Origin of the sequence: Pseudonocardia sp. WMMC193, from assembly GCF_021728735.1 — a bacterium.
Lineage (GTDB): Bacteria > Actinomycetota > Actinomycetes > Mycobacteriales > Pseudonocardiaceae > Pseudonocardia > Pseudonocardia oroxyli.
In genome coordinates this window covers 3,016,123-3,244,237 of the sequence record NZ_JAKKDO010000003.1, presented here as the reverse complement: position 1 = coordinate 3,244,237, position 228,115 = coordinate 3,016,123, and the positions used below count along the sequence as shown (strand labels likewise).

209 protein-coding genes, 5 tRNA genes and 3 rRNA genes (1 of these 217 cut by a window edge) are annotated in these 228,115 nt (G+C 73.4%); 129 read left to right on the top strand and 88 right to left on the bottom strand.

What is annotated here, in order from left to right; genetic code table 11:
- The first annotated feature begins 33 nt into the window (after nt 1-33).
- A complete protein-coding gene (locus L3X23_RS16810; protein WP_237193075.1) occupies nt 34-855 on the top strand; it encodes a pyridoxamine 5'-phosphate oxidase family protein in 822 nt (273 codons plus the stop codon).
- Here the strand turns inward: L3X23_RS16810 and L3X23_RS16805 are convergent.
- Entirely contained in the window at nt 841-2,388 is a 1,548-nt protein-coding gene (locus L3X23_RS16805) for a GAF domain-containing protein (protein ID WP_237193074.1), read from the bottom strand. The genes L3X23_RS16810 and L3X23_RS16805 overlap by 15 nt on opposite strands.
- 168 nt (nt 2,389-2,556) lie before the next feature.
- Between L3X23_RS16805 and L3X23_RS16800 the strand changes: the two genes are divergently transcribed.
- Nucleotides 2,557-3,327, top strand: a complete 771-nt coding sequence (locus L3X23_RS16800) for a response regulator transcription factor (protein ID WP_093082206.1) — start codon at nt 2,557-2,559, stop codon at nt 3,325-3,327.
- 54 nt (nt 3,328-3,381) lie between these two features.
- Here L3X23_RS16800 and L3X23_RS16795 read toward each other — a convergent pair whose 3' ends face one another.
- The 3 genes from L3X23_RS16795 to L3X23_RS16785 are packed head-to-tail and all read right to left on the bottom strand — an operon-like array spanning nt 3,382 to nt 6,304.
- Nucleotides 3,382-3,969 (bottom strand): DAK2 domain-containing protein, encoded by a 588-nt coding sequence (locus L3X23_RS16795; protein WP_237193073.1) that lies wholly within the window; start codon nt 3,967-3,969, stop codon nt 3,382-3,384.
- Entirely contained in the window at nt 3,966-4,973 is a 1,008-nt protein-coding gene (locus tag L3X23_RS16790) for a dihydroxyacetone kinase subunit DhaK (protein WP_237193072.1), read from the bottom strand. Before L3X23_RS16790 ends, L3X23_RS16795 begins: the two co-directional genes overlap by 4 nt.
- Nucleotides 4,973-6,304 (bottom strand): MFS transporter, encoded by a 1,332-nt coding sequence (locus L3X23_RS16785; RefSeq protein ID WP_237193071.1) that lies wholly within the window; start codon nt 6,302-6,304, stop codon nt 4,973-4,975. Before L3X23_RS16785 ends, L3X23_RS16790 begins: the two co-directional genes overlap by 1 nt.
- Nucleotides 6,305-6,394: 90 nt before the next feature.
- Between L3X23_RS16785 and L3X23_RS16780 the strand changes: the two genes are divergently transcribed.
- Genes L3X23_RS16780 through L3X23_RS16770 form a run of 3 tightly spaced genes read left to right on the top strand, consistent with a single transcriptional unit; the run spans nt 6,395 to nt 9,320 of the window.
- A complete protein-coding gene (locus L3X23_RS16780; protein WP_093082187.1) occupies nt 6,395-7,285 on the top strand; it encodes a dihydrodipicolinate synthase family protein in 891 nt (296 codons plus the stop codon).
- 22 nt (nt 7,286-7,307) lie between these two features.
- Complete coding sequence (locus L3X23_RS16775) at nt 7,308-7,979, top strand: GntR family transcriptional regulator (RefSeq protein WP_237193070.1); 672 nt, start codon at nt 7,308-7,310, stop codon at nt 7,977-7,979.
- 9 nt (nt 7,980-7,988) lie between these two features.
- Nucleotides 7,989-9,320, top strand: coding sequence for an aldehyde dehydrogenase (NADP(+)) (locus tag L3X23_RS16770; RefSeq protein WP_237193069.1), 1,332 nt, complete (start codon nt 7,989-7,991; stop codon nt 9,318-9,320).
- Nucleotides 9,321-9,407: 87 nt separating this feature from the next.
- Here the strand turns inward: L3X23_RS16770 and L3X23_RS16765 are convergent, their stop codons facing one another.
- Nucleotides 9,408-9,827: a heme-binding protein gene (locus tag L3X23_RS16765; RefSeq protein WP_237193068.1), complete on the bottom strand. Its 420-nt coding sequence runs from the start codon at nt 9,825-9,827 to the stop codon at nt 9,408-9,410.
- Between the two features lie 187 nt (nt 9,828-10,014).
- On the opposite strand from L3X23_RS16765, the gene L3X23_RS16760 reads away from it, so the two are divergent.
- The 6 genes from L3X23_RS16760 (at nt 10,015) to L3X23_RS16735 (ending at nt 15,681) form a co-directional block, all read left to right on the top strand.
- Nucleotides 10,015-10,770: an MIP/aquaporin family protein gene (locus tag L3X23_RS16760; protein WP_093082167.1), complete on the top strand. Its 756-nt coding sequence runs from the start codon at nt 10,015-10,017 to the stop codon at nt 10,768-10,770.
- Between the two features lie 133 nt (nt 10,771-10,903).
- A complete protein-coding gene (locus tag L3X23_RS16755; protein WP_093082163.1) occupies nt 10,904-11,335 on the top strand; it encodes a diol dehydratase small subunit in 432 nt (143 codons plus the stop codon).
- A complete protein-coding gene (locus L3X23_RS16750; protein WP_237193067.1) occupies nt 11,335-13,029 on the top strand; it encodes a propanediol/glycerol family dehydratase large subunit in 1,695 nt (564 codons plus the stop codon). Before L3X23_RS16755 ends, L3X23_RS16750 begins: the two co-directional genes overlap by 1 nt.
- Nucleotides 13,029-13,604, top strand: a complete 576-nt coding sequence (locus L3X23_RS16745; RefSeq protein WP_093082154.1) for a propanediol/glycerol family dehydratase medium subunit — start codon at nt 13,029-13,031, stop codon at nt 13,602-13,604. Before L3X23_RS16750 ends, L3X23_RS16745 begins: the two co-directional genes overlap by 1 nt.
- The gene (locus tag L3X23_RS16740; protein ID WP_237193066.1) at nt 13,601-15,382 is read left to right on the top strand and encodes a diol dehydratase reactivase subunit alpha; all 1,782 of its coding nucleotides are present in this window, start codon (nt 13,601-13,603) and stop codon (nt 15,380-15,382) included. Before L3X23_RS16745 ends, L3X23_RS16740 begins: the two co-directional genes overlap by 4 nt.
- Nucleotides 15,367-15,681 (top strand): glycerol dehydratase reactivase beta/small subunit family protein, encoded by a 315-nt coding sequence (locus tag L3X23_RS16735; RefSeq protein WP_237193065.1) that lies wholly within the window; start codon nt 15,367-15,369, stop codon nt 15,679-15,681. Before L3X23_RS16740 ends, L3X23_RS16735 begins: the two co-directional genes overlap by 16 nt.
- A gap of 42 nt (nt 15,682-15,723) precedes the next feature.
- Here L3X23_RS16735 and L3X23_RS16730 read toward each other — a convergent pair whose 3' ends face one another.
- On the bottom strand, nt 15,724-16,440 hold the full coding sequence (locus L3X23_RS16730) for a GntR family transcriptional regulator (protein WP_237193064.1): 717 nt from the start codon (nt 16,438-16,440) through the stop codon (nt 15,724-15,726).
- A 61-nt stretch (nt 16,441-16,501) separates the two neighbouring features.
- Here L3X23_RS16730 and L3X23_RS16725 point away from each other — a divergent pair, with 61 nt between their 5' ends.
- The gene (locus L3X23_RS16725) at nt 16,502-17,089 is read left to right on the top strand and encodes a helix-turn-helix domain-containing protein (protein ID WP_237193063.1); all 588 of its coding nucleotides are present in this window, start codon (nt 16,502-16,504) and stop codon (nt 17,087-17,089) included.
- Nucleotides 17,082-18,056, top strand: coding sequence for an AIR synthase related protein (locus L3X23_RS16720; protein ID WP_237193062.1), 975 nt, complete (start codon nt 17,082-17,084; stop codon nt 18,054-18,056). Before L3X23_RS16725 ends, L3X23_RS16720 begins: the two co-directional genes overlap by 8 nt.
- Before the next feature lie 60 nt (nt 18,057-18,116).
- On the opposite strand, the gene L3X23_RS16715 is transcribed toward L3X23_RS16720, so the two are convergent.
- The 4 genes from L3X23_RS16715 to L3X23_RS16700 form a co-directional block, all read right to left on the bottom strand.
- Nucleotides 18,117-19,352 carry an acyl-CoA dehydrogenase family protein gene (locus L3X23_RS16715; RefSeq protein WP_237193061.1) on the bottom strand — a complete coding sequence of 412 codons (1,236 nt, stop codon included), beginning with the start codon at nt 19,350-19,352 and terminating at the stop codon, nt 18,117-18,119.
- Between the two features lie 37 nt (nt 19,353-19,389).
- Entirely contained in the window at nt 19,390-20,328 is a 939-nt protein-coding gene (locus L3X23_RS16710) for a helix-turn-helix domain-containing protein (RefSeq protein ID WP_237193060.1), read from the bottom strand.
- 118 nt (nt 20,329-20,446) lie between these two features.
- Entirely contained in the window at nt 20,447-20,812 is a 366-nt protein-coding gene (locus tag L3X23_RS16705) for a hypothetical protein (protein ID WP_237193059.1), read from the bottom strand.
- Between the two features lie 95 nt (nt 20,813-20,907).
- Nucleotides 20,908-21,933: a 6-phosphofructokinase gene (locus tag L3X23_RS16700; protein WP_237193058.1), complete on the bottom strand. Its 1,026-nt coding sequence runs from the start codon at nt 21,931-21,933 to the stop codon at nt 20,908-20,910.
- Between the two features lie 84 nt (nt 21,934-22,017).
- On the opposite strand from L3X23_RS16700, the gene L3X23_RS16695 reads away from it, so the two are divergent.
- Both L3X23_RS16695 and L3X23_RS16690 read left to right on the top strand, forming a co-directional pair.
- Nucleotides 22,018-22,443 (top strand): hypothetical protein, encoded by a 426-nt coding sequence (locus tag L3X23_RS16695; RefSeq protein WP_237193057.1) that lies wholly within the window; start codon nt 22,018-22,020, stop codon nt 22,441-22,443.
- Between the two features lie 113 nt (nt 22,444-22,556).
- Nucleotides 22,557-24,584: a PhoX family phosphatase gene (locus L3X23_RS16690; protein ID WP_237193056.1), complete on the top strand. Its 2,028-nt coding sequence runs from the start codon at nt 22,557-22,559 to the stop codon at nt 24,582-24,584.
- 31 nt (nt 24,585-24,615) lie between these two features.
- On the opposite strand, the gene L3X23_RS16685 is transcribed toward L3X23_RS16690, so the two are convergent.
- From L3X23_RS16685 to L3X23_RS16645, 9 genes are all read right to left on the bottom strand, one after another.
- Entirely contained in the window at nt 24,616-25,350 is a 735-nt protein-coding gene (locus L3X23_RS16685; RefSeq protein WP_237193055.1) for a hypothetical protein, read from the bottom strand.
- A 157-nt stretch (nt 25,351-25,507) separates the two neighbouring features.
- Nucleotides 25,508-26,188 (bottom strand): hypothetical protein, encoded by a 681-nt coding sequence (locus tag L3X23_RS16680; protein ID WP_237193054.1) that lies wholly within the window; start codon nt 26,186-26,188, stop codon nt 25,508-25,510.
- A gap of 618 nt (nt 26,189-26,806) precedes the next feature.
- On the bottom strand, nt 26,807-27,001 hold the full coding sequence (locus tag L3X23_RS16675) for a hypothetical protein (protein ID WP_237193053.1): 195 nt from the start codon (nt 26,999-27,001) through the stop codon (nt 26,807-26,809).
- A gap of 167 nt (nt 27,002-27,168) precedes the next feature.
- Complete coding sequence (locus L3X23_RS16670) at nt 27,169-27,837, bottom strand: bifunctional 2-polyprenyl-6-hydroxyphenol methylase/3-demethylubiquinol 3-O-methyltransferase UbiG (protein ID WP_237193052.1); 669 nt, start codon at nt 27,835-27,837, stop codon at nt 27,169-27,171.
- A 13-nt stretch (nt 27,838-27,850) separates the two neighbouring features.
- On the bottom strand, nt 27,851-28,822 hold the full coding sequence (locus tag L3X23_RS16665) for an NAD(P)/FAD-dependent oxidoreductase (protein ID WP_237193051.1): 972 nt from the start codon (nt 28,820-28,822) through the stop codon (nt 27,851-27,853).
- A gap of 60 nt (nt 28,823-28,882) precedes the next feature.
- Nucleotides 28,883-29,443 (bottom strand): DinB family protein, encoded by a 561-nt coding sequence (locus tag L3X23_RS16660; protein ID WP_237193050.1) that lies wholly within the window; start codon nt 29,441-29,443, stop codon nt 28,883-28,885.
- Nucleotides 29,440-30,942, bottom strand: coding sequence for a lipopolysaccharide biosynthesis protein (locus tag L3X23_RS16655; protein WP_237193049.1), 1,503 nt, complete (start codon nt 30,940-30,942; stop codon nt 29,440-29,442). Before L3X23_RS16655 ends, L3X23_RS16660 begins: the two co-directional genes overlap by 4 nt.
- Complete coding sequence (locus L3X23_RS16650; protein ID WP_176921276.1) at nt 30,939-32,054, bottom strand: hypothetical protein; 1,116 nt, start codon at nt 32,052-32,054, stop codon at nt 30,939-30,941. The genes L3X23_RS16655 and L3X23_RS16650 overlap by 4 nt, the downstream gene beginning before the upstream one ends.
- Nucleotides 32,055-32,356: 302 nt before the next feature.
- Complete coding sequence (locus L3X23_RS16645) at nt 32,357-33,280, bottom strand: helix-turn-helix domain-containing protein (RefSeq protein WP_237193048.1); 924 nt, start codon at nt 33,278-33,280, stop codon at nt 32,357-32,359.
- A gap of 112 nt (nt 33,281-33,392) precedes the next feature.
- On the opposite strand from L3X23_RS16645, the gene L3X23_RS16640 reads away from it, so the two are divergent.
- Together L3X23_RS16640 and L3X23_RS16635 are read left to right on the top strand one after the other, a co-directional pair.
- On the top strand, nt 33,393-33,896 hold the full coding sequence (locus L3X23_RS16640; protein WP_237193047.1) for a group 1 truncated hemoglobin: 504 nt from the start codon (nt 33,393-33,395) through the stop codon (nt 33,894-33,896).
- Between the two features lie 19 nt (nt 33,897-33,915).
- On the top strand, nt 33,916-34,131 hold the full coding sequence (locus tag L3X23_RS16635) for a ferredoxin (protein WP_237193046.1): 216 nt from the start codon (nt 33,916-33,918) through the stop codon (nt 34,129-34,131).
- A 491-nt stretch (nt 34,132-34,622) separates the two neighbouring features.
- Here L3X23_RS16635 and L3X23_RS16630 read toward each other — a convergent pair.
- From L3X23_RS16630 to L3X23_RS16620, 3 genes are all read right to left on the bottom strand, one after another.
- Nucleotides 34,623-34,697: transfer RNA gene (locus L3X23_RS16630), tRNA-Arg, on the bottom strand.
- A 58-nt stretch (nt 34,698-34,755) separates the two neighbouring features.
- A complete protein-coding gene (locus tag L3X23_RS16625) occupies nt 34,756-35,463 on the bottom strand; it encodes a DUF305 domain-containing protein (RefSeq protein ID WP_237193045.1) in 708 nt (235 codons plus the stop codon).
- The gene (locus L3X23_RS16620) at nt 35,460-36,266 is read right to left on the bottom strand and encodes a DUF3105 domain-containing protein (protein WP_093082078.1); all 807 of its coding nucleotides are present in this window, start codon (nt 36,264-36,266) and stop codon (nt 35,460-35,462) included. Before L3X23_RS16620 ends, L3X23_RS16625 begins: the two co-directional genes overlap by 4 nt.
- Nucleotides 36,267-36,327: 61 nt before the next feature.
- Here L3X23_RS16620 and argS point away from each other — a divergent pair, with 61 nt between their 5' ends.
- The 11 genes from argS (at nt 36,328) to L3X23_RS36200 (ending at nt 49,505) form a co-directional block, all read left to right on the top strand.
- Nucleotides 36,328-37,971 carry an arginine--tRNA ligase gene (gene argS, locus L3X23_RS16615; protein ID WP_237193044.1) on the top strand — a complete coding sequence of 548 codons (1,644 nt, stop codon included), beginning with the start codon at nt 36,328-36,330 and terminating at the stop codon, nt 37,969-37,971.
- Nucleotides 37,968-39,416 carry a diaminopimelate decarboxylase gene (gene lysA / locus L3X23_RS16610; RefSeq protein ID WP_237193043.1) on the top strand — a complete coding sequence of 483 codons (1,449 nt, stop codon included), beginning with the start codon at nt 37,968-37,970 and terminating at the stop codon, nt 39,414-39,416. Before argS ends, lysA begins: the two co-directional genes overlap by 4 nt.
- A gap of 52 nt (nt 39,417-39,468) precedes the next feature.
- Nucleotides 39,469-40,836 carry a homoserine dehydrogenase gene (locus L3X23_RS16605; protein WP_093082064.1) on the top strand — a complete coding sequence of 456 codons (1,368 nt, stop codon included), beginning with the start codon at nt 39,469-39,471 and terminating at the stop codon, nt 40,834-40,836.
- Between the two features lie 83 nt (nt 40,837-40,919).
- A complete protein-coding gene (thrC, locus tag L3X23_RS16600) occupies nt 40,920-41,936 on the top strand; it encodes a threonine synthase (RefSeq protein WP_237198050.1) in 1,017 nt (338 codons plus the stop codon).
- Nucleotides 41,936-42,838, top strand: a complete 903-nt coding sequence (thrB, locus tag L3X23_RS16595) for a homoserine kinase (protein WP_237193042.1) — start codon at nt 41,936-41,938, stop codon at nt 42,836-42,838. Before thrC ends, thrB begins: the two co-directional genes overlap by 1 nt.
- A 297-nt stretch (nt 42,839-43,135) precedes the next feature.
- On the top strand, nt 43,136-45,304 hold the full coding sequence (rho, locus tag L3X23_RS16590; protein WP_374204860.1) for a transcription termination factor Rho: 2,169 nt from the start codon (nt 43,136-43,138) through the stop codon (nt 45,302-45,304).
- 125 nt (nt 45,305-45,429) lie between these two features.
- Nucleotides 45,430-45,657 carry a 50S ribosomal protein L31 gene (rpmE, locus tag L3X23_RS16585; RefSeq protein WP_093082047.1) on the top strand — a complete coding sequence of 76 codons (228 nt, stop codon included), beginning with the start codon at nt 45,430-45,432 and terminating at the stop codon, nt 45,655-45,657.
- 112 nt (nt 45,658-45,769) lie between these two features.
- Entirely contained in the window at nt 45,770-46,861 is a 1,092-nt protein-coding gene (gene prfA / locus L3X23_RS16580) for a peptide chain release factor 1 (protein WP_237193041.1), read from the top strand.
- Between the two features lie 28 nt (nt 46,862-46,889).
- Nucleotides 46,890-47,750: a peptide chain release factor N(5)-glutamine methyltransferase gene (prmC, locus tag L3X23_RS16575; protein WP_237193040.1), complete on the top strand. Its 861-nt coding sequence runs from the start codon at nt 46,890-46,892 to the stop codon at nt 47,748-47,750.
- Between the two features lie 19 nt (nt 47,751-47,769).
- Nucleotides 47,770-48,429: an L-threonylcarbamoyladenylate synthase gene (locus L3X23_RS16570; protein ID WP_237193039.1), complete on the top strand. Its 660-nt coding sequence runs from the start codon at nt 47,770-47,772 to the stop codon at nt 48,427-48,429.
- A 185-nt stretch (nt 48,430-48,614) separates the two neighbouring features.
- The gene (locus L3X23_RS36200) at nt 48,615-49,505 is read left to right on the top strand and encodes an endonuclease domain-containing protein (protein ID WP_237193038.1); all 891 of its coding nucleotides are present in this window, start codon (nt 48,615-48,617) and stop codon (nt 49,503-49,505) included.
- A gap of 142 nt (nt 49,506-49,647) precedes the next feature.
- Here L3X23_RS36200 and L3X23_RS16560 read toward each other — a convergent pair whose 3' ends face one another.
- On the bottom strand, nt 49,648-50,331 hold the full coding sequence (locus L3X23_RS16560) for a TetR/AcrR family transcriptional regulator (protein WP_237193037.1): 684 nt from the start codon (nt 50,329-50,331) through the stop codon (nt 49,648-49,650).
- 84 nt (nt 50,332-50,415) lie between these two features.
- Between L3X23_RS16560 and glyA the strand changes: the two genes are divergently transcribed.
- From glyA to L3X23_RS16475, 17 genes are all read left to right on the top strand, one after another.
- Nucleotides 50,416-51,705 (top strand): serine hydroxymethyltransferase, encoded by a 1,290-nt coding sequence (gene glyA, locus L3X23_RS16555; protein WP_237193036.1) that lies wholly within the window; start codon nt 50,416-50,418, stop codon nt 51,703-51,705.
- Nucleotides 51,706-52,902 carry a glycosyltransferase family 4 protein gene (locus tag L3X23_RS16550; RefSeq protein WP_237193035.1) on the top strand — a complete coding sequence of 399 codons (1,197 nt, stop codon included), beginning with the start codon at nt 51,706-51,708 and terminating at the stop codon, nt 52,900-52,902.
- Between the two features lie 2 nt (nt 52,903-52,904).
- Nucleotides 52,905-53,333, top strand: a complete 429-nt coding sequence (locus L3X23_RS16545) for a hypothetical protein (protein WP_093082026.1) — start codon at nt 52,905-52,907, stop codon at nt 53,331-53,333.
- Between the two features lie 272 nt (nt 53,334-53,605).
- Nucleotides 53,606-53,848: an AtpZ/AtpI family protein gene (locus tag L3X23_RS16540; RefSeq protein WP_093082653.1), complete on the top strand. Its 243-nt coding sequence runs from the start codon at nt 53,606-53,608 to the stop codon at nt 53,846-53,848.
- A gap of 54 nt (nt 53,849-53,902) precedes the next feature.
- Nucleotides 53,903-54,676, top strand: coding sequence for a F0F1 ATP synthase subunit A (atpB, locus tag L3X23_RS16535; RefSeq protein ID WP_093082648.1), 774 nt, complete (start codon nt 53,903-53,905; stop codon nt 54,674-54,676).
- Nucleotides 54,677-54,742: 66 nt separating this feature from the next.
- Nucleotides 54,743-54,958: an ATP synthase F0 subunit C gene (gene atpE, locus L3X23_RS16530; RefSeq protein ID WP_218129788.1), complete on the top strand. Its 216-nt coding sequence runs from the start codon at nt 54,743-54,745 to the stop codon at nt 54,956-54,958.
- Nucleotides 54,959-54,998: 40 nt separating this feature from the next.
- On the top strand, nt 54,999-55,526 hold the full coding sequence (locus tag L3X23_RS16525; protein WP_237193034.1) for a F0F1 ATP synthase subunit B: 528 nt from the start codon (nt 54,999-55,001) through the stop codon (nt 55,524-55,526).
- The gene (locus tag L3X23_RS16520) at nt 55,526-56,356 is read left to right on the top strand and encodes a F0F1 ATP synthase subunit delta (RefSeq protein ID WP_237193033.1); all 831 of its coding nucleotides are present in this window, start codon (nt 55,526-55,528) and stop codon (nt 56,354-56,356) included. The genes L3X23_RS16525 and L3X23_RS16520 overlap by 1 nt, the downstream gene beginning before the upstream one ends.
- Before the next feature lie 32 nt (nt 56,357-56,388).
- A complete protein-coding gene (gene atpA / locus L3X23_RS16515) occupies nt 56,389-58,035 on the top strand; it encodes a F0F1 ATP synthase subunit alpha (protein WP_093082012.1) in 1,647 nt (548 codons plus the stop codon).
- A 13-nt stretch (nt 58,036-58,048) separates the two neighbouring features.
- Nucleotides 58,049-59,014: a F0F1 ATP synthase subunit gamma gene (locus L3X23_RS16510; RefSeq protein WP_237193032.1), complete on the top strand. Its 966-nt coding sequence runs from the start codon at nt 58,049-58,051 to the stop codon at nt 59,012-59,014.
- Nucleotides 59,014-60,447 (top strand): F0F1 ATP synthase subunit beta, encoded by a 1,434-nt coding sequence (gene atpD / locus L3X23_RS16505; protein WP_237193031.1) that lies wholly within the window; start codon nt 59,014-59,016, stop codon nt 60,445-60,447. The genes L3X23_RS16510 and atpD overlap by 1 nt, the downstream gene beginning before the upstream one ends.
- A 7-nt stretch (nt 60,448-60,454) precedes the next feature.
- Nucleotides 60,455-60,841 (top strand): F0F1 ATP synthase subunit epsilon, encoded by a 387-nt coding sequence (locus tag L3X23_RS16500; protein ID WP_093082000.1) that lies wholly within the window; start codon nt 60,455-60,457, stop codon nt 60,839-60,841.
- A 21-nt stretch (nt 60,842-60,862) separates the two neighbouring features.
- On the top strand, nt 60,863-61,288 hold the full coding sequence (locus L3X23_RS16495) for a DUF2550 domain-containing protein (protein WP_237193030.1): 426 nt from the start codon (nt 60,863-60,865) through the stop codon (nt 61,286-61,288).
- Between the two features lie 9 nt (nt 61,289-61,297).
- A complete protein-coding gene (locus L3X23_RS16490) occupies nt 61,298-61,879 on the top strand; it encodes a cob(I)yrinic acid a,c-diamide adenosyltransferase (protein WP_093081997.1) in 582 nt (193 codons plus the stop codon).
- A gap of 25 nt (nt 61,880-61,904) precedes the next feature.
- Entirely contained in the window at nt 61,905-63,176 is a 1,272-nt protein-coding gene (gene murA, locus L3X23_RS16485; RefSeq protein ID WP_237193029.1) for a UDP-N-acetylglucosamine 1-carboxyvinyltransferase, read from the top strand.
- Nucleotides 63,177-63,293: 117 nt separating this feature from the next.
- Nucleotides 63,294-64,169, top strand: coding sequence for a DUF1206 domain-containing protein (locus tag L3X23_RS16480; RefSeq protein ID WP_237193028.1), 876 nt, complete (start codon nt 63,294-63,296; stop codon nt 64,167-64,169).
- Nucleotides 64,170-64,311: 142 nt separating this feature from the next.
- On the top strand, nt 64,312-66,303 hold the full coding sequence (locus tag L3X23_RS16475; RefSeq protein WP_237193027.1) for a protein meaA: 1,992 nt from the start codon (nt 64,312-64,314) through the stop codon (nt 66,301-66,303).
- Nucleotides 66,304-66,476: 173 nt separating this feature from the next.
- Here the strand turns inward: L3X23_RS16475 and L3X23_RS16470 are convergent, their stop codons facing one another.
- A complete protein-coding gene (locus L3X23_RS16470; RefSeq protein WP_237193026.1) occupies nt 66,477-69,746 on the bottom strand; it encodes a BTAD domain-containing putative transcriptional regulator in 3,270 nt (1,089 codons plus the stop codon).
- Nucleotides 69,747-69,831: 85 nt separating this feature from the next.
- Here L3X23_RS16470 and L3X23_RS16465 point away from each other — a divergent pair, with 85 nt between their 5' ends.
- A complete protein-coding gene (locus L3X23_RS16465) occupies nt 69,832-70,500 on the top strand; it encodes a hemerythrin domain-containing protein (protein ID WP_237193025.1) in 669 nt (222 codons plus the stop codon).
- Between the two features lie 60 nt (nt 70,501-70,560).
- Here L3X23_RS16465 and L3X23_RS16460 read toward each other — a convergent pair whose 3' ends face one another.
- Together L3X23_RS16460 and L3X23_RS16455 are read right to left on the bottom strand one after the other, a co-directional pair.
- Nucleotides 70,561-71,565 (bottom strand): hypothetical protein, encoded by a 1,005-nt coding sequence (locus tag L3X23_RS16460; protein WP_093081972.1) that lies wholly within the window; start codon nt 71,563-71,565, stop codon nt 70,561-70,563.
- A gap of 29 nt (nt 71,566-71,594) precedes the next feature.
- Nucleotides 71,595-72,272, bottom strand: coding sequence for a MerR family transcriptional regulator (locus tag L3X23_RS16455; RefSeq protein ID WP_237193024.1), 678 nt, complete (start codon nt 72,270-72,272; stop codon nt 71,595-71,597).
- Nucleotides 72,273-72,309: 37 nt separating this feature from the next.
- On the opposite strand from L3X23_RS16455, the gene L3X23_RS16450 reads away from it, so the two are divergent.
- Complete coding sequence (locus tag L3X23_RS16450; RefSeq protein ID WP_237193023.1) at nt 72,310-72,723, top strand: DUF6194 family protein; 414 nt, start codon at nt 72,310-72,312, stop codon at nt 72,721-72,723.
- A 6-nt stretch (nt 72,724-72,729) separates the two neighbouring features.
- Here L3X23_RS16450 and L3X23_RS16445 read toward each other — a convergent pair whose 3' ends face one another.
- The 4 genes from L3X23_RS16445 to L3X23_RS16430 are packed head-to-tail and all read right to left on the bottom strand — an operon-like array spanning nt 72,730 to nt 75,097.
- A complete protein-coding gene (locus L3X23_RS16445; RefSeq protein ID WP_237193022.1) occupies nt 72,730-73,038 on the bottom strand; it encodes a DUF202 domain-containing protein in 309 nt (102 codons plus the stop codon).
- A complete protein-coding gene (locus L3X23_RS16440; protein ID WP_093081958.1) occupies nt 73,035-73,403 on the bottom strand; it encodes a YidH family protein in 369 nt (122 codons plus the stop codon). The genes L3X23_RS16445 and L3X23_RS16440 overlap by 4 nt, the downstream gene beginning before the upstream one ends.
- Before the next feature lie 36 nt (nt 73,404-73,439).
- Nucleotides 73,440-74,315 (bottom strand): transporter substrate-binding domain-containing protein, encoded by an 876-nt coding sequence (locus L3X23_RS16435; protein ID WP_237193021.1) that lies wholly within the window; start codon nt 74,313-74,315, stop codon nt 73,440-73,442.
- A gap of 11 nt (nt 74,316-74,326) precedes the next feature.
- A complete protein-coding gene (locus L3X23_RS16430; RefSeq protein WP_237193020.1) occupies nt 74,327-75,097 on the bottom strand; it encodes an enoyl-CoA hydratase-related protein in 771 nt (256 codons plus the stop codon).
- A 25-nt stretch (nt 75,098-75,122) separates the two neighbouring features.
- On the opposite strand from L3X23_RS16430, the gene L3X23_RS16425 reads away from it, so the two are divergent.
- Nucleotides 75,123-75,806, top strand: a complete 684-nt coding sequence (locus L3X23_RS16425) for a TetR/AcrR family transcriptional regulator (protein ID WP_237193019.1) — start codon at nt 75,123-75,125, stop codon at nt 75,804-75,806.
- A 69-nt stretch (nt 75,807-75,875) separates the two neighbouring features.
- Here L3X23_RS16425 and L3X23_RS16420 read toward each other — a convergent pair whose 3' ends face one another.
- On the bottom strand, nt 75,876-76,358 hold the full coding sequence (locus tag L3X23_RS16420) for an NUDIX hydrolase (RefSeq protein WP_255735037.1): 483 nt from the start codon (nt 76,356-76,358) through the stop codon (nt 75,876-75,878).
- Between the two features lie 68 nt (nt 76,359-76,426).
- Here L3X23_RS16420 and L3X23_RS16415 point away from each other — a divergent pair, with 68 nt between their 5' ends.
- The 5 genes from L3X23_RS16415 to L3X23_RS16395 all read left to right on the top strand — a co-directional run bounded on the left by L3X23_RS16415 (nt 76,427) and on the right by L3X23_RS16395 (nt 82,057).
- Nucleotides 76,427-77,389: a YafY family protein gene (locus L3X23_RS16415; RefSeq protein WP_237193017.1), complete on the top strand. Its 963-nt coding sequence runs from the start codon at nt 76,427-76,429 to the stop codon at nt 77,387-77,389.
- Nucleotides 77,390-77,477: 88 nt separating this feature from the next.
- Nucleotides 77,478-78,137 (top strand): endonuclease NucS, encoded by a 660-nt coding sequence (gene nucS, locus L3X23_RS16410; protein WP_237193016.1) that lies wholly within the window; start codon nt 77,478-77,480, stop codon nt 78,135-78,137.
- 144 nt (nt 78,138-78,281) lie between these two features.
- Nucleotides 78,282-79,745, top strand: coding sequence for an aldehyde dehydrogenase family protein (locus tag L3X23_RS16405; protein ID WP_237193015.1), 1,464 nt, complete (start codon nt 78,282-78,284; stop codon nt 79,743-79,745).
- Between the two features lie 99 nt (nt 79,746-79,844).
- Nucleotides 79,845-81,629: a 3-hydroxyacyl-CoA dehydrogenase family protein gene (locus tag L3X23_RS16400; protein WP_237193014.1), complete on the top strand. Its 1,785-nt coding sequence runs from the start codon at nt 79,845-79,847 to the stop codon at nt 81,627-81,629.
- Nucleotides 81,630-81,796: 167 nt separating this feature from the next.
- On the top strand, nt 81,797-82,057 hold the full coding sequence (locus tag L3X23_RS16395) for a hypothetical protein (RefSeq protein ID WP_374204859.1): 261 nt from the start codon (nt 81,797-81,799) through the stop codon (nt 82,055-82,057).
- Between the two features lie 257 nt (nt 82,058-82,314).
- On the opposite strand, the gene L3X23_RS16390 is transcribed toward L3X23_RS16395, so the two are convergent.
- From L3X23_RS16390 to mce, 3 genes are all read right to left on the bottom strand, one after another.
- On the bottom strand, nt 82,315-83,595 hold the full coding sequence (locus L3X23_RS16390) for a hypothetical protein (RefSeq protein WP_237193012.1): 1,281 nt from the start codon (nt 83,593-83,595) through the stop codon (nt 82,315-82,317).
- A 110-nt stretch (nt 83,596-83,705) separates the two neighbouring features.
- Nucleotides 83,706-85,037, bottom strand: coding sequence for a crotonyl-CoA carboxylase/reductase (gene ccrA / locus L3X23_RS16385; RefSeq protein ID WP_237193011.1), 1,332 nt, complete (start codon nt 85,035-85,037; stop codon nt 83,706-83,708).
- 216 nt (nt 85,038-85,253) lie between these two features.
- On the bottom strand, nt 85,254-85,724 hold the full coding sequence (mce, locus tag L3X23_RS16380; protein WP_237193010.1) for a methylmalonyl-CoA epimerase: 471 nt from the start codon (nt 85,722-85,724) through the stop codon (nt 85,254-85,256).
- Nucleotides 85,725-85,866: 142 nt separating this feature from the next.
- Between mce and L3X23_RS16375 the strand changes: the two genes are divergently transcribed.
- Entirely contained in the window at nt 85,867-87,045 is a 1,179-nt protein-coding gene (locus L3X23_RS16375; protein ID WP_237193009.1) for an acetyl-CoA C-acetyltransferase, read from the top strand.
- Complete coding sequence (meaB, locus tag L3X23_RS16370; RefSeq protein WP_218129785.1) at nt 87,042-87,965, top strand: methylmalonyl Co-A mutase-associated GTPase MeaB; 924 nt, start codon at nt 87,042-87,044, stop codon at nt 87,963-87,965. The genes L3X23_RS16375 and meaB overlap by 4 nt, the downstream gene beginning before the upstream one ends.
- A gap of 39 nt (nt 87,966-88,004) precedes the next feature.
- Here meaB and L3X23_RS16365 read toward each other — a convergent pair whose 3' ends face one another.
- On the bottom strand, nt 88,005-88,508 hold the full coding sequence (locus L3X23_RS16365; protein WP_093081898.1) for a MarR family winged helix-turn-helix transcriptional regulator: 504 nt from the start codon (nt 88,506-88,508) through the stop codon (nt 88,005-88,007).
- Between the two features lie 89 nt (nt 88,509-88,597).
- Between L3X23_RS16365 and L3X23_RS16360 the strand changes: the two genes are divergently transcribed.
- Both L3X23_RS16360 and L3X23_RS16355 read left to right on the top strand, forming a co-directional pair.
- A complete protein-coding gene (locus L3X23_RS16360) occupies nt 88,598-88,903 on the top strand; it encodes a thiamine-binding protein (protein ID WP_093081894.1) in 306 nt (101 codons plus the stop codon).
- Nucleotides 88,896-89,579, top strand: a complete 684-nt coding sequence (locus tag L3X23_RS16355; protein WP_237193008.1) for an alpha/beta fold hydrolase — start codon at nt 88,896-88,898, stop codon at nt 89,577-89,579. Before L3X23_RS16360 ends, L3X23_RS16355 begins: the two co-directional genes overlap by 8 nt.
- Nucleotides 89,580-89,645: 66 nt before the next feature.
- Here L3X23_RS16355 and L3X23_RS16350 read toward each other — a convergent pair whose 3' ends face one another.
- Nucleotides 89,646-89,948 carry a hypothetical protein gene (locus L3X23_RS16350; RefSeq protein WP_093081884.1) on the bottom strand — a complete coding sequence of 101 codons (303 nt, stop codon included), beginning with the start codon at nt 89,946-89,948 and terminating at the stop codon, nt 89,646-89,648.
- A 214-nt stretch (nt 89,949-90,162) separates the two neighbouring features.
- Here L3X23_RS16350 and L3X23_RS16345 point away from each other — a divergent pair, with 214 nt between their 5' ends.
- The 3 genes from L3X23_RS16345 to L3X23_RS16335 all read left to right on the top strand — a co-directional run bounded on the left by L3X23_RS16345 (nt 90,163) and on the right by L3X23_RS16335 (nt 93,218).
- Nucleotides 90,163-91,023: a hypothetical protein gene (locus tag L3X23_RS16345; protein ID WP_237193007.1), complete on the top strand. Its 861-nt coding sequence runs from the start codon at nt 90,163-90,165 to the stop codon at nt 91,021-91,023.
- Nucleotides 91,024-91,097: 74 nt separating this feature from the next.
- Nucleotides 91,098-92,021: a tetratricopeptide repeat protein gene (locus L3X23_RS16340; protein ID WP_237198048.1), complete on the top strand. Its 924-nt coding sequence runs from the start codon at nt 91,098-91,100 to the stop codon at nt 92,019-92,021.
- A gap of 27 nt (nt 92,022-92,048) precedes the next feature.
- Nucleotides 92,049-93,218 carry a glycosyltransferase family 87 protein gene (locus L3X23_RS16335; protein WP_237193006.1) on the top strand — a complete coding sequence of 390 codons (1,170 nt, stop codon included), beginning with the start codon at nt 92,049-92,051 and terminating at the stop codon, nt 93,216-93,218.
- 24 nt (nt 93,219-93,242) lie between these two features.
- Here the strand turns inward: L3X23_RS16335 and glgB are convergent, their stop codons facing one another.
- From glgB to L3X23_RS16300, 7 genes are all read right to left on the bottom strand, one after another.
- Nucleotides 93,243-95,546 carry a 1,4-alpha-glucan branching protein GlgB gene (gene glgB / locus L3X23_RS16330; RefSeq protein ID WP_237193005.1) on the bottom strand — a complete coding sequence of 768 codons (2,304 nt, stop codon included), beginning with the start codon at nt 95,544-95,546 and terminating at the stop codon, nt 93,243-93,245.
- 104 nt (nt 95,547-95,650) lie between these two features.
- Complete coding sequence (locus L3X23_RS16325; protein WP_237193004.1) at nt 95,651-97,045, bottom strand: aminoglycoside phosphotransferase; 1,395 nt, start codon at nt 97,043-97,045, stop codon at nt 95,651-95,653.
- On the bottom strand, nt 97,042-98,775 hold the full coding sequence (treS, locus tag L3X23_RS16320; protein WP_237193003.1) for a maltose alpha-D-glucosyltransferase: 1,734 nt from the start codon (nt 98,773-98,775) through the stop codon (nt 97,042-97,044). The genes L3X23_RS16325 and treS overlap by 4 nt, the downstream gene beginning before the upstream one ends.
- A gap of 47 nt (nt 98,776-98,822) precedes the next feature.
- Nucleotides 98,823-99,461 (bottom strand): GPP34 family phosphoprotein, encoded by a 639-nt coding sequence (locus L3X23_RS16315; RefSeq protein WP_237193002.1) that lies wholly within the window; start codon nt 99,459-99,461, stop codon nt 98,823-98,825.
- Nucleotides 99,462-99,534: 73 nt separating this feature from the next.
- Entirely contained in the window at nt 99,535-99,747 is a 213-nt protein-coding gene (locus L3X23_RS16310; protein WP_093081861.1) for a hypothetical protein, read from the bottom strand.
- Nucleotides 99,748-99,750: 3 nt separating this feature from the next.
- Nucleotides 99,751-100,680 carry an SPFH domain-containing protein gene (locus L3X23_RS16305; RefSeq protein WP_374204858.1) on the bottom strand — a complete coding sequence of 310 codons (930 nt, stop codon included), beginning with the start codon at nt 100,678-100,680 and terminating at the stop codon, nt 99,751-99,753.
- A gap of 229 nt (nt 100,681-100,909) precedes the next feature.
- Nucleotides 100,910-102,883 carry an alpha-1,4-glucan--maltose-1-phosphate maltosyltransferase gene (locus L3X23_RS16300; RefSeq protein ID WP_237193001.1) on the bottom strand — a complete coding sequence of 658 codons (1,974 nt, stop codon included), beginning with the start codon at nt 102,881-102,883 and terminating at the stop codon, nt 100,910-100,912.
- Between the two features lie 368 nt (nt 102,884-103,251).
- Between L3X23_RS16300 and glgP the strand changes: the two genes are divergently transcribed.
- Complete coding sequence (glgP, locus tag L3X23_RS16295) at nt 103,252-105,744, top strand: alpha-glucan family phosphorylase (RefSeq protein WP_237193000.1); 2,493 nt, start codon at nt 103,252-103,254, stop codon at nt 105,742-105,744.
- 48 nt (nt 105,745-105,792) lie between these two features.
- Here glgP and L3X23_RS16290 read toward each other — a convergent pair whose 3' ends face one another.
- The gene (locus L3X23_RS16290; protein ID WP_093081842.1) at nt 105,793-106,029 is read right to left on the bottom strand and encodes a zinc ribbon domain-containing protein; all 237 of its coding nucleotides are present in this window, start codon (nt 106,027-106,029) and stop codon (nt 105,793-105,795) included.
- Between the two features lie 96 nt (nt 106,030-106,125).
- A complete protein-coding gene (glgX, locus tag L3X23_RS16285) occupies nt 106,126-108,144 on the bottom strand; it encodes a glycogen debranching protein GlgX (RefSeq protein WP_237192999.1) in 2,019 nt (672 codons plus the stop codon).
- 19 nt (nt 108,145-108,163) lie between these two features.
- Here glgX and L3X23_RS16280 point away from each other — a divergent pair, with 19 nt between their 5' ends.
- The 3 genes from L3X23_RS16280 (at nt 108,164) to L3X23_RS16270 (ending at nt 110,754) form a co-directional block, all read left to right on the top strand.
- Nucleotides 108,164-108,982: an ABC transporter ATP-binding protein gene (locus tag L3X23_RS16280; protein ID WP_237192998.1), complete on the top strand. Its 819-nt coding sequence runs from the start codon at nt 108,164-108,166 to the stop codon at nt 108,980-108,982.
- A gap of 19 nt (nt 108,983-109,001) precedes the next feature.
- Nucleotides 109,002-109,781, top strand: a complete 780-nt coding sequence (locus L3X23_RS16275; protein ID WP_093081833.1) for an enoyl-CoA hydratase/isomerase family protein — start codon at nt 109,002-109,004, stop codon at nt 109,779-109,781.
- Between the two features lie 64 nt (nt 109,782-109,845).
- On the top strand, nt 109,846-110,754 hold the full coding sequence (locus tag L3X23_RS16270) for a ribonuclease Z (RefSeq protein ID WP_093082598.1): 909 nt from the start codon (nt 109,846-109,848) through the stop codon (nt 110,752-110,754).
- On the opposite strand, the gene L3X23_RS16265 is transcribed toward L3X23_RS16270, so the two are convergent.
- Nucleotides 110,736-111,185, bottom strand: coding sequence for a MarR family transcriptional regulator (locus L3X23_RS16265; protein ID WP_308116909.1), 450 nt, complete (start codon nt 111,183-111,185; stop codon nt 110,736-110,738). The genes L3X23_RS16270 and L3X23_RS16265 overlap by 19 nt on opposite strands.
- Nucleotides 111,186-111,282: 97 nt before the next feature.
- On the opposite strand from L3X23_RS16265, the gene L3X23_RS16260 reads away from it, so the two are divergent.
- The 4 genes from L3X23_RS16260 (at nt 111,283) to L3X23_RS16245 (ending at nt 115,034) form a co-directional block, all read left to right on the top strand.
- On the top strand, nt 111,283-112,230 hold the full coding sequence (locus L3X23_RS16260) for an alpha/beta hydrolase (protein ID WP_237192996.1): 948 nt from the start codon (nt 111,283-111,285) through the stop codon (nt 112,228-112,230).
- A gap of 15 nt (nt 112,231-112,245) precedes the next feature.
- The gene (locus L3X23_RS16255; RefSeq protein ID WP_237192995.1) at nt 112,246-113,199 is read left to right on the top strand and encodes a class I SAM-dependent methyltransferase; all 954 of its coding nucleotides are present in this window, start codon (nt 112,246-112,248) and stop codon (nt 113,197-113,199) included.
- A 72-nt stretch (nt 113,200-113,271) separates the two neighbouring features.
- The gene (gene macS / locus L3X23_RS16250; protein WP_237192994.1) at nt 113,272-114,393 is read left to right on the top strand and encodes a MacS family sensor histidine kinase; all 1,122 of its coding nucleotides are present in this window, start codon (nt 113,272-113,274) and stop codon (nt 114,391-114,393) included.
- Nucleotides 114,390-115,034 (top strand): response regulator transcription factor, encoded by a 645-nt coding sequence (locus tag L3X23_RS16245; protein ID WP_237192993.1) that lies wholly within the window; start codon nt 114,390-114,392, stop codon nt 115,032-115,034. The genes macS and L3X23_RS16245 overlap by 4 nt, the downstream gene beginning before the upstream one ends.
- A 10-nt stretch (nt 115,035-115,044) precedes the next feature.
- On the opposite strand, the gene L3X23_RS36195 is transcribed toward L3X23_RS16245, so the two are convergent.
- Nucleotides 115,045-115,620 carry a response regulator transcription factor gene (locus L3X23_RS36195; protein ID WP_143030008.1) on the bottom strand — a complete coding sequence of 192 codons (576 nt, stop codon included), beginning with the start codon at nt 115,618-115,620 and terminating at the stop codon, nt 115,045-115,047.
- A 209-nt stretch (nt 115,621-115,829) separates the two neighbouring features.
- Here L3X23_RS36195 and L3X23_RS16235 point away from each other — a divergent pair, with 209 nt between their 5' ends.
- Complete coding sequence (locus L3X23_RS16235; protein WP_237192992.1) at nt 115,830-116,531, top strand: acyltransferase; 702 nt, start codon at nt 115,830-115,832, stop codon at nt 116,529-116,531.
- 3 nt (nt 116,532-116,534) lie between these two features.
- On the opposite strand, the gene L3X23_RS16230 is transcribed toward L3X23_RS16235, so the two are convergent.
- Nucleotides 116,535-117,830 (bottom strand): glycosyltransferase family 4 protein, encoded by a 1,296-nt coding sequence (locus tag L3X23_RS16230; RefSeq protein ID WP_237192991.1) that lies wholly within the window; start codon nt 117,828-117,830, stop codon nt 116,535-116,537.
- A gap of 102 nt (nt 117,831-117,932) precedes the next feature.
- Here L3X23_RS16230 and L3X23_RS16225 point away from each other — a divergent pair, with 102 nt between their 5' ends.
- On the top strand, nt 117,933-118,703 hold the full coding sequence (locus L3X23_RS16225; RefSeq protein ID WP_237192990.1) for a serine protease: 771 nt from the start codon (nt 117,933-117,935) through the stop codon (nt 118,701-118,703).
- A gap of 4 nt (nt 118,704-118,707) precedes the next feature.
- Here L3X23_RS16225 and L3X23_RS16220 read toward each other — a convergent pair whose 3' ends face one another.
- From L3X23_RS16220 to L3X23_RS16210, 3 genes are read right to left on the bottom strand one after another with little or no spacing between them, the layout of a single operon-like run.
- Entirely contained in the window at nt 118,708-120,171 is a 1,464-nt protein-coding gene (locus tag L3X23_RS16220; protein WP_237192989.1) for a 1,4-alpha-glucan branching protein domain-containing protein, read from the bottom strand.
- Nucleotides 120,168-120,908, bottom strand: a complete 741-nt coding sequence (locus tag L3X23_RS16215) for a class I SAM-dependent methyltransferase (protein ID WP_237192988.1) — start codon at nt 120,906-120,908, stop codon at nt 120,168-120,170. The genes L3X23_RS16220 and L3X23_RS16215 overlap by 4 nt, the downstream gene beginning before the upstream one ends.
- Entirely contained in the window at nt 120,905-121,216 is a 312-nt protein-coding gene (locus tag L3X23_RS16210; protein WP_093081780.1) for a hypothetical protein, read from the bottom strand. Before L3X23_RS16210 ends, L3X23_RS16215 begins: the two co-directional genes overlap by 4 nt.
- A 314-nt stretch (nt 121,217-121,530) precedes the next feature.
- Here L3X23_RS16210 and L3X23_RS16205 point away from each other — a divergent pair, with 314 nt between their 5' ends.
- The 6 genes from L3X23_RS16205 (at nt 121,531) to mnmA (ending at nt 127,388) form a co-directional block, all read left to right on the top strand.
- Complete coding sequence (locus L3X23_RS16205; protein WP_237192987.1) at nt 121,531-122,316, top strand: electron transfer flavoprotein subunit beta/FixA family protein; 786 nt, start codon at nt 121,531-121,533, stop codon at nt 122,314-122,316.
- Between the two features lie 29 nt (nt 122,317-122,345).
- Nucleotides 122,346-123,293: an electron transfer flavoprotein subunit alpha/FixB family protein gene (locus tag L3X23_RS16200; protein ID WP_237192986.1), complete on the top strand. Its 948-nt coding sequence runs from the start codon at nt 122,346-122,348 to the stop codon at nt 123,291-123,293.
- Between the two features lie 145 nt (nt 123,294-123,438).
- Entirely contained in the window at nt 123,439-124,194 is a 756-nt protein-coding gene (locus L3X23_RS16195) for a GNAT family N-acyltransferase (protein WP_237192985.1), read from the top strand.
- Nucleotides 124,191-125,018, top strand: a complete 828-nt coding sequence (locus L3X23_RS36190; protein WP_237192984.1) for a 1-acyl-sn-glycerol-3-phosphate acyltransferase — start codon at nt 124,191-124,193, stop codon at nt 125,016-125,018. Before L3X23_RS16195 ends, L3X23_RS36190 begins: the two co-directional genes overlap by 4 nt.
- A 97-nt stretch (nt 125,019-125,115) precedes the next feature.
- The gene (locus tag L3X23_RS16185) at nt 125,116-126,327 is read left to right on the top strand and encodes a cysteine desulfurase family protein (RefSeq protein ID WP_237192983.1); all 1,212 of its coding nucleotides are present in this window, start codon (nt 125,116-125,118) and stop codon (nt 126,325-126,327) included.
- On the top strand, nt 126,324-127,388 hold the full coding sequence (mnmA, locus tag L3X23_RS16180; protein WP_237192982.1) for a tRNA 2-thiouridine(34) synthase MnmA: 1,065 nt from the start codon (nt 126,324-126,326) through the stop codon (nt 127,386-127,388). Before L3X23_RS16185 ends, mnmA begins: the two co-directional genes overlap by 4 nt.
- Here the strand turns inward: mnmA and L3X23_RS16175 are convergent.
- Complete coding sequence (locus tag L3X23_RS16175) at nt 127,381-128,163, bottom strand: hypothetical protein (protein WP_237192981.1); 783 nt, start codon at nt 128,161-128,163, stop codon at nt 127,381-127,383. The two genes, mnmA and L3X23_RS16175, sit on opposite strands and share 8 nt — an antisense overlap.
- A gap of 17 nt (nt 128,164-128,180) precedes the next feature.
- Complete coding sequence (locus tag L3X23_RS16170; protein ID WP_237192980.1) at nt 128,181-129,599, bottom strand: multicopper oxidase family protein; 1,419 nt, start codon at nt 129,597-129,599, stop codon at nt 128,181-128,183.
- 147 nt (nt 129,600-129,746) lie between these two features.
- Between L3X23_RS16170 and L3X23_RS16165 the strand changes: the two genes are divergently transcribed.
- Nucleotides 129,747-130,976 carry a methionine synthase gene (locus L3X23_RS16165; RefSeq protein ID WP_237192979.1) on the top strand — a complete coding sequence of 410 codons (1,230 nt, stop codon included), beginning with the start codon at nt 129,747-129,749 and terminating at the stop codon, nt 130,974-130,976.
- Between the two features lie 13 nt (nt 130,977-130,989).
- Here L3X23_RS16165 and L3X23_RS16160 read toward each other — a convergent pair whose 3' ends face one another.
- Nucleotides 130,990-132,351 (bottom strand): PLP-dependent aminotransferase family protein, encoded by a 1,362-nt coding sequence (locus L3X23_RS16160; RefSeq protein WP_374204990.1) that lies wholly within the window; start codon nt 132,349-132,351, stop codon nt 130,990-130,992.
- A gap of 72 nt (nt 132,352-132,423) precedes the next feature.
- Here L3X23_RS16160 and L3X23_RS16155 point away from each other — a divergent pair, with 72 nt between their 5' ends.
- Nucleotides 132,424-133,653 (top strand): MFS transporter, encoded by a 1,230-nt coding sequence (locus L3X23_RS16155; RefSeq protein WP_237192977.1) that lies wholly within the window; start codon nt 132,424-132,426, stop codon nt 133,651-133,653.
- A gap of 2 nt (nt 133,654-133,655) precedes the next feature.
- On the opposite strand, the gene L3X23_RS36185 is transcribed toward L3X23_RS16155, so the two are convergent.
- Nucleotides 133,656-134,276 carry a TetR/AcrR family transcriptional regulator gene (locus tag L3X23_RS36185; RefSeq protein WP_237192976.1) on the bottom strand — a complete coding sequence of 207 codons (621 nt, stop codon included), beginning with the start codon at nt 134,274-134,276 and terminating at the stop codon, nt 133,656-133,658.
- Nucleotides 134,277-134,465: 189 nt separating this feature from the next.
- Between L3X23_RS36185 and L3X23_RS16145 the strand changes: the two genes are divergently transcribed.
- The 5 genes from L3X23_RS16145 to L3X23_RS16125 all read left to right on the top strand — a co-directional run bounded on the left by L3X23_RS16145 (nt 134,466) and on the right by L3X23_RS16125 (nt 141,293).
- A complete protein-coding gene (locus L3X23_RS16145; protein WP_237192975.1) occupies nt 134,466-134,804 on the top strand; it encodes a MarR family winged helix-turn-helix transcriptional regulator in 339 nt (112 codons plus the stop codon).
- Between the two features lie 9 nt (nt 134,805-134,813).
- Complete coding sequence (gene ligA, locus L3X23_RS16140) at nt 134,814-137,138, top strand: NAD-dependent DNA ligase LigA (RefSeq protein ID WP_237192974.1); 2,325 nt, start codon at nt 134,814-134,816, stop codon at nt 137,136-137,138.
- A gap of 173 nt (nt 137,139-137,311) precedes the next feature.
- Nucleotides 137,312-138,034 (top strand): 3-keto-5-aminohexanoate cleavage protein, encoded by a 723-nt coding sequence (locus tag L3X23_RS16135; RefSeq protein ID WP_093081710.1) that lies wholly within the window; start codon nt 137,312-137,314, stop codon nt 138,032-138,034.
- Between the two features lie 1,049 nt (nt 138,035-139,083).
- Nucleotides 139,084-140,133: a ferredoxin reductase gene (locus L3X23_RS16130; RefSeq protein ID WP_237192973.1), complete on the top strand. Its 1,050-nt coding sequence runs from the start codon at nt 139,084-139,086 to the stop codon at nt 140,131-140,133.
- A gap of 8 nt (nt 140,134-140,141) precedes the next feature.
- Nucleotides 140,142-141,293 carry an acyl-CoA desaturase gene (locus tag L3X23_RS16125; RefSeq protein WP_237192972.1) on the top strand — a complete coding sequence of 384 codons (1,152 nt, stop codon included), beginning with the start codon at nt 140,142-140,144 and terminating at the stop codon, nt 141,291-141,293.
- A gap of 59 nt (nt 141,294-141,352) precedes the next feature.
- On the opposite strand, the gene L3X23_RS36180 is transcribed toward L3X23_RS16125, so the two are convergent.
- The gene (locus tag L3X23_RS36180; protein ID WP_237192971.1) at nt 141,353-142,492 is read right to left on the bottom strand and encodes a CdaR family transcriptional regulator; all 1,140 of its coding nucleotides are present in this window, start codon (nt 142,490-142,492) and stop codon (nt 141,353-141,355) included.
- A gap of 15 nt (nt 142,493-142,507) precedes the next feature.
- A complete protein-coding gene (locus L3X23_RS16115) occupies nt 142,508-143,167 on the bottom strand; it encodes an ACT domain-containing protein (RefSeq protein WP_093081700.1) in 660 nt (219 codons plus the stop codon).
- A gap of 243 nt (nt 143,168-143,410) precedes the next feature.
- On the opposite strand from L3X23_RS16115, the gene gatC reads away from it, so the two are divergent.
- The 4 genes from gatC to L3X23_RS16095 all read left to right on the top strand — a co-directional run bounded on the left by gatC (nt 143,411) and on the right by L3X23_RS16095 (nt 147,809).
- The gene (gene gatC / locus L3X23_RS16110) at nt 143,411-143,722 is read left to right on the top strand and encodes an Asp-tRNA(Asn)/Glu-tRNA(Gln) amidotransferase subunit GatC (protein ID WP_237192970.1); all 312 of its coding nucleotides are present in this window, start codon (nt 143,411-143,413) and stop codon (nt 143,720-143,722) included.
- Nucleotides 143,719-145,209, top strand: coding sequence for an Asp-tRNA(Asn)/Glu-tRNA(Gln) amidotransferase subunit GatA (gene gatA, locus L3X23_RS16105; protein WP_237192969.1), 1,491 nt, complete (start codon nt 143,719-143,721; stop codon nt 145,207-145,209). The genes gatC and gatA overlap by 4 nt, the downstream gene beginning before the upstream one ends.
- The gene (gene gatB / locus L3X23_RS16100) at nt 145,206-146,708 is read left to right on the top strand and encodes an Asp-tRNA(Asn)/Glu-tRNA(Gln) amidotransferase subunit GatB (RefSeq protein WP_237192968.1); all 1,503 of its coding nucleotides are present in this window, start codon (nt 145,206-145,208) and stop codon (nt 146,706-146,708) included. The genes gatA and gatB overlap by 4 nt, the downstream gene beginning before the upstream one ends.
- Nucleotides 146,709-146,819: 111 nt before the next feature.
- Nucleotides 146,820-147,809 (top strand): hypothetical protein, encoded by a 990-nt coding sequence (locus L3X23_RS16095; protein ID WP_237192967.1) that lies wholly within the window; start codon nt 146,820-146,822, stop codon nt 147,807-147,809.
- 35 nt (nt 147,810-147,844) lie between these two features.
- Here L3X23_RS16095 and L3X23_RS16090 read toward each other — a convergent pair whose 3' ends face one another.
- Nucleotides 147,845-148,987, bottom strand: coding sequence for a sorbosone dehydrogenase family protein (locus tag L3X23_RS16090; RefSeq protein ID WP_237192966.1), 1,143 nt, complete (start codon nt 148,985-148,987; stop codon nt 147,845-147,847).
- Nucleotides 148,988-149,063: 76 nt separating this feature from the next.
- Between L3X23_RS16090 and L3X23_RS16085 the strand changes: the two genes are divergently transcribed.
- Nucleotides 149,064-149,972, top strand: coding sequence for a 2-hydroxyacid dehydrogenase (locus L3X23_RS16085; protein ID WP_237192965.1), 909 nt, complete (start codon nt 149,064-149,066; stop codon nt 149,970-149,972).
- Here L3X23_RS16085 and L3X23_RS16080 read toward each other — a convergent pair.
- Nucleotides 149,969-150,409 carry a PPOX class F420-dependent oxidoreductase gene (locus tag L3X23_RS16080; RefSeq protein ID WP_237192964.1) on the bottom strand — a complete coding sequence of 147 codons (441 nt, stop codon included), beginning with the start codon at nt 150,407-150,409 and terminating at the stop codon, nt 149,969-149,971. The genes L3X23_RS16085 and L3X23_RS16080 overlap by 4 nt on opposite strands.
- A 103-nt stretch (nt 150,410-150,512) precedes the next feature.
- On the opposite strand from L3X23_RS16080, the gene L3X23_RS16075 reads away from it, so the two are divergent.
- Both L3X23_RS16075 and L3X23_RS16070 read left to right on the top strand, forming a co-directional pair.
- A complete protein-coding gene (locus L3X23_RS16075; RefSeq protein ID WP_237192963.1) occupies nt 150,513-151,097 on the top strand; it encodes a DoxX family membrane protein in 585 nt (194 codons plus the stop codon).
- A 64-nt stretch (nt 151,098-151,161) separates the two neighbouring features.
- Nucleotides 151,162-151,947, top strand: coding sequence for a phosphotransferase (locus L3X23_RS16070; RefSeq protein ID WP_237192962.1), 786 nt, complete (start codon nt 151,162-151,164; stop codon nt 151,945-151,947).
- Nucleotides 151,948-152,075: 128 nt separating this feature from the next.
- Here L3X23_RS16070 and L3X23_RS16065 read toward each other — a convergent pair whose 3' ends face one another.
- The 3 genes from L3X23_RS16065 to L3X23_RS16055 all read right to left on the bottom strand — a co-directional run bounded on the left by L3X23_RS16065 (nt 152,076) and on the right by L3X23_RS16055 (nt 155,417).
- Nucleotides 152,076-153,050: an aldo/keto reductase gene (locus L3X23_RS16065; RefSeq protein ID WP_237192961.1), complete on the bottom strand. Its 975-nt coding sequence runs from the start codon at nt 153,048-153,050 to the stop codon at nt 152,076-152,078.
- Nucleotides 153,051-153,121: 71 nt separating this feature from the next.
- Nucleotides 153,122-154,963: a dihydroxy-acid dehydratase gene (gene ilvD / locus L3X23_RS16060; protein WP_237192960.1), complete on the bottom strand. Its 1,842-nt coding sequence runs from the start codon at nt 154,961-154,963 to the stop codon at nt 153,122-153,124.
- A 4-nt stretch (nt 154,964-154,967) separates the two neighbouring features.
- Entirely contained in the window at nt 154,968-155,417 is a 450-nt protein-coding gene (locus L3X23_RS16055) for a PH domain-containing protein (RefSeq protein ID WP_237192959.1), read from the bottom strand.
- A 76-nt stretch (nt 155,418-155,493) separates the two neighbouring features.
- Between L3X23_RS16055 and L3X23_RS16050 the strand changes: the two genes are divergently transcribed.
- The 9 genes from L3X23_RS16050 (at nt 155,494) to L3X23_RS16010 (ending at nt 168,087) form a co-directional block, all read left to right on the top strand.
- Nucleotides 155,494-156,168 (top strand): TetR/AcrR family transcriptional regulator, encoded by a 675-nt coding sequence (locus tag L3X23_RS16050; protein WP_237192958.1) that lies wholly within the window; start codon nt 155,494-155,496, stop codon nt 156,166-156,168.
- Nucleotides 156,165-156,929: a maleylpyruvate isomerase family mycothiol-dependent enzyme gene (locus L3X23_RS16045; RefSeq protein WP_237192957.1), complete on the top strand. Its 765-nt coding sequence runs from the start codon at nt 156,165-156,167 to the stop codon at nt 156,927-156,929. Before L3X23_RS16050 ends, L3X23_RS16045 begins: the two co-directional genes overlap by 4 nt.
- Nucleotides 156,930-157,169: 240 nt before the next feature.
- Nucleotides 157,170-159,167, top strand: coding sequence for an acetolactate synthase large subunit (locus L3X23_RS16040; RefSeq protein ID WP_237192956.1), 1,998 nt, complete (start codon nt 157,170-157,172; stop codon nt 159,165-159,167).
- Nucleotides 159,160-159,669: an acetolactate synthase small subunit gene (ilvN, locus tag L3X23_RS16035; protein WP_093081642.1), complete on the top strand. Its 510-nt coding sequence runs from the start codon at nt 159,160-159,162 to the stop codon at nt 159,667-159,669. The genes L3X23_RS16040 and ilvN overlap by 8 nt, the downstream gene beginning before the upstream one ends.
- A 76-nt stretch (nt 159,670-159,745) precedes the next feature.
- A complete protein-coding gene (ilvC, locus tag L3X23_RS16030; protein ID WP_237192955.1) occupies nt 159,746-160,750 on the top strand; it encodes a ketol-acid reductoisomerase in 1,005 nt (334 codons plus the stop codon).
- A 154-nt stretch (nt 160,751-160,904) separates the two neighbouring features.
- Nucleotides 160,905-161,912 (top strand): LLM class flavin-dependent oxidoreductase, encoded by a 1,008-nt coding sequence (locus L3X23_RS16025; RefSeq protein WP_237192954.1) that lies wholly within the window; start codon nt 160,905-160,907, stop codon nt 161,910-161,912.
- Nucleotides 161,913-162,007: 95 nt separating this feature from the next.
- Complete coding sequence (gene serA / locus L3X23_RS16020) at nt 162,008-163,615, top strand: phosphoglycerate dehydrogenase (RefSeq protein ID WP_237192953.1); 1,608 nt, start codon at nt 162,008-162,010, stop codon at nt 163,613-163,615.
- Between the two features lie 189 nt (nt 163,616-163,804).
- Complete coding sequence (locus L3X23_RS16015; RefSeq protein WP_237192952.1) at nt 163,805-166,807, top strand: S8 family serine peptidase; 3,003 nt, start codon at nt 163,805-163,807, stop codon at nt 166,805-166,807.
- A gap of 236 nt (nt 166,808-167,043) precedes the next feature.
- Entirely contained in the window at nt 167,044-168,087 is a 1,044-nt protein-coding gene (locus L3X23_RS16010; RefSeq protein WP_093081625.1) for a 3-isopropylmalate dehydrogenase, read from the top strand.
- Nucleotides 168,088-168,162: 75 nt separating this feature from the next.
- Here the strand turns inward: L3X23_RS16010 and L3X23_RS16005 are convergent, their stop codons facing one another.
- Together L3X23_RS16005 and L3X23_RS16000 are read right to left on the bottom strand one after the other, a co-directional pair.
- Nucleotides 168,163-168,477, bottom strand: a complete 315-nt coding sequence (locus L3X23_RS16005; RefSeq protein ID WP_237192951.1) for an EthD family reductase — start codon at nt 168,475-168,477, stop codon at nt 168,163-168,165.
- 91 nt (nt 168,478-168,568) lie between these two features.
- Complete coding sequence (locus tag L3X23_RS16000) at nt 168,569-169,843, bottom strand: FAD-dependent oxidoreductase (RefSeq protein WP_237192950.1); 1,275 nt, start codon at nt 169,841-169,843, stop codon at nt 168,569-168,571.
- Nucleotides 169,844-169,908: 65 nt separating this feature from the next.
- On the opposite strand from L3X23_RS16000, the gene gltX reads away from it, so the two are divergent.
- The 4 genes from gltX (at nt 169,909) to L3X23_RS15980 (ending at nt 171,754) form a co-directional block, all read left to right on the top strand.
- Nucleotides 169,909-171,375: a glutamate--tRNA ligase gene (gene gltX, locus L3X23_RS15995; protein WP_237192949.1), complete on the top strand. Its 1,467-nt coding sequence runs from the start codon at nt 169,909-169,911 to the stop codon at nt 171,373-171,375.
- Nucleotides 171,376-171,432: 57 nt separating this feature from the next.
- Nucleotides 171,433-171,504 (top strand) — tRNA-Gln (locus L3X23_RS15990).
- A gap of 44 nt (nt 171,505-171,548) precedes the next feature.
- Nucleotides 171,549-171,621: transfer RNA gene (locus L3X23_RS15985), tRNA-Glu, on the top strand.
- A gap of 60 nt (nt 171,622-171,681) precedes the next feature.
- Nucleotides 171,682-171,754, top strand: a tRNA-Glu gene (locus tag L3X23_RS15980).
- Between the two features lie 44 nt (nt 171,755-171,798).
- Here the strand turns inward: L3X23_RS15980 and L3X23_RS15975 are convergent.
- The 7 genes from L3X23_RS15975 to L3X23_RS15945 all read right to left on the bottom strand — a co-directional run bounded on the left by L3X23_RS15975 (nt 171,799) and on the right by L3X23_RS15945 (nt 182,196).
- Complete coding sequence (locus L3X23_RS15975; protein WP_237192948.1) at nt 171,799-172,725, bottom strand: sucrase ferredoxin; 927 nt, start codon at nt 172,723-172,725, stop codon at nt 171,799-171,801.
- A gap of 56 nt (nt 172,726-172,781) precedes the next feature.
- Complete coding sequence (locus L3X23_RS15970) at nt 172,782-174,350, bottom strand: AMP-binding protein (RefSeq protein ID WP_374204855.1); 1,569 nt, start codon at nt 174,348-174,350, stop codon at nt 172,782-172,784.
- Between the two features lie 46 nt (nt 174,351-174,396).
- On the bottom strand, nt 174,397-176,463 hold the full coding sequence (locus tag L3X23_RS15965) for a glycosyltransferase family 39 protein (RefSeq protein ID WP_237192946.1): 2,067 nt from the start codon (nt 176,461-176,463) through the stop codon (nt 174,397-174,399).
- Between the two features lie 10 nt (nt 176,464-176,473).
- Nucleotides 176,474-177,757, bottom strand: coding sequence for a dolichyl-phosphate beta-glucosyltransferase (locus L3X23_RS15960; RefSeq protein ID WP_237192945.1), 1,284 nt, complete (start codon nt 177,755-177,757; stop codon nt 176,474-176,476).
- Between the two features lie 155 nt (nt 177,758-177,912).
- Nucleotides 177,913-179,925 (bottom strand): glycosyltransferase family 39 protein, encoded by a 2,013-nt coding sequence (locus L3X23_RS15955; protein WP_237192944.1) that lies wholly within the window; start codon nt 179,923-179,925, stop codon nt 177,913-177,915.
- Nucleotides 179,926-179,990: 65 nt separating this feature from the next.
- Nucleotides 179,991-181,448 (bottom strand): cell wall metabolism sensor histidine kinase WalK, encoded by a 1,458-nt coding sequence (locus L3X23_RS15950; protein ID WP_237192943.1) that lies wholly within the window; start codon nt 181,446-181,448, stop codon nt 179,991-179,993.
- Between the two features lie 4 nt (nt 181,449-181,452).
- A complete protein-coding gene (locus tag L3X23_RS15945) occupies nt 181,453-182,196 on the bottom strand; it encodes a response regulator transcription factor (protein WP_305080930.1) in 744 nt (247 codons plus the stop codon).
- 108 nt (nt 182,197-182,304) lie between these two features.
- Between L3X23_RS15945 and L3X23_RS15940 the strand changes: the two genes are divergently transcribed.
- Nucleotides 182,305-183,828: an acetyl-CoA acetyltransferase gene (locus tag L3X23_RS15940; protein WP_237192942.1), complete on the top strand. Its 1,524-nt coding sequence runs from the start codon at nt 182,305-182,307 to the stop codon at nt 183,826-183,828.
- Between the two features lie 25 nt (nt 183,829-183,853).
- Here the strand turns inward: L3X23_RS15940 and L3X23_RS15935 are convergent, their stop codons facing one another.
- A complete protein-coding gene (locus L3X23_RS15935; RefSeq protein WP_237192941.1) occupies nt 183,854-184,579 on the bottom strand; it encodes a siderophore-interacting protein in 726 nt (241 codons plus the stop codon).
- A gap of 55 nt (nt 184,580-184,634) precedes the next feature.
- Nucleotides 184,635-185,225 (bottom strand): TetR/AcrR family transcriptional regulator, encoded by a 591-nt coding sequence (locus tag L3X23_RS15930; RefSeq protein WP_237192940.1) that lies wholly within the window; start codon nt 185,223-185,225, stop codon nt 184,635-184,637.
- Between the two features lie 63 nt (nt 185,226-185,288).
- Here L3X23_RS15930 and L3X23_RS15925 point away from each other — a divergent pair, with 63 nt between their 5' ends.
- From L3X23_RS15925 to L3X23_RS15900, 6 genes are all read left to right on the top strand, one after another.
- A complete protein-coding gene (locus L3X23_RS15925) occupies nt 185,289-186,734 on the top strand; it encodes an NAD(P)/FAD-dependent oxidoreductase (protein ID WP_237192939.1) in 1,446 nt (481 codons plus the stop codon).
- Between the two features lie 15 nt (nt 186,735-186,749).
- Nucleotides 186,750-187,685, top strand: coding sequence for an o-succinylbenzoate synthase (locus L3X23_RS15920; RefSeq protein ID WP_237192938.1), 936 nt, complete (start codon nt 186,750-186,752; stop codon nt 187,683-187,685).
- A gap of 76 nt (nt 187,686-187,761) precedes the next feature.
- Nucleotides 187,762-188,703 carry an NAD(P)/FAD-dependent oxidoreductase gene (locus L3X23_RS15915; RefSeq protein WP_237192937.1) on the top strand — a complete coding sequence of 314 codons (942 nt, stop codon included), beginning with the start codon at nt 187,762-187,764 and terminating at the stop codon, nt 188,701-188,703.
- Nucleotides 188,704-188,735: 32 nt separating this feature from the next.
- A complete protein-coding gene (locus tag L3X23_RS15910; RefSeq protein ID WP_237192936.1) occupies nt 188,736-190,142 on the top strand; it encodes an AMP-binding protein in 1,407 nt (468 codons plus the stop codon).
- 36 nt (nt 190,143-190,178) lie between these two features.
- A complete protein-coding gene (locus tag L3X23_RS15905; RefSeq protein WP_237192935.1) occupies nt 190,179-191,651 on the top strand; it encodes a CHAD domain-containing protein in 1,473 nt (490 codons plus the stop codon).
- 71 nt (nt 191,652-191,722) lie between these two features.
- Nucleotides 191,723-192,727 carry a PHP domain-containing protein gene (locus tag L3X23_RS15900; protein WP_237192934.1) on the top strand — a complete coding sequence of 335 codons (1,005 nt, stop codon included), beginning with the start codon at nt 191,723-191,725 and terminating at the stop codon, nt 192,725-192,727.
- A 7-nt stretch (nt 192,728-192,734) separates the two neighbouring features.
- Here the strand turns inward: L3X23_RS15900 and L3X23_RS15895 are convergent, their stop codons facing one another.
- The 4 genes from L3X23_RS15895 to L3X23_RS15880 are packed head-to-tail and all read right to left on the bottom strand — an operon-like array spanning nt 192,735 to nt 195,224.
- Nucleotides 192,735-193,280 carry a DUF1707 domain-containing protein gene (locus tag L3X23_RS15895; protein ID WP_237192933.1) on the bottom strand — a complete coding sequence of 182 codons (546 nt, stop codon included), beginning with the start codon at nt 193,278-193,280 and terminating at the stop codon, nt 192,735-192,737.
- A complete protein-coding gene (locus L3X23_RS15890; protein WP_237192932.1) occupies nt 193,277-194,458 on the bottom strand; it encodes an RNA polymerase sigma factor in 1,182 nt (393 codons plus the stop codon). The genes L3X23_RS15895 and L3X23_RS15890 overlap by 4 nt, the downstream gene beginning before the upstream one ends.
- The gene (locus L3X23_RS15885; protein WP_237192931.1) at nt 194,455-194,790 is read right to left on the bottom strand and encodes a YciI family protein; all 336 of its coding nucleotides are present in this window, start codon (nt 194,788-194,790) and stop codon (nt 194,455-194,457) included. The genes L3X23_RS15890 and L3X23_RS15885 overlap by 4 nt, the downstream gene beginning before the upstream one ends.
- A gap of 44 nt (nt 194,791-194,834) precedes the next feature.
- Nucleotides 194,835-195,224 carry a cupin domain-containing protein gene (locus tag L3X23_RS15880; RefSeq protein ID WP_237192930.1) on the bottom strand — a complete coding sequence of 130 codons (390 nt, stop codon included), beginning with the start codon at nt 195,222-195,224 and terminating at the stop codon, nt 194,835-194,837.
- A gap of 188 nt (nt 195,225-195,412) precedes the next feature.
- Between L3X23_RS15880 and L3X23_RS15875 the strand changes: the two genes are divergently transcribed.
- Nucleotides 195,413-196,366 carry a glycoside hydrolase family 16 protein gene (locus L3X23_RS15875; RefSeq protein WP_237192929.1) on the top strand — a complete coding sequence of 318 codons (954 nt, stop codon included), beginning with the start codon at nt 195,413-195,415 and terminating at the stop codon, nt 196,364-196,366.
- Between the two features lie 157 nt (nt 196,367-196,523).
- On the opposite strand, the gene L3X23_RS15870 is transcribed toward L3X23_RS15875, so the two are convergent.
- Genes L3X23_RS15870 through L3X23_RS15860 form a run of 3 tightly spaced genes read right to left on the bottom strand, consistent with a single transcriptional unit; the run spans nt 196,524 to nt 198,944 of the window.
- Nucleotides 196,524-197,480, bottom strand: coding sequence for a carbohydrate kinase (locus L3X23_RS15870; RefSeq protein ID WP_237192928.1), 957 nt, complete (start codon nt 197,478-197,480; stop codon nt 196,524-196,526).
- Nucleotides 197,473-198,510 carry a winged helix DNA-binding domain-containing protein gene (locus tag L3X23_RS15865; protein WP_237192927.1) on the bottom strand — a complete coding sequence of 346 codons (1,038 nt, stop codon included), beginning with the start codon at nt 198,508-198,510 and terminating at the stop codon, nt 197,473-197,475. The genes L3X23_RS15870 and L3X23_RS15865 overlap by 8 nt, the downstream gene beginning before the upstream one ends.
- Nucleotides 198,507-198,944, bottom strand: a complete 438-nt coding sequence (locus tag L3X23_RS15860; protein WP_093081502.1) for an SRPBCC family protein — start codon at nt 198,942-198,944, stop codon at nt 198,507-198,509. The genes L3X23_RS15865 and L3X23_RS15860 overlap by 4 nt, the downstream gene beginning before the upstream one ends.
- Nucleotides 198,945-198,977: 33 nt before the next feature.
- On the opposite strand from L3X23_RS15860, the gene L3X23_RS15855 reads away from it, so the two are divergent.
- The 3 genes from L3X23_RS15855 (at nt 198,978) to L3X23_RS15845 (ending at nt 201,804) form a co-directional block, all read left to right on the top strand.
- Nucleotides 198,978-199,988 carry a GTP-binding protein gene (locus tag L3X23_RS15855; RefSeq protein ID WP_237192926.1) on the top strand — a complete coding sequence of 337 codons (1,011 nt, stop codon included), beginning with the start codon at nt 198,978-198,980 and terminating at the stop codon, nt 199,986-199,988.
- A 21-nt stretch (nt 199,989-200,009) separates the two neighbouring features.
- Nucleotides 200,010-201,104 (top strand): alpha/beta hydrolase, encoded by a 1,095-nt coding sequence (locus L3X23_RS15850; RefSeq protein WP_237192925.1) that lies wholly within the window; start codon nt 200,010-200,012, stop codon nt 201,102-201,104.
- Nucleotides 201,105-201,216: 112 nt separating this feature from the next.
- Nucleotides 201,217-201,804, top strand: coding sequence for a hypothetical protein (locus L3X23_RS15845; RefSeq protein WP_237192924.1), 588 nt, complete (start codon nt 201,217-201,219; stop codon nt 201,802-201,804).
- Here the strand turns inward: L3X23_RS15845 and L3X23_RS15840 are convergent.
- Nucleotides 201,789-202,610 (bottom strand): enoyl-CoA hydratase/isomerase family protein, encoded by an 822-nt coding sequence (locus L3X23_RS15840; RefSeq protein ID WP_237192923.1) that lies wholly within the window; start codon nt 202,608-202,610, stop codon nt 201,789-201,791. The two genes, L3X23_RS15845 and L3X23_RS15840, sit on opposite strands and share 16 nt — an antisense overlap.
- 159 nt (nt 202,611-202,769) lie before the next feature.
- Here L3X23_RS15840 and L3X23_RS15835 point away from each other — a divergent pair, with 159 nt between their 5' ends.
- Nucleotides 202,770-203,555, top strand: coding sequence for a SigB/SigF/SigG family RNA polymerase sigma factor (locus L3X23_RS15835; protein WP_237192922.1), 786 nt, complete (start codon nt 202,770-202,772; stop codon nt 203,553-203,555).
- 5 nt (nt 203,556-203,560) lie between these two features.
- Here L3X23_RS15835 and L3X23_RS15830 read toward each other — a convergent pair whose 3' ends face one another.
- Entirely contained in the window at nt 203,561-203,854 is a 294-nt protein-coding gene (locus tag L3X23_RS15830) for a YciI family protein (RefSeq protein ID WP_093081483.1), read from the bottom strand.
- A gap of 98 nt (nt 203,855-203,952) precedes the next feature.
- On the opposite strand from L3X23_RS15830, the gene L3X23_RS15825 reads away from it, so the two are divergent.
- Entirely contained in the window at nt 203,953-204,522 is a 570-nt protein-coding gene (locus L3X23_RS15825) for a class I SAM-dependent methyltransferase (RefSeq protein ID WP_237192921.1), read from the top strand.
- Here L3X23_RS15825 and L3X23_RS15820 read toward each other — a convergent pair.
- Entirely contained in the window at nt 204,486-205,103 is a 618-nt protein-coding gene (locus L3X23_RS15820; RefSeq protein WP_237192920.1) for a hypothetical protein, read from the bottom strand. The genes L3X23_RS15825 and L3X23_RS15820 overlap by 37 nt on opposite strands.
- A 100-nt stretch (nt 205,104-205,203) precedes the next feature.
- On the opposite strand from L3X23_RS15820, the gene L3X23_RS15815 reads away from it, so the two are divergent.
- Nucleotides 205,204-206,142 (top strand): nitronate monooxygenase family protein, encoded by a 939-nt coding sequence (locus tag L3X23_RS15815; RefSeq protein WP_237192919.1) that lies wholly within the window; start codon nt 205,204-205,206, stop codon nt 206,140-206,142.
- Nucleotides 206,143-206,176: 34 nt separating this feature from the next.
- On the opposite strand, the gene L3X23_RS15810 is transcribed toward L3X23_RS15815, so the two are convergent.
- The 3 genes from L3X23_RS15810 to L3X23_RS15800 are packed head-to-tail and all read right to left on the bottom strand — an operon-like array spanning nt 206,177 to nt 209,632.
- Complete coding sequence (locus tag L3X23_RS15810) at nt 206,177-207,745, bottom strand: efflux RND transporter periplasmic adaptor subunit (protein WP_237192918.1); 1,569 nt, start codon at nt 207,743-207,745, stop codon at nt 206,177-206,179.
- Between the two features lie 13 nt (nt 207,746-207,758).
- Nucleotides 207,759-208,967, bottom strand: a complete 1,209-nt coding sequence (locus L3X23_RS15805) for an ABC transporter permease (RefSeq protein WP_237192917.1) — start codon at nt 208,965-208,967, stop codon at nt 207,759-207,761.
- Nucleotides 208,964-209,632 carry an ABC transporter ATP-binding protein gene (locus L3X23_RS15800; protein WP_093081458.1) on the bottom strand — a complete coding sequence of 223 codons (669 nt, stop codon included), beginning with the start codon at nt 209,630-209,632 and terminating at the stop codon, nt 208,964-208,966. The genes L3X23_RS15805 and L3X23_RS15800 overlap by 4 nt, the downstream gene beginning before the upstream one ends.
- 135 nt (nt 209,633-209,767) lie before the next feature.
- On the opposite strand from L3X23_RS15800, the gene L3X23_RS15795 reads away from it, so the two are divergent.
- The 4 genes from L3X23_RS15795 to L3X23_RS15780 all read left to right on the top strand — a co-directional run bounded on the left by L3X23_RS15795 (nt 209,768) and on the right by L3X23_RS15780 (nt 212,499).
- On the top strand, nt 209,768-210,859 hold the full coding sequence (locus L3X23_RS15795) for an App1 family protein (RefSeq protein WP_143029999.1): 1,092 nt from the start codon (nt 209,768-209,770) through the stop codon (nt 210,857-210,859).
- The gene (locus L3X23_RS15790) at nt 210,856-211,413 is read left to right on the top strand and encodes an isochorismatase family protein (RefSeq protein WP_237192916.1); all 558 of its coding nucleotides are present in this window, start codon (nt 210,856-210,858) and stop codon (nt 211,411-211,413) included. Before L3X23_RS15795 ends, L3X23_RS15790 begins: the two co-directional genes overlap by 4 nt.
- A gap of 193 nt (nt 211,414-211,606) precedes the next feature.
- Nucleotides 211,607-211,870, top strand: coding sequence for a WhiB family transcriptional regulator (locus tag L3X23_RS15785; protein ID WP_237192915.1), 264 nt, complete (start codon nt 211,607-211,609; stop codon nt 211,868-211,870).
- A complete protein-coding gene (locus L3X23_RS15780) occupies nt 211,867-212,499 on the top strand; it encodes a hypothetical protein (RefSeq protein ID WP_237192914.1) in 633 nt (210 codons plus the stop codon). Before L3X23_RS15785 ends, L3X23_RS15780 begins: the two co-directional genes overlap by 4 nt.
- A 6-nt stretch (nt 212,500-212,505) precedes the next feature.
- Here the strand turns inward: L3X23_RS15780 and L3X23_RS15775 are convergent, their stop codons facing one another.
- Both L3X23_RS15775 and L3X23_RS15770 read right to left on the bottom strand, forming a co-directional pair.
- A complete protein-coding gene (locus tag L3X23_RS15775) occupies nt 212,506-213,153 on the bottom strand; it encodes a GNAT family N-acetyltransferase (protein WP_237192913.1) in 648 nt (215 codons plus the stop codon).
- 125 nt (nt 213,154-213,278) lie between these two features.
- Nucleotides 213,279-213,352 (bottom strand) — tRNA-Arg (locus L3X23_RS15770).
- 152 nt (nt 213,353-213,504) lie between these two features.
- Here L3X23_RS15770 and L3X23_RS15765 point away from each other — a divergent pair.
- From L3X23_RS15765 to L3X23_RS15730, 8 genes are all read left to right on the top strand, one after another.
- Nucleotides 213,505-214,296 (top strand): PP2C family serine/threonine-protein phosphatase, encoded by a 792-nt coding sequence (locus L3X23_RS15765; protein ID WP_237192912.1) that lies wholly within the window; start codon nt 213,505-213,507, stop codon nt 214,294-214,296.
- Nucleotides 214,297-214,338: 42 nt separating this feature from the next.
- Entirely contained in the window at nt 214,339-216,510 is a 2,172-nt protein-coding gene (locus tag L3X23_RS15760; protein WP_237192911.1) for a cytochrome c oxidase assembly protein, read from the top strand.
- 510 nt (nt 216,511-217,020) lie between these two features.
- Nucleotides 217,021-218,537 (top strand): 16S ribosomal RNA (locus L3X23_RS15755).
- Nucleotides 218,538-218,837: 300 nt separating this feature from the next.
- Nucleotides 218,838-221,957 (top strand): 23S ribosomal RNA (locus tag L3X23_RS15750).
- A 79-nt stretch (nt 221,958-222,036) separates the two neighbouring features.
- A 5S ribosomal RNA gene (rrf, locus tag L3X23_RS15745) occupies nt 222,037-222,153 on the top strand.
- The 16S, 23S and 5S rRNA genes sit together here, the layout of an rRNA operon.
- Nucleotides 222,154-222,388: 235 nt before the next feature.
- Nucleotides 222,389-222,916, top strand: a complete 528-nt coding sequence (ssb, locus tag L3X23_RS15740) for a single-stranded DNA-binding protein (RefSeq protein ID WP_237192910.1) — start codon at nt 222,389-222,391, stop codon at nt 222,914-222,916.
- A 25-nt stretch (nt 222,917-222,941) separates the two neighbouring features.
- Complete coding sequence (ettA, locus tag L3X23_RS15735) at nt 222,942-224,618, top strand: energy-dependent translational throttle protein EttA (protein ID WP_093080095.1); 1,677 nt, start codon at nt 222,942-222,944, stop codon at nt 224,616-224,618.
- Between the two features lie 80 nt (nt 224,619-224,698).
- Nucleotides 224,699-228,115: the 5' portion of a hypothetical protein gene (locus tag L3X23_RS15730; protein ID WP_237192909.1), read on the top strand. It continues 51 nt past the right edge of the window; only the first 3,417 of its 3,468 coding nucleotides appear in the window; the start codon lies at nt 224,699-224,701; its stop codon lies beyond the right edge, outside the window.

Sequence of the window (228,115 nt, the reverse complement as noted above, 5' to 3'; positions counted from 1 at the left end):
ACTAACCGTCATAGTGCGTCTATGGTGGTTAGCATGGGCTTCCACGAGGGCGAGCTGCTCGTCCAACAGCGCGCGCAGGTCGCAGACCGCGCGGACCAGCTCGCCGGCATGCTGCGGGCCCCGCGGCTGGACGGCGGCATGGCCGCGTTCGCGGCCGAGCGCGACCACGCGGTGATCACCGCCCGGGACCCCGACGGCAGGCTCTGGACCTCGCCGGTGTTCGGCGAGCCAGGCTTCCTGCGGGCGTACGGCGCCACCCTGGAGGTGCACGCCGTCCCGCTGCCGGGCGATCCGCTGCACGTGCTCACCGAGGGCGGCCCGGTGGGCTCGATCATGGTCGACTACGCCCGCAGGCGGCGGCTGCGGGTCAACGGGACCCTGGCCCGCGTCGGCCCGGCGGGGTTCACGATCGAGGCGGACCAGGCCTACGGCAACTGCCCCCAGCACATCCCGCGCCGGGAGGCGACGGCGATCGGCGAGGTCCGTCCGGTCGTCACCCGCCACGAGGGGCTCACCCCCGAGGTGGGGGAGCGGCTGCGCGCGGCGGACTCGTTCCTGCTCGGCACCGTGCACCCCGAGCGGGGCGCGGACGCCTCGCACCGCGGCGGCCCGGCCGGGTTCGTGCAGGTGGACGGCGGCGTGGTCGGCTGGCCGGAGCTGCCGGGCAACAACCTGTTCAACAGCCTGGGCAACCTGGCGGTGGACCCGGAGGCGGCGATGCTGGTCCTGGACCTCCGCCATGGGCGCAGCCTGCAGCTGTCGGGCACGGCGCAGATCGAGTGGGCGGGCACCGACCGGCGGGTCCGGTTCGTGCCCGAGGTGGTCGTCGAGACGCGCGGCCTACTCGGCCAGTAGTCGCGCCACCCGCGACTCGGCCATCGCCCGCCGCGGGTCGCCCGCGGGCAGCGTCTCGACCAGGCGCTCGTGCGCCTCCAGGTCGTCACGTCCCATGCGGTGGGTCGCGTAGGCGTGGACGAGCTCGGCGTCGTCGGAGTCCAGGACCGCGCGGCGCAGGCCGACCTCGAGCTCGTCTCGCGCGCCGCGGATCTCCGGGGCGTCCGAGCGCGGGAGCAGTGGACCGGCGCACGCGTGCAGCGCGTCCGCGATCCGCCCCTCCCGCAGCGCGCGGCGGACGGTGTCGAAGTCCGCGTCCACCGTCGCGGCGAGCCGGTAGGGGCGGGTCTTCAGCACGTCGGTGCCGATCAGCTGGCGCAGCCGGTGGATCTCGCCGCGCACGGTGGTCTGGTTGCCGTCGTCGCCGTAGAGCAGCAGGGCCAGCCGCTCGGCGGTCAGGCCCTCCGGGTGCAGCGCGAGGGCGGCGAGCAGCTCGGCGGGCCGGGTGGTGAGCGCGTGCGTCTCGCCGTCGAGGACCACCGACGGGTTGCCGTCCCCGAGGAACCGCAGGGACAGCGAGTGACCGGGCGCGGCGGACGCCGAGGCGCGCCTGCGGGTCGCCGACAGCAGGAAACCCTCGGCCAGTGGCTCGACGTGCATCTCCCGGCCGTCCGCGAGCCGCAGGCGGTCCTGGCCCGCCTCCAGCCGCACCCGCTCCGGCCAGTCGCCGAACGGGTCCCCGGCGATGATCCGGCCGGTGGGGGTGACGAGCGCGCCGGGCGTGCCCCGCAGCGAGGCCAGGTGCCCCTGGTTGCGGGCGCGCAGCCGCTCGTCGGCGATGGCCAGCTGCATTCGCATCTGGTTCTCGGCGAGCTGCGCGGTGGCCGTGACCAGCGCCAACATCGCCGGATGGATGGTGCGGCGCGGGCCGGTGATGTCGATGGCGCCGATGATCCGCCCGGTGTCGGGGTCCATCACGGGCGCGGCGACACAGGTCCACGCGTGCACGGCGCGGACCAGGTGCTCGGTGGAGTGGATCTGCACCGGCCGCCCGAGCGCGAGCCCGGTGCCCATCGCGTTGGTGCCGATGGCCTCCTCGGACCAGTTCGACCCCTCGACGAGACCGACCCGGTCGGCGGGGCCGAGCACGGCGCTGGCGCCGTCCCGCCACAGGACCGTGCCCTCCTCGTCGGTCACGACGACGACGTGCTTGGCCTCCTCGGCGATGCTCAGCAGGTTGTCCCGCAACAGCGGCATGACCTTGTGCAGCGGATGCGCATCGAGCCGGGCACGGCTCTCGGCCGGGTCGAACCGCAGCGGCGGCAGCGGCGTGGCCGGGTCGATCGCGGCGGCGAGGCTGCGCTCCCAGGACTCGGAGACGAGCCTGCGGACGGTCGCGTCCCCGGTGTCGTCCAGCACGGCCTCGAACAGCTCGTCGATCCGCTGGGACGACGAGAACGAGGAGGAGAGCGAGGAGGAGAGCGACGCGGACATCGACGCGGGCAGGCCGGAGCTCGACTCGCGCTCGACCACCCCGTCGACTGGCACCGGCACCCCGACTTCCCGCGTCCTGATGCGCCTCATCATCGCCTCACGTCCGCCCCGCCGGCAAGGCGAGGTTGCGCCTGTCCGAGGGGGCAGTCCCCGCGTGCAACGAACGGGCAACGTGACTCAGCTTACCGTCGCGGCGACAACGGCCCGTCGACGATCGGAGGCACCCCGATGACCGCAGAGCTCGCCGACGTCCGGATCCTCGATTCCCGCCCCACCCGCCCCACCCGTGTCCCGGGCGTCGGGGCCGCGCCCGAGCACCTGCGCGGTGACGGCCCGACGGCCACCGTGCGCACGGGCCGGATCCTCGTGGTCGACGCCGAGGGCATCGTGCGGCTCGGCCTGCGCCAGCTGTTCGCCGTCGAGCCGGACCTGCGGATCGTGGGGGAGGCCGCGACCCCGCGGGACGCGCTGGTCGCGGCGGACCGGCTGCGCCCGGACGTCGTGCTCCTGGACGTCGACCTCGGGCGCGGCGACTCCGCCGGGATCGACGTGGCCCGCGCGCTGCTCCAGCGCCACCGCGGCACCCGGATCCTCGTGCTGACCGGCTGCCGGGACCGCGAGACGATGCTGCGCACCGTCCGCCTCGGCGTGCACGGCTACCTGCGCAAGGGCGCCGACACCGCGGACATCGTCGCCGCCGTGCGCACGCTGCTGCGCGGCGACGCGGTGTTCGACTCCCGCATCACCACGATGATGATGGACGCGCTGCGAGACCCCCGCGAGCCGTCGATCCAGAACCCGCGCGGCCCCCTGCTCACCGACCGCGAGAACCAGGTGCTCAAGCTCCTGGCCACGGGGATGTCGAACCGGGAGATCGCCACCGAGCTGGTGATCAGCGAGGCGACGGTGAAGTTCCACGTCCGCAACCTGCGCGACAAGCTCGACGTCCGCCGCCGCACCGAGATCGTCTACACCGCGACCCGCCAGGGCATCGTCTAGCGGGGCACGAGGAGCTCCCGGATGGCGCCGGCGGATCCCGGCGCCATCCGGTGATCACAGGGGCTTCTCGACGGCGGCGTCCGGACTCTCCACCGTCGCCGCGGCCCAGAACAGCACCGCGATCCCGACGGCGCCGGGGTCCGGCTCGCCCTTCGCCCGGTCCCCGACGTAGCTGGCCCGGCCCATCCGGGCGCGCAGCTCGGCCGTGTGGTCGGCGCCCTTCTTGGCGGCGGCCGCCGCGGCGACGAACCCGCCGGTCGCGAACGCGTCGACGGCGGGGGAGAGGGCGTCGACCAGGGTCCGGTCGCCGACCTGCGCCTCGCCGACCCGTTGGATCGCGGCGAGGCCCGCGCGGGCGCCGTCGCCGAAGGACCCGCCGCCGTCGAGGGCCTGCGCGATCTCGGTGAACAACAGGCCGAGCAGGGGCCCGCTGGTGCCGCCGACCTCGTCGAGGAACACCTCGCCGAGCGCCCCGAAGGCACTCGTCCCGCCCGCGTCGAAGCGGGCGACGGCCTCCCGGAGCCCGCCGCGCAGGTTGTCCCCGAAGTCGCCGTCGCCGGAGAGCTGGTCCAGCTCGGTCAGCGCGGCGTGGGCGTCCTCGGCGGCCCGGGCGAAGGTCCGCAGGACTGCTTCCTGGTTCACGACTGGGCTCCGAGGGTCAGGGCGGGCGTCACGGCCGGGGCGGTCCAGTAGGCCGACCAGGACGGCTGCAGGCGGGTCAGGGTGAGCGAGAACCCGGTCATGTCCAGGGCCGGGACGAACGTGCCGACCAGCGCCGCGGACACGGTGAGGCCGCGCTGCGCGAGCCCGTCGAGGACCAGGTCGTGCAGCCCGTAGAGCTCCAGCAGCGTGGTGCCGCCGAGCCCGTTGACCACCGCGATCACCTCGGACGGGCCCGCGGGGAGCCCGGCCACCAACTCGTCGAGCAGCCGGGAGACCAGCGCCTCGGTCGAGGGGCGGTCGATCGACTTCTGGGCGCGCTCGCCGTGGATGCCCACGCCGTACTCCAGCTCGCCCGCGTCCAGCGCGAACGAGGGCTCCCCGGTGTGCAGCGAGGTCTGCGCCCGCGAGGCCACGGCGAGGCTGCGGGAGGCCGCCGCGAACTCGGCGCCCAGGGCGGCCAGCTCGTCCAGCCCCAGGCCGGTGTCCGCGGCCCCGCCGAGCAGCTTCTCCACGACGACGGTGGCCCCGGTCCCGCGCCGCCCGGTGGCGGTCTCGTCGGACTCGGTGGCCAGGTCGTCGTCGACGAGCACCCGGCGGACCTCGACGCCCTCCAGGCGCAGCCGCTCGGCCGCGATCCCGAAGTTGATCCGGTCGCCGGTGTAGTTCTTGACGACGTGGAGGACGCCCTCGGGGCCCGCGGCGCGCCGAGAGGCCTCGAGGACCTGCAGGTTGTGCGGGGAGGCGAACACCTTGCCGGGGGCGACGGCGTCGAGCATGCCGCGGCCCAGGAACCCGGCGTGCAGCGGCTCGTGGCCGGAGCCGCCGCCGGAGACCAGGCCCACCCGCCGGGCCGGGTCGCGGTCCCTGGCGACGAGGTGGGCCGGTTTCTCGACCAGCTCGACGAGGTCCGCGTGCGCCCGGGCGAACCCGCGCAGGGCGGGCGGGACCGGGTCGCCGTCGGCGGGGAGGAAGGGTAGTGCCATCAGGCGTTCTCCAAGGAACGGTCGGTCGAGGTGTGGCGTGCCTCGCCCCACACCAGCCGGGATGCGGCGACCGACGAGATCAGGGCGATGCCGATCGCGTAGACGACCAGCCAGGTCCAGTGTCCACCGCCCGCGGCGAGCAGTGCGGTGCCCGCCAGCGGGGCGAGCCCGCCGCCCAGGGTGGCGCCGACCTGCTGGGTCACCGAGAGGCCGGTGTAGCGGACGGAGACCGGGTACAGGTTGGCGAACAGCGCGGCCTGCGAGCCGTACATCGCGCCGTGCCCGACGGCCAGGCCCAGCGTCATGCCCAGCACGGTGAGCCAGAAGTTCCCGGTGGAGAGCATGAGGAAGAAGGGCACCGCGAGGACGACCTGGAACAGCGCCCCGCCGATGTAGACCTTGCGGCGGCCGATCCGGTCCGACAGCGCGCCGAACACCGGGAGCGTGAGGCATTCCACGGCGCAGGCGATGAGGACGGCGATCAGCACGGGTTGCCGGGGCAGCCCCAGCTCGGTGGTGACGTAGGCGATCGCGACGACGTAGTAGACGTTGAACAGCCCGGACTCGGCGATCTTCGCGAGGATGGACAGCACGACCCGGTTGCTGTGCGTGCGGAAGAGCTCCTTCACCGGGAGCGCGTGCGCCTCCTTCTCGGCGCGGGCCTTGACGAACTCGGGGCTCTCGCTCACGTGCGTGCGGATGTAGACGCCCAGTCCGATCAGGATGATGCTGGCCAGGAAGGGCAGTCGCCACGCCCAGCTCTCGTACGCGCCGTCGGGCAGCGCGGAGTTCAGGATGGTCACGATCGCGACCGGCAGCAGCACGCCCGCGGGGGTGCCGATGTGCACGAGCGAGGTGAAGAAGCCCTGGCGCTGCTTGGGGCTGTACTCCAGCGCCATCAGGACGCCGCCGCCGTACTCGCCGCCCATGCCGAGTCCCTGCAGCAACCGGATGAGCACGAGCAGGATCGGCGCCCAGATGCCGATCGTGTCGTAGCCGGGCAGCAGGCCGACGGCGAACGTGCCGCCACCCATCAGCACCATCGTGATGATCAGGATGGTCTTGCGGCCCAGGCGGTCCCCGTAGTGGCCGAAGACGATGCCGCCGAGCGGGCGGGCGAGATAGCCGACGAAGAACGTCGCGAACGCGGCGAGCGTGCCCACCAGCGCGTTCTCGGCGGGGAAGAAGACCTTGTTGAAGACGAGCGCGGCGGTCGTCGCGTACAGCGTGAAGTCGTAGTACTCGACCGTCGTGCCGAGCGCGGAGGCCCAGACGACCCGCCTGACGGGCGTGCCGGACTTCTCGGCGGAACCGGGTTCTGGAGCAGACATTCGGCACTCCCTCGTACCTGCTGGTGTTTCCTGCGTGTGACGGCTAATGTATCAGACACTAGATGCAAGACAAGCCCCTCAGGAGGCGTGATGAAGGACCTGGCACTGCACGGGATGATCAGCACGGTCGTCACCCCGTTCGACGAGGCCGACCAGGTCGATCTCGAGCTGCTCCGCGGCGAGGTCAAGTACCTGCTCGACCAGGGCGTGACCGCGATCTGCGCCTGCGGCAGCACCGGCGAGGGCCAGACCCTGTCGCTGGAGGAGAGCAAGGCGATCTGCGAGGTCGTCGTGGACGAGGTCGGCGGCCGCGTGCCGGTGATCGGCGGCGTCATCCAGAACTCCACCGCGCAGGCGATCCGCTACTCGCTGGCGCTCAAGGAGGCCGGGGTGGACGCGCTGCAGGTCACCCCCGTGCACTACGTCTTCGCCCCGTCCGAGGCCGAGACCATCGAGCACTACCGGCTCGTCGGCGAGGCCACCGACCTGCCGATCGTGCTCTACAACGTGGTGCCGTGGGCCCTCGTGCCGGTGGACACCATCGAGAAGATGGGCTCGGTCGTGCCGCAGGTCATCGCCGTCAAGCAGTCCGGCGGGGACGCGCACAAGCTCGCCGACCTGCTGCTGCGGGTCCGGGACCGGTTCACCATCCTCGCCGCCCTGGACGACCTGCACTACCCGGCGTTCGTGATGGGCGCGCACGGTGCGCTCGCGGCGATCCCGACCGTCACGCCGAAGCTGTCGGTCGAGCTGTGGGACGCGGTCCAGGCCGGGGACCACACGGAGGCGCTGAAGCTCCACGAGCGCATTCTCACCGTGTGGCGCGCGATCGACGGACCCAACCTGCCCGCCACGCTGAAGGCCGCCCTGCAGCTGCAGGGCCGCGAGGGCGGTCTGCCCCGCAAGCCCTTCGCCCCGGCGACGGCCGAGGAGCGGGAGCGCATCGCCACGGCGCTGCGAGCCGCTAACCTGATCGACTAGGTATCAGAACCAGGGGGCCGCCGTGGCTAGGACCGCACTCGTCGTCGAGTCGATCGCCGACCAGCTCTACACGATCCTGGTCGAGCGGATCACCACCGGCGTGTTCGCGCCCGGCTCCCGACTGGACCCCCAGGCCGTCGCGGACGAGTTCGGCGTGTCCCGCACCCCGGTGCGGGACGCGTTGGCCCGGCTCGAGCACGACCAGCTGATCGAGACCCGCCCGCGCTCCGGCACCTTCGTCGCGCGCCCGGGCACCGCGGACGTCCGCGAGGTCTGTCAGCTGCGCAAGGGCATCGAGTGGGTGGCGACGGGGCTCGCCACGTCGGTCATGCCCGGCGCACAGATCGCCGACCTGCGGGCGGAGGCGGTGGAGGCGCTGGCCGCGGTGGAGAAGGGCGACTTCGAGCCGTTCTTCCACAGCGACTTCCGCATCCACCGCGAGATCGTCGCCGCCACCGGGAACGAGCGGCTGGTCCGGGCGCGCAGCTCGGTCGAGCCGTTCGTCGCCTGGCTGCGGATCCTGGGGGCCACCGGCCCGCACCGCGCCGCGGGCTCGACGAAGCGGCACCTGGAGATTCTGGACGCCATGGCGGCCCGCGACGTCGCGGCCGCGCAGGCGGCCGCCGCCGTCCACCTCGACGAGGTCGAGGAGTGGACGGTCGCGGACATGGACTCACACGCGATCTCGACGTAAAGGACTGTCATGGAGAAGGCCCTCGCGGGCGCGGCCGCCGCCGCGCGCGCGTACGGACGCACCACCCCCGCCGAGCGCGCCGCGATGCTGCGCGCCGCCGCGAACGCGCTGGACGCCGCCGCGGCCGAGCTCATCCCGCTCGCGATGGCCGAGACCCACCTGGCGGAGGGACGGCTGAGCGGTGAGCTGACCCGCACCACGTTCCAGGCCCGGCTGTTCGCCGAGCGGCTGGAGCAGGGTGTCCTACTGGACGTGCGGGTGGACGAGGCGGACCCGGAGTGGGGCATGGGCCCGCGCCCGGACATCCGGCGCACCCAGGTCCCGATCGGCCCGGTGCTGGTGTTCGCGGCGAGCAACTTCCCGTTCGCCTTCTCGGTGTTCGGCGGGGACACGGTCTCCGCGCTGGCCGCGGGCTGCCCGGTCGTCGTCAAGGCCCACCCGGGCCACCCGGAGCTGTCCCGGCGGACCGCCGCGCTGGTCGCGCCACACTTCCCCGAGGGCGTGTTCGCCCTGATCGAGGGGGAGGCGGAAGGGGCCGCCGCGGTGCAGGACCCGCGGATCAAGGCCGTCGGCTTCACCGGCTCGACGCGCGGTGGCCGGGCGCTGTTCGACCTCGCGGCGCGGCGCCCGGACCCCATCCCCTTCTACGGCGAGCTCGGCTCCACCAACCCGGTCGTCGTCACGCCCGCGGGCTGGGCGGCGCGGTCGGCGGAGATCGCGGAGGGCTTCGCCGGCTCGGTGACCCTCGGCGCGGGCCAGTTCTGCACCAACCCCGGCGTGGTCCTGGTGCCGGACGCGGACGGCTTCCTCGCCGCCGTCCCGGAGCTGTCCGCGCACGCGATGCTCAACGACCGGATCGAGGCGGGCTACCGGTCCGCGGCGGCCGAGCTGGCCGAGTCCGCCAAGGTCGCGCGCGGCGAGCTGGACGGCGGCCCGGTGCTGTTCCGGGCGTCCGCGGCGGAGGTCCTGGCCGAGCCGAAGCTGCTGGAGCTGGAGGTCTTCGGACCCGCCGCGCTGATCGTGGAGTACACCTCCCCGGCCGAGGCCCTCGAGGTGCTGGACGCGCTGGAGGGGCAGCTCACCGGCACCGTGCAGGGGGCTCCGGCGGACCCGGACGCCCCGGAGATCCTGGCTCGCCTGGCCGAACACGTCGGCCGGGTGATCTGGAACCAGTGGCCCACCGGCGTCACGGTCAGCGACGCGCAACAGCACGGCGGGCCGTACCCGGCGAGCACCGCGCCGCTGACGACGTCCGTCGGCACCGCGGCCGCGGCCCGCTGGCTCCGCCCCGTGGCCTACCAGAACATCCCCGCCGACCTGCTCCCCAGCGAGCTCCACTGACCGTGAGCGGCGATGGTCGCTCTGGCGACTCCGCTCGCCCACCCCGCCGCCTCCGGCGGCTGCCGCCCCCCGGCCGCCGCTCACGGCTCAGCGGGTGCGGGGCTTGCGGGTCACCGCCGCCACGGCCGCCTCCGCCACCTGGGTGTCCTGCTCCACGCTGCCCGCGCTCACCCCCACCGCGCCGACGATCTCGCCGTCGCGCTCGATCGGGATGCCGCCGCCGAAGATGACGAGCCCGCCCGCCAGCTGCTCCAGGCCGTACAGCTCGGCGCCGGGCTGGACGAGGGGGGTCAGGGCGCCCGTCGGGGCGGCCATCAGGATCGACGTCACCGCCTTGCGCTGCGAGATGTCGATGCTCGCCCGGATCGCGCCGTCCTGGCGGGCGAAGGCGAGCAGGTGCCCGCCCGCGTCGACCACGGCGACGTTCATCGGCTGCCCGATCGCCTCCGCCTTCTTCAGTCCTGCCGCGAGGGCCTTCTGCGCCTCGGCGAGCGTCAGTCCACTCATCGGGTCCTCCTGCCGTGAAGTGCCGGTCCCTCCACCCAACCGGACGGGGACCGTTGACCGCAGCTCCGCCTTCGGTCAGGTCCGACCTCACTCTCCCGTGAGTCTCGCCCGGCCCACCCTTGCCCGCGGGCGGGAGCACTGTGGATCGTGCGGTTCCGACGACGTCGTCGGACCGAGGGAGAACGGCATGACCGCAGGATCGATCGTGCTCTACGAGGGCTTGGGCACCGCCGTGCTCATCCTGCTCGGCAGCGGGGTGGTGGCGAACGTGGTGCTGCGACCCACGCTCGGCACCGGCGGCGGATGGCTGATGATCACCTTCGGGTGGGGTTTCGCGGTGTTCGCGGGCGCGAGCATCGCCGAGCCCTCCGGGGCGCACCTCAACCCGGCGGTGACCATCGGGCTCGCGGTCGCGGGCGCCACCGAGTGGGGCATGGTGCCCTTCTACCTCATCGGCCAGTTCGTGGGTGCGTTCGTGGGCGCCTGCCTGGGCTGGTTGGCGTACAAGGCGAACTTCGACAAGAACTACGAGGACGATCCCGAGGCCAACCGGGACACCCGCGGGATCTTCTGCACCGGCCCGGTCGTCGCCCGTTCCGCCTGGAACGTGGTGACCGAGGTCGTCGCGACGTTCGTGCTCGTGTTCTGGATCCTGTCCAATCCGGCCGCGCAGGCCCCGGACGGCTCGGGCGTCCCGCAGTTCGGCAACGGCGCACTCGGGTACGCGGCGGTCGCCTTCGTGGTGATCGGCATCGGGTGCTCGCTCGGCGGGCCGACCGGCTACGCGATCAACCCGGCCCGCGACCTCGGCCCGCGGATCGCCTACGCGGTGCTGCCGATCAAGGGCAAGGGCAGCCCCGAGTGGGGCTACTCCTGGGTGCCCGTCGTGGGCCCGGTCGTCGGCGCGGTGCTCGCGGGCCTGCTCGCCCTGGGAGTGTCGTGACCTGCCCGGTCGGGCAGGGGCCGTTCGGGGCTGGAGGGTTTCGCGTACCTGCGCAGGTGCGCAACGGTCGTGCAACGGGAACGCTGCGACGGTCTCCCTACCGAACGTTCGACGACGACGAGAGGTGTCAGGCGTGAGTACAGCCCCCGACCTCGGTCCGGCCGACTACCCGCTCTCGGTCAACCGCCAGGACCTGCTCCGCACCCCCACGGGCAAGCCGATCACCGCGCTGACGATGGACGCCGTCGTCTCCGGGGAGATCACCGCCGAGGACCTGCGGATCACCCCCGAGACGCTGCAGCTGCAGGCGACGCTGGCCGAGTCGGTGCACCGGCGCCAGCTCGCCCAGAACTTCCGCCGGGCCGCGGAGCTGACCGCCGTGCCCGACGCCGAGGTCCTGGCCATGTACAACGCGCTGCGTCCGCGGGCGTCGAGCAAGGCGAAGCTCCTGGAGATCGCCGACAACCTGGAGAGCAAGTACGGCGCGACGGTGTGCGGGGCGCTGGTCCGCGAGGCCGCCGAGGTCTACGAGCGGCGTGACCTGCTCGCCCGTGAGGAGGGCTGATGACGACGACGGAGAACCGCCGCTCGAAGCGCACGGACATCCTGGAGGACCGGCCGGTCAACCTCGACGGGTTCGTCGAGGAGTGGCCCGAGAAGGGCCTCGTCGCGATGGAGTCGGACTTCGACCCCGCGCCGTCGGTCCGCGTCGAGGACGGCCGGATCGTCGAGCTCGACGGCCGCGCCCGCGCGGACTTCGACTTCATGGACACCTTCATCGCCGACCACGCGATCGACGTGGACACGGCCGAGGAGGTCACCGCGATCCCGTCCGTCGAGATCGCGCGGGCCCTGGTCGATCCCGGCGCCTCGCGGGACGAGCTCATCCGGATCGGCCGCGGGCTCACCCCGGCGAAGATCCTCGACGTCGTCAAGCTGATGAACGTCGTCGAGATCATGATGGCGATGCAGAAGATGCGGTCCCGCCGCACGCCCGCCAACCAGGCGCACTCCACCAGCGCGAAGGACAACCCGATCCAGGTCGCGGCCGACGCGGCCGAGGGTGCGCTGCGCGGCTTCGCCGAGCTGGAGACCACGCTCGGCGTGGTGCGCTACGCACCGCTGGTGGCGATCGCGCTGCAGGTCGGCGGCCAGGTCGGGCGGGGCGGCGTGCTCACCCAGTGCGCGCTGGAGGAGGCCACCGAGCTCGAGCTCGGCATGCGCGGCATCACCGCCTACGCCGAGACGATCTCGGTCTACGGCACCGAGTCGGTGTTCGTCGACGGGGACGACACGCCCTGGTCCAAGGCCTTCCTGGCCAGCGCGTACGCCTCGCGCGGGATCAAGATGCGGTTCACCTCGGGCACCGGGTCGGAGGTGCAGATGGGCAACGCCGAGGGCCGCTCCATGCTGTACCTGGAGATCCGCTGCATCCTGATGGCCCGCGGCGCGGGCGTGCAGGGTCTGCAGAACGGCTCGATCTCCTGCATCGGCGTCCCCGGTGCGGTGCCCGGCGGCATCCGGGCCGTGGCGGCGGAGAACCTGATCGCCTCCTGGATGGACCTGGAGTGCGCCTCGGGCAACGACCAGTCCTTCTCGCACTCGTCGATGCGCCGGGTCAGCCGCGCCCTGCCGCAGCTGCTGCCCGGCACCGACTTCGTGTGCTCCGGCTTCTCGGGGGTGCCCAACGCGGACAACATGTTCGCGGGCTCCAACTTCGACGTCGAGGACTACGACGACTGGAACACCATCCAGCGGGACCTCCAGGTCGACGGGGGCCTCCGGCACGTCCGCGAGCCGGAGATCCTGCAGGCCCGGGAGAAGGCGGCCCGCGCGCTGCAGGCCGTGTTCGCCGAGCTCGACCTGCCCGCGATCACCGACGCCGAGGTCGAGGCCGCCGTCTACGCCCACGGCTCCGGTGACTACCCGGACCGGGACGTCCTCGAGGACCTCAAGGGCGCCCAGTCGGTCATGGACCGGGGCGTCACGGGGCTCGACCTGGTGAAGGCCTTGGAGCGCACCGGGTTCCACGACGTCGCCGAGAACCTGCTGACCGTGCTGCGCCAGCGCGTCTCCGGCGACCTGCTGCAGACCGCGGCCATCCTCGACGACGACTTCGTCCCCCGGTCCGCGATCAACGACGCCAACGACTACGGCGGCCCCGGCTCCGGGTACCGCCTCCAGGGCGAGCGGTGGGAGCAGCTCAAGAAGCTGCGCCACGTCACCAGCGCCGAGAACCCCGAGACGGAGGTGTCGTGATGACCGCGCCCGCAGTCCAGCGCACGTTGTCGCTGAAGGAGATCGGCCCCGCGCAGCGGGGCTCGCGGCCCGACGAGGTGGTCGTCGCCGTCTCGCCCGCGTTCGGGGACTACTTCTCCAAGACGATCGTGGACGTCCCGCACGCCGAGGTGGTCCGGCAGATCCTGGCCGGCATCGAGGAGCAGGGGGTGGCGGCGCGGATGGTGAAGGTGTGGGACACCGCGGACCTCGCGGCCGTCGCGCACACCGGGGCCCGGCTGTCCGGCTCCGGCATCTCCATCGGGCTGCTCTCCCGCGGCACGGCGATGATCCACCAGCGGGACCTGCCGCGGCTGTCCAACCTGGAGCTGTTCCCGCAGTCCCCGCTGCTGGACGCGGAGGTGTTCCGGCGCATCGGGTCCAACGCCGCCCAGTACGCCAAGGGCGAGTCGCCCGCGCCGGTCCCCACCCGCAACGACCAGATGGCCCGGCCGCGCTGGCAGGCCAAGGCCGCGTTGCTGCACCTCAAGGAGTACGAGTGCATCGTGGCGGGGCGCAAGCCGGTCGAGGTCGAGCCGGTCGTCTCGCGGGCATGACCCTGGTCGTCGGCGTCGACATCGGCAACTCCACCACCGAGGCCTGCGTGGCCTCGGTGGGGGAGGGCCGGGTCGAGTACCTGGGGACCGCGCTGACCCGTACCACCGGGGTGAAGGGCACCCCGGACAACACCCAGGGCGCGGTGGCGGCCGTGCGCCGCGCGCTGGACGGCCGCACCCCGGACCTGGTGCTGCTCAACGAGGCCACCCCGGTGATCTCCGGGCTGGCCATGGAGACGATCTCCGAGACGATCATCACCGAGTCCACGATGATCGGCCACAACCCGGCGACGCCCGGCGGCGAGGGCATCGGGGTCGGCACCACGGTGGCGATCGAGGCGCTGGCCTCCGCGTCGGGGCCCTGCATCGTGGTCGTCCCGGCGGGCTGGGACTTCGACGACGTGGCGCACGAGATCAACTCCTCGTCCGCGCAGGTGGTCGCGGCCGTCCTCGCCCACGACGACGCCGTGCTCGTCTGCAACCGGCTGGCCACGCCGATCCCCGTGGTCGACGAGGTCGGGGCGGTGGAGAAGGTGCCCCTGGGCATGCTCGCGGCCGTCGAGGTCGCGCCGCCCGGGCGCACCATCCGCACCCTGTCCGACGCCTACGGGCTGGCCTCGGTGTTCGGCCTCGACCCCGAGCAGACCCGGCAGGTCTCCCCGGTGGCGCGGGCGTTGACGGGCAACCGGTCCGCCGTCGTCGTCCGGACACCGAGCGGGGACGTGACCGACCGCCGGATCCCCGTCGGCACGCTGACCCTGACCGGCGCGGGCAAGACCCAGCGGGTCGACGTCGACGCGGGCGCGGACGAGATCATGTCCGTCCTGTCCCGGGTTCAGCCCCTCGACGACGCGACCGGCGAGCCGGGCACCCACGTCGGCGGGATGTTGGCGCAGGTCAGGGACACGATGACGGACGTGACGGGGCAGCCCGCGAACGAGATCCGGATCCGGGACGTCCTCGCCGTGGACACCACCGTCCCGCACGAGGTGCGCGGCGGGTTGGCGGGGGAGATCGCGCCGGAGCGGGCGGTGGCGCTCGCCGCCATGGTCCGCACCTCCCGCTCGCGCATGCAGGTCGTGGCGGACCAGGTCGCGGCCGCGCTCGGCTGCCGTGCGGAGATCGGCGGCGTCGAGGGCGAGATGGCGGTGCGCGGCGCGCTCACCACGCCCGGCACCGCCGTCCCGATCGCCGTGCTCGACCTGGGTGGGGGCTCCACCGACGCGGCGCTGCTGACCCACGAGGGCTCCGCGGCGGTGCACGTCGCGGGCGCGGGCGAGCTGGTCACGAAGCTGATCGACTCCGAGCTGGCCCTCGACGACCGGGAGCAGGCCGAGGCCGTCAAGCGCCACCCGCTGGCCAAGGCGGAGAGCTTCTTCCACGTGCGGCACGAGGACGGCACGGTGCAGTTCTTCCGCGAACCGCTGCCCTCGCACGTGTTCGCGCGGGTGGTCACGATGGGGCCGGAGGGACCCGCGCCGGTCCGGACCCGGCACACCGTCGACCACGTCCGGCGGGTGCGCCGGGAGGCCAAGCGCAAGGTGTTCGCGGTCAACGCGGTGCGGGCGCTGCGCCAGGTCGCGCCGGGCGGGTCGCTGCGGCTGCTCGAGTTCGTGGTGCTGCTCGGAGGGTCCGCGCTGGACTTCGAGATCCCCGAGCTGATCGCCGACGCCCTCGCCCCGCACGGCATCGTCTGCGGCATCGGCAACGTGCACGGCACCGAGGGCCCCCGCAACGCCGTGGCGAGCGGCCTGGTGGACGCATGGTCGCGTCGGTAGAGCCGCCCGCGATCGTGATCCGCGGCGCGGGCCCGCTGCTGCGCGAGGTCTGCGCGGGGGCCGAGGAGGAGGGCGTCCCGGTGACCGTGGAACCCGGGACGGGAGACGCGACCACCTCGGCCCACCGGGCCGCGCTCGCGTCGGCACTGGAGGTGGGCATCGGGATCGAGGGCGACGAGATCGTCGTCCACCACGCGAGCCTGCCCCGCGACCACCCGGCCGAGGTCACCGGGGACGGCAGACGCGCGGGCCGCACCGCCGCGCGCATCGTGAAGGTCCTGCCGCTCCGCGACCTGTGAGTGGTAAGTGGTGCCAGAGCACCACTTACCACTCACGGGTGGTCAGGGGTCGGCGAAGAGGGCGGGGTCCGACGGGAGCGCCGCGACGGCCCGGCGGAGGTCCTCGTGGTGCTCGATCGCCTCGCGCAGCAGCGCCTCGGCGTCGCCGGACACGAAGGCGGCGAGCATGGCCGCGTGATCGGCGTGCAGGCCCGCGCGGCCCGCGTCGGAGAGCTGGGACATGGGGCGGTAGGGCTCGGTGATGTTCCACGCGGACTCGAGCATGCGCTGCAGGCGGTGCATCCGGGCCGGCGCGACGAGGGCGAGGTGGAAGCGGCGCGACGCCCGGTGGTAGGCGGCCATGTCCCCGCGCGCGAGCGCGTCGTCGAGGGCCTCGTGCGCCGTGCGGGCCTCGGCGTGGTCGGCGGCCGAGGCGAGCGGGAGCGCGGCGGCCAGGGCGGCCTGCTCGAGGGTGCCCCGCACCACGTACAGCTCGGCCAGCTCGGCGACCGTGATCCGCGCGACGGTGTACCCGCCGCGCGGCCGGTGGTCGACCAGGCCCTCGCCGATCAGCGTCTTGAGGGCCTCGCGCACCGGGATCTGGCTGACGCCGAGGGCCTGGGCGATCTCGTCGAGTGGGATCGGCACGCCCGGTGCCGCCTCGCCGGAGAGGATGACCCCGCGCAGCTCGTCCAGGACGCCCTCGGTCCCGCTGCGCGCGCGGCCGAGCCGACGCGCGAAGACCGACGGCGGCCGGGAGGGTCGGTACGTGCCGGCCACCGGGGCACTCCTCTGCTCGTCAGGTGTTCACCATAGGTGGACGCCGTCTAGGATTGTCAACGTGAGCACGCCGTCCTGGGAGCCGATCGTCGACGCGATCGGGCCGAAGGTGCGCGCCGCCCGCAGCCGGTTGGGTCTGTCCCTCCAGCAGCTCGCGGCCCGCGCCGACGTCTCCGCGGCGGCCGTGCACAAGGTCGAACGTGGGGACATGGTGCCCACGATCACGACGTTGCTCAAGCTTGCGGGCGCTCTGGGGCAGCCCGTGTCGGCGTTCGTCGACGACAGCGGGTCCGAACCGCCCGCCGCCGTCCTGGTCAAGGCCGGCCAGCGGTTGCCGCCGCCGGGGGACTGGGCGCCCGCGGCGCTCGGGATCCGGGTCGAGGGGCGGGCGACGGCGTCGGACGCGTTGCACGCCACCGCGGTCGAGGTGACCGTCGAGCCCGGCGGGCAGAGCGGCGACACCCGACCCCGGCGACCCGGCGAGGAGCTCGTGCTGGTGCACGAGGGCACGCTGACCGTGGAGGTCGCGGGGGAGACCTACGAGGTGGAGGCGGGGGACACCGTGCACTATCCGACCGACCGGGGCCATTCCTGGCACAACCGGGGCGACGGCCCGGTGCGCGCGACCTGGGTGGTGCTGCGTGGCTGAGTCGACGGCCGGTTCCGCAGGCTCCACCTCTGAGTCCCTCGCCGAGATCGCCGCCGCCTGCCTCGCCAACCCCGGGCTCGCGGCGAAGGCCGAGATCGCGCTCGTCGGGGAGGTGCTGGGGGGCACCGACTGGCAGGGCGGACCGGGAGACGACGGCGCGGTGGTCGGGGACGGGATCATCGCCTGCGGGGAGGCCCTGTTCCCGCCGTTCGTGGCCGCCGACCCGCACGGCGCCGGGTTCGCCGCGGTGCTCGCCAACGTCAACGACGTGGCCGCGATGGGTGGGGTCCCGCTGGGGATCGTGGACACCGTGGTCGCCTCGGAACCCCTGGCACGCAAGGCCTTCGCCGGCATGCGGGAGGCCGCCGAGCTCTACGACGTCCCGATCGTCGGCGGGCACTTCACCCTGCACGACGGCCAGCCGTCCATCTCCGCGTTCGCCGTCGGGCGGTCGGCGGCGCCGCTGTCGGTCACCCGCGCGGCCCCCGGGCAGTCGCTGGTCGTCGCGGCGGCGCTCGACGGGCGGATGCGTGAGGACTTCCCCTTCTTCCCGGCCTTCGAGTCGCGGGGGCGGCGCAGCGCGGGAGACGTCCGGCTGCTGGGCGCCCTGGCCGAGGCCGGGATCGTGGTGGCGGCCAAGGACATCAGCATGGCCGGGCTCGTGGGGTCGCTGGCGATGCTGCTGGAGCCGGGTGCGCTCGGGGTGACGGTCGACGTGCCGGCGGTGCCCGCGCCCGCGGGGGTGCCGCTGGTCCGCTGGTTCAACTGCTTCCCGAGCTTCGGCTTCCTGCTGTGCGTGCCCGCGGGTCGGGAACCGGAGTGCCTGGCCGCGTTCGCCGAGCGCGACCTGGCGGCGGCGGTGGTCGGCACCCTGGACCCGAGCGGGAGCCTGGCCCTGAGCTGGGGCGAGGAGCGGGTCGAGGTCCTGGACCTGCGCACCACGCCGATCACCGGCCTGCCCCGCTGACCTGCGCCTCCGGCGCTCGTGCGTGGTAAGTGGTGCTCTGGCACCACTTACCACGCACGGCTAGGTGAGGCCGGAGGCGGCGAGGGGGTCGTAGGCGGGGTCGCGGAGCAGCGTCTGGAGCTGGCGGCGCCGCACGCCGGTGTTGCTGCCCTCGATCACCGGGTAGGCCAGCGCCTCGTGCAGGGCGTCGACCAGCGGGAACGCGGTGTCGTAGGCGCTCACCCCCACGATCTTGACCAGGTCGTTGATCACGTCGACCGCGGTCTCGGAGCCGAACACCTTGACGTGCAACGCCAGCTCGAGCCCGTTCGGGTCACCGGAGAGTGCCGCGTCGAGCGCCCGCCAGGACAGCAGGCGGACCGCCTCGATGCGGCCCTTCGCGTCGGCGAGGACGTCCGACACCGCCTGGTGGGCGATGATCGGTTCGGCACCGCCGCGGCGCTCGGTGGTGGCGAACCGGAACGCGACGTCGAAGGCCCGCCGCATCGCCGCCGTCGCGAAGGTGCCGATGGACGCCCCACTGCCGGTGAAGGCGTTCAGCGTGAGCCGGGCCCCGTCGCCCTCCGCGCCGAGCAGGTTCGCGCGGGGCACGCGGACGTCGCGCAGCCGGATCCGCGCGGTGAGGCAGCCGCGCAGGCCCGGCAGGTCGAGGTACTCCTCCACCTCGACGTGCCCGGCGAGCTGGGCCCGCTCCGCGACGAGCAGGGAGACCCCGCCCGGGGTGCGGCAGACGATCGTCATGAGGTCCGGCCCGTCGCCGTCCCAGCCGGGCAGGTGCGAGGCCCACTGCTTGGCGCCGTTGATCACCCAGTGGTCGCCGTCGGGGACCGCGGTGGTGCGGGTGCCCTCCGCAGGCGCGGGCGCCGCGAAGTTCGCGCTGCCGCCGGGCTCGGAGTAGGCCATCGCCGCGACCGGGGCGCCGGAGTCGGCCAGGAACGGCGCGACGAACCGGCGGATCTGCTCCGGGGTGCCCGCCTCGTAGACCGGGGCGAGCGCGATCAGCGGGCCGGCCAGCGAGATCACGAAGTCGGGGCTGTGCGTCGCCCACTCCTCGATCAGGATCGCGGCGTCCACCCCGCTGCCCGCCGCGCCGCCGAACGGCACCGGGATCAGGCCCTTGAGGAAGCCCATCCCGACCGCCTTCTCCATCACCGGCCGGGCCAGCAGGGCCCGGCGCAGCGGGTCCGGTTCGGCGCGCACGGCGGCGGCGAGATCGCGCAGATGCTCCTCGGCGAACGCCCGGGCGACCGCCTTGAGCTGCTGCTGTTCCGGGGACAGGGTGAACGACACGGACACGGGGCCTCCTCGCTGGGCTGCCCCGAGCCTCGTCCGTTCAGCCGGACGTGGTCTTGGCCTCGGGTGCGGCGTTCCTGTGCCGTTCGCGCAGCTCCCGGGGCGCGACGCCGTAGCGGCGGCGGAAGGCCCGGCTGAACGCGGCCGGGTCCGGGTAGCCGTGGCGGGTGGCGATCGCGGTGACCGTCCCGCGCTCGGCCGGGTCGGCCAACGCCCGCGCGCACCGTTCCAGCCGCAGCTCCCGCACCGTGGCGGCGAAGGTCAGGGGATGGCCCTCGAAGGCGGCGTGCAGGGTGCGCGGCGCGATCGCGAACCGCCTGCAGACCGAGGCGACCGACAATCCGGGGTCACCGAGGTGCGCGGTCACGTGCCGCAGCACCGCCGCGCGCAGGTCCGCGGCGGTGGGGGCGGGACCGCCGAGGACGGCACCGACCGCCGAGGCGAAGGACTGCTCCAGGTCGGCGGGGGCGGTGTCCTCCAGCCCCCACAACGCGTCCATCAGCGCGGTCACGACCCGCCCGGTGCCCGCCCGCCCGTCGAGCGCGCGGCCGAGGGCGGGGGAGTCGGGCCGTCCGCCGAGGTGGGCGTGCGGGACCCGGAACGACAGCATTCGCCACGGCTCGTCGAACCGCAGGTAGTAGGGCTCGGTGGTGTCCAGCAGCACGAACCGGCCGGGCTCGACGACCGCGTCCCCCGCCGCCGTCCGCACCCGGCAGGAGCCCGCGAGCTGCAGGTTCACGAACAGGTACGCCCCGGTGGAGCCGCCGACCTCGCGCGGGCCGTGGTCGGTGAGCTGCGGCCGGGACTCGATCCGGGCCCGGTTGACCCCGCCGAGCGCCCGGGTCTCGACGCTGGCCGCGAAGCCCGGCTCGGCCGCCGTGCGCGTCGGCCGCAGCGGGACGAAGGCCTGGCAGATCACCTCGTGCCAGACCGCGAACTGCTCCCGCGCGGGGTGGCTGCGGGTGTCCCAGACCGTCATCGCACCTCCGAGATCCGTCGAGGATGCTCCAGGAAGCACCGCCGGACAAGCCCGTACCGAGGTCGTGCGTGGTAAGTGGTGCTCTGGCACCACTTCCCACGCACGGGCGGCGGAGCCGCTACTCGGCGAGGCGGAGGTGGCGCGGGGCGGGGACCAGGGTGGGGCACACGCCGTCACCGACCGCGCGGGCGTGCGGCTGCACCGGGGTGCGGGCGCCGCGTCGGGCGATGTCCGCGGCGAGCAGGAAGATCCGCAGCGCGCGGTCGGGGTCCTGCCAGCGGTGCTTCTCGGCGAACTCCACCCACTGCGCGGGTGGGATCGTCGACTCGGCGGGGTACTCCAGCTCCGCCCAGGTCACGGCGGTCTCGAACAGCTCGACGACGGCGTCCGGGTCCGTCTCGACGGCCAGCAGGCGGTCGTGGTGGGCCCGCCGGGCACGGTCGCCCCGGCACTCGGCGGGACACGCGAGTCGGGTCAGCTCCACGGTCGACCTCCATTCGGCGGGTGCGTGGCTCCTTTCTAGGCCGCCATCCGGCGTGAATGATGTCCGACCGGTTACATCCGGACTACGACGTGTTTCTAGCCGAAGAACACCTCGGCCTCGGCGTAGAGCGCCGGGTCGACGGTCTTGAGCGCCTTGGTCGCCTCCAGCAGCGGCACCGTGACGATGTCCGTGCCGCGCAGGGCGGTCATCGTGCCCCACTCGCCCGCCTGCACGGCGTCGATCGCGTGCAGCCCGAACCGGGTGGCCAGCCAGCGGTCGCGCGCCGTCGGCGTGCCGCCGCGCTGCACGTGGCCCAGCACGGTGGTCCGGGCCTCGCGCCCCGACCGCGACTCGATCTGCTGCGCCAGCCAGTCGCCGACGCCGCCGAGCCGGGCGTGCCCGAACGCGTCCTTCCGGCCGCTCTGCAACACCTCGGCGCCGCCCTCGGGCATCGCGCCCTCCGACACCACGATGATCGAGGCGTACCGGTCCCGGAAGCGGCTCTCCACCCATCCGAGCACCCGCTCCACGGAGAACCGCTGCTCGGGGACCAGGATGGCGTTCGCCCCGCCCGCCATCCCGGCGTGCAGCGCGATCCAGCCCGCGTGCCTGCCCATGACCTCGACGATCAGCACCCGGTGGTGCGACTCGGCGGTGGTGTGCAGCCGGTCGATGGCCTCGGTCGCGATGGACACCGCGGTGTCGAAGCCGAACGTGTAGTCCGTGCCGCCCAGGTCGTTGTCGATCGTCTTCGGCACGCCGACGACGCGCAGCCCCTCGTCGTGCAGCCGGGCCGCGACGCCGAGGGTGTCCTCGCCGCCGATCGCGATCAACGCGTCCACCCGCAGGTCGTCGAGGCTGCGCCGGATCCGCTGCACGCCGTCGTCCGTCGCGAACGGGTTGGTCCGGGAAGAGCCCAGGACGGTGCCGCCGCGCGGGAGCAGGCCGCGGACGTCGGGGATGTCGAGCGGCCGGACGTCCGCCTCCAGGACCCCGCGCCACCCGTCCCGGAACCCGACGAACTCGTGCCCGAAGGCGGGCACCCCCTTGCGGACGATCGCCCGAAGCACCGCGTTCAGACCCGGGCAGTCGCCGCCACCGGTCAGGACCCCGACTCGCATCCGCGCCTCCATCTCCATCGATGCAGAAGACCTGGATGTTACCGCCGTCACACTGAACGGCGCGCGTGCGGGGTAGTCCGCCGCATGTCCGACCTCGACTCCGCCCATGCCCGTCCCGCCGGCGTCTCCGACGACGCGGTGGCCGCCACCGGCAAGCTCTCCGAGATGCTCGAACGGATCGAGCGCGCCCGCGGCGCCCTGTACGAGTTCCACCAGCTCATGGGAGGTGCCGATGCCATGCTCGACGACGTCGTGGACCTGCTGCGCAAGGACGGCAGGCCCGAGTGGGCCGACCGGATCGAGACGGAGATCCTGGGCCGCAACGTGCTCGAGGGGCGCTGGAGCTTCCAGGTCGTCGAGGAGTTCGACGACACCTACTACGGGCCCCTGCGCGACACCGAGCGCGCGCTGCGCGAGGACCTGGTGGGCGGCCGCAGGCACGTGTTCGAGGCGGAGATGAAGCAGGCCCGTCGCACCCACGGGCACCCGGCCCACACCGCGACCCCGTAGGGGATTCGTCACGATCATCCCGAGGTTCACGTTCTGTCCACCTGGTGCTCACCGCGGCTGCCTAGCGTCCCCGTGACCCGAACCGGTGAATCCACCCCACCTGGAGGACGACCGTGGCCCAGCCGTGCACCGGCGACCACCCGCCCCGCTCCCTGCCGGTCCTACACCGCGCTCGCCAGGGCCTGACCTGCCGTTTCCGCTGCGGAGACGCCTGCGCGAAGCGGGAACCGAACCGCTCGGCGAACCCGTACTTCGGCGAGGTCCTCGGTGCGGTGCTCGACCGCCGCGGGGTGCTGCGCGCCGGTGCCGTGCTCGGGCTGGCCGGCGGCGCGGTGGCCGTCGGCGGGCCCGCGCTCGCCGCGGCGGCCACGCCCGGCCTGCCGGTCGCCCCGGCGCCGTCTCCCGCCCCCTACGGCCTGGACTACGCGACCGTCCCGCCGAACACCGACGACGCCGTGCGCGTGCCCGGCGGGTACGCGCAGAACGTCGTGGTGCGGTGGGGCGACCCGATCCTGCCGGGCGCGCCGGAGTTCGACTTCGACCACCAGACGGCCGCGGCGCAGGCCCAGCAGTTCGGCTACAACAACGACTTCTGCGGGATCCTCCTGCTGGAGGGGCCGCTGCGGCGCTGGGTCCTGTTCTCCAACCACGAGTACACGATCGAGCCGCTGATGTTCCGCGACTACGACGCCGAGGCGCCGACCGAGGAGCAGGTGCGGATCGGGCTCGCCGCGCACGGGCACTCCGTCGTCGAGATCGTCCGGGACCGCGAGGGCCGGATGACCGTCGACGTGCAGGGCCCCCGCAACCGGCGGATCACCGGCAGCACGGAGTTCCTGCTCGACGGGCCCGCCGCCGGGTCGCCGCTGCTGCGGACGTCCGCGGACCCGACCGGCACCCTGGTGCTGGGCACGTTCAACAACTGCGCGGGCGGCACCACGCCGTGGGGCACCTTCCTGTCCGGGGAGGAGAACGTCGACCAGTACTTCGCGAACGCGCCCGCGGACCCGCGGCTCGCGCGCTACGGCTTCGAGCCGGGCCCGTCGGAGCGGGGCTGGGAGACCGTGGAGCGCCGGTTCGACCTGGCGCGGGAGCCGAACGAGGCGAACCGCTTCGGCTGGGTGGTCGAGGTCGACCCGCACGACCCGCACTCCCGGCCGGTCAAGCACACCGCGCTCGGGCGCTTCAAGCACGAGGGCGCCACGATCCGGCTGTCGAAGGAGGGTCATGCCGTCGCGTACATGGGCGACGACGAGCGGTTCGACTACGTCTACAAGTTCGTCTCCTCGGCGACGATGCGGAAGGGGCAGAGCCGCCGGGCCCGCGAGCACAACCTGTCGCTGCTCTCCGACGGCACGCTGTACGTCGCGAGGTTCACTGGCGACGGCGCCGAGGACGGGGAGTACGACGGCTCCGGTGAGTGGATCAAGCTCGCCGCGGGCTCCACGAGCTTCGTGCCCGGGATGACCGCCGAGGAGGTCTACGTCTTCACCCGCGAGGCGGGTGACAAGGTCGGCGCCACGAAGATGGACCGCCCCGAGGACGTCGAACCGAACCCGGCGAACGGGCACGTGTTCCTCGCGCTGACCAACAACACCGACCGCGGCAAGGCGGGCAAGGCGGGCCCGGACGAGGCGAACCCGCGCGCGGACAACAAGCACGGGCACGTCATCGAGCTCGTCGAGTCGGACGACGACCCGACCGGGACCTCCTTCACCTGGTCGATCCTGCTGGTCTGCGGCGATCCCGCCGACCCGTCGACCTACTTCGGCGGCTTCGACAAGTCCCAGGTCAGCCCGATCACCTCGCCGGACAACCTCGCCTTCGACACGCACGGCAACCTGTGGATCTCCACGGACTCGTCGCAGGCCCTGGAGCAGAACGACGGGCTGTTCGGCGTCTCGCTCACCGGCGAGACCCGGGGGCGGACCACCCAGTTCCTGTCGGTGCCGATCGGTGCGGAGACCTGCGGGCCGGTCGTGACGGACGACTTCGTCCTGGTCTCCGTGCAGCACCCCGGGGACGTCGACGACGCCTCACCCGACCGCCCGGGCTCGCACTGGCCCGACGGCGGTTCCGCCCAGCCGCGCCCGGCCGTCGTCAACGTCTACCGGGAGGACCGCGGCCGCATCGGGATCTGACCGCAGTGCTCCACAGCGCTCCACGGTGCAGCTAGGTGCAGAGGTCGGGGTCGGGGGTGCCGGAGGCGCCGGGGCCGAAGCTGATGTGTACGTGATCGACGTGGTTCTTGGTGTCGCTGCCGCGGTTCTCCATGCGCGTCCAGCCGCTCCCGTGGTTGATCCGCTGCTCCCAGATCACGTACGTGATGCCGAGCGCCTCGCGGTTGGCCAGCGCGCACTGCGCGATCCGGTCGCCCTTCGCGCCGCGGACCATGAGGTCCAACGCCAGGCCCGTCGCGTGGTCGGAGACGCGGGCTCGGCCCGCCACCCCGATGAGGTCCGGCTGGTCGTAGAGGCACGACAGGAACCGGGCGGCGTCTCGCACGTGCGACTTCACCGCGCCGAGCCCGCCGAGCGGCACGTCGCAGTGCACTCGGGCCTCGCGGGCCAGGCGCTCCTGCTCGGCCGCCCACGCCGCGTCGTTCAGGGCCGCGGACTTGCGGAGCCGCTCGGCGGCGTCGAGGCCCGGGGGCTCCCAGGACGCGGCGCGGACGGGGAGCACGCTCATGGCGATCCGGGCGCCGTCGACGACGGGGAGGGCCTCCTCGACGACGTCGGACGAGGCCAGCCCGATCTGCGCGGCGGCCTGCCGCGGTGCGGCGTCCGAGCCCGGCAGCAGCGCCGCGGTGGGGGCCGCGACCGCGAGCGCGCCGCCCGTGACCGCCGCGGCGGTGACCCCGCGACGCAGGGCGCACACCCGGGACGGGGCGGAGCGGTGCCGCGACACGACCTGCCTTCTCGAACCGCCGGCCCGGGCGGAGCGGGGAGCGTCCAACGGGGAGCCGAACCGGTGTGTTCGCGACCGAATGTAGCGGAGAGGTCACGAAACGCCCGAAACGCTCCACACGCCGTGAGATGTGCGTGTCGGCGCGCGCGGCGAACGGTCAGCAGGTGACCGGGGTCCCGCTCGGTGCCGAGCTCTGGAACGAGATGTGGACGTGGTCCTCGTGGTTGGCCGTGGGGCTGCCGCGGTCCTCCATGGGCTTCCAGCCCGAGCCCGTGTTGATCTGCTGGTCCCAGATCACGTAGGTCACGCCGAGCGCGTCCATGTTCCGCAGTGCGCAGGCGGCGATGGAGTCCCCGGTGACCTGGTTCGTCGTCATCAGGTCGAGGGCGAGGCCGCCCGGGTGGTCCGAGGCGTTGCCCCGGCTCCCGACGCCGAGCAGCGGCGGCTGCCCGTACTGGCAGCCGAGGAACTCCGCCGCGTCGGCGACCCAGGACTTCACCGCGCCCAGGCCGCTCGTGTTCAGCCCGCAGGAGGTGCTGCCCGAGCCCGCCCGCAGCGTCTGCCCGGAGAGCGCGGCCTTCGCGCGCTCCTCGGCGGCCCGCGCCTCCTGCTCGACGCGCTGCTGCTCGGCGACCGTGCGGTCACCCGCCGAGCGCACGGCGTCGGACAGGTGGGTGAGCGAGACGGCCGGTGGGGGCGCGGCGGCCGCGTCCCCGGTGCCTGCGGGGACGCCCGCGAGGACACCCTCGACCACCGCGCCGCCGGTGACCGGCTCGTCGGGTCGGGCCGGGGTGTCCGCCGCTGTGCCCACGCCGAACGCCGCGGCTGCGGTGTCCACTCCGGACACCAGGGGGCCCGCCAGCGGGGCGGCCGCCCCGAGGACGGAGACGACGCCGCCCGCGGCGAGCGCGACGGCCGCCCCGTGACGGACGGGACCGGGGAGGGACCGGACCGCGTCCCCCGCTCGGGGAGCACGGCGTCGTGGGGAGCTCGACGCCGTGGAGCGGGGGGACGCGGTGCGGCCTCGTGGGGAGCGATGCCGGGCCACTGCGACCTTTCCTCTTCCACTGCGACCACGGCCCGATCGGGGAGCACTCCCGACCCGGGGGAGCGGAGCTTCGGGGGCTCCGCGGGTCGTTCGTGATCGTTCCGTGATCCTGTCGTGTCCGACGTTAGGGGCTGTCGCGCGGGGGTACGGCGTCGGATCGCCCCTGCTGAGACGATCGGAACGGGCCGAGCGGCGAGCGGCAGTGGACGTGGCGTCGGTAACGGTGGACGGCCGGCTGTGGCGCGGGCCACCGCGCATCGGCCGCTCGTCGCGCCCGGACGTGCGGCGGCAAGGCGCCCTAGTCCGAGAGGCACCGGCGAACGGTGTGGCCACTACTCCGTTCAGTCCATCAGGAACGACGGAGGGCCGCCCCGATCATCGGGACGGCCCTCGGACTGCGCGGGGGGTTCAGACGCGGTTGCGGTGTCGGCCGCCGAGTGTGCCGGGCAGGCCGCCGCGCCGGATGTACTGGGCCTCCTCCGCCACCTCACGGGTGGCGCAGGGCCAGATCGCGGCGATGCCGGACGCCTCGCGACACTCGCGGCAGTACCCCGCGGGGTCGGGGGAGTGCTGCTGGAGCGTGCGCTGCAACAGATCGGGCATGGCGGACAAGATGGACGCGAGCGCCACTGGTGTCACCTCCTGGGAGCGTGCAGCAGAAGGTAGTGGCGCAACTACGTCTGGTGACAGCAGGGGTGAGTGCAGACCGGTTAACGGGCTCCGGCGATCGGCGTACGGGAACGGCCGCCGTTCACCCCTCCGTGAACGGGTCAGGACCTGCGGCGGGCGTGCAGCACGGCGTCGTGTCCGGTGACGGGCTCGCCGTCCAGGCCGATCAGCTGCCGCGGACGGGTCTCCGCCGCGACGATCTCCCAGGTCGAGGGGTCGAGCTGGGTCGCGATCTCCTCGGCGGTGAACAGCATGTCGCCGACCGGCGGGCGGCCGATCTCGGGCTTCTCCAGGTCCTTCGGGTGGTGCCCCACGACCAGCAGGTGCCCGTCCGGCGCGACCGCGTCCGCGAGGCGGGCGACCAGCGGGGCGAACACCTCGGCGGGCTGGTGCATGAACTGCGAGTTCACCAGCTGGAAGGCGCCGGCGGGCGGGGTCCAGGTGCGGACGTCCGCCTGCTCGGTCGTGATCTCCACGCCGGCCTCGGCGGCGTGCTCGGCGATCCGCTTGAGCGCCATCTGGGAGAAGTCGACGGCGGTGACCGCCCAGCCGCGGCGGGCGAGCCACACGGCGTCCGCCCCCTCGCCCGCGCCGACGTCGAGCGCGGCACCCGGGGTCAGCTCGTCCACCTGCGCCACGAGCTGCGGGTTCGGGAACCCGCTCCACACGAGCTCCTCGCCGCCGTAGCGCTCGTCCCAGGCGGAGGGCTCGAGCATCGCCCGGACCTCCTCCGCGGTCATCGCCCGGCCGTGCCCGTGTCCGTGTTCCATGCTCCCCATCCTGCTAGACCCCGTGCTGCGGCGTGCACAGCTCCCGCTCGGACGCCGGGGAGAACACCCGACCGCGCTCCACGGCCTCGCGGGTCTCCTCCGCGACGAGCGCCGCGTTGATCATCGCCCCGGCCCGCATCCCCGCCGCGGCGGCCGCCACGACCTGGGCGGACACGTCCGTCGCATTGCCCGCGACGAACACACCCGGCACCGCCGTGGCGCCGGTCGGGTCCGCCGGGATCCGGGAGCCGATCACCCGGCCCAGCATCTCCACGGGTTCGGGCTCCAGCCCGAGCCCCGGCACGACGGTCGCCGTGACCCGCGGCGCGACCACGACCGCGTCCCGCGGCACGACCCGGCCGGACGCCAGCCGCACGCCCGTGAGCCGGTCGTCGGTCACCTCGATCCCGGCGACCTCCCCGTCGACGACGGCGATCCCCCGCGCACGCAGCTGCGCCCACTCCTCGGCGGTCGGCTCGTCGCCGGTGTGCAGGAACAGCGTCACGTCGTCGCTGAGCTGCGAGAACAGCAGTGCCTGGTGCATCCCGTTGCCGGTGGACAGCACGCCGACGGCCCGGCCGCGGACCTCGTAGCCGTGGCAGTAGGGGCAGTGCAGGACGTCCCGGCCCCAGCGGGCGGCGAGGCCCGGGACGTCCGGCAGCTCGTCGGTCAGACCGGTGGCGAGCAGGATCCTCCGCGCGGTGACCGTGCGGTCCGCGAGCTCGACCCGGAAGCCGGGGTGCACGGCGAGCACGCGGTCGTCCACGAACTCCACGCCGTAGGCCGCCGCCTCCGCGCGGCCGATCGCGGCGAGCTCGCGGGGTGCCACGCCCTCTCGGCCCAGGTAGTTGTGCACGCCGTCGGCCGGTGCGTTGCGCGGCGCGCCCGCGTCGATCACCAGCACCGACCGCAGGCTCCGGGCCAGGGCCACCGCACCACTGAGGCCCGCGGCCCCGCCGCCGACCACCACCACGTCGTAATCCATGTCGCGACTGTGCGGCCGCGCGCCCGAGTTCGGCAAGGATCGTTGCCGTTTCGGCAAGGCCTACCGGTGGGCGTCCGCCTCGGCCTGCAGGCGGGCGACGTATCCGGGCCAGTCGAGGTCCCCGGGAACGTTGGTCGCGTCCGGCACCATGCCCGCGGCGCCGTCGACCAGCTCGCGGAGGATGTCCGCGTGCCCGCAGTGGCGGTGCAGCTCCACCGCCATGTGGACCGCGATGCGGTGCAGCGTCACGTCCGGCTCCGCCCACCAGGAGACGTGCGCCGGATGGTCCAGGGGGAGCTCGGTCAGCGCGGCCTCGGCGTCCGCGACGGCCCTGGCGTACGCGTCCAGGATCAGCTCCCGCGACTCGCCGGGCTTGGCCCACATGTCGGCGTTGACCTCGTCGTCGGACCACTCGACGGCGTCCGGGCGGCCGAGCACCGCGCCGAAGTAGCCCGAGGTCGTCAGCGCCACGTGTTTGACCAGGCCCAACAGGTTCGTGCCGGTCGGGGTCAGGGGGCGGCGCACGTCGTACTCGGAGAGCCCGTCGAGCTTCCAGAGCAGCGCTTCCCAGCCGCGGCGCAGGTAGCGCAGCAGGTCCTCTCGGCGGTCGGCGTCCGTCATGCGGGGGCCAGGGTCCGCACCACCGCGAGCTCGGCGGTGAAGCGCTTCCGCAGGACCGCCAGGACGGCCACGGCGCCGATCGCGGCGGCGAGCGCCCCCACCGCGAGGGTGAGCAGGTCCGAGCCCACCGGCCGCACGGCCGCGGCGGCGCCCCACGTGGCGAGCGCGACCACCACCAGCGCGGGCAGGTGCTTGAGGTACATGGCCAGCACGGCGCCCATCAGCCCGGGCGAGACCCGCGCGGAGAAGTGCAGCATGACCAGGAAGTGGAGCACGATCGCGACCGACGCGCCGAACGCGACGCCGTCCACCCCCCACCAGTGCGCCCCGACCAGGGTGAACGCCACGACCTCGGCGGCGTAGAGCCACTGTCGCCACGCCGCCCGGTACACCGCGCCCGTCGCACGGGTCAGCGAGGTGCTGATCTTGTACGACGTCCGCGGCAGCAGGACGAGCGCGAACACCTGGACGGGCAGGACCACCGCGTCCCACTGGGTGCCGAGCAGCACGTGGACGACCTCGGGGGCCAGCACGAACAGCAGGACGGCGGCCGGCACGGTGACCAGGGCGACCAGGCTGGCGGTCCGGACGTAGGCGGCCCGCAGCCGCGCGCCGTCCTCCCGCACCCGGGCCATGGCCGGGAACAGGGCCTTGTCCGCGGCCCCGCCGATGACGTTCGCGGGCTCGTTGAGCAGGTTGTACGCTCGGGTGTAGACGCCGAGCGGGGCGGTGCCGAGCACGTTCGCCACGACGAGGTTGTCCGCGTTGAGCGCGAACCAGTTGCCGAGCTGGGTCAGCGAGTAGCCGGAGCCGAAGTTCAGCATGGGCCGCAGCCGATCCCACGCGTGCCGGTCCAGCCGCACGTGCGGCCGGGTCAGCGCGAGGTACCCGACCGCCTTGACCAGCGCCGCCGCGACCTCCGCCCAGGCGAGCGCGGCCGTGCCGAACCCGAGGAGCGCCAACACCACGCTGACGCCGATCAGCGCCGGGCCCGCGGCGAGCAGGTCGACGGTCGCCATCGGGCGGAAGCGCAGCTCCCGCTGCAGCAGCCCGGTGGGCACGGCGATGGCCCCGGCGAACAGCAGCGACAGCGACAGCAGCGGGATCAGGTCGGAGTCGGCGGGCAGCCCGACCAGGGGGTTGAGCGCTGTCGCGAAGCCCGCGAGCAGGGCCGCCATCACCACGGACAGGGTCATGGAGAACCAGAACGCGGCCGCGACGTCCCCGTCGCTCAGCTCCGCCCGGTGCACCAGCGCCGCGGCCACCCCGAGCTGGGTGACCAGCTGGGTCAGCCCGACGACGAGCAGCGCCGCCGCGACCGACCCGAACTCGTCCGGCGTGAGCAGCCGGGCCAGCACGACGGTCGCCACGATCTGTAGCACCGCCTGCCCGACCGAGCCGGTGAAGACCCACGCGAACCCCCGCGCGGTCCGTGCGGTGAGGCTGGGCGCGACGGTCGGCAGGGGGCGGGTCGGGTCCTCGCTCGAGTCGTCGTTCACGGGCGGAACGCCGGGTGCACCCGCCCCGCCACGCCGAGCGCGGCCGACCAGGCCAGCTGCCGCGCGACCCGTCGCGGGGTCTCCCGACGACGACCGGGCGCGAGCAGCTGGGTGCGCCGCAGCCCACAGACGGCCGGATGGAACACGGAGTTGCCCACGCCCTTCGTCAGCACGAGGTTCGGCAGGCCGTCGCCCACCGACCGGAGCGCCTGCGGCACCCCGTGCAGACTCCAGCACGCCTCCCACTCGGGCTGCGGCGCGGGGTAGTCGAGGACGAACTCGAGATCGAGGATCTTGAGGCCCGCATCCGGGTCCGTGACGAGGTTGTGCGGGGACAGGTCCAGCACGTAGCGGCCGCGTTCGTGCAGGTCGCGCACGAAGCGCACCAGGTCCCGCACGACGTGCGGGTGCAGCTGCGCGAGCCCGCCCGGCAGCGGCCGGACCACGTGGGCGCCGCTGTCGGCGTAGAACGGCGTGAGCAGCCAGTTCGGGCCGTGCTCGAGCAGCTCGGGCACCTCGGGGAGGTCCGCGAGCTCGGTCCGGGCCCGCAGCTCACGCTGGAAGGACACGTCGGCGCCCGGGCGGAAGATCTTGCAGACGCTGCGGCCGTGCACCGGGTGGTCGACCAGCGCGACCCGCGACCGGAACCCCGGCGAGTCCCCACCCAGCATGCCCACCAGCGGGAACGGCACCGCGCAGGCCGCGGTGAGGGCCTGCACGCGGGGCAGCAGCCGGGTCGGCAGGTCGGGGTCGCCGAGCGCCGCCAGGAAGGCGAGGGCCTCGCGTGGGCCGGAGGAGACGTCGACCAGCGGGGCCGGGGTGCCGTCGGGGGAGAGCCTGCGGCGGGTGTGGTCCAGGACGTCCGCGACCCGTTGGGCCACGCTGCGCACGCCGGTCGCCCCCTCGGGCGGGGTGACGTCGCACGCGACGATCAGCGCGTACGCGTCGGGCGTGAGCCGCGACCGCTGCGCCCGGGTCAGGACGACCGTCTCGAGGATCTCCAGGCCGCGCGCGACGCCGGCGACGGCCTCGTCGAGCGCCGCGGCGACCACGTCCCGCACCACGAACACCGCGAGCCCACGCCAGACTCCCGGCTCCACGCGCTGGGTCACATGATCGATCGTCAACTCGTCCCCCACTCGGCCTAGTCTGGGGGACTCTACGAACAACGTGAACGATCAGTGAAATCCACTCGTCGGGCGGTCTGCCTGGCCGTGTCAGTGGAGCGTCGGCGAGGTGAACGGTCGACCTGCGTGCGGCCCTCGCCGGCGACCGCCCGGTCCTCGCGGGGTCGGCTCCCGGGGCCCGTGCCCGGCTCCCGGCACCCTTTGCAGTGACAGCGGATCCGCACACGGGCCGTCGTCGACGGCGGACTGCTGCCTGGTGAGCACCTGGCGGCGCCTCGAGGCAGGCCTCACCCGTCCCGGAACTCGCGCGGCGAGACGCCGAACCGGCGGCGGAACACCCGGCTGAAGTGCGCCGGGTCGGGCAGTCCGCACCGGCGCCCGATCGTGGCGATGGACTCGCGGCGGCTCCCCGGGGAGGCGAGTAGCCGGGCCGCCGCCTGCAGCCGCTCCTCCCGGATGAGCGCGGCGACGGTGCGGTCCTCGCCCGCGAGCATGCGGTGCAGGTGGCTCACGGAGATGCCGCACGCGGCGGCGATCGTCGCGGGGGACAGGTCGGGGTCCCGGAAGTGGCGCCGGACGAGGGCGTGGACCAGGGCGACGGGGACCCGGGCGGGCATGCTCGACGGCGCGGTGGGGACCAGGTGGGAGACCGCGGCCAGCAGCGACTCCTCCAGAGCCCGATCGCTGCCCGGGTCGCCCCCGGCCGGCTCGGGGAGGACGAGGGAGTCCACGAGGTGCCGCGCCGCCCCGGCCAGGCCGTCGCGGGCGGACCCGGGCCGGACCGTGCACGTGGCGTCCACGCCCTTCGGCAGTCCCAGCGGACCCTTGGGCAGCAGCACGATCGTGTAGTCGAAGGGGCCCCGGGTGCGGAACTCGAAGGGCCGGGCACTGTCGTAGAACAGGAAGTCCCCGGGCGTGACCGTCGCGGTCCGCGCGTCCTGCTCGACAACCGTCGTACCGCGGTTGACGAACAGGAGGTTCAGCTCCTCGGGGTCCCCACCCCGCCGGATGTCGCCGTCCCGGCGCTGGAACGTGTGCTCCGTGCCGGCGATGCGCCGGACCCTGGTGCCGCCGATCTCGCGGAACCGGATCCGCCCCTGCACCTCGTGGCTCGCCGGGGCGACGAGGAGCGGCACGAAGCGGTCACTCACGCACTCGTGCCAGTACTCGAGCCGTTCGCGGGCGGGGACGGCCCTGGTGTCGACCTCCACGCGTCCCAGTGGACCACCGATCGACGCGGAGGGGGTTGCCGCCGCGTGACATGTCTTGTCAATGCGTCGCGTCATGTTGACGCATTGTGCGCGAGGGTCGGAGGGTCGCGCCATGACTGACGCAGCAGAACCCACCACCACCGACGACCGCTCGCTCTACGAGCGTCTGGGCGGCTTGCCGGTCGTCACCTTCCTGGCCAAGACGCTCGTGCAGCGGGCCATGCTCAACCCCACCATCGGCCACATCTGGAACCACAAGACCCAGGCCGAGGTGCAGGAGGAGATCAACGGCTTCGTGGAGTTCCTCGGGGACCACTGGGGCGGCCCGCACACCTACACCGGCCCGGACATGGCCACGTCGCACCGCGGCATGGGCATCACCGAGGAGTACTGGACGGCGCTCTTCGACGACATCGTCACGCCCGCCTATGCCGAGTTCGGCCTCCCCGAGCGCGAGGCGAAGGAGATCGACGAGTTCCTCCGCTCGTTCAAGGACGTCGTCGTCGGCAGCCCGTCGTTCAAGGACGTCCTCCTCGCGAACCCCGAGATGGACGTGCTGGCCGGCATGGAGAGCGTGGGCGTGCACTGGCCCGCTCCGCGCAGCGCCGCCGGCTGACGAGTCACGGGAGCACCGCATGAGTGGGGACGACCCGACCGCGTGGCGGATCGACGTGTCACGGGGCTGCATCTCCGCGGGCCTGTGCCTGGCGATCGCGCCGGACCACTTCGAGTTCGTCGGGGTCCGGGCCCGCCCCACCGGGGCACCGCTCGACGAGGAGGGCGCCGCCGCCGTCGTCGACGCGGCGAACCAGTGCCCGGCCGCCGCCATCACGGTGCAGCGCCCGGGGTGATCCCGGGGTCCGCGGTGGGTGTGGGGTCCACACCACGACTGCGCAGATCGTTCCCCTGACGCCCGACGCGCCCCGCGTCCGTGCCCCGGTCGCCGCCGTGGCAGCCCGCCACGGCGGCGACCTCACACGGATGCGGCGCGCGACCGGGGTGTCGAACGGGACGTGGCGGGAGCCGATGAGCCCGGTGCCGCCGGTGACGAAGAGCACCTCCTCCGCCACTTCTCCGACGAGCGCGAGCTCCTCGTCGCCGGTCGAGCCACGCCGAGTGCACTGCCGGCCGAGGGCATCGCGCTCGCGCCGCCGCTCGACGCCGTGGCGGAAGGCCTGCGTCGCCGCGCGAGCGCGCTCGGGCCGCTCAGCGTCGGCTGGCCCTGTCCACCGTGCCGGACTACGCCGCAGAGCCGCCCACGGCCAGGAACGGCCGGACACGACAGAAGCGGCCCCTCACCCTGTTCCAGCAGGTGAGGGGCCGTTTTGGCTGTAGGCACCGATGGTGCCCCCGGCAGGATTCGAACCTGCGCTCCCGCCTCCGGAGGGCGGTGCTCTATCCCCTGAGCTACGGGGGCCGTGCGGCCCGGCCGCGGTGACCCGCGGCGACGAGGGAAACCCTACAGCACCCCGCGATCAGTTCATCGGGAGGGGCTGGGCGCCGTGTTGGGCCAGCAGGGAGGTCATGTAGTCCGACTCGCTCTGCTGCGCGGACAGCATCTGGGCGGCCAGGTTGCGGACCTCCGGGACGGACGCGCGGGCGGCCGCGTCCTGCAGCATCGCCACGCCGCCCTGGTGGTGGCGCAGCATCAGCTGGAGGAACAGGACGTCCAGCGCGGGGCCGGTCGAGGAGCGCAGGGCGGCCAGCTCGGCGTCCGAGGCCATGCCCGGCATGCGGGCGCTGCCGGTGGCGCCCGCCATGCCGTGCCCGGCCATGCCTTCGGGCGACATCCAGGTCATGTACGGCCGCCCGACCGGGAACGCGGCCTGCCCCCACAGCCCCAGCCAGCCCTGCATGCGGCCGATCTGCTGGAGCTGCGTGGTCTCGATGTCGTAGGAGAGCTGGGTGAGCGCCGGGTCGGTGGTGTGGTCCCGCTCCCAGGCGGCCATCTGGACGGCCTGCTCGTGGTGGACCGACATGTCCTGCGCGAACTGGACGTCCACCGAGGTGCCCGACGGCACCGACGCGGCGTCCGAGCCCGCGCGGCCGAGCAGCAGCCCGCCTGCGCCGCCGAGCAGCAGCAGCGCCAGGACCGCCCCGATCACGACGAGCGGACGGACCCACCGCGGTTCGGCGCGGCCCTCCGGCTCCTCGACCACGGGGGACTCGGTGGCGGTGCTCACTGGCCGGAGGTGGGCATCTCGTCAGTCGCGGGGGTGGTGCCCGCCCCGCCCTGCTCGTCGACGACCGTGGTGCCGTTCACCGCGGACGCGGGCGGCGTGGGCGCGAACGGCGGCGGGTTCGCCGCCGAGAACAGGCCCTGCCCGATCTCGGAGCAGCTCGCCCCGACCTCCGGGTACTGGTACTGGTTGCGGCGCAGCGCGGTGATGAACTGGTCGACGCGCGGGTCGTTCGCGTCGCTCAGCTTGAGCTGGTGGCCCCAGGACTGCAGCGAGATGGGCTGGTCCAGGCCGGGGTACGGGGAGAGCGCGGTGTAGGGCTGCCCGTCCACCTTGGCCCGCAGGGTGTCCAGCGCGGCGCCGCTGACCTGGTCGGGGTTGTAGGCGATCCAGACGGCGCCGTGCTCCATGGAGTGCACCAGGTTCTCCTGGCGAACCGGCTCGGGGTAGACGGTGCCGACGCAGGTGGCCCAGTAGCCGTCGTGCGCGCCGCCGTAGGGCGGGGAGTGCGTGTAGGCGACCTGTTGGTTCGGCTGCACGTGCTGGCCCGCCTGGTAGGTCGCGGTGACCACGCCGGGGATCTGGGTCGACGGGTCGCGGTTGGTGTCGCTCGGCACGTACGGCGCGAGGAGCTCCTGGGCGGCGCTGTTCTCGTTGCCGCGCAGGACGGCGTACCCGAAGACCGCTCCCGCGAACAGCACCACGACGAGGACGCCCGCGATGAGGCCCCACGGCGTGGACTTCTGGGCGACGACCGAGGTGCGCGAGTTGCGCCGGTTCGCCTTGCTGGTCTTCCCGCTGGCCATGGGCGCAGAGTCTAGGAGCGCCACCTGAGAACCGGTTGAGGGGCTCTCCTAGACTCGGAACGTGACTCCCGACGTGCTCGCCGACCTGGTCCGGACCACCGCCACGGCGGTCCTGACGGCCCGAGGGCTGGACATCGCCGCCCTCCCCGCCGACATCGGCGTCGAGCGACCGCGCAACCCGGAGCACGGCGACTACGCCACGAACGTCGCGATGCGCACCGCGAAGAAGGCGGGCGTGAACCCGCGCGAGCTCGCGGGCTGGCTGGCCGAGGAGCTGACCAGGGCGGACGGCGTGGCGAGCGCCGAGATCGCCGGGCCCGGCTTCCTCAACCTGCGGCTGGCCGCCGACGCGCAGGGTGCGCTCGTCGGGGAGGTCCTCGCCGCGGGCGCCGCCTATGGCCAGGGGGACGAGCTCTCCGCCCGGAACGTGAACCTGGAGTTCGTCTCCGCCAACCCCACCGGCCCGCTGCACCTGGGGGGCACCCGGTGGGCCGCCGTCGGGGACGCGCTGGGCCGGGTGCTCACCGCGCGGGGCGCGAAGGTCACCCGCGAGTACTACTTCAACGACGCGGGCGCGCAGATCGACCGGTTCGTGAACTCGCTGGTCGCCGCGGCGAAGGGCGAGCCCGCGCCGGAGGACGGCTACGGCGGCGCCTACATCGCGGACATCGCCGCGCGGGTGGTGGCGGCCGAGCCCGCCGCGCTCGGCGCCCCGGACCAGGACGAGATCTTCCGGCGGGTCGGCGTCGGGTTCATGTTCGACGAGATCAAGAAGGACCTGCACGACTTCGGCACGGACTTCGACGTCTGGTTCCACGAGAACTCGCTGCACGAGTCCGGCGCGGTCGACGCGGTGGTGCAGCAGCTGAAGGACTCCGGCGCCCTCTACGAGGCGGACGGCGCCTGGTGGCTGCGCAGCAAGGACTACGGGGACGACAAGGACCGGGTCGTCATCAAGTCCGACGGGCGCCCGGCCTACATCGCGGGCGACCTCGCCTACCTGCGGGACAAGCGGGCCCGCGGCTTCGACCTGGCCATCTACATGCTCGGTGCCGACCACCACGGCTACGTGGCCCGGCTCAAGGCGGCCGCCGCGGCGTTCGGGGACGACCCGGCCGTGGTCGAGGTGCTGATCGGGCAGCTGGTCAACCTGGTGAAGGACGGCAAGCCGGTCCGGATGAGCAAGCGGGCCGGGACCGTCGTCACGATGAACGACCTGGTCGAGGCCGTGGGCGTGGACGCGGCGCGGTACTCGCTGATCCGGTCGTCGGTCGACTCCTCCCTGGACATCGACCTGGACCTGCTGGTCAAGCGCAGCAACGACAACCCCGTGTTCTACGTCCAGTACGCGCACGCGCGGCTGGCGTCCCTGGCCCGCAACGCGGCGGACGTCGGGCTCACGCCGGGCACCGCGTACGGGCTGCTGGAGCACCCGCGCGAGGGCGACCTGATCCGCACGCTCGGGGAGTTCCCGGACGTCGTGAAGTCCGCGGCCGAGCTGCGCGAGCCGCACCGGGTCGCCCGCTTCCTCGAGTCCCTGGCCAGCGCGTACCACAAGTTCTACGACTCCTGCCGCGTCCTGCCGATGGGCGACGAGGAGATCACCGAGCTGCACCGGGCCCGGCTGGCGCTGTGCGTGGCCACCCGGCAGGTGTTCGAGAACGGCCTCGGCCTCCTCGGCGTGAGCGCACCGGAGCGGATGTGACCAGGGCGCACCCGGCCGGGCCGCTGCACGGCGGGATCTCCGCACCGCCCGAGACCGCGGGCCCCCGCCCGGGGTCCGCGGCCGAGCTGGACCACCTCGCCCCCGCCGTCTGGCCCCGGAACGCGGGTCGGGACGACCGGGGGGTGCTCGCCGTCGCCGGCGTCCCGGTCACCGAGCTGGCCGAGCGGTTCGGCACGCCCCTGTTCGTCGTGGACGAGGAGGACTTCCGGTCCCGCGCGGCGGAGTTCGCCGCCGCCTTCGGCGCGGACCACGTGCACTACGCGGCGAAGGCCTTCCTCTCCGTGGAGATCGCGAAGTGGGTGGCGGAGGAGGGCCTGAGCCTGGACGTCTGCAGCGGCGGCGAGCTCGCCGTGGCCCTGCGGGCGGGGTTCCCGGCCGAGCGGATCGCCTTGCACGGCAACAACAAGTCGGTGCCCGAGCTCGAGCAGGCGGTGTCCGCGGGCGTGGGTCGCGTGGTCCTGGACTCCTTCCACGAGATCACCCGGCTCGACGCGGTCGCGGCCGACCTCGGCCGCACCCAGGACGTGATGATCCGGGTGACCGTCGGGGTCGAGGCGCACACCCACGAGTTCATCGCGACCGCGCACGAGGACCAGAAGTTCGGGTTCTCGATCGCCGGGGACGGGGACAGCCCGGCCGCCGAGGCGGCCCGTCGGGTGCTCAAGGCACCGAACCTGCGGCTCGTCGGCCTGCACAGCCACATCGGCTCGCAGATCTTCGACACCGAGGGCTTCGAGGTCGCCGCGCACCGCGTCGTCCGGCTGCTGGCGCGGCTGCACCGCGAGCACGGCGAGGACGGCGGGCTCGAGCACCTGCGGACCCTCGACCTCGGCGGGGGAGTGGGCATCGCCTACCGGCCCGACGAGGCCCCGCTGTCGATCCCGGCGCTGGCCGAGGAGCTGCGCGCGATCGTCAAGCGGGAGTGCCACGCGGCCGAGCTGGACGTGCCGGACCTCGCCGTCGAGCCCGGGCGGGCCATCGCCGGGCCGGGCGGGATCACCCTCTACGAGGTGGGCACGCTCAAGGACGTCGCCCTCGGCGTCGGGTCCCGACGGTACGTGAGCGTCGACGGCGGGATGAGCGACAACATCCGCACCGCCCTCTACGACGCACAGTACGACTGCAGGCTGGTGTCCCGGGCGTCGTCGATCGACACCGTGGACCCCACGCCGCTGCTCTCCCGGGTGGTCGGCAAGCACTGCGAGTCCGGGGACATCGTGGTGCGGGACTGCTGGCTGCCCGCCGACCTCGCGCCGGGCGACCTGCTCGCCGTGGCCGCGACGGGCGCCTACTGCTACTCCATGGCCAGCTCGTACAACCGCCTGCCGCGACCGGCCGTCGTCGCCGTGCGGGACGGTGCGGCGCGGGTCGTCCTGCGCCGGGAGACCGAGGACGACCAGTTCCGGCTCGAGGTGACCTCGTGAGTGTGGGCACCCCCGCCTGTCCGGACGCGGCGCGAACAGGGATGATCCGACGGTGAGTGAGCACAGGCCCGGCAGTCCCGTCCGCGTCGCGCTGCTGGGCTGCGGCACGGTGGGCACCGAGGTGGTCCGGCTGTTGGAGGACCAGGCGGCGGACCTCGCCGCCCGCGTCGGGGCCCCGGTCGAGATCGCCGGCATCGCCGTGCGCCGCCCGCACCGCCACCCCGGCGTGCGGCAGGACCTGCTGACCACCGACGCCGCCGCGCTCGTCGCGCGGGAGGACGTCGACGTCGTGGTCGAGGTGGTCGGCGGGATCGAGCCCGCACGCACCCTGCTGCTCGACGCGATCAAGTCCGGCAAGTCGGTGGTGACCGCGAACAAGGCGCTGCTGGCCGAGGACGGGGCCGTGCTCGCCGAGGCCGCGGACGCCGCGGGCGTCGACCTCTACTACGAGGCCTCCGTCGCGGGCGCGATCCCGCTGCTGCGCCCGCTGCGCGAGTCCCTGGCGGGCGACCGGATCACCCGGGTCGCGGGGATCGTCAACGGCACCACCAACTTCATCCTCTCCGCCATGGCGGAGTCCGGCGCCGGCTACGCGGACGCCCTGGAGGAGGCCACCCGCCTCGGGTACGCGGAGGCGGACCCCACCGCGGACGTCGACGGGTACGACGCCGCCTCCAAGGCCGCGATCCTGGCCACCATCGCGTTCCACACCCGGGTCACCGCGGCGGACGTGCACTGCGAGGGCATCCGCCGGGTCACCGCCGCGGACATCGCCGCCGCGGACGGGCTCGGCTGCGTCATCAAGCTGCTCGCGATCTGCGAGCGCGTGCCGGGTGCCGCCGACGCGTCGGAGTCGGTGTCCGCCCGGGTCTACCCGGCGATGATCCCGAAGGCGCACCCGCTGGCGGGCGTCGACGGGGCGTTCAACGCGGTGTTCGTCGAGGCGGACGCCGCAGGTCAGCTCATGTTCTACGGCCAGGGCGCGGGTGGCGCGCCGACCGCCAGCGCGATCCTGGGTGACCTGGTCGCCGTCGCGCGCAACCGGGTGGGCGGGGGCCGCGGCCCGCGCGAGTCCTCGTACGCCCGCCTGCCGGTGCGGCCGATGGGAGACGTGCCCACCCGCTACCACGTCTCGCTCGAGGTCGCGGACCGCGCGGGCGTGCTGTCCGCGGTCGCCGGGGAGTTCGCGCGGCGCGGGGTCAGCATCGCGGCGGTGCGGCAGACGGGCGGCGGCGAGGACGGACCGGCCTCCGCCGACGGGAACGCGCGCCTCGTCGTCGTGACGCACGGGGCCCCGGACTCGGCGCTGCACGCGACCGTGGAGGCCCTCGCGGAGCTGGACGTCGTGCTCGGGGTCGAGAGTGTGCTGCGCGTCGAGGGGCTGGGCCGTCCGGTCTCGACCCTCGGCGTGGCCGGCTGAGCGAGTAATCGGTGGAGATCGGAGATGCTGTGCCTGTCGCGCTGGCCCCCTGGCCGGGTGTGATCAACGCCTATCGGGACCGGATGCCCGTCGGGCCGGACTGGGAGATCGTGACCCTCGGCGAGGGCGGCACGCCGCTGCTCCCGGCCCCGGTGCTCTCCGAGCGGGTGGGCTGCGAGGTCTACCTCAAGGTCGACGGCGCCAACCCCACCGGCTCCTTCAAGGACCGCGGGATGACCATGGCCGTCACGGCGGCGCTGGCCGAGGGCAAGAAGAGCGTGCTGTGCGCGTCGACCGGGAACACGTCGGCCGCGGCCGCCGCGTACGCCGCCCGCGCCCGCATGACGTCGGCGGTGCTGGTCCCGCGCGGCAAGATCGCCCTGGGCAAGATGGCGCAGGCCGTGGCGCACGGCGCCCGCATCCTGCAGATCGACGGCAACTTCGACGACTGCCTCGAGCTGGCCCGCAAGACCACCGCGGACTACCCGGCGATCGCGCTGGTCAACTCGGTGAACCCAACCCGGATCGCGGGCCAGGCCAGCGCCGCCTACGAGATCTGCGACGCGCTCGGCCGGGCCCCGGACGTGCACTGCCTGCCGGTCGGGAACGCGGGCAACATCACCGCGTACTGGAAGGGCTACCGCGCGTACGCCGACGACGGGCTGATCCCGGCGCTGCCGCGGATGTTCGGGTTCCAGGCCGCGGGCGCGGCGCCGCTGGTCCACGGCGCCCCGGTGAAGAACCCCGAGACCATCGCCACCGCGATCCGGATCGGCGCCCCGGCGTCCTGGAACGGTGCGCAGGCGGCCCGCGAGGAGTCGAACGGGCTGTTCGCGGCGGTCACCGACGAGGAGATCCTCGCCGCGCACCGGCTGCTGTCCACCCGCGAGGCCGTGTTCGTCGAGCCCGCGTCCGCGGCGAGCGTGGCCGGGCTGCTGAAGACCGCCGCCGAGGGCAAGCTCGACCGCGGGCAGACGGTCGTGTGCACCGTCACCGGCAACGGGCTCAAGGACCCGGACTCCGTGCTGGCCACCGCGCCCGCCCCGGAGGTGGTCCCGATCGACCCGTCCGCCGTCGCGGCGGCCCTGGAGCTGGCCTGATGGGGCGCCCGAGCGAGGTCCGGGTGCGGGTGCCCGCGTCGTCGGCCAACCTGGGCCCGGGGTTCGACTCGCTCGGGCTGGCCCTGGCGCTCTACGACGACGTGGTCGTGTCGACGACGTCCTCCGGCGTCTCGGTCGAGGTCTCCGGTGAGGGCGCGGCGCAGGTCCCGTGCGACGAGACGCATCTCGTCGTGCGCGCGATGCACCACGCCTTCGCGACCTTCGGCGAGGAGCCGCCGGGGCTGCGGCTGCAGTGCGCGAACGCGATCCCGCACTCTCGCGGGCTCGGCAGCTCCGCGGCCGCCGCGGTGGCGGGCGCGGTCGCGGCCTGCGTGCTCACCGGGCGGGACGTGGCCCTCGAACAGGACGCGTTGCTGCAGGTCACGGCCGGTATGGAGGGGCACGCGGACAACGCGGCGGCCTCCCTGCTGGGCGGGTTCGTGATCGCCTGGGAGACGCCGGGGAATACCGCGGCGCGCTTCCACGCTGTACGGCGGGACGTGCACGCCGGCATCGCGCCGGTCGCGCTCGTCGCAGGGGTGGAGTCCTCCACGAAGACGACCCGCGGGCTGCTGCCCGAGGTCGTGCCGCTGGCGGACGCGGCGTTCACCGGGAGCCGCACCGCGTTGTCGGTGCTGGCGTTCACCACGGCGCCGGAGCTGCTGATGGCGGCCACGGAGGACCGCCTGCACCAGGGCTACCGCCGCCCCGCCTACCCCGAGTCCGCCGACCTCGTCGACGCGCTCCGGGCGAGCGGGGTGCCCGCCACGATCTCCGGCGCCGGACCCACCGTCCTGGCCCTGACCTCGGACGGGACGCTCCCGGCGGGAGTGGACACCACGGGGTTCGCGGTGCTGCCGCTGCCCGTCGACACGGTCGGCGCGCAGGTCGAGATCGGCTGAGACGTCCGACACGCCCCGGGTGTTGTTGCCCTGCATCTCGGGACCGGATACCCTCGGCCTCGCACGGCGATCCACGCGTCATCAGCGTGGCCTCTCGAGCCGGAACCCTTTCACTGCAGCCCATGTGGTCGGATCCGGTCCGGACCGAGCGGCCTCTTCCCCGCGACCGTCGCACTGGTCGCCGCCCCTGCACTCGTCTCGGCGGCTGTCGATGCCGCCTGGCGTCGTGGTCCGGCGCATGTCGGACGTGTGGAATCCGCTGGCCTGAAATCTGCAGGCCGGTCAGGAAGGAAATTCGTGAGCGAGACCGATCTCGTCAGCACCCCCGCCGAGTCCGGCACCGATCCGGCGGCACCCCGCAAGCGCGGCGGTCTGTCCGGAATGGTCCTCGCCGACCTGCGGCAGCTCGCCGGCGAGCTGAACATCCCCGACATCGCGGGGAAGCGGAAGGGCGATCTCATCGCCGCCATCAAGGAGAAGCAGGGCGCGGGTTCCGCCGCTCCCGCCAAGCGGACCTCGAAGAAGGTCGCGGACGCCGACCAGCTCCCGCTGGACGCGGCGGACGCCTCGGCGTCCAGCTCGGCGTCCACCTCGGCGTCCACCTCGGCGGGCGATGCGGCGTCCGACTCGGCCCCGGCTCCCCGCCGGACCACCCGGCGCCCGGCCAAGCCCGTCGAGGACACCCCGGCCGAGGCTGCGGCTCCGGCCGAAGCCCAGTCCGCCCCGGTGGCCGAGACCCCGGCTGCGGAGAGCGCGCCGGAGAAGCCCGCCCGGCGCCGCCGGACCGCCTCGCGGCCCGCGGGCGCGCCGGAGGCCCCGGCCGCGGACACCCCTGCCGCGACCCCCGCGCCTGCCGTGAACGGCCAGGTCAACGGGTATGCGGCCGCCGAGTCCGAGGGGGACTCCGGGGAGGGGTCCGGCGAGGGTGAGGGCCGCCGCAGGCAGACCCGCCGTCGCGAGCGCACCCCCGAGCAGTCCGACACGCTGGACGCGGTCGCCGCGTCCGTCGGCCCGTCGGACGGTGACGGGGGCGGCCGCAACCGCAACCGGGGCCGCAACCGCAACGAGCGGAACGACCGTCCCGAGCGGAACGACCGCAACGACCGGCCGGACCGCAACGACCGGCCGGACCGCAACGACCGCACCGCCCCCGTCGACACCCGGGGCCCGGCGCGCCTCGACGAGGACGACGACGAGGACGGCGACGGCCGCGGCCGCCGCGGGCGCCGCTACCGCGACCGCCGTCGGGGCCGCGACCGGGACGCCCCGCGCGGCGGCGAGCGCGAGCGCGCCGTGGACACCGAGGTGCGAGACGACGACGTGTTGCTCCCGGTCGCCGGGATCGTCGACATCCTGGACAACTACGCGTTCGTCCGGACCACCGGCTACCTGTCCGGCCCGAACGACGTCTACGTGTCGCTGTCGATGGTCCGCAAGTACGGCCTGCGCCGCGGCGACGCGATCACCGGTGCGGTCCGCCAGCCCCGCGAGGGCGAGCAGCAGCGGCAGAAGTTCAACCCGCTGGTGCGCATCGACGCGATCAACGGGCGGGACCCGGAGATCTCCAAGTCCCGGCCCGAGTTCACCAAGCTCACCCCGCTCTACCCGAACGAGCGGCTGCGCCTGGAGACCGAGCCGTCGAAGCTCATCACCCGGGTGATCGACCTGGTCATGCCCGTCGGCAAGGGGCAGCGCGCGCTCATCGTGTCGCCGCCCAAGGCGGGCAAGACGATGGTGCTGCAGGCCATCGCGAACGCCATCACCACGAACAACCCCGAGTGCCACCTCATGGTCGTCCTCGTCGACGAGCGTCCGGAGGAGGTCACCGACATGCAGCGGTCGGTGAAGGGCGAGGTCATCGCCTCGACCTTCGACCGCCCGCCGTCGGACCACACCGCCGTGGCCGAGCTGGCCATCGAGCGGGCCAAGCGGCTCGTCGAGATGGGGCACGACGTCGTCGTGCTGCTGGACTCGATCACCCGCCTTGGCCGGGCCTACAACCTGGCCGCGCCCGCGAGCGGCCGGATCCTGTCCGGTGGTGTCGACTCGACCGCCCTGTACCCGCCGAAGCGCTTCCTCGGCGCGGCGCGGAACATCGAGGACGGTGGCTCGCTCACCATCTTCGCCACGGCCCTGGTCGAGACCGGGTCGACGATGGACACGGTGATCTTCGAGGAGTTCAAGGGCACCGGCAACGCCGAGCTGAAGCTGGACCGCAAGCTCGCGGACAAGCGCCTGTTCCCGGCGGTGGACGTCGACGCGTCGAGCACCCGCAAGGAGGAGCTGCTGATGTCCGCGGACGAGTTCGCGGTCAGCGTCAAGCTCCGCCGGGTGCTGGCCGCGCTGGACCACCAGCAGGCCATCGAGCTGGTGCTCGGGCAGCTGCGCAAGACCCGCACCAACATCGAGTTCCTGATGCAGGTGCAGAAGACCACCCCGGGGAAGTTCGGCGACAACGAGGACTGACCCGTCCGAGCCGACCCGGCCCCGGTGGGAATCCCCGCCGGGGTCGGGTGGTTCAATGGCATGTCACTGCTCCGGTTCACCCGCCATCGCGGGACCCGGCGGCACAGTCGGAGAAGGAGAGATCCATGCGCGAGGGCATTCACCCGCAGTACACGGAGACCCAGGTCACCTGTTCCTGCGGCAACAGCTTCACCACCCGCAGCACCCACAGCGGTTCGGCCCTCACGGTCGAGACCTGCTCGGCGTGCCACCCGTTCTACACGGGCAAGCAGCGGATCCTGGACTCCGGCGGCCGGGTCGCGCGCTTCGAGGCGCGCTACGGCAAGCGCGCGGGCAAGGCCGCGGCCAAGTAGCAGCCCCGACGGCGCCCGCCCCCTGCTGGGGGTGGGCGCCGTTCGCATGCCGGGCCCTGCGTCCCCGGTATCCGGCGCAGGAGTCCACAGCACCACGAGAACGGAGCAGGCGATGGCGGTGAGCAGCAGCCCGGCGGGCGTGGAGTCGCTCGTCGACGAGTACGCCGAACTGGAGACGCGGCTCGCGGACCCGTCGGTGCACGCGGACCCCGCCCTGGCCCGCAAGCTCGGCCGCCGCTACGCCGAGCTCGGCCCGACCGTCGCCGTCGCGCGCGAGCTGGCCACCGCCCGGTCCGATCTCGCCGCCGCCCGCGAGCTGGCGGCCGAGGACCCGGCGTTCGCCGAGGAGGCCGCGGCGCTGGCCGCCGCCGTCCCCGAGCTGGAGTCCCGGCTCGCCGAGCTGCTCGTGCCGCGCGACCCGCACGATGGGGACGACGTCGTCATGGAGGTCAAGTCCGGGGAGGGCGGCGAGGAGTCCGCCCTGTTCGCGGGCGATCTCGTGCGCATGTACACGCGGTTCGCCGAGCGCCGCGGCTGGAAGGTCGAGGTCCTCGACGCCGTCGACTCCGACCTCGGCGGGTTCAAGGACATCACCCTGCTGCTGAAGTCCCGCGCGCCCACGCCGGACGGTGTGTGGTCGGCCCTGAAGTTCGAGGGCGGGGTCCACCGCGTGCAGCGGGTCCCGGTCACCGAGTCGCAGGGCCGCATCCACACCTCGGCCGCGGGCGTCCTCGTCTACCCGGACACGGGGGAGGACGCGGAGATCGAGATCGACGAGAACGACCTGCGCGTCGACGTCTACCGCTCCTCCGGACACGGCGGCCAGTCGGTCAACACCACCGACTCGGCCGTCCGGATCACCCACCTCCCCACCGGGCTCGTGGCGAGCTGCCAGAACGAGCGGTCGCAGCTGCAGAACAAGGCCCGCGCGATGGAGGTGCTGCGCTCCCGGCTGCAGGCGCTGCACGAGGCCGAGCAGGCCGCCGCCGCGTCGGCGGAGCGGAAGTCGCAGGTCAGGACCGTGGACCGCTCGGAGCGGATCCGCACCTACAACTTCCCGGAGAACCGGATCTCCGATCACCGGGTGGGCTACAAGGCCCACAACCTCGCCACCGTGCTCGACGGCGAGCTGGACGACGTCGTCGCGGCCCTCCAGACGGCCGAACGCGCCGAGTCGCTCGCCGCGGCCGAGTCCGCCCCGTGAGTCCGCGAGTCCTCCGCGTGGTGTGCACGTGAGCCGTCTGCCCCTGCGGGTCGCGGTGGCGGAGGCGGAGCGCGCGCTCGCGGCGGCCGGGGTGGAGTCGGCGCGGGTGGAGGCCGAGTTCCTCGCCGCGCACGTCGTCGGGGTGCCGCGGTCGCAGCTGGTGCTGCGCCCGCTCGTCGACACCGCGCAGGTCACGGCGTTGCGGGAGCTCGTCGCCCGGCGCGCCACCCGGGAACCGCTCCAGCACGTGCTCGGGACCGCCGTGCTCGGGCCGGTGGAGGTCGCCGTCGGGCCGGGGGTGTTCACGCCGCGCCCGGAGACCGAGCTGCTCCTGGAATGGGGGCTCAAGGAGCTCGCGGGGCGCGAGAACCCCGTGGTCGTGGACCTGTGCACCGGGTCGGCCGCGCTCGCGCTGGCCTTCGCCGCCGCCCGCCCGGACGCCGTCGTCCACGCCGTCGAGCTGGACCCCGCGGCGCTGACCTGGGCCCGCCGGAACATCGCGGCGCACGGCGACCGGGTGGTCCTGCACGCCGACGACGTCCGACGGCCGGACCTGCTGCCCGAGCTCGAGGCCCGCGTCGACCTGGTGGTCTGCAACCCGCCGTACGTCCCCGACGGCACGCCCGTCCCGCCCGAGGTGGCGCGGTGGGACCCGGCCGTCGCGGTGTTCGGCGGACCGGACGGGTTGGCGCTGGTCCCGGCCGTGATCAGCACCGCGGCGACACTGCTGCGCTACGGCGGCGGGCTGGCGATCGAGCACGACGACACCCACGCCGACGCCGTCCCCGCCCTCCTCCGTCGCCGGAAGGTCCTCACGGACGTCGAGGCGCACACCGACCTGGCAGGCCGCCCCCGCTTCGCGACGGCCCGCCGGACCCGGCCCGCCTGACCGGTCGTAGGGTGCGGTCGTGACTGCTCCGGCCGCACCCGTCTACGACTGCTCCGATCCCGACGCCCGGGCCGCGGGCCTCACCGCCGCCGCACAGGCCGTCCGCTCCGGGAGACTCGTCGTCCTGCCGACGGACACGGTCTACGGGCTCGGCTGCGACGCCTTCTCCGCCACCGCCGTGAAGTCGCTGCTCGCGGCGAAGCACCGCGGGCCGGACATGCCCGTGCCGGTGCTCGTCGGCTCCTGGTCGACGATCGACGGCCTGGTGCTGGGCGTCCCCGCGACCGCGCGGGCCCTGATCGAGGCGTTCTGGCCCGGCGGCCTGTCCATCGTGTTGCCCCACGCCCCGTCGCTGGCCTGGGACCTGGGCTCCACGAAGGGCACCGTGATGCTCCGGATGCCGCTGCACCCGGTCGCGCTGGAGCTGCTGCGCGACGTGGGGCCCATGGCGGTGAGCAGCGCGAACATCTCCGGCCGCCCCCCGGCGAGCAACGCGGGCGAGGCGATCGACCAGCTGGCGGACTCGGTGGCGGTGTACCTCGACGGCGGCCCGAGCGGCGCCCCGGTGGCGAGCACCATCGTCGACCTGACGGGAAAGGCCCCGCGGATCCTGCGCGAGGGCGAGATCACGCGGGCGATGGTGAGCGAGGTCGTGGGCCACGAGGTCCCGATGGGCTGAGCACTCGCGTCCCCCCCCCCGGAGCCCTGATCAACAGGCGGTGAGGGTCGAGTCGGGGTGAGGGACGAGCCGTGAGCGCCTTCTCGACTCCACACGGCCTGATCATCAGGCGCTGAGGGTCGTCATCGTCGACGGGTTTCGCCGTTTCGCCACGGGGGAGGCCGTCGTCGGGTCACGCTGCGGAGGTGCTCACCGGCCCGTTCCGCGGTTCCGACGCCCTGCGTGCGGGGCTGCTCACCCGCGGCGTGCTCCGCAGCCGCCGATTCGTGCGGATCTTCCCGGACGTCTACCTGCCTGCGGACCTGGAACCGACGTTCCGGGTGCGCTCGCTCGCGGCGTACCGGTTCGTCGAGCCGCGGGGCGGGGTGCTGGCGGGCTACTCGGCGGCCGACGCCTTCGGTGCCTCGTGCGAACCGAGCGGCGCGCCGGTCGAGGTGCTGGCGCCGACCCACCTGGCGGCGCAGCCGGGACTCGTCGCGCACCAGGGCCCGACCGACGAGACCGTCTCCGTGGGCGGGGTCCGCGTCACGACCCGGTTCCGCACGGCGTGGGACCTCGGGCGATCGCTGCCACTACCCGAGGCGGTCGTCGCCGTGGACGCGCTCGCGCGGGTACCGACGCCGGGGGCGCCGCCGCGGTTCGACCCGTTCACCCTCCTCGACCGTCGGATGCGGGAGCGCGGCGCGCGGAACAGCCTGCGGCTCGACGAGGTGGTCGTGCTCGCCGATCCGCGGTCGGAGTCGCCGATGGAGACCCGGATGCGGCTGGCGTTGGTGCTCGCCGGGTTCCGGCCCGAGGTCCAGTACGAGCTGCGGAACGCGTTCGGGGGCTTCGTCGCCCGCGTCGACCTGGCGTTCCCGCAGGCTCGGTTGGCGGTCGAGTACGACGGCGCGCAGCACGACGACGCGCTCGACCGCGAGCGCGACATCCGGATCGGCGCCCTCGGCCGGCACGTGATGCGATTCCAGGCGGTCGACGTCTGGCTCCGCCGCGACCGGATGATCGAGGCGGTGGAACAGCAGGTGCGGGAGCGGACCGCGTTGATCGTGGCCGAGCGCCTGGCGAGGCGCGGTTGAGCCCCCAGCGCCTGTTGATCACGGGAACGGGTGTCGCCGACGTCGGAGCCGAGCCTTCAGCGTCTGTTGATCATGGGCGTCGGGGTCGAGAAGGTGCTCCGGGTCGATCCGGGTGCGGTTCTCGACCCTCAGCGCCTGTTGATCACAACGAGGGGGGTGTGATGCCCACCCCTGCCGCCAGGCGGGTCGCCACCTGGGTGAAGTGCTGTTCGTGGTCCTCCACCACGTTGTGGGTGTGGCCGAAGAGCTCGAAGCTGATGGCGCCGAAGAGGCTGCTCCAGGCCTGCACCAGGCGCCCGCCGAGCCCTTCCGGAAGGTCCACCGCGTCGAGCATCTCCCGGCTGACCGGGGCGGACTCCTCGGGCACGGCGATCTCGCCCGCGGCGATCCCGTCCCGCACGATCCCCGCCAGGACCAGGGCCACCCGTCCCGCGGGGGCGATCGTGTCCTGAGGGGCCTGGTAGCCGGGGACGGGGGAGCCGTAGAGCAGGGCGTACTCGTGGGGGTGTGCCAGAGCCCACTCCCGGGCCGCGGCGCAGGCCGCCAGCCACCGCTGCAGGAGCGAGTCCCCGGCCGCCGCCTCGACGGCCGCCCCCAGCGCGTCGTACCCCTCGATGATCAACGCGGTCAGCAGGTCGTCCCGCGACGGGAAGTACCGGTAGACCGCGGAGGAGACCATGCCCAGCTCACGGGCCACGGCGCGCAGCGAGAGCTGGGCGGCCCCCGCGGTGGCGAGGTGGGCCCGGGCGACCTCGACGATCTCGGCGGTGAGCTGGGCCCGCACTCGGGCGCGGGCGGTGCGGGGTGCGGACCGTGGAGAACTCACCGCACCACAGTAGAGCACTGAACATGGATGTGAGCACCGATCCGGCATGGGATCCGGGCGAACCCGCAGGTAGCCTGGTGCCTCGTGAGCGAGCGCAGCGACATTCCGTTCTGGGGCCCGGACTTCGGGGCCCTGCAGCAGGAGGACCCGGAGATCGCCGGTGTCGTCCTCGACGAGCTGGAGCGCCTGCGCGGCGGACTGCAGCTCATCGCGAGCGAGAACCTCACCAGCCCGGCCGTCCTCGCGGCCCTGGGCTCCACGCTGTCCAACAAGTACGCCGAGGGCTACCCTGGCCGCCGCTACTACGGCGGCTGCCAGGTCGTGGACGTCGCCGAGGAGATCGGCAACGCGCGCGCGAAGGAGCTCTTCGGCGCCGAGCACGTCAACCTGCAGCCGCACTCCGGCGCCAGCGCGAACCTCGCGGCCTACGCCGCGTTCGCCAAGCCCGGCGACACCGTGCTGGCCATGGACCTCAAGCAGGGCGGCCACCTGACCCACGGGTCCAAGGTCAACTTCTCCGGCCTGTGGTTCCACGCCGTGAGCTACACCGTCCGCGAGGACAGCGAGCTCATCGACTACGACCAGGTCCGCGACCTGGCCCGCGAGCACCGGCCGAAGATCATCATCGCCGGCGCCACCGCTTACCCGCGGCTGATCGACTTCGCGCTCTTCCGCGAGATCGCCGACGAGGTCGGCGCCAAGCTGATGGTCGACGCGGCGCACTTCATCGGCCTGGTCGCAGGTAAGGCCATCCCGTCGCCGGTGCCCTTCGCGGACGTCGTCACGGCCACCACGCACAAGGTGCTGCGCGGCCCGCGCGGCGGCATGATCCTGACGAAGGCCGAGCACGCCAAGGCGATCGACAAGGCCGTCTTCCCGTTCTCGCAGGGCGGCCCGCTGATGCACTCGGTCGCGGCCAAGGCCGTCGCGATGAAGGAGGCGGCGCAGCCCGAGTACCAGGCGTACGCCGCGCAGGTCATCGCGAACGCCCAGGCGCTGGCGAAGGGCCTCGAGGCGGAGGGCATGCGGGCGGTCTCCGGCGGCACGGACACCCACCTCGCGCTCATCGACCTGCGGCCCATCGGCGTCACCGGCTCCGAGGCCGAGGCCCGGTGCGACCTCGCGCGCATCACGCTGAACAAGAACTCGATCCCGTACGACCCGGCCCCGCCGATGAAGCCGTCGGGCATCCGGGTGGGCTCGCCGAGCACCACCACCCAGGGCATGGTCGAGAGCGACATGGCGGAGATCGCCTCGCTGCTGGCCCGCGCGGTCAAGGCGGAGCACGGCACGCCTGCGGGCGACCGCGAGCTGGCGGACGTCGCCGAGCGGGTCACCGCCCTCGTCTCCCGGGTCCCGGCCTACGCTCGGTAGATGCCGCTCGCCCAGTCCAGCTTCGGCCTGGGTCTCCCGATCCGGGAGTACCTGCTGGTCGGGCTGGCGGCCGCCGTCGTCACGTTCCTGCTGGTCGGGCTGGTGCGCGTGCTCGCGCTCCGGCTCGGCGCGGTGGCCTGGCCCCGCGGCCGGGACGTGCACGTCACCCCGACACCCCGCTGGGGCGGGCTGGCGATGTTCGGCGGCGTGCTCGCCGGGATCGGGCTGGCGGCCCAGCTCCCGGCGCTGCGGCTGGCGTTCGACTACTCGCGAGACGTCCAGGGCGTGCTCCTCGCCGCCGCCCTCCTGGTGCTGGTCGGAGCCCTGGACGACCGCTACGAGCTCGACGCGATCACCAAGGCGGCCGGTCAGGTCACCGCCGCCGGTGTGCTCGTCCTGTTCGGCGTGCAGTTCTCGGTGTTCTGGATCCCGTGGGGCGGCGGGGGCACCGGCATCTCCGGCTCGATCCTGTCGCTCGGGCCCGAGCAGGGTGTGGTGCTCACCGTCGTGCTGACGGTCGCCCTGGTCAACGCCATGAACTTCGTCGACGGGCTCGACGGGCTCGCCGCCGGCATCGGCCTGATCGCCGCGACCGCCACCTGCGCGTTCGCCATCGGGCTGGTCCAGGAGAACGGCAACGACGCCGCCGCCTACCCGCCCGCGCTGATGGCGTCGGTGCTGGCCGGGGCCTGCCTGGGCTTCCTGCCGCACAACTTCAACCCGGCCCGCATCTTCATGGGGGACTCCGGCTCGATGCTGATCGGGCTGATGCTCGCGGCGGCCACGACGAGCGCGTCGGGCCGCATCCCGATCACCACGACGACGGACGGGTCGGACATCCTCGCCCTGTTCGCGCCGCTCATCGTGCTGCTCGCGGTGGCGTTCGTGCCGATCCTGGACCTGCTGATGGCGGTCGTCCGGCGGACCCGGGCCGGGATGAGCCCCTTCTCACCTGACAAGATGCACCTGCACCACCGCCTGCTCGAGATCGGGCACAGCCAGCGGCGCGCGGTGCTCCTGATCTACCTGTGGGCGGGGATCCTCGCGTTCGGCGCGGTGGCCCTCGCCCTGATCGACGACCCGGCCCTCGTGCTCTGGACGGTCGCGTTCGGCCTGGGTGTGGCGGTGCTGGCCACCGCGGTGCCCCGGGCGCGCACGACCGCACGGGCCCGGCCACCGACAGCGACCCGGAGTTGAGCATGACCACCCCGCAGGACCCCCCGCACGTCACGACGGTGCTCAAGCTGGCCGCCGCCATGCAGCGGTACGCGGTGATCGGGGGTGTCGGCGCGGCCGTCGTCGCCCTGGTGCTGAGCCTGGTGTTCCGCGGCACCCACGGGCTCGTCGGCGGCGCGGTCGGCGTGGTGATCGGGCTGGTGCTCGGGTTCGCGGGCACCTGGGTCATGCGCGCGACGGCCCGGGCCACCCCGGGCGGGGTGATGGTCGGGGCGATGGCCTCGTTCGCCGGGAAGTTCGTCGTGCTCCTGGTGTTCGTGATCGTGTTCCGCGGGACGTCGCTGTTCGACAACCAGACCTTCGCCTTCTCCCTGGCGGGCGTCACCCTGGCGTGGATCGTGGGGGAGTGCATCGGGTTCGTCCGGGCCAAGGCCCCGTCCGTGGACGTCTGAACAGCCCCGACCTGTCCCACGGGAGGGGGCGTCCCCTCCCACTCGTTCGGCTGAACGAGTGAACTTCGCGAACCTGTCCGAGGTGTCCGATGTGTCCGTGATCGCAGTCTCAAAGCGACCTGCGTCACGTCCGATTTCGAACTTCTACAGGCGATAGAGCGACGTCCGGCCGGTTCCGGGGTTCGCGGACGGTGAGGATCGCCCCGTCCGAGCGGTCCGGGCAGGTCGTGCCCGGTAAGGAGTGCGTAATACGGCTGATAGGGTCCCTCGTGATGGAGCAGGAACAGCCGCGTGAGGTGAGCGGCGCGGCCGGCGGACAGAAACCGGCCCGCACGCCGCATCCGGCCGAGGCCTGGACCGCTCTGTCGCACCTCCTGACCGGCATCCTCCTCTTCGGGGGGATCGGGTGGGGTGTGGACGAACTGTTCGACCTGCGGGGCTTCACGGTGGCCGGTTTGCTGGCCGGCGCGGCGGCCTCGATGTACTTGATCTACGTCAGGTACGTTAAGTCCTGATCGTCTCGATTCCGCAGGTCCCGCCCGCGGAACCGAAAGGAGCATTGGGTGACCATGACGGCCACCGCCCCGGCCCCGGGTTTCGAGGCGCCCGGGGTCGACGCCTTCCAGCTTCCGGCCCTCTTCGGGTCCGTCACGAAGCCGGTTCTGCAGCTCGTGCTCGCGGCGATCATCATCGTCGTGCTGTTCCGGGTCGCGACCAGCCGGATGCAGCTGGTGCCGAGCAAGGGCCAGTTCCTCGGCGAGTCCTTCCACGGGATCGTCCGCAACTCGATCGCCCGGGACATGATCGGGCCGGAGTTCCTGAAGTACGTCCCGTTCCTGACCGCGCTGTTCGCGTTCGTGCTGGTGAACAACCTGTTCGGGATCATCCCGATCCTGCAGTTCCCCACGTTCAGCCACCCGGGCGTGCCCTACGCGCTGGCCGGGCTGGTCTGGCTGGTGTTCACCTACGCCGGCATCCGGCACCACGGCTTCGGCGGGTACATGCGGATCTCCACCTGGCCGCCGGACGTGCCGTGGTGGGTGCGCATCATCCTCACGCCGATCGAGTTCCTGTCGAACATCATCCTGCGGCCGGTCACCCTGTCGCTGCGACTGTTCGGCAACATGTTCGCCGGCCACCTCCTGCTGGTGCTGTTCATCCTCGGTGGCGAGTACATGCTCGTCGTCGCGGACAGCATCCTGCTGAAGGTCCTCTCGCCCTTCGCCTTCGCGATGGGCCTCGTCTTCACCTTCTTCGAGGCCTTCATCCAGGTCGTGCAGGCCTACATCTTCGTGATGCTCACGGCGTCGTACATCGGCACCGTGCTCGCGGACGACCACTAGTCGCCCCCCAGACCCTCGTCAGCCCGCGGAGCCGTCCGCGGACATCTCGAAAGGAAAGCGGTCACCGTGAACATCGTCGGTAACCTCAACACCATCGGTTACGGCCTCTCGGCCATCGGCCCCGGTATCGGTGTCGGCATCGTCTTCGCCGCCTTCATCAACGGCGTGGCGCGCCAGCCGGAGGCCCGCGGCCAGCTGCAGGGCATCGCGTTCATCGGCTTCGCGCTCTCCGAGGCGCTCGCCATCCTGGGCCTGGTGCTCGCGTTCGCGCTCGGTGCCTGATCGACCCCTTCCCGGGTCGTAGGCGGAGGAGCACACACCCATGATTCTGGCTGCTGAGGGGGAGCTGCACCCCATCTGGCCGCACACCGTCGAGATCATCGTCGGTCTGATCGCCTTCGCGCTCCTGCTGTGGGTGCTGGCGAAAGCGGGCCTGCCCACGCTCAACAAGTCCTACGCGGCGAAGACCGAGTCGATCCGCACCGGGCTGGCGCGGGCCGAGGAGGCCGAGGCGGAGGCCGAGGAGCTCAAGAAGAGCGCCCAGAGCCGACTGGACGGCGTGCGGGACGAGACCGCCCGCATCCGAGACGACGCCCGGGCCGAGGCGCAGCAGATCAAGGCCGAGCTCCGGACCGAGGCCGAGGAGGAGGCCGCGCGCATCCGCGCGCAGGCCGACCAGCAGGCCACGGCCCAGCGTGAGGCCGCGCAGCGTTCGCTGCGCGGGGAGATCGGCGGCCTGTCCGCCGACCTCGCCGAGCGTCTCCTCGGCGCCGAGCTGGCCGACCCGGCCCGCCGGTCGGCCACCGTGGACAGCTTCTTGGCCGACCTGGACGGGATGGGGGCGCGCTGATGGCACTGGTTCTGGCGGCCAGGAGCCGCGAGGCCCTGGACGCGGTGTCGACGAGCTTCGAGCAGCGGCTCACGCCGCTGGCGGCGGGCGACCGGCAGAAGCTGGGCGAGGAGCTGTACGCGGTCACGCGGCTGCTCGTCGCCGAGCGGGCGCTGCGGCGGGCCTTCTCGGACCCGGCGACGAGCGGCGAGCAGCGCGCGTCCCTGGCGTCGAGCGTGCTCGGCGGCAAGGTCTCCGCGGCCACCCTGGCCACGGTCACCGACCTCGTCGAGGCCCGCTGGTCCAACCCGAGCGACCTGGTCGAGGGCACCGAGTCGCTCGCCCGCACGGCGTTGCTGGCCGCGGCCGAGAAGCAGCGCGCCCTCGACGACGTCGAGGACCAGCTGTTCCGGTTCGGCCGGATCCTGGAGCGCGAGCCGGAGCTGACCACCCTGCTGGCGGACACCGACGTGCCCGCCGACAAGCGGGTCGAGCTGCTCGACGCGGTGCTCGGCACCAAGGTCTACCCCGTCACCGCCGCGCTCCTGCGGGACCTGGTCCGCACCCCGCGGGCCCGGCACCTGGACGTCGCGGCCGAGGAGCTCGCCGAGCTCGCCGCCGCCCGGCGCAGCCGGTCGGTCGCCTACGTGCGCACGGCCGTGGCGCTGACCGCGGCGCAGGAGCAGCAGCTCACCGCGTCCCTCACCCGGATCTACGGGCGGGACATCGCGTTGGCGACCGAGCTCGACGAGAGCCTGCTCGGCGGCATGGTCATCCGGGTCGGCGACGAGGTCATCGACGGAAGCGTGAGCGGCAAGCTCGCCGCCGCCCGTCGAGCCATCCCGAGCTGACACCTCACGAGAAGAAGGAACAGACGACTGCCATGACAGAGCTGACGATCTCCCCGGAGGAGATCCGGAGCGCGATTGCCGGCTACGTCTCGTCGCTGGAGACCGGCACGGCCCGTGAAGAGGTCGGGACCGTCTCGGACACCGGTGACGGCATCGCCCACGTCGAGGGCCTGCCCTCGGCGATGACCAACGAGCTCCTCGAGTTCGACGGCGGGGTGCGCGGCGTCGCGCTGAACCTGGACGCGCGCGAGATCGGCGCGGTCATCCTCGGCGACTACGCCGGCATCGAGGAGGGCCAGTCCGTGAAGCGGACCGGCGAGATCCTCTCGGTGCCCGTGGGCGAGGCCTTCCTCGGCCGCGTGATCGACCCGCTGGGCAACCCCATCGACGGGCTCGGTGACATCGAGGCCGAGACGCGCCGCATCCTCGAGCTGCAGGCCGCGGGCGTGATGGACCGCCAGGAGGTCCGCGAGCCGCTGCAGACCGGCATCAAGGCCATCGACGCGATGACGCCGATCGGCCGGGGCCAGCGCCAGCTGATCATCGGTGACCGCAAGACGGGCAAGACCGCCGTCTGCGTCGACACGATCATCAACCAGAAGCAGAACTGGGAGTCGGGCGACCCGACGAAGCAGGTCCGCTGCATCTACGTCGCCGTCGGCCAGAAGGGCTCGACGATCGCCGGTGTCCGGCAGTCGCTCGAGGACGCGGGCGCGCTGGAGTACACGACGATCGTCGCGGCCCCCGCCTCCGACCCGGCCGGCTTCAAGTGGCTCGCCCCCTACACCGGGTCGTCGCTGGGCCAGCACTGGATGTACCAGGGCAAGCACGTCCTGATCGTCTTCGACGACCTGTCCAAGCAGGCCGAGGCCTACCGCGCGATCTCGCTGCTGCTGCGCCGCCCGCCGGGCCGCGAGGCCTACCCGGGTGACGTCTTCTACTTGCACTCCCGCCTGCTGGAGCGCTGCGCCAAGCTCAACAAGGAGCTCGGCAGCGGCTCGATGACCGGTCTGCCGATCATCGAGACCAAGGCGAACGACGTCTCGGCCTACATCCCGACGAACGTCATCTCCATCACCGACGGCCAGGTCTTCCTGGAGTCGGACCTGTTCAACCAGGGTGTGCGGCCGGCCATCAACGTCGGCATCTCGGTCTCCCGGGTCGGCGGGTCGGCGCAGATCAAGGCCATGCGGGCGGTGTCCGGCTCGCTGCGGCTGGACCTGTCGCAGTACCGCGAGCTCGAGGCCTTCGCGGCCTTCGGCTCGGACCTCGACGCGGCCTCGGCCGCGGCGCTGGGTCGCGGTGAGCGCCTCGTCGAGCTGCTGAAGCAGGCGCAGTACGCGCCGTTCGCGGTCGAGGAGGAGGTCGTCTCCATCTGGCTGGGCACCACCGGCCAGCTGGACTCCGTCCCGGTCGCCGACGTGGCCCGGTTCGAGTCGGACTTCCTCGCGCACGTGCGGCGCAACCACGAGGGCGTCTTCGCGGAGATCCGGGACACCGGGCTGCTCAAGGACGAGAACGTCGAGCGGCTGCAGGGCATCGTGGACGACTTCAAGAAGGACTTCACCGCGTCGGACGGCTCGTCGGTCGTCAAGGAGGCCAAGGCGGAGGCCCTCGAGGCCGACGAGGTCGACCAGGAGACGGTGAAGGTCAACAAGCCGGCGCCGGCTTCGAGCTGACGGGTAGGGACCCATGGCGGCACAGATCCGTGTGCTGCGGCGGCGGATCAGGTCGACGCAGTCCATCAAGAAGATCACTCGGGCGATGGAGCTCATCGCGACCTCGCGGATCGCGAAGGCCCGCGCCCGGGTGGAGGAGGCGAAGCCCTACGCCGAGCAGATGACGGCGGTCCTCACCGAGCTGGCCTCCAACTCGGCGCTGGACCACCCGCTGCTCGTCGAGCGGCCGAACGCCAAGCGCGCCGCGGTGCTGGTCGTGACCAGTGACCGCGGCCAGTGCGGTGGCTACAACGCCAACGTGCTCAAGGAGGCCGAGCAGCTCCAGTCGCTCCTGCGCGAGCAGGGCAAGGAGCCGGTGCTCTACGTGATCGGGCGCAAGGGCGTGAGCTACTACCGCTTCCGCAGGCGCCCGGTCGCGGCGAGCTGGACGGGCTTCTCCGAGCAGCCGAGCTACGAGGACGCCGCGGTGGCGGCGCGCGAGCTCGTGACCGCGTTCATGGCGGGGCAGGACGACGCCGAGGGCAACGCGGACGGCGTCGAGGGCGTCGACGAGCTGCACCTCGTGTACACGCAGTTCAAGAACATGGTCACCCAGCTGCCGCAGGCGCGGCGGATGGCGCCCATGGAGGTCGAGTACGCGGACGAGGTCGACACGGTGGCCGGGGAGCCCGAGCCCATCCGGTCGGACCCGAACGAGGTCAAGCAGCTGTACGAGTTCGAGCCCAGCGCGGACGTGCTGTTCGACGCGCTGCTGCCGAAGTACATCGGGGCGCGGCTGTTCGCGGCCCTGTTGGAGTCGGCGGCGAGCGAGTCGGCGAACCGGCAGCGGGCCATGAAGGCCGCGACGGACAACGCGAACGAGTTGATCCGTACTCTGACACTGGAGGCCAACCAGGCCCGCCAGGCACAGATCACCCAGGAGATCAGCGAGATCGTCGGTGGCGCCGACGCTCTTGTGACCGCAGGAAGTGAGAGCTGATGACCGCCACTGCTGATTCCGCGACCCAGACCAGGGTTGGCCGGGTCGTCCGGGTCACGGGCCCGGTCGTCGACGTCGAGTTCCCGCGCAACCAGGTGCCGGAGCTCTACAACGCCCTCACCGTGGAGATCGAGTTCGGTGAGCTGTCCAAGACGCTGACCCTGGAGATCGCCCAGCACCTGGGCGACAACCTGGTCCGCGCCATCTCCATGCAGCCCACGGACGGCCTCGTCCGCGGCCAGGAGGTCAAGGACCTCGGCCGTCCGATCTCGGTCCCCGTGGGCGACCAGGTCAAGGGCCACGTGTTCAACGCGCTGGGCGACTGCCTGGACGACAAGGACTTCAAGCCGACCGGTGAGCTCTGGGGCATCCACCGCAAGGCGCCGAACTTCGACCAGCTCGAGGGTCGCACCGAGATGCTGGAGACCGGCATCAAGGTCATCGACCTGCTCACCCCGTACGTGCAGGGTGGGAAGATCGGCCTGTTCGGCGGCGCCGGCGTCGGCAAGACGGTGCTCATCCAGGAGATGATCACCCGTGTCGCCAAGAACTTCGGTGGTACGTCGGTGTTCGCCGGGGTCGGCGAGCGCACCCGTGAGGGCAACGACCTCATCACGGAGATGACCGAGTCCGGCGTCATCAACGACACCGCGCTCGTCTTCGGCCAGATGGACGAGCCGCCGGGCACGCGTATGCGCGTCGCCCTGTCGGCCCTGACCATGGCCGAGTACTTCCGTGACGAGCAGAACCAGGACGTGCTGCTCTTCATCGACAACATCTTCCGGTTCACCCAGGCCGGGTCCGAGGTCTCCACGCTGCTCGGCCGCATGCCGTCCGCCGTCGGTTACCAGCCGACGCTGGCGGACGAGATGGGCGAGCTGCAGGAGCGCATCACCTCCACGCGTGGCCGCTCGATCACCTCGATGCAGGCGATCTACGTCCCCGCGGACGACTACACCGACCCGGCCCCGGCGACGACCTTCGCCCACCTGGACGCGACGACGGAGCTCTCCCGCCCCATCTCGCAGAAGGGCATCTACCCGGCGGTCGACCCGCTGACCTCGACCTCGCGGATCCTGGACCCGCAGTACATCGGCGACGAGCACTTCCGCGTCGCCAACGAGGTCAAGCGGATCCTGCAGAAGTACAACGACCTGCAGGACATCATCGCCATCCTCGGCATCGACGAGCTGTCCGAGGAGGACAAGCAGCTCGTCGGCCGGGCGCGGCGCATCGAGCGCTTCCTGTCGCAGAACCTGCTGGTCGCCGAGCAGTTCACCGGCCAGCCGGGGTCGACGGTCCCGCTCAAGGAGACCATCGAGGCCTTCGACAAGATCGCCAAGGGCGAGTTCGACGACGTGCCCGAGCAGGCGTTCTTCCTCTGCGGTGGCCTCGAGGACCTCGACAAGAACCGCAAGAAGCTCGAGGGCTGATCGTCTGATGGCAGAGATGACCGTGGAGCTGGTCGCGGTCGAGCGGCGCCTCTGGTCGGGCAAGGCGAGCTTCGTGCTCGCCCGCACGACCGAGGGTGAGCTGGGCATCATGCCCGGCCACGAGCCGACGCTCGCGCAGCTCGAGGAGGCGGGTGTCGTCCGGATCGACCCGGTCGACGGCCCGTCGCTGACCGTCGCCGTGCACGGCGGGTTCCTCTCGATCGGGCCGGAGACGGTCTCGATCCTGGCGGAGTTCGCCGAGCAGGCGGACGAGATCGACGTGAAGCGTGCGCAGGCGGCGCTGTCCCGTGCGACCGGGGACGAGCCGGACGAGGTGGCGGCCCGCAAGCGGGCCGAGGTGCGGCTCAAAGCCGCGGAATCCGCCTCGGCGTAGGTCTGGAGAGCACGAGCACCTGTGGCCGAGACCGTGGCGATCATCGTCGGTGTGGTCCTGGTGCTCGTGTGTCTCGCCCTCGGCTGGCTCGCCGTGCGGCGGGTGCGACTCATGCGTGGCGGCGGCGTGGACCTGTGTCTGCGCCGCCGTTTCGCGGTCACCGACTGGCACTTCGGTGTCGGTCGCTACCGCGGCGACGAGTTCGCCTGGTACCGGCTCACCAGCTTCCGGGTGGGGCCCACGGTGGCCATCGACCGGAACGATCTCGAGATCGTCGACCGGCGCGCGCCGCTGCCCGGTGAGTCCTTCGCCATCCCGTACGCGACGTCCGTCATCCGGTGCCGGGACGACGCCCACGAGGTCGAGCTGGCGATGAGCGCGGACGTCCTGACCGGCTTCCTCTCCTGGCTCGAAGCGGCGCCCCCGGGGTACCGGCAGGCCAGTTAGGCTCGGCTCATGGCCGTGCACCTCACCAGGATCTACACCAAGACCGGGGACTCCGGGACGACCGCGCTCGGGGACTTCTCGCGGGTGTCGAAGACCGATGTGCGGCTCGCGGCGTACGCCGACACGGACGAGTGCAACGCCGCCGTCGGGGTGGCGGTGACCGTCGGGCAGCTGGACGAGCGGCTGCTGGTGCCGCTGCGGCAGGTGCAGAACGACCTGTTCGACGTCGGCGCGGACCTGTGTGCGCCGATCGTCCCGGACCCGGAGTACCCGCCGCTGCGGGTCGAGGAGCGCTACATCACCCGGCTCGAGGGCTGGTGCGACGAGTTCAACGAGGGCCTGCCGAAGCTCTCGTCGTTCATCCTCCCCGGGGGCACGCCCGGCGCGGCGTATCTCCACGTGGCGCGCACAGTGGCCCGTCGGGCGGAACGCAGCGTCTGGGCGCTCCTGGAGCAGGACGCCGAACGGACCAACCCGCTCACCGCCAAGTACCTCAACCGGCTCTCTGACCTGCTCTTCATCCTCGGTCGCTGTGCGAATCCGGACGGTGACGTGCTGTGGCAGCCGGGCGGCCCCGAGTCGGGGCGCTGAGTCCGAACCGCTACCGTCGCTGTTCGTGACGGAGCATTTCGCGGTGCGGGGCGGGGCCCGGCTCTCGGGCGTCGTCGACGTCGTCGGGGCGAAGAACAGCGTGCTGAAGCTGATGGCGGCGGCGCTGCTGGCCGAGGGCACGACCACCCTCACGAACTGCCCGGAGATCCTGGACGTGCCGCTCATGGCGGACGTCCTGCGCAGCCTCGGCTGCACGGTCGCGATCGACGGCGGCACGGTCACGATCGACGTGCCCGCCGAACCGGGCAGCCAGGCCGACTACCGGCCGGTGTCCAAGCTGCGGGCCTCGGTCTGCGTGCTCGGCCCGCTCGTCGCGCGCTGCCGCAAGGCCATCGTCCCGCTGCCCGGCGGGGACGCCATCGGCTCGCGCCCGCTGGACATGCACGCCAACGGCCTGCGCAAGCTGGGCGCGACCACCGAGATCGAGCACGGCCGCGTCGTCGCGCAGGCGGACGACCTGCACGGCGCCCAGATCTGGCTGGACTTCCCCAGCGTCGGCGCCACCGAGAACATCCTGATGGCGGCGGTGCTGGCCACGGGCACCACGGTGATCGACAACGCCGCCCGCGAGCCCGAGATCGTGGACCTGTGCGTGATGCTCCAGCAGATGGGGGCCCGGCTCGAGGGCGTCGGCTCGTCCACGCTGACCGTGCACGGCGTGTCCTCGCTGCAGCCCACCGAGCACCGCGTCATCGGGGACCGGATCGTCGGGGCGACCTGGGCCTTCGCCGCCTGCATGACCCGCGGCGAGGTCACGGTGCGGGGCGTGGACCCGCACCACATCGACCTGGTGCTGGACAAGCTGCGCAGCGCGGGCGCCGAGACGACGGTCGGCGACCAGGAGTTCTCGGTGGCGATGGGCGGGCGGCGTCCCCAGGCCGTCGACTTCGTGACGCTGCCCTACCCCGGGTTCGCCACGGACCTGCAGCCGATGGCGATCGCGCTGACCGCGGTCGCCGAGGGCACCTCGATGATCACCGAGAACGTCTTCGAGGCGCGGTTCCGCTTCGTCGACGAGATGGTCCGTCTGGGTGCGGACGCCCGCACCGACGGCCACCACGCGGTCGTCCGGGGGGTGGAGCGGCTCTCCAGCGCCCCGGTCTGGGCCAGCGACATCCGCGCCGGTGCGGGCCTGGTGCTGGCCGGACTCTGCGCCGAGGGCACCACCGAGGTCTGGGACGTCGACCACATCGACCGCGGCTACCCCCGCTTCGTCGAGAACCTGCGTGGCCTGGGCGCGGACATCGAGCGCGTGGCGGCCGACCCCGCCCGGTAGGGGTGCCTCCGATCGTGTGATCCGCGTGCGGACGCAGGGTGACGACGGAGGGTTCGAGGGCGCCGATAAGGGGCATACCTCTCCCGGGTCGGGGGGCCGACCGGCTACGGAGGAACCATGTCCACATCGACGTCGGGCAGCCTGGGCGACCGGGCTCGCAGCGCCGCACGCTCTGTCCGGGACGCCGCTCCGAGCGGCGGGAGCGCTCGGCGCGCCGGGCGCAGCGAGCCCGTCCGCAAGGGCGCCCGGGTCGGGATCGCCGCGAACGGGGTGCTGCACCTGCTGATCGCCTGGCTGGCGTTGCAGGTGGCGTTCGGCGGCGGTGGGCAGGCGGACCAGAGCGGTGCGGTGTCGACCATCGCGCAGCAGCCCTTCGGCCGCGTCCTGTTGTGGGTGCTCTTCCTCGGGTTCGTGTGCGTGGTGCTGTGGCGGGTCACCTCCGCGATCTGGGGGTTCGGCTACGTCGACGACGAGAAGAAGAAGCTGGTCAAGCGCCTGACCAGCGCTGGGCAGGCCGTGGTCTACGCCGGTCTCGCCGTGCTGACCGCCTCCGCGGCGGTCCACGGCGGTGCGCAGGGCGGCGGCGGGGGACAGGCCACCGCGGGCGTGCTCGGCCTGCCGGGTGGTCAGGTCATCGTCGGGATCGTCGGCGTCGGCGTGGTGATCGGAGCCGGGGTCATGGCCTGGCACGGTGCGAAGAAGAAGTTCACCGAGGACCAGGACCTCGGCGGGGCGGACCGGCGGGCCCGGATGCTCGACGAGCGCCTCGGCCAGGTCGGCTTCGTCGCCAAGGGCGTGGCGATCGGCGTCCTGGGGGTGCTGATCGTCTCCGCGGCGGTGCGCTTCGACCCGAACGAGGCCAACGGCATGGACTCGGCGCTGAAGACGCTCGCGGCGCAGCCCTTCGGCGTGGTCATCCTGACCGTCGTGGCCCTGGGCATCGCGGCCTACGGGATCTTCTGTTTCTTCGACGCCCGGTACCACCGGGTCTGACGGCGCTCTGCTCGGTTTGCCGGACAGGCCGCGTACTATCTCACACGGCAGGTGTGGCGGGCGCTACCGGCCAGTACGATCTGCTCGATGGTCGGCTCCGCAAGCTTGCCTCCGGGGCTGTTCTTCGACGTGGAGGTGTCCGGTGCCGTACCCGACCGATCGTGAGCGCGACCGCCCGTGGGTGATCAGGACCTACGCGGGCCACTCGTCCGCCGAGAAGTCGAACGCGCTGTACCGGCGCAACCTCGCGAAGGGCCAGACGGGCCTCTCGGTGGCCTTCGACCTGCCCACCCAGACCGGCTACGACCCGGACGACGAGCTGGCCAAGGGTGAGGTCGGCAAGGTCGGCGTGCCGGTCAGCCACATCGGCGACATGCGCACGCTGTTCGACGGCATCCCGATCGCCGAGGCCAACACCTCGATGACGATCAACGCGCCCGCGATGTGGCTGCTCGCCCTGTACGTGGCGGTCGCGGAGGAGCAGGGCGCGGACCGGGCGACGCTCGCGGGCACCACCCAGAACGACATCATCAAGGAGTACCTGTCCCGCGGGACCTACGTCTTCCCGCCGGCCCCGAGCCTGCGCCTGATCACCGACATGGTGGCCTGGTCGGTCACCGAGATCCCCAAGTGGAACCCGATCAACATCTGCAGCTACCACCTGCAGGAGGCCGGGGCCACCCCCGCCCAGGAGCTCGCGTACGCGCTGTCCACCGCGATCGCGGTGCTGGACTCGGTGCGCGACTCCGGGCAGGTGCCGCCGGAGCGGTTCGGGGACGTCGTCGGCCGGATCTCGTTCTTCGTCAACGCCGGGCTGCGGTTCGTCGAGGAGATGTGCAAGCTCCGCGCCCTCGCACGCATGTGGGACCGGATCACCCTGGAGCGCTACGGCGTCGAGAACCCCAAGCAGCGGCGCATGCGCTACGGGGTCCAGGTCAACTCGCTCGGGCTCACCGAGGCCCAGCCGGAGAACAACGTCCAGCGCATCGTGCTGGAGATGCTCGCCGTCACCCTGTCCAAGGACGCCCGCGCCCGCGCGATCCAGCTGCCCGCGTGGAACGAGGCGCTCGGCCTGCCGCGCCCCTGGGACCAGCAGTGGGCGCTGCGCATGCAGCAGGTGCTCGCCTACGAGACCGACCTGCTCGAGTACGAGGACATCTTCGAGGGCTCGGTCGTGATCGAGGCCAAGGTGACCGAGCTCGTCGAGGCCGCCCAGGCCGAGATCGACCGGGTGCAGGAGATGGGCGGCGCGGTCGCGGCCGTCGAGAACGGCTACATGAAGGGCGAGCTGGTCACCGCGCTGGCCGAGCGTCGCAGGCGGATCGAGTCCGGGGACGACGTCGTCGTCGGCGTCAACAGGTTCCAGACCACCGAGCCGAGCCCGCTGCAGGGCGACGCGGCGGCGATCGAGACCGTCGACCCGGCCACGGAGGCCGCCGCCGTCGCGGCGATCCGCGAGTGGCGGGCCGCCCGCGACCAGTCCGCGGTGGACGAGGCCCTGCGGCGGCTGCAGGACGCCGCCAAGACGGACGAGAACCTGATGCAGGTCTCCGTCGACTGCGCCAAGGCGGGCGTGACGACGGGGGAGTGGGCCGGGGCGCTGCGCGCGGTGTTCGGGGAGTTCCGGGCGCCGACCGGGGTGTCGGCGGCGGTCGCAGGCGGGGAGGCCGCGGTGGAGATCGCGGAGGTGCGGGAGCGGGTCCGCGCGACGGGCGAGGAGCTCGGCACGCGCCTGCGGATGCTGGTCGGCAAGCCCGGCCTCGACGGGCACTCCAACGGAGCCGAACAGGTCGCCGTGCGGGCCCGGGACGTCGGGTTCGAGGTCGTGTACCAGGGCATCCGGCTCACCCCCGCGCAGATCGTGGCGGCGGCGGTGCAGGAGGGCGTGCACGTCGTCGGGCTGTCGATCCTGTCCGGCTCGCACCTCGAGGTCGTCCCCGCGGTGGTCGACGGGCTGCGCGCCCAGGGCGCGGACGACGTCCCGGTGATCGTCGGCGGGATCATCCCCGCCGAGGACGCGAAGGCGCTGAAGGAGAAGGGCGTCGCCGCGGTCTTCACGCCGAAGGACTACCAGCTCACCGAGATGATGGACGAGATCGTCACGCTCGTCCGCGAGGTGCACGGGCTGGGGTGAGGCTCGGGCCGTGCCGCTCAGGCCGTGCCGCTCAGGCCGTGCCGCTCAGGCCTGCCGCTCGGGCCCGTGACGCGCTGAGCTGACGCTTGGGACGCCCAAGCGTCGCTCAGCGGCGCTTGGGCGTCCCAAGCGTCACGTGGGCGGGTCGGGGGTCACGTGGGGCGTGTCCGGCGTCAGCGCCGCAGGCCGGTCGGCATGCCCAGCGCGGTGGCCTCCGCGGCCGCGGTCGCGGAGGCGTCCGCGTCCCCCAGCTGCCGGGCCAGCGCGATCCGGGCGCGGACCGCCCAGGGGCGCAGCCCCGCGGCCTCGTTCACCGCGACGGCCGCGCGCAGGTGGTCGACCGCGACGTCCGTGCGCCCCTGCGCCGCGGCGAGGGTGCCGAGGACCAGCCGCACCGACCCGCCGGTCAGGCCCGCGCCCGCGCCCGCCGTGACGTGCAGGTCGTCGTACGGCAGCAGCTGGGCGTAGGCGTGGTCGATGCCGTGGGCGTCCCCCACCGCCGCGGCCACTGCGCCGCCGGTCGCGTGGAACGGCAGGACCATGAACGGCTTGAGCGGGACCGTCTCGGGCCGCGGCAGCCGGGCGTGCAGGCGCCGGGCCTCGTCGAGGTCACCGTGGGCGGCGTGCCACTCGGCGGCCATCATGCTGAGCAGCCGCGGCGGCGGCTGGTACCGCTCGACCTCGAAGACCGCCGGGTCGACCGGGTCCCCCGTCAGGAGCGCGATGCTGAGCCGCAGCGTGTGCGCGGGGTACTCGGCGGCGCGGTGGTTCCCTCGCGCCGCCACCCGCACCGCCTCGTCGGCGGCCGCCCGCGCTTCGGGGAACCGACCGCGTGCGGCCAGCAGCAACCCCCGGTTCCGGACGAGGTGCCAGCGCGCCAGCGGGCGGCGCAGCCGCGCGACGACCGGTTCCAGCCGGTCGAGCTCCTCCTCGGCCTCGTCGACCCGCCCCAGCTGGACGAGCGCGTCGAACCTCCACAGCCTGCCCCAGAGCTCGGCCGGGTCGCCGACCTCGCGGGTGAGCGCCAGCATCCGGTCCGCGACCGCGAGCCGGTCGTGGTTGCCGTCGGGGCCGGACCGGGCGAGCTGGCGGGCCCGGAGCGCGGTCAGCAGCGCCGGGGTGTCCCCGACCCGCTCGGCCATCGCCAGCGCCGTCGACCCCACGACGTCGACGGGATCGGGGCCGACCCGGTCGTCGGCCCACACGGAGGCGACGGCGAGCTGGGCGAGCAGCCGCGCGCGCAGCGCGCCGTCCTCGCCGGGGAGCGTCTCGAGCGCCGCGCGACACCACCGGCTCGACGTCGTCAGCCAGTTCGCGTCCGCGACGTCCGGCAGGAGGATGGCGGCCCGGGCGAGGAGGACGGGGTCGGCGAGCTGCTCGGCGAGGGCACCGGCCTCCGCGCCGCTGCGCATCGCCCCCGACACGTCGTGACCCAGGTGCTGGGCGTGCGCCCGACCCAGCAGCAGCTCGGCCCGGGTGGCCGTGTCGAGCGCGGCGCCCGTCCCGACCGCCCGGTCGTAGAGCCGGACCGCGTCCTCGAACGCGAACTGCCGCACGGCCAGCTCGGCGGCGGCGACGGCGGCCCGGACGGCCCGGCCGCGGTCACCGAGCGGCACCGCCGCGAGCCGGTGGTGGGCGATCTCCGGGACCCGGGTCCCGGTCCGCTCGAGGTGTTCCGCCGCCCGCAGGTGCAGGCGGGCCCGCGCCCCGGACCCGACGTCCGAGGCCACGGCCTCCCGGACGATCTCCTGGGCGAAGCGCACCCCGTCGGAGTCGCCCAGCAGGCCCGCGGCGACGGCCTCGTCGAGCCGGTCGAGCACGTCCTCGACCGGCTGGGCGAGGACGTCCGCGACCAGCTCGGCGTCGACCTCCTCGCCGAGCACGGCCGCCGCCGCCAGGACCGACGCGCCGCGCGGGCCCAGCGCGTCGAGCCGGGTGCGGACCGCGTCCCGGATCGCGGTGGGCAGCGCGGCGGGTGCGGCGGCGGGTGGGACGGTCGCCGCGGCGGCGAGCTCCCGGACGAACAGCGGGTTGCCGCCGGTCCGCGCCGCCACGCTGGCCACGACCTCGGGGTCGCCGGGTGCGCCGCGGACGAGCGCGAGCAGCGCGCCGACGGCGTCCGGGGTGAGTCCGCCCAGCCCGATCCGGGTGGTCCGCGGCCTGCGCAGCAGCTCGGTGCGGGCCTGAGCGCGGTCGGGATCGAGCCCGTCGGGGCGCAGGCAGGCGGCGACCAGCAGCGGGGCCCGGCCCGCGCCGCCCGCGAGGTGGGCCAGCAGGAGCACGGAGCCGACGTCCGCCCGGTGCAGGTCGTCGAGCAGCAGGACGAGTCCGTCGCCCGCCACCTCCTCCAGGTGCGCGACGACCGTCTCGAACAGCCCGAACCGGTCGTCCGGCGCCGCCGTCGGCACGGGGACCTCGGACGGGGCGAGCGGACCGGCGTCGTGGCGCAACGCCTGGCGCCACGGCCAGAACGCGGGGGCACCCTCGGCCGCGCGGCCCCACCGCACCGCGAACCCGCGCGCGGCGGCGAGCTCGCCGAGCGCCTCCAGCAGCCGGGTCCGCCCGATCCCCGGCGGACCCTCCACGAGCACGACACCGACCTCCCCGGAGCGCGCGGCGTCGAGGCGGTCGGCCAGCACCCGCAGCTCGGGCTCCCGGCCGACGATCCCGCCCGGCCGGGCCTCGACGCCCGCCCGCCGCTCCGCCGCGCGCGCGATCGGCCGCAGCGCCGGGTCCTGACGCAGCAGGCGCACCTCCAGCTCGACCGTCTCGGCGGTCGGGTCCACCCCCAGCTCGCGCGCGAGGTCGCGGCGCAGCGCGGCGAGCTCCGCGAGGGCGTCCGCCTGCCGCCCGGCGCGGTAGAGGGCGGTGGCCAGCATCCCGCGCACCCCCTCGTCCAGCGGGGCCTCCGCCGCGAGCCGGGCCAGCTCCGTGACGATCCCGGGGCCCGCCCCGAGGTCGAGGTCCGCCCGCAGGCGGGCCGCCGTCAGCTCCGCCCGCCAGGCGTCCAGCCGCTCGCCCTCGCGACGGGCGAAGGGGAGTGACCGCAGGTCCGAGAGGGCGTCCCCGCGCCAGGCGGTGAGTGACTCCGCGGCCGCGGCCCGCGCGGTCTCCGGATCGGCCCGCAGCCGGGCTGCGGCGGCCTCGGCGGCCCGCAGGTCGACGACGTCCGCGTCGAGCCGGTAGCCGCCCGGAACGCGCACGACGGCGTCCGCCGAGCCGCCGAGGCTGCGCCGCAGGCGGGAGACGACGACGCGCAGCCGCGCGACCCCGGGGTCCTCGCCCTCCCACAGGTCCGCGGCCAGGCGCTCGTCCGCCACGCCGGTCCCGCCCGCCAGCGCCAGCCGGACGAGCAGACCGCGTTCGAGGAGGCGGCGCACGGGCAGGGGGCCCTCGTCGCCTGCGATCTCCACCGGGCCGAGCACCTGGACGGTCAACCCCACCCGGTCAGCGTGACACGGCCGTGCAAGTGCCGTGCACACGCCGTCCCCGAGGCTGGGCGCACACCACCGAGAGAGGAACAGCCCGATGCCCGCCACCCGTCCCGACCCCACCCCGACCGCGGTCCCCGCGACCGTCGACACCCGCGACATGGTCGTCGTCCACACCGCCCTGCTCCGGGAGATCCGGATGGCCCCGACCGCCGTCGTGCGGACGGAGACGCGCCGGCAGCGCGCCCGCGTGGTCCGCCACGTCCGCCTGCTGCTCGACATCCTCGACCACCACCACGAGGGGGAGGACCGGCTGCTCCTGCCGCTGCTGCGGGCCCGGGTGCCCGCGGCGGCGCTCGACACGGGCGAGGAGCAGCACGCCCGCATCGAGGAGCTGGTCGCCGCCGTCCGCGTCGCGCTCGACTCCTGGACGGACCGGCACACCGGCCTCGCGCTGGTCGACGACCTCGCCGAGCTCTACACCCTGCTCGAGGCCCACCTGCGGATGGAGGAGCGGGAGATCCTGCCGCTCGCCGCGGCCCACCTCACGGCGGCGGAGTGGGCCGCGCTCGGGGAGGCCGGGTTCCAGGCGATCCCGAAACCGGCCCTGCCGCTGTTCTTCGGGATGATGATGGCCGAGGGCGATCCCGCGGTGCTGCGCGCGATGCTCGCCGAGGCGCCTCCGCCCGCCCGGGCGCTGCTGCCCCGGATCGCGCCCGGCATCCACACCCGGCACTGTCGGCGCCTGTTCGGGGAGGTGGCGTGATGGACCGGCGCCACTACTGGGACCTCGAGCGGTGCGCGTGGGTGCGGACCGTGCGGGCGGCTACTCCGCCGCCGCCTCCTCGGCCTCCCGCTCCTCGCCGCGGCGACGGAAGAACGAGAAGCCGGGGATCCCGTTGATGGCCTGCCGGACGCCCTTGAGCTCGTCGAGCAGGTCGTGGACGTCCGGCCCCACGCGGTCGAGCGTGGTCAGGATGGGCATGACGTCGTTCTCCAGGTGCTCGACCAGCTGGGGCAGCTGGTCGACCATCCGGATGGCGGCGTGCAGCTCGGCCTCGGAGAACTCGTCGACGAACTTCGCGGCCAGGGGGGCGGCCTTCTCGGTGATCGGCTTGTAGGTCTCGAGCATCGCGCCCGCCTGCGCGCTGAGCCCCGACGCGTCCTGCACCAGGTCGTCCGCGCGCCCGGCCACCGTGCCCGCCCGGGACACCACGCCCGCCGCGTCGTCCGCCACCGCGTTCGCCCCGGCGACGACCTTGCGCGCCTCGTCCGCGACCGACCCGGCGGAGAGGACGATCCGCTCCGCGTCCCCCGCCACCCCGCCGACCCGGGCGACGAGCTCCTCGGCGGCACCCGCGGTGCCGCCGACCCGGGTGATGAGCGCGTCCGCCTCGCCCGCCGTCCCGCCGACGCTGACGATCAACGCGTCCGCCTGCCGGGCCGTCGTGCCCACACGGGTGATCAGCTCGTCCGCCTGCGTCGCGGTGCCGCCGACCTGCCCGAGCAGCCCCTCCACCGCCGTGACGGTGCCGCCGACGCGGGTGATCAGCGCCTGCGCCTCGGTCGCGGTGCCGTCCACCCGTTCGATCAGGCCGTCGGCGCGGCCCGCGATGCCCTCGACCTGTGTGAGCAGCCCCTCGACCCGCTCGGCGATCCCGCCGATGCGCCCGACCAACCCGGTGACGTCGTCGAGCAGGGCGGCGGCCCGCTCCGGCATGCCCGCCGCGATCTCGACGACCTCCCCGGACCAGCCCACGACGGCCTTGGCCCCGTCGAGCAGGTCGGACGGGCCGGGGACGGGAATGCCCGCGATGCGCAGCAGTGCCATGCCGCCATCCTCCACCACATCGCCGCCGGTCACCCTCCGGACACGAGCTCGGCGAGCCCCGAGCCCGCGCGGAGCAGGGCGAGGGTGCGCGTGGTGAGCGAGGCCAGGTGGGCGTCGAGGGACTCGAGCGGACGCGCGGTCGTCTCGCGCAACGCCGCCATCGTGGCGCGCAGCTCGGGGATGCGGTGGCCCGCGGTGCGCAGGGCGACCACGATCCGGGCCTCACGCACCGCCGCGACCGGGTAGACGCGGGCGGCGCGGCCCACCCGCGTGGGGTGCAGCAGGCCCTCGGACTCCCAGAACCGCAACGCCGACGTGCGCACACCGAGCGCCTCGGCCAGCTGGGTGATCGTCATGGAGTCCTCGCCGACCTGCGGCTCGGCGTCGATCACGAGCAACGCGCGCCGGGCGGCCAGCGCCTCGGACCGCGCTCTGGAGAGTTCGGTGTGGAGGCCGGAGACTCGCGCGACCGCCTCGTCGAGCGGGAGGTCGCGGACCTCCTGCAGCACCCGCCGCGCCTCCACCGGCCCCGCGGCGAGGGCGAGCTGCCGATAGACCCGCAGCTCAGCGACATGGTGTGCCGAGAAGACTCGGTAACCGTTGGCGGCGCGGACCGCGGGCGACAGCACCCCGAGAGCCTCCAGGTCCCGGACCAGTTGGACCGAGTACCCGGAAGCCGAGGCCACGGCCGCCGTCGAGAGCGCCACGAACCCTCCATAAGCACGTGAACCCGATACTGCACCCATGAGTATCGACGACGTGCTGGCGACCCTGCGCGGCTTCGAGGGGGTGCTGGAGCTGGCACCCGGGGAGGGGAGCGGGTTCCCCGAGCTCGCCTGGGGCGATCACTTCTTCTACCACTCGCCGAGCGGGGTGGTGCCCGAGCGGACGCAGCCCTACGCCACGATCGTCACGAAGGACTATCCGGGCGAGCCGTCGTCGGACCTGGACCGGCCCGGCCGGTACCGGGTGAACGTCCATGTGGGACGCACGGCGGGGGAGCTCGTCGAGTCGACGGACCGCACCGCGACGGACGTGGTGCTCGCCCATCCGGTCTACGGCGGCTGGGTGTCCGTGGTGAACCCCGGCGAGCACACCCGGACCGTCCTGGAGGAGCTGCTCGCGCGGGCCCACGCCGCGGCCGCACCACGAGCCTGACCATGGTCAGGCCAGTACGTAGACCGCCGCGCCGGCTCCCAGGAGGAGGGTGGTCGCCGCGGTGAGCGGGACGAGCAGCCCGCCCGCCACGGCCGCGTCCGGGTCGCGCGCGAGGGCGCGGCGGACCCGGCGGTAGCGCCGCTCGCCCAGCACCAGCAGGGCGATCGCGGCGACGAGACCGGCGAGGCCCACGAGGCCGACGGGGTCGGGCAGCAGCCGGGTGCCCGCCAGCGACACCACGGCGAGGGAGACGGTCGTGCGCCGCCAGGCCAGGCCGGTGCGCTCCGGCTGCAGCCCGGGGTCGACGACGCTCACCGGTAGAGGATCCCCAGGAACACCAGGAGCCCGGCGACGACGACCAGGACCGCCGTGGGCAGGGCCAGCAGCGCGGGCGGAAGCGGGCGGGTCCGGCGCAGCGCCTTCTCGGTGGCGTACCAGCCCAGCCAGGCCTGCAGCGGGGTGAGCAGCCCCGCCACCACCAGCAGGATCGACGCCGCCGTCCGGAACCCCGGGTGCAGGGCCAGGCCGAGTGCCTCGAGCGCCACGCCGGCGGCGATCAGCGCCAGCGCCGCCCGGATCCAGGCCAGGAACGTGCGTTCGTTGGCGAGCGAGAAGCGCGGGTCGGGTTCGTCGCCCACCCGGAACAGGCGGGCGGGGAAGCGGGATTCGACGACGGCCACCCGCTAAATGTACGGACTTTTCACCCCGCTGTGGGATCACGACGTGCAGAGCTGCGCCGTGGTGAGGCCTGCCGGCGGGAGGTTCTCGTCGTCGAACCCGAAGGGGCGCACCGTCTCCAGCCATCGCCCGGAGGTCTGCAGGTCGGTCAGTGCCGTGTCGAACGCCACGACGAGATCGGTGTCCGCCGGGCGGAACGCGAAGGCCCCCACGGGGTAGACCGGCTCGCCGGTGGGCGTGGTCGAGGGCGCGAACCCGGGGGTCACCTGCAGTCGGGATCCCGGATTGCGGGACTGCTCGTCGAGCAGCGACAGGCGGGTGAGGACGGCGGCGGGGACCTCGCCGTTCGCGACGGCCCGGTACAGCGTGCTCTGGCCGTCGTAGGTCGTGATCGCGGTGGGGGACACCCCCGCGGCGAGCGCGTAGTCCTGCTCGGCCGAGCCCTCGAGCACCCCGAGCCGGGTGCGGGAGCGGGAGGCGCCACCGAGCGTGCGCAGCCCCTGCGGGTTGCCCTCCGGGACGAGGAAGGCCAAGGGCGCCAAGAAGTCCGGGCGCGAGAAGGCCACCCGGGCGCACCGGCTCGGAGTGATCGTGGTGCCGGCCGCGACGAGGTCGTACTGCCCGTCGAGCAGGCCGGTCAGCAGCCGGGCGAAGGGCACCTGCACCGCCTCGATGCCGCCCACCCCGAGGTCTGCGAGCACGGCGCGGGCGACGGTCGGCGCCTCCCCGGTGACGGCGCCGTCGCCGTTCAGGTAGCCGTAGGGGCGTTCGCCCGCGATCCCGATCCGGGCGACACCCGAAGCGCGCATCCGCTCGAACGTGGTGCCGCTCTCACCGCAGGCCGCGAGCGTCGCCAGCGTCGGCAGGGCCGCCAGACCGGCGGAGCCGGCGAGGAACGCTCTGCGAGACACCATCGCCCGGCACCCTAGTCGGGCCAGACCGGGTGCCTCTTCTCGAGGAAGCTCGCCATGCCCTCCTTGGCGCCCGCGGACTGCGACATCGACGCCATGACCTCGACGGCGATCGCGTACGCGTCCGCCTCGGGGCGGTCGAGCTGGGCGTAGAGCGTCTGCTTGCCGACCTCCTTGCCGAAGCGGCTGCCGCGGGTGGCGCGGGCGAGCAGGTCGTCGGTGCGGGCGTCGAGCTCGGCGTCCGGGACGGCGTAGTTGACCAGACCCCACTCGACCGCGGTGCGGGCGTCGATCGGGTCGCCGGTGAGCGCCAGCTCCATCAGCCGCTTGCGGCCGACGGTGCGCGCCACGGGGACGGCGGGGGTGTGGCAGAACCAGCCGCCCTTGCCCCCGGGCAGCGCGAAGCTCGCCGACTCGGCGGCGACGGCGAGGTCGCACGTCGCGACGAGCTGGCAGCCCGCCGCGGTCGCGATGGCCTGCACCTTCGCGATCACGACCTGCGGCACGGCCTGGATGGTCTGCATCAGCTCGGTGCACAGGGTGAGCAGCTGTCGCACGCCCTGCAGGTCCCGCGCCGCGACGTCTGCGAAGTCGTGGCCCGCAGAGAAGGCCCTGCCCTCGGCGCCCAGCACGATCCCGGTCGCGGAGCTCGCCCCGGCCTGCTCGAACGCGTCGAGCAGCTCGCGGAGATGGTCCTCGGACAGCGCGTTGCGCCGCTCCGGCCGGTTCATGGTGATCCGGACGGTGTCCCCGTCCTCCTTGACGAGAAGGTGCTCGTAGCCCATGCCGGTCACGGTATACGCTGACTGCATGACCGGACCGGGCCATCTGGTCACGAGGGGCGACCGGCTGCTCGACGCCGCCGCCGATCTGCTGGTCCGCTGGGGGTACCAGCGGGTGACGGTCGCGGACGTGGCCGCCGAGGCCGGGATCGGCAAGGGCACCGTCTACCTGCACCACCGCACCAAGGAGGCGCTGTTCCTCGGCGTCCTGCTGCGGATCCACGGCGCGGTGCTGCTGCGGATGGCCGAGCGGATGGAGCGCGACCCGGCGGCGGCGATGCCCGCCCGAGCCGTCCGCGAGCTGTACCGGGAGCTGCTGGACGATCCCGTCACCCGCAGGATCTACCTCGGCGACGCCGAGGTGCTCGGCAGGCTCGCGCACGAGGCGTCGGAGACCCTCGGTGCCATCGCCGCCGTGCGCGCCCGGATGGGCCGGGAGTGGTTCGGGCTGCTCCGGGAGGCGGGCCTGCTCCGCACGGACCAGCCGGTCGACGCCCAGCTGCGCGTCTTCGCCGCCGTGACCACGGGCTTCTTCTTCCTCGACGGCGTGCCGACCGCGCCGGGCCCCGCCGATCCGGACGCCCGCGCCGATCTGCTGGCGGACACCCTGCGCGCCGCCCTCGAGCTCCCCGGCACCCCCGACCGGGCCCTGGCGGCGCGGATCGCCCACGCGTACCGCACCCACGCCGCGGAACTCGACCGCCTCACCTGACGTGCATTATGGAGCCACAATGCACGTTTCGGGCCCCGAAACGTCCATTGTGGCTCCATAGTGCGAGGGTCAGGCGCGGAGCCGCATGAGTTGGTAGGCGGCGATGGACTGGGCGTCCGTGATCTCGCCGTCGGCGATCATGCGCTCGAACTCCGCGATGGTGAACCAGGCCTGGCGCATGTCCTGCTCGCTGTGCTCGCGCCGGGGCTCGCCCTGCACCAGCTCCGTCGCGAGGAAGACGTGGCCGCGCTGGCTCGACATGCCGGGGGCGACGTCGAGCAGGCCGATCCGCTCCATCCGCCCCGCCCGCAGGCCGGTCTCCTCGACCAACTCGCGGACGGCGAGCTCGGCGGGGTCCTGGTCGGCGCGGTCCGGCGCGGTGCCCGCGGGGAACTCCCAGCGCCGCATCCCGATCGGGTAGCGGAACTGCTCCACCAGATGCAGCCGGTCGCCGTCACGGGGGATGACCAGGGCGTACGTCGGCTTGTCGACGACGCCGTACACGCCTTCGCTGCCGTCCGCCCGCCGGATCCCGTCCTCCCGGACGGTCATCCAGCTGTTCGCGTAGACCTGCCGGGTCGAGAGGGTGTCCACCCCGAGAGCCTGCCACGATCGCTCCCGTGCGCGCGTCCCGGTTGATGGCCCTGCTGTTCGTGCTGCAGCGCCGCCGGTCGGCCACGGCGGCCGAGCTGGCCGCCGAGCTGGAGGTCTCCGAGCGGACGATCTACCGGGACGTCGCCGCGCTGACCGAGGTCGGGGTGCCGCTGTGGACCGAACCCGGCCCCGGCGGCGGCATCCGGCTCGTCGACGGCTGGCGCACGCGGCTCGACGGGCTCACCGGCGCCGAGGCCGCCACGCTGTTCACCATGGGCGCGCCGCAGCTGCTGGCCGAGCTCGGCATGGGGACGGCGCTGGCGGGGGCGCAGGCCAAGATCCTCGCCACCCTGCCGGAGGAGCTGCGCGCCCACGCCCGCACGGTCGCCGAGCGGGTGTACCTCGACGCGCCCGGCTGGTTCCAGGAGCCCGCCGAGGTCGCGCACCTCGGCACGCTCGCCGAGGCGCTCTGGGAGCAGCGTCGGGTGTCCATCGTGTACCGCGCGGCGCGCACGGTGGACCCGCTCGGGCTCGTGCTCAAGGCGGGGGTCTGGTATCTCGTCGCGCGGGTGGAGGGCCAGGTCAGGACGTACCGGGCGGCCCGGATCACCGAGGCGACCCTGCTCGACGAGCGGTTCGAGCGCCCCGACTTCGACCTCCCGGCGTGGTGGGCGGAGTCCGCCGCCGCGTTCGCCGCGACGATGCTGCGCGAGACGGTCCGGATCCGGGTCTCCGCGCGCGGGCTGCGGGCGTTGAGGCGGGTCACGGACGTCGAGGCGGCGGCCGCCGCCGTCGCGGGGGCCGGCGAGCCGGACGGTGAGGGATGGCGCGAGCTGACCCTCGCCGTCGAGTCCCTCGACGTCGCGGCCGGTCAGCTCGTCTCGCTCGGCGGGGACGTGGAGGCGCTCGACCCGGAGCTGCGGTCGAGGCTGGCCGACCACGGCAGGGCGTTGTGGGAGAGGAACTCCGGCGCCACGAACCCGCCGTAGCTCCCTGCCGGGCCGGAAACCCGCACCTCATCCGGCCGCAGCCAGATCGCCGCGTGGGTCGCGCGCGGGCATCGGTAGGGTGCGCCGGGTGCGTCTCGTCATCGCCCGTTGCCAGGTCGACTACGTCGGTCGGCTCACCGCGCACCTGCCCATGGCGCCCCGGCTGCTGCTGGTCAAGGCGGACGGGTCGGTCAGCATCCACGCCGACGACCGCGCCTACAAGCCGCTGAACTGGATGAGCCCGCCCTGCTGGCTCACCGAGGAGCCCGGTGTGTGGACCGTCCGGAACAAGGCGGACGAGTCGCTGGTGATCACGATCGACGAGGTGCTGCACGACTCGAGCCACGAGCTCGGCGTGGACCCGGGCCTGGTCAAGGACGGGGTGGAGGCGCACCTGCAGGAGCTGCTCGCCGCCCATCCCGAGACCTTCGGCGAGGGCTTCAGCCTGGTCCGCCGCGAGTACATGACGGCCATCGGCCCGGTCGACCTGCTCTGCCGGGACGCCGCGGGCGCCCACGTCGCCGTCGAGGTGAAGCGGCGGGGGGAGATCGACGGCGTCGAGCAGCTGACCCGCTACCTGAAGCTGATGAACCGGGACCCGCTGCTCGGGCCGGTGGCCGGGGTGTTCGCGGCGCAGCAGATCAAGCCGCAGGCCAGGACGTTGGCCGAGGACCGCGGGATCCGCTGCCTGACCGTCGACTACGACGCCCTGCGCGGCATGGACTCGAAGGACCTGCGCCTGTTCTGACCGTGAGCGGCGGCCGGGGGTCGGCAGCCGCCGGAGGCGGCGGGGTGGGTGAGCGGAGTCGCCCTGGCGACTATCGCCGCTCACGGGTCCGGGAGGGTCTCGACAGGCCCGCGGGGGACGCGTCCGCGGGCCTAGGGTGGCCCGGTGACCAGCACCGTTGCCGCGCGCACCTTCGACTCCCTCGACCCGCGCACGGGGGCGGTCGTGGGGAGCCATCCCGTGCACACCGAGGAGGACGTCCGGGCCGCCGTCGCGCGGGCCGAGGCGGCGGCGCGCTGGTGGCGCGGGCTCGGGTTCTCCGGCCGCCGCTCGCGGCTGCTGGATTGGAAGAAGGCGCTGGTCAGGCGGCTGGACGAGGTCGCGGAGGTGGTCGCCGCCGAGACCGGGAAGCCGCTCGACGACGCCCGCCTCGAGCTGGTCCTCGCCGTGGACCACGTCGACTGGGCCGCCAAGCACGCGGAGAAGACGCTGGGCAGGCGCAAGGTCCCCGCCGGGATGCTCGGCGCCAACCAGGCGGCCACGCTGGCCTACCAGCCGCTCGGCGTCGTCGGCGTGATCGGGCCCTGGAACTACCCGGTCTTCACCCCGATGGGGTCCATCGCCTACGCGCTGGCCGCGGGCAACACCGTGGTGTTCAAGCCGAGCGAGCTGACCCCCGGGGTCGGGCTCGTGCTCGCGGACACGCTGCGCGAGGTGACCCCGGAGCACACCCTGCTGGAGGTCGTGACCGGCTTCGGGGAGACCGGCGCGGCGCTCTGCGCCTCCGGGGTGGCCAAGGTGGCCTTCACCGGCTCGACGGCGACGGGCAGGCGCGTCATGGCCGCCTGTGCCGAGTCGCTGACCCCGGTGCTGATCGAGTGCGGCGGCAAGGACGCGTTGATCGTCGACGCCTCGGCCGACCTGGAGGCCGCCGCGGACGCCGCCGTGTGGGGCGGGCTGTCCAACGCGGGTCAGACCTGCGTGGGCGTGGAGCGGGTGTACGTCGTGGACTCCGTCGCCGAGGACTTCACGGCCCGGCTGGTCGCCAAGACCCGCGGGCTGACGGCGGGCACCGACTTCGGGCCGATGACGATGCCGTCGCAGACGGACGTCGTGCGCAGGCACGTGTCCGACGCCCTGGCGAAGGGCGGTCGCGCCCTGGTCGGCGGCGCGGACTCCTTCCACGGCACCACGATCGACCCGGTCGTGATCGCGGACGTCCCCGAGGACTCGGCGGCGGTGACCGAGGAGACCTTCGGCCCGCTGATCGTCGTCAACCGGGTGCCCGACGCCGCGGAGGCCGTCCGCCGGGCCAACGCCACCGGCTACGGGCTGGGCGCCTCGATCTTCAGCAAGGACGGCGAGCGGCTCGCCGAGTCGCTGCGCTGCGGGATGGTCAGCGTGAACGGGGTGATCTCGTTCGCCGGGATCCCCGCGCTGCCCTTCGGCGGGGTCGGCGACTCGGGGTTCGGGCGGATCCACGGCGAGGACGGGCTGCGCGAGTTCACCCGGCCCCAGGCCGTCGCGCGGCAGCGGTTCGCCCTGCCCGTCCCGGTGACCAGCTTCCGGCGGACCGCGAAGCACATGCAGACGATGCTCGGGCTGGTCAAGGCGCGCCACGGCCGATAGGAGGGGTGGCGCCGGCCTCACGCATGGTTTCCCAAGCGGCCGAGTCTGGAAGACTGACCCGCGAGTAGCAACACCCTCGAAGCAGCGGGAGGTCATCGCGTGGCACGCGAGTTCCGGACGGTCGGCGTCGTCGGCCTGGGCACGATGGGCGCCGGCATCGTGGAGGTGTTCGCGCGCAACGGCCTGGACGTGATCGCCGCCGAGGTGAGCACCGAGGCCGTCGAGCGCGGCAGGGAGCACCTGCAGACATCGACCCGCCGCGCCATCGAGCGCGGCAAGATGACCGAGGAGCAGGCGGCCGAGCTGCTCGGGCGGATCACCACCACCACGTCGCTGGCCGACCTGGCGCCCTGCGACCTCGTCGTCGAGGCGGTGCCCGAGTCGCTCGACCTCAAGGCGAGCGTGTTCGCCGAGGTCGACAAGCACGTGGGGCCGGAGACGATCCTGGCGTCGAACACGTCCTCGCTGTCGGTGACCGAGCTGTCGGTGCGCACCGCGCGCCCGGGCAAGGTCGTCGGGATGCACTTCTTCAACCCGGCGCCCGTGCAGAAGCTCGTCGAGCTGGTGCGCACGGTCGTCACCGAGGCGGACGTCGTCGAGGACCTGCAGGCCTTCGCCGCGACCCTGGACAAGGTGCCGGTCGTGATCGGCGACCGCGCCGGGTTCATCGCGAACGCGCTGCTCTTCGGCTACCTCAACCACGCGGCGCGGATGTTCGAGTCCCGCTACGCCTCGCGCGAGGACCTCGACGCCGCCATGCGCTACGGCTGCGGCTACCCGATGGGCCCGCTGTCGCTGCTCGACCTGATCGGGCTGGACACCGCGTACGAGATCCTCGAGACGATGTACGCGCAGTCGCGCAACCTGATGCACGCGCCCGCCCCGGTGTTCAAGCAGATGATCACCGCGGGCCTGTTGGGCCGCAAGAGCGGTCGCGGCTTCTACACCTACGAGAAGGCGCACAGCAGCAAGGTCGTGCCGGACGCCTTCACCCCGTCGTCCGCGATCCCGGAGGGGGTCACCCCGCGGGAGGTCCAGCGGGTCGGCGTGGTCGGCACGGGCACCATGGCCTCGGGCATCGTGCAGGTGTTCGCCCAGGCCGGGTACGACGTCATCGTCCGCGGACGCAGCGAGTCCAAGGTCGAGGCCTCGATCGCCGGGATCCGCAAGGCGCTGGACAAGGCCGTGGTGCGGGGCAAGCTGTCCGAGGAGGACAAGGACGCCACGCTGGGCCGGATCACCCCGACGACCTCGCTGGAGGACTTCGCGGACGTCGACCTCGTGGTCGAGGCCATCGCCGAGGAGCTCGAGGTCAAGCGGGCCGTGTTCGGGGCGCTGGACGAGATCTGCAAGCCGGGCGCGATCCTCGCCACCACGACGTCGTCGCTGCCGGTGGTGGAGTGCGCGGCGGCCACCGACCGCCCCGGCGACGTGATCGGCCTGCACTTCTTCAACCCGGCCCCGGTCATGAAGCTGGTCGAGGTCGTCTCCACGATCGGCACCTCGCCGGACGTGGCGGCCACGGCGCTCGACGTCTGCGGGAAGCTCGGGAAGGTCGCCGTCTCCTGCGGCGACCGCGCGGGCTTCATCGTCAACGCGCTGCTGTTCCCGTACCTCAACGACGCGGTCAAGATGCTCGAGGCGCACTACGCCACGGCGGACGACATCGACGCGGCGATGAAGACGGGCTGTGCGCTGCCGATGGGGCCGTTCGAGCTGCTCGACGTCGTGGGTCTGGACGTGTCGCTGGCGATCGAGCGCTCGCTGTTCAGCGAGTTCCGCCAGTCCGGCTTCGCCCCGGCCCCGCTGCTGGAGCACCTGGTCACCGCGGGCAGGCTGGGCCGCAAGACCGGGCAGGGCTTCCGGGACTACGCCACCCGCTGACGGGAGCCCGCGAGTCCCCGACCTCGGACGCGCGAGTCGCCCGGTCCCGCCGGGTGAGTCGCGCGCCACGGCCCGCGAGGCGGACGTCGCCGCGCGGCGTGGATACCGTGGAGGTCATGGCACGCGGTCGACGACCCCGCACCTCCGAGCGAGGGCGGGGTCGTCCCGTGTCCGCGCCCCTGTCCTCGGGAATCATCACCCGCGCCGAGAGCGGGCCGGACGGCGAGTGGGCCGTCCGGCACGTGCCCGGCGGGTCGTCGGCCAAGGACTACCGCTGCCCGGGGTGCGACCAGCTCATCCCGGCGGGCGTGGGGCACGTGGTGACCTGGCCCGTGGGGGAGTACGGCTCGGTCGAGGACCGGCGGCACTGGCACCTGCCGTGCTGGAACGCCCGCGGGCGCCGCAGGCCGGGCCTGCGCCGCCGCTGATCGCGGGGGACGGCGGTGCATGCGTGCACGTTTCGTGCGCTCAGCGCGGCATGATCGCTGTTCGTGTGCGCACAGCGTGGTGCGCACAGCAGTGAGCGCACGAAACGTGCGAGCGTGGACGGGGTCGGGTGTGATCGTTGCGAGAGTGACCTGACGGTGCGCCGGCGCTCGTTCCCGTGACGCTCGGAACGATCACGGTCGGCGGGCGTGACGACAGCGCTCCCGCCGATGCGCTCCCGTGACGCTCGGAAGGATCTTCAGACGCGGGCGCGCGAGGCCGCCTGGCGCTCCGGGCTCGGGCGGGGCCTGCGCGGGGCGGGCTGCTCGGGGACGGCCGGAGCGTCCCCGGGCGCGGGGGTCGCCGGGGGCGGCGTCGCGACGCTGTCCGGGTCGGCCGCGGTGGTGTCGGACTCGCGTGCCGTGATGTCGGACTCGCGTGCTGCGGTGTCGGCGCGTGCTGCGGTGTCGGACTCGCGCGCGGTGGTGTCGGACTCGCGTGCCCTGGTGTCGGACTCGCGTGCGGTGGTGTCTGACCCGCGTGCCGCGGTGTCGGACTCGGGTGTCTCGGGTGCGGGACTCGCGTGTCCGGAGTGGGGGACTCGCGGGGACTCCTCGGGGAGGGGTGCGAGTGCCTCGAGGTCGGCGCCCAGCGCGCCCTGCGCCGCGCGGAGCTGCGCGGCGAGCCGCGCACGCAGGTCGGTGAGCTCGGCGACGCGCGCCTCGGCCGCGGCGACCAGCCGGGCGGCCTGCTTCTCCGCCGAGCGGACCGTGGCGTCGCTCGCGGCCTCGGCCTCGGCGCGGACCTCGCCGGCGTAGGTGTCCGCGGCGCTGCGCAGCGTCCCGGTCTCCCGCTCGATCTCGGCCTTCTCGGCCAGCAGTGCGCCGAGCGCCTCGGCCCTCCGCTGGTCCATGGCGAGCTCGAAGTCCTCCTCGACCGACCGCCGTCGGGCCTCGGACTCGGCCTGGAGCCGGTCCCGCTCGGCGGCGGCGGCCGCGGTCGCGGCGGCGATCTCCTCGTCGGCGGCCAGCTTGTCCTGCGCGGCCTGGGCCTGCAGCGCCTTGGCCTCGGCGACCATTCGCTCGCTGCGCAGCCGGGCGCGGGTGACGAGCTCGTCTCGCTCCTGCTCGGCCCGCGCCCGCAGGGCGGCGATCTCCGCCTCGGCCGCGGCCCGGTCGGCGGCGATCTCGGCGGCGGCGGTCTCGCGGGACTCGCGCGCCTCGTCCTCGGCCAGCCGCAGCATCGACCGCATGCGCTCGCTCATGCCCGCCACGCTGTCCGGCGGGCCCGCGAGCCGCTGCACCTGCCTGCGCATCGTCTCGACCTGGCCGCGGGCGCGCTCCAGCTCCTGGGACAGCCGCGCGACCTGCTCGACCGCGGCGTCCCGGTCCGCGGCGAGCAGCCGGACGTCCGCGTCGATCCGGCGCAGGTGCGCGTTGACCTGGTCCTGGTCGTAGCCCCGGCGCGAGATGCGGAACCCGGCCCGGATCTCGGCGCTGTAACCGGCGTCGTGCGGGGCGTTCTCCGGTTCACCGACCATGTCGGTCACCGTACCGGGCGACGGTGCCCACGATGCGTGACGCACGCGGGCTGGTGGGCACCGTCACCCGACGGAGGAGACCGAACCGCTCAGAACGGCGCAGAACCCGCTCAGACGCCCCGGAACCGGTTGATCGCGGCCTCGTACTTCGCCCGCTTCTCCGGGTTGGTCACGCCCAGGCCCTCCTCGGGGGCCAGCGCGAGCACGCCGACCTTGCCCTGGTGGGCGTTCTGGTGGACGTCGTAGGCCGCCTGGCCGGTGTCCGCCAGCGGGTAGACCTTCGAGACGGTCGGGTGTACCAGACCCTTCTCGATCAGCCGGTTCGCCTCCCAGGCCTCGCGGTAGTTCGCGAAGTGCGAGCCGACGATCCGCTTCAGGTTCATCCACAGGTAGCGGTTGTCGTACTCGTGCATGTAGCCCGAGGTGGACGCGCAGGTCACGATCGTGCCGCCCTTGCGCGCGACGTAGACCGAGGCGCCGAAGGTCTCGCGGCCCGGGTGCTCGAACACGATGTCCGGGTCGTCGCCGCCCGTCAGCTCGCGGATCTTGGCCCCGAACCGCTTCCACTCGCGCGGGTCCTGGGTCTGCGGGTCCTTCCAGAACTTGTAGCCCTCGGCGTTGCGGTCGATGATCAGCTCCGCGCCCATGGCCCGGCAGATCTCCGCCTTCTCGGGCGAGGAGACGACGCAGATCGGCGTCGCGCCGCCGTTGAGCGCGAACTGGGTGGCGTACGAGCCGAGCCCGCCGCTCGCACCCCAGATCAGGACGGTGTCGCCCTGCTTCATGTCCGCGCCGTTGCGGGAGACGAGCTGCCGGTAGGCGGTGGAGTTCACCAGGCCGGGCGAGGCCGCCTCCTCCCACGTCAGGTGGTCGGGCTTGGGCATCAGCTGGTTGGACTTGACCAGCGCGAGCTGGGCGAGCCCGCCGAAGTTCGTCTCGAAGCCCCAGATCCGCTGCTGTGGGTCCATCATCGTGTCGCTGTGCCCGTCCGGGCTCTCCAGCTCGACGGACAGACAGTGCGCGACCACCCGGTCGCCGGGCTTCCAGGCGTTGACGCCCGGGCCCGTCTTCAGCACGACGCCCGCCAGGTCGGACCCGACGATGTGGTACGGCAGGTCGTGGCGCTTGGCCAGCTCGGACTCACGGCCGTAGCGCTTGAGGAAGCCGAAGGTGGACACCGGCTCGAAGATCGAGGTCCAGACGGTGTTGTAGTTGATGGCGCTGGCCATCACGGCGACGATCGCCTCGCCCGGCCCGAGCTCGGGGGTCGGCACGGTGTCCAGGTGCAGACTCTTGCGCGGGTCCTTGTCGCGGGTCTCGATGCCCTCGAACATCCCGGCCTCGTCCTCGTGGACGGTCATGGCCTGGTAGCTGTCCGGCACGGCCAGCCCACCGACGTCGTCGAAACGCTCGGCGAGGATGGCGTCGAGGATCTCCTGCACGGCTTGGCCTCCGGTGGCTTGCGTGGGATACCGATCAGTTACTGCGCAGTATGGTACCCGCAGCATTGTGGTGCCGTGCTGCGGAGATGGGTCGGATCGTGACGCAGGCCACCACCTGCGGCAGGCTGAATCGACGAAGAAGCCCCTCCGACCGTCCGATCGGAGGGGCTCCGGATGAGCGCAGTGGCCGGCCCGGTGGTCGGCTCGGTGGGCGACTCAGTGGTCGGCCGCGGGCTCCACGAGCTCCACGAGCACGCCCCCGGCGTCCTTGGGGTGGATGAAGTTGATCCGCGAGTTCGCCGTGCCGCGGCGGGGCTCGGGGTAGAGCAGGCGCAGGCCCTTCGCCGTGAGCGCGGCCATCGCCGCCTCGACGTCCGTGACCCGGTACGCGAGCTGCTGCAGCCCGGGGCCGTTGCGGTCCAGGAACTTCGCGATCGTCGAGTCCGGGCGCAACGGGGCCAGGAGCTGGATGCGGGTGGAGGTCGCGGGGTCCGCGCCGGGCGCGGCGAGCATGGCCTCCCGCACCCCCTGCTCCTCGTTGACCTCCTCGTGCGTGTTCACCAGCCCGAACACGTCCGCGTACCAGGCGACGGCCGCGTCGAGGTCCGCGACCGCGATGCCCACGTGGTCGATCTGGGTGAGCAGGGAGCCGAGCGCACCGGCGGGCTGCTCCGTCTGAGTCGTCATGCCGAGCAGAATCGCATCCGACGGCCGGGTCATGGGTCTGTGCGCCTGCTCACCCCCTCCGTTCGGGCCGTCTCCGGCGTCGGGTGCGCAGGTATCGTCCGAGACCAGATCCCGGTTCCGGAGTAGCTACTGGAGGTTCGTCGTGACCGAGTCCGTCATCGTCGCAGGTGCGCGTACGCCGATCGGCCGGTTGCTCGGCTCGCTGAAGGGCTTCACCGGCGCTCAGCTGGGCGGGGTCGCCATCAAGGGCGCCCTGGAGAAGGCGGGCGTCGCGCCCGAGCAGGTCGACTACGTGATCATGGGTCAGGTGCTCACCGCGGGCGCAGGCCAGATCCCCGCCCGCCAGGCCGCCGTCGCCGCCGGCATCCCGATGGACGTCCCGGCGCTGACCATCAACAAGGTCTGCCTCTCCGGCATCGACGCGATCGCGCTGGCGGACCAGCTGATCCGCGCGGGCGAGTTCGACATCGTGGTGGCGGGCGGCCAGGAGTCCATGACCCAGGCCCCGCACCTGCTGCCCAAGTCCCGCGAGGGCACGAAGTTCGGCGACACCACGCTCGTCGACCACATGTCCTACGACGGCCTGTTCTGCGCGTTCGACCAGGTCGCGATGGGTGCGTCCACGGAGAAGTACAACAACCGCTACGAGCTCACCCGCGCCGACCAGGACGAGTTCGCCGCTCGCAGCCACCAGCGCGCCGCCGCCGCCCAGAAGAACGGCGTGTTCGACGACGAGATCGTCCCGGTCTCCATCCCGCAGCGGAAGGGCGACCCGATCGTCTTCACCACCGACGAGGGCGTGCGCGGCGACACCACCGCCGAGAGCCTCGGCAAGCTCCGCCCCGCGTTCGCCGCGGACGGCACCATCACCGCGGGCTCGTCGTCGCAGATCTCGGACGGCGCCGCCGCGGTGGTCGTGATGAGCAAGGCCAAGGCCCAGGAGCTGGGGCTGGAGTGGCTGGCCGAGATCGGCGCCCACGGCGTCGTCGCCGGGCCGGACTCGTCGCTGCAGGAGCAGCCTGCCAACGCCATCGCCAAGGCGTGCGAGAAGCAGGGCATCACCCCCGCCGACCTCGACCTGATCGAGATCAACGAGGCGTTCGCGGCCGTCGGGGTGGTGTCGGCGCGCAAGCTCGGCCTGTCGGACGACAAGGTCAACGTGAACGGCGGCGCCATCGCCGTCGGGCACCCGATCGGCATGTCCGGTGCTCGGATCGCGCTGCACCTCGCCCTCGAGCTGAAGCGCCGCGGCGGCGGCGTCGGCGCGGCCGCCCTCTGCGGTGGCGGCGGGCAGGGCGATGCGCTCATCCTGACGGTGTGATCGCTGATCTCGTCGCCCAGGCGCTGGAGGGGCGGCCGCGCGCGGTCGCCCAGCTGATCTCCCGCGTCGAGAGCGGGTCGCCGGACCTGCCCGAGATCGCCGCGCTGCTCGCCCCGCACACGGGGCGGGCGCAGGTGGTCGGGCTGACCGGCTCCCCGGGCGTCGGCAAGTCGACGACCACGTCCGCGCTGGTCACCGAGCTGCGGCGGGAGGGGAAGCGGGTCGGCGTGCTCGCGATCGACCCCTCCTCGCCGTTCTCGGGCGGGGCGCTGCTCGGGGACCGGGTCCGGATGGGCGACCACGCGCTGGACGACGGCGTGTTCATCCGCTCGATGGCCACCCGCGGGCACCTCGGCGGGCTGGCCTGGGCCACCCCCCAGGCCCTGCGGGTGCTCGACGCCGCGGGGTGCGACGTGGTGCTCGTCGAGACCGTCGGCGTCGGGCAGTCGGAGATCGACGTGGTCTCGCTGGCCGACACCACCCTCGTGCTGCTCGCGCCGGGGATGGGAGACGGGGTCCAGGCTGCCAAGGCCGGGATCCTGGAGATCGCGGACGTCTTCGTGGTCAACAAGGCGGACCGGGACGGTGCCGCCCAGACCGTCCGCGACCTGCGGTACATGATGTCGCTGGGCTCGCGGCAGGACGCGTGGAAGCCGCCGATCTGCCGGACCGTCGCCGCGCGCGGCGAGGGCGTCGACGGGCTCGCGAAGGCGATCGAGGAGCACCGGACCTGGCTGGCGTCCTCCGGCGAGGGGGCGGTGCGGCGGCGTCGGCGGGCGGCCGCGGAGATCGAGGCGATCGCGCTGGAGAAGATCCGGGTGCGGCTGTCGTCCTCGGCGGTGGCCGAGTTCGCGGACGCCGTGGTCGCGGGCGACCTGGACCCCTACGCCGCCGCCGATCGGGCGCTCCAGACCCTGTGAGCGGCGATGGTCGCTGGAGCGACTATCGCCGCTCACGGCTCAGGCGAAGTCCCCGCTGGCGGAGCGGATGCGGCCGAGCAGGGCGAACAGGGTGGTCTTCTCGTCCTCGTCGAGGCCGACCAGGCCGAAGTCGTCCGCGGTGACGGACTTCGTCGCCTTCTCCAGCCGGGCCAGGCCCTCCTCGGTGATCTCGACGAGCGTGGCCCGGCGGTCGGTGGGGTGCGGGATGCGGCGGACCAGGCCGTCCCCCTGCAGGCGGTCCACGATGTTCGTGACGCTCGTGGGGTGCAGCTGCAGGCGCTCGCCCATCACCCGCATCGGCAGCTTCCGGGTGCGCGCGAACGACAGCAGCACCAGCGCCTCGTAGCGGGCGAACGTGAGGTTGTGCGGCTTGAGTGCGGCGTCCACCGCCGCCTGCAGGATCTGCTGCACCCGCATCACGCTGGTGACGGCCCGCATCGTCGACGACGGCCCGATGCGCTCGGCCCACAGCTCGGCCGCCCGGTCGATGGGGTCGAAGGGGAGGGGGCCGTGCGATGCCATGGAACGGCACGCTAGCAGGGCTGATCGCCTGCGGGCGCCGATGATCCTCGGCCCACCGAGGATCATCGGCGCCCGCCTAGGCTGGGCACATGCTCTTCGCGTTCAGCATCGCCCCGTCCGGGACCGCGGCCGAGGACGGCAGCGTCAGCGCCGCCGTCGCCGAGGCCGTCCGCGTCGTCCGGGCCTCCGGCCTGCCCCACGAGACGACGTCGATGTTCACCACCATCGAGTCCGAGACGTGGGACGAGGGGATGGCCGTGGTGAAGGCGGCGGTCGAGGCCGTGCAGGCCGTCTCGCCGCGGGTGAGCCTGGTGCTCAAGGCGGACATCCGCCCCGGGTACACCGGTCAGCTCACCGCGAAGGTGGCGCGGATCGACGAGGCGCTGGGTGGCTGACCCGACCGTCGTCCTGCTGCACGGCGCCTGGCACCGCGGCTCCTGCTGGGCGCCGCTGCAGGAGGCCCTGGCCGAGCGGTCGTGGCGATCCGTCGCGCCGGACCTGCCCACGGACCGGCCGGGCCTGGGCGCCGCGGACTACGCGGACGCCGTCTCGCTGCCCGAGGGGGAGCTGGTGGTCGTCGGGCACTCGCTCGGCGGGCTGACGGCGCCGGTGCTCGCCGCGCGGGCGGCGGACCGGGTGCGGGCGTTGGTGCTGGTGGCGGCCATGGTGCCGGAGCCGGGGCGATCCCACATGGACCTGGTCAAGGCGGACCCGTCGATCCTGCCCCGGCCGATCGCGAGCCCGACCCGGAACGCGGACGGCACCACCTCCTGGTCCGTCGAGGCCGCGCTCGAGGCGATGTACGCCGGCGTGCCCCCGGAGCTGGCCGAGCCGGCGGTGGCGCGGCTGCGCCCCCAGGCCTGGACGGTGACGAAGGAGGTCACCCCGCTGCAGGCGTGGCCCTCCGTCCCGACGACGTCGGTGGTCTGCGCGGCCGACCCGATGGCCGCCCCGGAGGCCTCCCGACGGATCGCCCGCGAGCGGGGGTTCACCCTGCGTGAGCTGCCGGGCGACCACTTCCCGATGCTCACCCGCCCCCGTGAGCTCGCGGAGATCATCGCGAGTGCCTGAACGGCGGACGGCGCGTTCGCTCACCAGGTGTGAGCGAACGCGCCGTCCGCCGGGGAGGGGGTGGGATCAGGCGATGTTCATCGTGAAGAAGAACACGCCCACCAGGATCGCGACGAAGCCCAGGACCAGCGCGATCTTGCCGAACTTCGCGGTCTGCTCGTCGCGGACCGCGAGGCCGCCCAGCACCAGTGCCGCGAGGCCGCCGACCCAGCCCGCGATCGAGATCGGGCTGACGACCAGCGCGATGATCCCGACGATCAGGGCCGCCTTGCCCAGCACCGGGCTCTGCTGGCGCGCGGTCTTCTTGCGGGCCTCGGCGAGCAGGCGGTCGGTGGTCGCCGTGCTGGAATCGGTGGTGTTCTCGCTCATGGGGATCCTCCGGTCGGGGGACGGCTCTCGGGGGATCGACCGTCCGCTTCTACGCAGAGTGACCTCGCGGTCACGTCAGTCTGTCCAACGAGCGCGGCGCGGAGCTGGTGCTCCGCCGGTCCGGTGATCGACGCCGGTCCCGACTCGCACCGCGGGTACCCGCCGCCACCGGATCGGCGTAGTGCCCGCGGCTGCGGCGCCCTACGGTCGGGACATGGAGTCGGAGAGTCGAGCCCGCCGCATGTGGCGGGCGCTGGAGCCCCTGCACGCCGTGACGTACTTCGCGCCGGAGGCGCGGGAGGCGGCCGAGGGGCTCGGGCTGCGCGGGTTCTGGCGCGGCTACTTCGGACAGCGGGCCGCGCCGCTGGGCGCCGCGCCCGCCGAGGTCGTCACCGCGCTGTTCTACAACTTCGCGCCGGGGTTCGTGGCGCGCTCGGTCCCGCAGATCTGGGCGGTCGCCCCGCCGGAGCGGCTGCTCGAGGCGCGGCTCGCCGCCGTCGACACGGCGCTGCGCCGCTCGCTCGACGTCGACGCCCCCGAGGTCGCCGAGGCCGCGGACCTGGCGCGCACGGCGGCCCTGTCGGTGTCGACGGCGGGCCGGGCGCTCGCCGCCGCCAACGCGGCGTTGCCGTGGCCGGACGCCCCGCACCTCGTCCTCTGGCACGCCCAGACGATCCTGCGCGAACAACGCGGCGACGGGCACGTGGCCGCGCTGGTCGCCGCCGACATCGATCCGTGCGAGGCCCTCGTCGTGTTCGCCGCGGCCCAGGACATCGACCCCGAGCGGCTGCGCGAGCGGCGCGGTTGGACGGCCGAGGAGTGGGCGGCGGCGCAGGACCGGCTGGCCCGGCGCGGGCTGGTCGGCGGCGGGCGGCTGACGCCCGCGGGGTGGACCCTCTCCACCGACGTCGAGGCCCGCACCGACACCCTCGCCGACCGCGCCTGGCAGGCCCTCGGCGACGCGCGGTCCGCGCGGCTGCAGGCGCTGGCGGGCCCGCTCGTCGCGCGGATCCTCGCCGCGGGCGACTTCATGCCGGACAACCCGATGGGCATGCGGCCCCTCGTCGCGGGGTGAGTCGTGCCAGGATGGACGGCGTGTCTCGACCCAACCCCCGGCAGGCCGCCCAGACCGCGGCGCTGTCGTCCGCGATGGCGGGCGCCGTGGACCTCTCCGCGCTGAAGGCCCGTTCCGAGGCGGCCGCGCGCGCCCAGGCGGCGCCCGCGGGCGCCGCGCCGGCCGCCACCGCCGGTCAGTACGTGATCGACGTCAGCGAGCAGAGCTTCCAGAACGACGTCCTGGAGCGCTCCCTGCAGGTCCCCGTGATCGTGGACCTGTGGGCGACCTGGTGCGAGCCCTGCAAGCAGCTCTCCCCGGTGCTCGAGCGGCTCGCCCAGGCGAGCGGCGGCGCCTGGATCCTGGCGAAGGTGGACGTCGACGCCAACCAGCGGATCGCGCAGGCCTTCGGCGTGCAGTCGATCCCGATGGTCGTCGCGGTCGTGGGCGGCCAGCCGGTCGACGCGTTCCAGGGCGCGCTGCCCGAGGCCGAGGTCAAGAGCTGGATCCAGCGCCTGCTCGACGCGCTGCGCGACCGCATGCCCGGCATCGCCGAGGGCGAGGCCCGCGCGGCGGCCGAGGGCGGCGCCGAGCCCGTCGAGGAGCCCGAGGACCCGCGGTTCACCGCGGCGGAGGAGGCCCTCGAGGCGGGCGACTACCCCGCCGCCGTGGCCGCCTACGAGGCCATCCTCGCCCAGGAGCCCGCGAACGAGCAGGCCAAGGCCGCGCTCGCGCAGGTGCGCTTCCTCGCCCGTGCGGAGTCCGCCGACCCGGCCGCGATCGCCGCGGCCGACGCCGCCCCGGAGGATGTGGCGGCCCAGCTCGCCGCGGCGGACGCCGAGGTGGCGCTGGACCGGGTCGAGGCCGCCTTCCAGCGCCTGGTGAACACCGTCGCGCGCACGTTCGGGGAGGACCGGGAGAAGGTCCGCGAGCACCTCGTCGGCCTCTTCGAGCTGTTCCCCACGGACGACGAGCGGGTCACGAAGGCCCGCCGCGCCCTGGGCCGCGCGTTGTTCTAGGCGGCCGCCCGGCTACCGTCGCTCCCCGTGTCCGTCCTCGCCTCGCCCGTCCGTCGTCCGGTGCTGCGGGCCGCGTCGGTCGTGGTGGCGCTCGGGGCGGTCGCCCTCGCCGTCGGGCTGACGATCGCGCACCCGAACGGGCTGCTCACGCTGCTGCCGTCGACGGACATGCGCGAGCTGCACGTCGACTTCGACACGTTCTGGCACTCGGCCGTCGCGCTGACCCAGGGCGCCGACATCTACGACACCACCGCGAAACTGCGCAACCTCAACCCGCCGTTGCTGAGCCTGGTGCTGGCGCCGCTGGCCGGGCTGGATCCGCTGCTCGCCTACCGGGTGTTCGCGGCGTTCACGCTGGTCCTGGTGCTCGCGGCGGTGGTCGTGGTGTGCCGCGAGCTCCGGCTGGGCTGGGGGTGGACGGTCGGCGCGACGGTCGCCATGGCCCTGTCCTCGCCCCTGCACGGCACGCTGGTGCTGGGGCAGATCTACGGCGTGCTGCTCGCGCTGCTGGTCGCGGGGTGGCTCTGCGAGCGCCGCGGCCATCCCCGGGCCGCGGGCGTCTGCTACGGGGTGGCGGTGGCGCTCAAGCCCTCGCTCGCGCCGGTCCTGCTGCTGCCCCTGGCCCAGCGTCGCTGGCCCGCCTTCTGGGCTGGCGTGGTGGGGGCGGGGGCGGCGACCGTCGTCGGCGCGCTCGCGGCGGGGCCGTCGAGTGCGCTGGAGTGGCTGCGGATCGGCTTCTCCGAGCCGGTGCCGGACGTGCTGGACAACGCCGCGCTCCCCGGCTTCCTCCTCCGCCTGGGGCTGCCCTCGGCGATCGGGACGGTGCTCGGCTTCGTCGCCCTCGTCGGGACGCTGGTGTGGATCCATCGCCGCGGCGCGGATCCGGCGGGGACCGCGCCCTTCGCGGTGATCGCCGCGGGGCTGCTGATGTCCCCGATCTCGTGGCACAACTATCTGCTGCTGCTCTGGCCCGGGATCCTCGTCGCGGTGGCGGGCGGGCTGGTGCGGGAGTGGGCGCTCGCCCTGTTCGCGCTGCCCCTGATCCCGGTCAGCTGGGGCGAGCTGTGGACCGACGGGAACCCGTGGACCCCGCTCGGGCGCGGCCTCTACACCGCGATCCTGGCGGCCTACTGGATCACGCTGCTGCGGAGCACCCGCCCGACACGGACGAACGGCGCGCTCGCTCACACCCAGTGAGCGAACGCGCCGTTCGTGGGGGGTCTAGAAGTCCCGCACGTCCTCGTCCGCCGGGCCGACCTCGGGGGCGGGCTCGGCGGGGAGGGCCCGCTTCGGGTGCACCGGGCCGCCGGACTCCTCCGGGACGAGCCAGAGCACGGCGGCAGGCGGGAGGGTCAGCACCGCGCTGGCCGGCCGGGCGTGCCACGGCGTGCGGTCCGCGACCACGGTGCCGAGGTTGCCGACGCCCGAGCCGCCGTAGGACCCCGAGTCGGTGTTCACCAGCTCCTTCCACCGCCCCGCGAAGGGCAGGCCCACGCGGTAGTCCGACTTGGGCTGGCCGGAGAAGTTGGCGATGCAGGCCAGCACGGCCGGGCGGCCGTCGTGGTCGGTGCCCTGACGCAGGAACGACAGCACGTTGCCCGCCGCGTCGTTGGCGTCGATCCACGAGAAGCCCTCGGGCGAGACGTCCATGGTCCACAGCGCCGGGTGCTCCCGGTAGCTGCGGTTCAGGTCGCCGACCAGCGTCTTGATCCCGCCGTGCAGCGGGTTCGCCAGCAGCTCCCAGTCCAGCGAGCGCTCCTCGGACCACTCCCGCTCCTGGCCGAACTCCTGGCCCATGAACAGCAGCTGCTTGCCCGGGTGGGCCCACATGAACGCGAGCAGCGCCCGGACGTTCGCGGCCTTGTTCCAGTCGTCACCGGGCATCCGGGTCCAGAGCGAGCCCTTGCCGTGCACGACCTCGTCGTGGCTGATCGGCAGGACGTAGTTCTCGCTGAAGGCGTACATCAACGAGAACGTCATCTGGTTGTGGTGGTAGCTGCGGTGCACCGGGTCGTGCCCGACGTAGTCGAGCGTGTCGTGCATCCAGCCCATGTTCCACTTGAACCCGAAGCCCAGCCCGCCCATGTACGTGGGCCGGGTGACGCCCGGCCACGCCGTCGACTCCTCGGCGATGGTGACGACGCCGGGGTGCTCCTTGTAGACGGTCGCGTTCATCTCCTGCAGGAACGCCACCGCGTCGAGGTTCTCGCGGCCGCCGTGGATGTTCGGCAGCCACTGCCCGTCCGGCCGCGAGTAGTCCAGGTAGAGCATCGAGGCCACGGCGTCCACCCGCAGGCCGTCGATGTGGAATGACTCGAACCAGTACAGCGCGTTGGCGACGAGGAAGTTCTTGACCTCCTTGCGCCCGAAGTCGAACACGAGCGTGCCCCAGTCCGGCTGCTCGCCGCGCCGCGGGTCCGCGTGCTCGTAGAGCGGGGTGCCGTCGAACTTCGCCAGCGCCCACTCGTCCCGCGGGAAGTGTGCGGGCACCCAGTCGACGATCACGCCGTAGCCGTGCTGGTGCAGCGTGTCGACGAAGTAGCGGAAGTCGTCCGGCGTGCCGAAGCGGGACGTCGGCGCGTAGTAGGAGGTGACCTGGTAGCCCCAGGATCCCCCGAACGGGTGCTCGGCGACCGGCAGCAGCTCGACGTGCGTGAAGCCCGTCTCGTCCAGGTACTCGACCAGCTGGTCGGCGATCTGGCGGTAGCCGTTGCCCTGCCGCCACGAGCCGAGGTGCAGCTCGTAGACGCTCATCGGCTCGGCGTGCGGCTGGCGCAGCGCGCGGGCCGCCATCCACTGCTCGTCCTGCCACTCGTGGTGCTCGGCGGTGACGACGGACGCGGTCTGCGGGGGCACCTCGGTCGCGAACGCCATCGGGTCGGCCTTGTCGCGCCACACGCCGTCCCGCCCCAGGATCCGGTACTTGTACCGGGTCCCGACGCCGACGCCGGGCACGAACAGCTCCCACACACCGGACGAGCCGAGCGAGCGCATCGGGTGCGCCCAGCCCGCCCAGCCGTCGAAGTCCCCGGTCACGCGCACGCCCTGGGCGTTGGGCGCCCAGACCGCGAAGCTCGTGCCGGTGACCTGGCCCGATGCGGTGTCGTAGGCCCGCGGGTGGGCGCCGAGCACCTGCCAGAGGCGCTCGTGGCGCCCCTCGCCGATCAGGTGCAGGTCCACCTCGCCGAGGGTGGGCAGCCAGCGGTACGGGTCGTCCACGACGTCCGTGCGGTCGCCGTAGCGGACCTGCAGCCGGTAGTCACCGCCCGGGCCGTCCACCACGCCGGAGAACAGCCCGGCGTCGTGCACCTTGACCAGGGGGTGCGCGTCGTTCTCGTTGCCGTTGCGCAGCACGGAGACCTCGTCCGCGTGCGGGCGCAGGACCCGGACGACGGTCCCGCCGTCGCCCGTCGGGTGCGCGCCCAGAACGCCGTGCGGGTTGTGGTGCGCGCCACCCAGCAGTCGGTCGGTCGTCGCCTGGTCCGGGGGGCAGGGGTCGATCGTGCGGGTGTCCTCGTGTGCCACCCCGGAACCCTATTGCCGTCGGGGGTTCGCCGCCCACTCGGCTCCGCCGAACGGGTTGCTGTGACGCATGTCCGCCCGGTCCGACGGGCCCGGCTGCAGCCTGCTCAGAGCGAGATCTGCGGGTCCGACTCCCGCTCCTCCTCGGCCACCAACCGCGTGATCGACGACAGTGGGATGACCGCCCACGTGGGCCGCGAGCGGGTCTCGTAGATGACCTCGTAGACGGCCTTGTCCAGCTCGTAGGCGCGCAGGACCGCGGCCTGCGCGCGCGGGTCGGCGCCGGAGGCGAACGCGTAGCCGTCGCAGAAGGCGGAGCGGTTGCGGATCGCCCACTCGTCCGCGCGGCGCAGCAGCTGCTGCTCCTCGTTCTCGTCGGTGTGCTCGTCCAGGATCACCTGGTGGTAGACGGCGTAGTCGAAGGAGCGCAGCATCCCCGCGACGTCCCGCAGCGGGGAGTCCATCCGGCGCCGCTCGGGTAGCGGGGTGGCGGGCTCGCCCTCGAAGTCGATCAGCAGCCAGCCCTTGGGGGTGCGCAGGGTCTGCCCGAGGTGCAGGTCCCCGTGGACCCGCTGGACCGCGATGTCGCCGGTCAAGCGGGCGTAGACCGCCCGGATCCCCTTCTCGTGCGGGGCGAGCTCCGGCACCTGGGAGACGACGGCGTCGAGCCGGGTCTCCAGCTGCGCGCGCAGCTCGTCCGCCGGGCGGACGCCCGTCCCGAGCGCCTGTGCCAGCTCCCGGTGCGCCACCGCCACGGTCTCGCCCAGCCGCCGGGACTCGGCGGCGAAGTCCCCGCCGACCTCGTCCGCGTAGAGGTCCGCCTCGGCGAACAGGTCCCGCACGCTGGTCAGCGCCATGGCCCAGCCCTCGGCCGAGTTCGACGCGAAGTCCTGCAGCATGCCCAGGGTGGCGGGCTCGCCCTCGAGCAGGCCCTCGACGGCACCCTGCAGAGACGCGACCTCGTTCGAGCCGACGGAGCGCAGCGCGCGGTGCAGCTCCAGGTCGGGGTTGAGCCCGGGGGAGACCTTGCGGAACAGCTTGAAGATGCTCTTCTCGCCGTAGGCCACCGAGGTGTTCGACTGCTCCACCCCCAGCAGCCGCCCGACCCCCTTCGCCGGCAGCTCGACGCCCGGCTCGGGCACGAACCGCACGTCGCCGTACGTCCGGCCCTCGCGCAGCGCCGTGAGCAGGAACGCCGTGGCCTCGTGGTCCCACATCGCGTCGAACGCGATGCGGTCGCCCACGGCGCCGATCGTCGCGTGCTCCAGCTCCGACGCCGGCTCGTGGCGCCGCCCCACCAGCACCTGGAAGAACTCGGCGGGGCCGTCGGCGAAGCCCACCCGGAGCAGGCACAGGTCCAGCAGCAGCGCGCCGTCGTCGATCAGGGACTGCTCGGTGGCGACCGCGATCCCCGACACCGGTCGGCCCTTGGCCGGGAACCAGCGCTGCCGGGCCAGGTACTCGGGCAGGTGGGCGGGGAGCTCCTCGGCGAGCACGGTCATGCAGGGTCCTCCACGGGCTTGATCGAGAACCAGTAGAACCCGTGCCCGGGCAGCGTCAGCAGGAACGGGAGCTGCCCGATGCGCGGGAACGGGACGCCGCCGGTGAGCTCCACCGGCACGCACCCCTCCCACTCCGACAGGTCCAGCTCCACGGGTTGCGGGAAGCGGCTCATGTTGTTGACGCACAGCACGGTGTCGTTCTCGCCGTCCCCGTGGGTGCGGACGTAGGCCAGCACCGAGGGGTTCGACCCGCCCAGCTCGTGGAAGTCCCCGAGGCCGAACGCGGTGTGCCGCTTGCGCACCTCGATCATGTGCCGCGTCCAGTGCAGCAGGGACGTCGACGAGTTCGACTGGGCCTCGACGTTCACGGCCTGGTAGCCGTACACCGGGTCCATGATCGTCGGCTGATAGAGCCGGCCGGGGTCGCACTGGGAGAACCCGGCGTTGCGGTCCGGCGTCCACTGCATCGGGCTGCGGACGGCGTCCCGGTCACCGAGCCAGATGTTGTCGCCCATGCCGATCTCGTCGCCGTAGTACAGGACGGGGGAGCCGGGCAGGGAGAGCAGCAGCGCGGTGAACAGCTCGAGCTGGTTGCGGTCGTTCTCCAGCAGCGGGGCCAGCCTGCGCCGGATGCCGATGTTGGCCTTCATCCGCGGGTCCTTGGCGTACTCCGCGTACATGTAGTCGCGTTCCTCGTCGCTGACCATCTCGAGGGTGAGCTCGTCGTGGTTGCGCAGGAAGATGCCCCACTGCGCGCCGGACGGGATCGCGGGCGTCTGGGCGAGGATCTCCGAGATCGGGAACCGGTTCTCCCGCCGCACCGCCATGAAGATCCGCGGCATCAGCGGGAAGTGGAAGGCCATGTGGCACTCGTCCCCGCCGACCTCCGGGTCGCCGAAGTACTCCACCACGTCCGACGGCCACTGGTTGGCCTCCGCGAGCATGACCCGGCCGGGGTACTCGTCGTCGAGCACCTTGCGGCAGCGCTTGAGGAAGGCGTGGGTCTCGGTGAGGTTCTCGCAGTTGGTGCCCTCGCGCTCGTAGAGGTAGGGCACGGCGTCGAGCCGGAAGCCGTCGATGCCGAGGTCCAGCCAGAAGCGCAGGACGTCGATCATCGCCTCCTGCACCGCCGGGTTGTCGTAGTTGAGGTCCGGCTGGTGGGAGAAGAAGCGGTGCCAGTAGAACTGGCCGCGCACCGGGTCGTAGGTCCAGTTGGACGTCTCGGTGTCGACGAAGATGATCCGCGCGTCCGCGTAGCGGGTGTCGTCGTCCGACCAGACGAAGAAGTCCCCGTACGGCCCGTCGGGGTTGCGCCGGGACTCCTCGAACCAGGGGTGCTGGTCCGAGCAGTGGTTCATGACCAGGTCGGTGATGACCCGGATGCCGCGCTTGTGCGCCTCGTCGAGCAGGGTCACGAAGTCGTCGACCGTGCCGAACTCCGGCAGGACGGCGCGGAAGTCCCGGATGTCGTAGCCCCCGTCGCGCAGCGGGGAGTCGTAGAAGGGCGGCAGCCACAGGCAGTCCACGCCGAGCCACTGGATGTAGTCCAGTTTCTCGGTCAGCCCGCGCAGGTCGCCGAAGCCGTCCCGGTTCGAGTCGTTGAACGCCCGGACCAGGACCTCGTAGAAGACCGCCGTCTTGAACCAGTCCGGCTCCACCTCGAGCGCGCGGGCGGAGCCGAACTCCTCGGCCCCGGGCTCCTCGACGATGTGCTCGCTCGTCTCGCTCATCGCCGACGACTCTATCCGGGGCGAACCGGATCCACAGGTCGGAGCGGTCAGCTCGCCGCCGCGGCGTGTCGGCCTGCGACCGCCTTGCGCAGCGCGGTCGGCACGGGCGCGATCCGCGCGCCGAGGGCCTGGATCCGCTCCCGGCGCGCACGGGCCTCCTTGCGGGAGACGACCGTGCGCAGGAGCGCGGTCGCGGCGAGGGCGGCGGCCGCCGCCTCGGCGGCCGGGACCGTGTCGGCCCGCGGGGCGCGCAGGGCCGCGGTGGCGGCGTCGGTCAGCTTCCGGACCGCGCGCGGGTCCCGCGCGACGACCCGGTCGGCGGGGAAGACCCCCAGCAGCCTGCGCGGCTCGACGCTGACCCAGCGCCCGGCCGCGAGCTGGTCCCGCACGGTTTGCGGGGCCCGGCGCGCGCGGTGGTTCACCCAGTGCTGCCACCTGCGCGGCTTCCCGGCCTCGACCTGCGCGAAGACCTCGGCGAGGAAGGGGTCCGCGGGCGGCTTCGCCCCGCTCACGACGGCGACGCGCCCGTCGTCGTCCTTCAGCAGGCCCGCGAGCAGCAGCTCGGCCAGCGCCCCGGCCCGCAGTAGCAGGTCCCGCTCCCCGGACCCGGTGAAGCGCTTCCGCTCGCGGTCCCAGCTCAGCAGGTACAGCCGCTGCGGCAGGGTCAGTGTCGCGATGTCGTGCATGGACGCCTCCTCGGAGGATCGGTGCAGCTCAGACCCTGTGAGCGGCGATAGTCGCCAGGGCGACCATCGCCGCTCACGGGTCGGGTGGGTCGTCGCGGCGCGGGCGGCCGGGCCGCGGGATGGGGGCCGCCGCCTTCGGCAGGCGGCCCGCCTCGTTGAGGGCTCGGCGCAGCAGGAACTCGATCTGGGCGTTCGTGCTGCGCAGCTCGTCGTCCGCCCAGCGGACCAGGGCGTCGTGCACCGCGGGATCGAGCCGCAGGAGCAGCTTCTTCCTCTCGGCAGCCATGGCCTACGAGTAGAGCGAGCCCGTGTTCACGACGGGTTGGGTGTCGCGGTCGCCGCAGAGCACCACCAGCAGGTTGCTGACCATGCTCGCCTTCCGCTCCTCGTCGAGGTCCACGACGTCCTGCGCGGAGAGCTTGTCCAGGGCCAGCTTGACCATGCCGACGGCGCCGTCGACGATCTGGGCGCGCGCGGCCACGACCGCGCCCGCCTGCTGGCGGCGCAGCATGGCCTGGGCGATCTCCGGGGCGTAGGAGAGCCGGGTGATCCGGGACTCGATCACCGACACCCCCGCGGACTCCACCCGCGCCGCGATCTCCGCGGAGAGCCTGCCGGTGATCTCGTCCGCGTTGTCCCGCAGGGAGAGCCCGGGCGCACCCTGGTTGTCATAGGGGTAGCTGGTGGCGATGTGGCGCACCGCCGTCTCGGACTGGATGGCCACGAACTCCACGAAGTCGTCCACCTCGAAGCAGGCCTTGGCCGTGTCCCGGACCTGCCAGACGACGACGGCGGCGATCTCGATCGGGTTACCGTCCGCGTCGTTGACCTTGGCCTGCTCGGTCTCGTGGTTGCGGATCCTCGTGGAGACCTTGCGGCGGCCGGTGAACGGGTTGACCCAGCGGAAGCCGCTCGTCCGGATCGTGCCGAGGTAGCGGCCGAACAGCTGGACCACGCGGGCCTCGCCGGGCGCGACGGCCGTCAGCCCGATCGCCGTGATCAGCCCGGCCACGATCAGTAGCCCGCCGAGCGCGGAGACCACCGGCGCGATCTCGATCATCAGGCCCAGCAGGGCGACGCCCCCGAGGACGAGGACCAGCGAGGCCGCGAGCATCGCGAACCCGTTCGCCCCCTCGAGTGGGCGCTCGTCGACGTGGGCCGGGGGCATGTCGGGGACCTCGTCGGGGGCCAGGGCGGCGGTGGCGGAGGTGTCGGCCATGAGGGGCCTCCTTTCGTGACATGCCCACCATAGCAAAGTGATATCACTTTTGGCGAGCCCGGTGATGCTTGGGACGCCCAAGCGTCGGTGAGCGACGCTTGGGCCGCCCAAGCGTCACCCGATCCCACGCGTCACCGGATCCCACGCGTCACCGGATCCCACGCAGCACCGCACACACGACGACGCCCGGCCCCGCGGCGTGCGGGACCGGGCGTCGGCGGGGTTCGGGTCAGACGCGGTGGACGCGCAGGATGTGCGCCACGTTCTCCCACGGCTGCAGGCGCACGTAGTTGCGCTCCTGCCAGCGGAAGGTGTCCCCGGTGATCTCGTCGGTCACGGTGAACGAGTCCGACCAGTCCAGGCCCAGCTCCGGCATGTCGAGGCGGACGAAGCCCTCGCGCATGTCGTAGGAGTTCAGCGTGACGACCACGATCACGATGTCGCCGGTAGCCGGGTCCTTCTTGGAGTAGGCGAGGATCTCCGGGTTGTCCGTCTCGTGGATGTGGATCTCGCGCAGCTGCTGCAGCGCCGGGTGGGTGCGGCGGATCTCGTTGAGCCTGCCGATGAAGGGCTCCAGCGAGCGGCCCTCGTTGAGCGCCTGGTGGAAGTCCCGCGGGCGCAGCTCGTACTTCTCCGAGTCCAGGTACTCCTCGGAGCCCGGCTTGACCGGGGTGCCCTCGAACAGCTCGAAGCCCGCGTAGACGCCCCAGGTCGGGGACATCGTGGCCGCCAGCACCGCGCGGATCGCGAACATCGCCGGGCCGCCGGTCTGCAGCGACTCGTGGAGGATGTCCGGGGTGTTGACGAACATGTTCGGCCTGCACTCGTCCGCGTGCTCGGCGTGCATGAGCGCGAACTCGGCGAGCTCCTCCTTCTCCGTGCGCCACGTGAAGTAGGTGTAGGACTGGGTGAAGCCCAGCCGCGCCAGCCCGAACATGCGCGCCGGGCGGGTGAACGCCTCGGCCAGGAACAGCACGTCCGGGTAGCGGGCCTTAACCTGCCAGATCAGCCAGTGCCAGAAGTTCGGCGGCTTGGTGTGCGGGTTGTCCACGCGGAAGATCCGCACGCCGTGCTCGACCCAGTGCAGGACGACCCGCAGCGACTCGGCGTAGATGCCCGCCGGGTCGTTGTCGAAGTTGATCGGGTAGATGTCCTGGTACTTCTTCGGCGGGTTCTCCGCGTAGGCGATCGAGCCGTCCGGGCGCACCGTGAACCACTCCGGGTGGGCCTCGACCCACGGGTGGTCCGGGGCGCACTGCAGCGCGAAGTCCAGCGCGACCTCCATGCCGAGGTCCCGGGTGCGGGCGACGAACGCGTCGAAGTCGTCGATCGTGCCGAGCTCCGGGTCGATCGCGTCGTGTCCGCCGTCCTTGCTGCCGATGGCCCACGGGGACCCGACGTCACCCGCCTCGGCGTGCACGGAGTTGTTGCGGCCCTTGCGGTGCACGGTGCCGACGGGGTGGATCGGCGGGAGGTAGACGATGTCGAAGTTCATCGCCGCGATGCGGTCGAGCTCCTTCGCGGCGGTGACGAACGAGCCGTGCACGGCACGCCCCGTCTCGTCCCGCCCGCCGGTGGAGCGGGGGAAGAACTCGTACCAGGAGCCGAACAGGGCCCGCTCGCGGTCGACGTAGACCTGCTGGGTGCGCCCGCGGGTGATGAGCTCCCGGACCGGGCGCTCGACCATGATCTGGTGCACGGCCGGGAACAGCGCCGGGGCGACCCGGGCGTTCAGCGGCATGGCGGTGTCCCGCAGCGCGTTCGCGGCGCCGAAGAGCAGGTCCCGGTTCGCCCGCTCGCTGGGACGGCGGCCGACCCGCTGGAGCAGCCGGGCGCCGGTCTCCAGGTCGTTGGCCAGCTCGTCCGCGGTCTGGTTGGCCTTCATCTTGGCCTCGACGCTGTGGCGCCAGGTGGCCCACGGGTCGCTCCACGCGTCCACCCGAAAGGTCCACAGGCCCGGCTCCGCGGGCACGACGGTCGCGTAGAACCGGTCGGTGCCCACGCCGTCCGGCGCCATGCGGACGTGTTCGGCCTGGTCACGGGACCCGAGGCGCTTCCACACGACGTTCGCGGCCACCGCGTCGTGTCCCTCGCGCCACACCGTGGCGCGGATGGGGAGGACCTCGCCGACGACCGCCTTGCTCGGGTGCCGACCGTCCCCCACACAGGGGCTGACGTCATCGATTCCGAGCCGACCGGTCATTACGGACGCCACCCCCGTGTCTCGTTGCCGATTGCGCACCCCGTCGCTCGGGCGGATACCCCTGTGGCGTGCGGGACAACCGTATCGGTTCCGTCCACACCTCGCGTGACCGGACGGCCCTCCGTGTCGCAGATTCACGTGCTCTTCACCGCGCGGTGGCGACCGCCCACCGAGCCGCCGGGCGACCCGGTTCCCCGCGGTCGCACAGCGTGACGACCGGCTGCTCCACCCGCGCCGGCCCTCACCCGTCCTGACACCGACCGGAAAGCACCCGATCGAGGTCCCGCGGCTCCGCCGCCCGTGAGTGGTAAGTGGTGCTCTGGCACCACTTACCACTCACGAGCGGCGGAGCCGCTAGCCTCCGCCGGGTGAGAGCCCTGCGTCGATTCACGGTCCGAGCCCAGCTGCCGGAGCCGCTGGCCCCGCTGCAGACCCTCGCCACCAACCTCCGGTGGAGCTGGCACCCGGCCACCCGCGAGCTGTTCGCCGCCCTGGACCCGGCGGCGTGGGAACGGTCCGGCGAGGACCCGGTGCGCCTGCTCGGCGAGATCCCGTCGAGCACGCTGCGCGAGCTCGCGGAGGACGCCGAGCTCGTCGCGCAGGTGCGGGACCTCGCCGCGGACCTGGAGCGCTACCTCACCGAGGACCGCTGGTACCAGGCGCAGCAGGACCTGCCCGCGGCGATCGCCTACTTCTCCATGGAGTTCGGCGTCTCGGAGGTGCTGCCGAACTACTCCGGCGGGCTCGGCGTGCTGGCCGGGGACCACCTGAAGGCGGCCAGCGACCTCGGGGTGCCGCTCGTGGCCGTCGGGCTGCTGTATCAGTCCGGCTACTTCCGGCAGTCGCTCTCCCTCGACGGCTGGCAGCTCGAGCACTACCCGGTCCTGGACCCGCAGGGGCTCCCGCTGCAGCTGCTGACGGACGGCGCGGGCGCGCCGGTGCTCGTCGAGGTGGCGATGCCCGAGGGCCGCACGCTGGCCGCGCGGGTCTGGCAGGCGGGCGTCGGGCGGGTGCCGCTGCTGCTGCTGGACACCGACATCGAGGACAACGACGCCGACCTGCGCGCGGTCACCGACCGGCTCTACGGCGGCGACCAGGACCACCGGATCAAGCAGGAGATCCTGATCGGCGTCGGCGGCGTGCGGGCCGTGCGCGCGTACTGCCGGGCGACCGGGCACGCGGTGCCGGAGGTCTTCCACACCAACGAGGGCCACGCCGGGTTCCTGGGTCTGGAGCGCATCCGGGAGCTGCAGTCGGAGGAGCTGGACTTCGACCAGGCCCTCGCCGCGGTCCGCGCGGGCACCGTGTTCACCACGCACACCCCCGTCCCGGCGGGCATCGACCGCTTCCCGCTGGATCTCGTGCGCCGCTACCTCACCGACGCGCTGCTCCCGGGCGTCCCGACGGACCGCCTGCTGGCCATGGGCGCCGAGGACGACCCGTCGATGTTCAACATGGCCCACATGGGGCTGCGGCTGGCGCAGCGCGCCAACGGTGTCTCCAAGCTGCACGGCGAGGTCTCGCGCGGCATGTTCGGCGGGCTCTGGGCGGGCTTCGACGCCGACGAGGTCCCGATCGGCTCGGTGACCAACGGCGTGCACGGGCACACCTGGGAGAACCCGGACGTGGCGTCGCTGGTCGGCGAGCCCGGCCGTCCGGTGACCGCGGGGGACGCCGAGCTGTGGGGCCTGCGCAACGCCCTGCGCGCCCGGCTGGTCGACGAGGTCCGCCGCCGCGTGCGGGCGGCCTGGCTCGAGCGCGGCGCCTCGACGCCCGAGCTGAGCTGGACCGATCACGTGTTCGATCCGGACGTGCTGACCGTCGGCTTCGCCCGCCGCGTCCCGACCTACAAGCGGCTCACCCTGATGCTCCGGGACCCCGACCGGCTGCGTGACCTGCTGCTGGACCCGCACCGCCCCGTCCAGCTGATCGTCGCGGGCAAGTCCCACCCGGCGGACGACGGCGGCAAGGCCCTGATCCAGCAGATCGTCCGGTTCGCGGACGACCCGGCCGTGCGGCACCGCATCGTCTTCCTGCCGGACTACGACATGTCGATGGCCCGCTACCTCTACTGGGGCTGCGACGTCTGGCTGAACAACCCGCTGCGCCCCCTGGAGGCCTGCGGCACCTCGGGCATGAAGTCCGCGCTCAACGGCGGCCTCAACCTCTCCATCCGGGACGGCTGGTGGGACGAGCTCTACGACGGCGCCAACGGCTGGGCCATCCCGACCGCGGACGGCATCGACGACCCGCACAAGCGGGACGACCTCGAGGCGAACGCGCTCTACGAGCTGCTCGCCACCCGGGTCGCGCCCGCCTTCTACGAGCGGGACGAGGGCGTCCCCGCGAAGTGGACGGGGCTGGTGCGCCACACCCTGGAGACGCTGCGCCCCGAGGTCCAGGCGACCCGGATGGTGCGCGAGTACGTCGAGGGCTGGTACGCCCCGGCCGCGCGGGCGGCGCGCGTCGTCACGGAGTCGGCGTTCGCGGGGGCGCGCGCGGTGGCCGCGTACCGGGCGCGGCTGAACGCGGCGTGGACGAAGGTGCAGGTCGCGGGGGTGGACGCCTCCGGGCTGCCGGACACCCCGGTCGTCGGCGCACCGATGACCGTGCGCGCGGTCGTCGACCTGAACGGCCTCACCCCGGAGGACGTCACGGTCGAGGCGATCGTCGGGCGGGTGGACGACTCCGACGAGCTGAAGGACACCGTCCGGGTGCCGATGACGCACCTCGGGGACGAGCGCTTCGAGGCGGTGGTCCCGCTCCCGCACGCCGGGCTCGCGGGCTACACGGTCCGCGTGCTGCCGACCCACCCGCTGCTGGCCTCGCAGGCCGAGCTGGGCAAGGTCGTGCTGGCCTGACCCCGTGAGTGGCGATGCTCGCTCTGGCGACCATCGCCGCTCACGGGGTCAGCCGCAGCAGCCTCCGCCGCAGCACCCGCCGCCCCCGCCGGCGGGTGCCATGGCGGGCGCGCCCGCTCCGGCGCGGCCGCCCAGCGAGATCGTGGAGAGCAGCTTCCGGGTGTCGCTGTGGCCCTGCGGGCAGGCGGCCGGGTCGCCCGCCGCGGCCATCGGGCGGTCGACCTCGAAGGTCGCGTGCCCTCCGACGCGGGCGCACTCCCGGCAGCGGAACTCGTAGCGCGGCATGCGCGGGAGCCTACGCCGCGCCGTCGTCGACCTCCATGATCCACACGTGGGGAGCGCAGCGGTCGTTTTCCGACCGTCTCGCTCCCCGACCGTGGATCACGACGCGGGCAGGCGGCGCAACAGCAGCAGGGAGTGGGGCGGCAGGGTCACGGTGCTGCCGCCCTTGAGCGGGCGGTCCGTGACCGGGCACCCGTCCTCGCGGCTGCTGTCCAGCACCGGGACCAGCGCCGCCGAGCCGGGCAGGACGCAGGGTTGCGCCCCGCCGTCGCCGTTGAGCAGGAAGAGCCACTCCAAGGTGAGCAGGCCCAGGGTCCGGGCGTGGCCGTCGTGCCAGTCGTGGGGCTCCATCGCCCGCCCGCCCGGGTTCCACCAGCGCACGTCCGTGTCGGCGAGGAACGTGTCCCGGTGCAGGTCGGGGGAGGAGCGGCGGATGGCGGTGAGCCGCGCGGTGAAGGCGGTCATCGCCTCGGCGGCCCCGGGGTCGAGCGCATCGGGGGCCCAGTCGACCCACGTCGTCTCGTCGTCGAGGCAGTAGGCGTTGTTGTTGCCGCCCTGGGTCCGCCAGCGCTCGTCACCGCCGACGATCATCGGGGTGCCGATCGACAGCAGCAGGGTCGCGTGCATGGCCCGCGCCGCCGCCCGCCGCCGCGCCCGCACCACCGGGGAGGTCGACTCGCCCTCGACGCCGAAGTTCTGCGAGCGGTTGTCGTCCGTGCCGTCCCGGTTGTGCTCGCCGTTGGCCTCGTTGTGCTTGCGCTCGTAGGTGACGAGATCGCGCAGGGTGAACCCGTCGTGCGCGGTCACGAAGTTGACCGACGCCCACGGCCGCCGCCCGGAGAGCTTGTAGATGTCCGACGACCCGGTCACCCGGGAGGCGAGCTCCGCGATGTGCCCGTGGCCGCGGAAGAAGTCCCGCACCGCATCGCGGTAGCGGCCGTTCCACTCCGACCAGGCGACGCCGAAACCGCCGACCCGGTAGCCCTCCCCGGTGGCGTCCCACGGCTCGGCGATCAGCTTCGTCGTCGAGAGGACGGGGTCCACCGCGATGGCCGTGAGCAGCGACGAGTGCGGGTCGAACGCGCCGGACCGCGGGCGGCCGAGCACCGAGGCCAGGTCGATCCGGAAGCCGTCGACGCCGTAGCGGGTCACCCAGTGCCGCATGGCGTCGCAGACCAGCCGGATGACGGTGGGGGAGCCGGCGTCGAGGGTGTTGCCGGTGCCGGTGATGTCGGCGTCGTGGCCGTTGCCGCCGAGGGAGTAGTAGGCCCGCGCGTCCAGCCCGCGGTAGGACAGCGTGGTCCCGCCGACGCCGCCCTCGCAGGTGTGGTTCGGGACGAAGTCGAGGATCACCTCGATCCCGGCGGCGTGCAGCGCGTCGACCATGGTGCGGAACTCGGCGGTCTCGGCGCCGGGCACCGACGCGTAGTCCGCGTGCGGGGCGAGGAAGCCCAGCGTCGAGTAGCCCCAGTAGTTCTTCGCCCCCCGTTCGACGAGCGAGGGCTCGGAGGCGTTGGCGCACACCGGGAGCAGCTCGACCGCGGTGACCCCGATGCGGCTCAGGTGCTCGATCACCGCCGGGTGCGCGAGGCCCAGGTAGGTGCCGCGGTGCTCCTCCGGGACCTCGGGGTGTCGCATCGTGTAGCCCTTCACGTGCAGCTCGGAGACCACCGTCTCCGACCAGGGCACGTCCGGCCGCGGCGGCAGCGGGGTGCTCGCCGCGGCCTCCACCACCGACAGCGGCACCGAGCCCAGGGAGTCGATCGTGGACGCGGGCCCGGTCATCGGGTCGTCCACCCAGCCGCGTGCGGCGCGCAGGTCGGTGACCCGGCCGGTGATCCGCGTCGCGTACGGGTCGACGAGGATCTTGTGCGGGTTGGTCCGGGTGCCCTCCCACGGGGCGTAGCGCCCGTGCACGCGGTAGCCGTAGCGCTGGCCCGGCCGCACCCCGGGGACGTGTCCGTGCCACACCCCGAACGTCCGCTCGGTGAGCTCGACGCGGCGCTCGACCAGATCGTCGTCCACCAGACAGACCTCGACCGCGTCCGCGCTGGTGGAGGCGACTGCGAAGCGCGCTCCGGAGGAGTCGACATGGGCACCCAACGGGAAGACCGGCACGATCGGCGAGGATAAGGGGGTGAGCACCCCCGGAGCCCCCACCGCGCCCGATCTCACTGACCTTGTGATCAAGTTGGACAGGGTCACGGTGCGGCGCGGCAAGACCGTGCTGCTGGACGAGGTGGACTGGTCCGTCGAGCTCGACGAGCGCTGGGTGGTCCTCGGGCCCAACGGCGCGGGCAAGACCACCCTGCTGCGCCTCGCCGCCGCCGAGATGCACCCGACGAGCGGCACCGTGCACGTCCTCGGTGAGCGGATCGGGCGCGTCGCGCTGTTCGAGCTGCGCCCCCGCATCGGCCTGACCTCGGCGAACCTCGGCATCCGCATCCCCGGCGACGAGCTCGTCTCCGACGTCGTGGTCTCGGCCGGGTACGGCGTGCTCGGCCGGTGGCGGGAGCGCTACGACGCGATGGACACCGGCCGCGCGGGCGCCCTGCTGGCGCAGCTCGGCATGGCGGGTTTCGCGGACCGCGAGTTCCGCACGCTGTCCGAGGGCGAGCGCAAGCGGGTGCTGATCGCCCGCGCGCTGATGACCGACCCCGAGCTCCTGCTGCTCGACGAGCCCGCCGCGGGCCTCGACCTCGGCGGCCGCGAGGACCTCGTCGGCCGGCTCTCCACCCTGGCGCTGGACGCCGAGGCGCCGGCGTCCGTGCTGGTCACCCACCACGTGGAGGAGATCCCGCCCGGCTACTCGCACGGCCTGCTGCTGCGCGAGGGCCGGGTCGTGGCCGCGGGCCTGCTGGACGACGTCCTCACCGACGAGAACCTGACCGAGACGTTCGGGGTCCCGCTGGCCGTGCAGAAGCGGCGCAAGCGCTACAGCGCATGGCTGCGGTGAGGCGGGTTAGGGTCGGCGCGTGACGGAATTCGTGAGGCTCGAGGTCGACAACGGTGTGGGCACGATCCGGTTGGAGCGCCCGCCCATGAACGCGCTGAACCGCCAGGTCCAGGGCGAGCTGCTGCAGGTCGCGGAGGAGGCCGCGCAGCGCGCGGACGTCCGCGCCGTGATCGTCTACGGCGGCGAGAAGACCCTCGCGGCGGGCGCGGACGTCAAGGAGATGGCGAGCATGTCCTACTCGGACATGGCGCCGGTCGCGCGGCGGCTCTCGGCGGGTCTCGGCGCGCTGTCGCTCATCCCGAAGCCCACGGTCGCCGCGGTCACCGGCTACGCGCTCGGCGGCGGGCTCGAGGTCGCGCTCGGTGCCGACCGCCGGATCGCGGGGGACAACGCCAAGCTCGGCTTCCCGGAGATCCTGCTCGGCATCTTCCCCGGTGGCGGCGGCACGCAGCGGCTCGCGCGGCTGGTCGGGCCCGCCCGGGCCAAGGATCTGATCTACACCGGCCGCATGGTCACCGCCCAGGAGGCGCTCGAGATCGGGCTGGTCGACGAGGTCGTCCCGGCGGACGAGGTCTACTCCCGCTCGGTCGAGTACGTCGCGCAGTTCACGAAGGGCCCCGCGCTCGCCTACGCCGCCGCGAAGAAGGCGATCGACGGCGGCCTGGAGATGGACCTGCGCAACGGCCTGGACCTGGAGTCCGAGCTGTTCGCCGGCGTCTTCGCCTCGGACGACGCGGCCGCGGGCATGAAGTCCTTCGTCGAGAACGGCCCCGGCAAGGCCGAGTTCACCGGCCGCTGACCCCCGTGCGTGGTAAGTGGTGCCAGAGCACCACTTACCACGCACGAGCGCCGGAGGCGCTCCGATCGCGATGCGTGAGCTGACAGTGCTCGGGACGGCCTCGCAGGCGCCGACCCGGACCCGGCACCACAACGGGTACTTCCTGCGTTGGGACGCCGAGGGCTACCTGTTCGACCCCGGCGAGGGCAGCCAGCGGCAGATGCTGCTCGCGGGCATCCCGGCGAGCGCGATCACCCGGCTCTGCCTCACCCACCTGCACGGCGACCACTGCCTCGGGGTGCCCGGGGTGCTGCAGCGCATCTCCCTCGACCAGGTCGCCCACCCCGTGCACGCGCACTTCCCGGCGTCGGGGCACGAGTACTTCCGCAGGCTGCGGTACGCGAGCTCCTACCTGGAGCGCGGGGACATCGTGGAGCATCCGCACGCCGCCGACGGGCCCGTCGCGCCCGGGCTGTCGGTCGCGCGGCTCGAGCACCCCGTCGAGGCCTTCGGCTACCGGCTGACCGAACCCGACGGCATCCGCATGCTGCCGGACGAGCTGGCCCGACACGGCATCACCGGGCCGCGGGTCCGGGAGATCCAGGCCCGCGGCTCGCTCGACGGCGTCGACCTGGCCCGGGTCAGCGCGCCCCGGCCGGGCCAGGTGTTCGCGTTCGTGATGGACACCCGGCTGTGCGAGGGCGTGTTCGCGCTCGCGGACCGGGCGGACATGCTGGTCGTCGAGTCGACCTTCCTGCACGGCGAGGCCGATCTCGCCCACGCCTACGGCCACCTCACCGCGCGCGAGGCCGCCACCGTCGCGCGGGAGTGCGGGGTGCGGACCCTGGTCCTCACCCACTTCTCCCAGCGCTACACCGACCCGTCGGCGTTCGTCCGCGAGGCCCGCGAGGTCTTCGACGGGGAGCTGGTGGTCGCCGAGGACCTGATGCGGGTCCCGGTGCCGCCGAGAACGGCTCAGCGGGCGCCCGCGTAGGCGTCCATCGACCGGACCAGGGCGTGCAGCCGGTCCCGCAGGTCGGCTCGCTGCGCGTCCGTGAGCCCGAACGCCTCGGCCATCCCGACGGGCACGCCGTGGGCGCGCTCCCGCAACGCCCGCCCCTCGTCGGTGAGGACGGCGTCGACGCCGCGCTCGTCGTCCGTGCGCCTGCGCCGGGCGACCAGACCCATCCCCTGGAGCCGCTTGAGCAGCGGCGTGACGGTGCCGTAGTCCAGGTGCAGGGCGGCGGCGACCTCCTTGACCGAGAGGCTCTCGCGCTCCCAGAGCAGGAGCATCACCAGGTACTGGGGGTAGGTCAGGCCCAGCTCGTCCAGCAGCGGGCGGTACGCCGCGGTCACCGCACGGGACGCGGCGTAGATCGCGAAGCAGAGCTGGTCGTCGAGCAGCAGCGACTCCGTCGGTTCCACGCCCCGACGATAGCACGCGTCACAGTAACTTGTGCACAAGTTAATCGAGGGCTATGTTTCTTCTCGTCAGCCAGTCCGACGCAGAACGGAGAGCACGATGAGCGAGCAGATCGACCGCCCGGTCCTGGAGCCTGCGGCGCAGGCCTTCGTCGAGGCGACGGCCACGCCGCCGTTCCTCTACCAGCTCGAGCCCACCGAGGGCCGCAAGGTCGTCGACGAGGTGCAGTCCGGCGAGATCGCCAAGCCCGCGGTCGACGAGGAGTGGGTCCCGCTCGGGGACTTCTCCCTCCGGATCGTGAAGCCCCGGGGTGCCGCCGGGGCGCTGCCGGTCGTCCTCTACATGCACGGCGGCGGCTGGGTGTTCGGCAACGCCCACACCCACGACCGGCTCGTGCGCGAGCTCGCCGTGGGCGCGGACGTCGCGGTGGTGTTCGTCGAGTACACGCCCTCGCCCGAGGCCCGCTACCCCGTCGCCATCGAGCAGGGCTACCGGGCCGCGCAGTGGATCGGCACCGACGGCGCGGCCCACGGCCTCGACGGCACCCGGCTCGCGGTCGCGGGCGACTCGGTCGGCGGCAACATGAGCGCCGCGCTGACGCTGCTGGCCAAGGAGCGCGGGGACGTCTCGTTCACCGCCCAGCTGCTGTTCTACCCGGTCACCGACGCGAGCTTCGACACCGAGTCCTACCAGCGCTTCGCCACCGGCTACTTCCTGCACCGCGAGGGCATGAAGTGGTTCTGGGACCAGTACACGACCGACGAGGCCGACCGCGCGCAGATCACCGCTTCACCGCTGCGCGCGACCGTCGAGCAGCTCGCCGGGCTCCCCCCGGCCCTGGTGATCACCGACGAGGCGGACGTGCTCCGCGACGAGGGCGAGTCCTACGCCGACAAGCTGCGCGCGGCGGGCGTCCCGGTGACCGCGACCCGCTACCTCGGCATGGTGCACGACTTCATGATGCTGAACACGCTGCGCGAGAGCGGCGCGGCGACGAGCGCCATCGCCCAGGCCGTCGCCACCCTGCGGGCGGCGCTGCACGGCTGACTAGGGTCCGTACTCATGAGTACGGACCAGGTGCCCACCCCGCACGCCACCGCCGAGCAGGTCGAGGCCGCGTGGAAGGACCCCAAGCTGGCCAACGTGCTCTACCACGACTGGGAGGCCGGGACCTACGACGAGAAGTGGTCGATCAGCTACGACGAGCGCTGCATCGACTACGCCGCGGGCCGGTTCCGGATCGCGGCGCCGTGGGACGGGCGGCCCTACCAGCACGCGTTGGAGCTCGGCTGCGGCACCGGGTTCTTCCTGCTCAACCTCATGCAGGCCGGGGTGGCGACGCGGGGTTCGGTCACCGACCTCTCCCCGGGCATGGTCGCCGCCGCGCTGCGCAACGCCGAGCACCTCGGCCTGCCGGTCGACGGCAAGGTGTCCGACGCCGAGACCATCGCCTACCCGGACGAGTCCTTCGATCTCGTCGTCGGACATGCGGTGCTGCACCACATCCCGGACGTCGAGCAGGCGTTCCGGGAGGTGCTGCGGGTGCTGCGGCCGGGCGGGCGGTTCGTGTTCGCGGGCGAGCCGACGACGATCGGCGACCGCTACGCCCGCACGCTCTCCCAGCTCACCTGGAAGGCGGCGACCACGATCACGAAGCTGCCGCCGCTGCAGGGATGGCGCAGGCCGCAGGCCGAGCTGGACGAGTCCAGCCGGGCCGCCGCGCTGGAGTCGGTCGTGGACATCCACACGTTCGACCCCGCCGACCTGGAGGCGATGGCGACGCGGGCGGGCGCCCGGGAGGTGCGGGCGAGCACCGAGGAGCTCACCGCGGCCATGCTGGGGTGGCCGGTGCGGACGTTCGAGGCCGCCGTCCCGCCCGGCAGGCTCGGCTGGAACTGGGCGATGTTCGCCTACCACTCCTGGCAGCGCCTCTCCGCGCTCGATGCCGTCCTCGGCCGGGTCGTCCCGCGGCGGTTCTTCTACAACGCCCTGATCACCGGGGTGAAGCCGCGCTGACGCCCCCGCCCCGGTGAGTTCGCCCGCACCGTCGGGAGCCGGCGGGAGCCCGCACCGGGCACACTGACCGACGTGGACCATCCGCTCGAGCCGCTGTGGTGCGGCGCCGTGGTGTACCGCGTGCTCACCCTGCTCACGGTGATCGGCGTGTCCGCCTTCCACTTCCGCGAGTACGCCTCGCCGATCGGCGCGGGGCTGGTGCTGGCCGTGATGGTGGGCTGGACCGCGGTGCTCGCCCGGGTCTTCCTCACCCACGGCGAGGTGCGCAGGCCGTTCGCCCTCGCCGACCCGCTGGTCTCCGCCGCGATCATGCTCACCACCCCGCTGATCGTCACCGACGCCCAGCTCGACGCGTCCACCCCGGGCATGGGCTCCATCTGGACGTCGGGCGCGGTGCTGAGCTGCGCGATCGCCTTCCGGGTCCCGGGCGGGCTGGCGTCCGCCGCGCTAATCTCGGCGGCGCTCGTGCTCGGCAAGTCGCGGGTCACGCTGACCGAGCTCAGCGACATCCAGATCCTCGTGCTGGCGGGGCTGACCGTCGGGTTCGCGTCCCTGGTGCTCGACAGCGCGGCGACCCGGCTGCGGCGCGCGGCCGCGGAGGAGGCCGCGACCGCCGAGCGGGAGCGGCTGGCCCGGGCGGTGCACGACGGCGTCCTGCAGGTCCTCGCCCACGTCAAGCGCCGTGGCGCGGAGCTCGGCGGTGGCGCCGCCGAGCTCGGGGTGCTCGCGGGGGAGCAGGAGGTCGCCCTGCGCACGTTGCTGACCAGCGGGGACGCCCAGGTCGACGCGTCCGGCCACCGGGACCTCGCCGCGACCCTGCGCGCCCTGGCGTCACCGCGGGTCACGGTGTCGGCGCCCGCGCACAGCGTCGAGCTGCCCGCGGGCACCGTCGCCGAGCTCGATGCCGTGGTGCGGGCCGCCCTGGTCAACGTCGAGCGCCACGTCGGCCCGGACGCGCCCGCGTGGGTGCTCGTCGAGACGCTCGACGACGCCGCGGGCGTCGAGATCAGCGTGCGGGACGACGGGCCCGGCATCCCGCCGGGCCGCCTCGCCGAGGCCGAGGCGCAAGGTCGGATCGGGGTCTCCCGGTCGATCCTCGGCCGGGTCGCGGACGTGGGCGGGAGCGTGGAGCTGGACACCGGGCCGGGCCGCGGGACAGAGTGGATCATCCGAGTGCCGGGGGGCGTGACATGACCGTGACGGTGATGGTCGTCGACGACCACCCCATCTGGCGCGAGGGCGTCGCCCGCGACCTGGGCGAACGCGGCCTGGACGTGGTGGCCACCGCGGCCGACGCGGGCGCCGCGGTGCGGATCGCGCCCGCCGTCCGCCCACAGGTCGTGCTGATGGACCTGAACCTCGGCGAGACCTCCGGGGTGGAGGCGATCACCGGGATCGTCGCGAAGCTGCCCGAGACCCGGATCCTGGTGCTGTCCGCGAGCGGCGAGCACGCGGACGTCCTCGAGGCCCTCAAGGCGGGCGCCACCGGCTACCTGGTCAAGTCCGCGAGCGTCGAGGAGCTGGTCGACGCGGTGCAGCGGACCGCCGAGGGCGTCCCGGTGTTCACCCCCGGGCTGGCGGGCCTGGTGCTCGGCGAGTACCGGCGCCTGGCCCAGAGCCCGGCGGGCGAGCCCGCGGTCCCGGCGCTGACCGACCGCGAGACCGAGGTGCTGCGGCTGGTCGCGAAGGGGCTCACGGCCCGCCAGATCGGGGAGCGGCTCGTGGTGTCGCACCGGACCGTCGAGAGCCACGTGCAGAACACGCTGCGCAAGCTCCAGCTGCACAACCGCTCGCAGCTCGTCCGCTACGCCATCGAGCAGGGTCTGGCGGAGTAGCGACGGGACACTAGGCCAGCCCGTTCTCGATCGCGTACCGGACCAGGGCCGCGCGGCCGGGGACGTCGACCTTCCGCAGCACCCGTTGGACGTGGTTCTCCACCGTGCGCGGCGAGAGCACGAGCCGGGTCGCGATCTGGCGGGCCGTGAGGCCCTCGACCACGAGACGCAGCACCTCCGACTCCCGCCCCGTCAGGTGTGGGACGGGGCCCGCGGGGGTGTGGGCGGCGGCGTCGAGCACGAGGGCGGCGAGCCCGTCGCCGAACGCGGTGCCCCCCGCCGCCGCGGTGCGCACGATCCGCGGGAGGGCGGGATCGGTCCGCAGGACGAAGCCGGTCGCGCCGGCCCGCACGACGTCGAGCACCTGGTCCGCATCGGACGCCACGGCCACGACGGGCACCTGCGGCAGCTCCGCGGCCAGGGCCCCGACGGCGACGGTCGCCGCCACCCCGGCGTCGAGGTCCACGACCACGACGTCCGCGGGCCCGGTCCGCGCGGTCGACACCGCCTCGGCGGGCGCGGTGGCCCGCGCGGGCGCCAGGTCCGGGGGCAGCTCGGGGAGGTCCCCCTCCCCGACGACGATCACGACCACACGTCCACCCCCACCGAAGAGTGGATCATGCCCAGACGCGGTGGCCTCCGCGAGTGGCCCGCCCGCGAATCACCGTTTCGGCCCTACGCCCGCTCACCGCCCGCGACCACCCTCCCCCGTGAGTGGCGATAGTCGCCAGAGCGACTATCGCCACTCACGGGGTGGGATGGGGGTGGGCGGGCGGGCGCGATTACGGTCGACCGATGACCCGCCGCGACCCGGAGCAGGCCCGGTTCCTCACGCTGGACTCGCTGCGCTGGGTGGTCCGGCACCGGGCGTGGACGCCCTGGTACCTGCTGCGGTACTGGCGGCTCGCGATGCTGCGGCTGCGCCACCCGCACGTCGTGCTCAAGGGCATGGTGTTCCTCGGGCGCGGCGTCGAGATCGAGGCCCGCCCCGGCTACGGGCGCCTCGAGATCGGCCGGTGGGTGCACATCGGCGACGGCAACTCGCTGCGCTGCCACGAGGGCTCGATGCGCATCGGGGACAAGGTCGTCATGGGCAGGCACAACACCCTGAACTGCTATCTCGACGTCGAGGTGGGTGCGGCGACGCTGCTCGCGGACTGGGTGTACGTCACCGACTTCGACCACCGCACCGCGGACGTGCACCTGCCGATCAAGGACCAGGGGATCGTGAAGGCGCCGGTGCGGATCGGCCCGGACACCTGGGTCGGGGTCAAGGTGTCGGTGCTGCGCGGCTCGCGGGTCGGCCGCGGCTGTGTGCTCGGCGCCCACGCCGTGGTCCGCGGGGACGTCCCGGACCACGCGATCGCCGTCGGGGCGCCCGCCCGCGTGGTGCGGGACCGCATGGCGGACTACGAGGCCGCCGCCGCCGAGCGCGCCGCGGTCGCCGACATGGCCCGCAAGCAGCACGCCGCGGTGCAGGAACGCCTGTCGAGATGACCCTCAGGGCGATTCCGGCGCCCCCGGAATCGCCCTGAGGCTCAGCTCGGCGAGGAGGTCGCCGGTGGCGATCTTGGGACGGGGGAGGTCGGCCGGTCCGCGGCGGGGCGCGGCCGCGTAGACCCGGGCCGTCTCGGCCGCGATGCCGGCCCAGGTGAAGTCGGTGCGCAGGCGCGCGCGGGCCCGTCTCGCGTGCGCGGCCGACGCCACGGGGGCGCTCAGGGCGCGGTCGACGGCCGCGGCCAGGGCGGGGACGTCCCCGGGCGGGAACGACCAGCCGGTCTCGCCCTCCACCACGAGCTCGCCGAGCCCGCCCGCGGACGAGGCCACGAGCGTCGCCCCGGCCGCCGCGGCCTCGAGGGCGACGATCCCGAACGGCTCGTAGCGGCTGGGCAGCACGACGGCGTCCGCGGCGACGAGCAGCGCGGACAGGTCGCGGTCGGGGAGGTGTCCGGTGAAGGTCACGGCGCGCCGCAGCCGCAGCCGCCGCACCTCCTCGGCGAGGAACCCCTGCTGCGTCCCGGTTCCCGCGACCAGCAGCCGGGTGCCCGGGTGCGCGCGGCGGATCCGCGGCATCGCCGCCAGCAGGTCCTGGACGCCCTTCTCGTACTCCAGCCGCCCCACGAACGCGAGCATCGGCCCGGCACCGGGGGCGTACCGGGCCCGGACGGCCGCGGCCCGGTCCCGGCGGACCCGCCAGCCGCGGGTGTCGATCCCGTTGTGCACCACGTGCACGCCCCCGGGCGGGTCGGCGTCGAACAGCTGCGCGACCTCGCCGCGCATCGCCCGCGAGCAGGTGATCACCGCGTCCGCACGGTGCACGAGCGTCCACTCGACACTGTGGACGGCCCGGTTCAGCGGCCCGGGCAGCCAGCCGGAGTGCCTGCCCGCCTCGGTGGCGTGGATCGTGGCGACCAGCGGCGCGCCGAGGACGTCCGCGAGGGTCGTCGCGGGGTGCGCGACGAGCCAGTCGTGGGCGTGCACGACGTCCGGGCGCCAGCTGCCGAGCCGGGTCAGCGCGGTGCGGACGAGGGTGTGGCCCATCGCGAGGGTCCAGGCGACGAGGTCCCGGGCGAACTCGAGGTGGATCGGGTCCTCCGCGGCGCGCAGGACGCGCACCCCGTCGACCGTCTCGTCGACGGTGGGGTGGGTGGTCGCGTCGGAGCCGGTCGGCTGCCGACAGAGCACGACGACCTCGTGCCCGGCGGCCGTGAGCTCGCGGGCGAGCGCGTGCACGTGCCGACCCAGCCCGCCGACCACGACGGGCGGGTACTCCCATGAGACCAGCAGCACGCGCATCCGGGGCATCCTGGCAAAGTCGGGGTGACCGTTCGCCGGTACCCTCGTTTCACGGAGAGACGATCGTGCGGGATCGCCGTTCGGCGTGGGCGGAGGGTGGCTGTGCGGGGGACTCTGCGGGGGGCGCGGCGGCTGACGGCCGCCGTGGGGTTGCTGGTCCTGCTGGCCGGGTGCGCCGCCACCGAGGCGGGGGCCCCGCTGCCCCAGCCGCGTCCGGCCGCGACCGCGCAGACCGCCGTCGGAGCCCTCTTCGACGGCTCCGCCGAGGATCTCGGCGACCACTACTGCAGCGCGTCGGTCGTGGACAGCCCCGCCGGTGACCTGCTGCTCACGGCGGCGCACTGCGTCGCGTCCGGGGACGGGACACCCGCCGCGACCGGGATGGCCTTCGTCCCCGGCTACCACGACGGGCAGGAACCGTACGGGGTGTGGACGGTGCGCAGCGCGGCCGTCGACCCGCACTTCATCGCGGACGCCGATCCGGACTACGACGTCGCGTTCCTCACCGTCGACGGCCCGGTGCAGAACGTCACCGGCGGCTTCCCGGTGACCTTCGACCCGGGCGCGGGCGACCAGGTGGACGCCGTCGGGTACCCGATGGAGGACGACGCGCCCACCGTGCGCTCCGGCGTCACCGAGCAGTACTCGCCGACCCAGCTGGAGCTGCCCGCTCCCGGGCTGGAGGACGGGACGAGCGGCGGGCCGTGGCTGCGCCCCGACGGCGCGATCGTGGGGCTGACCGGCGGCTACGAGCAGGGCGGCTACACCTTCGACACCTCGTACTCCACCTACCTGGACCCCGGGTTCGAGTCGCTGCGAGACGAGGCGGTCGATCTCCCGGAGCAGCCGCAGGTGCGCGCGGACGCCTCCTAGACCCTCAGAGCCCGCGGGCGTCGAGGTGGCCGAAGGGGGCCTGCTCCCAGGTCGCGACGAGCGACTCCGCCGCGCCGCGCCGGTCGTCGTCGAGCAGGTCCGCGAGGGCGCGGACGCGGTCGGCGTGCAGCCGGGCCCGGTGCCGCGCGTAGTCCACGGTGGACCCCGTGGTGACCATGAACGCCCAGTCGCTGGACAGCGCGAGGAGGGCCTGGGCGGCGAGCGCGTCGAGCAGCGGGTCGCGGACGGGGGAGCGGCGCTTGTCGACGGTCGTGAGCAGGCGCTCCTGCACCTCGTCGTGCAGCGCCACGAGGTCCGGGACCTCCCAGACGTGCCAGTCCTTGCCCGCTCCCCACGAGGACTCCGGCAACGCCACGGGCTCGCCCACCAGGTCGGGGTCGGCGAGCGCGCCACGCAGCGTGGTGACCCGGACGCCCGCCTCCGGCAGCGCCCGCAGCACCGCGGCGAGCCAGGCGGGCCCCTCGTGCCACCAGTGCCCGAACAGCTCGGTGTCGAAGGCGGCGACGCTCAGCGCGGGGCGGCCGTGGCGTGCGCGCAGCTCGTCCAGCCGCTGCCCGACGCGCGCCACGAAGTCCGCCGCGTCGAGCGCGACCCGGGCGGCGGCCCGGTCGGGGTCGTAGGGCGCCTTCTCGTGCGGCGGGACGTCCGACCCGGTGACCCGGGCCGGCTTGAGCCCGGAGTCGTGGTCGTAGGTGTGGAAGTCCCGGTAGTCGCGGTGGCCGGGGTAGCCCTTGCGGGGTGACCAGACCCGGTAGGTGACGTCGAGGTCCCGGCCCACGACGACGGGGCCGACCGGGTGGCCCGCCTCCTCGACCGGCCGCGCGAACGCCGTCTCCCCGCGCAGGGCCGGGCCGTCGACCAGCAGGTGGGTCACGCCCGCGGCCGCGTACTCGCCCGCCATCCCGGGTCGGTAGCCGCACTCGGGGGCCCAGATCCCGGCCGGGCGGGCGCCGCGGCGGAGCCGGGCGTCGGTGAGCCCCACGGCCAGCCCGAACCGCCGCACGCGGGGGTCGAGCAGCGGGCCGAAGGCGTGCGTGGCCGGCCCGCCCAGCAGCTCGACGGGCAGGGCGCGCAGGACCGGGGAGGCGCCGTGGCGCCAGTGGGTCTCGAACTCGGCGAGCGCCGCGGTCGCCCGCCGGTGCTCGTCGCGCGCCAGGTCCGGCAGCCGCGGCGCGGCCTCCTGCGCGCGCAGCCGCCAGCCGGCCAGCCAGGCGTGCGCGCCGGAGAGGCAGTGCGGGTCGTCCAGCTGGTCGGCGAGGACCGGGGTGACGCCGAGGGTGAGCAGCTCGTCGCGGCCCTCCACGGCCAGCTCCCGCAGCGTCGCGGCCAGGGGCAGGTAGGACTGGGCCCACGCCTGGTAGAGCCACTCCTCGCCGACGGGCCAGCGGCCGTGGTGCGCGACCCAGGGCAGGTGGCTGTGCAGGACCAGGCAGAACGTGCCCCTCATGCGCGGGCCAGGACGAGCAGGTCGAGGCTCGAGGCGAGCGCGTCGGGGGTGAGGGCGAAGTCGTCCGTGCCGACGGTCGCGACATCGGCCAGCAGGTCGGCGGGCCAGGTGCCGCCGGCGAGCGCCACCGCGACCTGGGCGTCCACGAGGGAACCGCCGTGGCGGGCGTCGAGGGCGCGCAGCCGGGGGCCGTGGTGCAGGCCCCGCACCTCGACGTCGGTGAACCCGCTGTCGCGCACCAGCTCCGCGAGCTCGGTCGGGGCGAGCTCGCGGGTGTGGAACGGGTTGAGCGGGGTGTCGCGGCCGGGGGAGAAGGTGAGCCGGTTCGGGGTGGACACGGCCAGCTCCCCGCCGGGGCGCAGCACCCTGCGGCACTCGCGCAGGAAACCCTCCTGGTCCCAGAGGTGCTCGATGACCTGCAGCGACACCACCGCGTCCACACCCGCCGTCCGCACCGGCAGCGCGACCAGGTTCGCCCGGGCGACCCCCACGCGGGGGTAGCGGCGCGCGACGTGCGCGGCGGTCGTCTCGTCGTAGTCCAGGCCGAGCACGGTGGCGCCCGCGGCGGTCAGCAGGTCCGCCCCGTACCCCTCCCCGCACCCGGCCTCGAGCACCGTCCGCCCGGTGTACCGCGGCGCGAGCGCGGCGTAGACCGCCTCGTGGCGGCGGAACCAGTAGTTCTCCTCCGGGATGCCGGGGACGGTCCGCTCGCCCGTCAGGGGGAGTGTGTCCGTCATGCGGTGCGCGGGTCCGGCCCGGGGTCCCCGGCCACGGTGACGACGCCGCCGACGGCCTCGTTCAGCCAGGCCAGCAAGGTGTGGTCGTCGAGGGTCAGCGGCACCTCGGGGCCCGCCCAGCCGAGCCGGGTCACGGGGCGGTGGGCGAGCGCGTCGTCGAGCAGCAGGGCGAGCCCGTCGGTCAGCAGCACGGTGACGCCCGCGTGGGTGACCTCCCGCGTGCCGGGCTCGCCGTCGTGGACGAGGTCGGTGCCGGTCCGCACGACGTAGCCCTGGCCCGTCCGGTCGTCGTAGCCCGTCACCAGCACGCTGCCCGCACCCCTCTCGCCGTCGCCGCACGCGGACCCTAGTGCGCCGGGCCCGCACGCGGTGTGCGCTCCCGGGTGGAACACCTCGCGCTGCGTCATCATCGCTGGTGGAGGGGCTGGTGAGCAGGCTCACCCCGAGGTGCGTTTGCTGTTCGCATTCCGCACAGTAAGAATCGGGGCATCGAGTCAGACGGCCACGGACGGCCCCGACGACCCCGCGCCACCGGGGCTCTCGCAGGCCGTGGGCCGAACGTGGAGCACAGGCGGCGCATCGCCGAGGCGGTGCGCCCCCGGCAGGAGGTCGAAGAGGTCCGATGAACATCGTCGTGCTGGTCAAGCAGGTGCCGGACACCTACTCCGAGCGGAAACTGTCCTCGGGCGACCACACCCTGGACCGGGATGCCACGGATGCGGTGCTGGACGAGATCGACGAGCGTGCCGTGGAGTCCGCGTTGCAGCTCAAGGAGGCGAACGACGGGTCCGAGGTGACCGTCGTCGCGATGGGCCCGGACCGGGCCACGGACGCGATCCGCAAGGCGCTGTCGATGGGTGCGGACAAGGCTGTGCACCTCTCGGACGAGGCGATCCACGGCACGGACGCGATCGGCACCGCGAAGGCGCTGGTCAAGGTGTTGGGCACGCTGGAGGGCACGGATCTGATCCTGGCGGGCAACGAGGCGTCCGACGGGCGCACCGGTGCGGTCCCGGCCATGGTCGCCGAGCTGCTGGGGCTGCCGTCGCTGACCCACGCCCGCGAGCTGAGCGTGGACGGCGGGTCGGTCACCGTGCGCCGCGAGACGGACGACGGCGTGACCGTGCTGACCGCCGAGCTGCCCGCGGTGGTGTCGGTGAACGAGAAGATCAACGAGCCGCGTTACCCGTCGTTCAAGGGGATCATGGCGGCGAAGAAGAAGCCGGTCACCACGCTGACCCTGGCCGACGCCGGGATCGAGGCGTCGGAGGTCGGTCTGAGCGCGGCGTGGTCCACGGTCACAGAGTCGAACCCGAAGCCTCCGAAGTCCGGTGGCGAGAAGGTCGAGGACGAGGGCGACGGCGGCAGCAAGATCGCCGCGTTCCTGGTCGGCCAGAAGCTCATCTGAGTCCCCCGGAAGAGAAGCAGGAGAAGATCATGGCTGAGGTCCTGGTCCTCGTCGACCATCTCGACGGGGAGATCAAGAAGAGCACGTTCGAGCTGCTGACCGCCGCCCGCGCGCTGGGTGAGCCGTCGGCGGTCGTGGTGGGCCCCGCGGGTACCGCGGGCAAGCTGTCCGAGGGCCTCAAGGCCTACGGCGCGGCGAAGGTCTACGTCGCCGAGACCGACTCGGCGGACTTCCTGACCCCGCAGGTCGAGGTGCTGGCCACGCTGGTCGGGTCGAAGGACCCGGCGGCGGTGCTGATCGGCGTCTCCGCCGACGGTAAGGAGATCGCGGGCCGCCTGGCGGTCAAGACGGACTCGGCGTTGCTGGGTGATGTGGTGGCCGTGGGTGCGGAGTCGGCGACCCACTCGGTGTTCGGTGGCGCGTTCGTGGCCGAGGCCAAGTGGAACACCGCGCACCCGGTGATCACGCTGCGGCCGGGTTCGGTCGAGGTGGAGAACGCCGAGGGTGCCGCGGTGGAGGAGACCGTCGAGGTGCCGTCGGGCGCGGGGCGGTCGGCGCAGGTGCAGTCGCGTGAGCCGGTCACCGGTGGCGACCGCCCGGAGCTGACCGAGGCCTCGGTGATCGTGTCCGGTGGGCGTGGTGTCGGGTCGGCGGAGCAGTTCTCCGTGGTCGAGGGCCTGGCGGACTCGCTGGGTGCGGCCGTGGGCGCCTCGCGTGCCGCGGTGGACTCCGGTTTCTACCCGCACCAGTTCCAGGTCGGGCAGACCGGCAAGACGGTGTCCCCGCAGCTGTACATCGCCCTGGGCATCTCCGGCGCGATCCAGCACCGGGCGGGCATGCAGACCTCGAAGACGATCATCGCGGTGAACAAGGACCCCGAGGCGCCGATCTTCGAGATCGCCGACTTCGGCGTGGTGGGTGACCTGTTCAAGGTCGCCCCCCAGCTGCAGGAGGAAGTCGCCAAGCGCAAGGGCTGAGTTGCCCCTGAGTTGCCCCTGAGCGGCCCCTGAGCTCCCGAACGACCCCGGCCCCGCGGCCGGGGTCGTTCGCGTTCACGTGGGTTTCACGCCCGGGACGCGTCCGGTCACTGGTCCGTTCGGCCCCGCTCGATACCAAGCACCCGTGTCCACTTCCCAGGTGCTCGTCACGACGCCCGAGGCCGCGGCGACGCGCTACTCGCTGCTGTTGACCACCGACTCCGACGACGTCGCGGCCGCCCAGCGGCTGCGCCACCGGGTCTTCGCCGACGAGCTGGGGGCCACGCTGCACACGCCGACCCCGGGCCACGACGTCGACCGGTTCGACGCGTTCTGCGACCACCTCGTCGTGCGCGAGGACGCGACCGGTGAGGTCGTCGGCACCTACCGGATGCTGCCGCCGCAGCGCGCCGCCGCGGCGGGCTCGCTGTACTCCGACGGCGAGTTCGACCTCTCCGCGCTCGACCCGATCCGCTCCTCGCTGGTCGAGACCGGGCGGTCCTGCGTGGACCCCGGACACCGGGCGGGCGCGGTCGTCGGGCTCGTGTGGGCCGGGATCGCCCGCTACATGCTGCTGACCGGCAACCGCTGGCTCGTCGGCTGCGCCTCCGTCCCGCTCGCGGACGGGGGGATGCTGGCGGCCGGGGTCCGGGAGAAGGTGGTCGCCGGGCACCTCGCCCCCGACGAGTACCGGGTCACCCCGCACCGGCCCTGGAGCGGCGCCACCCCGCACCGGACCACGGCGATGCCGCCGCTGCTGCGCGGCTACCTGCGGCTCGGCGCGTGGGTGTGCGGCGAGCCCGCCCACGACCCGGACTTCGACTGCGCGGACTTCCTCGTCCTCCTCGGCCTCGACCACGCCGACCAGCGCTACCTGCACTTCTTCCTGGGCGAGCGGTGAGCGCGCCGCCGCGGGAGCTCGCGACCGCACCGGCGCCGGGGCACACGCTCCACCCGACCCACCCCGGCGTCCCGCCGTTCGCCGAGCGGGCGGGTTGGGCACCGTGGTCGCCGTGCGGGCCGGACTGCCTGCCCGCCGCCGGACCGACGGCGCACCTGCGGGTCGCTCGGCGGCTCGCCGTGCTACTCGGCGTGCTCGTGGCGGCCCCGCTGCTCCTCGTCCCCGCCCGGCCCACGCTCTACCGGCTGCTGCTGCGGGCGGCGGGGGTGCGGGTGCGCGTCGAGGGGACGCTCGGGCGCGGCGGGCTGGTCGTCGCGAACCACCTGTCCTGGGTCGACGTCCTGGCCCTGGGCGTCCTGGCCCCGGTCCGGATGGTCGCCAAGGCCGAGGTGGCGCACTGGCCGCTGATCGGCCCGCTCGCCGCGCGGACCGGTGCCCTGTTCGTCGAGCGGGCGCGGCTGCGCGGCCTGCCCGGCGTCGTCGCCGCCACCGCGGCCGTGCTGCGGGCCGGGGACACCGTCGGAGTCTTCCCCGAGGGCACGACGTGGTGCGGCTCGGCGTCCGGGCCGTTCCGGCGGGCGCCGTTCCAGGCGGCGCTCGACGCCGGGGTCCCCGTCCGCCCCGTCCGGATCACGATGACCCTGCCGGACGGCCGACCCACCACCGCGGGCTCGTTCCTCGGCGACGAGACCCTCGCCACGGCGCTGCTCCGGGTGCTGCGGCTGCCGCGCCTGCACTGCACGCTGACCGTGCTCGCCCCACTGGCGCCGACGGGCGACCGCCGCGACCTCGCCGCCCGCGCGGAACGGGCGATCGCCGGCTGAGGAGCCCCGCCGGTTCTCGGCGTCTACCCTTGTGGGCGATGAACGACCAGGAGAGGCGGCCCGTCCCGGGGTCCCGTGCACGCGTGGGGTCTGCGCTGTGACGTACCTGGACCACGCCGCGACCACGCCGATGCTCCCCGCCGCGATCGCAGCGATGACGGAGGCGATGGCGCACACCGGCAACGCCTCGTCGCTGCACTCGGCGGGCAGGCGCGCGCGACGCGAGGTCGAGGAGGCCCGCGAGGCCGTCGCGGCGGCCGTCGGGGCGCGGCCGTCGGAGGTGCTGTTCACCACCGGCGGCACGGAGAGCGACAACCTCGCGGTGAAGGGGATCTTCTGGGCCCGCCGTGCCGCCGACCCGCGCCGCTCCCGCGTGCTAGTGTCGGCGATTGAGCACCACGCGGTCCTCGAGTCGGCCGAGTGGCTGGTGGAACACGAGGGCGCCGAGCTGGTCCTGCTCCCGGTCGACGCCGCGGGCCGGGTCACCCCCGAGACGCTGCGCGCCGCGCTCGCCGAGGCCCCCGACACCGCCGCGCTCGTGTCGGTGATGTGGGCGAACAACGAGGTCGGCACGGTCAACCCGATCCGCGAGCTGGTGGCCGTCGCCCACGAGTTCGGGGTACCGATCCACACCGACGCGGTGCAGGCCGTCGGCATCCTGCCGATCGACTTCGCGGCCTGCGGGGTGGACGCGCTGACCCTGACCGGGCACAAGCTCGGCGGGCCCTACGGGGCCGGCGCGCTGCTGCTCGGCCGGGACGTCGCGGCGGTGCCGCTGCTGCACGGCGGCGGCCAGGAGCGGGACGTGCGGTCCGGCACCCTGGACACCCCGTCGGTCGTCGGCCTGTCGACGGCGGTGGCGAAGGCGGTCGCGGACGCCCCGCAGCGGGCCGCGGCGCTCGCCACCCTCCGGGACGACCTGGTCTCCCGGATCCGCGCGATCGTCCCCGACGCCACGCTGAACGGCGACCCGGGGGACGGCGTGATCGACGGCGGGCCCTCCCGGCTCCCCGGCAACGCCCACCTGTCCTTCCCCGGCTGCGAGGGCGACTCGCTGCTCATGCTGCTCGACGCGCAGGGCGTCGAGTGCTCGACCGGGTCGGCCTGCACCTCCGGGGTCTCCCAGCCCAGCCACGTGCTGCTGGCGATGGGCGCGACCGACGCGGTGGCCCGCGGCTCGCTGCGGTTCTCGCTGGGCCACACCAGCACGGCGGCGGACGTCGACGCGGCGGTGGAGGCGATCGGCGCGGTCGTTGAGCGGGCGCGGCGGGCCGGTGCGCCCCGGCGGCGGGCGGCCGTGCAGGCATGAGGGTCCTGGCCGCACTCTCCGGCGGGGTCGACTCCTCGGTCGCCGCCGCGCGGGCCGTCCGCGCGGGACACGACGTCGTCGGGGTGCACCTGGCGCTCTCCCGCACCCGGGACGCGCTCCGGTCCGGCTCGCGGGGGTGCTGTTCGCGCGAGGACTCCGCGGACGCCGCGCGCGTCGCGGACGTCCTGGGCATCCCGTACTACGTGTGGGACCTGTCCGAGGAGTTCGCCGAGGACGTCGTCGCCGACTTCGTGGCGAGCTACGCGGCGGGGGAGACCCCGAACCCGTGCCTGCGCTGCAACGAGAAGATCAAGTTCGCCGCGCTGCTGGACCGCGCTCTCGCCCTCGGGTTCGACGCCGTGTGCACCGGCCACTACGCCCGGCTCGACGGCGGTGTGCTGCGCCGCTCGGTCGACGAGGGCAAGGACCAGTCGTACGTGCTGTCGGTGCTGCGCCCGGACCAGCTCGCGCACGCGATGTTCCCCGTCGGGGACACCGAGAAGCCGGCGATCCGCGCGGAGGCCGCCGCGCTGGGGCTGCGCACCGCGGCCAAGCCGGACAGCCACGACATCTGCTTCATCCCCGACGGCGACACCCGCGGCTTCCTGCGCGAGCGGCTCGGCGACCGCCCCGGGTCACTGGTCGACGAGTCCGGCGAGGTCCTCGGCACCCACGACGGGGTGCACGGCTTCACGGTCGGCCAGCGCAAGGGCCTCGGGCTCGACCGCCCCGCCGCGGACGGCCGTCCCCGCTACGTGCTGGGGATCGAGCCGGTCAGCGGCACCGTGACCGTCGGGCCCGGCACCGCGCTGGAGGTCTCGACCTTCGCGGCGCGGTCGCCGGTCTGGTGCGCGGGCGCGCCGGACGGGCCCTTCGCCTGCACCGTGCAGGTCCGTGCCCACGGCGGCACCGCGCCCGCCGAGGTCACGCCGACGACGGCCGGGGTGCGGGTCGACCTGGCCGAGCCCCTGCGCGGGGTCGCCCCCGGCCAGGCCGTCGCGTTCTACCGCGCGGACCCGGCCGGGGACGTCGTCCTCGGCAGCGCCACCATCCTCAGGTGACGGTCACCTTGTTGATCATTCCCTGCAGGAAGTGCGGGGCGGTCCCGTACTCCTCGCCGACCGGGCACAGGAAGAAGTAGGTCCCCGGCGCCAGGTCCACGAGGAGCCCGCCCTGCTGCCCGGGCGGCGCGAACACCGCGCCCGGCAGCGGCTGGAACTGCGTCATCAGCTGGTCCATCGGCATCGCGACGACCTGCTCCACGGTCAGGTTCGGGTCCGGCGACTTCGCGATCAGCATGACGTGCACCTGGTTCGCCGCCGAGTGGTTCATCATCTGGATCGCGGTGGGCCCGGACTTCAGCGTGGCGGGCATCCCCTCGAACCGGTAGTCCGCACCCATCACCGAGACCTGCTGGTAGCCGCAGTTCTGGTACGCCCAGGACTCGTACTTCGCGATGTTCTCGAGGACCGCCGGGTCGTCGATCGGGATCGGGGCGCCCTGGGTCGCCGAGGCCTGCACGACGGGCTGCAGTGCGCTGAGCGGGGTCTTCACCTCCGCGGGCGCGGTGGCCACGGCCCCGGTCAGCAGCGGCAGCACCGCGGTGCCCCAGGTCTTGTTCCCCTCCGGGTCCGGCGGCGCGCTCGGATCCCCGTCCGGCGTGGGCACCGCGTCGAGCTTGAGCAGGTTGTCGCAGGTGGCGGCGTTGGGGTCGGCCGCGGGTGCGGCGCTCGCCGGGGCGGCCGGTGTGGCGGGCGCGGCGCCGCCGCAGGCGGCCAGCCCCAGCCCCAGCGCCGCGGTCGCGGCGACGGTCCCCAGCAGTCGTGTGCGGTTCATGACGGTCTCCTGTCGGACTATTCCGGTGTGTTCGCGTCCCCGACGACGAAGGGGGTCGAGACCCCCGCGTACTCGAGGTGCAGGACCATCCCCGCCGCGGCGTGGGTGAGGTTGTGGCAGTGGTCCATCCAGATGCCGGGGTTGTCGGCCCGGAACGCCACGACGTACTCCTGGCCCTGCTCGACGAGCAGGGTGTCCGTCCACCACGGGCTCCCCGTGGCGGTGTCCCCGTTGCGGGACAGCACGAGCGCGTGGTGGCCGTGCAGGTGCATGGGGTGCGGGTCGGTGCCCTCGTTGCGGAGGGTCACCCGCACCAGGTCGCCCTCGGTCACCCGGATCGGCGGCAGGTCGTCGTGCAGCCTCCCGTTGATCGTCCAGCGGACGGTCGGGATCCCGCGGGAGCGGCCGACCACGGTGTCGAGCACCAGGGTCTGGTCGCTCGTGAACGGTCCGTCGGCGTCGAACGGCGTGGGCGCGGGCGTGCCGTAGTGCAGCGGGTCGAAGACCGGACCGTCCGACGGGGGCTCGGGCGCGGGACCGTCGCCCAGCACGGTCGAGGCCGCGCCGACACCGATCGCGACCGGCCCCGGTGGCGCGGTCAGCTCCACGTCGTACCGCCCGCCCGCGGGCAGCCGCAGCCGGACGTCCCGCAGGTCGGTGGGTCCGTGGACGTCCACGCCGTCGATCGCGACGACCCGGAACGGGGCCCCGGTGACCGTCCAGGTCTGGGTGTCCGAGTCGGTGTTGACCAACCTCGCCCGCACCCGGGTGCCCGGGGCGACCGCGCCGAAGGACCCCTCGACGGTCGGGATCGACTCCTGCCCCCGGCGCGGCCACGAGTGGCCCAGCAGCACCGTGTCGGCCGGGGCGGTCCCCGCGGGCTCGGCCGGTTCCACGACGAGGGCGCCGAAGAGCCCACGCGGCACGGTCGCGGCGGCGTCCTGGTGGGAGTGGTACCAGAACGTCCCGACCTGCTGCGGGCGGAAGCGGTAGACGTGCTCGCCGCCGATCGGCACAGCGTCCTGGGTGACCCCCGCGACGCCGTCCTGCGCGTTGGGGACGTCCAGGCCGTGCCAGTGCAGCGTGACGCCCTCGGGCACCGACTCGTTGCGCAGCACCACCTCGACGAGCAGACCCTGCCGGACCCGCAGCTCGGGACCCGGCGCGCGGCCGTCGAAGGTCAGGCCGTCGATCGTCGAGCCGTCCGGGAGGGTGATCGGGGCGGCGCGGGCGGTCAGGGTGAACCGGACGTCCGGCGGGCCGTCGACGGCGCCGGTCAGGTCGCTGACGCTCCGCGGTCCGGACCCGCCGTGCGGGTGGCCCGCGACCCGCGGCGACGCCACGACCGCCGCGCACGCGCCCACGCCCAGGAGCGCCGCGAGCGCGGCGATCACGGCGGTGACGAGCAGCGACGGCCGCTGCGACGTGGGGTCCACGCCGCAAGGATGGTGCCGGGGCCGCCGCTGATACAGGGTGTTTCCCACACCCGGTGCGTACGTAGTTCCCGCACCTGACCAGCGATAACGAATCGGGCACTCGGGGCGAGTCACCCCGATGGGCGGGCGGGTGTGACACTCGCGCACATGACCACGCCCGACGACCCGATGGCCCGCATCCTCGCTGCGGCCGGACTCGCGAAGGAGCCCGCGCCGCCGGCGGACGATCCGCTGGCCGCGGCCCTGGCCGCCGCCGGGCTGGCGGACGCGAAGCCGGGCGTGCCCGTCGCCCCCGAGCCGCGGTTCGAGGTCGTCGAGGAGGTCGAGGTCGTCGAGCGCGAGCTCGGCCGCTGGCCCGCGGGCGCGGCCACCGGCCTCGGGTCGCTGCCGGGCACCGATCCGCGCGCGGCCGCCGAGCTGGTCGCGGGGGAGCTGCCGCTGCTGCCGCACCTGCCCGAGCTGCCCGCCCGCGGCGTCGGGGCGGACCCGGTCGGGCGTGCGGCGGGGATGCTGGTGGACCTCGCGGTGGAGGTCGTGCCGACCGGCTGGCGGGTCACCGCGCGCCCGGGGCGCGACCACCGCCGGGCGGTCGACCTGCTGCGCGCGGACCTCGACGCCTTCGACGAGGCCTGCGACCGCACCCGTCCGGACTGGGTGAAGGTGCAGGTGGTGGGCCCGTGGACGCTCGCGGCCGAGGTCGAGCTCGCCGCCGGGCACCGGGTCCTGACCGACCGCGGCGCCGCCCGCGAGTTCGCGGCGAGCCTCACCGAGGGGCTGTCCGCGCACGTCGCGGAGGTGGCGGCCCGCACCGGGGCGCAGGTGGTGGTGCAGCTCGACGAGCCGCGGCTGGCCGCCGTCGTGGCCGGGTCGCTGCCGACGGCGTCCGGCTACGGGACGGTCCGGGCGGTCCCCGAGCCGGACGCCCAGGACGCGCTGCGCGAGCTGATCACCGCGCTCGACGTGCCCGTGGTGGTGCGGGTGCCGGGGGACCGCCCGCCGCTCGCGCTGCTGCGCGAGGTGGGCGCGTCGGGGCTGGCCGTGGACGCCACACAGCGCTCGATCTCCGGCGACACCGCCGTCCCCGCCGCGCTCGACGCCGTCGGAGAGGTCTGGGACGCGGGCCTGCCGCTGTTCCTCGGGCTGGTCCCGACCCGCGACCCGGGCCGCCCGCTGGAGACCGCCGAGCTGGCCCGCCGGGCCTACGACCTGGCCGACCGCCTCGGCTTCGACCGGGTCCGCCTCGGCGAGCTCGCCGTCCCCACCCCCGCAGGGGGCCTGGCGCGGTCCACCCCCGAGTGGTCGCGCCGCGCGATGGAGCTGTGCCGGGACCTGGCCCACGCCTTCCAGGACCCCGACGAACTCCCTCCCGACCCGTGAGTGGCGATGGTCGCTATGGCGACCATCGCCACTCACGAGGGATCTGGTGCGGTTCGACCAGGCCGACGCCCAGGGCGAGACCGTCGAGGGGCGCGTCGGCGCAGTAGCGGTCCAGCGTCTCGACGCGGACCCCGCGCGCCGCCGCCCGCGCCGCGATCTCGGCCGCGCCCTCCACGAGCACGGCCACGTGCAGGCCCGCCGCGCTCGGCAGCGGCGCCCAGGGCAGGGACCGCAGCAGGGCCTCCCGGCGAGCGGCGTACTCGTTCCGCGTGCGGCGGACGTGCCGGGCGAGCAGGCCGTCGTCGATGAAGCGGGCGAGCGCGGCCTGCGGGACGGGGTCGCCGTGCCAGTCCGTGAGCCGCCGCGCGGTGACCAGCGCGGGACGCAGCGAGGCGGGCGCGACGAGGAACCCCAGGCGCAGGCTCGGCAGCAGGGTCTTGGAGAAGGAACCGACGTAGACGACCCGGCCGTGCGCGTCCCTGGCCTGCAGCGGCTCGAGGGGGCGGTCGGCGAAGCGGTACTCGGAGTCGTAGTCGTCCTCGACGATCACCGCGCCGCGCCGCTCGGCCCACTCCAGCAGCGCCGTCCGGCGCCGCGCCGACAGCACCGCGCCCAGCGGGAACTGGTGCGAGGGCGTGACGTGCACGAGCCGTGCCCGCGCGGGCAGCCGCTCGACCACGATGCCCTCCGCGTCCACCGGCACCCCCTGCACCCGCGCGCCCAGCGACGCCCACAGCCGTCGGACCGGCGGGTAGCCCGGCTCCTCGACGGCGACCACCGCGCCGGGCTCGATCAGCACCCGTCCGACCAGGTCGAAGGCCTGTTGCGCCCCGTTCGTGACGACGACGTCCTCGGCCCCCGCCCGCAGCCCGCGGGCCAGCCCGAGGTGCCGGGCGACGGCCGCGCGCAGCCCGGCGTGCCCGGCGGGATCGGCGTACCCGGCGGGCAGCCTCGTGGCCCGCAGCTCGGCCGCGACCAGGCGCCGCCAGGAGGGGAGCGGGAAGAGCCGGGGATCGGGCACCCCCACGGTGAAGTCGGCCGTGTAGCCGCCGCTCTCCGCGGTGGGCGCCGGGCCGCGGAAGGCCTCCCGGGGGCGGGCGGCTCCGGAGGGGGCCCGGCGGGTCCGGGCCGGGCGCACGCCCGCCGCGACGAAGGTCCCCGCGCCGACCCGACCCTCGAGGAACCCCTCGGCGGTGAGCCGGTCGTACGCGGCGGTGACCGTGCCGCGCGAGACCCGGACGAGGAGGGCGAGCTCGCGGGTCGGGGGCAGCCGGTCGCCCGGACGCAGCCGTCCGTCCAGCACGGCGGCGCGGATCTGCTGGTACAGGGCGGTGGTGCGGTCCCCACGAGGGCCCGCGTCGAGCTGCCAGTCCACGCTCATTGGCCCAATCAAGTAGGCGATTCTTGGCCCTTCGACCGGGCCGCTGTCGAGCCTAGCGTCGTCCCCATGAGACCCGCCCGCGTGCTCGCCCAGGCCCAACTGGTCAACTCGATCGGAGACGGCGCCTTCTACGTCTCCTCGGCGCTGTTCTTCAGCCGCGTCGTCGGTCTGTCGGTGCTGGAGATCGGTGTCGGCCTCACCGTCGGGTGGGCGACCGGCCTGCTGGCGGGCGTGCCCGTGGGCAGGTTGGCGGACCGGCTCGGCCCCCGCCCGGTCGCGATCGTCGCGGGGCTGGTCACGGCCGTCGCGATCGGCGCGTTCCTGCTGGTCCGCGACCCGGTCACGTTCACCCTGGCCTGCTGCCTCTACGCCGCCGCCCAGACCGGGTCGGGCGCCGCGCGCCAGGCACTGCTGGCCGCGGTGGTCGCGCCCGCGGAGCGCACCGCGGTCCGGGCGCGGATCCAGGCGCTCGGCAACGCCGGGATCGGGGTCGGTGCGGCGGTCGGGGGCCTGGCCCTGCTCGTCGGCACGCCCGCCGCGTTCGTCGCGGTGTTCGTGCTCGACGCGCTCGGCTTCCTCGCCGCCGCCCTCGTGCTGCGCCGCCTCCCGCGCGGGTCCCACGCCCCCGCCGCCGCGCCCGCGCGCTCGGAGGTGCTCCGCGACGGCCCGTACGCGCTGGTCACGCTGCTGCAGGCGGTGATGCTGCTGTACATGCCGATGCTGAGCGTCGTGGCGCCGCTGTGGATCGCGACCCGCACGGCGGCCCCGGCGTGGACGGTCGCGGGCCTGTTCGTGGTGAACACCGTCGGCGTGGTGCTGCTGCAGGTGCGGGCCGGTCGTCGGGTGTCGGACGTCGCGAGCGCGAGCCGCGTGGTCCGGCGGGCCGGGATCCTGCTGCTGGCCGCCTGCGGTGCCTTCGCGGCCGCCGCGCTCGGGGCCTCCCCCTGGGTGGCCGGCGCGATCCTGCTGGTGGCGGCCGTGCTCCAGGTGGGCGGCGAGGTGCTGCTCTCCGCGGGCGGCTGGCAGCTGTCCTTCGACCTGGCCCCGGCGGGGCGACAGGGTCAGTACCAGGGCTTCTTCGCCATGGCGAGCTCGGTCGCCCGCGCCGCCGGACCGCTCCTGCTGACCGGCCTGGTGATCGGTGGCGGCGAGGGCGCCGACGACGGGCGTGGGTTCCTCGGGTGGCTCGTCCTCGGCGTCGTGTTCCTCGTGGCGGGCGCCGCGACGGGGCCGGTGGCCCGCTGGGCGGCGCACCGCTCGACGGCGTGCACGAACGACCGTTCGTGCCCGGCGTGAGGTCAGTGCGGGAGCGGGGCCTCGAGGAGGGCGAGTGCGTAGCGGGCGTGCTGCTCGGCCAACTGGCCGCGGGACAGGCGCCCGTCGGCGCGGTACCAGAGGGCGATCGCGCTGACGGTCGAGAGGATGGCGCGGGCGGCGTCGGCGGCGTAGGGCGTGCGGAACTCGCCGGACGCCGCGCCCTGCTCGACGATCGCGGCGAACACCGCCTCGGTGGCGTCGCGGCCCGCGACCAGCCGCTCGCGCTCCGGCCCCTGCAGGTAGCGCACCTCGGCGGTCGACACGAGCATCGCGAGCTGCTGGTCCACCACGTAGCCGACGTAGGCGCGGACCGCCTCGCGCATCCGGCTCGACGCGTCGTCCCCCGCATCGCGGACGGCGCGCGTGAGCCGGGCGTGGAGCTCGTCGTTCGCGTGCCGGAGCACCTCGGCGAGCAGGTGGGACTTCGAGGGGAAGTAGTTGTAGAGGTTCGACAGGCTCGTGCCCGCGCCCTTCGCGATCTCCCGCATCGAGGCGCCGTTGAAGCCCTGCGCGCCGAAGGCCGCGAGCGCGGCGTTGAGGATCGCGGCCTCGTTCCCCCGGCCGGTGTCGGCGACGAGGGCGGCCGGAGAACGGGCGTTCACGTCGCCCACTGTAGAGGTCGGGGCCGCACGTGTCGTGTGGTCAGGGCCGCACGCTCTCGGCGATCTCGACGAGCCTCCGGAGGTCGGTGCGGAGCCCGCGGGCGAGCACGATCCGGGCGCAGCGCGATCCGACACCGGTCGGGGCCGAGCGGGCGCACCTCGCGGGCGCCCTCGGCGTCGACCCCGGAGGTGGTCCGCCGGCTGCGCCGGGCGGGCGACCCCTTCACCCTCACCCCGACCGTGCTCGCCCGCACGCTGATGCTCTCCCCGGCCGCGATGACCAACCGGCTGGACCGGCTCGAGGCGGCCGGACGGATCGCGCGGCGGCTGGACCCGGACAACCGCCGCAGCATGCTGGTCACGCTGACCGCCGCGGGGCGCGCGGCGGTGGACGCCGCGGTGGGCGAGCACGTCGCGAACGAGCGGGACCTGCTCTCGGTGCTCCCCGCCGCCGATCTGGCGGAGTTGGACTCCCTGGTCAGGCGGTTGTCGGCCGCGTGGGCGGGAACTGTCGGAGAGCTTGGTTAGCCTGCCTGCGTGAGCACTCCGACCAGTAGCGTTCCGGACGAGGCGCGGGAGCGGCACGCCGCCCTGGCCACCGAGGTCGCGGACCACCAGTTCCGCTACTACGTGCTGGACGCGCCGGTCGTGTCGGACGGTCAGTTCGACACGCTCTGGCGCGAGCTGGTGGCGCTGGAGGAGGAGTACCCCGAGCTGCGCACACCGGACTCGCCCACGCAGCGGGTCGGCGGCACGTTCTCCACCGACTTCACCGCGCACGACCATCTGGAGCGGATGCTCTCGCTGGACAACGCGTTCAGCGAGGAGGACCTGCGCACCTGGGCGGACCGGGTGGTCAAGGAGGTCGGCCGCCCGCACTACCTGTGCGAGCTCAAGATCGACGGGCTCGCCGTCAACCTGCTCTACGAGAACGGGGTCCTCACCCGCGCGCTGACCAGGGGAGACGGGCGCACGGGCGAGGACATCACGCTGAACATGCGCACGCTGGAGGAGGTGCCCGAGCAGCTCACCGGCACCGCGGACTTCCCGGTGCCCGCGCTCGTCGAGGTGCGGGGCGAGGTGTACTTCCGGCTGGCGGACTTCGAGCGGCTGAACGCCTCGCTGGTCGAGGCGGGCAAGGCGCCGTTCGCGAACCCGCGCAACACCGCCGCGGGGTCGCTGCGGCAGAAGGACCCGCGGGTCACCGCGTCGCGCAACCTGCGGCTGATCTGTCACGGGCTGGGCAAGCGGCAGGGCTTCACGCCGGTCACCCAGTCGCACGCGTACGAGGCGCTGCAGGCGTGGGGCCTGCCGATCTCCACCCGCACGAAGGTGTTCACCGAGGTGGACGAGGTGGTGGCGCACGTCGCGTACTGGGGCGAGCACCGCCACGACATCGAGCACGAGATCGACGGCGTGGTCGTGAAGGTGGACGAGGTGGCGCTGCAGCGTCGGCTCGGCTCGACCTCGCGCGCGCCGCGCTGGGCGATCGCCTACAAGTACCCGCCCGAGGAGGCCACGACCACGCTCAAGGACATCCAGGTCAACGTCGGCCGCACCGGGCGCGTCACCCCGTTCGCGGTGATGGAGCCGGTGCTGGTCGCGGGCTCCACGGTGTCCATGGCCACCCTGCACAACGCGGACGAGGTGCGGCGCAAGGGCGTGCTCATCGGCGACCGGGTGGTCATCCGCAAGGCGGGGGACGTGATCCCCGAGGTGCTGGGCCCGGTCGTCGACGTCCGCACCGGTGCCGAGCGCGAGTTCGTCATGCCCACCCACTGCCCGGAGTGCGGCACCGAGCTGGTGCAGCAGAAGGCCGGGGACGTGGACCGGCGCTGCCCCAACGCGCGGTCCTGCCCCGCGCAGCTGCGGGAGCGGCTGTTCCACGTGGCCGGGCGCGGGGCGTTCGACATCGAGGGCCTGGGCTACGAGGCCGCCGTCGCGCTGCTGAAGTCCGGCGTGGTGCAGGACGAGGGAGACGTCTTCGCCCTCACCGAGGAGGACCTGCTCCAGACCGAGCTGTTCCGCACCAAGGCGGGGGTGCTCTCGGCCAACGGCAGGAAGCTGCTGACCAACCTGGAGGCGGCCAAGGACCGGCCGCTGTGGCGGGTGCTGGTGGGGTTGTCGATCCGGCACGTCGGACCCACCGCGGCTCAGGCCCTGGCCAGGGAGTTCCGCTCCATGGAGGCCATCGAGGCCGCCGCCGAGACCGCGCGGGTGGAGACCGAGAAGGCGGGCGTGGAGATCACGTCGGACGGGTCGGCGGAGGACCCGGACGCGGAGGCCTCGGGTACCGCGGGCCCCTCGGATCCCTCCGACACCTCGGACACCTCGGACACCTCGAGTGCCGAACCCGACCCGGAGGCCCTGGCCGAGGAGGCGGAGAAGGCGGCCCGCGCCGCCACCCGGGCCCAGGCCAAGGCGGTGGCGGCGGCGATCGCCCCGATCGCCGGGGTCGAGGGGGTCGGACCCACCATCGCCACGGCCGTGCGGGACTGGTTCGCCGTGGACTGGCACCGGGAGGTCGTCGCGAAGTGGCGGGCTGCGGGCGTGCGCATGGTGGACGAGGTGGACGAGTCCGTGCCGCGCACCCTCGAAGGCATGTCGATCGTGATCACCGGCTCCATGGAGGAGTTCTCCCGGGACGAGGCCAAGGAGGCGATCATGGCCCGCGGCGGGCGCGCGGCCGGGTCGGTCTCCAAGAAGACCGCGTTCCTGGTCGCGGGGGACGCCCCGGGCTCCAAGTTCGACAAGGCACGCGAGCTCGGTGTCCCCGTCCTCGACGAGGTGGGTTTCCGGGTCCTGCTGGCCGAGGGCCCCGAGGAGGCGACCCGACACGCCGAGGCCGCAGCCGGATCGTGATCGTGACCATCACTTGGGGGGATCGGCGCGCGTACCGGCCCGGCGCGCGCCGCGGCGGTGACTAGTGTGGTGCCTTCCGTTCCCCGCAGCGAACCCACCGGTCGTCGCAGTCGGCGGTCCGCCGGGTCCGAACCGTGCGGGGACGGAGCACGAACGTCGGTGAAGGAGGCACGGTGCTGCAGGCGGTCTTGAACGGTTCGCGTCCCGAGGACGCGCACCCCGCGCTGCCCGTGCTCGCCCGACACCTGGCCCGGGACGCCCGCGCGGTCGCCCGCCTCGGCGTGCAGTCCGTGCACGTCCACCCGCGGGACCCGCTGGGTCACGAGACGATCGAGCCGGTCCACGTCGGAGACGCGGTGGCGCTGATCCGGCAGGAGGCACCCGGCGTCGAGATCGGGGTGACCACCGGCCGCTGGATCCAGCCGGACCCGGCGAAGCGCATCGAGGCCGTCTTCGGCTGGGGCAGGCTCGGTGCGGGCAAGCCGGACGTCTGCTCGGTGAACGTCCACGAGAAGGGCTGGGTGGACGTCTGCAAGGCGGCCGCGCAGGTCGGCATCGGTGTGGAGCTCGGCGTCTGGACCAGCGGGGACGCGGTGACCCTGCGGCAGAGCGGGGTCCCGCCGCGCACCGTGCGCGTGCTGGCGGAGTCCACGGTCGTCTCCGATCCCGAGACCGCCGTCGCCGAGGCGATCCGCATCGTGCGCGCGCTCGGCCAGCTGCCGGTCCCGGTGCTGCTGCACGGCGAGGAGGACGGCGCCTGGCCGGTCCTCGAGTACGCGCTGCGCATGGGCGTGGACACCCGGATCGGTTTCGAGGACGTCCTGGTCCGCCCGGACGGCTGGCTGGCCACGGGCAACGACGACCTCGTCCGCTCCGCCCTCGCCATCCGCGTCTGACCCGAGCTCGTCGCGGGTGTCGCCGGGGCGCCGCGCACCCACCTCGTGACGCGTCCGAGAGTCACGCGAGCGTCATCGCCGGTGCGCTCCGGTGACGCTCGCCGTGCCCCGACCCAAGTGTCACGGGAGCGCTGTGGGCGGTGCGCTCCGGTGACGCTCGCAGGTGATCTCCCCGAGTGTCACGTGAGCGGAGTCGCGGGTGCGCTCCGGTGACTCCCGCGCGCCCCCACCCGGCGAGTGTCACGGGAGCGCTGTCGACACGACGCTCTCGTGACCTTCGCAGGTGATCGTTCCGAGTGTCACGTGAGCGGTGCTGCGGGTGCGCTCCGGTGACGCTCGGCGCGCTCCGACCCGGCGAGTGTCACGGGAGCGCTGTCGACACGACACTCTTGTGACCTTCGCAGGTGATCGTTCCGAGTGTCACGTGAGCGGTGCTGCGGGTGCGCTCCGGTGACGCTCGGCGTGTCCCCACCCGGCGGGTGTCACAGGAGCGCGGTTGACACAACGCTCTCGTGACCTTCGCGGTTGATCGTTTCGAGTGTGACGCGAGCGGTGCCGAGGTGCGTTCCGGTGGCGCTCGGCGTGTCACTCACCCGGCGGGTGTCACGGGAGCGCTGTGGGTGGTGCGCTCCGGTGACGCTCGCAGGTGATCTCCCCGAGTGTCACGTGAGCGTTGTCGCGGGTGCGCTCCGGTGGCGCTCGGCGTTTCCCCAACTCAGCGGGTGTCACGGGAGCGCTGTCGAGACGACGCTCTCGTGACCTTCGCAGGTGATCTCCCCGAGTGTCACGCGAGCGCTCCCACCGGTGCGCTCCGGTGACTCCCGGCGTGCCCCCTCACCGGCGAGGGTCACGCGAATGCGCCACCGACCGCGCTCCCGTGACACTCGCTCGTGATCGTCAGCGGGAACGTGGAGTGGGGGCGTCGGGTTCCGCCGGTGGACGCGCGTCACCAGCCGGTCGGCGCGTTGTGGGTTCGGCAACAGAAACCGGTGCCGGGCCGTGGGTCGCGCGGTGGTCACGGCGAGGTCACGGTCACTACCGTCCGTACCATGAGCATGGCAACCGGATTTCGGGGAAACCTGTGGCAGGCCGGACGGCACGCCCGGTCCCTGGCCCGGACGCTCGCCGCCCCGCTGCTGCCGGACGACGTCCTCGGCGGCCTCCACCCCCTGTGGTCCCGGCGGGCGCCGCAGGCCCGGGTGGTGCGGGTGGTGCGCGAGACCGCGGACACCACGACCCTGTTCCTGCGCCCCGGGCTCGCCTACGCGGCGCACCTGCCGGGGCAGTACGCCGGGATCGGCCTGCGGATCGACGGCGTGTGGCACTGGCGGACCTACTCCATCACCTCGCGTCCCGGCGCGTCCCTGCTGCAGGTCACGGTCACGGCCGTGCCCGGCGGTCTGGTCTCCGGGAAGCTGGCGCACGACACACCCGTCGGCAGCCTGGTGGGGATCGCCGCCCCGGAGGGCGAGTTCACCGCGCCCACCGGCAAGCCGCTGTTCGTCACGGCGGGCAGCGGGATCACCCCGGTCATGGCCATGCTGCGCAGCCACGACCTGTCGGACGCGGTGCTGGTGCACGTCGAGCGCACGCCCGAGGACGTCGTCTTCGGCCACGAGCTGCGCGCCCTGCCGGGCGTGCGGGTGATCGAGTGGCACACCTCGGCCCGCGGCCGCCCGACCCCCGAGATGCTCGACGAGCTGGTGCCCGACCGACCCGCGCGCGAGGTCCTCGCCTGCGGCCCGGCGGGCCTGCTCGACGCGCTCACCGACGCCTGGCCGGACGTCCGGGTGGAGCGGTTCCAGCCCAAGCGCGCCGACCACACCGCGGGCACCGGCGGCACGGTGACGCTCTCCGCCAGCGGGATCGTCGCCGACGTCGCGCCCGAGACGCCGATCCTCACCGCGGGCGAGGCCGCGGGCGCCCTGATGCCCAGCGGCTGCCGCATGGGGATCTGCCACACCTGCGTCGGGAAGCTCACCGCGGGCGCCGTCCGCGACATGCAGACCGGCGAGCTGCACGACGCCGCCGACCAGCCCGGCCGTCCCGTCCGGACCTGTGTCTCCGCTCCCACCGGCGACTGCACCATCAACCTGTAGGAGTCACCATGACGATGAGTGCCGCTGCGCACCTGACCGACGACCAGGTCGAGACCCTCGGCGCCGAGCTCGACGCCATCCGCGACGAGGTCCTCGCCTCCCGCGGCGAGCGGGACGCGCGCTACATCCACTCCGTGATCCGGGCCCAGCGCGGCCTCGAGGTCGGCGGCCGCGCGATCCTGATGTTCGCCAAGTTCCCGCCCGCGTGGATCGCGGGCACCGCGGCGCTGTCCGTGGCGAAGATCCTCGAGAACATGGAGCTCGGGCACAACATCCTGCACGGCCAGTGGGACTGGATGCGAGACCCGAAGATCCACTCGACGACGTGGGAGTGGGACCACGCCGACCCGGCGGAGTTCTGGAAGCGCTCGCACAACTTCGAGCACCACACCTTCACCAACATCCGCGGGAAGGACCGGGACCTGGGCTACACGGTCTTCCGGATCACCCCCGAGGAGGAATGGCGGCCGAAGCACCTGATCCAGCCGCTGACGAACGTCGGGCTGGCGCTGATCTTCGAGTACGGCATCGCGCTCTACGACATCGAGCAGGACAAGATCGCGTCCGGTGAGAAGTCGTGGGAGGAGGCCAAGCCGCAGATCAAGACGACGCTGAAGAAGATCGGGAAGCAGGCGGCCAAGGACTACGTCCTGTTCCCGCTGCTCTCCGGGCCGAACGTCGTCGCCAACCTCGCGGCGAACTTCACCGCCAACATCGTGCGGAACGTCTGGTCGCACGCCGTGATCTTCTGCGGCCACTTCCCGGACGGCACCGAGACGTTCGAGGAGGAGCGGCTCGAGGGCGAGACCCGGGGGCAGTGGTACGTCCGGCAGATGCTGGGCTCGGCCAACCTGACCGGCAGCAAGACCATGCACCTGATGACCGGCAACCTGAGCCACCAGATCGAGCACCACCTCTTCCCGGACCTGCCCAGCAACCGGTACGCGGAGATCGCGCCGCGGGTGCGGGAGATCTGCGAGCGCTACGGCCTGCCCTACAACGCGGGCCCGCTGCCGAAGCAGTACGCGAAGGTCTGGCGCAAGATCATCCGGCTGGCGTTCCCGGGCGGCCACGAGCGCTACGGCGCCGCCGTGCAGCGCCCGAAGGCCAGGGTCACCGCCCTCACCCGCAAGCGCACCCCGGCCCGCCTCGCCGCCTGAGGCCCCACCGGCCGTCCGCATCGTGGAGCCACCACAGTGGTGGCTCCACGATGCCGGGGTCAGAGGGCGCGCAGGCCCAGGGCCAGCTCCAGGCGGCCTTCGGGGGTGTCCAAGGACTCGCCGTAGGCGTCTCGCAGGCTCGCGAGGCGATAGCGGACGGTCTGCGGGTGGACGTGCAGGGCGGCCGCGGTGGCGGTGACGTCGCCGTGGGCGTCGAGCCAGGCGCGCAGGGTCTCCACGGATCGCGCCGCCGCGCCCGCGGGCAGCTCCCGCAGCGGTTCCTCGACCCGTTCGCGCAGGTCCGCGGCCAGCTCGGACGAGCCCGCCAGCAGGAGCGCGACGAGGTGGGCGTCGGACTGCAGGAGCCCGGTCTCGCCCAGCAGCCCCGCCGCGTGGACGGGCCAGGCGGTCTGCGCGCGCGCCGCGGAGCGCTGGGCGCGGGTCGCGGGCACCGGGGGGCCGAGCACGGCGCAGCGGTCCCGCACGGCGGTGGTGACGACGTCGACCCAGTCCTCCCGCACCGCGGGCACGAACGCCACGCCCGCGGGCGCGAGATCCGTCGCCACCGCGCCCGGGATCCGGGACGCGACCTCGACGGCACCCTCGATGACCAGCGCGGCGACCTTCGCCGGGACCGTCCATCCCGCGGACGACGCGAGCCGCTCCAGCTCGGCGGGCTCGACCGGCGGCTGCGCCAACATCGCCTCGACGACGGCGACCCGGCGGGCCTGCACCGACCCGGCCCGCATCGCCTCCTCCTCGGCCCAGCCCGCGACGGACGCGGCGGAGAGCTGCTCGACGTAGGAGAACAGCGCCTCGGCCAGCGCGAAGATCACCTTCGGCGGCTGTTCGGTGGCCGCGGCGCTGTCCCCGATCGTCTGCCAGATGGTGCGGGTGCCGATCTGGTAGGCCGTCTGGAGGGCGGCCAGCGTGCGGCCGTGGCGGTGCTCCACGCGTCCCAGCTCGGCGTACATCCGGGTGTCGGGCAGGTCGGTGTCCGAGCCGAGCAGCCCCACGAACTGGTCGAGGGCCACCGCCACGCCCTGGGTCAGCCGCAGCCCGAAGTTGCCCTGCAGCGGCAGCTGGTAGTCCGGCACCTCGGCCTGGACCGCGACGATGATGGCCTCGGCCGCCCCAACGACGGCGGGCCGCAATGCGGCCCCGGTCGCGGCGGGCACCCGCGACCACGGCCTATCCACGCGGCCGCTCCACGGTCAGACGCCCAGCACGGCGGCGACGATCCCCGCGAGGTGGGTCAGCCGGGCCAGCTCGGACGGGCGGAACGCCGGACCGCCCGGCCGCCCCACGACCAGCGCCTTGGGCGGCTGCGACGACCCGAACGGCGCCGCCGCCAGCTCGGTGTCCAGCGCGCTCCACGGTTCGGGCACCCAGTGCACCTCGGGGTCGACGATCATGGCCTTGTCCAGCGGCAGCCACGGCAGGTCGCCCGCGCGGGTCTCGGGGGCGGCGGAGGAGTCGGCCAGCCGGTAGGAGCGGCCCTCCTCGCGCACCGCGACGATCGCCCACCCCGCGCGGAACAGCCGCGGCACCTCCTCGGCGAGCACGGCGAGGCCGGCCTCCGGGTCGGAGGCGATGGTGTCGACGAGCTCCAGCTCGCGGTGGGTGTCCAGGCGCCCGGAGTAGGGCCGCACGGACTCCACCTGCACGCCGGGCACGGACTCGGCGGCGGTGATCAGGACGTCCGGCGGGCGGCCCGAGGGCAGCTCGATCGCGAGATCGTCCACGGCCTGGCCGTCCACCCGCTCGACCACGTCCACCCCCAGGATGTCCGCGCCCGCGCCGCCCAGGGCGGTCGCGACGGCACCGAGGATGCCGGGCTTGTCCGGAAGGACCACCCGGAGCAGGTACGACACGCCTTCAGACCTCCTTGCGACCACTGCACACCGACGGACGGCACCGGGGCGCCGCCAGGGGGAATCCTGCCAAACGCGCTCCGTAGTCGGACGATCGCGGGGGCTTGACAGGACCGTGGTCGGCCTGCCGGCGGGGCTGCGGAGAACTGTCGGCGGGCGCGAATAGACTCGGTCGCACGGCCGCGGCCCACCAACCCGCGACCGGCACGTCACCCCCCACGACACCGACGGGACCCACCCTTCATGCCCTCCGAATCCGGGGCCATCTCCCGGGACGAGGTCGCGCACCTCGCCCGCCTGGCCCGGCTCGCCGTGACCGAGACCGAGCTGGACACGTTCGCCGGCCAGCTCGACGTCATCCTCGGCTCCGTCGCCCGCGTGGGCGAGGTCGCCGCCGAGGACATCCCGCCGACCTCGCACGCGGTCCCGCTGGAGAACGTCTTCCGGCCGGACGAGCTGCGGCCCGGGCTGTCCCAGGAGCAGGCGCTCTCCGGTGCGCCCGCCGCCGAGGACGGCCGCTTCCGGGTGCCGCGGATCCTGGGGGAGGAGGCATGAGCCTCACCCGTCTCACCGCCGCCGAGCTCGCGGAGAAGATCGCGAGCCGCGAGGTCAGCGCCGTCGAGGCCGCGCAGGCCCATCTCGACCGGATCGCCGAGGTCGACGGGGAGGTCCACGCGTTCCTGCACGTCGGGACCGAGGCCGCGCTCGCGAACGCTTCCCTCGTCGACGAGCAGGTCGCCGCGGGCACCGCGCTCGGCCCGCTGGCCGGGGTCCCGCTCGCCCTCAAGGACGTGTTCACCACCGCGGACATGCCCACGACCTGCGGGTCGAAGATCCTCGAGGGCTGGCGCCCGCCGTACGACGCCACGGTCACGGCCCGGCTGCGCGCGGCCGGCATCACGATCCTCGGCAAGACCAACATGGACGAGTTCGCCATGGGCTCGTCGACCGAGCACTCGGCGTACGGCCCCACCCGCAACCCGTGGGACCTCTCCCGGATCCCCGGCGGGTCCGGCGGCGGCTCGGCGGCCGCGCTGGCCGCGTTCGAGGCCCCGCTCGCGATCGGCACGGACACGGGCGGCTCGATCCGCCAGCCCGCGGCCGTCACCGGCACCGTGGGCGTCAAGCCGACGTACGGCGGGGTGTCCCGCTACGGGCTCGTGGCCTGCGCGTCCTCGCTGGACCAGGGTGGGCCGTGCGCCCGCACGGTGCTCGACGCGGCGCTGTTGCACGAGGTCATCGCGGGCCACGACCCGCTGGACTCCACCTCGATCGACCGGCCCGTGCCGTCCGTCGTCGAGGCGGCGCGGATCGGGGCGCAGGGCGACCTGTCGGGCCTGCGGGTCGGCGTGGTGACGGAGCTGGGCGGCGAGGGCTACCAGCCCGGCGTGCGCGCCTCGTTCGACGCGGCGCTGCAGCGGCTCGAGAAGCTCGGCGCGGAGGTCGTGGAGGTCTCCTGCCCGCACTTCGAGTACGCCATGGCGGCGTACTACCTGATCCTGCCGTCGGAGGTGTCCTCCAACCTCGCCCGGTTCGACGCGATGCGCTACGGCCTGCGGGTCGACGAGGGCGCCTCCGCCGAGGAGGTCATGGCGGCGACCCGCGAGGCCGGGTTCGGCCCCGAGGTCAAGCGCCGGATCATCCTCGGCACCTACGCCCTGTCGTCGGGGTACTACGACGCCTACTACGGCCAGGCCCAGAAGGTCCGCACGCTGATCAGCCGGGACTTCTCCGCGGCGTTCGCGAAGGCGGACGTGCTGGTCAGCCCCACCGCGCCCACCACGGCGTTCCCCCTCGGGGAGAAGGTGGACGACCCGCTGGCCATGTACCTGAACGACCTGGCCACCATCCCGACCAACCTCGCAGGCGTGGCGGGCATGTCCGTGCCGTCCGGGCTCGCGGAGGAGGACGGGCTCCCGGTCGGGCTGCAGATCATGGCGCCCGCGCTGGGCGAGGCCGTGATGTACCGCGTCGGCGCCGCGTTCGAGGCGTCGCGCACGGCGGACGAGGGTGCCCTGGTGGCTCCGGAGGTGGCTCGATGACTGCCCCTGCTCTGGTCGACTACGCAGACGTCGTGGCGCGCTACGAGCCGACGCTCGGCCTCGAGGTCCACGTGGAGCTGTCCACGAACACCAAGATGTTCTGCGGCTGCGCCACGACCTTCGGCGCCGAGCCGAACACCCAGGTCTGTCCGACCTGCCTCGGCCTGCCGGGCTCGCTGCCGGTGGTCAACCGCACGGCCGTGGAGTCCGCGATCCGGATCGGGCTGGCGCTGAACTGCTCGATCGCCCCGTGGGGCCGCTTCGCCCGGAAGAACTACTTCTACCCGGACATGCCGAAGAACTTCCAGACCTCGCAGTACGACGAGCCGATCTGCGTCGACGGGTACATGGACGTCACGCTGGACGACGGCGAGGTCGTGCGGGTGGGCATCGAGCGCGCCCACATGGAGGAGGACACCGGCAAGTCGCTGCACGTGGGTGGGGCCACCGGTCGCATCCACGGCGCGGACTACTCGCTGCTGGACTACAACCGCGCGGGCGTGCCGCTGATCGAGATCGTCACGAAGATGATCCCGGGCACCGGCGAGCGGGCGCCCGAGGTGGCGCGGGCGTACGTCACGCAGCTGCGGGACCTGATCAAGTCGCTCGGCGTGAGCGACGTCCGGATGGACCAGGGCTCCATGCGGTGCGACGTGAACCTGTCGCTCTCCCCGGCGGGCTCCGGGGTCCTGGGCACCCGGACCGAGACGAAGAACGTCAACTCGCTGCGCTCGGTCGAGCGGGCCGTCCGGTACGAGATGTCCCGCCAGGCGGGCGTGCTGGACGCGGGCGGCGAGATCGTCCAGGAGACCCGGCACTTCGAGGAGCAGTCCGGCACCACCCGCGCGGGGCGGCGCAAGGAGACCTCCGAGGACTACCGGTACTTCCCGGAGCCCGACCTGGTCCCGATCGCGCCCTCCGAGTCCTGGGTGGAGGAGCTCCGGGGGACCCTCCCGGAGAAGCCGTGGGAGCGCCGGGCCCGGTTGCAGGCCGAGTGGGGCATCTCGGACGAGGAGCTCCGCGACCTGGTGAACGCGGGGGCCATCGACCTGATCTCCGACACGGTCGCCGCGGGCGCCCCGGCCGGGGAGGCCCGCTCGTGGTGGGTCGCCTACCTCGCGCAGCAGGCGAACGCACGGGGCGTGGAGCTGGCCGAGCTGCCGATCACCCCGGCGCAGGTCGCCCGGGTGATCGCGCTGGTCGCGGCCGGTGACCTGAACAACAAGCTGGCCCGACAGGTCGTCGACGGGGTGCTGGCGGGCGAGGGCGAGCCGGACGAGGTCGTGGAGTCCCGCGGCCTCACGGTGGTGAGCGACGACGGTGCGCTGATCGCCGCGGTCGACGAGGCCCTGGCCGCCCAGCCGGACGTCGCGGACAAGATCCGCTCAGGCAAGGTCCAGGCCGCGGGCGCCATCGTCGGCGCGGTCATGAAGGCCACCCGCGGCCAGGCGGACGCCAAGCGGGTCCGCGAGCTGATCATCGAGCGGGTCGGCAGCTGACGCTGCCCGTGCGTGGTAAGTGGTGCCAGAGCACCACTTACCACTCACGACTTGTCCACAGGGCCTGCTGAAGCGGCCCGGGACACCCGGGTCGTGCCCGATGCTTCGGGCATGTCGGTTCGGACCTCCCACCCCGCGCTCGTCCTCCCGCCCCGGGTCGACCCCGTCGCCGTGGCGGCGCTCCTGCGGAGCCAGCACGGCGCCGTCGCGTCCGGGCAGCTGCACGAACTCGGCATGACGCGCAGCGCGATCACCGCCCAGGTCGAGGCGGGCCGCTGGCGCTGGTGGCTGCCCCGGGTCTACGTCGTCGGGACCACGGCCCCGCGACGGGCGACCCGGATCGCCGCGGCGCTGCTCTACGGCGGGCCGCCCGCGGTGCTGAGCCACCGGACGGCGGCGGAGGAGTGGGCGATGGTCCGGCGGGAGCCGGGTCCGGTACACCTCACCGTGCCGTACGGGGCGTCCGCCGTGTCGCAGGTCGATCGCGTCGTCGTGCACCGGTCGCGGGCCATGGACCACATCGTGGTGCCGACGGAGCCGCGGCGGACCGCGCGTGCGGACACGGCCGTGGACCTCGCCGTCGAGGAGCCGGACGCACGGGCGGCCCGGCGCCTGCTGATCTCGCTGATGACGGGTGGCCGCCTCCGTCCGGTGGACGTGGAGATCCGCCTGGCGGAGCGGTCGCCCCGGAGGTACCGACGGGCGCTGCGGAGCGCGGTGCAGGCGGTCCGCGAGGGCGTGCACTCCGCCCTGGAGGACCTCTACGTCGTGGAGGTGGAGCAGGCGCACGGGCTCCCGACCGGCGGCAGGCAGATCCCGGTGTCGGTCGACGGGGTGGTGCTGTGGGAGGACGTCACCTACGACCGGACCCGGCTGCCGCTCACCGTCCGGCTGGACGGGCGCACGCACCTGCAGGCCGGGCGCGCGTTCCGGGACCGTCGCCGGGACAACGCCGCCGAGCTCGCCGGGCGTTCGAGGCTGGTCTTCGGGTGGGACGAGACGAACGCCGACCCCTGCGGCGTCGCGCAGGAGGTCGCGTCGGTGATGCGGCGGCTCGGCTGGGGAGGGTCGCCGCGGCCGTGCCCGCGCTGTCCGTCGTGAGCGGTGCCGGAGCGCCACTCGCCGCGCACGAGCCGTCAGGCCCGCGACGCGCCCCCGCCGGAGGGCGGCTGGATGCGGATGACCCGGTCGTCGGAGGGGACGGGGGTGCCGCCCGCCTTGTTGCTCGTACCCAGCCACAGGAGGCCGTCCGAGCCGAGCGTGGCGGCGGTGAGCCGGCCGTAGACGCCCGTCAGGAGGGTCTCGGGGGCGCCGGTGAAGCTGCCGTCCGCCGCGGGGCGCAGCACCGACAGGGCGGTGGCGCGTTCGAGGGCCACGGCGATCACGCCGGGTCGGGCCATGCACCCCGCGACGCCGGGGCGGTCGGGCCAGGTCCAGGCGGGCGGCCCGAGCGGTCCGGGGCGGACGCGGTAGAGGACGTCACGCGAGCCGGCCCGGTCGGTCACCCAGGCCGACTGGGTGGTGGCGTCGGTGCAGATCCCGCCGGGCGCGGCCAGCCCGGTGCCCAGCACCGGAGAGGCCGGGTCCGGGTTCGCCGGGGCCGGGCGGCCGAGGGTGTCGATCCGCAGGACCTTGCCCGCGAGCGACTCCGGCGGCGCCCCGCCCGCGTTGCCGGTGGCCACGAGCAGGGTGTTGCCCGCGTCGACCCCGAGCGCCCCCGCGTTGCCGGACGGTCCCTTCGGGATCCCCGTGAGCACGGGCTTGGGCGGTTCGTGCGGCGCCAGCCGCAGCACCCGGTTGTCCTCGGGCGTGGTCGCGTACGCGTAGACCAGCTGGTCCTCGGCGTAGGTGGGGGAGAGCACGAGCCCGGTCAGCCCGCCGCCACCGGTGGTGTCCACCGGCACGGTGTTGACCAGCACCGGCTCCTTGTCCCGCTCCACCCGCAGCACCCGCCCGGTCGCCCGCTCCCCGACGAGCGCGGCCTGGCCGTTCGGCAGCACGGCGACGGCGCCCACGGGGTCCAGACAGGTCGCGACGACCTGCGGGTCCGGATCGACGCACCCCGCGGCGACCTGGGGGCCGCCCTGCTGCGGGCTGCCGCCCCCGCCGCCGGAGTCCCCGTCGCCCTCCTGCGGGTCGGCGACCGACGGCGGCCCGCCGAGCTCGCCCTGACCCTCGATCTTGTCCTGCCAGTCCCGCGGACCCTCGTCCGGGAAGCTCGCGCACCCGGCGAGCAGGCCGAGCACCGCGATCAGAACGATCAACAGGTGGCGGCGCACGGAACCAGGCTAGGCAGCCGGAGGTGTGTCAGCCGTCAAAGCGGGGTCCCGGGACCGGGTCGATTACCGTCGGGGCATGACCGTGGTGCTGGTCCCGAACCGCCGGGGCGTCGAGGCGTTGTCCGATCTGCCCGTCCGCGCGGTCCAGTACGACCCGAAGGGCGAGCTGCCCGAGGAGGCGGCGGAGGCCGAGATCCTCGTCGCGCCGCTGGCCGCCGACGAGGCGGCACTCGCCCTCCCCGCGCGGCTCCCGAAGCTGAAGCTGGTCCAGATCCTGACGGCGGGTGCGGAGGCCTGGCTGCCGCGGCTGCCCGACGGCGTCGCGCTGTCCGACGGCAAGGGCGCCCACGGCGGCGCCACCGCGGAGTGGGTGGTCGGGGCGCTGCTCGCGGTCTACCGGGACTTCCCCGCGTTCGTCCGTGCGCAGGACCGCGGCGTGTGGGACTCCCACGGCACGGAGGGGCTGTTCGACAAGCGCGTCCTCGTGGTGGGGGCGGGGGACCTCGGGGAGCACGTCGTGCGCAGGCTGACCCCGTTCGACGTCCGGACCACCCTCGTCGGGCGGCGCGCGCGAGCGGGCGTGCACGGCGTGGACGAGCTGCCCGGTCTGCTCCCGGACCACGATGCGGTCGTCCTCGTCATCCCGCTGACGGACCGGACCCGCGGCCTGGTCGACGCCCGGTTCCTCGCCGCCATGCCGGAGGGCGCGGTGCTCGTCAACGCCGCCCGCGGCCCCGTCGTCGACACCGACGCCCTGCTCGCGGAGCTGACGGCGGGCCGGTTGCGCGCGGCCCTCGACGTCACCGACCCGGAGCCGCTGCCGGCGGGCCACCCGCTCTGGAGCGCGCCGGGCCTGTTCCTCACCCCGCACGTCGGCGGCGCCGCGCCCGGGGGCCTGGACCGCGCGATGCGGGTGGCGCACGAGCAGATCGCGGCCTACGTGCGGGGTGAGGAGCCGCCCAACCTGGTGCGGGACGGCTACTAATCCTCGGTGCCGACGTCGTTGCTCTGGTCCACGACGGTCTGGCGCTCCGGGGTGATCCACAGGATCACCCGCTCGGACTTGATCATCTCGGGCGGGTAGTCCTGCCCGTTGTACTTCTGCGACAGCTCGTCGATGTGGCTGCGGGCCTCGTCGCCGGTGGTCGTCTCATCGACCCGGCCGCGGACCTCGGCGTAGCGGTAGGGGTTCTGCTCGTCCCGGATCAGCACGGTGATCCGGGCGTCCCGCTCGAGGTTGCGCGCCTTGGCCCGGTGCGTCTCGGTGTTGAGGACGAGCCGCCCGTCGCGGACACCCACCCAGATCATCTGGTTCTGGATGCGCCCGCTGGGGAAGACGGTCGCGACGGCGGCGAAGTTCGCCCCCTCCGCCAGCGCGCGGGTGTCGGGGTGCAGCTCGGATCCGTTCCGGGTGTCGGCCATGCCGGGCGGCTGCCCGCTCCCGGTCGGGGCAAACCCCGATCTTCACCCTGAACACGCCCGGCGGCAGCCCCGTGAGCAGGCGACTCGCCGATACGCTGCGGCCATGAGCGAGCCCACGCGCCAGTTCGACATCGGCACCCTCGGCGGCACGACCCCGCCGCAGGACACGCGGGAGAACCGGCGGCCGGTGGCGTGGAACAGCGGCGCCGACCTCGGCATGCTGCTGCTCCGGCTCGGCGTCGGCGGGTTGTTCCTGGCGCACGGTGTGCAGAAGGTGTTCGGGCTGTGGGGCGGGCTGGGACTCGACGAGACCGGCAGGATCATCGGCGACTACGGCTTCTCCTCGGCCTCCACGCTCGCCTGGGCATTGGGTGTCGGCGAGCTCCTGCTCGGTGCGCTGCTGGTCGTGGGCCTGTTCACCCCGCTCGCCGCGGCCGGGCTGCTCGCGGTCAAGGCCGCCGCGATCACGGTGAAGTGGGGTGGTCCCTTCTTCGCGGCCGACGCGGTGAACGCCATGGAGCTCGACGTCGCCCTGGCCGCCGGTGCCGCCGCCCTGCTGTTCGTCGGCGCGGGCCGCATCGCCCTGGACAACGGGCGGACCTGGCAGCGCCGCCCGCTGCCGTGGGCGCTGCTGTGCCTGGTCGTCGGCGCGGGCGTGGCCGTGGGCGTGCTGTTCGGGCTGCGGTGAGCGCCGCGGCTCCGCCGCCCGTGCGTGGCGAGTGGTGCTCTGGCACCACTTGCCACTCACGACCGTGAGCTGGCTCGCCGCCGTCGGACGACGGCTGGGCGGGACCGCCGAGATCGTCACCCGCACCCCGTTGTCGGGCGGGTACGCGAGCGGCGCGGTCGAGCAGGCGACGCTGCGGGTGGGGGACCGGGACGTCCTGGTGGTGCTGAAGCCGAGCGACCTCGTCGAGGTCGCCGCGCTGCGGGCGATCGCGGTCGTCGACGGCGTCGTCGTGCCCCGGCTGCTGCACCCCGACCCGCTGGTGATCACCTGGGTGGAGGAGGGGCCCGGCGACCCGCTGCGGACCCTCGCCCACGTCCACCGGCACTGGTCCCGCAACCGTCCGCGCGGGGTCCCGGTGGTCGACGCGGCGTGGTGGCAGGCGCTGTGTGCGCGCACCACGGTCTCGCTGCGCGGCAACGGGTACGCCGCCGACCGGGTCGAGACGTGGGCGACCGACGAGCGGATCGGGCACGCGCTCGCCGTCCTGCCGAAGACGCTGTGTCACGGCGATCCGCACCGCGGGAACCTGGTGGGGGACACGCTGATCGACTGGGGCAACGCGCGGGTCGCCCCGGCGGGCCTGGATCTCGCGGTGCTGCGCGCCGAGGGCGGGACGGATCTCACGACCTACCGGGAGGTGCTCCCGGAGGGCCCGCACGCCGCCGTCGAACGGGAGTGGGCCTGGGCCCACGCACACGTCCAGTACCTGGGCTTCGCCGCCGACCACCTCGGCGCGGACCGGGTCGCGGAGATGCTCGACGAGGCGTCCGGCGCCCTGGCCCGCCTCGGACCCCTCCTACGGTCGTGAGTGGTAAGTGGTGCCAGAGCACCACTCCGCCCACCCACCCCGCGGCTCCGCCGCTGCCGTCCCCCGGCCCACCCACCCCGCGGCTCCGCCGCTGCCGTCCCCCGGCCCACGCACGGGCGCGTCAGCGCTCATCTTCCCACGTTCCGCTGCAGATGCTCCGGGTAGCGTGCGCCCGCCACACCGGCGGCGACGGCGTCGAGCTCCTCGACGTCCTCCGGGGCCAGCTCCAGGGTCGCGGCCGCGACGTTCTGCTCCAGGTAGGTGCGGCGCTTGGTGCCCGGGATCGGCACCACGTGCTCGCCCTTGGCCTGCACCCACGCGAGCGCGACCTGGCCCGCGGTCACCCCGCGCCGGGCCGCGACGGCCTGGACGGTCTCGACGATCGCCAGGTTGGCGGCGAGGTTGTCCTCGGAGAAGCGGGGGAGGGTCGCCCGCATGTCGCCCTCGCCGAGCTGGGCGGTGGAGGTGATCGCGCCCGTCAGGAAGCCGCGGCCCAGCGGCGAGAACGGGACGACGCCGATCCCCAGCTCGTCGCACGTCGGGACGATCTCCGCCTCGAGCTCGCGGGTCCACAGCGACCACTCGCTCTGCAGCGCCGTGACCGGGTGCACGGCGTGGGCCGCGCGGATGGTGGCGGCGCCCGCCTCCGAGATGCCCGCGTAGCGGATCTTGCCCGCCTCGACCAGCTCGGCGAGCGCACCCCACGTCTCCTCGATCGGGACGGAGTGGTCGACGCGGTGCTGGTAGTAGAGGTCGATGTGGTCCACGCCCAGCCGCGCGAGGGACTCGTCGCAGCACTGCGTCACGTACGCGGCGTCCCCCCGCGCCCCCTGGACGCCGTCCGTCCGGACGATCCCGAACTTGGTGGCCAGCACGACCTCGTCCCGCCGGTCCTTGATCGCCCGGCCGACGAGCTCCTCGTTGACCCCGGCCCCGTACACGTTGGCGGTGTCGAGCAGCGTGACGCCCAGGTCCAGGGCGCGGTGGATGGTGGCGATCGACTCGGTGTCGTCCCCGGCGCCGTAGGACTGGGACATGCCCATGCACCCGAGTCCCTGTGCGGAGACGGTCAGGGCGCCGAGCGTGCGGGTGGGAAGGCTCATGTGATCGAACCTATGCCCGACCCCCTCGTGAGTGGCAATAGTCGCCCGGGCGACCATTGCCACTCACGGGTTCAGGGGACGTGGCGGACGGCGCCGGTGTCCGCGGACGTGGCCATGGCGGCGTAGGCGCGCAGGGCCTTGCTGACCACCCGGTCCCGGTCCTTCGGGGTCCAGGGGCGCTCGCTCGCGTCCATCTTCGCGCGCCGCTCGGCCAGGACCTCGTCGTCGACGAGGATCGACAAGCTGCGCTCGCGGACGTCGATCAGGATGCGGTCGCCGTTCTCGACGAGGCCGATCGCGCCGCCGGCCGCGGCCTCGGGCGCCACGTGCCCGACCGAGATCCCGCTGGAGCCGCCGGAGAAGCGGCCGTCGGTGACCAGCGCGCACTTCGCGCCCAGGCCCGCGCCCTTGAGGAACGCGGTGGGGTGCAGCATCTCCTGCATCCCCGGCCCGCCCGCGGGGCCCTCGTAGCGGACCACGAGGACGTCACCCGGCTTGATCGTCTTGTTGAGGATGACCGAGACGGCCTCCTCCTGGCTCTCCACGACCAGGGCCGGGCCCTCGAACCGCCAGATGTCCTCGGGGATGCCCGCGGTCTTGATCACCGCGCCGCGCTCGGCCATGTTGCCGCGCAGCACCGCCAGCCCGCCGTCCGCGGTGTAGGCGTGCTCCAGGTCCCGGATGCACCCGCCCGCGGCGTCCGTGTCCAGCGAGGACCAGCGGTTGTCCGTGGAGAACGCCTGCGTGGTCCGCACCCCGCCGGGCGCGGCGTGGAACAGCTCGACCGCCTGCTCCGACGGCGACTCGGCCCGGATGTCCCACTCGGCCAGCCACTCCTCCAGCGACGGCGAGTGCACCGAGTGGACCCCGGTGTTCAGCAGGCCGGCCCGGTAGAGCTCGCCCAGCAGGGCGGGGATGCCACCGGCCCGGTGGACGTCCTCCATGTGGTAGTCCGAGTTGGGCGAGACCTTCGACAGGCACGGCACCCGGCGGGAGACGGCGTCGATGTCGGCGAGGGTGAAGTCGATCTCGCCCTCCTGCGCGGCCGCGAGGATGTGCAGCACCGTGTTGGTGGACCCGCCCATCGCCACGTCGAGCGCCATCGCGTTCTCGAACGCCTCCCGGGTGGCGATGCTGCGCGGCAGCACCGACGCGTCGTCCGACCCGTACCAGCGCTCGCACAGCCGCATGACCGTGCGCCCGGCCTCGAGGAACAGCTCGCGGCGCGCGGAGTGCGTGGCCAGGGTGGAGCCGTTGCCCGGCAGCGAGAGCCCGAGGGCCTCGGTGAGGCAGTTCATCGAGTTCGCGGTGAACATGCCCGAGCAGGACCCGCAGGTCGGGCAGGCCGAGCGCTCGACGGCGGCCAGCCCGTCCTCGTCGACCACGGAGGACGCGGACGCCGAGATCGCGGTGATCAGGTCGGTCGGCGCCTGCGCCACACCCCCGACGACGACGGCCTTGCCCGCCTCCATCGGCCCGCCGGAGACGAACACCGTCGGGATGTTGAGCCGCATCGCGGCGTTCAGCATGCCCGGGGTGATCTTGTCGCAGTTGGAGATGCAGACCAGCGCGTCCGCGGCGTGCCCGTTGACCATGTACTCGACCGCGTCGGAGATGACCTCGCGGGAGGGCAGCGAGTAGAGCATGCCGCCGTGGCCCATGGCGATGCCGTCGTCGACGGCGATGGTGTTGAACTCGCGCGCCACCCCGCCCGCGGCCGTGATGGCCGACGCCACGAGGTCACCCATGTCCTTGAGGTGCACGTGGCCGGGCACGAACTGGGTGTAGGAGTTGGCGATCGCGACGATCGGCTTGCCGAAGTCGCTGTCCCCCATGCCGGTGGCGCGCCACAGGGAACGGGCTCCGGCCGCGTTGCGGCCGTGGGTGGTGACTCGGGAACGAAGGGCCGGCATTGCTCTACTCTCCAGCCGGGTCGGGCAGCCTGCCGCCGGAGACGGCGGCGAGCGCGGGAAGGTCTCGGACGCGGACGGTCGGGAGTGGTAGCTCCGAGTCGTCGGTCAGCACCGCGCTGACCCGGGATTTCTTGCCCAGTCGCAGCGAACTGATCTCCGACCACGGTACGCGCCTGCTCGCGAGGAGACGACGTGCGGTGACCGACTCGTCGTCGACCACCGTGCGCAGCCGCAGGATCCAGTACGCGTAGCCGAGCGGCACCAGGTAGACCAGCCAGAACCACGGGGCCCCGAACGCGAACGGGATCGCCGCGACGAGGAAGAAGGCCGCGCCCGCGAGCGCCAGCGGGGACCGGCGGAAGACCAGCCGGGACGGCGTCTCCCCGCGGGCGACCGGGTCGGCTGCGGACACGTGTCCCTCGGCCATGCCGGGCCGGGACTTCTCTGCGCTCACGCACACCATCGTCCCACTGCGCCGTTCGAGCGGCGAGACTGGACGTCATCGCTGATCACGGCCATAGTTCCGAATCGTGTTAGGAGAAACTTGGCAGGATCGGCGGCGGGCGTCGGCCCGCGGCGAGATCCTCGCCGTCGCCTGGGAGGTGGCCCGCCGGGACGGTCTGGGCGGGCTCACCCTGCGGGCGGTCGCCGACGGGGTCGGCATGCGCGCGCCGTCCCTGTACACCCACTTCGCCTCCAAGAACGCGCTGTACGACGCGATGTTCGGGCAGGCGTGGCAGGAGTTCGCCGAGGCCTTCGAGGCCGTGGAGCTGCCCGCCGAGCCGCGCGCGGCCCTGCACGCGATCGCCCGGTTCTACGTCGGCTTCGCCACCGCCGACCTCGTCCGCCACCAGCTCATGGACCAACGCGTGCTGCCGGACTTCGCCCCGAGCCCGGAGAGCTACGCGCCCTCGCTGCGGGCGATGGAGCGGACCGTCGCCCGGTTCCGCGCGCTCGGACCCGCCGTGTCGGACGCCGACGTGGACCTGTTCGTCGCCGCCCTCGGCGGGATCGTGGCCGCCCAGTGGTCCAACGACCCCGGCGGCGACCGCTACGTCCGGCTGCTCGGCCGGATGGTCGACCTGCTGGCGGACGACCTCGGCCTGCCCCGCCCACCCGAGGACCCGCCCACCGCACGACCCGACGACCCGCCCACCGCACGACCCGAGGACCCGCCCGCCCCGCCACCCGAGGAGCTGCCATGACCGCCCCCGCCCCGACACCCGCCCGCCGGGCCGCCCTGGACCACGAGACCGCGATGGACCTCGCCGCCGCCGAGTACGCCCGCGGCCTCGACCTGTTCGGCGGGCTCGGGTCCGACGACTGGGCCCGGCCCACCGACTGCCCCGGCTGGGACGTGCGGGACATGGCGAGTCACATGCTCGGCATGGCCGAGTGCGGGGCGTCGCTGCCGCGCTTCGCCGGGGAGTTCGCCCTGTCCCTATGGGCGCAGCACCGGGCGGGCGGCAACAGCACCGACCACATGACGGCCCGCCAGGTCGCGCGGCGCGGTGGGATGGCGCCCGCGGAGATCGTCGAGCGCTACGCCGCGGCCGGTCCGCGCGCGGCGGCGGGCAGGCGGCGCAGGCCCGCGGCCCTGCGGGCGATGCCGGTCGGCGGGGTCGAGCTGCCGGGCGGGGCGCGGGAGCCCTGGACGATGGGCTTCCTGCTGGACACGATCCTCACCCGGGACTCCTGGATGCACCGCATCGACATCGCGCGGGCGACCGGCCGCGAACCCGTCCTGACCGCCGCCCACGACGGCGTCCTCGTGGCCGACGTCGTGACCGAGTGGGCGGGCAGGCACGGCGCGCCCTGCACCCTCGTGCTCACCGGCCCGGCGGGCGGCCGCTGGGAGTTCGGCGGCGGTGGGGAGCTCCTCGAGCGGGACGCCGTGGAGTTCTGCCGGACCCTCAGCCTGCGCGAACGCGGCACCGGCCTGCTGGCGACGGAGGTCCCGTTCTGACCCCGCCTCCCACGATCCGGGACGGGGTGTCCCAGCCGGTTGACGCCCCGCGCCCGCGGCGTGCTAGCGTCCTCGCCATGTCCGACCTCCGAATTCTCGTACTTCCCAGGCGCGTCACCGTCTGAGGAGGACCTTTCGAGTACTCGGACCCGACGCGCCACCCTCGTTCCGCCTGGCTCAGGCGACGGGGGTTTTTTCATGTCCGGCACCCATGATGTTCGGCCCAGTAGTGAGGCAGAGATGACCACCGCGACTCCCCGTCCCGGCACCCCGGGACCGAAACCGGCACCGCCGCCGGGACGTACCGGAGTGCCCGCGGGACGCCCGACCGGCGTCCTGGGGCAGCGACCCGACCAGCAGCGCGCCGAGCAGCATCGACCCGACAAGACCGGCGAGGTGCGCCACGAGCCCACCTCCGTCGTCCCCGGCCCGCGATCCGGGCCGGAGCAGGTCACCGGCGCCCAGTCCATCGTCCGGTCGCTCGAGTCCATCGGCTGCGAGGTCGTCTTCGGCATCCCGGGCGGGACGATCCTGCCGACCTACGACCCGCTGCTCGACTCGACCTCGGTCCGGCACGTCCTCGTCCGGCACGAGCAGGGCGGCGGGCACGCCGCCACCGGCTACGCGCAGGCCACCGGCAAGGTCGGGGTCTGCATGGCCACCTCCGGGCCGGGCGCGACCAACCTGATCACCCCGCTGGCGGACGCGCACATGGACTCCGTCCCGGTCGTCGCCATCACCGGGCAGGTGGCCAGGCCGCTGATCGGCACGGACGCGTTCCAGGAGGCCGACATCACCGGCATCACCATGCCGGTGACCAAGCACAACATGCTGGTGACCGACCCGGCGGAGATCCCGCGGGCGATCGCCGAGGCCTTCCACCTGGCGTCGACGGGCCGACCCGGCCCGGTCCTGGTGGACATCCCCAAGGACGTGCAGCAGGCCCAGACCACGTTCTCGTGGCCGCCGGAGCTGAGGCTGCCGGGCTACCGCCCCACCACCCGTCCGCACAGCAAGCAGATCCGCGAGGCCGCGAAGCTGATCGCGGCCGCCCGCAAGCCGGTGCTCTACGTCGGCGGCGGCGTGATCAAGGCGGAGGCCCACGCCGAGCTGCTCGAGCTCGCCGAGCTCACGAACATCCCCGTCGTCACCACCCTGATGGCGCGCGGCGCGTTCCCGGACAGCCACCGCCAGCACGTCGGCATGCCCGGCATGCACGGCACGGTGGCCGCGGTCGGGGCGATGCAGAAGTCCGACCTGCTGATCGCCCTGGGCGCGCGCTTCGACGACCGGGTCACCGGCCAGCTCGCCACGTTCGCGCCGGACGCGAAGATCGTCCACGCGGACATCGACCCCGCCGAGATCAGCAAGAACCGGCGCGCGGACGTCCCGATCGTCGGGGACGCCAAGGAGATCATCGTCGAGCTGACCGACGCCGTGCGCGGCGAGCAGCTCACCGACCTCGGCGCCTGGTGGGCCCAGCTCGACGGCTGGCGCACGACCTTCCCGCTCGGCTACGACTGGCCGGACGACGGCTCGCTGTCGCCGCAGTACGTCATCGAGCGGATCGGCGCGATCGCAGGCCCGGACGCGGTCTACACCGCGGGCGTCGGGCAGCACCAGATGTGGGCCGCCCAGTTCGTGAAGTACGAGAACCCGCGGACCTGGCTGAACTCCGGCGGCGCGGGCACCATGGGCTACGCGGTCCCCGCCGCCATGGGCGCCAAGGCGGGCGTGCCGGACAAGGTCGTGTGGGCCATCGACGGCGACGGCTGCTTCCAGATGACCAACCAGGAGCTCGCGACCTGCGCGATCGAGGGCATCCCGATCAAGGTCGCCGTGATCAACAACGGCAACCTGGGCATGGTCCGGCAGTGGCAGACGCTGTTCTACGACCAGCGCTACTCCAACACCGACCTCGGCACCCACAAGCACCGCATCCCGGACTTCAAGCTCCTCGCCGAGGCGATGGGCTGCGTGGGGCTGCGGGCCGAGTCGAAGGACGACGTCGACGCGGTCATCCGGAAGGCCATGGAGATCAACGACCAGCCCGTCGTCATCGACTTCACCGTCGGCGCGGACGCCCAGGTCTGGCCGATGGTCGCCGCGGGCACCGGCAACGACGAGATCATGTCCGCCCGCGCCGTCCGGCCGCTGTTCGAGGGCGACGAGCTGGCCGCGGGAGTCGACGAGATCGCCGACGTCACCGCCCAGGCCCTGGAGGAGTCCGGTGAGTGAGACCCACACCCTGTCGGTGCTGGTCGAGGACAAGCCGGGCGTCCTGGCCCGGGTGTCCGGCCTGTTCTCCCGCCGCGGGTTCAACATCATCTCGCTCGCCGTCGGGCAGACCGAGACCCCCGGGGTCTCCCGGATGACGATCGTCGTGTCCGTCGAGGACTTCCCCCTCGAGCAGGTCACGAAGCAGCTGAACAAGCTGATCAACGTCATCAAGATCGTCGAGCTGGAGCCCGCCGCCTCCGTGCAGCGCGAGCTGATGCTCGTCAAGGTGCGCGCCGACGCCGGCGTGCGCAGCCAGGTCCTGGAGACCGTGCAGCTGTTCCGCGCGAAGGTGGTGGACGTCGCCCCCGAGGCGCTCACCATCGAGGCGACGGGCACGATGGACAAGCTGAACGCCCTGCTCCGGATGCTCGAGCCGTACGGCATCCGCGAGCTGGTGCACTCCGGGATGGTGGCCGTCGGCCGCGGACCCCGGTCCATCACCGCCGCGTCGGCCCGCTGAGGACCTGCTTGTCAGGGTCCGACCATCGGCACTAATACTTTCGCCAGACCCCCTTCGAGAGGATTCACCACCCGTCATGAGTGTCAACATCTACTACGACGACGACGCCGATCTGTCGATCATCCAGGGCCGCAAGGTCGCCGTGATCGGCTACGGCTCGCAGGGCCACGCGCACGCGCTCTCGCTGCGTGACTCCGGCGTCGAGGTGAAGATCGGTCTGCCCGAGGGCTCGAAGAGCCGCCAGAAGGCCACCGACGAGGGTCTCGAGGTCCTCACCCCGGCCGAGGCGTCGGCCTGGGCCGACCTGATCATGATCCTGGCGCCGGACACCAAGCAGCGCTTCATCTACGCGGACGACATCGCGCCCAACCTGAACTCGGGCGACGTGCTCGCGTTCGGCCACGGCTTCAACATCCGCTACGACCTGATCAAGGCCCCCGCGGACGTCGACGTGATCATGATCGCGCCGAAGGGCCCGGGCCACCTGGTCCGCCGCCAGTACGTCGACGGCAAGGGCGTGCCGGCCCTGATCGCCGTCGAGCAGGACGCCTCGGGCAACGCCAAGTCCATCGCGCTCTCCTACGCGGCCGGGATCGGCGGCGCCCGCGCGGGCGTCATCGAGACCACCTTCAAGGAGGAGACCGAGACCGACCTGTTCGGCGAGCAGGCCGTCCTCTGCGGCGGTGCGGCGGCGCTGGTCCAGACCGGTTTCGAGGTGCTCACCGAGGCGGGCTACGCCCCGGAGATCGCGTACTTCGAGTGCCTGCACGAGCTCAAGCTGATCGTCGACCTCATGTACGAGGGCGGCATCGCCAACGAGCGCTTCTCCATCTCCGACACCGCCGAGTACGGCGACCTCACCCGTGGTCCGCGCGTGGTCAACGCCGCGACCAAGGAGGAGATGAAGCGGATCCTCGCCGAGATCCAGGACGGCCGCTTCGCGCAGGAGTGGGTCGCCGAGGACGAGGCAGGCCGCCCGAACTACACCCGCCTGCAGAAGGAGGGGTCGGAGCACCCGATCGAGGTCGTCGGCGAGAAGCTCCGCGGCCTGATGAGCTGGGTGGGCGAGAAGGCCAAGTGACCCTGTGAGCGGCGATGGTCGCCAGAGCGACCATCGCCACTCACGACCACCGGCGGCGCTCCCGGATCCCGGGGGCGCCGTTCGTGTGTGCGGAAGAGATCGGGGCGCGGGCGTGTTGGCACGGGGGAGTGATCCCGATCGGAAGGTGCCCGTCGTGTCCCTGCCCCCGCTGTCCATCCTCGACCTGGCGACCGTCGCGGAGGGCGAGTCGGTGCGCGAGGGCCTGCAGGCCAGCGTGGAGCTGGCGCAGCGCGCGGAGCGCTGGGGCTTCCGGCGCATCTGGTACGCCGAGCACCACAACATGCGCTCCATCGCCTCGTCGGCGACGAGCGTCATGATCGGGCACGTCGCCTCGCAGACCTCGACGATCACGCTCGGCGCGGGCGGGGTCATGCTGCCCAACCACTCGCCGCTGCAGATCGCCGAGCAGTTCGGCACCCTGGCCGAGCTCTTCCCCGGCCGCATCGAGCTGGGGCTGGGCCGGGCGCCGGGCACCGACCAGAACACCTTCCGGGCGCTGCGCCGGGACCCGCGGGCGTCGGAGACCTTCCCCCAGGACGTCCAGGAGCTGCAGGCCTTCCTCGACGGCCAGTCCCTGGTCGAGGGGGTCGACGCCTACCCGGGCCGGGGCACCCGGGTCCCGCTGTTCATCCTCGGCTCGTCGCTCTACGGCGCCCAGGTGGCCGCGATCCTCGGTCTGCCCTACGCGTTCGCCTCGCACTTCGCGCCCGACCAGCTCGAGGCCGCCGTGCAGACCTACCGCTCCGAGTTCCGGCCGTCGGCCCACCTCGCCGCGCCGCGGGTGCTGGCGGGGGTCAACGTCATCGCCGCGGACTCCGCGGAGGAGGCCGCCGAGCGGCAGCACCGGGCGCAGCTGAGCCGGGTCAAGCTGTTCCTCTCCCGCGGTGGCCACCGGCTCACCGACGAGGAGGCGGAGGCCGTGCTGAGCACGCCGTCCGGCCGCCAGATCCTCGGCATGATGAAGTACACCGCGGTCGGCACGCCGGACACCGTGGAGACCTGGCTGGAGGACTTCGCCCAGCGGGTCGGGGTGGACGAGCTGATCGTCGCCTGCCCCGTCGTCGACCGGGCCGGGTGGTTCCGCAGCTTCGAGCTCCTGGCCGGGCTCATGTCCGATTCGGCACAGTTCACCCACGCGTGACCGCCGCGTGGTATCGGCTGCGCCACCTCGGGGCGAGAACCGTCGGCGGGGCCTCCTAGACTCCTGGTGACCCGTCCGCCCACCTGTGGAGCATCGTGAGTAGCGCAGCCGCCACCCGTCCCGTCGTCCTGCTCGCGGAGAAGCTCGCGCCCTCCGCCGTGGAGCTGTTGGGATCCGAGGTCGAGATCCGGCACGTGGACGGCACCGACCGACCCGCCCTGCTCGAGGCGGTGGCGGACGCGGACGCGCTGCTGGTCCGCTCGGCCACCCAGGTCGACGCGGAGGTGTTCGCCGCCTCGACCCGGCTGAAGGTGGTGGCCCGCGCCGGCGTCGGCCTCGACAACGTGGACGTCCCGGCCGCCACGGCCCGCGGCGTCATGGTCGTCAACGCCCCCACCTCGAACATCGTGTCGGCGGCCGAGCACGCGATCGCGCTGCTGCTGGCCACCGCCCGGCACATCCCGGCGGCGGACGCCTCGCTGCGCCAGGGGCAGTGGAAGCGCTCGCAGTACGGCGGCGTGGAGCTGCAGGGCAAGACCGTCGGCGTGGTGGGCCTGGGCAAGATCGGCCAGCTGGTCGCGCAGCGCCTCGGCGCGTTCGACGTCCGGCTCGTCGCCTACGACCCCTACGTCGCCCCGGCCCGGGCCGCGCAGCTCGGCATCGAGCTGCTCAGCCTCGAGGACCTCCTCGCGACCGCGGACTTCATCACCATCCACCTGCCGAAGACCCCCGAGACCCTCGGCCTCATCGGCAAGGACCAGCTCGCGCTCACCAAGCCGGGCGTGATCATCGTCAACGCGGCCCGCGGCGGCCTGATCGACGAGGACGCGCTGGCCGAGGCCGTGCGGTCGGGTCACGTCGGCGGCGCGGGCGTGGACGTCTACGTCACCGAGCCCACCACCTCGAGCCCGCTGTTCGAGCTGGAGAACATCACCGTCACCCCGCACCTCGGCGCCTCGACGACCGAGGCGCAGGACCGCGCGGGCACGGACGTCGCGCGCTCGGTGCAGCTGGCCCTGGCGGGCGAGTTCGTGCCGGACGCGGTGAACGTGCAGATCAACGGCGCCGTCGGCGAGGAGGTCCGGCCGTGGCTGCCGCTGGTGCAGAAGCTGGGCACCGTGCTGCACGCCGTCGCGGGTCGGGTGCCCACCTCGGTCACGGTGGACGTCGCGGGTGAGCTCGCGTCGGAGGACGTCTCGGTGCTGTCCCTCGCGGCCCTGCGCGGCGTGTTCCACCACGTCGTCGAGGACCAGGTGACCTTCGTCAACGTCCCGGCGCTGGCCGCCGAGCGCGGCGTCTCGGTCGAGCTGACCACCGCCCCGGAGTCGGAGAACCACCGCTCGGTCGTGCAGCTGCGCGCCGCCATGCCGGACGGCGAGGCGATCACCGTCTCCGGCACGCTCACCGGCCGCGCGCAGGTCGAGAAGCTCGTCGAGGTCAACGGCCGCCACTTCGACCTGCGGGCCGAGGGCGAGGTCCTGCTCCTGGAGTACGCGGACCGCCCCGGCGTCATGGGCCGGGTCGGCTCCCTGCTGGGCGAGGCCGCGGTGAACATCGAGGCCGCGCAGATCAGCCAGACCACGGACGGCGCGGACGCGATCATGCTGCTGCGCGTGGACCGGGCGATCGACCCGGGCGTGCTCGAGCCGATCGGCGCCTCCGTCGGCGCCAGCACCACCCGGATGATCAGCTTCGACGACTGAGCACGCGGCCCTCCTCCCGAGGGGGGGAGGGCCTGCTCGGCCCGGTGCACACCCCGTCGTGAGCGGCGATCGTCGCTAGAGCGACGATCGCCGCTCACGGGCGGGGGTCAACGGATCGGGTGTGACTCGGCGTCACCCCACGCGCGCTGATCTACGTTTCGCTCACCGATCGGTGGGAGGGGAACGCGGGTGCCGTGGCGCAGGGTGATGGTGGTCGTCGCGGCGGTGCTGGCGGTGGTCGTCGTCGCGCCACCCGCGGAAGCCGCGCCCGCCACCGCGCCTGTCACCGCGCCCACCACCGCGCCGAGCGCCGTGTTCGTCGAATTCGACGACAGCGCCGCGGAGGCGGACTGGCGGGCCGCGCTGCCCCGGGGCGAGGACGCCGCCCGTCGGATGGTCGAGGGCACCCGCGCCCGCATCGACGCCCACGCCGACGCGGTGCTGGACCAGCTGCGCGGCGCCGAGGGCGAGCGCGAGCTCTACCGCACCCACAACGCCGTGCCCGGCGTCGCGGTCCGCGCGGACCCCGCCGCGGCCGCCCGGATCGCCGCGCTCCCGGGGGTGCGCTCGGTCCGCCGGATCAGCGACGCCCGCCCGAGCAACGCCTCGGCCGCCCAGCTCGCCGGCACCATGCGGACCTGGCAGGACACCGGCAGGCTCGGCGCGGGCGTCCGGATCGGGATCGTCGACACCGGCATCGACTACACGCACGCGGACTTCGGCGGACCCGGCACCGTCGAGGCCTTCCGCGGGCCCCGGACGTTCCCGACGGCGAAGGTCGTCGGCGGCGTCGATCTCGCTGGCGACGACTACGACTCGGCGAGCACCGACCCGTCCCGCACCGTCCCGCGCCCCGACGACGACCCGCTCGACTGCGAGGGCCACGGCACCCACGTCGCCGGGAGCGCCGCGGGCTACGGCGTGAACGCGGACGGGAGCACCTTCACCGGCGACTACTCCGCGCTGGGCCCCGAGAGTCTCGACGCGATGCGGATCGGACCCGGCGCGGCGCCGCAGGCCCGGCTCTACGCGATCCGCGTCTTCGGCTGCGCGGGTGCGACCGCGCTCCTGCCGCAGGCCCTCGACCGGGCCCTGGACCCCGACGGCGACGGCGACCTCACCGACCGGCTGGACGTCGTCAACCTCTCCCTCGGCACGGACTTCGCGCCCGCCGACGACCCGGTGAACGACTTCGTCGCACGCCTGGTCGATGCCGGGGTCACCGTGGTCGCCGCCGCGGGGAACGGCGGCGACGTGACCGACGCCGTCGGCGCGCCGGCGACCGCACCCGGCGCGATCGCCGTGGCGAGCGTCCGGGACGCGGGCGTGCTCCTCGACGCGGCGCAGATCGTGGGCGGGCCGCAGCTGACCGGCCAGTACGGCGTCGACTTCACGGGGACCCTCGACGTCACGGCACCGGTGGTGGCCGTCGGTGGGGAGGGCTGCGCCCCGTTCGGCGGCGTGCGGGGCGCGATCGCCCTGCTGGAGTGGCCCGCGGAACGGGCCTGCGGCTCGGCCGTGCGCGCGGACAACGCCCAGGCCGCGGGGGCGGTCGGCGTCCTGCTCGCCACCGACGGCGACCAGGGCGGCGCCCGGATCGCCGGCAACGCCACGATCCCGATGTTCCAGCTCGACGGCCCCTCGACCGCCGTCCTGCGCGGCGCGGGCCCGGTCCGGGTGCACCTCGACGGCACCCTCGCGGGCACCGTGGCGACCCGGGTCCCCGGGATCGCCGACACCGTCAGCGAGAGCTCCGCGCGGGGTACCCGCGGCCCCGGGGTGAAGCCGGACGTGGCGGCGCCCGGCGAGACGATCGTGTCGGCCGCCGCGGGCACCGGTTCGGGCCGGATCAGCGAGACCGGCACGTCCATGGCCGGGCCGTTCGTCGCCGGCGTCGCGGCGCTGGTCCGCGAGGCCCACCCCGACTGGACGCCGACGCAGGTCAAGACGGCGATCGTCACCACGGCCGCGGACGTCCGAGCCGCCACCGCGCCCAGCGGGCTCCAGGCGCCGATGCGGGTCGGTGGTGGGCGGGTGGACGCGAGGGCCGCCCTCGACCCGCCGGTCCTGGCGGGCGACGGGGCCGCCGTCGGCGTCGGGTTCGGGGTCGTCGAGGTGCCCGCCGGGCAGACCGTGACCCGGACCCGGACGATCCAGGTCAGCGGGCCGGTCTCCGCCGCCCGGTACGAGCCGATCACGACGGTGCCCGGGGTGTCGATCACCGTGGCGCCGGGCGGGCCCGGCGCGCTGACGGTCACCCTCACCGCGCAGGCCGACGCGCTGCGGCACACCCTCGACCCCACGATGAGCCCGGTCCAGCACGGACGACCCCGGCAGTACGTCGCGGACGCGTCCGGCCGGATCGTGCTCACCGCGGGCGGCCGCGAGGTGCGCGTCCCGGTCACCTCGGCCCCGAGACCGGTCTCGACGCTCACGGCGCAGCGCGGCGGCGACGGGATCGTGCTGGGCGGCGCGGGCCTGGACCAGGGGAGCGGCAGCGAGGCCTACCGGTCCCGGGCGGGCGTGTTCTCCCTGCTCGCGAGCAGCCCCGAGCTGCCGGCCTGCGCGCCGGGCCGGGCGCTCGGGTGCGTCACGGGGGAGACCGGCCGGGGCGGGGACGTCCGCTGGGTGGGCGCCGCTCGGGCGGGCGACACGATCGGCATCGCCGTGTCCATGTGGGGCACCCTGCCGGACGTCGGCGCCACGACCGTCCCGACGGTCGGGTTCGACGTCGACGGCGACGGGGTCGTCGACCGCGCCGTCGGGCTGGTGAAGGTCCCCGAGACCGACGTGCTGGTCGCGCGGGTGGTCGACGCCGAGGGCCGCGAGCTGGACGCCCTCCCGGTGAACGGGCTCCCCGGGGACGTCGACTCCCGGGTCTTCGACACCGACACCTGGGTCCTGCCGGTGCGGCTGTCCGTGCTCGGCGCCGTGCCGGGGAGACCGCTGTCCATGCAGGTCAGGGTCGAGGGCGACTACGGGCCGGTGGACGTCACGACGCCGGGGGGCGAGCCCACCGCACCGGTCGACGTGGTCGATCTCGCGCCCTGGGTCCCCGCCGGAGACGCTCCGTTGCTGACCCCCGCCGACGCGGGCACCCGCCTCCCGGACCCCGGCCGAGCGCTGCTGGTCGTGTTCCCGCAGAACGGTGAGGGCACCCGAGCGGCGGCCCTGCCTGACCCGAACGGGTGAGTGGGCCGCGACCGTGGGGGACCCCGCCGTCGGGCGTGTCGGTGCCGAGGCGCACAATCACACCCACTCGGGGGTGTGTCGGTCGGGTGCCGGCGGGCCGGGTGGCACGAGTTCACCGTCCCGGGTGACCCCGATGGGGTGGACGGTGGCGTTCGGCGGCGGTTCCGGCTAGTAGCGTGCGATCGCCCCCACGGCCGCGACGAGTGCGGCCGGATCAGAGAGGACAGTCGAGCAGCATGCGTCTTGCGGTCATTCCCGGCGACGGCATCGGACCGGAGGTCATCGACGAGGCCCTCAAGGTCTTGACCGAGGTGACCCCCGACGTGGAGACCACGACGTACGACCTCGGCGCGGCCCGGTGGCACTCCACCGGCGAGCTGCTGCCCGAGACGGTCCTGACCGAGCTCCAGCAGCACGACGCCATCCTGCTCGGCGCCGTCGGCGACCCGTCGGTCCCCAGCGGCATCCTCGAGCGCGGCCTGCTGCTGCGCCTGCGGTTCGAGCTCGACCACCACGTGAACCTGCGCCCGGCGCGGCTGTACCCCGGCGTGCGCGGCCCGCTCTCGGGCAACGCCGAGATCGACCTGGTCGTGGTGCGCGAGGGGACCGAGGGCCCGTACGTCGGCACCGGCGGCCTGCTCCGCAAGGACACCCCGCACGAGATCGCGACCGAGGTCAGCCAGAACACCGCGTTCGGCGTCGAGCGGGTGGTGCGGGACGCGTTCGCCCGCGCCGAGCGCCGCCCCCGCAAGCACCTGACCCTGGTGCACAAGACCAACGTGCTGACCTTCGCCGGGGCCCTCTGGTCCCGGATCGTGGAGGAGGTCTCGCTGGAGCACCCGGACGTCTCGGTGGCCTACCAGCACGTCGACGCCACGACGATCCACCTGGTCACGGACCCGGGCCGGTTCGACGTCATCGTCACCGACAACCTGTTCGGCGACATCCTCACCGACCTCGCGGCGGCCGTCACCGGTGGCATCGGGCTCGCGGCCAGCGGCAACATCGACGCCTCCGGCCGCAACCCGTCGATGTTCGAGCCGGTCCACGGCTCGGCCCCGGACATCGCGGGCCAGGGCATCGCGGACCCGACGGCGGCGGTGCTGTCCGTCGCCCTGCTGCTGGACCACGTCGGCCAGCAGGAGTCCGCGCGGCGCATCGAGGCCGCGGTGGCCTTCGACCTCGCGACGCGCGACCACAGCGCGACCGGCCACACCCAGGCCATCGGCGACCGGCTCGCGGCCCTGGTGTCGAGCCGGGACACCGCCGCGGCGAACTAGCGCCCCCGGCGCCCGTGCGTGGTAAGTGGTGCTCTGGCACCACTTACCACGCACGGGCGCCGGAGGCGCGGATCCTCAGACGACCTGCTCGACGCCGCCGATGAGGAACGTGGTCCCGGCCTGCGCGAAGTTCGCGAGATCGGCGTTGGTCGCCTGGCCCTCGGGGCCGCCCATCGCGCTCTGCATCGCCTCCGGCGACGGCCAGATCAGGGTCGCGACGAGGTGGTAGGCGGGCGCGGACCCGTCCGGGCCCGGCCCGGGCCGGACGACCGTGTAGGACTGCAGGTCCGGCAACTTCGCCGCGAGCGGCGCGTGCACCTCCGTGTAGTGCTTGTCGAACGCCGCCACGTCGGCGGGGTGGTGGTACAGGACGGTCACGCTGACTGCCACGGTTCCTCCGGGGACTCGGGCCCGCGGCACGTCGATGTGCCGCGGTGCTCCTCCATCTTCGAGGCGCCCCACCGACTGCCGGCAAGTCATCTCAGGATGTGGACCCGACGATCACACCACCGTCGGCTGCGGGGGCGCGGCGGGCCCAGGCGGGGGCGTGCTCCTGGAGCACGCCCAGGCCGAAGAGCCACGCCGGGACGATCTGCAGGCGCGGGTGGCGCTGCACGAACCGCACCGGCGCGGGCAGCGCGGTCCGCTCGGGGAGGGCCGCGTCCGGGTCGATGCGCAGCGACCGGGACAGGAGCACGTGGTGGGCGGCCCGCTGCACGGTCTGGATGACCGCGGCGGGCAGCCACCGCCGCGCCTGCACACGCGCGAGCGGCACGGACGAAGCCGACCCGGCGCGGAGGGCGGGCGCGACGTGCCGGGCCGCCGCCACGGCGTCCGCGACCGCCAGGTTGATGCCCACCCCGCCCACCGGGGACATCGCGTGCGCGGCGTCTCCGATCAGCAGCAGGCCCGGGCGGAACCAGCGGCGGAGGCGGTCGATGCGGACGTCGAGCATCGAGACGTCCTCCCAGGAGCGCAGGGCGCCCACGCGGTCCCCGGTGAACGGGATCAGCCGGGCGAGCCTGCGGCGCAGCGCGTCGATGCCGAGCGCCCGCAGCGGACCGTCGCCGCCCTTGCGGACCAGGTACCCGCACTGCCAGTAGTCCCCGCGGTCGATCATCACGGCGAACTGGCCGCGGGTGAACCGGCCGAGCCCGCCCACGGGGTCGTCCGCCTCCCGGGGCAGCCGGAACCACTCGACGTCCAGCGGGACCCCGAACGCCCGCCCGCGCAGCCCGGCCGCCGCCCGGACCACGGACCGCCGCCCGTCGCACCCGATCGTCAGCGCGGCCTCCAGCGTGTGCTCCTCGCCGGTCACCCGGTCCGTCCACCGCACCCCGGTCACGCGGTCCCCCGAGCGCACCAACCCGGTGACCTCCGCGTTGCGGATCAGGGTGAAGGTCGGCTCCGCGGCGGCGGCCTCGGCCAGCAGGTCGAGGAAGTCCCACTGCGGGACGAGCGCGACGTAGGGCCGCGGGGAGCGCAGCAGGCCGAAGTCCCCGATCTGGAGCGTGCCCCCGTCGAGCACCGCGTTCACCGACGAGATCCGACGCTGGGGCAGGGCGTCGAACCGCTCGCCCAGACCCAGCTCGTCGAGCAGCTCGAGGGTGGAGGGGTGCACGGTGTCGCCGCGGAAATCGCGCAGGAAGTCCGCGTGCTTCTCCAGCACGGTGACCTCCACGCCCGCCCGGGCGAGCAGCAGGCCGAGCACCATCCCGGCCGGACCACCACCGACGATCACCGCGTTATTCATCATGCGTTGAAATGTACGCTCCCACCGCCCGCGAGCACCAGCGATGCAGGGATATTCTCGGCCCCACCATGAGTAGAGTCCGCGTCCGCTTCTGTCCCTCGCCCACCGGCACCCCGCACGTCGGGCTGATCCGCACCGCCCTGTTCAACTGGGCGCACGCCCGCCACCACCAGGGCGACTTCGTGTTCCGGATCGAGGACACCGACGCGCAGCGGGACAGCGTCGAGAGCTACGAGGCGATCCTCGACGCGTTGCGCTGGCTCGGTCTCGACTGGGACGAGGGCCCCGAGAAGGGCGGCCCGCACGGCCCGTACCGGCAGAGCGAGCGCGGCGACCTCTACCGGGACGCGCTCGGGCGGCTCGTGCAGGCGGGCGAGGTCTACGAGTCCTACTCCTCCGCCGAGGAGATCGAGGCCCGCCACAGGGCCGCCGGTCGCGACCCGAAGCTGGGCTACGACAACGCCGACCGTGCGCTCACCGAGGAGCAGAAGCAGGCCTTCCGCGCCGAGGGCCGCAAGCCCGTCTACCGGCTGCGCATGCCGGACCGCGACATCGTGTTCACCGACCTGATCCGCGGCGAGATCACGTTCAAGCAGGGCACCGTGCCGGACTTCGTGCTGGCCCGCGGGGACGGCACGCCGCTCTACCCGCTGACCAACCCGCTCGACGACGCGCTCATGGGCATCACCCACGTCCTGCGCGGCGAGGACCTGCTGGCCTCCACCCCGCGGCAGATCGCGCTGCTCGAGGCGTTGGCGCGGGTCGGGATCGGCGAGGGCCCGCTGACCTACGCGCACCTCCCGCTGGTCACCGGCGAGGGCAGCCGCAAGCTCTCCAAGCGGGACCCGCAGTCCAACCTGTTCCTCTACCGCGACCGCGGGTTCCTCCCGGAGGGCCTGCTCAACTACCTCGCGCTGCTCGGCTGGTCGATCGCCGAGGACCGGGACGTCTTCTCGCTCGCGGAGATGGTCGAGGCGTTCGACGTCTCCCGGGTCTCCTCGAACGCCGCCCGCTTCGACCTGAAGAAGGCCGAGGCGATCAACGCCGCGCACCTGCGCGCCCTGGACCCCGCGGACTTCGCGGCGCGGGTGGTCCCGTACCTGGCGGCGATCGGCCTCACCGTGGCCGCGGACGACCCGGTGCTCGCCGCCGCGGCGCCGCTGGTGCAGGAGCGCTCCGTCGTGCTGTCCGACGCGGCGCGGATGCTGGCCTTCCTCTTCGTCGACGAGCTCGAGATCGACCCCGACGCCGCCGCCAAGAACCTCGGCCCGGACGCCGGGCCGATCCTGGACGCGGCGATCAAGGGTCTCGAGGCCCTCCCGGAGTGGACGACGGCGGCGATCGAGGAGTCCCTGAAGGAGTCCCTCGTCGAGGGCCTGGGGCTCAAGCCGCGGAAGGCCTTCGGTCCGATCCGCGTCGCGATCAGCGGCCGCACCGTGTCGCCGCCGCTCTACGAGTCCATGGAACTGCTGGGTCGGGAGGTCTCGCTGCGCCGACTGGGGGGTGCCGTGCAGGGCTCGGGAGGCGTGGTCTAGAGTCTTCTCTGCAAGGGACGCCGGGCGGGGCTACTGCAGACTGTCCGGCTGTCTCCTTGGGGTATGGTGTAATTGGCAGCACGACTGATTCTGGTTCAGTTAGTCTAGGTTCGAGTCCTGGTACCCCAGCGGAAACACACACACTGTTTCCAGCAATTTCATCAGCATGTCCAGGTCCCGTCGTCTAGCGGCCTAGGACGCCGCCCTCTCAAGGCGGTAGCGCGGGTTCAAATCCCGTCGGGACTACGCGAAAGCCCAGCACCGCTGTGGTTTTCGATGCTGGAGAAAGTGTTGTGTGCTGTTCCTGGTCCCGTCGTCTAGCGGCCTAGGACGCCGCCCTCTCAAGGCGGTAGCGCGGGTTCAAATCCCGTCGGGACTACAGAAGAAGATCCCCATTCCGGTGCGCCGGGATGGGGATCTTTCTCATGTCCGGGTCACCGAACGGACCGCGGTGGCCACCAGCGGGGCGCACCGCTCGAGGGTTCCCGCGCAGGACAGCGGCCGCGCCGGACCCCGCTGCTCCTCGACCCGCACCTCCCACTGCGCCCCGACCGTCTGCGCCCCGACCGTCCGCGCCTCGATCCTCTCCGCCCCGACCCCGGACACGACGACCCGGGTGAACGGCTCCGTGCTCATGCTCACCTCGGTCACGCTCAGCGCGTCCGCATCCCGCAGGCCGGTGTGCTCACGGACCGCGAGCTCGGCGACCTGACCCGCCGCCGTCCACGCCATCCGCCCGCGGCAGTGCGCGGTCTCGACCTCGCCCGCGCCCGCCGCCTTGGCCGCGGCGACGGCACTCGCCGGGTCCAGCCGCCCGTAGAGGTAGCCGGTGGGCAGGACGAGTGCGGTGGGGGCGAAGCGGTGCCCGCCCAGGTGCGAGCACTCCCAGACGTCCACCTGGCCGGTCTCGGCCACCGCCGCGGCCAGCGCCCGGCCCTCGACCGCGCAGCACACGTCCCGCGTGCCGTGCGTGCAGACCAGCAGGGACGGGTGGGTGACGGGCTCCCCGCCGGTGTCCAGGGGGAGTGCGGAGAGGTCGGCGGGTCCGTCGACCAGGAAGCGCCCGACCCGCGCGGCACCCGGCGCGACGTCCGCGATCAGCACCGTGCGCGGCGCGTCCGGCGCGAGACGACGGCCCGGCCTGCGGATCAGGAGGACCTTCCGCCCGGCGTCCGCGGCCCGGGCGGCGAGCCCGGCGATCGCCGGATCGGGATGGCGGTCCACCGACCGCGGCCACGCCCCGACGCTCTCCACGAACACCAGTCGCTGCGCCACCGGGGCCGTACCGGGGAGGGGTTCGGCGAGCAGGCGCGCGACCCCCGAGCAGCGCTCCAGCGGATCCCCGGCCATGACGGGACTCTACCTAAGGGTCACCTAAATCGCACGGGTGACCTGGAACGACGCGCTCAGCGCACGCCTGGTAACTCTCTGCTGACGACCTTCCCGGTCTGATTACGGGGCAGCTCGTCCAGGAAGACGACGTCCCGGGGGACCGCGTAGCGGGCGGCCTTCGCACGGACCAGGTCGCGGATGCCGTCCTCGTCCACGGTGGCCCCCGGCGCGCGCACGACGTAGGCGGCCAGGCGCTGGCCGAAACGCTCGTCCGGCACCCCGACGACGGCGACCTCCCGCACGTCCTCGGACGCGGCGATCAGGTCCTCGACCGGTCCGGGATGGACGTTCTCGCCGCCCGAGACGATCATGTCGTCGCCGCGGCCGGTGAGGTGGAGGCGGCCCGCGTCGTCCAGGTGCCCGACGTCCCCGGTGCCGATGAGGCCGTCGTGCGTCTCGATCTCGGCGCCGGGACGGGTGTAGCCCTCGAACGGCATGTCGTTGCCGACGAAGACGCGGCCCTCGGTGTTCGGCGGGACGGCCCGGCCGTCCTCGTCGAGGATCCGCAGGACCGTGCCCGCGGGCGGGTGCCCCGCGGTGCCGGGTGCCTGGCGCAGGTCCCGCGGGCTCGCGATGCTGACCCAGGACACCTCGGTGGAGCCGTAGAGGTTGTAGAGGACGTCTCCGTAGCGGTCCATGAACCGCTCGGCCAGCCCGCTCGGCAGCGCCGACCCCGACACCGCGACGACGCGGGGGCGGTGCCCGCGCCACGGCTCGCCGGTCTCGTACAGCCGCTGCACCATGACCGGCACCCCGATGATCACCTCGACGGACTCGCGCTCGACGGTGTCCAGGAGGTCCTCGGGTTCGAACTTCCTGCGCAGCACCACGGTGCCGCCCTGGAGGAGGATCAGCAGCAGGCCCGCGTTGCCCCAGGTGTGGAACAGCGGTGCGGCGATCAGCGCGGGATCGGCGGCGCGCAGCGGGATGACGGACAGGATGGCGGCCGCCGGCCCGAGGTTCGAGATCGGCGGGCGGCGCGCGCCCTTCGGGGTGCCGGTGGTGCCGGAGGTGAGCACGATCATCCGACCCTCGCGGGCGGGCCGCGGGACGGGGGCGCCGGGGGTGTCGGCGAGGGCGTCGAACTCGGTGTCGGTCAGGGCGTCGGGGTAGGCGAACTCCTCGTCCGCGACGACCGTGTGCAGGGTCAGCTCGGCGGCGACCTCGGCGAGCTGTCCGGGGGACATGCCGGTGTTGAGCAGGACGACGTCCGCCCCCAGCTTCGACCCGGTCACCATGGCCTCGACGGCCGTGCGGTGGTTGCGGCACAACACCCCGACGCGGGTGTCCGCGGTGACCCCGCGCCGCGCCAGACCGCGGGCCATCCCCTCGGTGCGGCGGTGGACGTCGGCGTAGGTGAGGGTGCCCGCGTCGTCGACGATCGCGGGCCGGTCCGGGTGGCGGGCGGCGCCGAACGCGTACCCGCCCGCCAGGGTGAGCCGGTACCGGGCGAGCCCGGCCAGCCCGGTGACGAGCCGGTCCGGCCGGATCGGCCGGACGACTCCGGAGCGGGTCAGCGCGACGAGTGCCCGGGAGGTCCCGAGCGCGGCGGAGAGCGCGGAGCGGAGCGTCACGGCCCCCATCACACCACGCGGGGGTGGCCCCGGCCGTGATCACCCGCCGGTCGGGTCAGCCCGTCGGGGCGGTGAGGTCGTAGACGGTCCGGCCGCCGACGGTCTGCGCGGTGAAGTGCTGCTCGACCCAGGTGGTGATCTCCGCGGAGACCCCGCCGCGCCCGCCCGGACCGCCGCCCGTCCCCCCACCGACGAAGTAGTGGATCTCGCCGTTCGCCACGTACTGCTGGAACTGCGGCAGCGTCGGGTAGGGATCGGAGCCGGTGAACCCGCCCATGGCCATCACCGAGGCGCCCGAGGCGAGCTCCATCGCGGCCGCGCCCTGGGAGCCGCTCGTCGCGGCGGCCCAGCGGGTGCCCGCGTTCTGCAGCAGCGTGACGAGCTCGGCGTCGACGGTCTCGGCGCCGCCGGGTCCGCCGAAGCCCCCGACACCGCCCCCGAAGCCCCCGAAGCCCCCGAAGCCGCCGATGTCACCGACGCCGCCGGGGAAACCGGGGAGGTCGACCGGACCGCCCTCCGGCACCCCCTGTGCCTCGGCGCCACCGGCGCGGGGCCCGCGCCACGCCCCGCCCGGCCCACCGGCCGCCCCGGTGACCCCGCTGTCCTCGACGGCCGGTCCCGCAGAGGGGATGGACCCGGTGTGGGCCGTCCCCGCGGTGACGGCGGCGGAGGCCGTCGGGGCCAGCAGACCGACCACCACCGCCGCTCCGGCGACGACGCCCGCCCAGCGCCACCGCCCGATCGGGACCAGGAACGCGACGGCCACGAGCAGCCCGGCGACCAGCACGACCCACCGCAGCCAGGGCAGGAAGGCCGGGGACCAGCCGAGCATGACGAAGGCCCACACCGCGGTCACCGCGGTGGCCACGGCCAGGGTGGCGCGGCCGAGCCCGGTGTCGCGGGCCCGCCAGGCCTCGCGGCCGCCGAGCGCGACGAGCGCCGCGATCCCGGGGGCGAGCGCCACCGAGTAGTAGGGGTGGACGGTGCCGCTCATGAAGCTGAAGACGAGCGCGGTCACGACGGTCCATCCGCCCCAGAGCAGCAGGGACGCCCGCACGGCGTCGGTCCGCGGTGCCCGTCGGGTCAGGACGAACGCGACCACCGCCAGGATCAGCGCGGCCGGCAGCAGCCAGGAGATCTGGGTGCCGAAGGACGTCGAGAACAACCGGCCGAGTCCCGGCTCGCCCCCGAACATCCCCCCGCCGAAGCCACCACCGGGACCCCCGCCGAAGCCACCACCGGGACCCCCGCCGAAGCCACCACCGAAGTCCCCGCCGCGGCCACCCTCCCGGCCGACGATCCGGCCGAGTCCGTTGTAGCCGAACGCCAGCTCGAGCGGCGAGTCGTCGGTGGAGCCGCCGATGTAGGGCCGCGACCCGGCGGGCCACAGCGCCACCGCGACGAGCCACCACCCCGCGCCGACCACGATCCCGACGCCCGCCACCAGCACGTCCCGGATCCGCCTGCCCACCGTCGTCGGCGCCGCCCACAGGTAGGCCGCCGCGAAGCCGGGCACGACCAGGAAGGCCTGCAGCATCTTGGTGAGGAACGCGAACCCGAGCACCAGCCCGGTCAGCAGCACCCACCGCCAGGACGCCTTCTCGAGCGCGCGCACCGTCGTGTACCCGGCGAGGACCAGGAGCAGCACCAACAACGCGTCCGGGTTGTTGAAGCGGAACATCAGGACCGCGACGGGGGTCAGCGCGAGCACGGTGCCCGCCAGCAGCCCGGCGCCCGGGCCCGCGACCCGCTTGACCGCGCAGTACAGCACCCACACCGCGGCCACGGCCATGAGTGCCTGCGGGACGAGCATGCTCCACGAGCCGAACCCGAAGATCCGCCCCGACAGCGCCATGACCCACAGCGCGGCGGGCGGCTTGTCGACGGTGATCGCGTTGCCCGGGTCGAGCGAGCCGAAGAAGAACGCGGTCCAGTTCTGCGTCCCGGCCTGCACGGCGGCGGCGTAGAACGAGTTCGCGAACCCCGAGGCCGCGAGGTTCTGGAGGTAGAGCACGGCGGTGCCGACGAGCAGCGCGGCGACCGCCCAGCGGTGGCCGCGGGTGGCGCGGGGCTCGTGCGGGGAGGGTCCGTGGACGGCCCGGGTGGCCAGGGTGGCGGTCAACGAGGTCCTCTCAGGCGGCGATGCGGGTGGTGGTGGGTGTCGCCGCGGCCGCGGTGCTCGCCGCGGCCCGGGGCCGGAACACCCAGGCGCGGAACAGGACGAACCGCAACACGGTGGCGACGAGGTTCGCCGCGACGATCGCGGCGACCTCGACGGCCTGGTGGGCGTTCGGGAGCAGGACGCCGAGCAGGGCGAGCGCCCCGGTCGTCAGCCCGAGCGCGAGGCCGAACACGATCAGCCCCTGGAACTGGTGTCTCGCCGCGCCCGCGCGCCCGCGCACGCCGAAGGTCAGGCGGCGGTTGGCCGCGGTGTTGGCGATCGTGGTGAGCAGCAGCGCCGCCACGTTCGCGGCGATCGCGCCGGCGAAGGTCCGGAACAGCAGGAACAGCAGCAGGTTCGCGAGCGTGCTGGCGATCCCGATGGCGGCGAACCGGACCAGCTGGGTCGGCAGGCCCTTCGGGACACCGGCGACCTCCGGTTGCAGGGGGGCGCGCCCGAGCTGGGCGCGGACGTCGGCGATCGGCAGCGTGCCCGCGGCCAGCGCCCGCCCGACGCGCCACACCCCCTTCAGGTCCGCGACCGCCGTCGCGACGATGTCCACCGTGGAGTTCGGGTCGTCGACCCAGTCCACGGGGACCTCGTGGATCCGCAGGCCGGCGCGCTCGGCGAGCACCAGCAGCTCGGTGTCGAAGAACCAGCCGGTGTCCTCGACGAGGGGGAGCAGCCGGCGTGCGACGTCCGCCCGGATCGCCTTGAACCCGCACTGCGCGTCGGAGAACCCGGCCGCGAGGGTGCTGCGCAGGATCAGGTTGTAGCAGCGGGAGACGAACTCGCGCTTGGCCCCGCGGACCACCCGCGAGCCGCGGCCGAGCCGGGTGCCGATCGCCAGGTCGGAGTGCCCGGAGATGAGCGGCGCCACCAGCGGCAGGACGGCGTCGAGGTCGGTGGACAGGTCGACGTCGCAGTAGGCGAGGACCTCGGCGTCCGACGCCGACCACGCGGTCCGCAGCGCCCGTCCCCGCCCCTTCTGCTCCAGCCGGGACAGCCGGACCTCGGGGATCTCGGTGGCCAGCCGGGCGGCGATCTGCGGCGTGGAGTCGGTGGAGGCGTTGTCCGCCACCGTGATCCGGAACGTGTAGGGGAACGTGGCGCGGAGGTGGGCGTGCAGGCGGCGCACCGACCGCTCGAGGTCCGCCTCCTCGTTGTAGACGGGGACGACGATGTCCAGCACGACGCTGCCGCCCCGCCCGGGAGACCTGGTCGGGTCTTCGGGCTCGGTGGTGGCTGGGCTCATGACGATCACGGTCCCGGCCCTCGCTGTCCGGGCCGTGGGTCCCGCCTGTGCGCCGGCTGTGAACGGCGGGCCCTCGGGGCGCCGCGCACGACGGCCGGCCCGTGCCCTGGTGGGCGCGGGCCGGTCTCCTTGCCGATGGTCCTCGGGCGCAGGCGTCAGGCGGTGGGGCCGCCGCTCAGGTCGTAGAGGGTGACGCCGTCGACGGTCGTCGCGGCGAAGTTCTGCTGCACCCACTCGGCGATGCGGGCCGCGGCGTCGCTGCCGCCCGTCGCGGTGCCACCCATGATCGCGCCACCGACGAACCAGTGGATCTCGCCCCGCGAGACGTCCTGCTGGAACTGCGCGAGCGTGGGCGAGGGGTCCGTGCCGTTGAAGCCGCCGACCGCCATGACCGGGCTCCCGGTGGCCAGTTGGTAGCCCGCCGCGGAGTTCGACCCGACGGCGGCGGCGACCCACGTGTAGTCCGCCGCGTCCTCCTGGAGCAGGGCTGTGACCTGCGCGGACGGGGTGGTGGTGCCGAGGAGGCCCCCGAACCCGCCCCCCGGCGCACGGCCACCGCCCCGGGCGGGGCCGCCGGGGAGCCCGCCCGGCCCGAGGCCGCCGACACCACCGACACCGCCGACACCGACACCGCCGCCGCCCCGCAGCGCGCCGCCCGGCCGCACGCCGAACCCACCGGGGCCACCGAACCCACCGACACCACCGAACCCGGCGCGGGCGGCGCTCGCCGGGCCTGCGCTGGGGATGGCCCCGGTGTGCGGCTCGGCCGCGGTGGCGATCGACCAGGCCGCGGAGCCCGCCAGGGCGGCGAGGACCGCGACCGTCGCGACGCCCGCGGTGAGCAGCCGGGGGAGCCGGTGCACGCCGAGCAATGCGCAGGCGGCAGCGAGGCCCAGCGCCAGGGACGTCCAGCTCAGCCACGGCTGCCAGGAGCCCAGCAGGACGGCGCCCCACACCGCCGCGGCCGCGACGGAGACGGCCAGCAGCACCCGTGGCGCCGCCCGGTCCCGGACCCGCCAGAGCTCCACCGCCCCGATCCCGACGAGCGCGGCGATCGCGGGCGCCAGGGCCACCGTGTAGTACGGGTGGATGATCCCGGCCATGTAGCTGAACAGCAGCCCGGTGACCAGCAACCAGCCGCCCCAGGCGAGCACCGCGGCCCGCAGCCGGTCGGTGCGGGGCCGCCGCCAGGTCAGCCAGACGAGCGCGACCAGCAGGATCAGCGCCGTCGGCAGCAGCCAGGACGCCTCCGACCCCATCTCGGACCCGAACAGCCGGGTGAGCCCGGTCCGCCCCCACCCGCCCCCCGCGCCGCCGCCGACGCTGCCGGTCTCGTCGCCCGTCAGCCGGCCGAGGCCGTTGTAGCCCCACACGAGCTCGAGCACCGAGTCGTGCTGCGACCCGCCGATGTACGGCCGCGAACCGGCGGGCCACAGCTCCACGACCAGCACCCACCAGCCCGCGCTCACGACCATCGCGACGGCGGCGAGCAGCACGTCCCGCACACGCCGTCCGATCCCCGTCGGGGCGGCCACCAGCCACACCGCGGCCAGCACCGGGACGATCAACCAGGCCTGCAGCATCTTGGTGAGGAACCCGAGGCCCAGGAACACCCCGGCGAGCACCAACCACCGGCCCCGGCCGTGCTCCAGGCCCCGCAGCGTCGCCCAGACCGCGGCCACCAGGAGCAGGACCAGCAGGGCGTCGGGATTGTTGAAGCGGAAGATCAACGTCGCGACCGGGGTCAGCGCGAGCACCGCGCCGGCGAGCAGCCCCGCGGCGTGACCCGACGTGCGCCGGACCGTCGCGTACAGCAGGGCGACGGCGCCGATCCCCATGAGCGCCTGCGGCACCAGGATGCTCCAGCTGCTCAGCCCGAAGATCCGGACCGCGAGCCCGGTCACCCACAGCGCCGCGGGCGTCTTGTCGACGGTGATCGCGTTCGCGGCGTCGGAGGACCCGAAGAACCACGCCTCCCAGCTCTCCCCGCCCGCCTGTGCGGCCGCGGAGTAGAAGGCGTTCGCCCACCCCGAGGCCGCGAGGTTCACCAGGTAGAGCAGCCCCGTGCCGATCAGCAGTGCCGCGACCGAGGCCCGCTCCAGAGCCCGGCCGCGCGGCGGCGCCGCCGGGGTGTCGGGGGCGGTCGGCCGGGAGAGGGTGCTCGTCACACGGACGACCCTGTCCGCGCCCGCTGTGCCCCGACGGTGCGCGACCTGTGCGGCGGCTGTGCGTCCTATCCCGCGAGTCCCCCACTCTCGACACGCGAGTCGGACACCTCGGGCCGCGCGTCGGACATCGGGAGGCGGACGGTGAACGCGGTGTGGCCGGGGCGGCTGGTGAGGTGCACCGTGCCGCCGTGGGCGGCCACCACCGCGTCGACGATGGCCAGGCCCAGGCCGGTGCCGGGGGTGTCGTTGCCGGCCCGGGCCCGGCCCGCCGAGCCGCGGGCGAAGCGTTCGAAGACGTGCGGGGCCAGGTCGGCGGGGATGCCGGGGCCGGTGTCGGTGACCGTCACCACCGCGCCCGGGCGCAGGCCGACCGTGACGTGGGTGCCCGCGGGGGTGTGGGTGCGGGCGTTGGCGAGCAGGTTCGTGAGCACCTGGGTGAGCCGGGAGGCGTCCCCGGTCACGGTCACCGGCTCGTCGGGGAGGTCGAGCTCCCAGCGGTGGGTACGCCCCGCGGCGTGGGCGTCGGAGACGGCGTCGAGCACGAGGCGGGTCAGGTCGACCTCGGTGCGTTCCAGCGGCCTGCCCGCGTCCAGCCGGGCGAGCAGCAGCAGGTCCTCGACCAGAGTGGACATCCGCTCGGCCTGGGAGGTGATGCGCGCCAGCGGGTACGCCGAGCCCGCCGGGTCGCGCAGGCTCAGCTCGGCGTACCCGCGGATGGCGGCGAGCGGGGTGCGCAGCTCGTGGCTGGCGTCCGCGACGAAGCGGCGCAGCCGGGTCTCGCTCTCCTGACGGGCGTCGAGCGCGCCGGAGACGTTGTCCAGCATGCGGTTCAGCGCGACCCCGACCTGGCCGACCTCCGTCCGGTCGTCGGGCTCGGGGACCCGGGTGGCCAGGTCCACCTCCCCGGAGTCCAGCTCCATCGTGGACACCGCGGCGGCGATGCCCGCCACCTCCTCCAGCGGGCGGAGCTCCCGGCGCACCACGACCAGGCCGACGGCCGCGGCGCCCGCGAGGGCCACCCCGATCACGATCAGCTCGATCACCACCAGCCGGTTCACCACGTCCGTGACCTGCTCGGCGGGCTGCCCCACCACCAGGACCCCGTCCGCGGTGGCGAGCGCCACCACCCGGTACGCGCCCAGCGACAGGTCGACCGTCCGCGGGTACGGACCGGGCGCGACGGCGGCGAGCACCGCCTGGTCCGCCGCCGACACCGGGCTGGACGAGCCGCGCCGGTCGGTGACCGCCGCGTCCTGCACGGTGTCGCCCACGACGACCGCGCCGACCGTGCGCGGACGCTGTGCGGGACCGAGGAAGTCCGTCGGCGCCCCGGGCGGGGCGGGCTGGCTGCGCGACACGGCGAACCGGCTGGCGGCGCTGAGCACCTCGGCGTCGAGCTGTCCGTAGAGGAACCCGCGCAACGCCAGCGTGGTCGCCACCCCGATCACGGCGCCGACCAGCGCGAGCAGCAGCAGGACCGTCGCCACCAGCCGGGCGCGCAGCGTCCGGGCGCGCAGCGTCATGCCGTCATCCCGATGCGGTCCCCGGTTTGAGCACGTAGCCGGCCCCCCGGACGGTGTGGATCATGGGTGTGCGGCCCGCGTCGATCTTCTTGCGCAGGTAGGAGACGTAGAGCTCGACGACGTTGGACTGGCCGCCGAAGTCGTAGTTCCACACGCGGTCGAGGATCTGGGCCTTCGACAGCACGCGCTTGGGGTTGCGCATGAGGAAGCGCAGCAGCTCGAACTCGGTGGCGGTCAGCTCGACCGCGGTGTCGCCGCGGTGGACCTCGTGGGAGTCCTCGTCGAGCACGAGATCACCGACGACGAGCTCCGAGCCCTGCCGCGCCGCCGTCATCCCGGCCCGGCGCAGCAGCCCGCGCAGCCGCGCGACCAGCTCCTCGAGGCTGAAGGGCTTGGTCACGTAGTCGTCGCCGCCCGCGGTCAGCCCCGCCACCCGGTCCTCGACCGAGTCCTTCGCGGTGAGGAACAGCACCGGCACCTCGGGGGCGCTCGCGCGCAGCCGCTTGAGCACCTCGAGCCCGTCGAGGTCCGGCAGCATCATGTCCAGGACGACCGCGTCCGGCGCGAACTCCCGCGCCGTGCGGACCGCGGCGCGGCCGTCGCCCGCGGTGCGGACCTCCCAGCCCTCGTAGCGCAGCGCCATCTGCAGCAGGTCGGAGAGCGTGGCCTCGTCGTCCACCACGAGCACGCGGACGGGCCCGCCGTCGGCCCGGCGCAGTGGTGCGGACTGCTCGCTCACCTCGGACATGGTAGGAGCGTGCCCCCGACTGCTGTGGTGGCGGTGAGCGTCTCCTGTGCATCGGCTGTGGACGGGGTGTCCGGCCGCGGCGGTCCCAGGCTGTACTAGGTTTCGCCGGTGCTCCCGGAGAGATCGCCCGTGCTGGTCGGGATCGGCCAGGTGCGTGGCAACCGGGACCGCACCGTGGCGGGGGCCCGCGAGCCGCTGCGCCTGCTCGCGGACGCCGTGCAGGCCGCCGCCGCGGACGCCCGCGGCACCCGGATGCTCCGCGAGCTCGACGCGATCTCCCTGACCCACACCGCCAGCTGGGCCTACGACGACCTCCCGCGGCTGCTCGCCGACCGGCTCGCCGCCGAGCCCACGCGGCGGGAGTCGGCACCGGTGGGCGGACACCAGCCCGCCGCGCTGCTCGACGCCGCCGCCGCCCGGATCGCCGCCGGGGAGACCCGGATCGAGCTGGTGGCGGGGGCCGAGGCGGCGGCGTCGACGGCCGTGCTGGACCGGGCGGGCGTCGACCCCGGAGCGGATCTGGGCTGGACCACCGACCCCGGCGGTCCGGCCCCCATCGGGCCGGACGACCTGGGCTCGCCCGCGATGCTCGCCGCCGGGATCGCGCTGCCGCGGCGCTTCTACCCGATGGTCGACACGGCGCTCGGGCACGCGCTGGGGGAGAGCCCGGCGGAGACGATGGCGGCGGGCGCCGCGGTGTTCGCGGCGCTCTCCGGTGTGGCGGCCGAGAACGAGTACGCCTGGAACCCCCTGGTGCGCAACGCCTCCGAGGTCGCCTCGGTCCGCCCCGAGAACCGGATGATCTGCGAGCCCTACCCGCTCGCGATGAACGCGATGCCCCTGGTCGACCAGGCCGCGGCGCTGCTGGTGACCTCGGTCGAGGCCGCCCGCGAGCACGGGGTGCCCGAGGACCGGATGGTGCACGTGTGGGGCGGCGCGGGCGCCGCGGACACCGCGGACGTGCTGCGCCGCGCGGACCTCGCGGGATCGCCCGCCCTGTGCTCGACGTTCGACCGGGCGCTCGCCGCGGCGGGTCTCGCGGCCGACGAGCTCGACCTCGTCGACGTCTACTGCTGTTTCCCGGTCGTCCCGCGGCTGGCGGCGCGCTACCTCGGGCTGCCCCTCGAGGCGACGGCGGGCGCGACCGGTGGCCACTCGGCCTTCGGCGGGCCGCTGTCGAGCTACACGCTGCACTCGCTCGCCGCCTGCGCCCACCGGATCCGGGCGGGCGCGCGGACGGCGCTGGTGCACGCGAACGGCGGGTACCTGACGCGCCAGCACGCCGTCGTCCTGGCGGCGGAACCGCACGTCGACGGGTACGTCGGCGATCCCGTCCCGCACGACGCGGCGGAGCCGGGCCCGCGCCTGGTGGACGCGGCGGGGGAGGTCACGGTGGAGGCCGCGACCGTCGAGTACGACCGGGACGGCCACCCCGCCCAGGCCTACCTGATCGCCCTCACCGACGACGGCGACCGCATCGCCGGGTGCACCGCGGAGGGCGACGCGGCCAGCGCCCGCACCCTCACGCTCTTCCCCGACGGCCCGGCGGGGGAGCCGGGGGACGCCGTGGTCGGGCGGCGGGTGCGGGTCACGCGGGTCGGCGAACGCATCCAGGTGGACCCGGCGCCCTGACCCCGCCCTGGTCCGGCTACGGCTGTCAGCGCGCCCGCCAGTACCCCGTCGCGTAGACCTTGCGGCGGTCGAACCCCCTGGGGCCCAACAGGTGTGCGCGGATCTCCTTCACCGCGGCGGACTCGCCCGCGAGCCACGCCTGCCCCACGCCCTCGGGGAGCACCGCGTTCTCGACCGCCGCCACGAGCGGTTCCCCGGCGGGGGCGTCCCCGCGGTGCACCCAGGTCACCGGCAGGTCCTGCTCCTCGGCGGCGTCCGCCACCTCGACGAACCCGAGCACGGTGGCGCCGGGCAGCGCCTCGAGCACCGTCGCGATCGCGGGCAGCGCCGACTCGTCCCCGATCACCAGGTGGTAGTCGGCCTCCTGCGGCTCCCAGCGTCCGCCGGGCTCCGACACCCCCACCCAGGCCCCGGGCTCGGCGGCCTGCGCCCACGCGGCGGCGGGCCCGTAGCCGTCGTGCACCACGAAGTCGACGTCCAGCTCCGCGGCCGCGGGGTCGAAGCGGCGGACCGTGTAGGTGCGGATGGTGGGCCGCGCCGCACCCGTCGGCCACACCGGGCCACCCGTGCTCGCCCGCGGGACCGCGGGCCGCTCCTGCCCCTCGACCGGGAAGAACATCTTGATCCGACGGTCCGGGCCCTCGCCCGGGAAGCCCGCGAGCTCGTCACCGGTGAGGGTCACCCGGATCATGCGCGGGGTCACGTCGGTGCGGCGGCGCACCTGGAGCAGGCGGGGGGCGGTCGTCGTCACGGTCTTATTCTGCGACTTCGTCGCCCGTGCGCGGTAAGTGGTGCCAGAGCACCACTTACCGCGCACGACCGGAATCGCCTGCGCGTGCGCCCAGGCCCTGCCAGGCGAGGTCCATGAGGTACTCCGTGGCCTGTTCGGCGGTCACCGACGGGTCCTGCTTGCGCCAGTGCGCCAACCGTTCACAGGCGCCGACGATCACCTGGGCCCACCCCTGCAGGCGCTGCGGGTCCGCGGTCGGGTCGGCGGCCCCGAGCAGGGACGCGATGAAGTCCGTCTGCTGCGCCCGGATGTCCTCGATCGCCTCGGCGGTGACGCTCGACTCGGCGTAGACGAGCGCGGAGCCGCGCCGATCGTCGAGGAACCGGAAGAAGGCCAGCGTGCCGCGGCGGAGCATGTCCTCCGGCCCGCTCGCCTCCATCGCCGCCTGCGAGGTGGCCTCGAGCAGCTGCGCCCGCGCCTGCGTGACGCAGGCCAGCAGCAGGCCCTCCTTGCTGCCGAAATGGGTGTACAACACCGGCTTGGTGACGCCGACCCGCTCGGCCACGGCGTCCATCGAGGTGTTGGCGTAGCCCCGTTCGGTGAAGACGGCCACGGCCGCGTCGAGGATCTGAGCCTCCCGTTCCGCGCGGGTGAACCGGGTCCTCATAGCTCGACCCTACAGGTTACCGGTGGTAAGTTACCGCCGGTAACACCCAAGGGAGGGGACGCCATGATCGACACGCTGATCGTCGGGAGCGGGTTCGCCGGGCTCGGGGCCGCCGTCAGGCTGGACGAGGCGGGCCGCCGGGACTTCCTGATCCTCGAGAAGGGGGACTCGCTGGGCGGCACCTGGCGGGACAACGTCTACCCGGGCTGCGCGTGCGACGTCGAGTCCCACCTGTACTCCTTCTCGTTCTTCCCCAACCCGGACTGGACCCGGACCTTCGCCCGCCAACCGGAGATCCGCGCCTACCTCGAGGCGACGGCCGACCACTACCGGCTGCGCGACCGGATCCGGTTCGGCGTGCAGGTCGTCGGGGCCGAGTGGGACGGCAGCGCCTGGGACGTCCGCACCGCCGACGGCGAGACCCTGCGCGCCCGGTTCGTGGTCTTCGGCACCGGCGCCCTGCACGAGCCGCAGGTCCCCGAGATCGAGGGGCTGGACCGCTTCGCGGGCACCGCCTTCCACTCCGCGCAGTGGGACCACTCGGTGGATCTCACGGGCAAGCGGGTCGCGGTGATCGGCACCGGCGCGAGCGCGATCCAGTTCGTGCCCGCCATCGCGCCGGACGTGGCGCGGCTGACCCTCTTCCAGCGGACCGCCCCCTGGGTGCTGCCGAAGCCGGACCGGCCCATCTCCTCGTCGACGCGGCGGCGGTTCCGCCGGTTCCCGCTGCTCCAGCGCCTGCAGCGGCTCTCGCTCTACTGGCGGCACGAGGCACTGGTCGCGGGCTTCCTGCACCCGCGGATCATGCGGGCCGTGCAGGGGCTCGGGAAGGCCTACCTGCGCAAGGTCTTCGCGGGTGACCCCGACCTGCGCCGCACGGTCACGCCCGACTTCACCATGGGCTGCAAGCGCATCCTGATGTCCAACGACTACTACCCGGCCCTGCGCCGCCCGAACGTCGCGGTGGAGACCGCCGCGATCTCCCGGGTCACCGCGACCGGCGTGGTGACCGCGGACGGCGTCGAGCACCCCGCGGACGTCATCGTGTTCGGGACCGGGTTCAAGGTCGCGGACGGGCTGGCGAGCATGGCGATCACCGGGCGGGACGGGGTCAAGCTGGCCGACGCCTGGGCCGAGGGCCCGCAGGCGCTGCTCGGCACCACGGTGGCGGGGTTCCCGAACCTGTTCACGATCGTGGGCCCGAACACCGGGCTGGGCCACAGCTCGATGGTGTTCATGGTGGAGTCCCAGGTCAACACCGTGCTCGACGCCATGCGCACGGTGGAGCGGCACCGCGCCGTCGCGATCGACACCCGGCCGGAGGCCCAGGCCCGGTTCAACGCCGAGATCCAGGACCGGCTGTCGACGGCGGTGTGGGCCACCGGCGGCTGCGCCAGCTGGTACCTCGACGAGCACGGCCGCAACCGCACCCTGTGGCCGGGCTACACCTTCAGCTTCCGCAGGCGCACCCGCCGCATCGACCCGGGGCACCACGAGCTGATCGCCTGAGTAGCGTCGGGCGCCGTGGACGTCTACGCCATCCCGCTGACCACCCGGTTCCGCGGAATCACCGTCCGCGAGGGGCTGCTGATCGAGGGCCCCGCCGGATGGGGTGAGTTCTGCGCCTTCCCGGAGTACCCCGACGCCGAGGCCGCGGCCTGGTTCGCCGGGGCGCGGGAGGCGGCGTTCGACGGCTGGCCCGCGCCCGTCCGCGAGACGGTCCCGGTGAACTGCATCGTGCCTGCCGTCGGGCCCGAGCAGGCCGCGGACATGGTGCGCGCCAGCGGATGTGCCACGGCGAAGGTCAAGGTCGCCGACCACCCGGACTCCGCGGGGGAGGACCTCGAGCGGGTCGCGGCCGTGCGAGACGCCCTCGGGCCCGCCGGCCACGTCCGGGTGGACGCCAACACGGGCTGGGCCGTCGACGAGGCCGTGGTCGCGATCCGGGCCCTGGACCGGGCCGCGGGGGGACTGCAGTACGTGGAGCAGCCGTGCGCGACCCTCGACGAGCTCGCGGCCGTGCGGCGCCGGGTGGACGTGCCGATCGCGGCGGACGAGGCCATCCGGAAGGCCGCCGACCCGCTGCGGGTGTCGCTGACCGACGCCGCGGACGTCGCGATCCTCAAGGCCCTCCCGCTCGGCGGGGTGCGCCGGGCGTTGCAGGTGGCGGAGGCGGTCGGGCTGCCCTGCGTGGTGTCCTCGGCGTTAGAGTCCAGTGTGGGGCTGGCCGCGGAGATCGCGCTGGCCGCGGCGCTCCCGTCGCTCGACTACGCCTGCGGCCTCGGGACGGGGCGGCTGTTCACCACCGACGTCGTGGCCGACGCCGACCGCCTGCTCCCGGTGAACGGTGAGCTCCCGGTCCTGCGCCGCGCCCCCGACCCTGTCCGCCGCCACCAGGTCGCGGCGGACCCCGAACGCACGCGATGGTGGCGGGAGAGAGCCGGCCGCCTCATCACGTGACCGCCGTCGGACCGGGATGTGGTCACTCGGGCGTGGGCTGGGCCCGCGGTGGAATCGGTTCTAGGCTGGCCGGGTCATGAGCGTCGTGGTGGTGGGGGCCGGGCTCGCGGGGGTCGCGTGTGCCCGGGCGGTCGCCGCCGCGGGGATCCCCGTGCGGGTGGTCGACCGCGCCGCCACGGTCGGCGGGCGGATGGCGAGCTCCCCGCACGACGGACGCCCGGTCGACATGGGCGCCGCCTACTTCACCGTCCGGGACCCGGAGTTCGCCGAGGTCGTGGCGGAATGGCGGTCCGCGGGGCTCGCCCGGCCCTGGACCGCCGAGCTCGCGGTCCTGGAGCACGGCGACCGCTCGCGCGCGCCCGGCCCGATGCGCTGGGCCGCGCCCGCCGGGCTGCGCAGCCTGGTCGCCGCGCTCGCCGAGGGGCTGGACGTCGAGCTGCGCCGCGAGGTCGGCCGGGTCGAGGCCGGCCCGCGGGTGGACGGCGAGCCGGCGGACGTCGTCGTGCTGGCCATGCCCGATCCGCAGGCCGCCCGGGTCCTCGACCCGGGACTCGCCGAGGTCGCGTTGCTCGCGGACCGGCCGTGGCGGCCGACCGTCACCGTGGCCGCCGGGTACCCGGCGCGGGCCTGGCCCGCGCTCGCCGCCGCGTTCGTGAACGACCATCCCGTCCTCACCCTGGTCGCGGACGACGGCGCCCGGCGCGGCGACGACGTGCCGGTCCTGGTGTCGCACACCACCGCCGAGGTGGCGCGCCGGTTCGACGCGGACCCCGCCGCGGCCGTGCCCATGGTCGTCGAGGCGGTGCGGGAGCTCCTCGACCTCACCGAGGACCCCGTGTGGACCGACGCGCACCGCTGGCGCTTCGCCGCCCCCGAGCACGCCCGCGCCGAGCCGTTCCACCTGGGGGAGAACGGGATCGCGCTCGCGGGCGACGGGTGGGGCAGCTCCCGCATCGAGACGGCCTGGCGCTCGGGTCAGCTGCTGGGCCGCGAGATCGCCCGCCGCCACACCCACTGACCCGGTCCGGCTCGGCCACGCATAATGCGCCCATGCCCGACGCGCTGCTGCCCGGCCTGCTCGATCCCTCCGACGCCCCCGCGCTCGCCTTCCCCGACGGGGCGCTGACCTACCGGGAGCTGGCGGCGCTCGCCTCGCACCTCGGGGCGCGGCTGGCCGGGCGCAGCCGGGTGGCGGTGTGGGCCACGCCCACGCTCGCGGCGGCGACCGGGATCGTCGCGGGGCTGCTCGCCGGGGTCCCGGTGGTGCCGATCAACCCCAAGGCGGGTTCGCGGGAGCTGGCGCACATCGTGGCGAACTCGGCGCCGGAGCTGGTGCTGGCCGCGCCCGGTGAGGACGTCCCCGTGGACCTGCCGCGGATCGACGTCGACGTGGACGCCCGCCCGGAGCCCGCGCCGGTCCCCGCCGAGCCGGACCCCGCGAGCCCCGCCCTGGTCGTCTACACCAGCGGCACGACGGGCCCGCCGAAGGGCGCCGTACTCTCCCGCGGCGCCCTCGCCGCCGACCTCGACGCCCTCGCCGACGCCTGGGCCTGGACCGCCGCGGACCGCCTCACCCACGCCCTCCCGATCTTCCACGTGCACGGCCTCGTCCTCGGCACGATCGGCCCGCTGCGCCGCGGCGGCTCGCTGCTGCACCTCGGCGCGATCTCGGGCGCCGCGCTGGCCGCGGCCGTCGCGGGCGGCGCCACGATGGTGTTCGGCGTCCCGACCCACTACCACCGGCTCGCGGCGGACTTCGAGGCCGATCCCGTTGCGGCCCAGGCGGTCGGCGGCGCCCGGCTGCTGATCTCCGGCTCCGCTGCGCTCACCGCCGTCGACCACGCGCGGATCGAGAAGACGACGGGGCTCGCCGTCCGGGAACGCTACGGGCTCACCGAGACCCTCATCCTCACCGCGGCCAGGGCGGACGAGGAACCGGTGGTCGGGACCGTCGGACGGCCGCTGGCCGGCACCGAGGTCCGGCTGGTCGACCAGGGCGACGGGCTCGGGTCCGTCGAGGTCCGGGGGCCGCAGTTGTTCTCGGGCTACCTCGACCTGCCCGACGCCACCGCCGCCGCCCGGACCGCGGACGGCTGGTTCCGCACCGGCGACATCGGCCGCTGGACCGACGACGGCCTGCTGGCCCTCGTCGGCAGGCAGGCCACGGACCTGATCAAGTCCGGCGGCTACAAGATCGGGGCCGGGGAGATCGAGAACGCCCTCCTGGAGCACCCGGACGTGGCGGAGGCCGCCGTGGTGGGGGTCGCCGATCCGGACCTGGGCGAACGGATCGTGGCGCACGTCGTCGCGACGGGGGTGCCGCCCGCGCCGTCGGTGCTGATCGACCACGTCGCGTCGCTGATCGCCCCGCACAAGCGCCCCCGGGAGATCCGCTACACCGACGCGCTGCCGCGCAACGCCATGGGCAAGGTCCAGAAGAAGCTGCTGTCACCCTGACGATTGACGCGCGGCCGGGTCGGGCACCCCTGGAACATGTCTGTGCGCACGACCACCTCCGCCGCGTCCTCGTCCGTGCACTACCGCGCCCCTGCCCGGGCGGGGGCGCCCAACCTGAGCGGGTTGGCGGGCGTCCGGTCCGTGGCGGAGGGCGACCAGGAGGTCCTGGAGGTCGAGCGCTACGACTCGCCGGACCTGCGGCTGGCCACCTCGGGGATCGTGCTCGCCGTGCACCGCTCCGGCACCGAGGCGCACTGGCACCTGGACCTGCCCGACGCCGTCGAGGGCGAGCAGCTCCGCGTCCCGGCGCCGCCGCCGGACGTCGAGGGCGTCGACCCCGCGCTGCCCGACGAGCTGCACGAGCTGGTCCGCGGCGTGCTCCGCGGCGCCGAGGTCGGGCCGGTCGGTCGGATCCGCCGGGTGCGGACCCGGACGTCGCTGCGCGGGGGCAACAACCGCGAGATCGGTGCGCTGGTGCGGGACGAGGTCCAGCTCGCGACCCTCGGCGCCGAGACCGCCCTCGAGAACTGGTCGGAGGCGGAGGTGATCACCAGCCGTCCGGCGCTCGCCGACGCGCTCCGGGAGCGCCTGGCCCAGGCGGCGGCGGTCCCCACGGACGCGACGGCCGAAGCCGAGCTCGACGCCCTGCTGCGCCGGACCGCGGCCCCCGCGCCCGAACGGGCCCGTGGCCGCAAGGGCTCCGCGGGTGCGGCGCTGCTCGCCTACCTCGGCACCCACGCGGACCGGTTGGCCGCCGCGGACATCGGCGCCCGCCGCGACGAGGAGGACGCCGTGCACCGGATGCGCGTCGCGGCCCGCCGGATCCGCAGCGCGCTCAAGGCCTACGACTCGCTGCTGCGGGGTCCGCGGGCGGACGCGCTCGCCGAGGAGCTGCGCTGGCTCGGCCGGGCGCTCGCGGGGGCCCGCGACCTGGAGGTCCAGGAGGAGCGGATCGTGCGGGAGATCGACGCGCTGCCGGCGGAGCTCGTGCTCGGGTCGGTGCAGGCGCAGGTCACCCGGCACTTCGCCCGGGCCCGCGCGGAGGCGCGCGCCGCCACGCTCGCCGCGCTCGACTCCGACCGCTACGCCGCGCTGCGCGGTGCGCTGGAGCGGTTCCTGCAGGATCCGCCGCTGGCGAAGGACGCCCGGTCGACGAAGGGTCTGAAGGCGGGCGAGGCGAAGGCGCGCAAGCGGTTCACCAGGCGGCTGGAGGCGGCGCGGCGCGCGCTCGTCGCGGGCGAGGGGGCGGACGTCGCCCTCCACGACGCCCGCAAGGCGGGCAAGCGGGCCCGCTACGCCGTCGAGGTGGCCGGTCGCAAGCCCACCGCGCTCAAGGCCCACACGCGAGCCCTCGGCGAGCACCAGGACGCCGTGGTGAGCCGCGAGGTCCTGCGCGACCTGGGAGCCCGCGCGCACACCGACGGCGAGAACGGTTTCACGTTCGGCATCCTCTACGGCCGCGCCCTCGCCAACGCCGCCCGCATCGAGGAGGGCCTCGCCTCCCGCTGACGGTCGTGCGTGGGAAGTGGTGCTCTGGCACCACTTCCCACGCACGGGCGGCGAAGCCGCAGAATAGGACGATGACGGCCGCCCGGGACCCGATCGCCGATCTGCGCAGGATCGCGTTCCTGCTGGAGCGCGCGCACGAGTCGACCTACCGGGTCCGGGCCTTCCGCAACGCCGCCGCCGCGCTGCGGACGGAGGCGGCGCGCGGCAAGGACGTCGCGACGCTGGACCTGCGGGACGTCAAGGGTGTCGGTGAGGTGACCGCCCGCTGCGTGGCCGAGTCGCTGGCGGGGGAGGTGCCCGTCTACCTGCGCCGCTTGGAGGCGACCGAGGGTGTGGAGCTGGACCAGGCCGCCGTCGCGCTGCGGGAGGCGCTGCGCGGGGACTGCCACAGCCACACCGACCAGTCCGACGGCGGCTCCCCGCTCTGGGAGATGGTCGAGACCGCGATCACGCTGGGCCACGAGTACGTGGTGATCACCGACCACTCGCCGCGGCTGACGGTCGCGAACGGCCTGTCCCCCGAGCGGCTGCGCCGCCAGCTGGAGCAGATCGCCGAGCTCAACGCCGGGTTGCGCGGGTTCCGGGTGCTCACCGGCATCGAGGTGGACATCCTCGACGACGGGGCCCTGGACCAGGAGGAGGAGCTGCTCGCCCAGCTCGACGTCGTCGTGGCGAGCGTGCACTCGAAGCTGCGGATGCCGCGCGCGGAGATGACCGAGCGGATGCTGACGGCCGTGGCGAACCCGCACGTCGACGTGTTGGGGCACTGCACCGGGCGGATGGTCACCGGGCGGCGCACGCGGCCCGAGTCGGAGTTCGACGCCGACGCCGTGTTCGCCGCCTGCGCCGAGAACGGCGTCGCCGTGGAGGTCAACTCACGCCCGGAGCGGCTGGACCCGCCGAAGCGGCTGCTCCGGCTCGCGGTCGAGGCGGGGTGCGAGTTCACCCTCGACACCGACGCCCACGCCCCCGGACAGCTGGACTGGCTCGACTACGGCTGCACCCGCGCCGTGCAGTGCGGGGTGCCTGCGGAGCGGATCCGCAACACCCGACCGGTGGAGCAGCTGCTCGCCTGAGCGGGCCTCAGCGGGCGGAGCGGACCGTGACGTCCCCGATCAGCCCCCACACCCGCACCCGCACGACCGGGGTCCCCGGGACGCGCGGCACGGGGGCGAGATCGACCTGGCGGTCCCCGAGCAGGGTGAAGCCGCCGACCTCCACCTCCACCCCCTCCGGCACGGTGAGCACCGTGTCCCCGAGGACCGACCAGGTGTCGACGGTGATCGGCTCCGTCCCCTGCTCGACGACGGCGCCGCGCAGGTCGAGGTCGACGTCCCCGATCAGCAGCACGGCCGTCGTCCTGCGGCGCAGGGACCAGCGCCCGCGGCGCGTGATGTCCCCGATCACCCCGATGAGGGCCGAGCGCCCCGGCTTCGTGCCGCCGACGACGGGGACCGGCAGGTCCGCGGTGGTCCGCTCGATCTCGGCCCCGGAGCCCGCGGCCCAGACCGCGCCCGCCCGGTCGGTGAACTCGTCGAGCGTCAGGCGGCCCTCGCCGACCGCCCGTTCCAGCTGCTGCTGGGCCGCGCGGCGGCGGGGTTCGAGATCGTCCGGGAGCGCGGCGGTCATTCCCCGAGCTTAGTGTTTTGTCCGATTCGGTCCAGTCTGTTCCGGAGCCGGTCCCGCTCGGCGTCGGAGCCCGCCAGGCGCAGCGCCTCCTCGTAGCTCGCGATGGCCTCGGCCGTGCGACCGAGCCGTTCGAGCAGGTCGGCGCGGGTGGCGGGCAGCAGCGGGTAGGTCCGGAGCTCGGCGTCCGCGGGCAGGGCGGCGAGCCCGGCCTCCGGCCCGTCCCGCAGGGCGAGGGCCGCCGCCCGGTTCAGCGCGACGACGGGGCCGGGGCTCAGTCGGTACAGCACGTCGTAGAGCGCGACGATCTGCGCCCAGTCGGTCTCCGCGACCGACGGGGCCTCGGCGTGCAGCGCGGCGATCGCCGCCTGCACCCCGTAGGGCCCGGGCGGCCCGCCGGTCAGCGACGTCTCGGCGAGCGTGGTGCCCTCGGCGATCGCCGAGGCGTCCCACCGGGTCCGGTCCTGCTCCTCGAGCGGGACCGTCCCGTTCCGGGCGCGGGTGAGCAGCATCAGCCCGAGCAGGCCCGCGACCTCGCGTGCCGGCAGGAGCCGGTACAGGATCCGGCCCAGCCGGACCGCCTCCTGCGCGAGGTCCACCCGGTCGTCGGCGTACCCGGTGGTGAAGACCAGGTAGAGGACCTGCAGGACGCCGGGCAGCCGCGCGGGCAGCTCGTCCGGCCCGGGGACGCGGAACGGGATCCGCGCCTCCCGGATCCTCTTCTTCGCCCGGACGATCCGCTGCGCCATCGTCGCGGTGGGCACCAGGAAGGCGCGGGCCACCTCCGGGGTCTCCATTCCGGCGAGGCAGCGCAGGGTGAGCGCGGTGCGGTCCTCCGGTGCCAGCGCGGGGTGGGCGCAGGTGAAGAACAGGCGCAGCCGCTCGTCGGGCAGGCCGTCCGCGAGCTCCGGCGCGGGCTCGTGGCGTTCGCCCTCCGCCGCGATCAGGGCGAGCCGCTGCGCGTAGGCCTTGTCCCGGCGCAGCCGGTCGAGGGCCTTGCGGCGGGCGGTGGTCAGCAGCCAGGCCCCGGGTTTCGCCGGCACGCCGTCTCGTGGCCAGGTACGCAGCGCGGCCTCGACGGCCTCGGAACACACCTCCTCGGCCAGGTCGAGGTCGCCGTAGCGATGCACCAGGACGGCGAGCAGCCGCCCGCGCTCCTCGCGGAAGACCTGCTCGATCATCCGAAGTCGGCGACCGGCCGGACCTCGACGGCCCCGCCGTCTCGGGAGCCGGGGCACGAGGCCGCCCAGTCCAGGGCCACGTCCAGGTTCGGCACGTCGATCACCACGAACCCGCCGAGCAGCTCGCGGGTCTCGGCGAACGGGCCGTCCGTCACCGTGCGGGCACCCTGCCTCACCTGCACCGTCGTCGCGGTGACGAGATCGGCGAGGGACTCGCCGGAGACCTTGACCCCGGAGTCTCGCAGCGCCTCGTCCCACACCTGCCAGTCCTGGAACGTGCACTCGGGCTCGGTCACGTCGGTGCCGGCGAAGATCAGCAGCATGTACTTCACGATGTCCTCCGTCTGTCGGTCGGTCGTGGTGACGACGAACGGGATCAGCCCGGATCGACAGCCAGCTCGAAGTCGGCGAAGTCGAAGCCGGGGGACACCACACAGGAGACGAGGGCGGGCTCCGGCCCGGCGAGCGTGGCGGACTGCCACGCGTGCGGCGGGACGAGCTGCTGGGGGTGGTGGGCGTCGAGGGAGTAGCGGCCGCCGTCGATCCACAGCTCGACCCCGGAGCCGGAGTGCCACAGCCAGAGCTCGGACGAGCGGACCCGATGGCGCCGTGACTCCCCGTCGAGCAGGTACAGGATGGCGGTGGCGCTCGGTCGCGGACCGTACTCGGTCTCGACGGTGACGGGCGCGGTCCAGGTGCGGCGGTACCAGCCTCCTTCGGGGTGCGGGGCCAGGTCGAGGGCGGTGGCGAGCGCGGGTGGCGGCATTCGCCCGAGTCTGCCGGCCGGTCACGGGTGGTGAGAGTCCACCGTGACCCGTGGTGACGGTGAGCAGTGTCCCGAGTGCGCTCGGCCACGAAAGGGTGGCGCGCGACCGGGTGACTGGGCTGGAATCCCTCACGATCTGGTGTGAAATGAGCGCAGTCCTGATGCAGATGTGACAAGAGGTGCTCGTGATGCGCTCCACGGTCCGGTCGCGGATGCTCGCCCTCGCGCTGAGTGGGTGCGCGGTGGTGGCACTGGCCGGCCTCGCCGCGACCCCGGCCGAGGCCGCCGAGCAGACCCCGGTCCCGGCCGCCGAGCCGGCCCCGTCGGGCACGCAGCCGTCCCACTGCGCCACGACCGCCGCGGACACCCTCGGCTGGGGGCGGCCCACCCGGCAGTCGGACTTCGACGGCACGAGCCTCCCGCCGGACTGGCACGCCTACGGCCCCGAGCCCGGGCACGACAAGAAGGGGCAGCGGACGCCGGAGCAGATCACGGTGGCCGACGGCGTCGTGACGGTCGCGGGGGACGAGCAGGGCGACACCGGCGCGATGAGCTGGCACCCCGGTCAGCAGTACGGCCGCTGGGAGGCCTGCGTGCGCTCCGCCCCGGGCGCGGGCGGCTACCACCCGGTCATCCTGCTGTGGCCGGTGAAGGAGGACTGGCCCGTCGGCGGCGAGATCGACTGGATGGAGATCAGCGCCGACGACCGGCAGGACGCCGACTTCTTCCTGCACTACGGCGAGAACAACGACCAGGAGTACGGCACGGTGACCCACGACGCCACCGAGTGGACGGCGTGGGCGCTGGAGTGGACCCCCGAGCGGATGACCGCCTACGTCAACGGCAAGGAGTGGTACTCCACCACGGAGACCAGCCACTTCCCGCCCGGCGCCATGAACATGACCGTCCAGCTCGACATGTTCCCGCCGGTCTTCGGCGAGACCTCGATGCAGCTGGACTGGGCCCGGCAGTGGGCGCTGCCGGAGAGCGTCCCGGCGCAGCTGTCGCTGGCCCCGGGCGCGCCGGCCACCGGCCAGGGGGACCTGCACCCCGACCGCACCCCGAAGCCGCTCGACGAGCTGCCCGCGGCCGCCGTCCCGGACGGCGCGGGTAGCGAAGCGCGGACCGGCCGGGGCGACTGAGACTCACGGGGGCGGGGCGAAAGGTACTGGGGCCGCCTCGCTCCCGTGAACCACGTGGACGGCGACGATGCTGGGGAGCCCTCGTCGCCGTCCCCGTGCGCGTGCGGTCGTGCGTGGTAAGTGGTGCTCTGGCACCACTTACCACGCACGGGCGGCGTCAGCCGCGGTTCAGGGCCGCGGCGAGCTCGTCGGTGGTGGGGGGTTGGGCCCCGCGGCGGGAGCAGGTGATCGAGGAGGCGGTGACCGCCTCCTCGAGGATCTCGTCGAGCGCCAGGGCCTCGACCTCGCGCAGCGCCGCGCGCCGGGCGGCGCCCAGCAGCCCGCGACCGGCGAGCCCGGCGAGCAGCGCCGCCGAGAACGAGTCGCCGGCGCCCACGGTGTCCACGACGTCGACGGCGCGGCCGGGCGCCGTCGTCCGCAGCCCCGCGGAGGTGCCCGCCAGCACCCCGTCGCCGCCCAGGGTGATCGCGACCAGCGCGGGACCGCGGGTGAGCCAGTCGTCGAGGACCTCGCCGGGCGGGGTCCCGGGGAGCAGCCAGCGCAGGTCCTCGTCGCTGACCTTGACCACGTCCGAGACGCCCAGCAGCTCGTACACCCCGGGCAGGACGCCCGCGGGGTCGCCCATCAGGCGCGGGCGGGCGTTGGGGTCGTAGCTGATCGTCGCGGTGGCGGCGGCCTTCTCCAGCGCCGCCCGCAGCACCGACGCCCCCGGCTCCTGGGTCAGGGCCAGGGACCCGGAGTGCACGGCCACGACGTCATCGAAGGCGCCGGTGAGCTCCGCCGCCGTCCACTGCCAGTCGGCCGTGCCGTCGATGCGGAAGTCGTAGTCCGCGACCCCGTCCGGGGAGACCTCGACGATCGCCAGGGAGGACGGCTCGGCCGCCTCGACGGCGTGCGTGAGGTCGACCCCGTTGTCCTGCAGGTGGGCCCGCAACCGGCGGCCGAGCAGGTCGGTGCCCAGGCGGGCGAGCATCCGGGCCGGGACGCCCAGCCGGGACAGCCCGACGGCGACGTTGGCCGGGCTGCCCCCGGGCGCGAACTCGAAGTACCCGTCGGCGGGAGCCGGGACGACGTCGACCAACGCCTCGCCCGCGACCGCGATCACATCAGCCACGCCCGACAGCGTAGAACGCCGCCAGCCGCGCGGCCTCGGCGTCCACCTCGTCCCGCGCCGCCGGGGACAGCGGCGCGAACGGGGTGACCCGCACGGCCCCGTCGACGTGGGTCCAGGTCCCCGCCACCCGTCCGTCGACCAGGAAGGTGGGGGTGGACTGCGGCATCCGCACGTGGAAGACCTTGTCCCGGTGCTCGGCGGGCAGGATCCCGGTGCGCGTGGCGTGCCCGAGCAGGAGCACGGCGTCCCAGGGGCCGAGGAAGCGGACCGGTGCCGGGGTGTCCGGGGCGGGCAGGGGGGCGCGGGGCAGGTCGACCAACCCGTCGGCGAACTCCCGCAGCGACATCCGCGCGAGGACGGCCCGGGTGTCGGTGATCGACCAGCCCGCGTACCGGGCGACGTCCTGCGGGGTCGCGGGCCCGAACCCGCCCAGGTACCGGCGGACCAGCAGCTCCTGCGGGGCGGTGACCGACCGCGCGCGCAGCCACCGGGACGCGAGCTCGTAGACGTGCGCCCGCGGCGAGTCCCAGGTCCCGGCCGGGGGGATGCGCACCAGGTCCAGCCACAGCTGCACGCCCTGCCAGGCGAGTGTGGGGAACCCGTCCGCGACCAGCCGCGCGGTGATCTCCGCCTGCTTGCGCGGCCCGTCCGCGAGGAGGTCCGCCACCGTGGCCGCCACGGCGGGCATGTCCAGCTCCCGGGCCGCGGGCACCGTCCGCAGCCAGAGCGCGCGACGTGCCTGCCGCACCGCCTCCGTCAGCGGGGCCCAGTCCGCCGCGGACACCATGTGGATCGTGCAGCGCATCATCCAGCCCTGCACGATCCGCCCGCGGTGCAAGGCCTCGGTGAGATCGTCCCGGGAGAACGCGGCGAGCCGGGACCACAGCCCCACGTAGCCGGACGGCGAGTACTGCGTCTGCAGGCCGCCGACCTTCTCGACCGCGCGCACCGGGTCCAGCGGGGCGCGCTCCAGGAGCAGCTGCCTGCCCAGCAGGGCCGTGCGCTGCGCCTCGGGGGAGAGGGCTCTCATACCGCCTTGCGCAGGTTCTCCAGCACGCCGTCGTAGATCCGGGCGAGGCCCTTGGGCGCGAAGGTCTTCTCGAAGAACCCGCCGATCCCGCCCGCGCCGTTCCAGGTCGTGGTGATCGAGACCTGCGAGGCGCCCTCGCCCGCGGGCACGACCCGCCACGTGGTCACCATCGAGGAGTTCGCGTCCTTCTCGACCACGGTCTCCGGCGTGGGCTGGGTGACCTCGGCCTTCACGTGCCGGGTGCGCTTCTTCGTGGCGTGCAGCTTCCAGGTCGCGGACGTGCCGTCGCCCTGCCCGCCGCTGAGCACGGCGTAGTCGGTGTACTGCTCGGTGAGGATCTTCGGGCGGGTCGTCGCGTAGTCGGCGACGGCCGCGATCACGGCCTCGACGGGGGCGGGGACGGTCTTCTCGGCGGTCGCGGTCACCTGTGCCATGGGCTCATCCTGCCCTCTGGTAGTTCTAGGCGGATGCGGAGGATCCCGGTCGTGGTCGTCGCCGGGTTCCTGGGCTCGGGGAAGACGACGCTGCTCAACCACCTCCTCGCCCGTTCGGGGGGCGCGCGGATCGCCGTGGTGGTCAACGACTTCGGGGCCGTCGGCATCGACGCCATGCTGGTGTCCGGGTCGGGCGGCACGATCTCGCTGGACAACGGGTGCCTGTGCTGCGCGGTGGGGGAGGACGGCGTCGGGCCGGTCCTGGACCGCCTGGTGCGAGACGACCGGGACGGCCCGGACGTGATCGTCATCGAGGCGAGCGGGATCGCCGAGCCGGGCACGCTCGTCCAGATGGTCCTGGCGGCGGGGAACCCGCGCCTGGTGTTCGGCGGGCTCGTCGAGGTGGTCGACGCCGTGGAGTTCGAGGCGCTGCTGCGCCGCCACCCCACGGTCGAGAAGCACGTCGGGCTCGCGGACCTGCTGGTGCTCAACAAGGTCGACCGTGCCGACCCCGGCAAGGTCTGGCGCGTGCGCAGGCTGCTGCGCGAGCTCAACGACGCCGCCCCGATCGTCCCGGCCACCCACTCCGCCGTCGACCCCCGGCTGCTCTTCGACATCACCGTCGTCCCCGGCAGGCAGCTGATGCTGGGCGAGGCGATCGACCACGCCGACGATCACGCGGCGCACCTGCACGCGACCTACGACTCCGTGTCGTTCACCAGCGACGAGCCGCTGGACCCGCAGCGCCTGCGGGACCTGCTCGACCGGCGCCCGGCCGGGGTGTACCGGATCAAGGGGGTGGTCGCCTTCGGCGTGCCCGGGCACCGGCAGCGCTACGTGCTGCACACGGTCGGACGGTACGTCCGCTTCCGCCGGACCCGCTGGGCTGCGGGCGAGCCGCGGCGCACCAGCCTGGTCCTCATCGGGTCGGGGATCGACACCGCGGCCATCCGCGCCGAGCTGGCGGCCTGCGTCGTCGACGGCGACAGCCGCACCGACCCGGACGCCATGCTGCCGGTGATGCGGTACACCTTCGGTGGGTGACTCGCGAGTAACATCGGGGGCGTGATCACGCGTTCCCTGCGGGTCCTCATGTGGCGACTCGCGATCCGGCTGCTGTTCGGGCTCCCGCGGCCCCTCAAGCGGGTGCTCGCCGGGCGCGAGGTGCGGTTGGAGGGCCAGCTCCTGGACCTCGACCTGCAGCTGCTCAACACCGCGCTCGGCTGGTACGCGAGCACCCAGGTCGGCACGGCCGCGCTGGCCGAGCAGCGCCGCCAGGCGGACGACGCCGCGGAGCTGGCCGCCGAGGGCGTGTTCGACGACGTCGTGGCCCGGGACCTGCTCGTCGACGGGGCCGCCCACCCCATCCCGGCCCGGCTGTACACGCCCCCGGGGGCCGACGGGCGCTCCGGCCTGCTCGTCTACTACCACGGCGGCGGGTTCGTCTACGGCTCGATCGCCTCGGCGGACCCCCTGTGCCGCCTGCTGTGCGCGCAGGCGGGGGTGCGGGTGCTGTCGGTGGAGTACCGGCTCGCGCCCGAGAACCCCTACCCCGCGGCGCTCGACGACGCGCTGGCCGCGTTCCGGTACGCGTGCGACCACGCCGAGGACCTGGGCGCCGAGAAGACGCTGATCGCGACCGGCGGCGACAGCGCGGGCGGGAACCTCGCGCTCGTCGTGGCGCACGAGCAGGCCGTGGCCGACCAGCCGGTACCCGCGTTCGTCGTCGCGCTCTACCCGGCGACCGACGCCGACCGCACCGGCGGCTCCCGGGCGGACTTCGGCAGCGGCTTCGGCCTGACCGCCGCGTCGCTGGCCGAGATGGAGCAGATGTACCTGCCCGAGGGCGTCCCGGTGGACGACGACCGCGGCGCGATCCTGCGGGCCACCGACCTCTCCGGCATGCCGCCGGTCTACCTCTCCACCGCCGGCTTCGACCCGCTGCGAGACGAGGGGGAGGAGCTGGCCGAGCGGCTGCGCGAGGCGGGCGTGCCCGTCGTCGCGCGGCGGTTCGCGGGGCTGACCCACGGCTACGCCAGCTTCACCGCGCTCAGCCGGGCCGCGCACGACGCGACGTTCGACGCCGCCAGCGCCCTGCGCGCCGCCCTGGCCCTCACCGGGTCGGGCCGCGACACGCTCGCAACACGCCGGTCGGCCTGAGGTCTCGATCACGTTTCCGGCACGTAACAGGGGTGTTCTCGGTTGCGATGAACGCAGGGGCGGGAGACCGCCCCTGCGTTCCCGGTCGGCCCGCTTTTCGTACGAGGCAGTAGTGAGCACGTCCCCCGATTTCCGTAGGCAGACCCCTGTCGACCGACTCCCCACCCTGATCCGCACCCGCCACGGGTACCGGGTGTTCGATCCCGCCCTGATCGCGGGCACCCGCTACGTGATCGACGACGACGGCACCCTCGTCTGGACCCGGCTGCCCGCGGGCACGACGGCGCTGGCCGTGCTCGCCGCGGGCGCCGCGACGGCCCTCCTGCTCGCCGACGGCTGGCTGCTCGGCCTGCTCTGGTTCCTCGCGGGCGTCGTCGCCGCGACCGGGCTGGCCGGACTGGGTCTGACCCTGGTGCACGCCGTGTCCGGCCCGGAGCGCAGCTACCGCAGGCGCACCGGCGGCGCGCCCCACTTCACGGACGTGACCGACCGGGGCTCGCGCCCGTGGGCGCTGTGCGAGCAGGCCGAGCGCCTCGCCGCCACCCGTTCGTGGGTCACCGGACGGGTCGACCGGCGGCGCAGGCTCCCCGAGCTGCTGTGGGCGGGCGTGCAGGGTTCGGGCGAGGCGGCCGCCGAGATCGGCCGCCTGGCCGACCCTCCCAGCAGGCCCGAGCTGCGGGTCGCTCACCCCCAGACGTAGTCGGGATCCCGCTTCTCCAGGAACGCCCGGGCGGCCTCGGCGCGGTCGGCGGTGAGGCTGGACAGGATCTGCTGGCGGTTCTCGAACTCCACCGCGTTGGTGAAGCTGGGGTTCTCCACCGACGCCCACATGCCCTGCTTGGTGAGCTCCACCGAGAAGGGCGGGTTCCGCAGGATCTCCGCGGCCTCCTCCAGGACCAGGTCCATGAGGTCCTCGGGCTCGGCGACGTGGGTGACGAGGCCGATCCGCAGGGCCTCGGCGGTGTCCCAGCGCCGCCCGGTCAGCATCAGCTCGTGGGCCCGCCCGGTCCCGACGATGCGCGGGAGCAGCCAGGAGAGCCCGATGTCGCAGGCGGAGAAGCCCGCGCGGAGGAACCCGACGGCGAACACCGCGCCCGTGGCCGTCATGCGGATGTCGCTCGCGCAGGCCAGCGCCAGTCCGCCGCCCGCCGCGGGCCCGTTGATGGCGGAGATCACCGGCTGCGGGAGCTGGTGCAGCTGCACGGCCAGCCGGGCGATGTCCCGCTGGCGGTCCAGGCCCGCGATGGGGTCGACGCGCGGGGCGGGAGCCTCGTCGGCGGGGTCCTCCTGCGTGCCGGTGTAGCCGGTCAGGTCCAGGCCCGCGCAGAACCCGCGACCGGCCCCGGTCAGGACCACGACCCGGCAGGTCCGGTCCGTCGCGAGTCGGGTGAGCTCCGCCGAGAGCGCGGCGACGAGCTCGCCCGTCAGCGTGTTCAGCCGCTCGGGACGGTTCAGCGTGATCCGGACGATCCCCTCGCGGGGACGGTCGACCTCCACCACGGACATGCCTACCTCCTCGTAGCCGAACGAACGAACGTTAAACGACGGCCGGATCGCGCACCAGATGCCGTCCTGCTCGGGTGTGGGTACGGTCGGGAGACCTGGGTGAAGAAGTCCGCCCTTCCGTAGTCGGTGATCAACCACCGTAGGAGGGCCGTACCCACGATGACGACCGTCGCCCCGCACAAGCACGTCCAGGGGCTCGACGAGTACGCCGAGCTGATGCCCGTCCTCGAGCGCTTCTCGGAACTCGACCCCGCCGACCCGCAGCGGCAGACCCTGCGCGACGAGCTCGTGCTCGGCTACCTGCCGGTGGTGCGCAACCTCGCCCGCCGACACGGCCGCGGCTACCCCGGCGGCATGGAGGACCTGGAGCAGGTCGGCACGATCGCGCTGATCACGGCGGTGGACCGGTGGGACCCCGAGCGGTCCCGCGGGGACTTCCTGTCCTACCTGGTCCCGTGCGTGCGCGGGGAGATGCTGCGCTACTTCCGCGACCGCACCTGGTCGATGCGGGTGCCGCGGCGGCTCAAGGACCTGAGCGTGTCGATCCGCCACGCCACCGGGGCGCTGTCCCACGAGCTCGGCCGCGCGCCGCGACCGAGCGAGCTGGCCGCGCGGCTCGGCGTCGACGTCGAGGAGATCATCGAGGCCCTCGACGCCCAGGCCAACCAGCACGCGGGCACCCTCGACGGGGGCGACGACCCGGACGGCGTCAGCCCCGTCGCCCGACTGGGCGACCTGGACGGGCGGCTCGAGCTCGTCGAGAACCGCGAGGCCCTGCGCCCGCTGCTGGACGAGCTCCCGCCGCGCGAGCGGGAGATCCTGATCCTGCGGTTCTTCGACGAGATGACCCAGACGTCCATCGCGCAGCGGATGGGCATCTCGCAGATGCACGTCTCCCGGTTGCTGGCGAAGACCCTCGCCGAGCTCCGGAGGGGGCTGACGTAGTCCGGTCAGATCTCGCTGTAGAGGGTGCCCAGCACGGGCTCCCACTCGGTGACCGAGTACTCGCTGATCACGCCCGCCTCGGTGAACGGGTCCTTCGCCACGATCTCCTCGACCGCCGCCCGGTCGTCCGCCCGGAAGAGCAGCAGGGCGCCGGGCAGCTCGCCCGAGGCCCACGGGCCGGAGAGCAGCAGGGCGTCCTCCGTCGCGAGCTCGCGCAGGTAGTCGCGGTGCTCGGCGCGCACCTGGTCGCGGGTGGCGTCGTCGGTGGAATAGCTGTAGGTCACGGCGAAGAAGGCCATGGACGAAACCTTAGAGGTCCCGCCGTGAGCGGCGATGGTCGCTATGGCGACGATCGCCGCTCACGACCTGTTCAGGTGCGGCGTCGAGGCTGGTGGGCATGACGGTCCTGCTGCGCGAGTTCGTCCGCGACCCCCTCGCGACGGCTTCGATCACCCCGAGCTCGGCGGCGCTGACCCGGGCGATGGTCCGGCCGGTGCCGCGGGCGGCGCCGGTGGTCGTCGAGCTCGGTCCGGGGACCGGGGTGTTCACCGCGGCGCTGCAGGAGCGGGCGCCCGGACGACACGTCGCCGTGGAGCTGCACCCCGGGCTCGCGGCGGCCCTGGGGGAGCGGTTCCCGCAGGTCGAGGTGGTGACCGGCAGCGCGCAGGACCTCCCCGCGATCCTCGCCGAGCGCGGCGTCCGGACGGTGGACGCCGTCGTCAGCGGGCTCCCGTGGGCCGCCTACGCGGGGGGCGACCTGCCGCGCACCATCGCCTCGGTGCTCGGCCCGCGGGGCGTGTTCACCCAGTTCACCTACACCTGGACGCGGTGGGCCCCGCCGTCGCGCCGCCAGCTCGGGCAGCTGCGGGCGGCGTTCGACGAGCTCGTGCTCACCCGCACGATCTGGGCGAACGTGCCACCCGCGCTCGTCTACTGCGCCCGACGGCCCGTCGAGCGGTCCGGCTGAGCGGCGCGGGCGAACCCGCGCGCGTCGTCGGCGTGCAGGTGGACCGCCCGCACGGTGACCTCCCCGAGTCGCGGCACGGTCAGGGCGCGCGGCTCGGTCAGCTCGATCTCGACGGTGGTCTGGCTCGCCGCGGGCAGGTGCAGAACGCCGTCCTCGACCTGCACGGACCTCCCGTCCCGAGTGCGTCGGGCGGCCCGCACGCGCGCGATCGCGGGGATGGGCAGCCGGATGTCGAGCGCGCGCCCGCCGCGGATCCGGATCCCGTCCGGCCCGACCGTGTGCGGGTGCACGAGCACCCCGGCCACCATCCCGAGCGCGAACGTGACGCCCCAGACCCCCACGACCAGCAGCGTGACCCGCAGCCACAGCCACGCCGGCGACCAGGGCACCATCACGTCGACCGCCACGACCTCCAGCGCCGAGACCACGGTGAACACGATCATCAGCGGCAGGGTGGCGCCGTGGTAGGCGAACGTCTGCGTGCCGGGCTCGACGTCCGGGCGGCGCCGCACCCAGCGCCCCAGGCTCGCCCAGCCGTCCCGCTCCATCGCGGCCACCGCACCGAACCCGGTCGTTTTCACAATACGATCGTATGGAGAACGTGTGCGCCGCGTCAATACGGACGTATCGTTTCGTGGAGCAATCTCGACAACTGAGTGAACGATCGTTTAGTTTGACGTCGTGGCCTTCGCGAACCGCGTGACGCAGTTGCTCGGCGTGGACATCCCGATCCTGCAGGCGCCGATGGGGTTCATCGCCAAGCCGACGCTCGTCGCCGCGGTCTCCGAGGCGGGCGCGATGGGGCTGGTCCCGGGGTCGTTGGGGATCGACGAGGTGCGCGCGGACGTCCGCCGCACCCGCGAGCTCACCGACAAGCCCTTCGGGGTCAACCTGCCGCTGGCGTTCGTCAAGGACCCCGCGATCGTCGACATGATCGTCGAGGAGGGGATCCGCTTCGTCACGACGTCCTCCGGGTCGCCCACCGCCCACACTCCGCGGCTCAAGGAGGCGGGGCTCACGGTGTTCCACGTCGTCCCGTCGCTGCGGGGCGCGCGGAAGGCGATCGAGGCCGGGGTCGACGGGCTGGTGGTCGAGGGCAGCGAGGGCGCGGGGTTCAAGGCCCCGCGCGAGGTCTCGTCCATGGTGCTGTTGCCGCTGGTCGCGTCCCAGGTCGGGGTGCCCGTCATCGCCGCGGGCGGGATCGCCGACGGTCGCTCGATGGCGGCGGCCTTCGCGCTCGGCGCCGAGGGGGTGCAGATGGGCACGCGGATGGTCGCCACGCGGGAGTCCCCGGTGCACGACGCCATGAAGAACGCCGTCGTCGCCGCGGACGAGACCGCCACCATGCTGATCGGCAAGCACACCGGCAAGCAGGTCCGCGTGCTGCGCACGGAGGCGACCGCGCCCTTCGAGCTCGCCGTCGAGGGCGACCCGTTCGCGCTGTTGGGCGACATCCAGAAGCTCTACCGAGACGGCGACCTCGACGCGGGGCTCGCCCAGCTGGGGCAGGTCGCGGGGCGCATCGAGCAGATCGAGCCGGTCGCCGAGATCATCCGCCGCACCGTCGCGGAGTTCGAGGACACGTGTGCGTCGCTGGCGCGGCGCCATCTCGCGGGCTGACCGCGATCCCACCGTGTGGTGGCCCCCCGGGGCCTCACCCGCCGCCGCGGGCGCCCTGCGGGGTCGCACCCACGGTGGCCTGGGGCAGCAGCACCTGCTGGCCCTCGTCCAGGCCGGAGCGCACCTCGGTGTACCGGTCGCCGACGAGGCCGGGGGTGAACTCCCTGGTCACCGGGGTGCCGTCCGGGCCCGGCACGCTGACGACCGACTTCCCGCCCTCCTGGCGGACCGCCGAGGCGGGCACCCGGAGCACGTTCTCGCGGGTGTCGGTGCGGACGTCGGCCTGGGCCGTCTGGCCGTCCTTGAGCGCCGGGTCGGTCTGGTTGAGCACGACCGTCGCGTAGTAGCTGACGACGCCCGAGATCTGGTCCGCGGTCGGCGCCACCGCGACCACGGTGCCCGGCAGGGTCAGGTCCGGGACCGCGTCCACCGAGACGTCGACCGGCTGGTTCGCCGTCACCCGTGCGGCGTCGCTCTCCTCGAACGGCACCACCAGCTGGTAGGTCTGCAGGTCGTTCAGGGTGATGAAGGCGCTCGCGGCCGGGGAGGCCGCCGCGCCGCCCGCCGTCGCGGTCCCGACGGCCTCGGGAATGCGGGCGTCGCTGCCGGGCGCGAGCGCGCTCGCGCCGCCCGCGGCGGACAGGAAGTCCCCGACCGCCCCGTTGATCGCGGACACCGTGCCCGCGACCGGAGCGCGCAGGACCGTGTTGTCGAGGGCCCGCTGCGCGTCGGCGAGGGTGTTGCGCGCGTCCGCCACGACGGCGTCCTGGACGGCGACGTCCGCGGGGGCGTCGTTCGCGGCGCCCGCCCGCTGCTGCTCGGCGCTGGAGACCGCCTGCTCGGCGTTGGCGATCGAGACGCGGCCGGACGCGGCGTCGACGCTCCGCTTGCCCTCGGCGGAGTCGAGGGCGGTCTCGGACGCGATCACGGTGCCCTTCGCGGTCTGCACGGCCTGTTGGGCCGTCGCGACCTGCTGCTGGCACGCGGCGGCGGGATCGGCGGTGTCCGCGCTGCCCTCGGTACCACCCATGGCGAGCAGCGCGGGCGGCGCGGTCGTCGTCGGCGTGGTCGGGGAGGCGCAGGCCGCCTTCGCCGCGGCGAGCTGCTTCTTCGCCCGCTCCAGCTGCGACCGGTCGAAGTCGAGCTGGACCCGGGCGCGGCGCACGGCCGACTCGTCCGCCGCGTTCGTGGCGTCCACCTGGGACCGGGTCGCGTCGAGGACCGAGCGGGCCGAGTCCAGCGCCGCCTGCGCCGACGCCACCGTGTTCGCCCCGCTCACCTTGCCGAGCGTGGCGTTCTGCTGGTCCAGGCCCGCCTGGGCCTTCGCGATCTGGGAGCGGGCCGCGGCGTCGTCGAGCCGGGCCAGGGGCTGGCCCGCGGCCACCGTGTCACCGACCTTCACCAGGAGCTCGGCGACCTGCCCGCCGTCGGCGAAGCCGAGGTTCTGCTGGGTGATCGACACCAGCGAGCCGGACGCCGAGACGACCTGCGACACCGCTCCGCGGTCCACGACGACGGTGGGCGCGGGGGGTTGCTCGGAGGTGCAGGCCGTCGCGAACAGTCCGGCGAGCAGCAGACTGCACGCGAGCCGGGTGCGAGACATGTGGAGGTACCCCTTACTGGTGCCGGAGGGCGTCGATGGGGCGCATCCGCGCCGCGCGGTTGGCCGGGAACCCGCCCGCGAGCAGGCCGATCAGCAGGCTCACCCCGAACGCGAGCACCACCGACCCGACCGACACCGACGGCGGAGGGAAGTCCGGGATCGCCTGCGGGAGCACGATCCCGGCCACGGCGGAGATCCCGATGCCGAGCAGGATCCCGATGATCCCGCCGATCCCGGTGAGCACCATGGCCTCGATCAGGAACTGCTGGAGGATGGCGCGGCGGCGCGCGCCGATGGCCTTGCGGATGCCGATCTCCCGGGTCCGCTCGGTGACCGTGACGAGCATGATGTTGGCGACGCCGATGCTGCCGACGACCAGCGAGATGCCCGCCACGGCCGCCACGAAGATCGTCACGAAGCTCAGGACCTGCGAGGACTGGTCGAGCAGGCTCTGCAGGGCGGTGACGGTGAAGTCGCGGTCCTCGGCGTCGCGGATGCCGTGGCGCTGGTCGAGGATCGCCGTCGCCTGCTCGACGGCCTGGGGCACGGCGTCGGTGGACACCGCGCGCACGGTGATCGAGTCGACGACGTCCCCGCCGCCGAGCAGGTAGCTGCGCGCGGCGCCCAGCGGCATGACGGCGACGTCGTCCTGCTGGCCGCTGGGCGCGAGCACCCCGACGACCTGGAAGGAGGTGCGCCCGATCCGGACGTCCCGGCCCAGCGCCTCCCCGGCCTGCCCGCCGAACAGCGACGCCACCGGGTTGGGCCCGAGCACCACGACCTTGGCCTTGCCGGTGGCCTGCCGGTCGTCGAAGAAGGAGCCGACGAGCAGCTCGCGGTTGCTCACGTCGAGGTAGTCCGCCTCGACGCCGCTGATCCCGGTCCGGTAGGAGCCGCCGCCGGCGAGCTGCAGCTGCGCCGACCCCGCGACCGACGCGCTGACCGTGCCGATCGCCGGGGCCCGCGCGGTGTCCCGCAGCGCCCGGACGTCCGCGTCGGTCAGGTCCTTCGCGCCCACCCCGCCCTGGTCCTTGCTGATCTGGATCTGGTTGGCGAGCGGGCCGAAGGCGTCGGCGACGAAGCGCTGCAGCCCGTTGCCGAAGGCCACCAGGATGATCACCGCCGCGACGCCGATGATGATCCCGAGCATGGTCAGCGCCGAGCGGAGCGTGTTGCCCCGCAGCCCGCGCAGCGCGATCCGGGCCGACTCCCACACGGTCACCGGCGCACGTCCTCGACCACGCGGCCGTCCCGCAGGGTGATCACCCGCTTGGCGAACTCGGCCACCTCGGGCTCGTGGGTGATCAGCACGACGGTCCGGCCCGCCTCGTGCAGCTCGACGAACAGGGTCATCACGTCCACGGTGGAGGCGGTGTCCAGGTTCCCCGTCGGCTCGTCCGCGAGGATCATCGACGGGTCGGTGACCAGCGCCCTGGCCACGGCGACGCGCTGCTGCTGGCCGCCGGAGAGCTCGTTGGGCTGGTGGTGGGTGCGGTCGCCGAGGCCGACCCTGGCCAGCGCCCGCTGCGCCCGCCCGCGTCGGTTCTTGATCCCCGCGTAGACCATCGGCAGCTCGACGTTGCGGATGGCCGAGGTCCGCGGCAGCAGGTTGAACGACTGGAAGACGAAGCCGATCTTCTCCAGCCGGATGTCGGCGAGCCGGTTGTCCGAGAGCCCGCCGACGTCCACGCCGTCGAGCCGGTAGGTGCCGGAGCTGGGGACGTCCAGGCAGCCGAGGATGTTCATCATGGTCGACTTGCCGGAGCCCGAGGGCCCCATGATCGCGACGAGGTCCCCGTCGTCGATGCGCAGGGACACGTCGTCGAGCGCGCGCAGCTCGATGTCCCCGGTCCGGTAGACCTTGGACACGTGCTCCAGCTCGATCATGTTGTTCCCCCGTTCGGCCTAACGAGCGGAGCGGGTCGCGGTGATCGTCCCGTTCGGTGGACACGGGGGGTCGCTGTGGGTGAGCACCCGGAGTGGCGCCGAGATCGTCGCCCCGTCAGGCTGCATCCTGTGAACGTGAAGGCCGTCCTCGTCCGCGTCGCCGAGCTGGCGGAGCGGCTGCTCGGCCGGGTGGTCATCCTCGTGGTGCTCGTGCGGGGGCGGCGCAGGCCGCTGGTCATCCCGTTCCTCGGGCACGGCACTCCCGAACGCGTGCGGATCGGCGCCCGGATCGCCATGGGGCACCCGGACGCGGACACCGAACCCGGCGACCCGGGGCCGCCGTCGCGGCGGCGGGTGCTGCTGGAGAGCCTCAGCCGGTTCTTCACCATCGAGATCCCGCGGGCGCGCGTGCTGATCCGCACCCCGGCGGGGGAGCAGGAGGTGCGGGCGGACGCCGAGGGCTACGTCGACGCCGTCATCGACCGGCCCGGGCTGGAGCCCGGCTGGCGGAAGGTCGACATCGGACTGGCGGACGGCACCACCTCCGTCGCGCAGGTGCTGGTGGTGGACCCGCGCGCGGACGTCGCCCTGGTCAGCGACGTCGACGACACCATCCTCGAGACCGGGGTCGGTCGCGGGCTGGCCTTCCTGCGCGCCTCGCTGCTGACCGAGACGAAGGACCGGGCGCCGCTGCCGGGTTCGGCGGCGCTGTACCGCGCGCTGGTGGACACCGAGGTCCCGCGGCCGGTGTTCTACGTGTCGACCAGCCCGTGGAACCTGCACAGCACCCTGCTGGAGTTCATCGCGCTGCGCCGCTTCCCGCTCGGGCCGCTGCTGCTCACCGACTGGGGCCCGGGCCACGGCAACCTGTTCCGGATCGGCGCGCGCGAGCACAAGACCGGGCTGATCCGGCACATCCTCGACGAGCACCCCGGCCTGGCGCTCGTCCTCGTCGGCGACACCGGGCAGCTCGATCCCGAGATCTACGCCGCCGTCGCCGAGGCGGCCCCGGACCGCGTCCGCGCCATCTACGTGCGCCGCACCGCGGCCTGGGACGTGCGCCGGGACCGGGAGGTCCGCGCCCTCGCGCAGCGGATCACCGCCCTCGGGGTCCCGATGCTCACCGTGGGCGACAGCACCGAGATCGCCGTGCACGCCGCGCGGATCGGGCTGCTGCAGCCCGCCGCCGTCGCCGCCGTGCGCACCGAGACCGTGGGAGAACGATGACCCCGACGACCGCGCTCCTCGTCATCGACGTCCAGCAGGGCAACACGGCCGAGGGCTGGGACCGTGACGCGGTCGTCGGCCGCATCGCGGGGCTCATCGACCGCGCCCGGGCCGACGGGGTGCCGGTGATCTGGATCCAGCACGAGGCGGGACCGTTCGTCCCCGGGTCCGACACCTGGCAGATCCTCGAGCAGGTGCGGCCCGGCGCGGGGGACACCGTGCTGGGCAAGCGCTACCTGGACTCCTTCGCCGACACCGACCTCAAGGCCCGGCTGGACGCGCTGGGGGTGACCCGGCTGGTGCTGTGCGGCGCGTCCACCGACGCGTGCATCCGCAGCACCGCCGCCCGGTCGCAGATCGAGGGCTACGACACGGTGCTGGTCGCCGACGGGCACACCACCGACGAGGGCCCGTGGGACCTGCCCCTGCCCGACGGCAGCACGGTGCCGGTCGGTGCGCGCGAGATGGTCGCGTTCACCAACTTCGTCGTCGGCGACACCGAGTACCCGGGGGTGCGCACCGAGGTGGTCCGGGCGGCCGACGTGACCTGGTGAGGGACACCGCCGCGGCTTCTGCGAATCCGGTGGTTTAGGCCGGACCGGCCGGGCAAGTGCTGGACCACGTCCCGTGGTCCGGCCGTCGTCGTCCGCTCCGTGGCCCCTCCTCCGGAGAGCCGAGGTCATCGATGGCATCCCAGTCAGCCCGCCCCCGCTCGACGGGGTGCGTCCCGCGGGGCCGGTGGTGGCGATGAGCTCGACCCGCCCCGGGCGTCCGAGTGCGGCCTGGACCGACCGGGGGGTGTGTCACACCGAGGACATCGATCCCGAGCTGTTCTTCCCCACCGGGACCAGCGGCCCCGCCCTGCTGCAACGGGCCATGGCCAAGACGGTGTGTCGCCGCTGCCCGGTGCGGACGGACTGCCTGCGGTGGGCGCTGTCGACCCGGAGCGTCGGGATCTGGGGCGGCACCGACGAGCACGACCGGACGGTCCTGCGGCGGGCGGGATCGTGAACCGCGTCCTGCGCGCCCTGGCGGCGACGGCCGCGGCCCTCGCCGCCGCCGTCGGGCTGGTCGGGGCGCCGTCCGCGGTGCTGGTGCTGTGGATCGTCGCGCTGCTCGTCGTGGGCCCGACCGTCGCGTTCCTGGTGTACGGCGTCCGCCCGGACCCGGCCCTCGCCGCGCGCCGCGGCGCCGTCGCCACCGGGGTCGCGATACCGGCGTCCTGCGTGGTCGTGGGCGTCGGCGTGGTGCTCGGGCCCGCGACGGCGCCCGTGCTCCTCGTGGCCGTCGCCGCGGCCGCGGTCTGGGCGTGGCGGCACCGCGGTCTCCGCCGCCGGTGGCGTGAGCGGCTCGTGGCCCCGCGCCCCCGGCCCTCCAGACACCCGGCGGGGTCGGCCCTGGCCGGGCCGCTGCCCGCGCGGACCCACCGGCTCAGCACCGCGTCCCTCTGCATCGCGTGGCAACGCAGCTTCTGGGTGCTGGAGGACATGCCGGTCGAGGAACGCTGCGAGGTCGCGGCCATCCGCCAGGCCCTGCTCGACGAGCTCGAACGCCGCGACCCCCACGGCTTCGGCCGGTGGCTCGCCTCCCACCCCCGAGCCAACAGCGACCCCCGCCGACACCTCGGCAGCGACCGCTGAGGGGGCCTATCCGGGCCACTCGTCGCGGAGCAGGACGTGCACGACGTAAGGGGCGTCGTCCTGCTCGTGGACGGCCCCCTCGACCAGGCCGCGGCTCGCGATCTCACCGGCAAACCCCATGCCGAGGCGCTCCATCACGGCACGCGAGCGGACGTTGTGGCGGAGCGTGCAGGAGACCACGGCGCGGGCGCCGAGGACGTCGAAGGCGAAGACCAGGCCCGCCCGTCCGATCTCGGTCGCGTACCCCTGCCCCCGGAACCGGTGGCGGACGGCCCAGCCGATCTCCAGCCAGTGGGCGTGCGCGGGGTAGGGGCTGCGCGCGTCGTGCACCTGCCGTGCCCACGGCTCGTCGGGCAGGAACCGGTAGACCTGTCCCCAGTCCGCGTCGACCGGGGTCCGGGACAGGCCGCCGCGCCCTACGACCCGACCGCCGTCCCGCTCGTAGGCCATCCACTTGTGGACTCCGTGGAGACGCCAGGCCTGCTCCATGAGCGCGGCCCGCTCCCCGATCCGTGCCCGGGTCGGCGCGTGCGCGCCGTACCAGCGCCAGACCTCCTCCTCGCCGTGGACGAGCCAGAGGTCGTGAGCGCGGCTCGTGTCCACCGGGTCCAGGCGCAGACGCGGCGTGAGACGGACGCCTTCGACGTCGCTCACCGCGCGGCCGGGTCCGTCGGCGGCATGGCGTGACGGCCGGGCAGAACCGCGAGCCCTCCCGGGGGCACCTGCACGAACGCGGCACACCACCGCGGGCCGGGCAGGGAGGCGATTCGCCTCATGTGCGCCCCCGGCAGGACTCGAACCTGCGACCTAGAGATTAGAAGGCTCTTGCTCTATCCAGCTGAGCTACGAGGGCTTGGGGCCGGTGGCCGCCGCGCCAGAGCCTAAGGCATGCCCGCCCGCGGATCACCCCGTCCGGGTGCGGTGGGCGCCGTTCCCCGACGTCACCCGGTGGTTCGGCGGTGTCCGCCCGCACGGCCTCGGGGGGCGAGATCCATACTGTCCCCTATGGCACTGGGACTGCGCTCCGCGATCGGCTCCGACGTCGGGCGTCGGCGCACCGCGAACGAGGACTCCGGTGCGGCCGGGGACCGCCTGCTCGTCGTCGCCGACGGCATGGGGGGACACGCGCACGGTGAGCTCGCCAGCGCGCTCACCGTGGCCGCGATGATCGACATGGACGAGCGGCTGCCCGCGGACGCCTCGGGGCTGGACCTGCTCGCCGAGCTGACCGCCGCGGTGGACGACGCCTCGGCGCGGTTGGCCCAGCACGCCCAGACCGATCCCGACACCCAGGGGATGGGGACGACCGTCGTCGCGCTGCTGCTCGACGGCGACCGGCTGGCCCTGGCGCACGTCGGCGACTCCCGCATCTACCTGTGCCGCGACGGGGCGCTCACCCAGATCACCCGCGACCACACGATGGTCCAGCAACTCGTCGACGAAGGGCAGATCACGCCCGAGGAGGCGCTCGTGCACCCGCGGCGTTCGGTGCTGATGCGCGCGCTGAGCACCGACCACCCGGTGGAGGCGGACCTCGAGTTCCTCGACCCGCGCCCCGGCGACCGCTTCCTGCTGTGTTCCGACGGCGTGACGGCGGTGTTGCCGGACCAGGCCGTGCTCGACGTGCTGGCCGCTCCGACCCCGCCCGAGGTGGCCGTCGACCAGCTGATCACCCTGTCGAACGACGGCGGGGGACCGGACAACATCACGGCTATCGTCGCGGACGTCGTGGAGGTGAGCGAGGCGGCCCCGCAGCCGTTGCGGCTCGTCGGGGCTGCCGCCGAGGTGCGCAGCTAGCGCCCGCGCCGCCGCCCGAGGGACACGGCCTAGCCTGGGGCCATGTCCGCCACGTCGTCCGACACCCGCCCGCCCGAGCAGGCCGAACGCCCGCCGTCCGGCATCGGTGGGCTGGTCGGCCTCGGTACGGCGGTGGCCGTGCTGGTCGCCGGGGGGCTGACCGCGCTCACCGGGTCCCGGCCCATCGAGAACCTGGGCCTGCCGGACCCCGGAACGCTCACGACGATCGGTCTCCCGGCGGTGCGCGCCGCGGGGGAGGTCGCTGCGGTCCTCACGATCGGGTTCCTCCTGCTCGCCGCGTTCTTCGTGCCGCCGCGACCGAACGGGTACCTGGACGTCCCGGGCTACCGGGGCCTGCGGGCCGCCTCGTGGGCCGCGGCGGCGTGGGCGGCGTGCGCGCTGCTGCTGGTGCCGCTGACCGCGGCGGACGCGGTGGGCAGGCCGGTCGGGCAGGTGCTCGACCCGTCGTTGCTGCTGAGCCTCATCCCGCAGCTGTCGGACTCGCTGTCGTGGCTGTTGACGGCGATCGTCGCACTGCTCGTCCTGGTCGCCACCCGGGTGGTGCTGACGTGGGGGTGGACGGTCGTCGCGTTCGGCCTCGCGCTGGCCGGCCCGCTGCCGGTGGCGCTGACCGGGCACTCCGCCTCCGGCGGGGCGCACGACGTCGCGACCAACAGCCTGGTGTTGCACGTGCTCGCCGCCTCGGTGTGGGTCGGTGGGCTCGTGGCGGTGCTGTCCCTGGCGGCGCACCGGGACACCGACGTGCTCGGGGTGGCGGTGCGGCGGTTCTCCCGGGTCGCGTTGTGGTGCTGGGTGGTGCTCGCCGCCACCGGCGTGATCAACGCGCTGATCCGGGTGCCGCTGCCCGACCTGGTGGGGACCACCTACGGCGCGCTGCTGCTCGGCAAGACCGTGGCCCTGCTTGCGTTGGGTGGCCTGGGGGCCCTGCACCGCAGGCACACCGTGGACGCCGCGGGTCGGGGCGAACGGCGGGCACTGTTGCGACTCGGCGGGGTCGAGGTGCTGCTGATGCTCGCGACGATCGGGCTGGCCGTCGCCCTCGGCCGCTCGGCGCCGCCCGCCACGGCCGCGGCGCCGCCGTCGAGGACGGAGGTGGTGATCGGGTACGACCTCGACGGGCCGCCGACCCTCGCGCGGCTCGTGTTCGACTGGCGCTTCGACCTGCTGCTCGGCACCGCCGCGGTGCTCCTCGCGGTGCTCTACCTGCTCGGTGTGCGGAGGCTGCGGCGTCGCGGGGACGCCTGGCCCGTGGGGCGCACGATCGCCTGGCTGGCCGGGTGCGCGGTGTTCCTGGTGGCGACGAGCTCGGGGGTCGGCAAGTACGCGCCCGCGATGTTCAGCGCCCACATGGCGATGCACATGATGCTGTCCATGGTGGTGCCCATCCTCCTGGTGCTCGGCGGGCCCATCACCCTCGCGCTGCGCGCGATCCCGGTGGCGGGCAGGGGGAATCCGCCGGGGCCGCGGGAGTGGATCCTCGCCGCGGTGCACTCGCCGGTGGCCCGCTTCGTGACCCACCCGCTCTTCGCGCTGCCGGTGTTCGTGGGGTCCTACTACGCGCTCTACTTCTCGGACCTGTTCGCCTGGGCGCTGAACGAGCACTGGGCGCACGTCGCGATGAACGTGCACTTCCTGCTGGCGGGGCTGATCTTCTTCTGGCCGATCATCGGGGTCGACCCCGCGCCGCGGCGGCTCAACCACGTGGTGAAGCTGGGGGTGCTCTTCCTGTCAGTGCCCTTCCACGCCTTCTTCGGGGTGGCGCTGATGGGGGCGGACCAGGTCATCGGGGGCGACTTCTACCGCTCGCTGGCCCTGCCGTGGGTCACCGACCCGCTGGTGGATCAACGCCTGGGCGGCGGGATCACGTGGGCCTCGGGCGAGGTGCCGTTGTTGATCGTCCTGGTCGCGTTGCTCGTCCAGTGGTCCCGCCACGACGAGCGGTCGGCACGACGCGATGATCGTCGGGCCGACGCCGACGGCGACGCGGACCTCAAGGCGTACAACGCGATGCTGCGCCGCTTGGCCCGGGGAGAGGCACCGTCCGGCGCGTCTTCGGAGATTTCCGAGATTTCTTCGGAGGCCGCGGCGCCCGACGAACGACGCCCGGAAGGCACCCCGGTGCGGGCTCCGGCGAGCGTGGCGGAGGACGTCGAGCCTGGTCGGAGCCCGTCCGACGAGCTCCGTCAGGGCTGACCGTTCGGCGCAATCAAGATCATCTGCTGCACCTCCGATTTCGGGCTGTTTCCGCAGGTCAAAGCAGGTTTCAGGGGGGCGATTTGCGTGCCCCTGGAGGGGGTGTGTAACTTTCTCTTCGTCGCCACGGCGGGCAGCGAGACGAAACGGGCCGGATCTCCGGAACGGGTCCGCTAGCCGAGATGGGGACCACCTCCGCGGAAGCGACACCCAGCAGGGTGGAGTCACGCGGGCTTCGGCCGGAGAAACCAGGGCTTGCCCCGGCGCTCCGAACGAAGTAACATAAGAGAGTTGCCTCCGAGCCGGTCAGGTTCTGGTAGGCTCTCGAACAGAACGACTGACGCCCCGGACGTTCACCTCCTCGTGAGGCGTTCCATGGTGTGCGGGTGTCTTTTGAGAACTCAACAGTGTGTCGAGCTAGATTATCGGGACTGGCGGTTTGTGCCAGTTCATTTTGGGGCTCGTTTCTCCGATCCCGTCGGAGGCGAGCCCGTCAGCTAGAGCCAGTTTTTGTTGGAGAGTTTGATCCTGGCTCAGGACGAACGCTGGCGGCGTGCTTAACACATGCAAGTCGAGCGGTAAGGCCTTTCGGGGTACACGAGCGGCGAACGGGTGAGTAACACGTGGGCGACCTGCCCTCCACTCTGGGATAAGCCCGGGAAACTGGGTCTAATACCGGATATGACCTTCCCTCGCATGGGGGTTGGTGGAAAGTTTTTCGGTGGGGGATGGGCCCGCGGCCTATCAGCTTGTTGGTGGGGTGATGGCCCACCAAGGCGACGACGGGTAGCCGGCCTGAGAGGGCGACCGGCCACACTGGGACTGAGACACGGCCCAGACTCCTACGGGAGGCAGCAGTGGGGAATATTGCGCAATGGGCGAAAGCCTGACGCAGCGACGCCGCGTGGGGGATGACGGCCTTCGGGTTGTAAACCTCTTTCGCCAGGGACGAAGCGCAAGTGACGGTACCTGGATAAGAAGCACCGGCCAACTACGTGCCAGCAGCCGCGGTAACACGTAGGGTGCGAGCGTTGTCCGGAATTATTGGGCGTAAAGAGCTCGTAGGCGGTCTGTCGCGTCGGTCGTGAAAACTTGGGGCTTAACTCTGAGCTTGCGGTCGATACGGGCATGACTGGAGTTCGGCAGGGGAGACTGGAATTCCTGGTGTAGCGGTGAAATGCGCAGATATCAGGAGGAACACCGGTGGCGAAGGCGGGTCTCTGGGCCGATACTGACGCTGAGGAGCGAAAGCGTGGGGAGCGAACAGGATTAGATACCCTGGTAGTCCACGCCGTAAACGTTGGGCGCTAGGTGTGGGGGCCATTCCACGGTCTCTGTGCCGCAGCTAACGCATTAAGCGCCCCGCCTGGGGAGTACGGCCGCAAGGCTAAAACTCAAAGGAATTGACGGGGGCCCGCACAAGCGGCGGAGCATGTGGATTAATTCGATGCAACGCGAAGAACCTTACCTGGGTTTGACATGCACCAGACATCCCTAGAGATAGGGCTTCCCTTGTGGTTGGTGTGCAGGTGGTGCATGGTTGTCGTCAGCTCGTGTCGTGAGATGTTGGGTTAAGTCCCGCAACGAGCGCAACCCTTGTTCCATGTTGCCAGCACGTAGTGGTGGGGACTCATGGGAGACTGCCGGGGTCAACTCGGAGGAAGGTGGGGATGACGTCAAATCATCATGCCCCTTATGTCCAGGGCTTCACACATGCTACAATGGCCAGTACAGAGGGCTGCGAGACCGTGAGGTGGAGCGAATCTCTTAAAGCTGGTCTCAGTTCGGATTGGGGTCTGCAACTCGACCCCATGAAGTTGGAGTCGCTAGTAATCGCAGATCAGCAACGCTGCGGTGAATACGTTCCCGGGCCTTGTACACACCGCCCGTCACGTCACGAAAGTTGGTAACACCCGAAGCCGGCGGCCCAACCCTTGTGGAGGGAGTCGTCGAAGGTGGGACTGGCGATTGGGACGAAGTCGTAACAAGGTAGCCGTACCGGAAGGTGCGGCTGGATCACCTCCTTTCTAAGGAGTCTCACCGTGTTGGTGGGATGAGGTCGGCGGCTGTTGTGGTTGTCCGATCCTCCTTATCACTGAATCATCCTTCGGGATGCTGGGTGGAACACGACCGTTGTGGTTCTGGTGATCGTTTGATGGTTCGACACACTGTTGGGTCCTGAGAGGACACCGTGTTGGTGGTGTTTTCTTCGGATCGCCTCGCGTGGGGATCGCTTAACGCCTGCTGTGTGTGGGTGGTGGCTTTCTGTGAAGCGCGGGTGTGGTTGTGTGTTGAGTGTTGCATAGTGGATGCGAGCATCTTGTTGTGGTCAAGTGTGTAAGGGCACATGGTGGATGTCTAGGCATCAGGAGCCGATGAAGGACGTGGGAGGCCGCGATAGTCCTCGGGGAGTTGTCAACCTAGCTGTGATCCGAGGGTGTCCGAATGGGGAAACCCAGCGCCCGTCATGGGGCGTTACCGTGCGATGAATTCATAGTCGTACGGGGGGAACGTGGGGAAGTGAAACATCTCAGTACCCACAGGAAGAGAAAACAACCGTGATTCCGTGAGTAGTGGCGAGCGAAAGCGGAGGAGGCTAAACCGTGTTCGTGTGATACCCGGCAGGGGTTGCGGATGCGGTGTCGTGGGTTATGGTCGTCGAGGTTCTGCCGGATCTTGGATCGTGTTGTCTGTGTGTTAGTGGAAGACGTCTGGAAAGCGTCACCGTAGTGGGTGAGAGTCCCGTACGCGAAAACATGCAGGGCATGGTGGACTGTGTACCCGAGTAGCAGCGAGCTCGTGGAATTTGCTGTGAATTTGGCGGGACCACCCGTTAAGCCTAAATACTCCCTGATGACCGATAGCGGACTAGTACCGTGAGGGAAAGATGAAAAGTACCCCGGGAGGGGAGTGAAATAGTACCTGAAACCGTGTGCCTACAAGCCGTCAGAGCCTTTCGGGGTGATGGCGTGCCTTTTGAAGAATGAGCCTGCGAGTTATGCTTCGTGGCGAGGTTAACCCGTGTGGGGTAGCCGTAGCGAAAGCGAGTCTGAATAGGGCGTGTAGTCGCGGGGTGTAGACCCGAAGCGGAGTGATCTACCCATGGCCAGGGTGAAGCTACGGTAAGACGTGGTGGAGGCCCGAACCCACCAGGGTTGAAAACCTGGGGGATGAGCTGTGGGTAGGGGTGAAAGGCCAATCAAACTCCGTGATAGCTGGTTCTCCCCGAAATGCATTTAGGTGCAGCGTCGCGTGGTGGGTACCGGAGGTAGAGCACTGGATGGTCTAGGGGGCCGACAAGCTTACTGAAATCAGCCAAACTCCGAATGCCGGTACTGTTAGCGCGGCAGTGAGACTGTGGGGGATAAGCTTCATAGTCGAGAGGGAAACAGCCCAGATCACCAGCTAAGGCCCCTAAGCGTGCGCTAAGTGGGAAAGGATGTGGGATCGCCGAGACAACCAGGAGGTTGGCTTAGAAGCAGCCACCCTTGAAAGAGTGCGTAATAGCTCACTGGTCAAGTGGTCCTGCGCCGACAATGTAGCGGGGCTCAAGCGCACCGCCGAAGCTGTGGCAATCCAGCAGAGATCCGCTTACCGGTTTTTCCGGTGGGTGTAGTCGTTGGGTTGGGTAGGGGAGCGTCGTGCATCCGTTGAAGCTGCGGGGGAACCCAGTGGTGGAGGGTGTGCGAGTGAGAATGCAGGCATGAGTAGCGAATGCAGAGTGAGAATCTCTGCCGCCGGATGACCAAGGGTTCCTGGGCCAGGTTGTTCCGCCCAGGGTGAGCCGGGACCTAAGGCGAGGCCGACAGGCGTAGTCGATGGATAACGGGTTGATATTCCCGTGCTCGTGATAGTGCGCCCATGCTGAGGTCGTTGATGCTAACCATCCGAACCTGGCTCTGTTGTCCCTTCGGGGGCTTGAGTTCGGGGGAGCGTGGGAACCGATTCGGTAGTAGGCAAGCGATGGGGTGACGCAGGAGGGTAGCTCCGCCACGCGGTGGTTGTCGTGGTGTAAGCCTGTAGCCTGATTCCTAGGTAAATCCGGGGGTCGTGAAGGGTGAGAGGTGATGCGTAGCCGATTGAGGCGAAGTAGAGTGATCCCATGCTGTCGAGAAAAGCCTCTAGTGAGTGCTGTTGCGGCCCGTACCCCAAACCGACACAGGTGGTCAGGTAGAGAATACCGAGGCGATCGAGTGAACTCTGGTTAAGGAACTCGGCAAAATACCTCCGTAACTTCGGGAGAAGGAGGGCCGGTTGTCTTGAAGCCCCTTTGCGGGCTAGGGGCGGCCGGTCGCAGAGACCAGGCCCAAGCGACTGTTTACTAAAAACACAGGTCCGTGCGAAGTCGCAAGACGATGTATACGGACTGACGCCTGCCCGGTGCTGGAACGTTAAGAGGACCTGTTAGTCCTTTCGGGGGCGAAGCGGAGAATTTAAGCGCCAGTAAACGGCGGTGGTAACTATAACCATCCTAAGGTAGCGAAATTCCTTGTCGGGTAAGTTCCGACCTGCACGAATGGCGTAACGACTTGGGCGCTGTCTCGACCAGAGACTCGGCGAAATTGCACTACGAGTAAAGATGCTCGTTACGCGCGGCAGGACGGAAAGACCCCGGGACCTTTACTATAGCTTGGTATTGATGCTCGGTTCGGCTTGTGTAGGATAGGTGGGAGACTGTGAAGCGGTCACGCTAGTGGTTGTGGAGTCGTTGTTGAAATACCACTCTGGTCGAATTGGGTGTCTGAACCTCGGGCCATGATCTGGTTCAGGGACAGTGCCTGGTGGGTAGTTTAACTGGGGCGGTTGCCTCCCAAAGAGTAACGGAGGCGCCCAAAGGTTCCCTCAGCCTGGTTGGCAATCAGGTGTTGAGTGTAAGTGCACAAGGGAGCTTGACTGTGAGACTGACGGGTCGAGCAGGGACGAAAGTCGGGACTAGTGATCCGGCACCGCCTTGTGGAAGGGGTGTCGCTCAACGGATAAAAGGTACCCCGGGGATAACAGGCTGATCTTGCCCAAGAGTCCATATCGACGGCATGGTTTGGCACCTCGATGTCGGCTCGTCGCATCCTGGGGCTGGAGTAGGTCCCAAGGGTTGGGCTGTTCGCCCATTAAAGCGGTACGCGAGCTGGGTTTAGAACGTCGTGAGACAGTTCGGTCCCTATCCGCCGCGCGCGTAGGAGACTTGAGGAAGGCTGTCCCTAGTACGAGAGGACCGGGACGGACGAACCTCTGGTGTGCCAGTTGTACCGCCAGGTGCATGGCTGGTTGGCTATGTTCGGAAGGGATAACCGCTGAAGGCATCTAAGCGGGAAGCTCGTTCCAAGATGAGGTCTCCCACCACCTTGCGTGGTTAAGGCTCCCAGTAGACGACTGGGTTGATAGGCCAGAGATGGAAGCCCTGTGAGGGGTGGAGTTGACTGGTACTAATAGGCCGAGGGCTTGCCACAACATGTTGTTCGCATCCACTGTGTGACCCTGAGCACACGACTGCTCTGTTCAAAGAATGTTTCACATTTGAATAGTGTTGTCGGTGGTCATGGCGGAGGGGGAACGCCCGGTCCCATCCCGAACCCGGAAGCTAAGCCCTCCAGCGCCGATGGTACTGCACTCGCCAGGGTGTGGGAGAGTAGGTCGCCGCCGACATCAAACATCAGAAAGGCCCCGCAGCATTCGCTGCGGGGCCCTTTCTGCATTTCCGGATTCGTCAGAGGGTGCCGCTACCACACGATGCCGAAGAATCCGTGCCTCGCGCGGAGCGGGGGCGGCGGTTGTCCACACTCGGCATCGCCCATCCCCAGATCGTCGCCGAGGACGCTCGAACCCTTCTCGCGGCCCGATGCTGGACGCACTGCGACCCGCACCGAGCGAGGAGAGACCTGTGAGCGACATCCTGACCACCGTCGTCGGCCGGCTGACGAACGAACCCCTGATCCGCGATCTCGGCGCAGGCCGTGAGGTCGTGTCCTTTCGCATGGCCTGCAACCACGGCTTCTACGACCGACAGACCGGGGCGTGGAAGGAGTCGTCCACCTCGTATCTCTCCGTGGACGTCTGGCGCCGCCATCTCGGCCGGAACGTGAAGCAGACCTTCGCCAAGGGTGATCCGGTGATCGTCCACGGCCGGCTGTACGTGCGTGAGTTCGAGCAGGATGGCCGTCCCCGTACCGCGGTGAGTCTCGTGGCGGAGGCGGTGGGCCCGGACCTCAACACCGCCACCGCGGTGGTCAACCGGGTGCGGCGTGCGGCGGACGGATCGCTGCTCGACGACGGCACACCGCTCTCGGAGGGCCCCCGCGGTCCCGGCACCCGGGCCGAACACTCCTCGGTGGAGGTTCGTGACGGCGCTCCGCCGGAGCCCGGTGAGCCCGTCGCGGAGGTCGCCGGTGCACCTGTCGGGAGGACGTGAAGTGACCGGAACTACCATCGTGCGCGTGCCGGAGTTCATCTACACCATGAAGAACGTGCGCAAGGCGCACGGCGACAAGGTCATCCTCGACAACGCCTCGATCAGCTTCTACCCGGGGGCGAAGATCGGCGTCGTGGGTCCCAACGGCGCCGGCAAGTCGACCGTGCTGCGGATCATGGCCGGCCTGGACCAGGCGAACAACGGCGAGGCCTTCCTCGCCCCGGGCGCCACGGTCGGGATCCTGCAACAGGAACCTCCCCTCAACGAGGAGAAGACCGTCCTCGGCAACGTGGAGGAGGGCGTCGGCGAGATCAAGCAGAAGCTCGACCGGTACAACGAGATCGCCGAGCAGATGGCGACGGACTACTCGGACGCGCTGATGGAGGAGATGGGCACCCTCCAGGAGGAGCTGGACCACGCGGACGCCTGGGAGCTCGACTCCCAGCTCGAGCAGGCGATGGACGCGCTGCGCTGCCCGCCGCCGGACGCCCCGGTCACCCACCTCTCGGGTGGTGAGCGCCGCCGCGTCGCGCTGTGCAAGCTGCTCCTGTCCAAGCCCGACCTCCTGCTCCTCGACGAGCCGACCAACCACCTGGACGCGGAGAGCGTCCTCTGGCTCGAGCAGTTCCTGGCGTCCTACCCCGGCGCCGTCCTGGCGGTCACCCACGACCGGTACTTCCTGGACAACGTGGCGCAGTGGATCCTGGAGCTGGACCGCGGCCGCACCTTCCCCTACGAGGGCAACTACTCCACCTACCTGGAGAAGAAGGCAGAGCGGCTCGCGGTCCAGGGCAAGAAGGACCAGAAGCTGCAGAAGCGGCTGAAGGACGAGCTCGCGTGGGTCCGGTCCAACCCGAAGGCCCGGCAGGCCAAGAGCCGTTCGCGGCTGGACCGCTACGAGGAGATGGCGGCCGAGGCGGACCGGAACCGGAAGCTGGACTTCGAGGAGATCCAGATCCCGCCCGGCCCGCGCCTGGGCAGCACCGTCGTCGAGGTCTCGCACCTGGACAAGGGATTCGACGGCCGTCAGCTGATCAAGGACCTGTCGTTCTCGCTCCCGCGCAACGGGATCGTCGGCGTGATCGGGCCGAACGGCGTCGGCAAGACCACGCTGTTCAAGACCATCGTCGGGCTGGAGAAGCCGGACTCCGGGGAGGTCAAGGTCGGCGAGACGGTGAAGCTGTCCTACGTCGACCAGAACCGCGGCGGGATCGACCCCAAGAAGAACGTCTGGGAAGTCGTGTCCGACGGCCTGGACTACATCCACGTCGGCCAGACCGAGATGCCCTCGCGCGCCTACATCGCGGCGTTCGGGTTCAAGGGCCCCGACCAGCAGAAGCCCGCGGGCGTGCTGTCCGGCGGCGAGCGGAACCGGCTGAACCTGGCCCTCACGCTCAAGCTCGGCGGCAACCTGATCCTGCTCGACGAGCCGACGAACGACCTGGACGTCGAGACGCTGGGGTCGTTGGAGAACGCGCTCGAGCAGTTCCCCGGGTGCGCCGTGGTGATCTCCCACGACCGGTGGTTCCTGGACCGCGTCGTCACGCACATCCTCGCGTGGGAGGGCACCGACGAGAACCCGGCCGCCTGGTTCTGGTTCGAGGGCAACTTCGAGGCCTACGAGAAGAACAAGGTGGAGCGCCTCGGTGCGGACGCCGCGCGTCCGCACCGTGTCACGCACCGTAAGCTCACCCGTGACTGAGAGCGATCGGGCCCTGCGGCTCGATCGGGCGAGGTAGACAGCGGGATCCCACCCGGGTGGTCGGTCGCACAGGAGGGTGCATGTCCGAGGCGGTCCGGCACGGCACAGACGAGCTCTCCGGGGCGGCGTTGACCACGGTCGCGGCGTCGCTCCGGTGGAGCAGGCCGGATCTCACGGCCGGGCTCGCGGAGCACGCTGCGGAGGTCACCCCGGACACCGATCCGGTGTGGCTGCTGGCCTCGGGCTGGCGCGCGCACGGCCTCGCCGCGACCGGCGACGGGCGCACCGGGATCGCGGAGGTGCTCGAGCAGCTCGCGCGGCGTGGCGTCGAGCCCGCGGTGGCGGACGGTGCGCGGCTCGTCGTCGAGGTGGCGTCGGTGTCCCAGGAGAACGGGGACACCGGTGTCGCGCGGCGGCTCGCCCAGCAGGCCCTCACGCTCGCCGTCGGATCGGCCGAGGTCCGGCTGGACGCACGGCTCGTCCTGATCCGGTGCGCGGTCTCGGCCGGAGAGGCCGCGAGCACGGTCGATGCCCTGCTGTCCCGCGCGCGGGCGGACGCCGATGCGCTCGCCGGGGCCGCGGCCCGGGCTGCTGTCGAGCTGGTGGCCGCCACGGTCGCGCTCGACCGGGAGACGTCCGTGGCGGCCGTCGAGGCGGCCACTGAGGGCCTTCGGGTCCTCGACGGGGCCGGGGGGCGCCGGGCCGCTCCCTCGCTCCACGACGCCCTGCTGGCGCATCGGATCGGGGCGTTGCTGGAGGCGGGCAGGCGAGCGGAGGCGCACGGTGTCGCCCGAGGTGCGCTCGTCGCGGCTCCCGGGCGAGCCAACGCGCAGGCGGCTCGGCTGCGGCTCGCGGTCGCGCGCGCCACGTCGGAGGACGAGGCTGCCACCGGCACCGCGCTGGCCGAGGCCGCCGACCTGGCCGCGGTCGTGGACCTCCCTGGGCTCGAGGCCGCCTGTCGGACCGCCCTGGCCGAGCTCGCCGAGCGGACCGGAGCCCTGGACGTCGCGCTGCGGGAGATGCGGGCCGGAATGGCCGCCGAGCAGCGGGACAAGGAGCGCGGCCGCCGCCACCGAGAGCTCGTGGCGGACTTCGAGGCGGCGCTCGGCCGTAGCGGGGCGCGCAGCACCGACGTGCGGCCCGCGGACGGACTCCTCGACGAGTCGGCGACCGGACACGGCCCCACCCCGCCGGAGCGCACCGCGACTGACACCAAGCCGGGCGCCACAGCTCCGCCGAGCGGGATGAGCGCGATCGACGCCCTGCTGGGTGGCTTCTCCTCGGAGGCGGACGCGCTGCTCGGCGGCCCGCTCGCCGAACCGCGGCCAGTCCGACGATCCGAGGACGCCCTCGGCGCGCGGCCCGTCGCCGACGCGGCACCCGAGGACGGGCGCCGGAACGGCCGGCCCGAGTCGGCGGGGAACACCGGCGAGGCACAGTCGGACGACGGGGCCGAGCCCGCGGAGCGTCCGCGCCGTCTCACGCAGCGGCGGCGGGCCACTGCGGTCCCGATCGACGAGCCGGAGACGAAGGGCCGTTCGGCCACCTCGTACGGGGCGCTGCTCGGTGACGCGTTGATCTCGGAGTTGCGGGCCTCGGGGCAGTGGAGCGACGACGGCGACCGCGCGGGTTCCTGGCCGCGGCTGACCCGGTCCCGTACCGGCGAGTCGGCGGCCACCGCCGCGGCCGGGGCGGCAGCGCGCTCAGCCGACGCCGCGGACGGGGAACGCCGTCACGGGGGCGCCGACACCGCGGGCGGTCCGACCGGTGCCGCGCCGGGGCGTCGCCCGGCGCGCCGGCGGGCGGCGGAGGAGTCCGTTCCGCGGTCACCGCGTGCCGACCGCGACGAGGCGCCGACCGACTCGCCGCGTGGCGGTTCGGACCGGGACCAGGACGACCTCGGTGTCGGGGTGCCCGACCGCGGCACGCCCGGGGCGCACGGTGGCGATCAGGCGGGTCGGCGCAGCGGGAACGAGGCCGGTGGGCACGGCCGTGAGGCGGCCCGGCCGAGCGACGCGGCGGACCGGCGCGGCGACAGTGCGAGCCGGCACGGGGATGCGGGCAGCCGGAGCGGCGACGCGGATGGCCGGCACGAGGACGCGGGCAGGTGGAGCGGCGATGCGGGCAGTCGGCGCGGCGGCGCGGACGGCTGGCGCGGCGACGCGGACGGCCGGCGCGGCGACGCGGACGGCCGGCATGGCGATGGAGCAGGCCGACACTGGGACGCGGGCGGTCGTCGCGGCGATGCGGGTGGCCGGCATGGCGGCGAAGCAGGCCGACCCGAAGTCGAGGTGAGCGGGCGTGTCGGCGATGTGGCCGGTCGACGCGGCGGCCAGGCGGATGTGCGTGACGACCAGGCTGGTCGAGACTCCGACCAGGCCGGTCGGCACGGCGACCGGGCTGGTCACGGTGAGCAGGCCGGTCGGCACGGTGAGCAGGCCGGTCCGCACGAGGTGACGGCCGACGCCGCACGCGACGGTTCGGGGCGGCACGGAGCCGGCTCGGCCTCGTCGACCCGCAAGGCCGGGCAGGCGGACGCCGAGGCGGACCTGCCGGCGGCATCGGGCGAGGCGAGGGGTTCGGCGTCCGCGATGTCGGAGATGTCGGCGGCGGTCGCCGCGAACCCCACGGGAGCGAACGGCGGGGCCCCGGCCGACGGGGCGGGCGACTGGCTGCGCGAGGCGATCGCCGAGCTCGACCGGGTGTGGGGTCGTGCGGAGCCGGCTGCGGCACCGACCCTCGCAGGCGCCGCGGCGGCGTCCGGGGTCGTCGGTCCTCCAGCCGGGACGGGCGGTGAGTGGGCCGCGGACGAGGCGCGGTCCGGATCGGGTGCGGCGGGAGCCTCGGGCAGGCGGCGTCGTCCGGAGGCGGGGGAGAGCCCGACGGACTCGGATTGGCGGGAGCCGGATCCGGCGGCCGTGGGCACGACGGTGGTGATCGACCTCGTCGAGGGCGATCGTCGGGTGCACTCCCCGCAGGCCGAGCGGATCCTGCGCGATCTCACCGACCGGATGCGCGTCCACCTCCCGCGGCGGGGACGCGTGCGCCCCGAGGACCCGGCGACCCTGCGGGTCGACCTGCCCGGGCGCGACCGGGCCGAGAGCGCGGCCTGGATGCAGCCGGTGCTCGGAGACCTCGCGGCGGCCGTCGCCATGGCGATCTCGCGGGATCCGATCGGCATGGACGGGCTCGGCGCGGTGCGCCTGCGCGGCACCGTCCACGGCACGGACGGCGAGTCCGGGGCCCGACTCGTCCAGGAACTCCCCGAGCAGGGAGACGGACCTCGCGCTGAGCCCGGCGCCGGGCTCGATCAGCCGCGGCCGGCCGGGGACACGGGCGCCCGCCGACACCGGCGCCGGTCCGCCGAGGCGCCGGACCAGGGCGCGACGACGTCGACGACCGGGTCCGGGTCCACGGGCGAGCCGGACGACGCCGGACCCGGCGCCTCGGCGGCCCCGGCTGTCGCCGAGCGGACGCCGAGCCGCTCCGGCCGCGAG

Excerpts from the sequence above, each read along its gene's own strand:
- treS (WP_237193003.1), bottom strand. The coding sequence starts at position 98,775 with ATGAGCGAGACGAGCGAGCACATCGTCGAGGAGCCCGGGGCCGAGGAG.
- L3X23_RS16435 (WP_237193021.1), bottom strand. The coding sequence starts at position 74,315 with ATGGTGTCTCGCAGAGCGTTCCTCGCCGGCTCCGCCGGTCTGGCGGCC.
- L3X23_RS16430 (WP_237193020.1), bottom strand. The coding sequence starts at position 75,097 with ATGGGCTACGAGCACCTTCTCGTCAAGGAGGACGGGGACACCGTCCGG.
- L3X23_RS16770 (WP_237193069.1), top strand. The coding sequence starts at position 7,989 with ATGGAGAAGGCCCTCGCGGGCGCGGCCGCCGCCGCGCGCGCGTACGGA.
- L3X23_RS16550 (WP_237193035.1), top strand. The coding sequence starts at position 51,706 with ATGCCGCTCGCCCAGTCCAGCTTCGGCCTGGGTCTCCCGATCCGGGAG.
- L3X23_RS16800 (WP_093082206.1), top strand. The coding sequence starts at position 2,557 with ATGACCGCAGAGCTCGCCGACGTCCGGATCCTCGATTCCCGCCCCACC.
- L3X23_RS16360 (WP_093081894.1), top strand. The coding sequence starts at position 88,598 with ATGCTCTTCGCGTTCAGCATCGCCCCGTCCGGGACCGCGGCCGAGGAC.
- thrC (WP_237198050.1), top strand. The coding sequence starts at position 40,920 with ATGCCCGTCGGGCCGGACTGGGAGATCGTGACCCTCGGCGAGGGCGGC.
- L3X23_RS16460 (WP_093081972.1), bottom strand. The coding sequence starts at position 71,565 with ATGGCACTGCTGCGCATCGCGGGCATTCCCGTCCCCGGCCCGTCCGAC.
- L3X23_RS15835 (WP_237192922.1), top strand. The coding sequence starts at position 202,770 with ATGACGACCGTCGCCCCGCACAAGCACGTCCAGGGGCTCGACGAGTAC.
- L3X23_RS15765 (WP_237192912.1), top strand. The coding sequence starts at position 213,505 with ATGGCACTGGGACTGCGCTCCGCGATCGGCTCCGACGTCGGGCGTCGG.
- L3X23_RS16200 (WP_237192986.1), top strand. The coding sequence starts at position 122,346 with ATGGCTGAGGTCCTGGTCCTCGTCGACCATCTCGACGGGGAGATCAAG.
- L3X23_RS16260 (WP_237192996.1), top strand. The coding sequence starts at position 111,283 with ATGAGCGAGCAGATCGACCGCCCGGTCCTGGAGCCTGCGGCGCAGGCC.
- L3X23_RS15790 (WP_237192916.1), top strand. The coding sequence starts at position 210,856 with ATGACCCCGACGACCGCGCTCCTCGTCATCGACGTCCAGCAGGGCAAC.
- L3X23_RS16255 (WP_237192995.1), top strand. The coding sequence starts at position 112,246 with ATGAGTACGGACCAGGTGCCCACCCCGCACGCCACCGCCGAGCAGGTC.
- L3X23_RS16045 (WP_237192957.1), top strand. The coding sequence starts at position 156,165 with ATGACCGCCCCCGCCCCGACACCCGCCCGCCGGGCCGCCCTGGACCAC.
- L3X23_RS16340 (WP_237198048.1), top strand. The coding sequence starts at position 91,098 with ATGGCGGGCGCCGTGGACCTCTCCGCGCTGAAGGCCCGTTCCGAGGCG.
- L3X23_RS16745 (WP_093082154.1), top strand. The coding sequence starts at position 13,029 with ATGACCGCGCCCGCAGTCCAGCGCACGTTGTCGCTGAAGGAGATCGGC.
- L3X23_RS16350 (WP_093081884.1), bottom strand. The coding sequence starts at position 89,948 with ATGAGCGAGAACACCACCGATTCCAGCACGGCGACCACCGACCGCCTG.
- L3X23_RS16420 (WP_255735037.1), bottom strand. The coding sequence starts at position 76,358 with ATGACCGTCCGGGAGGACGGGATCCGGCGGGCGGACGGCAGCGAAGGC.
- L3X23_RS16665 (WP_237193051.1), bottom strand. The coding sequence starts at position 28,822 with ATGGATTACGACGTGGTGGTGGTCGGCGGCGGGGCCGCGGGCCTCAGT.
- L3X23_RS16245 (WP_237192993.1), top strand. The coding sequence starts at position 114,390 with ATGACCGTGACGGTGATGGTCGTCGACGACCACCCCATCTGGCGCGAG.
- L3X23_RS15810 (WP_237192918.1), bottom strand. The coding sequence starts at position 207,745 with ATGTCTCGCACCCGGCTCGCGTGCAGTCTGCTGCTCGCCGGACTGTTC.
- L3X23_RS16390 (WP_237193012.1), bottom strand. The coding sequence starts at position 83,595 with ATGGTCGGTGAACCGGAGAACGCCCCGCACGACGCCGGTTACAGCGCC.
- L3X23_RS16735 (WP_237193065.1), top strand. The coding sequence starts at position 15,367 with ATGGTCGCGTCGGTAGAGCCGCCCGCGATCGTGATCCGCGGCGCGGGC.
- L3X23_RS16205 (WP_237192987.1), top strand. The coding sequence starts at position 121,531 with ATGAACATCGTCGTGCTGGTCAAGCAGGTGCCGGACACCTACTCCGAG.
- L3X23_RS16640 (WP_237193047.1), top strand. The coding sequence starts at position 33,393 with ATGACTGACGCAGCAGAACCCACCACCACCGACGACCGCTCGCTCTAC.
- L3X23_RS16520 (WP_237193033.1), top strand. The coding sequence starts at position 55,526 with ATGGCACTGGTTCTGGCGGCCAGGAGCCGCGAGGCCCTGGACGCGGTG.
- L3X23_RS16695 (WP_237193057.1), top strand. The coding sequence starts at position 22,018 with ATGTCCGACCTCGACTCCGCCCATGCCCGTCCCGCCGGCGTCTCCGAC.
- L3X23_RS15800 (WP_093081458.1), bottom strand. The coding sequence starts at position 209,632 with ATGATCGAGCTGGAGCACGTGTCCAAGGTCTACCGGACCGGGGACATC.
- L3X23_RS16040 (WP_237192956.1), top strand. The coding sequence starts at position 157,170 with ATGACCACCGCGACTCCCCGTCCCGGCACCCCGGGACCGAAACCGGCA.
- L3X23_RS16155 (WP_237192977.1), top strand. The coding sequence starts at position 132,424 with ATGAGACCCGCCCGCGTGCTCGCCCAGGCCCAACTGGTCAACTCGATC.
- L3X23_RS15925 (WP_237192939.1), top strand. The coding sequence starts at position 185,289 with ATGATCGACACGCTGATCGTCGGGAGCGGGTTCGCCGGGCTCGGGGCC.
- L3X23_RS16480 (WP_237193028.1), top strand. The coding sequence starts at position 63,294 with ATGTCCACATCGACGTCGGGCAGCCTGGGCGACCGGGCTCGCAGCGCC.
- L3X23_RS15840 (WP_237192923.1), bottom strand. The coding sequence starts at position 202,610 with ATGTCCGTGGTGGAGGTCGACCGTCCCCGCGAGGGGATCGTCCGGATC.
- L3X23_RS15860 (WP_093081502.1), bottom strand. The coding sequence starts at position 198,944 with ATGGCACAGGTGACCGCGACCGCCGAGAAGACCGTCCCCGCCCCCGTC.
- L3X23_RS16765 (WP_237193068.1), bottom strand. The coding sequence starts at position 9,827 with ATGAGTGGACTGACGCTCGCCGAGGCGCAGAAGGCCCTCGCGGCAGGA.
- L3X23_RS16130 (WP_237192973.1), top strand. The coding sequence starts at position 139,084 with ATGAGCATGGCAACCGGATTTCGGGGAAACCTGTGGCAGGCCGGACGG.
- L3X23_RS16545 (WP_093082026.1), top strand. The coding sequence starts at position 52,905 with ATGACCACCCCGCAGGACCCCCCGCACGTCACGACGGTGCTCAAGCTG.
- thrB (WP_237193042.1), top strand. The coding sequence starts at position 41,936 with ATGGGGCGCCCGAGCGAGGTCCGGGTGCGGGTGCCCGCGTCGTCGGCC.
- L3X23_RS16635 (WP_237193046.1), top strand. The coding sequence starts at position 33,916 with ATGAGTGGGGACGACCCGACCGCGTGGCGGATCGACGTGTCACGGGGC.
- atpD (WP_237193031.1), top strand. The coding sequence starts at position 59,014 with ATGACCGCCACTGCTGATTCCGCGACCCAGACCAGGGTTGGCCGGGTC.
- L3X23_RS16540 (WP_093082653.1), top strand. The coding sequence starts at position 53,606 with ATGGAGCAGGAACAGCCGCGTGAGGTGAGCGGCGCGGCCGGCGGACAG.
- L3X23_RS16670 (WP_237193052.1), bottom strand. The coding sequence starts at position 27,837 with ATGGAACACGGACACGGGCACGGCCGGGCGATGACCGCGGAGGAGGTC.
- L3X23_RS16000 (WP_237192950.1), bottom strand. The coding sequence starts at position 169,843 with ATGATGAATAACGCGGTGATCGTCGGTGGTGGTCCGGCCGGGATGGTG.
- L3X23_RS15785 (WP_237192915.1), top strand. The coding sequence starts at position 211,607 with ATGAGCTCGACCCGCCCCGGGCGTCCGAGTGCGGCCTGGACCGACCGG.
- L3X23_RS16660 (WP_237193050.1), bottom strand. The coding sequence starts at position 29,443 with ATGACGGACGCCGACCGCCGAGAGGACCTGCTGCGCTACCTGCGCCGC.
- L3X23_RS15880 (WP_237192930.1), bottom strand. The coding sequence starts at position 195,224 with ATGCCGCCACCCGCGCTCGCCACCGCCCTCGACCTGGCCCCGCACCCC.
- L3X23_RS16165 (WP_237192979.1), top strand. The coding sequence starts at position 129,747 with ATGACCACGCCCGACGACCCGATGGCCCGCATCCTCGCTGCGGCCGGA.
- L3X23_RS16125 (WP_237192972.1), top strand. The coding sequence starts at position 140,142 with ATGACGATGAGTGCCGCTGCGCACCTGACCGACGACCAGGTCGAGACC.
- L3X23_RS16085 (WP_237192965.1), top strand. The coding sequence starts at position 149,064 with ATGACCGTGGTGCTGGTCCCGAACCGCCGGGGCGTCGAGGCGTTGTCC.
- L3X23_RS15760 (WP_237192911.1), top strand. The coding sequence starts at position 214,339 with ATGTCCGCCACGTCGTCCGACACCCGCCCGCCCGAGCAGGCCGAACGC.
- L3X23_RS15930 (WP_237192940.1), bottom strand. The coding sequence starts at position 185,225 with ATGAGGACCCGGTTCACCCGCGCGGAACGGGAGGCTCAGATCCTCGAC.
- L3X23_RS16620 (WP_093082078.1), bottom strand. The coding sequence starts at position 36,266 with ATGGCCAGCGGGAAGACCAGCAAGGCGAACCGGCGCAACTCGCGCACC.
- L3X23_RS16310 (WP_093081861.1), bottom strand. The coding sequence starts at position 99,747 with ATGGCTGCCGAGAGGAAGAAGCTGCTCCTGCGGCTCGATCCCGCGGTG.
- L3X23_RS16490 (WP_093081997.1), top strand. The coding sequence starts at position 61,298 with ATGGCCGTGCACCTCACCAGGATCTACACCAAGACCGGGGACTCCGGG.
- L3X23_RS15865 (WP_237192927.1), bottom strand. The coding sequence starts at position 198,510 with ATGAGAGCCCTCTCCCCCGAGGCGCAGCGCACGGCCCTGCTGGGCAGG.
- gatA (WP_237192969.1), top strand. The coding sequence starts at position 143,719 with ATGAGCCTCACCCGTCTCACCGCCGCCGAGCTCGCGGAGAAGATCGCG.
- rpmE (WP_093082047.1), top strand. The coding sequence starts at position 45,430 with ATGCGCGAGGGCATTCACCCGCAGTACACGGAGACCCAGGTCACCTGT.
- prfA (WP_237193041.1), top strand. The coding sequence starts at position 45,770 with ATGGCGGTGAGCAGCAGCCCGGCGGGCGTGGAGTCGCTCGTCGACGAG.
- gatB (WP_237192968.1), top strand. The coding sequence starts at position 145,206 with ATGACTGCCCCTGCTCTGGTCGACTACGCAGACGTCGTGGCGCGCTAC.
- L3X23_RS15945 (WP_305080930.1), bottom strand. The coding sequence starts at position 182,196 with ATGTCCGAGGTGAGCGAGCAGTCCGCACCACTGCGCCGGGCCGACGGC.
- L3X23_RS16525 (WP_237193034.1), top strand. The coding sequence starts at position 54,999 with ATGATTCTGGCTGCTGAGGGGGAGCTGCACCCCATCTGGCCGCACACC.
- L3X23_RS15910 (WP_237192936.1), top strand. The coding sequence starts at position 188,736 with ATGCCCGACGCGCTGCTGCCCGGCCTGCTCGATCCCTCCGACGCCCCC.
- L3X23_RS16510 (WP_237193032.1), top strand. The coding sequence starts at position 58,049 with ATGGCGGCACAGATCCGTGTGCTGCGGCGGCGGATCAGGTCGACGCAG.
- gltX (WP_237192949.1), top strand. The coding sequence starts at position 169,909 with ATGAGTAGAGTCCGCGTCCGCTTCTGTCCCTCGCCCACCGGCACCCCG.
- L3X23_RS15905 (WP_237192935.1), top strand. The coding sequence starts at position 190,179 with ATGTCTGTGCGCACGACCACCTCCGCCGCGTCCTCGTCCGTGCACTAC.
- L3X23_RS16220 (WP_237192989.1), bottom strand. The coding sequence starts at position 120,171 with ATGAGGGGCACGTTCTGCCTGGTCCTGCACAGCCACCTGCCCTGGGTC.
- L3X23_RS16095 (WP_237192967.1), top strand. The coding sequence starts at position 146,820 with ATGTCGGTTCGGACCTCCCACCCCGCGCTCGTCCTCCCGCCCCGGGTC.
- L3X23_RS16785 (WP_237193071.1), bottom strand. The coding sequence starts at position 6,304 with ATGTCTGCTCCAGAACCCGGTTCCGCCGAGAAGTCCGGCACGCCCGTC.
- L3X23_RS15975 (WP_237192948.1), bottom strand. The coding sequence starts at position 172,725 with ATGGCCGGGGATCCGCTGGAGCGCTGCTCGGGGGTCGCGCGCCTGCTC.
- L3X23_RS16450 (WP_237193023.1), top strand. The coding sequence starts at position 72,310 with ATGAGTATCGACGACGTGCTGGCGACCCTGCGCGGCTTCGAGGGGGTG.
- ilvD (WP_237192960.1), bottom strand. The coding sequence starts at position 154,963 with ATGCCGGCCCTTCGTTCCCGAGTCACCACCCACGGCCGCAACGCGGCC.
- L3X23_RS15900 (WP_237192934.1), top strand. The coding sequence starts at position 191,723 with ATGACGGCCGCCCGGGACCCGATCGCCGATCTGCGCAGGATCGCGTTC.
- L3X23_RS15970 (WP_374204855.1), bottom strand. The coding sequence starts at position 174,350 with ATGGGGGCCGTGACGCTCCGCTCCGCGCTCTCCGCCGCGCTCGGGACC.
- L3X23_RS16810 (WP_237193075.1), top strand. The coding sequence starts at position 34 with ATGGGCTTCCACGAGGGCGAGCTGCTCGTCCAACAGCGCGCGCAGGTC.
- L3X23_RS16315 (WP_237193002.1), bottom strand. The coding sequence starts at position 99,461 with ATGCACGACATCGCGACACTGACCCTGCCGCAGCGGCTGTACCTGCTG.
- L3X23_RS16300 (WP_237193001.1), bottom strand. The coding sequence starts at position 102,883 with ATGACCGGTCGGCTCGGAATCGATGACGTCAGCCCCTGTGTGGGGGAC.
- L3X23_RS16215 (WP_237192988.1), bottom strand. The coding sequence starts at position 120,908 with ATGACGGACACACTCCCCCTGACGGGCGAGCGGACCGTCCCCGGCATC.
- L3X23_RS16175 (WP_237192981.1), bottom strand. The coding sequence starts at position 128,163 with ATGAACCGCACACGACTGCTGGGGACCGTCGCCGCGACCGCGGCGCTG.
- L3X23_RS16325 (WP_237193004.1), bottom strand. The coding sequence starts at position 97,045 with ATGACCGTGCTCGCCGAGGAGCTCCCCGCCCACCTGCCCGAGTACCTG.
- atpB (WP_093082648.1), top strand. The coding sequence starts at position 53,903 with ATGACGGCCACCGCCCCGGCCCCGGGTTTCGAGGCGCCCGGGGTCGAC.
- L3X23_RS16780 (WP_093082187.1), top strand. The coding sequence starts at position 6,395 with ATGAAGGACCTGGCACTGCACGGGATGATCAGCACGGTCGTCACCCCG.
- L3X23_RS15875 (WP_237192929.1), top strand. The coding sequence starts at position 195,413 with ATGCGCTCCACGGTCCGGTCGCGGATGCTCGCCCTCGCGCTGAGTGGG.
- L3X23_RS15915 (WP_237192937.1), top strand. The coding sequence starts at position 187,762 with ATGAGCGTCGTGGTGGTGGGGGCCGGGCTCGCGGGGGTCGCGTGTGCC.
- L3X23_RS16345 (WP_237193007.1), top strand. The coding sequence starts at position 90,163 with ATGGAGTCGGAGAGTCGAGCCCGCCGCATGTGGCGGGCGCTGGAGCCC.
- atpA (WP_093082012.1), top strand. The coding sequence starts at position 56,389 with ATGACAGAGCTGACGATCTCCCCGGAGGAGATCCGGAGCGCGATTGCC.
- L3X23_RS15890 (WP_237192932.1), bottom strand. The coding sequence starts at position 194,458 with ATGATCGAGCAGGTCTTCCGCGAGGAGCGCGGGCGGCTGCTCGCCGTC.
- L3X23_RS16760 (WP_093082167.1), top strand. The coding sequence starts at position 10,015 with ATGACCGCAGGATCGATCGTGCTCTACGAGGGCTTGGGCACCGCCGTG.
- L3X23_RS16465 (WP_237193025.1), top strand. The coding sequence starts at position 69,832 with ATGCCCGCCACCCGTCCCGACCCCACCCCGACCGCGGTCCCCGCGACC.
- L3X23_RS16740 (WP_237193066.1), top strand. The coding sequence starts at position 13,601 with ATGACCCTGGTCGTCGGCGTCGACATCGGCAACTCCACCACCGAGGCC.
- L3X23_RS15830 (WP_093081483.1), bottom strand. The coding sequence starts at position 203,854 with ATGGCCTTCTTCGCCGTGACCTACAGCTATTCCACCGACGACGCCACC.
- L3X23_RS16710 (WP_237193060.1), bottom strand. The coding sequence starts at position 20,328 with ATGACGGTCTGGGACACCCGCAGCCACCCCGCGCGGGAGCAGTTCGCG.
- L3X23_RS15825 (WP_237192921.1), top strand. The coding sequence starts at position 203,953 with ATGACGGTCCTGCTGCGCGAGTTCGTCCGCGACCCCCTCGCGACGGCT.
- L3X23_RS16500 (WP_093082000.1), top strand. The coding sequence starts at position 60,455 with ATGGCAGAGATGACCGTGGAGCTGGTCGCGGTCGAGCGGCGCCTCTGG.
- mnmA (WP_237192982.1), top strand. The coding sequence starts at position 126,324 with ATGAGGGTCCTGGCCGCACTCTCCGGCGGGGTCGACTCCTCGGTCGCC.
- L3X23_RS16425 (WP_237193019.1), top strand. The coding sequence starts at position 75,123 with ATGACCGGACCGGGCCATCTGGTCACGAGGGGCGACCGGCTGCTCGAC.
- L3X23_RS16010 (WP_093081625.1), top strand. The coding sequence starts at position 167,044 with ATGCGTCTTGCGGTCATTCCCGGCGACGGCATCGGACCGGAGGTCATC.
- L3X23_RS16790 (WP_237193072.1), bottom strand. The coding sequence starts at position 4,973 with ATGGCACTACCCTTCCTCCCCGCCGACGGCGACCCGGTCCCGCCCGCC.
- mce (WP_237193010.1), bottom strand. The coding sequence starts at position 85,724 with ATGACGACTCAGACGGAGCAGCCCGCCGGTGCGCTCGGCTCCCTGCTC.
- L3X23_RS16700 (WP_237193058.1), bottom strand. The coding sequence starts at position 21,933 with ATGCGAGTCGGGGTCCTGACCGGTGGCGGCGACTGCCCGGGTCTGAAC.
- L3X23_RS15960 (WP_237192945.1), bottom strand. The coding sequence starts at position 177,757 with ATGAGCCCAGCCACCACCGAGCCCGAAGACCCGACCAGGTCTCCCGGG.
- L3X23_RS16750 (WP_237193067.1), top strand. The coding sequence starts at position 11,335 with ATGACGACGACGGAGAACCGCCGCTCGAAGCGCACGGACATCCTGGAG.
- L3X23_RS15950 (WP_237192943.1), bottom strand. The coding sequence starts at position 181,448 with ATGACGCTGCGCGCCCGGACGCTGCGCGCCCGGCTGGTGGCGACGGTC.
- L3X23_RS16230 (WP_237192991.1), bottom strand. The coding sequence starts at position 117,830 with ATGCGCGTGCTGCTGGTCTCATGGGAGTACCCGCCCGTCGTGGTCGGC.
- L3X23_RS16365 (WP_093081898.1), bottom strand. The coding sequence starts at position 88,508 with ATGGCATCGCACGGCCCCCTCCCCTTCGACCCCATCGACCGGGCGGCC.
- L3X23_RS15895 (WP_237192933.1), bottom strand. The coding sequence starts at position 193,280 with ATGACCGCCGCGCTCCCGGACGATCTCGAACCCCGCCGCCGCGCGGCC.
- L3X23_RS16075 (WP_237192963.1), top strand. The coding sequence starts at position 150,513 with ATGAGCGAGCCCACGCGCCAGTTCGACATCGGCACCCTCGGCGGCACG.
- L3X23_RS16290 (WP_093081842.1), bottom strand. The coding sequence starts at position 106,029 with ATGCCGCGCTACGAGTTCCGCTGCCGGGAGTGCGCCCGCGTCGGAGGG.
- ilvC (WP_237192955.1), top strand. The coding sequence starts at position 159,746 with ATGAGTGTCAACATCTACTACGACGACGACGCCGATCTGTCGATCATC.
- L3X23_RS15855 (WP_237192926.1), top strand. The coding sequence starts at position 198,978 with ATGCGGAGGATCCCGGTCGTGGTCGTCGCCGGGTTCCTGGGCTCGGGG.
- L3X23_RS16080 (WP_237192964.1), bottom strand. The coding sequence starts at position 150,409 with ATGGCCGACACCCGGAACGGATCCGAGCTGCACCCCGACACCCGCGCG.
- L3X23_RS16235 (WP_237192992.1), top strand. The coding sequence starts at position 115,830 with ATGACCCGCCGCGACCCGGAGCAGGCCCGGTTCCTCACGCTGGACTCG.
- L3X23_RS16675 (WP_237193053.1), bottom strand. The coding sequence starts at position 27,001 with ATGCCCGATCTGTTGCAGCGCACGCTCCAGCAGCACTCCCCCGACCCC.
- L3X23_RS16065 (WP_237192961.1), bottom strand. The coding sequence starts at position 153,050 with ATGAGCCTTCCCACCCGCACGCTCGGCGCCCTGACCGTCTCCGCACAG.
- L3X23_RS16305 (WP_374204858.1), bottom strand. The coding sequence starts at position 100,680 with ATGGCCGACACCTCCGCCACCGCCGCCCTGGCCCCCGACGAGGTCCCC.
- gatC (WP_237192970.1), top strand. The coding sequence starts at position 143,411 with ATGCCCTCCGAATCCGGGGCCATCTCCCGGGACGAGGTCGCGCACCTC.